Annotated in this window: 208 protein-coding genes, 2 tRNA genes and 2 pseudogenes (2 of these 212 cut by a window edge); 103 read left to right on the top strand and 109 right to left on the bottom strand. The window is 64.3% G+C overall.

The window, feature by feature from the left end:
• Together PTE31013_RS06365 and PTE31013_RS06370 are read left to right on the top strand one after the other, a co-directional pair.
• On the top strand, positions 1-904 hold the 3' portion of the coding sequence (locus PTE31013_RS06365; RefSeq protein WP_150611955.1) for a LysR family transcriptional regulator. The gene continues 8 nt to the left of window position 1, outside the view; only the last 904 of its 912 coding nucleotides appear in the window; the start codon falls outside the window, past its left edge; it ends in the stop codon at positions 902-904.
• A 144-nt stretch (positions 905-1048) separates the two neighbouring features.
• Positions 1049-2398, top strand: a complete 1350-nt coding sequence (locus PTE31013_RS06370; RefSeq protein ID WP_246173918.1) for a hemolysin family protein — start codon at positions 1049-1051, stop codon at positions 2396-2398.
• 63 nt (positions 2399-2461) lie between these two features.
• Here PTE31013_RS06370 and PTE31013_RS06375 read toward each other — a convergent pair whose 3' ends face one another.
• The 3 genes from PTE31013_RS06375 to PTE31013_RS06385 form a co-directional block, all read right to left on the bottom strand.
• Entirely contained in the window at positions 2462-3229 is a 768-nt protein-coding gene (locus PTE31013_RS06375; protein WP_150611956.1) for a flagellar brake protein, read from the bottom strand.
• Positions 3230-3496: 267 nt separating this feature from the next.
• The gene (locus PTE31013_RS06380) at positions 3497-4135 is read right to left on the bottom strand and encodes a LysE family translocator (protein WP_150611957.1); all 639 of its coding nucleotides are present in this window, start codon (positions 4133-4135) and stop codon (positions 3497-3499) included.
• A gap of 223 nt (positions 4136-4358) precedes the next feature.
• Positions 4359-4562, bottom strand: coding sequence for a cold-shock protein (locus PTE31013_RS06385; RefSeq protein WP_010805153.1), 204 nt, complete (start codon positions 4560-4562; stop codon positions 4359-4361).
• Positions 4563-5055: 493 nt separating this feature from the next.
• On the opposite strand from PTE31013_RS06385, the gene PTE31013_RS06390 reads away from it, so the two are divergent.
• The gene (locus PTE31013_RS06390) at positions 5056-5793 is read left to right on the top strand and encodes a peptidoglycan DD-metalloendopeptidase family protein (RefSeq protein ID WP_246173919.1); all 738 of its coding nucleotides are present in this window, start codon (positions 5056-5058) and stop codon (positions 5791-5793) included.
• A gap of 111 nt (positions 5794-5904) precedes the next feature.
• Here PTE31013_RS06390 and mdoH read toward each other — a convergent pair whose 3' ends face one another.
• From mdoH to PTE31013_RS06425, 7 genes are all read right to left on the bottom strand, one after another.
• Positions 5905-8301: a glucans biosynthesis glucosyltransferase MdoH gene (mdoH, locus tag PTE31013_RS06395; RefSeq protein WP_150612216.1), complete on the bottom strand. Its 2397-nt coding sequence runs from the start codon at positions 8299-8301 to the stop codon at positions 5905-5907.
• 260 nt (positions 8302-8561) lie between these two features.
• Positions 8562-10085 (bottom strand): glucan biosynthesis protein G, encoded by a 1524-nt coding sequence (locus PTE31013_RS06400; RefSeq protein WP_150611959.1) that lies wholly within the window; start codon positions 10083-10085, stop codon positions 8562-8564.
• A gap of 319 nt (positions 10086-10404) precedes the next feature.
• Positions 10405-11397, bottom strand: a complete 993-nt coding sequence (locus PTE31013_RS06405) for an alpha/beta hydrolase family protein (RefSeq protein WP_150611960.1) — start codon at positions 11395-11397, stop codon at positions 10405-10407.
• 246 nt (positions 11398-11643) lie between these two features.
• On the bottom strand, positions 11644-12918 hold the full coding sequence (locus PTE31013_RS06410) for an MFS transporter (RefSeq protein WP_150611961.1): 1275 nt from the start codon (positions 12916-12918) through the stop codon (positions 11644-11646).
• Positions 12915-14105, bottom strand: coding sequence for an amidohydrolase family protein (locus PTE31013_RS06415; RefSeq protein WP_150611962.1), 1191 nt, complete (start codon positions 14103-14105; stop codon positions 12915-12917). The genes PTE31013_RS06410 and PTE31013_RS06415 overlap by 4 nt, the downstream gene beginning before the upstream one ends.
• 19 nt (positions 14106-14124) lie before the next feature.
• Positions 14125-15600, bottom strand: coding sequence for a sodium:solute symporter family protein (locus tag PTE31013_RS06420; protein WP_150611963.1), 1476 nt, complete (start codon positions 15598-15600; stop codon positions 14125-14127).
• Entirely contained in the window at positions 15597-15833 is a 237-nt protein-coding gene (locus PTE31013_RS06425) for a DUF3311 domain-containing protein (protein WP_150611964.1), read from the bottom strand. Before PTE31013_RS06425 ends, PTE31013_RS06420 begins: the two co-directional genes overlap by 4 nt.
• A gap of 313 nt (positions 15834-16146) precedes the next feature.
• Between PTE31013_RS06425 and PTE31013_RS06430 the strand changes: the two genes are divergently transcribed.
• Together PTE31013_RS06430 and PTE31013_RS06435 are read left to right on the top strand one after the other, a co-directional pair.
• Positions 16147-16947, top strand: coding sequence for a GntR family transcriptional regulator (locus tag PTE31013_RS06430; protein ID WP_246173921.1), 801 nt, complete (start codon positions 16147-16149; stop codon positions 16945-16947).
• Positions 16948-17154: 207 nt separating this feature from the next.
• Entirely contained in the window at positions 17155-18456 is a 1302-nt protein-coding gene (locus PTE31013_RS06435; protein WP_150611965.1) for a UDP-N-acetylglucosamine 1-carboxyvinyltransferase, read from the top strand.
• Between the two features lie 240 nt (positions 18457-18696).
• On the opposite strand, the gene PTE31013_RS06440 is transcribed toward PTE31013_RS06435, so the two are convergent.
• The 3 genes from PTE31013_RS06440 to PTE31013_RS06450 form a co-directional block, all read right to left on the bottom strand.
• On the bottom strand, positions 18697-20040 hold the full coding sequence (locus tag PTE31013_RS06440; protein ID WP_150611966.1) for an MFS transporter: 1344 nt from the start codon (positions 20038-20040) through the stop codon (positions 18697-18699).
• A gap of 65 nt (positions 20041-20105) precedes the next feature.
• Positions 20106-20759: a DUF4286 family protein gene (locus tag PTE31013_RS06445; protein ID WP_150611967.1), complete on the bottom strand. Its 654-nt coding sequence runs from the start codon at positions 20757-20759 to the stop codon at positions 20106-20108.
• A 224-nt stretch (positions 20760-20983) separates the two neighbouring features.
• Positions 20984-21937, bottom strand: a complete 954-nt coding sequence (locus PTE31013_RS06450) for a LysR family transcriptional regulator (protein WP_150611968.1) — start codon at positions 21935-21937, stop codon at positions 20984-20986.
• A 304-nt stretch (positions 21938-22241) separates the two neighbouring features.
• Between PTE31013_RS06450 and PTE31013_RS06455 the strand changes: the two genes are divergently transcribed.
• The 4 genes from PTE31013_RS06455 to PTE31013_RS06470 all read left to right on the top strand — a co-directional run bounded on the left by PTE31013_RS06455 (position 22242) and on the right by PTE31013_RS06470 (position 25204).
• On the top strand, positions 22242-22454 hold the full coding sequence (locus PTE31013_RS06455; protein WP_150611969.1) for a hypothetical protein: 213 nt from the start codon (positions 22242-22244) through the stop codon (positions 22452-22454).
• Between the two features lie 63 nt (positions 22455-22517).
• A complete protein-coding gene (locus PTE31013_RS06460) occupies positions 22518-22865 on the top strand; it encodes a hypothetical protein (protein ID WP_150611970.1) in 348 nt (115 codons plus the stop codon).
• Between the two features lie 243 nt (positions 22866-23108).
• Positions 23109-24302, top strand: coding sequence for an O-antigen ligase family protein (locus tag PTE31013_RS06465; protein ID WP_174978446.1), 1194 nt, complete (start codon positions 23109-23111; stop codon positions 24300-24302).
• Positions 24303-24310: 8 nt separating this feature from the next.
• The gene (locus PTE31013_RS06470) at positions 24311-25204 is read left to right on the top strand and encodes a glycosyltransferase family 2 protein (RefSeq protein ID WP_150611972.1); all 894 of its coding nucleotides are present in this window, start codon (positions 24311-24313) and stop codon (positions 25202-25204) included.
• A gap of 100 nt (positions 25205-25304) precedes the next feature.
• Here PTE31013_RS06470 and PTE31013_RS24730 read toward each other — a convergent pair whose 3' ends face one another.
• Together PTE31013_RS24730 and PTE31013_RS06475 are read right to left on the bottom strand one after the other, a co-directional pair.
• Positions 25305-25475, bottom strand: a complete 171-nt coding sequence (locus PTE31013_RS24730; RefSeq protein WP_174978447.1) for a hypothetical protein — start codon at positions 25473-25475, stop codon at positions 25305-25307.
• A gap of 122 nt (positions 25476-25597) precedes the next feature.
• Entirely contained in the window at positions 25598-26650 is a 1053-nt protein-coding gene (locus PTE31013_RS06475) for a YeiH family protein (RefSeq protein WP_150611973.1), read from the bottom strand.
• A gap of 268 nt (positions 26651-26918) precedes the next feature.
• On the opposite strand from PTE31013_RS06475, the gene PTE31013_RS06480 reads away from it, so the two are divergent.
• A complete protein-coding gene (locus tag PTE31013_RS06480) occupies positions 26919-27581 on the top strand; it encodes a 2-hydroxychromene-2-carboxylate isomerase (RefSeq protein ID WP_150611974.1) in 663 nt (220 codons plus the stop codon).
• Between the two features lie 18 nt (positions 27582-27599).
• Here the strand turns inward: PTE31013_RS06480 and PTE31013_RS06485 are convergent, their stop codons facing one another.
• The 4 genes from PTE31013_RS06485 to yfiR form a co-directional block, all read right to left on the bottom strand.
• The gene (locus PTE31013_RS06485; protein WP_150611975.1) at positions 27600-28871 is read right to left on the bottom strand and encodes an SGNH/GDSL hydrolase family protein; all 1272 of its coding nucleotides are present in this window, start codon (positions 28869-28871) and stop codon (positions 27600-27602) included.
• Positions 28872-29062: 191 nt separating this feature from the next.
• Positions 29063-29533: an outer membrane lipoprotein YfiB gene (gene yfiB / locus PTE31013_RS06490; protein ID WP_150611976.1), complete on the bottom strand. Its 471-nt coding sequence runs from the start codon at positions 29531-29533 to the stop codon at positions 29063-29065.
• A gap of 175 nt (positions 29534-29708) precedes the next feature.
• A complete protein-coding gene (dgcN, locus tag PTE31013_RS06495) occupies positions 29709-31115 on the bottom strand; it encodes a diguanylate cyclase DgcN/YfiN (RefSeq protein ID WP_246173923.1) in 1407 nt (468 codons plus the stop codon).
• On the bottom strand, positions 31112-31666 hold the full coding sequence (gene yfiR, locus PTE31013_RS06500; RefSeq protein WP_150611977.1) for a regulatory sequestration protein YfiR: 555 nt from the start codon (positions 31664-31666) through the stop codon (positions 31112-31114). Before yfiR ends, dgcN begins: the two co-directional genes overlap by 4 nt.
• A 497-nt stretch (positions 31667-32163) precedes the next feature.
• On the opposite strand from yfiR, the gene PTE31013_RS06505 reads away from it, so the two are divergent.
• The 4 genes and pseudogenes from PTE31013_RS06505 to PTE31013_RS06520 form a co-directional block, all read left to right on the top strand.
• Positions 32164-33885: a putative bifunctional diguanylate cyclase/phosphodiesterase gene (locus PTE31013_RS06505; protein WP_150611978.1), complete on the top strand. Its 1722-nt coding sequence runs from the start codon at positions 32164-32166 to the stop codon at positions 33883-33885.
• 145 nt (positions 33886-34030) lie between these two features.
• Positions 34031-35137, top strand: coding sequence for an S-(hydroxymethyl)glutathione dehydrogenase/class III alcohol dehydrogenase (locus PTE31013_RS06510; protein ID WP_150611979.1), 1107 nt, complete (start codon positions 34031-34033; stop codon positions 35135-35137).
• Positions 35138-35215: 78 nt separating this feature from the next.
• On the top strand, positions 35216-35920 hold the full coding sequence (locus PTE31013_RS06515) for an SH3 domain-containing protein (protein ID WP_150611980.1): 705 nt from the start codon (positions 35216-35218) through the stop codon (positions 35918-35920).
• Positions 35921-36107: 187 nt separating this feature from the next.
• A pseudogene (locus PTE31013_RS06520) lies at positions 36108-36323 on the top strand (amino acid permease C-terminal domain-containing protein); the annotation flags it as partial.
• Positions 36324-36381: 58 nt separating this feature from the next.
• Here the strand turns inward: PTE31013_RS06520 and PTE31013_RS06525 are convergent.
• Complete coding sequence (locus PTE31013_RS06525; RefSeq protein ID WP_150611981.1) at positions 36382-36675, bottom strand: hypothetical protein; 294 nt, start codon at positions 36673-36675, stop codon at positions 36382-36384.
• A 262-nt stretch (positions 36676-36937) separates the two neighbouring features.
• Here PTE31013_RS06525 and kefF point away from each other — a divergent pair, with 262 nt between their 5' ends.
• Together kefF and kefC are read left to right on the top strand one after the other, a co-directional pair.
• A complete protein-coding gene (gene kefF / locus PTE31013_RS06530) occupies positions 36938-37678 on the top strand; it encodes a glutathione-regulated potassium-efflux system oxidoreductase KefF (RefSeq protein ID WP_246173924.1) in 741 nt (246 codons plus the stop codon).
• Positions 37678-39597 (top strand): glutathione-regulated potassium-efflux system protein KefC, encoded by a 1920-nt coding sequence (gene kefC / locus PTE31013_RS06535; protein WP_150611983.1) that lies wholly within the window; start codon positions 37678-37680, stop codon positions 39595-39597. Before kefF ends, kefC begins: the two co-directional genes overlap by 1 nt.
• Positions 39598-39618: 21 nt before the next feature.
• Here kefC and PTE31013_RS06540 read toward each other — a convergent pair whose 3' ends face one another.
• From PTE31013_RS06540 to PTE31013_RS06575, 8 genes are all read right to left on the bottom strand, one after another.
• Positions 39619-40044 (bottom strand): hypothetical protein, encoded by a 426-nt coding sequence (locus PTE31013_RS06540; protein WP_150611984.1) that lies wholly within the window; start codon positions 40042-40044, stop codon positions 39619-39621.
• A 298-nt stretch (positions 40045-40342) separates the two neighbouring features.
• Entirely contained in the window at positions 40343-40750 is a 408-nt protein-coding gene (locus tag PTE31013_RS06545; protein ID WP_150611985.1) for a DUF4148 domain-containing protein, read from the bottom strand.
• Positions 40751-41007: 257 nt separating this feature from the next.
• Complete coding sequence (locus tag PTE31013_RS06550; RefSeq protein WP_150611986.1) at positions 41008-41955, bottom strand: SRPBCC family protein; 948 nt, start codon at positions 41953-41955, stop codon at positions 41008-41010.
• Positions 41939-42295 (bottom strand): ArsR/SmtB family transcription factor, encoded by a 357-nt coding sequence (locus PTE31013_RS06555; RefSeq protein WP_150611987.1) that lies wholly within the window; start codon positions 42293-42295, stop codon positions 41939-41941. The genes PTE31013_RS06550 and PTE31013_RS06555 overlap by 17 nt, the downstream gene beginning before the upstream one ends.
• 54 nt (positions 42296-42349) lie before the next feature.
• Complete coding sequence (locus PTE31013_RS06560) at positions 42350-43264, bottom strand: bestrophin family protein (RefSeq protein WP_150611988.1); 915 nt, start codon at positions 43262-43264, stop codon at positions 42350-42352.
• A 229-nt stretch (positions 43265-43493) separates the two neighbouring features.
• Positions 43494-44423 carry a 3-hydroxyisobutyrate dehydrogenase gene (gene mmsB, locus PTE31013_RS06565; protein WP_150611989.1) on the bottom strand — a complete coding sequence of 310 codons (930 nt, stop codon included), beginning with the start codon at positions 44421-44423 and terminating at the stop codon, positions 43494-43496.
• 27 nt (positions 44424-44450) lie between these two features.
• Complete coding sequence (locus PTE31013_RS06570; RefSeq protein WP_150611990.1) at positions 44451-45950, bottom strand: CoA-acylating methylmalonate-semialdehyde dehydrogenase; 1500 nt, start codon at positions 45948-45950, stop codon at positions 44451-44453.
• A gap of 164 nt (positions 45951-46114) precedes the next feature.
• Positions 46115-47353, bottom strand: coding sequence for an ABC transporter substrate-binding protein (locus PTE31013_RS06575; protein WP_150611991.1), 1239 nt, complete (start codon positions 47351-47353; stop codon positions 46115-46117).
• Between the two features lie 141 nt (positions 47354-47494).
• On the opposite strand from PTE31013_RS06575, the gene PTE31013_RS06580 reads away from it, so the two are divergent.
• Positions 47495-48472 carry a LysR family transcriptional regulator gene (locus PTE31013_RS06580; RefSeq protein WP_150611992.1) on the top strand — a complete coding sequence of 326 codons (978 nt, stop codon included), beginning with the start codon at positions 47495-47497 and terminating at the stop codon, positions 48470-48472.
• Positions 48473-48478: 6 nt separating this feature from the next.
• Here PTE31013_RS06580 and PTE31013_RS06585 read toward each other — a convergent pair whose 3' ends face one another.
• Entirely contained in the window at positions 48479-49459 is a 981-nt protein-coding gene (locus tag PTE31013_RS06585) for a LysR family transcriptional regulator (RefSeq protein ID WP_150611993.1), read from the bottom strand.
• Positions 49460-49556: 97 nt separating this feature from the next.
• Between PTE31013_RS06585 and PTE31013_RS06590 the strand changes: the two genes are divergently transcribed.
• Positions 49557-50795, top strand: a complete 1239-nt coding sequence (locus PTE31013_RS06590) for an MFS transporter (protein ID WP_150611994.1) — start codon at positions 49557-49559, stop codon at positions 50793-50795.
• Positions 50796-50869: 74 nt separating this feature from the next.
• Here PTE31013_RS06590 and PTE31013_RS06595 read toward each other — a convergent pair whose 3' ends face one another.
• Together PTE31013_RS06595 and PTE31013_RS06600 are read right to left on the bottom strand one after the other, a co-directional pair.
• Positions 50870-51727, bottom strand: a complete 858-nt coding sequence (locus PTE31013_RS06595; RefSeq protein ID WP_150611995.1) for an arylamine N-acetyltransferase family protein — start codon at positions 51725-51727, stop codon at positions 50870-50872.
• Between the two features lie 145 nt (positions 51728-51872).
• Positions 51873-52766 (bottom strand): LysR family transcriptional regulator, encoded by an 894-nt coding sequence (locus PTE31013_RS06600; RefSeq protein WP_150611996.1) that lies wholly within the window; start codon positions 52764-52766, stop codon positions 51873-51875.
• Between the two features lie 106 nt (positions 52767-52872).
• Between PTE31013_RS06600 and PTE31013_RS06605 the strand changes: the two genes are divergently transcribed.
• The 3 genes from PTE31013_RS06605 (at position 52873) to PTE31013_RS06615 (ending at position 56242) form a co-directional block, all read left to right on the top strand.
• Positions 52873-53655, top strand: a complete 783-nt coding sequence (locus PTE31013_RS06605) for an NAD(P)H-dependent oxidoreductase (RefSeq protein ID WP_150611997.1) — start codon at positions 52873-52875, stop codon at positions 53653-53655.
• 187 nt (positions 53656-53842) lie between these two features.
• Complete coding sequence (locus PTE31013_RS06610) at positions 53843-54037, top strand: hypothetical protein (RefSeq protein ID WP_150587792.1); 195 nt, start codon at positions 53843-53845, stop codon at positions 54035-54037.
• A 288-nt stretch (positions 54038-54325) separates the two neighbouring features.
• Positions 54326-56242 carry an EAL domain-containing protein gene (locus PTE31013_RS06615; protein ID WP_150611998.1) on the top strand — a complete coding sequence of 639 codons (1917 nt, stop codon included), beginning with the start codon at positions 54326-54328 and terminating at the stop codon, positions 56240-56242.
• A 91-nt stretch (positions 56243-56333) separates the two neighbouring features.
• Here the strand turns inward: PTE31013_RS06615 and PTE31013_RS06620 are convergent, their stop codons facing one another.
• A complete protein-coding gene (locus PTE31013_RS06620) occupies positions 56334-57122 on the bottom strand; it encodes a deaminated glutathione amidase (RefSeq protein WP_150611999.1) in 789 nt (262 codons plus the stop codon).
• 353 nt (positions 57123-57475) lie between these two features.
• Between PTE31013_RS06620 and PTE31013_RS06625 the strand changes: the two genes are divergently transcribed.
• On the top strand, positions 57476-57790 hold the full coding sequence (locus tag PTE31013_RS06625) for a cytochrome b (protein WP_174978448.1): 315 nt from the start codon (positions 57476-57478) through the stop codon (positions 57788-57790).
• A 36-nt stretch (positions 57791-57826) separates the two neighbouring features.
• Complete coding sequence (locus tag PTE31013_RS06630; RefSeq protein WP_150612000.1) at positions 57827-58534, top strand: VIT1/CCC1 transporter family protein; 708 nt, start codon at positions 57827-57829, stop codon at positions 58532-58534.
• A gap of 228 nt (positions 58535-58762) precedes the next feature.
• Here PTE31013_RS06630 and PTE31013_RS06635 read toward each other — a convergent pair whose 3' ends face one another.
• On the bottom strand, positions 58763-59167 hold the full coding sequence (locus PTE31013_RS06635; RefSeq protein ID WP_150612001.1) for a hypothetical protein: 405 nt from the start codon (positions 59165-59167) through the stop codon (positions 58763-58765).
• A 68-nt stretch (positions 59168-59235) separates the two neighbouring features.
• On the opposite strand from PTE31013_RS06635, the gene PTE31013_RS06640 reads away from it, so the two are divergent.
• Positions 59236-59490: a helix-turn-helix domain-containing protein gene (locus PTE31013_RS06640; RefSeq protein WP_150612002.1), complete on the top strand. Its 255-nt coding sequence runs from the start codon at positions 59236-59238 to the stop codon at positions 59488-59490.
• Positions 59491-59575: 85 nt separating this feature from the next.
• On the opposite strand, the gene PTE31013_RS06645 is transcribed toward PTE31013_RS06640, so the two are convergent.
• Positions 59576-61036, bottom strand: coding sequence for a hypothetical protein (locus PTE31013_RS06645; RefSeq protein WP_150612003.1), 1461 nt, complete (start codon positions 61034-61036; stop codon positions 59576-59578).
• A 209-nt stretch (positions 61037-61245) separates the two neighbouring features.
• Here PTE31013_RS06645 and PTE31013_RS06650 point away from each other — a divergent pair.
• The 7 genes from PTE31013_RS06650 to trmB all read left to right on the top strand — a co-directional run bounded on the left by PTE31013_RS06650 (position 61246) and on the right by trmB (position 68718).
• Positions 61246-61319 (top strand) — tRNA-Gly (locus tag PTE31013_RS06650).
• A 187-nt stretch (positions 61320-61506) separates the two neighbouring features.
• The gene (locus tag PTE31013_RS06655) at positions 61507-62412 is read left to right on the top strand and encodes a glycoside hydrolase family 191 protein (protein ID WP_246173925.1); all 906 of its coding nucleotides are present in this window, start codon (positions 61507-61509) and stop codon (positions 62410-62412) included.
• A gap of 95 nt (positions 62413-62507) precedes the next feature.
• Positions 62508-63305 (top strand): DUF3348 domain-containing protein, encoded by a 798-nt coding sequence (locus PTE31013_RS06660; RefSeq protein WP_150612005.1) that lies wholly within the window; start codon positions 62508-62510, stop codon positions 63303-63305.
• Complete coding sequence (locus tag PTE31013_RS06665) at positions 63286-66126, top strand: DUF802 domain-containing protein (RefSeq protein ID WP_150612006.1); 2841 nt, start codon at positions 63286-63288, stop codon at positions 66124-66126. The genes PTE31013_RS06660 and PTE31013_RS06665 overlap by 20 nt, the downstream gene beginning before the upstream one ends.
• Positions 66123-66791: an OmpA family protein gene (locus PTE31013_RS06670; RefSeq protein WP_150612007.1), complete on the top strand. Its 669-nt coding sequence runs from the start codon at positions 66123-66125 to the stop codon at positions 66789-66791. The genes PTE31013_RS06665 and PTE31013_RS06670 overlap by 4 nt, the downstream gene beginning before the upstream one ends.
• A complete protein-coding gene (locus PTE31013_RS06675; RefSeq protein ID WP_150612008.1) occupies positions 66784-67638 on the top strand; it encodes a DUF2894 domain-containing protein in 855 nt (284 codons plus the stop codon). The genes PTE31013_RS06670 and PTE31013_RS06675 overlap by 8 nt, the downstream gene beginning before the upstream one ends.
• 282 nt (positions 67639-67920) lie before the next feature.
• The gene (trmB, locus tag PTE31013_RS06680) at positions 67921-68718 is read left to right on the top strand and encodes a tRNA (guanosine(46)-N7)-methyltransferase TrmB (RefSeq protein WP_246173926.1); all 798 of its coding nucleotides are present in this window, start codon (positions 67921-67923) and stop codon (positions 68716-68718) included.
• 83 nt (positions 68719-68801) lie between these two features.
• Here trmB and PTE31013_RS06685 read toward each other — a convergent pair whose 3' ends face one another.
• The 4 genes from PTE31013_RS06685 to PTE31013_RS06700 form a co-directional block, all read right to left on the bottom strand.
• Positions 68802-69644 carry an undecaprenyl-diphosphate phosphatase gene (locus PTE31013_RS06685; RefSeq protein WP_150612009.1) on the bottom strand — a complete coding sequence of 281 codons (843 nt, stop codon included), beginning with the start codon at positions 69642-69644 and terminating at the stop codon, positions 68802-68804.
• 87 nt (positions 69645-69731) lie between these two features.
• On the bottom strand, positions 69732-70385 hold the full coding sequence (locus PTE31013_RS06690) for a DUF1439 domain-containing protein (RefSeq protein WP_150612010.1): 654 nt from the start codon (positions 70383-70385) through the stop codon (positions 69732-69734).
• Positions 70386-70454: 69 nt separating this feature from the next.
• Complete coding sequence (locus PTE31013_RS06695) at positions 70455-70718, bottom strand: YkgJ family cysteine cluster protein (RefSeq protein ID WP_150612011.1); 264 nt, start codon at positions 70716-70718, stop codon at positions 70455-70457.
• Positions 70719-70723: 5 nt separating this feature from the next.
• Positions 70724-71506: an SDR family NAD(P)-dependent oxidoreductase gene (locus tag PTE31013_RS06700; protein ID WP_150612012.1), complete on the bottom strand. Its 783-nt coding sequence runs from the start codon at positions 71504-71506 to the stop codon at positions 70724-70726.
• Between the two features lie 98 nt (positions 71507-71604).
• Between PTE31013_RS06700 and PTE31013_RS06705 the strand changes: the two genes are divergently transcribed.
• The 3 genes from PTE31013_RS06705 to PTE31013_RS06715 all read left to right on the top strand — a co-directional run bounded on the left by PTE31013_RS06705 (position 71605) and on the right by PTE31013_RS06715 (position 73525).
• The gene (locus tag PTE31013_RS06705; RefSeq protein ID WP_150612013.1) at positions 71605-72312 is read left to right on the top strand and encodes a TetR/AcrR family transcriptional regulator; all 708 of its coding nucleotides are present in this window, start codon (positions 71605-71607) and stop codon (positions 72310-72312) included.
• Positions 72313-72499: 187 nt separating this feature from the next.
• On the top strand, positions 72500-73168 hold the full coding sequence (locus tag PTE31013_RS06710; protein WP_150612014.1) for a protein-L-isoaspartate O-methyltransferase family protein: 669 nt from the start codon (positions 72500-72502) through the stop codon (positions 73166-73168).
• Positions 73169-73201: 33 nt separating this feature from the next.
• Positions 73202-73525 carry a rhodanese-like domain-containing protein gene (locus PTE31013_RS06715; protein WP_150612015.1) on the top strand — a complete coding sequence of 108 codons (324 nt, stop codon included), beginning with the start codon at positions 73202-73204 and terminating at the stop codon, positions 73523-73525.
• Positions 73526-73711: 186 nt separating this feature from the next.
• Here the strand turns inward: PTE31013_RS06715 and waaA are convergent, their stop codons facing one another.
• The 4 genes from waaA to PTE31013_RS06735 all read right to left on the bottom strand — a co-directional run bounded on the left by waaA (position 73712) and on the right by PTE31013_RS06735 (position 78487).
• The gene (gene waaA / locus PTE31013_RS06720; RefSeq protein ID WP_174978477.1) at positions 73712-75019 is read right to left on the bottom strand and encodes a lipid IV(A) 3-deoxy-D-manno-octulosonic acid transferase; all 1308 of its coding nucleotides are present in this window, start codon (positions 75017-75019) and stop codon (positions 73712-73714) included.
• 3 nt (positions 75020-75022) lie between these two features.
• Positions 75023-75910 (bottom strand): Kdo hydroxylase KdoO, encoded by an 888-nt coding sequence (gene kdoO, locus PTE31013_RS06725; protein WP_150612219.1) that lies wholly within the window; start codon positions 75908-75910, stop codon positions 75023-75025.
• 5 nt (positions 75911-75915) lie between these two features.
• Positions 75916-76884 (bottom strand): lipopolysaccharide heptosyltransferase I, encoded by a 969-nt coding sequence (waaC, locus tag PTE31013_RS06730; RefSeq protein ID WP_246173990.1) that lies wholly within the window; start codon positions 76882-76884, stop codon positions 75916-75918.
• A 205-nt stretch (positions 76885-77089) separates the two neighbouring features.
• Positions 77090-78487 carry a phosphomannomutase/phosphoglucomutase gene (locus PTE31013_RS06735; protein ID WP_150612017.1) on the bottom strand — a complete coding sequence of 466 codons (1398 nt, stop codon included), beginning with the start codon at positions 78485-78487 and terminating at the stop codon, positions 77090-77092.
• Positions 78488-78844: 357 nt separating this feature from the next.
• On the opposite strand from PTE31013_RS06735, the gene PTE31013_RS06740 reads away from it, so the two are divergent.
• From PTE31013_RS06740 to PTE31013_RS06765, 6 genes are all read left to right on the top strand, one after another.
• The gene (locus tag PTE31013_RS06740) at positions 78845-80062 is read left to right on the top strand and encodes an oligosaccharide flippase family protein (protein ID WP_150612018.1); all 1218 of its coding nucleotides are present in this window, start codon (positions 78845-78847) and stop codon (positions 80060-80062) included.
• Positions 80063-80066: 4 nt separating this feature from the next.
• A complete protein-coding gene (locus tag PTE31013_RS06745) occupies positions 80067-81203 on the top strand; it encodes a glycosyltransferase (protein ID WP_174978449.1) in 1137 nt (378 codons plus the stop codon).
• Positions 81200-82330 carry a glycosyltransferase gene (locus tag PTE31013_RS06750; RefSeq protein ID WP_150612020.1) on the top strand — a complete coding sequence of 377 codons (1131 nt, stop codon included), beginning with the start codon at positions 81200-81202 and terminating at the stop codon, positions 82328-82330. Before PTE31013_RS06745 ends, PTE31013_RS06750 begins: the two co-directional genes overlap by 4 nt.
• 19 nt (positions 82331-82349) lie before the next feature.
• Positions 82350-83492: a glycosyltransferase family 4 protein gene (locus tag PTE31013_RS06755; RefSeq protein ID WP_150612021.1), complete on the top strand. Its 1143-nt coding sequence runs from the start codon at positions 82350-82352 to the stop codon at positions 83490-83492.
• A complete protein-coding gene (locus PTE31013_RS06760) occupies positions 83486-84577 on the top strand; it encodes an MraY family glycosyltransferase (protein ID WP_150612022.1) in 1092 nt (363 codons plus the stop codon). The genes PTE31013_RS06755 and PTE31013_RS06760 overlap by 7 nt, the downstream gene beginning before the upstream one ends.
• 102 nt (positions 84578-84679) lie before the next feature.
• The gene (locus PTE31013_RS06765; protein WP_150612023.1) at positions 84680-85759 is read left to right on the top strand and encodes a symmetrical bis(5'-nucleosyl)-tetraphosphatase; all 1080 of its coding nucleotides are present in this window, start codon (positions 84680-84682) and stop codon (positions 85757-85759) included.
• A gap of 127 nt (positions 85760-85886) precedes the next feature.
• Here PTE31013_RS06765 and PTE31013_RS06770 read toward each other — a convergent pair whose 3' ends face one another.
• The 7 genes and pseudogenes from PTE31013_RS06770 to PTE31013_RS06800 all read right to left on the bottom strand — a co-directional run bounded on the left by PTE31013_RS06770 (position 85887) and on the right by PTE31013_RS06800 (position 91945).
• Positions 85887-86717 (bottom strand): lysophospholipid acyltransferase family protein, encoded by an 831-nt coding sequence (locus PTE31013_RS06770; RefSeq protein ID WP_150612024.1) that lies wholly within the window; start codon positions 86715-86717, stop codon positions 85887-85889.
• Between the two features lie 12 nt (positions 86718-86729).
• A complete protein-coding gene (locus tag PTE31013_RS06775; protein WP_150612025.1) occupies positions 86730-87998 on the bottom strand; it encodes a dihydroorotase in 1269 nt (422 codons plus the stop codon).
• A gap of 7 nt (positions 87999-88005) precedes the next feature.
• Positions 88006-88959 (bottom strand): annotated as a pseudogene (locus PTE31013_RS06780) (aspartate carbamoyltransferase catalytic subunit); the annotation flags it as partial.
• Positions 88960-89057: 98 nt separating this feature from the next.
• Positions 89058-89486, bottom strand: a complete 429-nt coding sequence (gene ruvX / locus PTE31013_RS06785) for a Holliday junction resolvase RuvX (RefSeq protein ID WP_150612027.1) — start codon at positions 89484-89486, stop codon at positions 89058-89060.
• A complete protein-coding gene (locus PTE31013_RS06790) occupies positions 89483-90052 on the bottom strand; it encodes a YqgE/AlgH family protein (RefSeq protein WP_150612028.1) in 570 nt (189 codons plus the stop codon). The genes ruvX and PTE31013_RS06790 overlap by 4 nt, the downstream gene beginning before the upstream one ends.
• A gap of 144 nt (positions 90053-90196) precedes the next feature.
• Entirely contained in the window at positions 90197-91582 is a 1386-nt protein-coding gene (locus PTE31013_RS06795; RefSeq protein WP_150612029.1) for a hypothetical protein, read from the bottom strand.
• Positions 91583-91774: 192 nt separating this feature from the next.
• Complete coding sequence (locus PTE31013_RS06800) at positions 91775-91945, bottom strand: rubredoxin (RefSeq protein ID WP_150612030.1); 171 nt, start codon at positions 91943-91945, stop codon at positions 91775-91777.
• A 217-nt stretch (positions 91946-92162) separates the two neighbouring features.
• Here PTE31013_RS06800 and thiD point away from each other — a divergent pair, with 217 nt between their 5' ends.
• Positions 92163-93005: a bifunctional hydroxymethylpyrimidine kinase/phosphomethylpyrimidine kinase gene (gene thiD / locus PTE31013_RS06805; protein WP_150612031.1), complete on the top strand. Its 843-nt coding sequence runs from the start codon at positions 92163-92165 to the stop codon at positions 93003-93005.
• Positions 93006-93104: 99 nt separating this feature from the next.
• Here thiD and PTE31013_RS06810 read toward each other — a convergent pair whose 3' ends face one another.
• The 8 genes from PTE31013_RS06810 to recA form a co-directional block, all read right to left on the bottom strand.
• A complete protein-coding gene (locus PTE31013_RS06810) occupies positions 93105-94901 on the bottom strand; it encodes a PglL family O-oligosaccharyltransferase (RefSeq protein ID WP_150612032.1) in 1797 nt (598 codons plus the stop codon).
• Positions 94902-95174: 273 nt separating this feature from the next.
• Positions 95175-95699, bottom strand: a complete 525-nt coding sequence (locus PTE31013_RS06815; RefSeq protein ID WP_150612033.1) for a pilin — start codon at positions 95697-95699, stop codon at positions 95175-95177.
• Positions 95700-95928: 229 nt separating this feature from the next.
• Complete coding sequence (locus tag PTE31013_RS06820; RefSeq protein ID WP_150612034.1) at positions 95929-96657, bottom strand: TerC family protein; 729 nt, start codon at positions 96655-96657, stop codon at positions 95929-95931.
• A gap of 147 nt (positions 96658-96804) precedes the next feature.
• Positions 96805-97686: a succinate--CoA ligase subunit alpha gene (gene sucD / locus PTE31013_RS06825; protein ID WP_010804058.1), complete on the bottom strand. Its 882-nt coding sequence runs from the start codon at positions 97684-97686 to the stop codon at positions 96805-96807.
• Between the two features lie 84 nt (positions 97687-97770).
• Positions 97771-98937, bottom strand: a complete 1167-nt coding sequence (gene sucC / locus PTE31013_RS06830) for an ADP-forming succinate--CoA ligase subunit beta (protein WP_150612035.1) — start codon at positions 98935-98937, stop codon at positions 97771-97773.
• Positions 98934-99620 carry a DUF2889 domain-containing protein gene (locus PTE31013_RS06835; protein ID WP_150612036.1) on the bottom strand — a complete coding sequence of 229 codons (687 nt, stop codon included), beginning with the start codon at positions 99618-99620 and terminating at the stop codon, positions 98934-98936. The genes sucC and PTE31013_RS06835 overlap by 4 nt, the downstream gene beginning before the upstream one ends.
• 309 nt (positions 99621-99929) lie before the next feature.
• Entirely contained in the window at positions 99930-100469 is a 540-nt protein-coding gene (gene recX / locus PTE31013_RS06840; RefSeq protein ID WP_343039547.1) for a recombination regulator RecX, read from the bottom strand.
• Positions 100470-100575: 106 nt separating this feature from the next.
• Positions 100576-101637, bottom strand: coding sequence for a recombinase RecA (gene recA / locus PTE31013_RS06845; protein ID WP_150612038.1), 1062 nt, complete (start codon positions 101635-101637; stop codon positions 100576-100578).
• Between the two features lie 202 nt (positions 101638-101839).
• Between recA and PTE31013_RS06850 the strand changes: the two genes are divergently transcribed.
• The 4 genes from PTE31013_RS06850 (at position 101840) to PTE31013_RS06865 (ending at position 106328) form a co-directional block, all read left to right on the top strand.
• Entirely contained in the window at positions 101840-102529 is a 690-nt protein-coding gene (locus PTE31013_RS06850) for a response regulator transcription factor (RefSeq protein ID WP_017232933.1), read from the top strand.
• A 50-nt stretch (positions 102530-102579) separates the two neighbouring features.
• Complete coding sequence (locus PTE31013_RS06855; protein ID WP_150612039.1) at positions 102580-104241, top strand: sensor histidine kinase; 1662 nt, start codon at positions 102580-102582, stop codon at positions 104239-104241.
• Between the two features lie 171 nt (positions 104242-104412).
• On the top strand, positions 104413-106071 hold the full coding sequence (locus tag PTE31013_RS06860) for an MFS transporter (RefSeq protein ID WP_150612040.1): 1659 nt from the start codon (positions 104413-104415) through the stop codon (positions 106069-106071).
• A 180-nt stretch (positions 106072-106251) separates the two neighbouring features.
• A tRNA-Met gene (locus PTE31013_RS06865) sits at positions 106252-106328 on the top strand.
• A gap of 261 nt (positions 106329-106589) precedes the next feature.
• Here PTE31013_RS06865 and PTE31013_RS06870 read toward each other — a convergent pair.
• A complete protein-coding gene (locus tag PTE31013_RS06870) occupies positions 106590-107372 on the bottom strand; it encodes a TerC family protein (protein WP_150612041.1) in 783 nt (260 codons plus the stop codon).
• 185 nt (positions 107373-107557) lie between these two features.
• Here PTE31013_RS06870 and PTE31013_RS06875 point away from each other — a divergent pair, with 185 nt between their 5' ends.
• Positions 107558-108517 carry a LysR family transcriptional regulator gene (locus PTE31013_RS06875; RefSeq protein ID WP_150612042.1) on the top strand — a complete coding sequence of 320 codons (960 nt, stop codon included), beginning with the start codon at positions 107558-107560 and terminating at the stop codon, positions 108515-108517.
• The gene (locus PTE31013_RS06880) at positions 108504-109577 is read left to right on the top strand and encodes an AI-2E family transporter (RefSeq protein WP_150612043.1); all 1074 of its coding nucleotides are present in this window, start codon (positions 108504-108506) and stop codon (positions 109575-109577) included. Before PTE31013_RS06875 ends, PTE31013_RS06880 begins: the two co-directional genes overlap by 14 nt.
• Here the strand turns inward: PTE31013_RS06880 and PTE31013_RS06885 are convergent.
• Positions 109559-111160, bottom strand: a complete 1602-nt coding sequence (locus tag PTE31013_RS06885; RefSeq protein WP_174978450.1) for a tetratricopeptide repeat protein — start codon at positions 111158-111160, stop codon at positions 109559-109561. The genes PTE31013_RS06880 and PTE31013_RS06885 overlap by 19 nt on opposite strands.
• A gap of 503 nt (positions 111161-111663) precedes the next feature.
• Between PTE31013_RS06885 and PTE31013_RS06890 the strand changes: the two genes are divergently transcribed.
• On the top strand, positions 111664-113403 hold the full coding sequence (locus PTE31013_RS06890; protein WP_150612045.1) for an ABC transporter permease: 1740 nt from the start codon (positions 111664-111666) through the stop codon (positions 113401-113403).
• 10 nt (positions 113404-113413) lie between these two features.
• Entirely contained in the window at positions 113414-114730 is a 1317-nt protein-coding gene (locus PTE31013_RS06895) for an ABC transporter ATP-binding protein (RefSeq protein ID WP_150612046.1), read from the top strand.
• 72 nt (positions 114731-114802) lie between these two features.
• Here the strand turns inward: PTE31013_RS06895 and PTE31013_RS06900 are convergent, their stop codons facing one another.
• A complete protein-coding gene (locus PTE31013_RS06900) occupies positions 114803-115687 on the bottom strand; it encodes a hypothetical protein (protein ID WP_150612047.1) in 885 nt (294 codons plus the stop codon).
• 442 nt (positions 115688-116129) lie between these two features.
• Between PTE31013_RS06900 and PTE31013_RS24735 the strand changes: the two genes are divergently transcribed.
• Positions 116130-116273, top strand: a complete 144-nt coding sequence (locus PTE31013_RS24735; protein WP_174978451.1) for a hypothetical protein — start codon at positions 116130-116132, stop codon at positions 116271-116273.
• Between the two features lie 170 nt (positions 116274-116443).
• Here PTE31013_RS24735 and PTE31013_RS06905 read toward each other — a convergent pair whose 3' ends face one another.
• A complete protein-coding gene (locus PTE31013_RS06905) occupies positions 116444-117409 on the bottom strand; it encodes an NAD-dependent epimerase/dehydratase family protein (protein WP_150612048.1) in 966 nt (321 codons plus the stop codon).
• Positions 117410-117411: 2 nt separating this feature from the next.
• A complete protein-coding gene (gene kbl / locus PTE31013_RS06910) occupies positions 117412-118629 on the bottom strand; it encodes a glycine C-acetyltransferase (RefSeq protein WP_150612049.1) in 1218 nt (405 codons plus the stop codon).
• A gap of 209 nt (positions 118630-118838) precedes the next feature.
• Between kbl and PTE31013_RS06915 the strand changes: the two genes are divergently transcribed.
• The gene (locus tag PTE31013_RS06915; RefSeq protein WP_150612050.1) at positions 118839-119429 is read left to right on the top strand and encodes a helix-turn-helix domain-containing protein; all 591 of its coding nucleotides are present in this window, start codon (positions 118839-118841) and stop codon (positions 119427-119429) included.
• A 62-nt stretch (positions 119430-119491) separates the two neighbouring features.
• On the opposite strand, the gene PTE31013_RS06920 is transcribed toward PTE31013_RS06915, so the two are convergent.
• Positions 119492-120166: a TetR/AcrR family transcriptional regulator gene (locus PTE31013_RS06920; protein WP_174978478.1), complete on the bottom strand. Its 675-nt coding sequence runs from the start codon at positions 120164-120166 to the stop codon at positions 119492-119494.
• Positions 120167-120470: 304 nt separating this feature from the next.
• Between PTE31013_RS06920 and PTE31013_RS06925 the strand changes: the two genes are divergently transcribed.
• Complete coding sequence (locus PTE31013_RS06925) at positions 120471-121757, top strand: MFS transporter (protein ID WP_150612052.1); 1287 nt, start codon at positions 120471-120473, stop codon at positions 121755-121757.
• Between the two features lie 208 nt (positions 121758-121965).
• Positions 121966-123090 carry an alkene reductase gene (locus PTE31013_RS06930; protein WP_150612053.1) on the top strand — a complete coding sequence of 375 codons (1125 nt, stop codon included), beginning with the start codon at positions 121966-121968 and terminating at the stop codon, positions 123088-123090.
• Between the two features lie 31 nt (positions 123091-123121).
• On the opposite strand, the gene PTE31013_RS06935 is transcribed toward PTE31013_RS06930, so the two are convergent.
• The 5 genes from PTE31013_RS06935 to PTE31013_RS06955 all read right to left on the bottom strand — a co-directional run bounded on the left by PTE31013_RS06935 (position 123122) and on the right by PTE31013_RS06955 (position 128112).
• Positions 123122-124360, bottom strand: a complete 1239-nt coding sequence (locus tag PTE31013_RS06935) for a mechanosensitive ion channel family protein (protein WP_150612054.1) — start codon at positions 124358-124360, stop codon at positions 123122-123124.
• Between the two features lie 167 nt (positions 124361-124527).
• Entirely contained in the window at positions 124528-125727 is a 1200-nt protein-coding gene (locus PTE31013_RS06940) for an osmoprotectant ABC transporter ATP-binding protein OsmV (RefSeq protein WP_150612055.1), read from the bottom strand.
• Positions 125724-126371: an ABC transporter permease gene (locus tag PTE31013_RS06945; RefSeq protein ID WP_150612056.1), complete on the bottom strand. Its 648-nt coding sequence runs from the start codon at positions 126369-126371 to the stop codon at positions 125724-125726. Before PTE31013_RS06945 ends, PTE31013_RS06940 begins: the two co-directional genes overlap by 4 nt.
• Before the next feature lie 44 nt (positions 126372-126415).
• The gene (locus PTE31013_RS06950) at positions 126416-127357 is read right to left on the bottom strand and encodes a glycine betaine ABC transporter substrate-binding protein (protein ID WP_246173927.1); all 942 of its coding nucleotides are present in this window, start codon (positions 127355-127357) and stop codon (positions 126416-126418) included.
• A 20-nt stretch (positions 127358-127377) separates the two neighbouring features.
• Complete coding sequence (locus PTE31013_RS06955; protein ID WP_150612057.1) at positions 127378-128112, bottom strand: ABC transporter permease; 735 nt, start codon at positions 128110-128112, stop codon at positions 127378-127380.
• An 888-nt stretch (positions 128113-129000) separates the two neighbouring features.
• On the opposite strand from PTE31013_RS06955, the gene PTE31013_RS06960 reads away from it, so the two are divergent.
• Positions 129001-130368 (top strand): GGDEF domain-containing protein, encoded by a 1368-nt coding sequence (locus PTE31013_RS06960; protein ID WP_174978452.1) that lies wholly within the window; start codon positions 129001-129003, stop codon positions 130366-130368.
• A 21-nt stretch (positions 130369-130389) separates the two neighbouring features.
• Here PTE31013_RS06960 and PTE31013_RS06965 read toward each other — a convergent pair whose 3' ends face one another.
• The 4 genes from PTE31013_RS06965 to PTE31013_RS06980 are packed head-to-tail and all read right to left on the bottom strand — an operon-like array spanning position 130390 to position 135600.
• Complete coding sequence (locus tag PTE31013_RS06965) at positions 130390-130809, bottom strand: VOC family protein (protein ID WP_150612059.1); 420 nt, start codon at positions 130807-130809, stop codon at positions 130390-130392.
• A complete protein-coding gene (locus PTE31013_RS06970; protein ID WP_150612060.1) occupies positions 130809-132353 on the bottom strand; it encodes a SpoVR family protein in 1545 nt (514 codons plus the stop codon). The genes PTE31013_RS06965 and PTE31013_RS06970 overlap by 1 nt, the downstream gene beginning before the upstream one ends.
• A gap of 46 nt (positions 132354-132399) precedes the next feature.
• Entirely contained in the window at positions 132400-133662 is a 1263-nt protein-coding gene (locus PTE31013_RS06975) for a YeaH/YhbH family protein (RefSeq protein ID WP_150612061.1), read from the bottom strand.
• A gap of 15 nt (positions 133663-133677) precedes the next feature.
• Positions 133678-135600 (bottom strand): PrkA family serine protein kinase, encoded by a 1923-nt coding sequence (locus PTE31013_RS06980; RefSeq protein WP_150612062.1) that lies wholly within the window; start codon positions 135598-135600, stop codon positions 133678-133680.
• 1046 nt (positions 135601-136646) lie between these two features.
• Between PTE31013_RS06980 and PTE31013_RS25235 the strand changes: the two genes are divergently transcribed.
• From PTE31013_RS25235 to gloA, 16 genes are all read left to right on the top strand, one after another.
• Positions 136647-136769 carry a hypothetical protein gene (locus PTE31013_RS25235; RefSeq protein WP_281351795.1) on the top strand — a complete coding sequence of 41 codons (123 nt, stop codon included), beginning with the start codon at positions 136647-136649 and terminating at the stop codon, positions 136767-136769.
• Positions 136766-137584 (top strand): metal ABC transporter ATP-binding protein, encoded by an 819-nt coding sequence (locus tag PTE31013_RS06985; protein ID WP_174978453.1) that lies wholly within the window; start codon positions 136766-136768, stop codon positions 137582-137584. The genes PTE31013_RS25235 and PTE31013_RS06985 overlap by 4 nt, the downstream gene beginning before the upstream one ends.
• Positions 137581-138444 carry a metal ABC transporter permease gene (locus tag PTE31013_RS06990; RefSeq protein WP_217426218.1) on the top strand — a complete coding sequence of 288 codons (864 nt, stop codon included), beginning with the start codon at positions 137581-137583 and terminating at the stop codon, positions 138442-138444. The genes PTE31013_RS06985 and PTE31013_RS06990 overlap by 4 nt, the downstream gene beginning before the upstream one ends.
• 11 nt (positions 138445-138455) lie before the next feature.
• Positions 138456-139385, top strand: coding sequence for a metal ABC transporter solute-binding protein, Zn/Mn family (locus PTE31013_RS06995; protein WP_150612064.1), 930 nt, complete (start codon positions 138456-138458; stop codon positions 139383-139385).
• Between the two features lie 198 nt (positions 139386-139583).
• The gene (miaB, locus tag PTE31013_RS07000) at positions 139584-140927 is read left to right on the top strand and encodes a tRNA (N6-isopentenyl adenosine(37)-C2)-methylthiotransferase MiaB (RefSeq protein ID WP_150612065.1); all 1344 of its coding nucleotides are present in this window, start codon (positions 139584-139586) and stop codon (positions 140925-140927) included.
• A 123-nt stretch (positions 140928-141050) separates the two neighbouring features.
• Positions 141051-142109, top strand: coding sequence for a PhoH family protein (locus PTE31013_RS07005; protein ID WP_150612066.1), 1059 nt, complete (start codon positions 141051-141053; stop codon positions 142107-142109).
• Entirely contained in the window at positions 142106-142642 is a 537-nt protein-coding gene (gene ybeY, locus PTE31013_RS07010; RefSeq protein ID WP_150612067.1) for an rRNA maturation RNase YbeY, read from the top strand. The genes PTE31013_RS07005 and ybeY overlap by 4 nt, the downstream gene beginning before the upstream one ends.
• A gap of 11 nt (positions 142643-142653) precedes the next feature.
• Positions 142654-143340: a gamma-glutamylcyclotransferase gene (locus PTE31013_RS07015; RefSeq protein WP_150612068.1), complete on the top strand. Its 687-nt coding sequence runs from the start codon at positions 142654-142656 to the stop codon at positions 143338-143340.
• 152 nt (positions 143341-143492) lie between these two features.
• Entirely contained in the window at positions 143493-144368 is an 876-nt protein-coding gene (locus tag PTE31013_RS07020) for a CorC family transporter (RefSeq protein WP_150612069.1), read from the top strand.
• Between the two features lie 60 nt (positions 144369-144428).
• Positions 144429-145985, top strand: a complete 1557-nt coding sequence (gene lnt, locus PTE31013_RS07025; protein ID WP_246173928.1) for an apolipoprotein N-acyltransferase — start codon at positions 144429-144431, stop codon at positions 145983-145985.
• A 204-nt stretch (positions 145986-146189) separates the two neighbouring features.
• Complete coding sequence (glyQ, locus tag PTE31013_RS07030; RefSeq protein ID WP_150612071.1) at positions 146190-147128, top strand: glycine--tRNA ligase subunit alpha; 939 nt, start codon at positions 146190-146192, stop codon at positions 147126-147128.
• Positions 147125-149254, top strand: a complete 2130-nt coding sequence (glyS, locus tag PTE31013_RS07035) for a glycine--tRNA ligase subunit beta (RefSeq protein WP_150612072.1) — start codon at positions 147125-147127, stop codon at positions 149252-149254. Before glyQ ends, glyS begins: the two co-directional genes overlap by 4 nt.
• A 32-nt stretch (positions 149255-149286) precedes the next feature.
• Positions 149287-149880 (top strand): D-glycero-beta-D-manno-heptose 1,7-bisphosphate 7-phosphatase, encoded by a 594-nt coding sequence (gene gmhB, locus PTE31013_RS07040; RefSeq protein ID WP_150612073.1) that lies wholly within the window; start codon positions 149287-149289, stop codon positions 149878-149880.
• A 94-nt stretch (positions 149881-149974) separates the two neighbouring features.
• Positions 149975-150769 (top strand): lysophospholipid acyltransferase family protein, encoded by a 795-nt coding sequence (locus PTE31013_RS07045; RefSeq protein WP_150612074.1) that lies wholly within the window; start codon positions 149975-149977, stop codon positions 150767-150769.
• 43 nt (positions 150770-150812) lie between these two features.
• Entirely contained in the window at positions 150813-151733 is a 921-nt protein-coding gene (locus tag PTE31013_RS07050; protein ID WP_425495545.1) for a M48 family metallopeptidase, read from the top strand.
• Positions 151734-151844: 111 nt separating this feature from the next.
• Positions 151845-152246 carry a lactoylglutathione lyase gene (gene gloA / locus PTE31013_RS07055; RefSeq protein WP_150612075.1) on the top strand — a complete coding sequence of 134 codons (402 nt, stop codon included), beginning with the start codon at positions 151845-151847 and terminating at the stop codon, positions 152244-152246.
• 110 nt (positions 152247-152356) lie between these two features.
• On the opposite strand, the gene PTE31013_RS25050 is transcribed toward gloA, so the two are convergent.
• A complete protein-coding gene (locus PTE31013_RS25050; protein ID WP_150612076.1) occupies positions 152357-152791 on the bottom strand; it encodes a rubredoxin in 435 nt (144 codons plus the stop codon).
• Between the two features lie 240 nt (positions 152792-153031).
• On the opposite strand from PTE31013_RS25050, the gene PTE31013_RS07065 reads away from it, so the two are divergent.
• Positions 153032-153922, top strand: coding sequence for a DMT family transporter (locus PTE31013_RS07065; protein ID WP_150612077.1), 891 nt, complete (start codon positions 153032-153034; stop codon positions 153920-153922).
• On the opposite strand, the gene rsmA is transcribed toward PTE31013_RS07065, so the two are convergent.
• Genes rsmA through PTE31013_RS07085 form a run of 4 tightly spaced genes read right to left on the bottom strand, consistent with a single transcriptional unit; the run spans position 153897 to position 159591 of the window.
• Positions 153897-154730: a 16S rRNA (adenine(1518)-N(6)/adenine(1519)-N(6))-dimethyltransferase RsmA gene (gene rsmA / locus PTE31013_RS07070; protein ID WP_150612078.1), complete on the bottom strand. Its 834-nt coding sequence runs from the start codon at positions 154728-154730 to the stop codon at positions 153897-153899. The two genes, PTE31013_RS07065 and rsmA, sit on opposite strands and share 26 nt — an antisense overlap.
• A gap of 9 nt (positions 154731-154739) precedes the next feature.
• Entirely contained in the window at positions 154740-155819 is a 1080-nt protein-coding gene (gene pdxA, locus PTE31013_RS07075) for a 4-hydroxythreonine-4-phosphate dehydrogenase PdxA (protein ID WP_150612079.1), read from the bottom strand.
• Positions 155820-155870: 51 nt separating this feature from the next.
• Positions 155871-157238 carry a peptidylprolyl isomerase gene (locus PTE31013_RS07080; protein WP_150612080.1) on the bottom strand — a complete coding sequence of 456 codons (1368 nt, stop codon included), beginning with the start codon at positions 157236-157238 and terminating at the stop codon, positions 155871-155873.
• The gene (locus tag PTE31013_RS07085) at positions 157231-159591 is read right to left on the bottom strand and encodes an LPS-assembly protein LptD (RefSeq protein WP_174978454.1); all 2361 of its coding nucleotides are present in this window, start codon (positions 159589-159591) and stop codon (positions 157231-157233) included. Before PTE31013_RS07085 ends, PTE31013_RS07080 begins: the two co-directional genes overlap by 8 nt.
• 163 nt (positions 159592-159754) lie before the next feature.
• Between PTE31013_RS07085 and PTE31013_RS07090 the strand changes: the two genes are divergently transcribed.
• The 7 genes from PTE31013_RS07090 to purH all read left to right on the top strand — a co-directional run bounded on the left by PTE31013_RS07090 (position 159755) and on the right by purH (position 167362).
• The gene (locus tag PTE31013_RS07090; RefSeq protein ID WP_174978455.1) at positions 159755-160840 is read left to right on the top strand and encodes an aminoglycoside phosphotransferase family protein; all 1086 of its coding nucleotides are present in this window, start codon (positions 159755-159757) and stop codon (positions 160838-160840) included.
• 19 nt (positions 160841-160859) lie between these two features.
• Positions 160860-161600 (top strand): N-acetylmuramate alpha-1-phosphate uridylyltransferase MurU, encoded by a 741-nt coding sequence (gene murU, locus PTE31013_RS07095; RefSeq protein ID WP_150612225.1) that lies wholly within the window; start codon positions 160860-160862, stop codon positions 161598-161600.
• Between the two features lie 42 nt (positions 161601-161642).
• Positions 161643-162974, top strand: a complete 1332-nt coding sequence (locus PTE31013_RS07100; RefSeq protein ID WP_150612082.1) for an aminopeptidase P N-terminal domain-containing protein — start codon at positions 161643-161645, stop codon at positions 162972-162974.
• Positions 162974-164287, top strand: coding sequence for a UbiH/UbiF/VisC/COQ6 family ubiquinone biosynthesis hydroxylase (locus PTE31013_RS07105; RefSeq protein WP_150612083.1), 1314 nt, complete (start codon positions 162974-162976; stop codon positions 164285-164287). The genes PTE31013_RS07100 and PTE31013_RS07105 overlap by 1 nt, the downstream gene beginning before the upstream one ends.
• A gap of 108 nt (positions 164288-164395) precedes the next feature.
• Positions 164396-165424 carry a tRNA dihydrouridine synthase DusB gene (gene dusB, locus PTE31013_RS07110; RefSeq protein WP_174978456.1) on the top strand — a complete coding sequence of 343 codons (1029 nt, stop codon included), beginning with the start codon at positions 164396-164398 and terminating at the stop codon, positions 165422-165424.
• Positions 165421-165654, top strand: coding sequence for a Fis family transcriptional regulator (locus PTE31013_RS07115; protein WP_010803993.1), 234 nt, complete (start codon positions 165421-165423; stop codon positions 165652-165654). The genes dusB and PTE31013_RS07115 overlap by 4 nt, the downstream gene beginning before the upstream one ends.
• A gap of 142 nt (positions 165655-165796) precedes the next feature.
• Complete coding sequence (gene purH, locus PTE31013_RS07120; RefSeq protein ID WP_150612085.1) at positions 165797-167362, top strand: bifunctional phosphoribosylaminoimidazolecarboxamide formyltransferase/IMP cyclohydrolase; 1566 nt, start codon at positions 165797-165799, stop codon at positions 167360-167362.
• A 94-nt stretch (positions 167363-167456) separates the two neighbouring features.
• On the opposite strand, the gene PTE31013_RS07125 is transcribed toward purH, so the two are convergent.
• From PTE31013_RS07125 to PTE31013_RS07155, 7 genes are all read right to left on the bottom strand, one after another.
• The gene (locus PTE31013_RS07125; RefSeq protein ID WP_150612086.1) at positions 167457-168065 is read right to left on the bottom strand and encodes a HutD/Ves family protein; all 609 of its coding nucleotides are present in this window, start codon (positions 168063-168065) and stop codon (positions 167457-167459) included.
• 22 nt (positions 168066-168087) lie between these two features.
• Positions 168088-169356: a glutamate-5-semialdehyde dehydrogenase gene (locus PTE31013_RS07130; RefSeq protein WP_150612087.1), complete on the bottom strand. Its 1269-nt coding sequence runs from the start codon at positions 169354-169356 to the stop codon at positions 168088-168090.
• A 209-nt stretch (positions 169357-169565) separates the two neighbouring features.
• Entirely contained in the window at positions 169566-170645 is a 1080-nt protein-coding gene (gene holA, locus PTE31013_RS07135; RefSeq protein ID WP_150612088.1) for a DNA polymerase III subunit delta, read from the bottom strand.
• Positions 170646-170656: 11 nt separating this feature from the next.
• Positions 170657-171172: an LPS-assembly lipoprotein LptE gene (locus PTE31013_RS07140; protein WP_174978457.1), complete on the bottom strand. Its 516-nt coding sequence runs from the start codon at positions 171170-171172 to the stop codon at positions 170657-170659.
• 95 nt (positions 171173-171267) lie between these two features.
• Positions 171268-173862, bottom strand: a complete 2595-nt coding sequence (leuS, locus tag PTE31013_RS07145) for a leucine--tRNA ligase (RefSeq protein ID WP_150612090.1) — start codon at positions 173860-173862, stop codon at positions 171268-171270.
• A gap of 315 nt (positions 173863-174177) precedes the next feature.
• On the bottom strand, positions 174178-174975 hold the full coding sequence (gene dapB, locus PTE31013_RS07150; protein WP_150612226.1) for a 4-hydroxy-tetrahydrodipicolinate reductase: 798 nt from the start codon (positions 174973-174975) through the stop codon (positions 174178-174180).
• A 27-nt stretch (positions 174976-175002) separates the two neighbouring features.
• Positions 175003-175689 carry an outer membrane protein assembly factor BamE gene (locus tag PTE31013_RS07155; RefSeq protein ID WP_246173929.1) on the bottom strand — a complete coding sequence of 229 codons (687 nt, stop codon included), beginning with the start codon at positions 175687-175689 and terminating at the stop codon, positions 175003-175005.
• Between the two features lie 166 nt (positions 175690-175855).
• Between PTE31013_RS07155 and fur the strand changes: the two genes are divergently transcribed.
• Positions 175856-176287: a ferric iron uptake transcriptional regulator gene (gene fur, locus PTE31013_RS07160; protein ID WP_150587926.1), complete on the top strand. Its 432-nt coding sequence runs from the start codon at positions 175856-175858 to the stop codon at positions 176285-176287.
• Positions 176288-176586: 299 nt separating this feature from the next.
• Here fur and gap read toward each other — a convergent pair whose 3' ends face one another.
• Positions 176587-177597 carry a type I glyceraldehyde-3-phosphate dehydrogenase gene (gene gap / locus PTE31013_RS07165; protein ID WP_150612092.1) on the bottom strand — a complete coding sequence of 337 codons (1011 nt, stop codon included), beginning with the start codon at positions 177595-177597 and terminating at the stop codon, positions 176587-176589.
• Positions 177598-177625: 28 nt separating this feature from the next.
• Positions 177626-179638, bottom strand: coding sequence for a transketolase (tkt, locus tag PTE31013_RS07170; RefSeq protein WP_150612093.1), 2013 nt, complete (start codon positions 179636-179638; stop codon positions 177626-177628).
• A gap of 196 nt (positions 179639-179834) precedes the next feature.
• Between tkt and PTE31013_RS07175 the strand changes: the two genes are divergently transcribed.
• The 4 genes from PTE31013_RS07175 to PTE31013_RS07190 all read left to right on the top strand — a co-directional run bounded on the left by PTE31013_RS07175 (position 179835) and on the right by PTE31013_RS07190 (position 182824).
• The gene (locus PTE31013_RS07175) at positions 179835-180776 is read left to right on the top strand and encodes a spermine/spermidine synthase domain-containing protein (RefSeq protein ID WP_174978458.1); all 942 of its coding nucleotides are present in this window, start codon (positions 179835-179837) and stop codon (positions 180774-180776) included.
• 123 nt (positions 180777-180899) lie between these two features.
• Positions 180900-181322 (top strand): VOC family protein, encoded by a 423-nt coding sequence (locus tag PTE31013_RS07180; protein ID WP_150612095.1) that lies wholly within the window; start codon positions 180900-180902, stop codon positions 181320-181322.
• Positions 181323-181398: 76 nt separating this feature from the next.
• Entirely contained in the window at positions 181399-182136 is a 738-nt protein-coding gene (locus PTE31013_RS07185) for a 16S rRNA (uracil(1498)-N(3))-methyltransferase (RefSeq protein WP_150612096.1), read from the top strand.
• A gap of 49 nt (positions 182137-182185) precedes the next feature.
• Positions 182186-182824, top strand: a complete 639-nt coding sequence (locus PTE31013_RS07190; RefSeq protein ID WP_150612097.1) for a YidB family protein — start codon at positions 182186-182188, stop codon at positions 182822-182824.
• Positions 182825-183004: 180 nt separating this feature from the next.
• Here the strand turns inward: PTE31013_RS07190 and PTE31013_RS07195 are convergent, their stop codons facing one another.
• The 3 genes from PTE31013_RS07195 to PTE31013_RS07205 all read right to left on the bottom strand — a co-directional run bounded on the left by PTE31013_RS07195 (position 183005) and on the right by PTE31013_RS07205 (position 186554).
• A complete protein-coding gene (locus PTE31013_RS07195; protein WP_150612098.1) occupies positions 183005-183553 on the bottom strand; it encodes a barstar family protein in 549 nt (182 codons plus the stop codon).
• Positions 183554-183560: 7 nt separating this feature from the next.
• The gene (locus PTE31013_RS07200; RefSeq protein WP_150612099.1) at positions 183561-183956 is read right to left on the bottom strand and encodes a guanyl-specific ribonuclease; all 396 of its coding nucleotides are present in this window, start codon (positions 183954-183956) and stop codon (positions 183561-183563) included.
• A gap of 294 nt (positions 183957-184250) precedes the next feature.
• Positions 184251-186554 (bottom strand): NADP-dependent malic enzyme, encoded by a 2304-nt coding sequence (locus tag PTE31013_RS07205; protein ID WP_150612100.1) that lies wholly within the window; start codon positions 186552-186554, stop codon positions 184251-184253.
• Between the two features lie 431 nt (positions 186555-186985).
• Between PTE31013_RS07205 and thiL the strand changes: the two genes are divergently transcribed.
• From thiL to PTE31013_RS07220, 3 genes are read left to right on the top strand one after another with little or no spacing between them, the layout of a single operon-like run.
• Entirely contained in the window at positions 186986-187987 is a 1002-nt protein-coding gene (thiL, locus tag PTE31013_RS07210; protein ID WP_150612101.1) for a thiamine-phosphate kinase, read from the top strand.
• Positions 187984-188505 carry a phosphatidylglycerophosphatase A family protein gene (locus tag PTE31013_RS07215; protein ID WP_150612102.1) on the top strand — a complete coding sequence of 174 codons (522 nt, stop codon included), beginning with the start codon at positions 187984-187986 and terminating at the stop codon, positions 188503-188505. Before thiL ends, PTE31013_RS07215 begins: the two co-directional genes overlap by 4 nt.
• Positions 188506-188531: 26 nt before the next feature.
• Positions 188532-189035, top strand: a complete 504-nt coding sequence (locus PTE31013_RS07220; RefSeq protein WP_150612103.1) for a CinA family protein — start codon at positions 188532-188534, stop codon at positions 189033-189035.
• A gap of 75 nt (positions 189036-189110) precedes the next feature.
• On the opposite strand, the gene pyrF is transcribed toward PTE31013_RS07220, so the two are convergent.
• Positions 189111-189923: an orotidine-5'-phosphate decarboxylase gene (gene pyrF, locus PTE31013_RS07225; protein ID WP_150612104.1), complete on the bottom strand. Its 813-nt coding sequence runs from the start codon at positions 189921-189923 to the stop codon at positions 189111-189113.
• Between the two features lie 172 nt (positions 189924-190095).
• Positions 190096-191058, bottom strand: coding sequence for a magnesium/cobalt transporter CorA (gene corA / locus PTE31013_RS07230; protein ID WP_150612105.1), 963 nt, complete (start codon positions 191056-191058; stop codon positions 190096-190098).
• Positions 191059-191300: 242 nt separating this feature from the next.
• Here corA and PTE31013_RS07235 point away from each other — a divergent pair, with 242 nt between their 5' ends.
• On the top strand, positions 191301-192176 hold the full coding sequence (locus PTE31013_RS07235; RefSeq protein WP_150612106.1) for a mechanosensitive ion channel family protein: 876 nt from the start codon (positions 191301-191303) through the stop codon (positions 192174-192176).
• A 56-nt stretch (positions 192177-192232) separates the two neighbouring features.
• On the opposite strand, the gene mtgA is transcribed toward PTE31013_RS07235, so the two are convergent.
• From mtgA to mpl, 6 genes are all read right to left on the bottom strand, one after another.
• The gene (mtgA, locus tag PTE31013_RS07240) at positions 192233-192973 is read right to left on the bottom strand and encodes a monofunctional biosynthetic peptidoglycan transglycosylase (protein WP_150612107.1); all 741 of its coding nucleotides are present in this window, start codon (positions 192971-192973) and stop codon (positions 192233-192235) included.
• 8 nt (positions 192974-192981) lie between these two features.
• A complete protein-coding gene (aroE, locus tag PTE31013_RS07245) occupies positions 192982-193854 on the bottom strand; it encodes a shikimate dehydrogenase (protein WP_150612108.1) in 873 nt (290 codons plus the stop codon).
• A 201-nt stretch (positions 193855-194055) separates the two neighbouring features.
• The gene (locus PTE31013_RS07250; protein WP_246173930.1) at positions 194056-195015 is read right to left on the bottom strand and encodes an energy transducer TonB; all 960 of its coding nucleotides are present in this window, start codon (positions 195013-195015) and stop codon (positions 194056-194058) included.
• Positions 195009-197228: a ribonuclease catalytic domain-containing protein gene (locus tag PTE31013_RS07255; RefSeq protein ID WP_246173931.1), complete on the bottom strand. Its 2220-nt coding sequence runs from the start codon at positions 197226-197228 to the stop codon at positions 195009-195011. Before PTE31013_RS07255 ends, PTE31013_RS07250 begins: the two co-directional genes overlap by 7 nt.
• Before the next feature lie 77 nt (positions 197229-197305).
• Positions 197306-197917 carry a YqiA/YcfP family alpha/beta fold hydrolase gene (locus tag PTE31013_RS07260; protein ID WP_150612110.1) on the bottom strand — a complete coding sequence of 204 codons (612 nt, stop codon included), beginning with the start codon at positions 197915-197917 and terminating at the stop codon, positions 197306-197308.
• Positions 197918-197967: 50 nt separating this feature from the next.
• Positions 197968-199350 (bottom strand): UDP-N-acetylmuramate:L-alanyl-gamma-D-glutamyl-meso-diaminopimelate ligase, encoded by a 1383-nt coding sequence (mpl, locus tag PTE31013_RS07265; protein ID WP_150612111.1) that lies wholly within the window; start codon positions 199348-199350, stop codon positions 197968-197970.
• Between the two features lie 119 nt (positions 199351-199469).
• Between mpl and PTE31013_RS07270 the strand changes: the two genes are divergently transcribed.
• The 10 genes from PTE31013_RS07270 (at position 199470) to PTE31013_RS07315 (ending at position 207631) form a co-directional block, all read left to right on the top strand.
• The gene (locus PTE31013_RS07270; protein ID WP_150612228.1) at positions 199470-200126 is read left to right on the top strand and encodes a UDP-N-acetylmuramate--alanine ligase; all 657 of its coding nucleotides are present in this window, start codon (positions 199470-199472) and stop codon (positions 200124-200126) included.
• A 118-nt stretch (positions 200127-200244) separates the two neighbouring features.
• A complete protein-coding gene (locus PTE31013_RS07275) occupies positions 200245-200769 on the top strand; it encodes a TlpA family protein disulfide reductase (protein WP_150612112.1) in 525 nt (174 codons plus the stop codon).
• A gap of 141 nt (positions 200770-200910) precedes the next feature.
• A complete protein-coding gene (aroQ, locus tag PTE31013_RS07280) occupies positions 200911-201357 on the top strand; it encodes a type II 3-dehydroquinate dehydratase (RefSeq protein ID WP_150612113.1) in 447 nt (148 codons plus the stop codon).
• A gap of 73 nt (positions 201358-201430) precedes the next feature.
• Entirely contained in the window at positions 201431-201889 is a 459-nt protein-coding gene (accB, locus tag PTE31013_RS07285) for an acetyl-CoA carboxylase biotin carboxyl carrier protein (protein WP_150612114.1), read from the top strand.
• A 99-nt stretch (positions 201890-201988) separates the two neighbouring features.
• Complete coding sequence (accC, locus tag PTE31013_RS07290; RefSeq protein ID WP_150612115.1) at positions 201989-203350, top strand: acetyl-CoA carboxylase biotin carboxylase subunit; 1362 nt, start codon at positions 201989-201991, stop codon at positions 203348-203350.
• 47 nt (positions 203351-203397) lie between these two features.
• Positions 203398-204291, top strand: coding sequence for a 50S ribosomal protein L11 methyltransferase (gene prmA / locus PTE31013_RS07295; RefSeq protein ID WP_150612116.1), 894 nt, complete (start codon positions 203398-203400; stop codon positions 204289-204291).
• A 55-nt stretch (positions 204292-204346) separates the two neighbouring features.
• Complete coding sequence (locus tag PTE31013_RS07300) at positions 204347-205492, top strand: DUF3426 domain-containing protein (RefSeq protein ID WP_174978459.1); 1146 nt, start codon at positions 204347-204349, stop codon at positions 205490-205492.
• Positions 205493-205524: 32 nt separating this feature from the next.
• Positions 205525-206025: a thiol peroxidase gene (tpx, locus tag PTE31013_RS07305; protein ID WP_150612118.1), complete on the top strand. Its 501-nt coding sequence runs from the start codon at positions 205525-205527 to the stop codon at positions 206023-206025.
• Between the two features lie 171 nt (positions 206026-206196).
• Complete coding sequence (locus PTE31013_RS07310; protein ID WP_150612119.1) at positions 206197-207132, top strand: carbohydrate kinase family protein; 936 nt, start codon at positions 206197-206199, stop codon at positions 207130-207132.
• A 19-nt stretch (positions 207133-207151) separates the two neighbouring features.
• On the top strand, positions 207152-207631 hold the full coding sequence (locus PTE31013_RS07315; RefSeq protein WP_246173932.1) for an outer membrane lipoprotein: 480 nt from the start codon (positions 207152-207154) through the stop codon (positions 207629-207631).
• Positions 207632-207745: 114 nt separating this feature from the next.
• On the opposite strand, the gene PTE31013_RS07320 is transcribed toward PTE31013_RS07315, so the two are convergent.
• Together PTE31013_RS07320 and PTE31013_RS07325 are read right to left on the bottom strand one after the other, a co-directional pair.
• Positions 207746-208312 (bottom strand): histone H1-like DNA-binding protein, encoded by a 567-nt coding sequence (locus PTE31013_RS07320; protein WP_150612121.1) that lies wholly within the window; start codon positions 208310-208312, stop codon positions 207746-207748.
• A 706-nt stretch (positions 208313-209018) separates the two neighbouring features.
• Entirely contained in the window at positions 209019-210161 is a 1143-nt protein-coding gene (locus PTE31013_RS07325; RefSeq protein WP_150612122.1) for a ribonucleotide-diphosphate reductase subunit beta, read from the bottom strand.
• Positions 210162-210706: 545 nt separating this feature from the next.
• Between PTE31013_RS07325 and PTE31013_RS07330 the strand changes: the two genes are divergently transcribed.
• A complete protein-coding gene (locus PTE31013_RS07330) occupies positions 210707-211669 on the top strand; it encodes an aldose epimerase family protein (RefSeq protein WP_174978460.1) in 963 nt (320 codons plus the stop codon).
• Positions 211670-211777: 108 nt separating this feature from the next.
• On the opposite strand, the gene PTE31013_RS07335 is transcribed toward PTE31013_RS07330, so the two are convergent.
• The 5 genes from PTE31013_RS07335 to PTE31013_RS07355 all read right to left on the bottom strand — a co-directional run bounded on the left by PTE31013_RS07335 (position 211778) and on the right by PTE31013_RS07355 (position 218041).
• Positions 211778-214729, bottom strand: coding sequence for a ribonucleoside-diphosphate reductase subunit alpha (locus PTE31013_RS07335; protein WP_150612124.1), 2952 nt, complete (start codon positions 214727-214729; stop codon positions 211778-211780).
• 374 nt (positions 214730-215103) lie between these two features.
• On the bottom strand, positions 215104-215703 hold the full coding sequence (ampD, locus tag PTE31013_RS07340; RefSeq protein WP_150612125.1) for a 1,6-anhydro-N-acetylmuramyl-L-alanine amidase AmpD: 600 nt from the start codon (positions 215701-215703) through the stop codon (positions 215104-215106).
• Between the two features lie 478 nt (positions 215704-216181).
• On the bottom strand, positions 216182-216694 hold the full coding sequence (locus PTE31013_RS07345) for a DUF1269 domain-containing protein (RefSeq protein ID WP_150612229.1): 513 nt from the start codon (positions 216692-216694) through the stop codon (positions 216182-216184).
• A gap of 177 nt (positions 216695-216871) precedes the next feature.
• The gene (locus tag PTE31013_RS07350) at positions 216872-217150 is read right to left on the bottom strand and encodes a PP0621 family protein (RefSeq protein WP_150612126.1); all 279 of its coding nucleotides are present in this window, start codon (positions 217148-217150) and stop codon (positions 216872-216874) included.
• A gap of 6 nt (positions 217151-217156) precedes the next feature.
• A complete protein-coding gene (locus tag PTE31013_RS07355; protein ID WP_150612127.1) occupies positions 217157-218041 on the bottom strand; it encodes a cytochrome C assembly family protein in 885 nt (294 codons plus the stop codon).
• Positions 218042-218154: 113 nt separating this feature from the next.
• Between PTE31013_RS07355 and ffh the strand changes: the two genes are divergently transcribed.
• Together ffh and PTE31013_RS07365 are read left to right on the top strand one after the other, a co-directional pair.
• Positions 218155-219519, top strand: a complete 1365-nt coding sequence (ffh, locus tag PTE31013_RS07360; RefSeq protein ID WP_150612128.1) for a signal recognition particle protein — start codon at positions 218155-218157, stop codon at positions 219517-219519.
• A gap of 118 nt (positions 219520-219637) precedes the next feature.
• Positions 219638-220186 carry a hypoxanthine-guanine phosphoribosyltransferase gene (locus tag PTE31013_RS07365; RefSeq protein ID WP_150612129.1) on the top strand — a complete coding sequence of 183 codons (549 nt, stop codon included), beginning with the start codon at positions 219638-219640 and terminating at the stop codon, positions 220184-220186.
• Between the two features lie 118 nt (positions 220187-220304).
• Here PTE31013_RS07365 and PTE31013_RS07370 read toward each other — a convergent pair whose 3' ends face one another.
• Positions 220305-222044 carry a proline--tRNA ligase gene (locus tag PTE31013_RS07370; protein ID WP_150612130.1) on the bottom strand — a complete coding sequence of 580 codons (1740 nt, stop codon included), beginning with the start codon at positions 222042-222044 and terminating at the stop codon, positions 220305-220307.
• A 214-nt stretch (positions 222045-222258) separates the two neighbouring features.
• Here PTE31013_RS07370 and PTE31013_RS07380 point away from each other — a divergent pair, with 214 nt between their 5' ends.
• Together PTE31013_RS07380 and PTE31013_RS07385 are read left to right on the top strand one after the other, a co-directional pair.
• Positions 222259-222918 (top strand): RNA pyrophosphohydrolase, encoded by a 660-nt coding sequence (locus tag PTE31013_RS07380; protein ID WP_174978461.1) that lies wholly within the window; start codon positions 222259-222261, stop codon positions 222916-222918.
• Positions 222919-223068: 150 nt separating this feature from the next.
• Positions 223069-223647, top strand: a complete 579-nt coding sequence (locus tag PTE31013_RS07385) for a CNP1-like family protein (RefSeq protein ID WP_150612132.1) — start codon at positions 223069-223071, stop codon at positions 223645-223647.
• Positions 223648-223760: 113 nt separating this feature from the next.
• On the opposite strand, the gene proB is transcribed toward PTE31013_RS07385, so the two are convergent.
• From proB to rplU, 4 genes are all read right to left on the bottom strand, one after another.
• Complete coding sequence (gene proB / locus PTE31013_RS07390) at positions 223761-224894, bottom strand: glutamate 5-kinase (protein WP_150612133.1); 1134 nt, start codon at positions 224892-224894, stop codon at positions 223761-223763.
• Positions 224895-225008: 114 nt separating this feature from the next.
• Positions 225009-226139, bottom strand: a complete 1131-nt coding sequence (gene cgtA / locus PTE31013_RS07395; protein ID WP_150612134.1) for an Obg family GTPase CgtA — start codon at positions 226137-226139, stop codon at positions 225009-225011.
• A gap of 152 nt (positions 226140-226291) precedes the next feature.
• Entirely contained in the window at positions 226292-226552 is a 261-nt protein-coding gene (gene rpmA, locus PTE31013_RS07400) for a 50S ribosomal protein L27 (RefSeq protein WP_010803931.1), read from the bottom strand.
• Between the two features lie 28 nt (positions 226553-226580).
• Positions 226581-226892: a 50S ribosomal protein L21 gene (gene rplU / locus PTE31013_RS07405; protein ID WP_010803930.1), complete on the bottom strand. Its 312-nt coding sequence runs from the start codon at positions 226890-226892 to the stop codon at positions 226581-226583.
• 328 nt (positions 226893-227220) lie between these two features.
• On the opposite strand from rplU, the gene PTE31013_RS07410 reads away from it, so the two are divergent.
• A protein-coding gene (locus PTE31013_RS07410; protein ID WP_246174021.1) for a polyprenyl synthetase family protein crosses the window boundary here: on the top strand, positions 227221-227670 show its 5' end (the start). The gene runs 480 nt beyond the window's last position; the window shows 450 of its 930 coding nt (coding positions 1-450); it begins with the start codon at positions 227221-227223; the stop codon falls past the right edge of the window.

Below are 227670 nucleotides of genomic sequence, written 5' to 3' on the forward strand. Positions count from 1 at the left end.
ACTTCGCGAGATCGAAAGCTTCATCGCCGTGGTCGAGTCGGGTAGCTTCGTGAAGGCTGCCGCGACATTGGGCATCTCCAAGACCGCCATTTCGCGTTACGTTGCCGATCTCGAGGCGCGTCTGGGCACGCGCCTGCTCCAGCGCACCACGCGGCGCCTGTCGCTCACCGAGCCCGGCCAGCGGTACGTCGAACGATGCCGCCAGATCCTCACCGAACTCGACGAGGCCGATGCCATGGCAGGCGAGCAGGACGGACTGCCCGCCGGACCGCTGCGCATCAATGCCCCGCATACGTTCGGCGTGCTGCATCTCGCGCCACTCTGGCCTGCGTTTCTTGCCCGGCATCCGCAAGTCTCGCTCGATATCACGCTGAGCGATCGTCTCGTCGATATCGTCGACGAAGGCTACGATCTGGCCATCCGCATCACGCGCCTGCCCGATTCGTCGCTAGTGCATCGGCGGCTCGCGGGCACCCGGCTGCTGCTGTGCGCCTCGCCCGGCTACCTCGCGCTGCACGGCACGCCGCAGCACCCCAGCGAACTCGCCCATCACGAGACGGTTGGCTACAGCTATTTTTCGCACCGGCGCGAATGGCGCTTCGACGGTCCCGACGGCCCCGTTTCCGTGCGCACCCGCGCGCGGCTCATCGCCAATAACGGCGATACCTGTCTGGCCGCCGCCGTGGCTGGGTCGGGCATCATCCTGCAACCGGCATTTCTCGTCCAGGACGCCTTGCGCGACGGCCAGCTCGTCGAATTCCTGCCCGAGTACACGCAGGGGGAGATGGGCATCTATGTCGTCTATCCGACGCGCAAGTACCTGAGCGCCAAGGTTCGTGCCCTCATCGACTTTCTCGTCGATGCCTTCGCCATGCCCGGCTGGCGAGCCATCGACCGCCGCTGAGCGCAACGGACTTACCGGCATCCGCCGCGAAAGCCCTGCAAATCCCTGATAACTGACAGACAACACACCGGAACGTCTCCGTTAATTCTTGTCGCAGGCAAATGTCACTTATACTGGCGGGCCTGATGTCTCATTTCGCCTATTTTGGAAAACCTTTTACTGATCGTCGCCGCGATGCTGCTGGTGTTGCTCAACGGCTTCTTCGTGGCGGCGGAATTCGGCCTCGTCAAACTGCGCCAGACGCGCGTTCATATCATTGCCCGCCAACGCGGTTGGCGCGGCCGTATCCTGGCCAGGGTGCACGGCCAGCTCGATACCTACCTTTCGGCGTGTCAACTCGGCATCACGCTCGCCTCGCTCGGCCTGGGCTGGATCGGCGAGCCCGCGTTTGCGCGCATTCTCACGCCGCTGTTCGCCGCACTGGGCGTCAGTTCGGCAGAGCTGATCCACGCGCTCGCGTTCTTCATTGCGTTCTTCACGATTTCGTATCTGCACATCGTCGTGGGCGAACTCGCGCCGAAGTCGATGGCGCTGCGCATGCCGGAAGTCATCTCGGTCTGGACGGCAGCCCCGCTCTATGGCTTTTACTGGCTGATGTATCCGGCGATCTGGATCCTCAACCACAGCGCCAACCGCCTGCTGCGCTGGACCGGTCTCGATCCGTCGCACGGCACCGATGCGCATTACTCAGCCGATGAAATCAAGCTGATCATGCGCCGCGGGGCATCGAGCGAAAAACTGTCGCGCGACGACTGGAACGTCGTCGCCTATGCCATCGACTTCAGCGATCTGACCGTCTCCGATCTCATGCATCCGATGAGCGAAGTGGCCGCCTTCCGCCGCAATGTCACGTTCGCGCAGAACATGGATACCGCCTATCGTCATCGTTACAGCCGCTACCCGTTCTTCGACAACGACGGCGAAACCATACTCGGCGTAGTGCACCTGAAAGATTTGTTCCTCGCGGAGCACCATGGCCAGTCGATCGAGGATCTAGGCAGCATGGCGCGTCCGGTCGAACGCGTGAAGCCCGACATGCCGGCGCGCGAGCTGTTCCGTCGATTTCGACGCGGCGCTCCGCACTTTGCCGTGGTGGGATGGCCAGACCAGAAGCCCATCGGCTTCCTGACGCTCGACAACCTGCTCTCCGCGCTTGTCGGCAAAATCCGCGACGAATTCCGTCAGACGGAAGACGACTGGACCCGCATGGAAGACGGCACGCTCATCGGGCGCGGCAGCTTGCCGATCCTGACGCTGGAACGCTCGCTGGGCATCGAGATCCCGAGCGAGCATGCGGAATCGGTGGGCGGCCTGATCATGAACGCGCTGGGCTATCTGCCGCACGAGGGCCAGAAGGTCGACTTCGAAGGTTTCTCCGTCGTCGTCAAGAAGATGCAGGGACCGCGTATCGTGCTGGTGCGCATCTATCCCGACGGCGTGCACGTAGCGCGAGGCGAAGCATCCCATGTTGAGGCGCAGCCACGCGACGATTGATACGCGATGGATGCCCGCGGCGCCGCTTCCCGAAATAGGCTTGACGCATATCCCGCCGAACGCTTAGCCGCGAGCGAATGCCCTGCGATTGAGTTCGAGCTGCGTGATGAGTTTTTGCAGACGCGACTCAGCGGTACGCGAGAGGGCGATGAAGCGGCAGCCGATGTGATACTCGACGTCCTTCGCCAGCGGCACACTGCGAATGGCACAGACTTCGAGGTCCACCTGGACGGTGCCATAGTCGCGTAATTCAATCTCGACGTGCATGAGCATCGAGCCCTTCGGGATCTCGGCCGCCGCGTCGGCCTTCGTGCGCAAGCCGACGCCACCGAGCGACAGGTCGAAGACCGACAGGCGCATCGGCGTGTCGTCGGGGAATTTGATCGTGCACGGGTACGGATCGAGGATCGGCGTCTTCACGCGGAAGTAATCGCGGCGCTGCAAACGCACGAGCGTTTCCGGATACGGGGCATAGAATGCGGGGTACCCTTCGAACTCGCGCTCTTGCGCATCGCCGATGGGGAAATGCACCTGGATGCCTTCGGGCACGCCAACGAACAACGCACGCTTGCTGGCCAGCAGTGCCCGGTTCTCCGCCTCCACCCCGCCCCAGTCGAAATAGAAGCCGCGCGCTTGCGGTTCGACCTTGAGCAGGCGCGTGACGAGCTGACGCTGCCCATTGGCGAAGTAGACGGTCATGAAATCACCGCGGGTCGCCAGATGGCGCAACACACCACCAATCTCCAGAGGGTTAGTGATGCGATACGAGTCGTGCAATTGCGTTTCGTTGTCCGTGGGCGCCGGTGTCACCTGCGGTTCTGTCGTTTCCATACCTGATCTTCTAATTGTCCCCGTGACGACCGTGCCGGGCGGCGCAAGCCGTACGTATAGAGCCTTTGCAATATGTGACGTGTTGTGACGTCACAGCGCGAATGCGTGCCAGTCGGCGCTGACGCGCCGTCTCATGTATCTGGTCAAGAACGTTAACGGTCGCGCGCCGGAAATATTGAGGACTCCGGCACGCAAACCTGCGGCGACCCCTCTTGCGCGCCACACCCCGGACGCGCCTTCGGACCTTTGCCGCACCTCACGCCCGGATCAGCGATGCACGGCGGCCATCAACGCGCCGAAGCCCATGAACACGCCGCCGCTGATGCGGTTGAATGCCTTGAGCACACGCGCCTCGCGCAAATACGGTGCGATGCGCAGCCCGCCGGTGGCGTAGACCAGGTACCAGCTCACTTCGATCACGGCGAACGTGCCGAGCAGAATCGAGAACTGCGGCAGCTTGGCGGCCGTCGGATCGATGAACTGGGGCAGGAAGGCCGCGGCGAAGAGAATGGCTTTCGGATTGCTGGCCGCCACCAGGAAGCCCGATTTGAAGAGCTTGCCGAAGCTCGAATCGACCGCCACGGCCGGCCCGCCAAGCGGGGCCGCGGCGGCGTTCGTATTCACCGGGGAGCGCCAGCTCTTGTAGCCGAGATAGACGAGATACGCCGCACCGACGTAACGCAGCGTGTCGAACAGCATCGGCCACGCCCTGAGCACCGCGCCCAGTCCGGCCGCGGAAATCGACATCATGGCGATGAGTGCCGTCATGCAACCGGCCATCGTCCCGAGCGACGGGCGTAGCCCATGACGCGCGCCATGTGTCATGACGAGCAGCATGTTCGGTCCCGGCGTCGCCGAGACGAAAAAGACGGTGACGACGTAAAGCCACCACGTTTGCAGGCTCATGATTGCCTCAAGAAGGGACTCACGCAAGGGCTCACGCGAATTTGAACAGGCATTGTAGCGTCGAACCGTGGCAGTCGCATCGTCCGCGTGCACGTCTCATGCGAATCAAAAATGGAAGGCGAAAACAAATGGGCCCGATGACTTTCGTCATCGGGCCCATTGATCGCGGGACACCGCCTCGCACTATCGCTGGCGCGGCATCACGGCAATACGCTCAAGCCAATTAGATGGGCTTGATGTTCGCAGCTTGCTTGCCCTTCGGGCCAGTCTTGACTTCGAACGACACGCGTTGGTTTTCTTGCAGCGACTTGAAGCCGTCAACCTTCACTTCCGAGAAGTGAGCGAACAGGTCTTCACCGCCGGCGTCCGGGGTGATGAAGCCGAAGCCCTTTGCGTCGTTGAACCACTTAACAATACCGGTTTCCATGTTTTTTCCTAATAAAACAATAGCTTGGGGCCGGAATGACCCCGTGAGCGCTGACAATCAAGGGAAAATGAAGGACTAGAAACCAGCGAGAAGCAGGAAAACTACGTCTGACAACAACTTCGCGGCTTGACAATCTGCAGTTGGTTTTATACGTGTAGACACGTCGCTTGTCAACAGGGTAAGTACTGCAAATCGAGTAACAATTTCTCGCTGTGACACGGAATTTGGGCACGCTTCGGCTGTTCGCGCCGGGGTCGCTGCCCGTACAATGGGCGTTTTGTCCCGCCCCCGTGCCGTTGCCGCGCGTCCGGCTCGTGTTTTGTGCTGCCTAACGCGGATTTCGGGTGTTTTTCCCCTAGTCGACGCGCATTGTCCGGCGCATGCCCCTGCCGCCACGCCAGGCCACCGAGCGAGCGCCACTCACCCACACACCTGCCTACGGATGGAGCCTACTCGCCTCATGCGACCCTCGCCGTCGCCGTCTGACGTTCGTATGTCAAGCCAACCGGCTTGGCTCGCCCGCTGCCGCGCGCATGCACTCAGCCTGGCCGTTTGCCTGACGCTCGCCGCCTGCGCCGGGTCGCCGACCTATGGCCCGGTCCCCGCCGGGAGCTATCGCGTGCAGTCCGGCGACACGCTCTATGGCGTCGCCCGCGCCAACAACGCCAGTACCGCTGATCTGGTGCGCTGGAACAGCCTGACCGACCCCGACAAGATCGAAGTCGGCCAAGTGCTGCGCGTCGTGCCCCCCGCCGGCGCGTCAGGAGGCAGCGCCTCGTCTCGCGCCGCCAGACCCCAACCGCAAACCCGGCCCGCCCCAAAGGCCACGCCCGCACCGGCCGCACCGCGCACGGCAACCAACAGGATTCCGATGGTCTGGCCTGCCGACGGCCCGGTGCTGGCGAATTACAACGGCAGCAGCAACAAGGGCGTCGACATTGGCGGCAAGGCCGGTGACCCGATCTATGCGGCGGCCGCCGGCAAGGTGGTTTATGCCGGGAGCGGGTTACGTGGATACGGCAACCTGGTGATGGTGCAGCACGAAAACGGGTACCTCACCGCGTACGCGCACAACCGCGCGATTCTGGTCAAGGAAGGGGCATCGGTCGGCAAGGGCCAGAAAATTGCCGAGATGGGCGACACCGACTCCCATGGCACCGTCAAGCTGCACTTCGAGGTGCGTCAGAAGGGCACGCCGTTCAACCCGCGCGACTTCCTGCCGTCGCGTTGATCCGCTGATCCGGCCGGTCTCCCCTGGCAGGCGAACGCCGCGAATGTAAAAAAGGCAAGGCGCGATGCCCTGCCTTTTTATCGTTGTCGCCTGCGTCCCCCCGCCTATCGCTCAGGCCGACGCAAGAAAACCCTGCGACAGTCCGTTGGCGCGCGCGTCGCGCCAATCGCGATGCGCCCGCGGATCCGTCCACACCAGCAGATGGAGCGCAGCGAGCGCGCGCGGATCGTTGAGCAACTCCCACTTCTGCGTGTTCGTCAGCTTCGCCGGCCCCTTGAGCAGCGCGGTCTCGACTCGACCGGCACGCCGGGCGTCACGCTTCGCGTCGTCGAGGGTCGGCACCACGCTCGCGGCCACCAGGGCATTGGCCATCGGGTCGACCACGGCGTCGATGAAATCGACATACTTGCGCGACGCCTCGGTGTACTTCTCCGTCATGCGCAGTTCCTTGGGCGGCCATGACTCTTCCGGAATCAGGAACAGCCGTGCTCGCTTGAGTGTGCGCCCCAGCGACACCCGGCTGGAAAACACCGAGACGGGAATCGAGATCGCCATCGATCCGACGATGGGCATCAGCCACCAGATGAAGTCCGGATTGAGCCAGTAGACGACGCCCCCCCACCCCAGTCCGATCAACGTATGCAGGCCGTGGCGGCGAATCGCTTCGCCCCAGCGTGTCTCGGCGTCTTCGCGCGGCGGCGACTTCCATTGGATCGCGATACCGGTGAGCGCCGCCAGCACGAACTGCGTGTGGAACAGCATGCGCACTGGCGCGAGCACGGCCGAGAACACCAGTTCGATGAGCATGCTCACCGTCACCGCGAACGCGCCGCCGAAACGCTTCGCGCCCTTGGCCCAGATCAGCACCACGGCCAGGATCTTCGGCAGGAAGAGCAGCGTTGCCGTCGCCGAGAACAGGGCGAGCGCGCGCTCGGGATGCCACTCCGGCCACACCGGGAACAGTTGCCGGGGTGCCGTGAAATACTCGGGCACGACGAGCGTGTGCTTGGCGAGCAGGCAGGTCGAGAGAATCAGGAAGATGAACCACAGCGGCGCAGACACGTACGCCATCGCGCCCGTGACGAACACCGCACGGTGCACCGGATGCATGCCTTCGGCGAGGAACAGCCGAAAATTCATCAGGTTGCCCTGACACCAGCGACGATCGCGCTTGAGTTCGTCGAGCAGATTCGGCGGCATTTCCTCGTAGCTGCCGGGCAGGTCGTAGGCAATCCACACGCCCCAGCCGGCCCGCCGCATCAAGGCCGCCTCGACGAAGTCATGCGAGAGAATCGCGCCGGACATCGCGCCTTTGCCAGGCAGTGGCGCGAGCGCGCAATGCGCCATGAACGGCGCCATGCGAAGGATCGCGTTGTGGCCCCAGTAGTGCGATTCGCCCAACTGCCAATAGTGCAGGCCGGCCGTAAACAGCGGGCCATATACGCGACCGGCGAACTGCTGCAGGCGTGCATAAAACGTTTCGCGTCCAGCCGCGAGGGGCGCGGTCTGAATCAGACCGGCGCTCGGATGCGCTTCCATCATGCGCACCAGCTTCGTCAGGCATTCGCCGCTCATCACGCTGTCGGCGTCGAGCACGACCATGTAGCGATAGTCGCTGCCCCAGCGGCGGCAGAAGTCGTCGAGGTTGCCGCTCTTGCGCTTCACGCGACGCTGGCGGCGGCGATAGAAAATGCGGCCGAAGCCGTCGACCTCGCGGCACAGCGCCTGCCAAGCGTCGACTTCGGCCGTGCAGTGATCGGCCTCGTTCGAATCGGACAGGATGAAGAAATCGAAGCGCTCGAGCGAACCGGTCTTGGCGAGCGATTCGTAGGTCGCGCGCAACCCCGCGAATACGCGGCCGACGTCTTCGTTGCAGATCGGCATGACGAGGGCGGTGCGCGCATCGGGCGCGATCGGCGCATCCCCGGCGGCCATCTTCGAGATCATGTGGCGCTCGCCACCGAACAGCAGCACGAAGAAACCAAAGATCGCTGTCCAGAAGCCGGCCGAGACCCAGCCGAAGAGCAACACGAACAGCACCAGCACGGAGAATTCAAGCGGATCGGCCCCATGGTATGGCAACACCGATGCCATGAAATGGGTGGCCAGCGCCGTCTGCGCAATCATCAGCGTGAGCAGCATCCAGCGACGGCGCCGTCCCGCTTGCGACCATCGGCCCTTGGGATCGGGCGCGTCGCGCACGAGCGGATCGGGATCTTGGCGGCCGGTCAGTTTGCGCCACAGTCGCGCAAGCGGGTTGAGCGACCAGGCGCGCGGAATGAGCGACGTGCGGCGCACCGGCGGCGCGATGCGCAGCGTCTGTACGCCGCGCACGTCGCGCAATCCAGCGGCAGCGGCGAGCGAGCCACCGTCGCCGAGCGCGAGACGCACCGGTTGCGAGGCCAGCACTGCGTCGCTGCCGGATTCGATCTCCGCGATATCGTGTGCGTGCCACGTGGCGCTCGCCACGGCGGCAGGCGTGGCGGCGGTAGCTGCCGAGGCTGCCATGGCGACGGGTGCGTCGGTCTGCCTGGCGGCCGCATCGGGCACCGCGCTGGCGGCCTCCACCGTCGTCTCGCCCCCGCATGGCAACGCATCGCCCGCGCCGTTCACGGCGCGCGTGGCGAGCAGGCGCTGCAAGCGCGTGAGGACGTCAAGCGGATCGCCGCCGTCGCGTCTGGCCTGGGCCAGCAGGGCGCGGCGTTTCTCGGCAGGCAGTGGTAGCCGGTCGACATACAACGCGTCGACCGGAAGGTCGGAACGGTCGCTCATTCGGGGGGTAACAGGTAGCTCCACGTTTCGGATAGGGTGTTACTGCCGTTGCGCAGGTAAGCGCGCATTTCGACGGGTTTCTCGGCATCGAGGCGGCGCATGCGGAGCATGACGCGATAGCCGCCCGTGACGTCATTGCGTTGCGTCTGCACTTCAAGAATCTTGCCATTGCCGTCGATGGATACGTTCCCTTCGACCTTGGCATCTTCCGGCAGTTTCTTGAGCGCCGGGCCCTCGAAATCGAGGGCAAACAGCAGACTGTCGTCCGGTTTTCCCCGGTAGCCATGTCCACGCCGGCTTTGCGACACCCAGGCCATTGGCGGGCGCTTGTCATTCTCCTTCTGCCACGACAGCCGGTATTCGATCGAATACGGTTGCTTGAGCTTGGGCGGCGCATCGGGCACCCAGTAGGCCACGACATTATCGTTGGTCTCGTCGGGTGTCGGAATCTGCACCAGCTCCACGCGGCCCTGCCCCCATTTGCCCTTGGGCTCGACCCAGGCGCTCGGACGTGATTCGTAGCGATCGTCCAGATCCTGGTAGTCCCCGAAGTCGCGGTCGCGCTGCTGCAGACCGAATCCGGCCGGGTTCGACAAAGCGAAGGAAGAGACGAGCAGGCGCTTCGGATTGACCAGCGGACGCCAGATCCACTCGCCGGTGCCCGACTGGATCGACAAGCCATCCGAGTCATGCACTTCGGGGCGATAGTCGGGCACTGCCGCCGGCTGGTTCTCCCCGAAGAAGAACATGCTCGTGAGCGGCGCAATGCCCAGCTTCGTGACGTTCTCCCGCAGGAACAGTTCGGCCTTCACATCGACCGTCGTATCGGTCCCCGGACGCAGCGTGAAGCGATACGCCCCCGTCGCGCGCGGCGAATCGAGCAAGGCGTAGATCGTCAGTTCCTTGGCACCGGGCGCCGGGCGCTGGATCCAGAACTCGGTGAAGCGCGGAAACTCCTCGCCGGAATTGAGCGCCGTGTCCAGCGCCAGCCCGCGCGCGGACAGGCCGTACGTCTGGTTCTTGCCCAGCGCGCGGAAATAGCTCGCGCCGAGGAACACCATCACTTCGTCCTTGTATTTCGGGGTGTTTACGGGGAAGTGAATGCGAAAGCCCGCGAAGCCGAGGCCGCGCAACTGCTTCGGATCGACCTTCAGCGCGCCGAAATCGAACATGTCCGGGCTGTAGCGCAGTTCGTGCACGCTCCTGCCAACCAGCTCGTTGATCTTGACCGGACGATCGTAGTACGAGCCCTCATGAAAAAACATCAGCTCGAACGGCAGCTTCTGCGCACGCCACAGTGCCTTCTCAGGCTTGAAGCGGATATTGCGATAACGGTCGTAAGAGAGATTCTGCAACGCCTTGGGCAGATTCGGATCCTTCGGTTTGTACCGGTTGTTCGCGAGCGTGCGCGCCTGTTTGGCGACGTCGTCGAACGAGAACGCATGCGCGGCGCCGGAGATCAGGGCGCAAACACTGAGTACGCTGACGAGCGCCAGACGCAAGACACGGTGGGAAATCATGCGAGAAACGTGATTGGGCAGGAATTCCATCGGCAGTGGAGATAGCGTGTAACGCGCGTGCCGACCGTAGCCAGCGTGCGCTGAACGCGCAATTTTACCCGTTCATTTACCGATTGACTAAAGATGCATCGGCAAAACCTTCGACGCGGGCACTCGCATTATCTCAGTCGTCCGCCAGGCGTTTGTTTCAAGCGCTTCACAAATTTGTGACGATTTGTGACCGATGGTCAAAATGGAAAGGTTTCATGTCCTTTCGCGCCGATTTGGCAGCCGCCGCCCCCTCCCATCCTCTTTCGCATCGCGCCGGCCAGGTCTCGCGTTACTTCGCCTCGAACTTCACCCCGGTCGCCGGCGCAGGAACGGCGCACCGCTGCATGCGCAAGTTGTCGAGAAAACGCTGGATCAACGGCAGCACCTTGGCCTCGATGTCACCGTGCCCGTAGCCGAAACCGGCGAAATTGAAATGCGTGGCGCTATCGACCACGGCCAGCCAGTGACACCCGGCCGGAAGATCCACGTAGGGCTCGGTGCGTGTTTGCCATTTGCCATCCAGCGGCGCGTCGCGCGTACCGGTCACCAGTAACACGGGCTTGTGGATGGCATGCCACGCGCCCGCCGGAAAGATCGGACCGGGCCCTTGCGGGGAGAGCGCGATGTAGCCGTCGAAGCGGTCGTCGCTGTCGAGTCCGAGCTTGTTCTTCGCGCCCGCCTCGATCATCACGGTGGCCGCCCCCATGGAATGACCGGCAAAGACGGCGGGGCCGGACCGACATTGCATTCGCGCCCAATGCAACGCCGCCCCGGTATCTTTGAGACGATCGTCATACGCCTCCGGATCCGTAGTGAGCGCCAGCAAACCATCGCGCAATCCGCCGCTGCGCACGCGATCGCGCAAGGAGTCGTGCCCGCTTTCCTTGTGGGCCATGGTCACGGTCAGCCAGCCGTATTGCGAGAGCGCGCGCCCCAACCAGGAAAGCGCGTCGCGGTCGTCCCCCGCGCCCGGACTCAGCACCGCCACGCCGCGACAGGTCGATGGCGGCCGGAAGACATGCAGGTTGGCGTAAGCACCGTCGCTGCGCGGCACGCGCTGGTCGACGCCGGTGGGCGACAAGGGTTTCGGCGATGGCGGCGCATTCGGGGCGGGAACCGGCACCGGGACCGGCGCGGCATCGATGGCCGGACGACCCGGCAGGAGCGTGTCGGCAGCCACGGCAAGTGGGGGGAACGCAACGAACAACGACACGCCGACGCTGCAGGCACCGAGCGCGACGAGCATCGTCCCGAACGATCGACCCACGGCCCTGCGCGACATTCCGAGCATCCGTTCTCCCTTGGTATCCGGCGGTGCGCAGCCCCTCGGGCGAAGGCGGCCGAAGGGTCCGCCCCCCGGTCTCGCGCCGAAGTCCTGCTGCGACATCACACGACGAACCATCTTAGCGCGGAATGCGTATGGACTCCGCAGGAATTTTGCCTACGGGATACGTGTCTCGCGTGCGCAACGCGCACAGTGTGCCGCACGTACGTCAGGCACGCACTTCAAGCCCACTTCAAGCGCAAGTCAGGCGCGCTGTGGGCGGCCGCCGGGCGTGCCGCGCGACAAGCAAAGCGCCGACGCATAGCCGGCAGGATCGAAGCGCCAGGTCAGCGCGATCAATGCCACATTGAGCGCAATGAGTCCGATCCACGATGGCGTAAAACTGCCGGTGACGTCGAGCACCGCCCCGGCGGCAAACGGTGCCAGCGCCGCGATGCAGAAGCCTACGCCTTGCATGACCGCTGCCAGCGCCGCCGCATGACGCGGATGCGTATGGTGATCGAGCGCGAGCACGAGTCCAAGCGAGAAGGTGCCGCCCAGCCCGAAGCCAATGGCGCCGATCCACGCCCATGCGGCGGCACCGGGCGCGAGTGCCAGCCCGACGAGTCCGCCGAGTGTGGCCGCGAGCGCGAGCGTGAGCCAGCGACGGCGATCGACATGACGGCGCGCCAGCCAGGGCAGCGTCAGCGCGGCGACGACCTGACAGGCCGTCAGCGCGGCCAGCAGCGCACCGCTGCGCGTCGCACTCATGCCGTGCTGCTGATAGAACGGTGGCAGCCACGCGACCATCGTCGTATAGGTGCAGTTGATGAGACCGAAGTACACGGCAAGCGTCCAGGCGCGCCGCTTGCGCAGCAGGTCGCGCATCGACGGCACACCACCGGTCGCCGACGCGCCCCGATCGCTCGCCGCTTGGCCAGCCGCTCGCAAGTCCTCGGCCGTCGTCGCCGGCGAGGCCGCTGGCGCCACGGCAGTGCGACCCAGCGGTGCGCGCCACCACGCGAGCGCAGCCGCGCAGACGACCCCGAGCCACATTCCCAGCCCAACACGCCAGTCGCCCGCGTCGCGCGCCGCCCATGGGCTGATCGCGGCGCCAAGCCCGCCACCGCCCATGAGCGCCGCCGAGTACAAGCCCATCATCGCGGTCATGCGCGCAGCGCTATAGTTCGCCTTCACCACTCCCGGCAGCAGCGCCTGGATGATGGCGATGCCGACGCCCGACGCGAGCGCCGTGGCGATCATCGTCGCGGTATCGTCGGCCACGAAACGCACGCCGCAGGCAAGCGCGAGCACTGCCAGTCCGAGCAGCACGCCACGGCGCTCGCCGAAGCGGCGCGTCAGTCCGCTTGCGGCAAACGCGCCCGCGCCCATCGCGAGCACCGGCAGCGACGTGAGCAATGCCGCCACGGGATAGGTCATCCCCGTGGCAGTACGGATTTGCGGCAGCAGCGGGCTGATGGAGGTGAGCGTCGGCCGCAGCGTCAGTCCGACCGCGACGATGGCCAGCCAGAGTGTCATACCGCCACGCCTTCGCTCACCACGATGTTGCCGTTCGCCACCACCCAACGACGCGGCGCACGCGTGACGATGGCCTGTGCGGCATTCACGGCATCGACGAGCACCAAATCGGCGCGCGCCCCCGCCCGCAGGCCGTAGTCGTCGAATCCGCAGGCGCTCGCCCCCTGATAGGTGACGCAATCGAGTGCGATCTCCAGCGCGTCGTCACGACGCAGGTTGTAACGCAGCCCGATCATCATCGCGCGCTCGAGCATGTCGGGCGAGCCGTAGGGCGTCCACGTGTCGCGAATGCCGTCGTTGCCGCCGGCGAGCGTAACGCCGGCGCGGCGGCATGCCATGAGCGGCGGCACGGTGCGTGATGGCGGCGCGGTGGTGATCAGCGCGACACCGGCATCGGCCAGGCGCGCGAGCCACACCTCGGCGCGCGCGGCATCCAGTTCCCCCAGGCAAAACGCATGCGACACCACAACCTTGCCTTGCATGCCGAGCGCGGCGATACGCTCGAGCATCAGTTCGAGCGAGAACATCCCCATCTCGCCCGGCTCGTGCAGATGTATGTCGACGGGGCACCCATGCTTGTCGGCCAGGGCAAACATCGCGTCGAGCGATGCCTTCGGGTCGCGGTCGATGGCACACGGATCGAGCCAGCCAAGCACGTCCGCGCCGCGCGCGAGCGAGTCGTCGAGCAGGGCCACGGTGCCCGCGCGATCCAGTACGCCCGACTGCGGGAACGCGACGATCTGCATGTCGAGGGTGTCCGCCAGCGCCTCGCGCGTGGCAAGCACGCCCTCGAGATGGCGCAGGCCCGCGTCGGTATCGATGTCGACGTGGGTGCGCAGCCGCGTGGTGCCCGCCGCGAGGAATGCCCGACCGAGCGCAAGCGACGCAGCCGCCGCGTCATGCCCACTCCCGGCACGCCACTGGCGTTCGTTGTCGATGCGGTCGATGAGCTGCGAGCCGCACGCGTTGACGTACCAGGGCATGCCCCAGACGGTCTTGTCCAGATGCGTGTGCGACTCCACGAGACCGGGCAGCAGTATCGCGCCGCCAGCATCGATCTGGCGGACGCCGTTGCCCGGCCCGCCAGGCAGCGACGGCGCGAGTGCGACGATCCGTGCGTTCTCGACGCGCACGTCGACCGGCGAGCCATCGAGGCCGCGCGCGTTGCGAATCTCCAGTGTTGTCATGTCGTCCTCAACCTCCCTGTCAGGTGCCCTGCGGGACGCCGGCCGCCAGGTTGCGCGAGCGGGTGAGCCCGCTCACGACCACGAACGTCATCGCATTCACCGCGAGCGCCACCAGTCCCATGTTGATCGTTCCCACGGTATTCGGTGCGCCGGGCATCAACGTGTGCAGGTTGATGTCGAACCCGACCGCCGCCGCCAGCACGACCGCGCCGGCCCCGATTCCCGCGAAAGCGCCGTACTTGTTGCCGAACGGACGCGGCAGCAGGCTCGCCACGAACGACGGGAACAGTTGCGTGAGCAGGCTCGACGCGAACAGCGCCAGCGCCACGAATGTCGCACCGCCACGCAGGACGAAACCCACCGCCACCAGTCCGAAGATCGGCAGCACGCGCTTGGCGAGCTTGCCCACGAAGGCGTCGCTCGCGTGCGGCGCAAAACCGTCGCGGTAAATGTTCTTCGCGATCAGCGTCGACGCGTTGAGCAGGATCATCGAGCCCGGCACGAGCGCGGTCAACACCCCGACGCCGCCGATCACGCCCACGAACCACGGCGAGAACGTCTGCTTGACGATGCGCAGCAGTGCCAGATCCGAATCCGCGCCGGTAAGGCCCGGCACCTGCAGGATCGCCGCGAAGCCCACGAAGAACATGAACGCGATGACCATCTGGTACAGCGGCATCAGGATCGTGTTCTTGCGAACCGCGCTTTCGGTCTTGGCCGCGTACACCGAGGTGAACACATACGGATACAGGTAGTAGCCGAGCGACGTGAGCAGAATCGTGGAGTTGTACCAGGACAGGGTCAGGCCGCTCGTGGGCATCTGCAAGAAGCCCGGCCGGGCTACCTCGATGCGGTCGAACATCGCGCCGAAGCCGCCGAAGTAGTGCAGCGGCAGGTAGAGGCCGAGGAACACCGCGATCACGAGAATCAGGATGTCCTTGTAGATCGCAATGCTCGCGCAACCGTGAATGCCCGACACCGTGATGTAGGCCACCATCGCGATGGCGCTGCACCCGATCGCGACCACCGGCGGAATCGTGCCGTACGACGCCTCCGAGACGATGATGCCCAGACCGCGCAACTGGATGATGAGCAGTGCGCTCATGCCGAGCACGGCCACCAGCGAGACGATGACGCCCAGCGCCCGCGAGCGGTAGGCCGTCGCGAAGAAGTCGGAGAAGGACACACAGCCGTGTCGCGTCGCGTGACGCCATGCCGCCGGCAACATCCAGTAGCCGAGCAGATAGGCGAGCGCCCCGTAGGCGAGGATGTAAAAGGCGGGGGGCCCCTTGCTGTACGCCCATCCGCTTGCGCCAAGGAACGTAAACGTCGAGAAGGCTTCCCCCGCCATCAGCAGGAAGACGAGCAGCGTGCCGAAGCCGCGCCCGCCCACGGCCCACTGCTCCAGGCTCATGGTGCGGCCGCGCCGCGCGCGCAATCCGATGAAGAGCGCAAACGCGAGAAACGCCGCAATGATGGTCAGGGCGGCGTTCATGATGTCGCTCCGTCAGGGGCTTGCGGATCGTTCGCCGACACCTGCGCCGCCTGGCGCGAACCATCGAAGCGGAACATCACGACCATGACCGCCGACGTGAGCAGCAGCCAGACGATATTCCACGCCATCAGGAAGGGCAGGCCCGCCAGACGGGGACCCACGTGTTCAGCCAGCCAACCGCCGCTGTAAAAGGCCGCGATGGGAAGCGCGGCCAGGCAATGCACAGGTTTCATGTCGTCTCCAGACCCTGAGGGATACAAAGTTCGGCCGCTCGGCAGCACGAGCAGCCAACCCGATGGCTTGACCACTTCGGTCGTGTCCGGCCGCGTGACGCATCGCATCGATCCGCACATCATCAACCAATCACGAATAAATGGTTAACCATTTTTGTTGACCATTATCGGCAACGATGCGCCGAAACGCAAGGTTGCGGTGGCGGGAGCATCGAAACCGAGGGTTTTCCGGGAGGCAGCATCGGCAGGCGAAGGGGGCCGGGTACAATGCGCCCCACACCCACGCGAACCGCGTCATTCAAGGAGATGAGGCTTGAGCCGCACCGCAGCACCGGCGTCCCCGCGCGACGCGTCCCGCCCCGAGGCGTCCGCCGAGACCGCCCCGGATCTGCCGTCCGGCGGCGACGGCACGCCAGGCAGCGCAGGGCAGCAGATCGAGGCACGTGTCTACCAGGCCATTTCTCAGGCGCTGCTCTCGGGCAAGCTCCGGCCGGGCATGCCGCTGCGCGAGCGCAATCTGGCGCAGGCGCTCGATTGCACTCGCGGCGCGGTGCGCAAGGTGCTCGCCCGGCTCGGCTTCGAGGGCAAGCTGGTGCTCGAGCCCAACCGGGGCGCATTCGTCCCGCAACCGTCGCTTGACGACATCCGGCAGACCTACCGCGCACGCCGCGTGCTGGAAAGCGGCGTGATCGCCAGCGTTTGTGGGCAATTGAGTCCGTCGCAGCTTGAGACGCTCGACGCGCACGTCGCGCGGGAAGCCCGCTCGCATGCCGAGGGCACGCATGAGCGCTCGATTCGCCTGGCGGGCGAGTTCCATCTGACATTGATCGGCATGGCGCAGAGTGCCGAACTCGACACGTTCGCGCGCCAGCTCGTGGCCAAGACGGAGCTTTACAAGGCGCTGTACGATCCGGCGGAATTCATCCATTGCGCGCCGACGGAGCACGCCCTGCTCGTCGGCCAGTTGCGCGACGGCCAGACGCAGGCCGCGATTGCGCTGGCCACGGCGCATCTCGACGAACTCGAAGCGCGGGTGCTCACTCGCGCGGCCGCCGCCGAGACGCCCGACTTTCGCGCCATTTTTGCCGAAGCGTTCGCGGGCTCGGGGTCATAAGCGTCCCCCAGCCCTGCCACGGCGACGCACGCGACATGCCAAGCCGTCGCCCGTCAAGCGGCGCGGCAATCCCACCACGGGCATGCGGGTCGCGTGGCACACACCCCCGAATCGGAGGTATATTGCGCCTGTTTGCGACGGGTCTGCACCCGCCTGCCACTTTCGCCCCCGCCTGTCACACCCAAGCACGAAGCCCGAAGGAAGCCCATGTCCCATCTGGTAGTCCACGGCGGCCAACCGCTACGCGGCCGCATCACCCCTTCCGCCAACAAGAATGCCGTTCTCCCGGTGCTGTGCGCCACGCTGCTCACCGATCAGCCCGTGCGCCTCATCGGCGTGCCCGAGATCACCGACGTTCGCAAGATCCTCGACATCTTCCGTCAGCTCGGCAGCGACGTCAGCGTCGATTTCGACACCGGTACGCTCGACATCCACCATCGCGATACCCGCTTCGATCCGCGCACCGACCATCTGCCGGAAGAGATGCGCTCGTCGATCATGCTCGTGCCGCCGCTGCTCGCGCGTTTCGGCGTCGCCCGCATCGAAGACAACATCAAGGGCTGTACGCTAGGCGTGCGCGAGATCGATCCGCATATCGAAGTGCTGCGGCATTTCGGCGGACGTGTCGAGCGCACCGAGGGCTCGCTGCTCATCCACGCGGACGAGACACGACCGGCGATCCATCACTGGCTCGATTACGCGTCGGTGACCACCACGGAAAACTTCGTGCTGTGCGCGGCAACCGCCGGGGGCCGCTCGCAATTGAACAACGCGGCGTCCGAGCCGCACGTACAGGAGTTCTGCCGCTTCATGCAGATGCTGGGCGTGCCCATCGAGGGCGTCGGCACGTCGCAACTCGCGATCGAAGGTGTGGCGCGCTTCGGCGGCGGCGAATTCCGCTTTGCCGAAGACTTCCATGAAATCACCACGTTCCTGGCGCTCGGCGCCATCACGGGTGGCGAGATCACGGTCAAGAACACGGCGCCGGACCAGTTCCCGCTCATCGACCGCACCTTCGCGAAATTCGGGGTGAAGGTCGAGCACCGCGACGGCTGGTCGACGGCCACCGCGCAGGGCCAGCTCAAGGTACAAGCCCCGTTCACGCAGAACATCCTGACCAAAGTGGAAGCCGCGCCGTGGCCGTATTTCCCGGTCGACCTGCTGCCGATCTTCATCGCCCTGGGGGTGAAGGCCGAAGGCAGCGCCATGTTCTGGAACAAGGTCTATGACGGCGCGATGGGCTGGTCGACCGAACTGTCGAAGTTCGGCGCGCATGTGTTCCAGTCCGATCCGCACCGCCTGATCACGTTCGGCGGCGTGCCGCTCTCGCCGGCTGTCGTGGAGAGTCCGTACATCATCCGCGTGGCGATTGCGCTGCTGATGGTGGCGGCCAGCATCAACGGTCAATCGACAATCAAGAACGCCGATCCGATCCGTCGCGCGCATCCGCGCTTCGTCGAGAACCTGTGCTCGGTGGGCGCGAACGTCGTCTGGACAACGCAAGACTAAGCGCGCGCCTTCAGGCGCGGCGTGATCTGGCGATGGTGAAAGCATGGCGGCCATCATGCGTGATCGTCCCCTGCCCCTGCCCCTGCCCCTGCCGCCGCGCGCCACGGCCAGGTGCCTGCGGCGTCTACAACGGCCGGGACGACCGCCCGGACAACCGGTTGAACGAAAACGGCACGCCCGAGGGCGTGCCGTGGTGTTGCACCGGGATGCCGGCGCCTGAGCCCGTGAGCGGCTGGCGCCTTAGTCCTTGAGCGGCTGGTGCGCCGTCTCGCGTGCGGCGAGAAGCGCGATGGCCGTGACGACGAGTGCTGCCGTGACATACAGCGACACCGAGACTGTCGTGCCGAATTCCTTGTACAGCGTCACGATGATGAGCGGTGCGAAGCCGCCCCCGAGAATGCCCGCGAGCGTGTAGGCCAGCGACGAACCGGCGTAGCGCACCCGCGTCGGGAACTGCTCGGTGACGAATGCCGCCTGCGGCCCGTACATCATCGCGTGAATCACCAGCCCAATGACCACGGACAGCACGATCAGCGCCGGGTGAGACGTATCGAGCAGCACGAAGAAGCCATAGGCCCAGGCCACGGCGCACAGGACCCCGAAGCCGTACACCGGGCGGCGCCCGAGCTTATCGGACAGCGCGCCGAACAGCGGCACCGTCAGCGCGTTGAATGCCGTGCCCACCAGCACGGCCGTGAGCGCGAGCGGACGCGAGAGGTGCAGCGTGCCCGTCACATACGTCAGCGTGAAGACGACCATCAGTGCATAGAGCACGTCCGAGCCGATGCGCGAGCCGCCGGCCACCAGCAGGTTGCGCCAGTGCGAGCGGAACACGTCGGCAATCGGCATTTCCGCCTGGCGCGCCGAGTGCTGTATCGCTTCGAACATCGGCGTTTCCTCCACACCGCGACGCACCCACAGACCGAAGCCGACCAGCACGAGGCTCAGCAGGAAGGGCAGGCGCCAGCCCCACGCGAGGAAGTCATCGGGCGAAATCGACAGCGTGATGAGTGCGATGAGGCCGGTCGCGATCAGCGTGCCGAACGACGGGCCGACCTGCGTCCACGACGCATTCAGGCCGCGCTTGCGCTGATCGCCATGCTCGACCGACAGCAGCACCGCACCGGCCCATTCGCCGCCCAGCGCCACGCCTTGCACGAAGCGCAGGGCGACGAGCAGGACCGGGCTCCAGATACCGATCGACGCGTACGTCGGCAGCAAGCCCATCAGGCCGGTGGTCAGGCCCATCAGCACGAGCGTGAGCACCAGCACGGCGCGCCGACCGATCTTGTCGCCGAGGTTGCCGAACACGAAGCCGCCGAGCGGTCGCGAGACGTAGCCCACGGCATAGGTCGACAGCGCGAGAATGGTGCCGACCAGCGGATCGACCGACGGGAAGAACAGATGGTTGAACACCAGCGCCGCCAATGTGTTGTAGACGGTGAAGTCGTACCACTCGAGCGTGGTGCCCACCATGCTGGCGGTCGCGAGGCGGCCCTTGTTGGCGCGCTGATGATCGGTGGCGGCGACCGAAGGGGTGGCATCGGTTGGCCGAGCGTCGCGGGTATCGGAAAAAGTTGTCATCGAGGTCTCCAGGGGGTTCGCGATATCGGCCGGATGGCCGGATCCCGCGAGGGGATAGCGGGACATCAGTCGTCGTTGGCGCCGAGACGCCACAGCATGGCGAAGCGGGTGACGTCGCTGGCCGGCACCCCATAGGCGGCGGCCAGCGTTTGCGCGGCGACGTGCACGGCGTCCGGATCGGTGCCTTCGATCAGCACGACGGCATCGGCGGGCGGCAACGGCGCGTCCTTGGCAGTGAGTGAGACAGACAGCGTCGGTACGGTGACCTGGAGCGTCGCGCGCACGATGCCGTCGCCTTGGGCGAGTTCGGCGAGCTGCGCGCCGAGACGCCCATGTGCCTGGGCGACAATCGCCTCGCTCAACACGAACATGGCGAGCATGCCGCCCTGGCCTTCGCCTGCCTCGACGTCGAGCGTGCCGACACGGCGCTGCGTGCCCCGCATACGTGCGAAGTTGCGCAGCGACCATTCGGTCTGATGCTGGAAAGCCTGGGCGTAAGGCTCGCTGGTAAAGACGCTGGCGTCCTGCGTGCAGTAGAGCGCCAGGTAGGGACGCGCGCATGCGTGCAGGGCCTTGAAGCGACGGGCGAACGCGAAGCCCGGAATCGCCACACGTTCCTGCATGTGTTCGCGGTCGTACCAGCGGTTGAAGTCAGCGTCGAAGGCCGGATCGATATTCGTCCAGATACAGAGTTGGGCGCGCGGGGCGGTCACAGTCATGAGGCATTCCATCGGTTTCGACAATCGGGAGGCCGGCCAACCCGCCATGCGGCGCAGGTCGACCGTCCCGCTGAGTGTGCGAAATGAGGGAAAACGCGTCCAACAAGAAATCAAATTCGCCGCGACAGGAAATTCTTATGAGTTACGCCAAACGCTTGCCTCGCGGGGATTTCGCGGAAGTGGAAGGGGGCGGGGGCGCTGGATGAGGGTCGCGCGCCGATGGCTCAGGAATCGGCGGCGCCCCAGGCCGGGGCGGTCATGGCGGCAGCCGGCGGGATGGCGATGTCCGGCCCCATGTTCAAGGCGAATTCGCTGGCCGTGCGCTGCGCAAGACGCGCCACGTTTTCGGCAAGCATCGCGCCCGTGCGGAACGAGCCGACGAGCGGCAGATTGGGGAAATTGGCGTTCACGCGCAGCAGATGCAGGCTGTGCTCGCCCAGTTCGCGCTGAATAATGGCTGGCGGCAGCATCGCCACGCCGAAGCCGTCCGCGACCAGCCGGATGATGGCCGCGACCGACGTCATGCAATTCACGCGCACCGGCCGCTCCGCCGCGACCGAGAACATGCGCTCGAGCGTCTTGTGCGGGCCGGAGTTGCGCGAAAAGCTTACCAGCGGGTACGCCGCCAGATCGGCCACATCGAGCGTTTCGCCTTCCAGATTGAACTTGGGGCTCGCCACCCAGCGCATCGGAAATTCGGCCAGCGGCAAGTTCTCGATGCCGGCACCGTGCTGGACGTCGGTTTGCAGCACGAGGTCGAGCGTGCCCGCTTCGAGCTGCTTGCAGAGATTGATGGTCGTCTCGCTGGTGACTTCGATCTCGAGTTGCGGATATTCGCGGTGAATCCGCGCCGCCAGATCCGGAAACCAGCTGTGCACGATCGACTCGACCACACCGATCTTGAGCACGCCCGGCGGCATGTCCGGATCGGTCAGCTCGCGTTTCATCTCCTGCCCGAGCATGACGATGCGCTCCGCGTATGCCAGCGCCTTCTGCCCGGCCGCTGTGAGGGTGACCTCCCTGGCGCTGCGGTCGAACAGCCGTACCCCGAAGCTCTGCTCCAGCGACGCGATCCGGCTGGACACGCCCGCCTGCGTTGTGTGCAGACGTTCGGCCGTCAGACGGAAGTTGCGCAGCTTGGCAAGCCACACGAAGGTTTCGAGAAAGCGCAGGTTCATGCGGCGTGACGGGGGCAAAGACGGCGGTCAATGGGGCGGTGAGGCTGGCGTGTCCCCAATTCTAGCGGGAACAGAAAAGCAGCACCCGAGCGCGAAGTGCGCGCGGCAGCGCAGGCGGTGTCGTTACGGGCGCGTTCCCGTCATGTTTCGTTTCCGTAACGTTTTACGTCGTGTGCCGATGGCAAGCGCTGCCCACTCCTTTAAAAATCATGAACTTAATCATCTCAAGAGGATTGGCACGGGATTTGCTGTACTTCTCGCAACGGCCCGACGAGGCCGGAGGGCCGAATTTCTGGAGACTGTCATGGCAATCGCCCATTTCCACCGACCGCATCCGACCGTGGAACTCGCGCGCTGCGTGTTCCGGCAGCATTACATACGCATCATGCAGGCCGATCGGCCCGGCAATTATGCAGTGTTGGTCGATGTCTGGCCCATGGATGGCCGAACGTTCACCAGCATCGATCAGGCCAAGCACGCCGCCATGCTGTTCATCCGCGAGATGGAGAGCGACTGAGTCCACGCAAGCGATTCCGCGCCAGCGGCCCTTGGCGCGGCCAACGAGACGAGACCCTCATTCATGAAACATCACCCGACCCGCCACAGCGCCGCCGAGCGCCACGTCCTGTCCACTGTCCCGCGCTCGGTGGCCCGTCAGCCGGTCGTGCTGGATCCTGCCGGCGACCCGTATGCCCGTGTCGCGGTCGAGGCCTACGCCGAGGCCTGTGCCCATGAGCAACCGTGGCTGGCCGAGGCGCTGCAACGCCAATATCAGTTGGGCGGCGGCACCCCGTCGAGCGCCGCCGCGCTCTGGCGCGCGTTTCACGAGGCGCAGCGGTTGGCCCGCGAAGGGCAATCGTACGACGAAGCCGCCTGGACTCACGTGGCGCTGCATCTGTGCGGCGTGCTGGGGGCGATGAATTTGTAGTCCTCGGGTCAAGCGCGGCGCGCCCCCCGATTTCACGCGGGGGATGCAAAACCCGACTGTAGGGGACTGTTTCTGGCATACTTCTCGCTAAATTTCTAGCGGACCCGCCCTCAGTACCCCATGCCCCTCACTTCGACGTTGCCGTCCAGCATTCGACGGCGAGCGGTTACATCGATTCTAGGTGCATTGCTTCTTCTCTTTCCCGCTGCGACGCTAGTCGTACCTCGCGGGGGAAACGTCGTGATGTTCCTTCTGCTCGCGTGCAGTCTTTACGTGCTCGTCGCCGACGCGAAAATGCCATCGCCCACGCGATCGGCGACGGTCATGCCGCGTCACGCCATGACTGCCCTCAACATTGCGCTATGCCTGCCGTTTGCTGCGGTCATACTGAGCGAGCTGATCCACGGGCATGTCGCTGGCAACACGCTGGACTCGCCGTCCCGCTTCCTGATTGCGATCGTCGTCATGTTCGCGTTGCGGCGCGTCAGTGAGAACCTGCCGGCCTGGGTGTCGTTCGGTCTGCCCCTGGGAGCGTTTGCGGCCGCCGTCATGGCGTCCTATTCGGTCATCGAACTGACGGCTCGCGCAGAAAGCACCTTCCTGAACCCGATCCATTTCGGCGATATTGCCCTGCTGCTGGGCGTGTTGTCGGCACTCTCGATCAACTGGCTCAAGCGAGACTGTGTGTCGGGTGTCATCGTCAAACTGGCAGGCTCCCTGGCGGGTGGTTACGCGTCGTGGGCCAGTCTGTCGCGGGGTGGCTGGATTGCACTGCCGGTGATGGTTGTACTATGCGTCTGGATCGGCGGCAAGGCATTGAATAGACGTGCACGCTGGGCGGCCATCATTGTGCTGTGCGCGGCCATCGTGTTGCCCGTCAGCCTCTCGCAAACCGTTCGCACGCGCATGTTCACCGATATTTCTCTCGATTTGTCGAACATGGCGAAGGGGCAACCCGATTCATCAGTAGGCGTTCGGCTGGAGCTATACAAGGCTGCCCTTATCCTCATCGGTCAAAACCCCGTCGCAGGATTGGGGGCACACGGCTTCCACAATGCGATGGCGCCAATGGCAGAAAAAGGCGTCATCACGCCAACCGCTGCTGACCTGGGACGTGGCGAAGTCCACAATCAGATCCTGTCCTATACCGCCGACTACGGCATCGGTGGGTTTATCGCCATGCTTGCCGTGTATTTTGTGCCGGCCTGGTTTTTTATCTTGTGCATCCGTCGCGGGGACAAGCGAGCCCGCCGCACCGGCCTGCTCGGCCTGCTCACCGCGGTGGCGTTCTTCACGTTCGGACTGACCGTGGAGACATTCAATCTCAAGGTCACTACCGCGTTTTATGCGACGATGTTGGCGGTATTCGCCGCAATTGCATGCCCCGCGAAATCGGAAAGCGTCGACACCAAGACCGGCACAATCGAGCGAAATTAACCGCCCCCATGCTAAGCATCCTGATCCCCACCTGGAACAACCTGCCGTTTCTCAAGCTGTGCATCGATAGCGTTCGCCGTCATTCCGGCGAGGCGCACGAGATCCTCGTTCACGTCAACGACGGGAGCGATGGCACGCTGGCATGGGTTCGGGAACAGGGGCTGCGTCACACGCACAGCGTCGGCAACGTCGGGGTCTGCCTGGCGCTGAATCAGCTCGCGCCACTGGCATCGCACGACTCGTTGCTCTTCCTGAACGACGACATGTTCGTCACCCCCGGCTGGGACACCGCGCTCATCGACGCCGCACGTGCCCTCGACACGCCGATCTATTACCTCTCGTCGGTGATGATCGAACCGAACGCCGGGGTCAGCAAGCAGGTCGTATCGCAGGATTTCGGCACGGCCCCCGAGACGTTTGACGAAACCGCCCTGCTCGCCTTCGCCACCTCGCTGAACCGCAGCGACGTGAACGGCGTGCCAACGCAGCCCACGCTGGTGAGCCGCAGCCTGTGGCATCTGGTGGGCGGCTACAGCATCGAATTCGGGCCGGGCATGAGCAGCGACGACGACTTCCTGATGAAGTTGTGGCTCGTCGGCTGCCGCACCTTCCGCATCGTGGGCAAGAGCGTGGTCTATCACTTCGGCTGCCGCTCGACAGGCCGTGTGGTGAAGAATCGCGGCAGTCGCGAGTTTCTGATGAAGTGGGGCATGACCCAGGCCGAGTTCAAGCGCGACTATCTCGATCTGGCCGGTACGCCGGCGGGTGCCACGCTCCCCAACGTCCCCCGCCCAAGTGGCAAGAGCCGCATCAAGCGCGCGTTGCATGGCAGCAAGCCCTATCCGCTGGAAGATCTCGAACGCTGGGACGCCAATGTCCCGCAGCATCTGAAGCTCGACTGAGCCGCCGGCCGACGTGCCACCCTCGGCTGACGCGCGTCAGCCGCAGTGCTTGAATCCCGCTCGACTGCGTAGAAATGCCGGATGTCCGGCCATCAGCGCATCAGTGCCGCGGGTGACGAATCCTCGCCCACGCGTGCTCGACACGCTGCACCGCGCGATGATCGGGGTGGCGCGTCCACCAAAGCCCCAGCTCCCACACCATCCCGGCCAGCAGCAGGATCACGGCCAGTGCGCCGATCGTGTACCACATCTCACCGAACGAAGTTGTCATGACGGCCTCCCGAAAGGCATCACGGACGACACGCAGCCGTCCGTGATTGCATTCTAGGCGACGAAACCCGGCTTGCCCGCCGGATCGGCCCTACCCGGGCACGACGTCGACCGCCCGGCGCGTCAGAGCTGGCCCATCGCCAGTTGCACCGCGAGGCTGCTCACCGACACGGCAGCCCACACGCCGAGCCCCAGGAGGATGGGACGCACGCCGGTCGATGCCATGCGGCGCAGATTCGACGACAGGCCGATGGCCGTGAGGGCGACGATGATAAGGAACTCGGCCGCGTCGTGAATCCAGGGTTGCAGCTCGGCCGGCACGAACCCTGCCGTGCGCGCCCCCGAGGCGACCAGGAAGCCGAGGATGAACCACGGAAAGATACGCGCGAGGCTGAAGTTACCGGCCCCGGCACGCTTGGCGCGGTACGCGACGATCGCAGCCAGCGTCAGGCAGATCGGGATGATGAGCGTGGCACGCGTCAGCTTGACGATGGTCGCGTAATCGCCCGCGGCCTTGCTGTAGCTGTAGCCGGCCGCCACCACCGACGACGTATCGTTGATCGCCGTGCCCGCCCACATGCCAAACCCCAGATCTGACAGATGCAGCAGGTGGCCGAGCATCGGGAACAGCACCACGGCCGCGATATTGAACAGGAAGATGGTCGAGATCGCGAATGCCGTTTCGTGGTCGTCCGGCTTGACGATGGGCGTCACGGCCGCAATCGCCGAGCCGCCACAGATCGCCGTGCCGATACCGATGAGCAGCTTGAGCTTGCCGCCGACACCCAGCGCACGGCCCAGCCCCCACGCCGACAGACCCGCAGCGGTGATCGTCACCGCCGTGACGGCCAGGGACTCCAGCCCCGTATGCGCCACTTGCGACAAGCTCAGGCCGAAGCCGAGGGCGATGATCGACCACTGGAGCACATACTTCGAAGCGAACCGGATGCCCGCTTCATAACGCGCACCGGGCGCAAACACATTGCGAACGATGATGCCGAGCAGAATGCCGAACACCGGACCGCCGACCAGCGGCATCTGACGCCCAAGCAACAGGGCGACAAAAGCGATCACGGTCGAGAGAACCAGACCGGCCCACGGATTCTGCCGATCAGGCACCAGCACGTTCGGACGGCGGGCCGTAGGGGGGTGAGTCGTATCCGTTTTCGTTGTCATCACAGCCACTCCTTTGGAATGACTACAAGTCTACGAATGGCGATTTAATAATAAAAATCGTTATATCAAATAAGAATCATCAAAAAATACGATATTTATTTGCGGCGCGCGTCACACCCTGAATCGATCGCCGCTTTCGGTTAGCTTTCGCTCCACTTCCGGCCCATCTGCGGATGATCGGCCGCGCAAACGCTGGCCCTGGACCGCTACACTCTCCGAAACCGTCGAGAAGCGTTGATCACCCCCCTCACCCCGGAGACCGTGCCTCATGTCGCAAACTGCCGACACCCCCGCCCGCCGTGCCCAGTGGTACTTCGATTTCGCCTCCCCTTTCTCGTATCTGCAATTCGAGCGGTTCGACACGCTGCCGCGCGCGCTCGACATCGACCTCAAGCCGGTCGTGCTGGGCGCAATCCTCGCGCATCTGCAAACGCAGGGGCCGGCGGAGACACCGCACAAGCGCCTCTTCACGTATCGCATGGCGCAGTTCCGCGCCGAGCAGGACGGCATCCCCTACCGCATGCCGCCCGTGCATCCGTTTCATCCGATCCGTGTGCTGCGCCTGGCCATAGCGCTCGGAGCGACCCATGACGTCGTACGCACGATTTACCGCTTCATCTGGGCGGAAGGGCGCGACGTGACCGACGCGCAAGGCTGGCAGGATCTGAGCGAGCGGCTCGGGTTGCGCGCCGACGAGGCCGTTGCCCGCGCGGAAGCCCCGGCGGTCAAGGCCGCCTTGCGCGAGAACACCGAAGCGGCGATTGCCGCCGGGGTGTTCGGCGTGCCGACCTTCGCGTTCGACGGGACGCTTTACTGGGGCGACGACGCCACAGCGCTGTTCCGCCACTGCCTCGCCCATCCGGAATGGCTGCACTCACCCGACGTCGAGCGTTTGCAGCAGATCACCGTCGGCGTACGGCGCGAGCATTGAACACGCCGTGGCTTGCAACTACTTCGCCGCCCCAAGCAACAAAGACAGCGGCACCGCATCGGCCATGGCGGCGTAGCCGGCATCGCTGGGATGTGTGCCGTCGCCGCTATCGAGACGCGGCAACATGCGCGTCGGCTGGGTCGGATCGCGCAGCGAGACATCGAAATCGATGACGCCGTCGAACGCGCCGCTCGTTCGCACCCAATGGTTGACGGCCTCGCGCACCGCCTCGCGCTCGGGCGGCAGTTTGCCCGGCGGGATGGTCGTGCCGAGAATGCGGACGTGACGCGAGCGCGCCGCGGCGATCAGCGACTGATACCCCGCGATCATCTCGGGCGCGGTCACGATCGCATGCGGCACATCACAGTCGAGTCCGGCATGGGGCGGCACGTAACCGAAATTGATGTCGTTGATGCCGATTTGCACGATGACCGTGCGCACGCCCGGCTGTTCCAGCGCGTCGCGCCGGAAACGGGCGACGAGCCGTTCGCCGTAGCAGGCCGAATCGTGCAGCAGACGATTGCCGCTGATGCCGAGATTGAGCACCGCAATATCGGATCGCCCGGCATTCTCGAGCCGCCGAGCCAAGGCATCCGGCCAGCGCCGGTTGGCATTCAACGTGCTGTGCATACCGTCGGTGATCGAGTCGCCGATGGCGACGATCGCTTGTGCAGGCCGCTCCGGCACCACACTGACGCCAGCCAGCCATAACGTGTTTGTAAAGCGCGTGCGATACGCCGACGCCTGCGCGACATCGACAAAATCGCCGGCACCACTCAGAAACGCCGTCTCCTGCGCAATCTTGTGCCACGTCGTCGGGGGCCTGGCTTCGCGCGTGAACAGGCTGACGGCCAGCGGCGTCCCCGCGCGAACCGCCAGCGGCAACGGATCGCTCTCGAGCACGGCACCCGGCGCAATCCGCGCCATCGTCTGACCACCAAACGTCATCGCGCGCAGGCTGGCCGCATCGACGGCCGCGCCACGTAGCACCACGGCGAGGCTCGCCCGCTCGATTACCAGCGGTCCCGTCCCGTAAGCGTTGGAGAAGCGCACGCGGACTTCGTTACCGGAGAGTGTCGGATAGATAATCTGACGCACGGTGCGCCCGCCCACGGCCGGCGCCCGGTTGAACGACGGCGCTGCCGGGTGTTGCGCCACCGCTTGCGGTGCCGTCGCCCACGCGCCGACGCGTGCGTTCTGCGCGAAGGCCGTCGCCGCCGCGCCCGTCGCCAAGACGGCGAGCAGCGCACGGATCACGGCAACAAGTCGCACACGGGGTATTCGGGGCATACCGTCGGCAGAGGAAGACCGGGGAATCAGAAACGTCGGGAGCATCGGGACGGCGTGGGCAATTCAGCCGGAATCGTCCGGCGGCAGCCGCCATTGTGCCTGATTGTGACCATCGGCAAAGGTCGACGTGACAGCCGGGGGTGCTGCGGCAGCCCCCCCGTTTGGCCGAACGAAACGCAATGTGCCGTCGCTCAGCGCGTCGAAATCACGATGGCAACGCGCCGGTTCTGGGCCCGGCCGGTCGCCGTGCTGTTATCGGCAACGGGATTGCGCTTGCCCGCGCCGATCGTCTGGATGTCCGCGCGCGGCATGCCCGCTTCGGCCAGCACGTCGGCCACCGCCTCGGCGCGGCGAGCCGATAGCTGCTCGTTGTAAGTATCGCTGCCCACCGAATCCGTATAACCGTAGACGCTCGCGCTGTTCAAGCCGACCTTCACGAGCGTGTGTCCGATGCGCGCCACCGTCTGCCGCGCCGCATCGTGTATCACGAATTCGTCGCTATCGAACAGCACCTTGTCGGACATGCCGAACTCCCAGCCGTCGTCGGTTTGCTTAAAGCCCTCCGATTTCAACGCCACGATCTGCTCGGCCGTCAGGCCGTGCACCGGTGTGGTCTGACAGCCTGCCAGTGCGGCCAATCCCAGCAGACAGACCAGCGCCATCAGCCGGCGAGCCAACGCCTTCCATCGAGCAAGGGCATGCGCGGCGCGAGCGCCCTGAGCTGCACGTACGCGGTGCGGAAGGTAAGAATGCAAGTCGTGTGTGTCAACATCGAAGTCCAAAGCAGATCCCCATGGCGTGTGTTATCCGGTGGTCAATTATGGCGAAGGCGGCGCGTCAGCTTGAGCGTCGCGCAGCGGCGGCGCCCGTCGGGATGTCCGCCACATGCCAGGTGCCGACGCCAGCCCGCTTCGCCTGATACATGGCCGCGTCCGCCGTGCGCAGCAGCGCGACGGCGTCCGCGGCGTGAATCGGGTACAGCGCCACACCGATACTCATCGATGTGACGATTTCAGCGCCATCCGGCAAGGCAATCGGCTTCTCCATCGCCGCGAGCAGGGTCTGCGCAAGTCGCACGGCGTTCGACGTTTGTCGCACGCCCACCAGCATGACGGCGAACTCGTCGCCGCCCAGGCGCGCCACCAGATCCCCCTCGCGCAACGGCTGGCGCAGACGCTCGGCAATGCTCACGAGCACGGCATCGCCCGCGCCATGCCCCAGGTGGTCGTTGATTTCCTTGAAGCGGTCGCTATCGAGATAGAGCAGCGCGACGTGCGTCCCCATCTCACGCGCGTCGGCAAGTGCCTTCGCAAGGCGCGATTCGAAGTACGCCCGGTTCGGCAGCCCCGTCAGCCGATCGTGATTGGCCTGATGCGCGAGCGTGGCATTCTGCGCGCGAAGATGGTTCTGCCATCCCTCGAACTCATCGAGCAGCGCGTTGAAGTCGTCGCCAAGTTCCTTCAACTCGGCCAGCGGCGTCGCCGCGACACGCTGATGGAAGGCGCGCTCGCGGCGCACCGCATGGGCGACCTCCGCCAGCGCCCGCAGCGGTTTGACGATATCGTGATGCATGCGCTTGGCGAGCACGTTCGCCACGGCGAACGTCACCAGCAGGCAGGCAAGTACGCCGCCGACCCCGGTCAGCAGGAACAGGAAGAATTGATGCCCCTGACCCTGCACTTCAATACTGCCGACGAGCCTTCCGTCATGCCGAATCGGCAGCGTCACGGGTCCGGGTAGCGCGAAGCTCGCGACAGCACGTTCGACCTGCGTCAGGGCGCCGCCGTCGGGACGACGCCAGAGCGCAAACTGCGCACCGCCCGCATCCAGGACGCGCACCTGAGCGAGGTCCTCGTCGCTTGCGATGAGCGCAATCGCCTCCTGCGCCGCCACGCGGTCGCCAAACACAACGGCCGCTTCGGTCGTGTAGGCGAGCGAGCGTCCGATGAGCAGTAGATTGTTCTCCGCATACACGCGCAAGGCGATCCACGCCACCAGCGACAGCGAGACGGCTGCGAGCACGACGGCGGAGACGGCCAGACGCAGGTGGGTACGGCGCAACACCCGCTGCAGCGACGGCCGGCGATGGCGCACGGCGGCGGACGCCGCGAGGTGAGGCGATGCCAGCGGCGGCTCACGTTCGCTTTCGGCCGATGCATCGGCCAAACCGTCCACGGGCAACAGGCCGGTGACAGACGAGGCACCGGGACGCATAGGGGGGGATGGCGGGCGTTGAGTCGTCATGGTGTCCCCGGCTTTCGCGCCAGCCTCAGCACGTTCGGGTGGACACGGACACCGCTGCGCGCAACGGTGTCGAGGTTGATGTCGAACGTCACGCGCTCCTGATCGACGTTCAGGCAGAACATGATCCCTAGCGTGCACGAGTCGCTGCGTTCGCTGAGCGTCAAGACCGGGTGACCGGCAAGGTTCGCGAGCAGTTGCCGGCGTTCGGTATCGCTCACGGCGCCGAGATACACCGCGTCGCATAGCGAACCAATGGCAGGCTCCGTCGCCGGGACACGGTTGGCCTCGACCGGCACGCCAATGCTGGGCAACGGTCCGGAGAGCAAATCACGCGCATAGTCGGCATTGCCGACCACGCACAGCCTCACTTTGGCGGGCGCAGCCGGCCAGCGGGTGAAGCTGATGATGCCGAGCACCACCTGTCGCACATTGGCGTCGCGCGCGTTGGGCGTCGCGCCGGCCTCCGGCGTCTGCGCGAGCGCGGTGCCGAACGTGGCCCCACACACGAGCCACACGAGGCACGCCAGGGGCGCACGCAGACCATGAGGCATCCGACGTTTTCGCCAGAGGCCTCGGGCCATGCCGCTCGTCGCTGTCAAGACACTATGCAACGCTGTCTTCCTTTTGCCGAAATGTCGGGGGCTGCGGGCACGTCACGCCATGTTTGACCGGCGTTCCACGAAGCCCGCTTGAATCACGCCGCATCATACCTAATGGATCGGTGTCAGGCCATACACCCGCGCAGGCGATCCCTGCCGCGACGGGCCCCTCACCGTCCCTTTCCGTCGCGGATCATCGCGCGCTTTCGGCGCACCGCACGCCCATAGCATGCACGCACGCGCGCGTTTTCGGAACCCCTCCGCCACCCCGCATTTTCCCTTGCCCGCGCGGGCTTTCCTCATGGCAGAATGTTACGCACAACCATTTGAAAATCAAAAGAAATTTGGCGATCCGATCCCTCGATTTTCGAGAGAAAATCGCGACGCCAGGGAGGTGTTGCATGACGTTCCGGAATTCTGGCCCGGCCGGCTTTCGAGAGGCCCCGGGCATGAACGATCCCGTGCCTCGTCGAGTATCCGACGGACAAGCCGAGTTGAGCCGTGCTGCGCTCGACAGCGCGCCCTATGCCATGTTTGTTTGCACGGACGACGGCATGCTCGAGCGAATGAACGGCGCGTTCACGCGCCTGACGGGCTATCAGCCGGACGACCTATTGGGCCAGCGCAGCTTCCTGTCGTTGCTCGATCCATCGGAGCTGACACGTCGGCGGCTGCCCGCGCTGGCCAGTCTGTCGGCTACCGAAACAGTCCCGTACGACGACGAGTGGCATCTGCTCTCGCGCGTACGCAGTTGGCTGCCTGTGCGCCTGGCGCTCTCCTGCGTCGAACATGCGCCCGGTGAACGCCGCTGGGTGGGCATCGTGCTCGACCTCTCGCAACAGGTACAGGTGGCGTCCCGGCTCTGGTATGTCACGCACCACGACCCGGTCACCCGTCTGCCCAACCAGACCCTGCTTGCCGAACGGCTCGAACTGGCGATCCATCGTTGCGCGCGTCAGCGGGTGGGACTGACGGTTTTGCTGATCGAACTCGATCATGTGCGCCAACTGCGCAGCACTTTCGGCCCGTCGACCGCGGAACTGGCGTTGCGCATCGCCGCCGAACGCCTGCGCGAAGCCAGCGGCCCCGAAGACGCGCTGGCTTGCCTCGGCGGCAGCCGGTTCGTCATCGTGACCAACGAGACGGGCGACGGCGCGCGCCTGCTCGCCGCCCGGATTCAGGCTCGGCTCGCCCAATGGGCCGACGTCGACCAGAACGCCGTCGCGCTCGACGCAAGCGTTGGCGCGGTCAGCTACCCCGAACACGGCAGCACGCCCGAGACGCTGTTGCGCCGCGCCCACGTCGCGCTCGGCATTGCCAGTGCCGCCGGTGGCGGCCTGCGCGTGTTCAGCAGCGAGATGGACGCGCAGGCGCAGCGGCGCAACGAACTCGAAAGTCTGCTGCACATCGCGGTGAGCGAGCCCACGCACGCGCAACTGCATCTCGTGTACCAGCCCCAGGTCAGCCTGTCGGACGGCGAGATTCGCAACGCAGAGACGCTCCTGCGCTGGCGTCATCCGACGCTGGGCACCGTCAGTCCGGCGGAATTCATCCCGATCGCGGAAACCTCGGGGCTGATCCTGCCGCTGGGCGAATGGGTGATGCAGACGGCCTGCCGCGAAGCCAGCCGTCTGCTGCGGCGATGCGGCCACCTGCCGCGCATCTCCGTGAACGTCTCGGCGCAGCAGTTTGCGCGCCAGGACGTTGCGGGCATGGTCGAGCGCGCCCTGAACGCGCACGCGCTGGAACCTCACCACCTGGAGATCGAGATCACGGAAACCGTGCTGCTCGGCGACTCGCGCGCCGCGATCGGCTGCCTGCGCTCGCTGCACGACATGGGCGTGGAGATCGCCGTCGACGACTTCGGCACGGGGTATGCCAGCCTCGCCTACCTGACCCGCTTCCCGGTCAATCGCCTCAAGATCGACCAGACCTTCGTGCGTGACATGCTCACGCATGCCCCCAGCCATGCCATCGTGAACGCAGTCGTCGCAATGGCCCACTCGCTCGGCCTGCGGGTGACGGCGGAGGGCGTGGAGACCCAGGCACAGGCCCAGCGGCTCACCGAGCTGGGGTGCGACGAAGCGCAGGGATTCTGGTTTGCACGGCCTGTCGACGTGCGCGGTCTCTATCACATCGTGGCGCCGCTGGGCAGCGGTGCCCGACGCTGACGCTCGCCACCCGGGCGCGATTGTTGCCCCCAGCCCCGCTTTTTCCGCCGACATGGCGTGTCAAGACTCGCACGCGTCTTGAGAACGCGGTAAGGTACGTCGCGAAGGGACTCCCCCGAACGACGTCGCAACGAGGAATATCGCCATGAAAACCAAAGCCGCCATTGCCTGGGAAGCCGGCAAACCCCTGACCATCGAGGAAGTCGATCTGGAAGGGCCGCGCGCCGGCGAGGTGTTGATCGAGATCAAGGCCACCGGCATCTGCCATACGGACTACTACACACTCTCCGGCGCCGATCCGGAAGGCATCTTCCCCGCCATCCTCGGCCATGAGGGCGCGGGGGTGGTCGTCGACGTTGGCCCGGGCGTCACCACCCTGAAGAAAGACGATCACGTCATTCCCCTGTACACGCCCGAATGCCGCCAGTGCAAGTTCTGCCTGTCGCGCAAGACCAACCTGTGCCAGGCGATCCGCAGCACGCAAGGCCGCGGCCTGATGCCGGACGCCACGTCGCGCTTCTCGCTCGACGGCAAGCCCATCTTCCATTACATGGGCACGTCCACGTTCTCGAACTACATCGTCGTGCCGGAAATCGCGGTCGCGAAGGTGCGCTCCGACGCGCCGTTCGACAAGATCTGCTACATCGGTTGCGGCGTGACGACCGGCGTGGGCGCCGTGGTCTATTCGGCAAAGGTCGAAGCGGGCGCGAACGTCGTGGTGTTCGGCCTCGGCGGCATCGGCCTGAACGTGATCCAGGGTGCGAAGATGGTCGGCGCCGACAAGATCATCGGTGTCGACATCAACCCGGGGCGCGTGGAACTCGCCAGGAAGTTCGGCATGACGCACTTCATCAATCCGAAGGAAGTCGAGGACGTCGTCGACACCATCGTGCAACTGACCGACGGCGGGGCCGATTACTCGTTCGAGTGCATCGGCAACGTGACGACCATGCGCCAGGCGCTCGAATGCTGCCACAAGGGCTGGGGCCAGTCCTTCATCATCGGCGTGGCCGCGGCGGGTCAGGAGATCAGCACGCGTCCGTTCCAGTTGGTGACGGGCCGCGAGTGGAAAGGGTCGGCGTTTGGCGGGGCGCGCGGTCGCACCGACGTGCCGAAGATCGTCGACTGGTACATGGAGGGTAAGATCAATATCGACGACCTGATCACGCACACGCTGCGTCTCGACCAGATCAACGAAGGGTTCGATCTGATGAAGCGCGGCGAGTCGATCCGCTCGGTCGTGCTGTACTGATCGACGCGTTTCGAAGGCGCCGTCCCGCCCACGCGCCAGGGGTGCCGGACACACCGCCGTCACGACAAGGAGACGGACATGAAGACATGGACTTTATCGCTCGTGCTTGCGGGCGCCACGATGCTGGCCGCGCTGCCGGAGACGGCGTCGGCACAGTCTGGGCAAGCGGTGATCAACGCGCCGGCCAACGTCCGGGCGGGTCCGGCAATCGACTACCCGGTCGTCGCCCAGGCGGGGCCGGGCATGCCGGTGACCGTCTATGGCTGCCTGTCCGACTATTCGTGGTGTGACATCGGCCTGCCCGGCGCGCGCGGCTGGATTTATGCGGCGTTGCTCAGCTACCCGTATCAGGGGAATCCGGTTCCGGTGCTCAACTACGGCCCGATGATCGGGCTGCCCATCGTGACGTTCTCCATTGGCGCGTATTGGGGTAGCTATTACCGTGGTCGCCCGTGGTATCACGATCAGCGCTACTGGAATCGCCCGCCGCCCAGGCCGCGCCCGCCGGGGTACTACTCGCCGGGCATGGGACCTCGCCCGCCCGGGGGGCACTATCCCGGACCGAGCCCGCGTCCGCCAGGACACAGCGCAGGCCCTGGCCCGCGCCCCCCCGGACACGGGGCAGGACCCGGGCCGCGTCCCCACGGCCAGGGGGCGAGCCCTGGTCCGCGACCGCCCGGCGGCGGTGGGAGGCCCGGTGCGCGTCAGCCCGGCGGCGGTGGGCATGGCGGAGGACATGGCGGACGCCCACCTGGCGGTGGCCCCGGCGGGCCAAACCACTGATGCGGCGGGCCGCATGCATCGCTCGTTCGCAACGTCGCGGCCCCGCATCCCATGTCTCCGTCGATGTGCCCCCAAATTCAGCAATCACTGCACGCACCACACGGCAGTCCGGCAGGATCCTCCGTAAGTCTCGATCGTGTTCGTCCCGCCCCGGTGCGCGCAGCGCGCGCCGTGGTTGCCTATCGTCATGCCGCATCCGGCACGCGCCACCCGCGTACCCGGTGCACCGGTCGTACCGCTCATCTCCGCCGGTCTGTGCCTGTTCCTGATGGCCCACCTCCAAGCGACCACGTGGATCGCCTTCGTGGTGTGGCTCGTCATCGGCCTGGGCATCTACTTCCTGTATGCGCGTCGCAACGCGTTGCTTCACACGCCGAGCGACGCTCGGCCGGCGCCACGGTAAATCGCGTCACCGGCTGCCCCGCCTCGCGCCCCGGCGCGAGCGCGTGGACGTGCCGGGTTCAGCCGAGATTGCGATTGAGCCATACCGCACCATAGCCAAGCGCGAACATCGTGAGCAGCAGTGGCACCGAGATGCGCAGCACCTGAATGACCAGTGGACGCGGCGGCAGATCCTCCTCCTCCGGCATACGCGCTGCCTCGCGCAACGCGCCGGTGCACAGCGCCGCCGCGGCAACGCTCACGACGATCCAGAAGGTCTGGTTGTACATCAGCGCAACGAGCAAAAGCGCGAGCGCGACGTTGCGGCCGTGATAGATCAGATTGACAGTGGTACGAAAGGATTGCGGCGACATGTCGTTGTTGCGCAAGCGTGTGCACGGATGACGCACTGGCGCGAAGGTGATTAGGGTTCGTCCGTCGACGTGCGACACGCCGGCCGGCCTGCCACGCGCCACGACAACTACGCTGAGCTTATCCAGTCTTAACGGCTTTCGCTATCGCAGTCTTTAGCATGGCGTGGCGACCGCGCGCGACGCCCGGCAATATCGGGCGCGATGCCGAAAGGAATGCCCGACGTGATCTCAGGCGCCACACGAATGCGGTATGCTCCCCCGCATGACCGCCCCCCCGCCTTCCCGTCTTCCAAACGCCGTCCCGGACACCGCTGCCGCTTCCGGCCACGATGCACCGACGCGAGCCATCTATGTCATCGTGGCGCACCCGCGCTGGCGCGACTCGCGCGTCAATCGCCGTCTGTTCGACGCCGCGCGCGGCATTGAGGGGGTCGACGTCAACGACCTGTACTCGGCGTATCCCGACTTCAGCATCGACGTCGCCGCCGAACAACGGCGCGTGGCGCGCGCCGACCTGATCGTACTGGTCCATCCGATCTACTGGTACAGCATGCCGCCGTTGCAGAAGCTCTGGCTCGATGAAGTCCTGTCGTGGGGCTGGGCGTATGGCCACGACGGCCATGCGCTCGCGAACAAGGACCTCTGGCTCGTGGCGAGCACCGGCGGGCCACAGGCGAGCTATCGCCCCGAGGGGTATAACCAGCACGCGTTCTCGGCGTTCCTGCCCGCCTATGAGCAGATGGCGCGCCTGTGCAACATGCGCTTCCTGCCGCCGCACGTGTTCCATGGCGCGCGGCGCAGCGACGACGCTGCCCTCGACGCCCACGTGAGCGCGTTCGCCGGCAAGCTGGTCACCTACCCGCAATGGCCTGAGCTGATTTCCATGCCGTGCGCGTCCGAGTGCCAGGACATTCCCGTCATGGATCGTCCGCGTTGCGCGACCGGCGTCGCCGACGGGGCCGACGACGGCACCGCGAACGCAAGCACCGGGAGGGCCGCCTGATGGAACATGTGCCGGCCTGGTTGCTTGCCAGCCTGATCTACCTGGCTGCGGCGGTGATTGTCGTGCCGCTGTCGCGTGCGTTGGGACTCGGCGCGATCATCGGCTATCTCGCCGCCGGGATCGCGATCGGTCCCTGGGGACTCGGCCTTGTCGCGCGCGTGGAAGACGTGCTGCACTTCGCCGAGTTCGGCGTGGTGCTGATGCTGTTCCTCGTCGGCCTCGAACTGGAACCGCGACGCTTGTGGAATCTGCGACGACCGATCTTCGGGTGGGGATCGGCGCAGGTCGTCGGCTGCGCGGTGCTGCTCTTCGCGGCGGGCGTGGCGCTGGGTGCATCGTGGCGCGTCGCCCTGGTTGCCGCCCTCGGCCTGGCGCTCTCGTCGACGGCGATCGCGTTGCAGGTGATGGCCGAGCGCAATCTGCTCGGCACCCCGAGCGGTCAGGCCGGCTTCTCGATCCTGCTGTTCCAGGACGTTGCCGCGATCCCGATCCTTGCGCTGCTGCCCTTGCTGGCCAATTCGTTCGACAGTCACGTGATGACAGGAACCGCACGCGCGCTCGAAGCCTTGAAGATCGTGGGCGTGATTGCGGCGATCATCCTTGGTGGGCGGCTGGCGTTGCGCCCGCTGTTGCGCTGGATCGCCAACAGCCGCACGCCGGAGATTTTCACGGCGGCATCGCTGTTGCTCGTCGTCGCCATCGCGGCGCTGATGCAATGGGTCGGCCTGTCGATGGCACTCGGTGCGTTCCTCGCCGGCGTGCTGCTCGCCGAGAGCGAGTATCGGCGGGAGCTGGAAACCGACATCGAACCGTTCAAGGGGCTGCTGCTCGGGCTGTTCTTCATGGCGGTCGGCATGAGCATCGACTTCGGCGTGCTGCTCGCACAACCGCTGCGCATGATCGCGGTCGTCGTCGGCTTCATGGCACTCAAGGGACTGGCCATCTACGGGGTGTCGAGGTGGATGCAACTGCCCTACCAGGAGCGGCCGATCTTCACGCTGCTGCTTGCGCAGGGCGGCGAATTCGCCTTCGTGGTGTTCCAGTCGGCGGGACCACAAGTGCTGCCACCGGCGGTGTCGTCGTTCCTGATCGGCGCCGTCGCGCTTTCAATGCTGGTCTCGCCGCTGCTGCTCGTGGTCATCGATAAATGGGTGCTGCCGCGCTATCGCGTGACGGGGTCGCCGCGCATGGCAGAGATCGCCGAGCCGCAGTCGGCCAGCGTCGTGATCTGCGGCTTCGGACGCTACGGGCAAATCGTTGGCCGCACACTGGTGCCGCAGGGGGTTTCGGTGACTGTGCTCGATCACGATCCCGACACCATCGAGAGCCTGCGCCAATTCGGATTTCGGGTGTTCTACGGCGACGCCACGCGGCTCGATCTGCTGCGCACCGCAGGTGTGGCGCATGCGCGCGCGGTGGTCGTCGCCGTGGACGACGTCGATCAGTCGCTGGCGATCGTCGACCTGTTGCGCGAACACTTTCCCGACGTTCCTATCGTGGCGCGGGCACGCAACGTCGGCCATCTGTTCCAGCTTCGCGATCGCGGCGTCAAACACATCGAGCGGGAAGTCTTCGAGTCGTCATTGCGCAGTGCGCGCTCAGTGCTTGAAACACTGGGCTGGCCAGCGTCCGAAGCGCGAGAGGCAACCATGGCGTTCCAGCGCGCGAATCAGCAACTGACCGACGAGATGTACCCGGCCTATCGGGATCGCAACAAGATGATCGCCACCGCAAAGGAAGGCCGCCGGCAATTCGAGGAGCAGATGGCCCGCGAGCGCGAGCAACGTCATGCGCAGAGACAGGTCACGTTCGGCTGGGATGGCGAGCACACGCCGGACCTGACACCTTCGCCAGCCGGCGCCGACGCGGCGGCTTCACAAACCCCCGATAAACGCGCGGCCGGCGACAGCCACACGTGAGCGGTGAGCGGTAAGGGGTGTTCAGTCGAACGGCTTGAAGTGACCGTCGGCGGGCGGGCGGGCATCGGCTTGCAGGCGCGCTTCGGCGTCGCTGCCCGCGAGCCCGCGATAGTACAGATGCACGGCAATGGCCGCCGAGTAACGGCGAATTTCCATAAGCGTGAGATGCGCATGCTCTGCCGACGTGAACATCAGATACGGGGAAGCTTCCTCGATGAGTCCTGCGACCTGATGCAGGCCGTGGCGGTGTAGGACTTCCGTGAGTTCGTCACGGCTGCGATGCGTGGTCGCATCGGTGGCCGGATATACCATGCGCAGCAGTACGAGCGGATGTTCGGCGCAGGCAAGCGACAGCGCCTGAACGACGGCGTGACTGTCGAGCGCCGTCGCCACGGTCTCACCTTCGGGACGATGCTGCGGGAAGAGTTGCTCAAGGGTCAACGTCATAACGAGTCCAGTTCAAGGAAGCTGCAAAACGGCCACAGCGAGCTCCATAGTCTATGTGACCCTCGTGTGAGCGATCAACGGTTTTGCGCGCCCCCGCGCGTTGCACGCGCCGCAACAATTACCAAATATTTCATTGCGCCCCGCGACGCCTCGCCATGTCAGGCGCCACGATGCCCCGATATGACGCGGTGCTTCATGGAGGTCGGCGCGTTGGTGCTGGCAACGACGAAAAAAAACCGTCCCGCGTTTGTCACGCGGGACGGTTTTTTGTGACGCTGCGGCAACCGCGAGCGAACGATTAGCTGCCTTGGCTAACGCTCAGCTCACCGGCGTCGCGGGCGCGTGCCAGTTCCTGCTTCACGTCGGCACGCGATGCGCTCGGGCCTTGCGAGGCGATGATCGGGTAGTCAACGTCATTTTGCGGCACGAGGCCTTGCGCGCGTGCCTGCGCCAGGTCGGCCTTCACGTCGGCGCGGCTCTTGGTCGAAACCGAAGCGACATAGACCGGATAGTCGGCGTCACCGTGCGGGATCAACCCTTGCGCGCGGGCTTGTGCCAGATCGGTCAACACGGCGGCACGCGTAAGCGGCTGACCCTGCGAGGCGATCTCGGGATAATTGTTGCCGTTCTCGGCAGCGTTGCTGGCAACACCACCGAGCGAAGCCACGGCGGCGATAAGGGCGATTGCGATGTTCTTGCGGTTCATTTTCCTAACTCCTGTCTAGTTGCGACGACTTTGTTTTGAATTGCGCCGTCGATGGAAGGAAGTCTAGAACTCGCCGCCGAGATGAAAAACGCGATATTTGTCGAGGAACTATTGTGGCTTTCGATGAGAATTGACGCACCATAGCGGTGCAAGCACCTCGAGAATGCGCCGCGACAGGCCCCCATGAAGCGCCGCTGTCCCCCAGAAAACGAGGCACAGCGGCGTTGCGGGAGGCGGGGAAACGTCCGTACGGGCAATCAATCGACGAGCGAGGCCCCCAGGGCATCGAGCAGTAACTGAGTGCCACGTTCGCGCGAGCCCGCGTCGTCGTAGCCGTCCAGGAAAGCGCCCTGCTCGGTCATGACGAGGTGCGTGCCGCCATCGCTCGCACGAAGGTCGATCGTCGCGAGCGACACGGAAATCTTGCGCGTATCCAGGTGCATCTCGTAGGCATAGACAAGTCGTGTGTCGGGCACGACATCGAAGTACAGGGCGTCGAACGTCGACACCATGCCGCTCGTCCAGCGCCCTTTCGCAACCTCGCGGCCGCCAGGGCGCACATCCATCGACCGCTCGAGCAACGTCAGGCCATCGCTTCTGGCGAACCAGCGGTCCTTGGCATCACGCTCGGTCAGCGCCCGGAACACGCGTGCAGGCGAAGCGGCGTACTGACGCTCGAGGCGAAAGGTCGCGTGCACGACGCTGCGCTGTGTTGGCGCCTGCGCCTCGCGCATGACTTCTCGGCCCAGCTTGTCAAGTGTCTGCGCCCAGCCCTCGCCAGCCCCGGCGGGCATCCAGGCGAACGCGGGATCGTGAACGGTGTAGCGTTGCTCGACATCCAACCGCGTGCCTTGCGCCACCTCGGTAAATTCGGCCGTCGTGAGCGCCCCGAACAGCGCCTGCCCCTTGGCATCGGTCACTTCCATGTCGATCACGAGCCGTGCCGGGGCATCGACCTCGACGAAACGCCCGCGAATCCAATGCGATTCCCCTTCGGGCGATTGCATGTGCAGCGCGAAAGCGCCGCCTACGCGGGCATCGACCTGCGCTTCGGGCACCGAGTAGCCGGTCGGGCAAAACCAACGCTTCACGGCGTCGGTGCGGGTCCAGGCGAGAAATACGGTTTCGCGGGTGGCCGCGTAGGTCCGGCCAACGCTCAACGGGCGCGGCTGCGCCGCGGGTGCTGCTTCACTGACTGTCCTCATGAAGTCCTCCTTCGGGCGGCAGGCTGGCCAGATACTCGCCCAAACGGTCGAGATGACCCTCCCACTCGTCACGGCGCTGGTGAATCCATCGCTCGGCAAGGCTCAGCGCCTTGGGTTCGATCCGGCACGTTCGCACGCGTCCGGCCTTTTCCGTTCGCACCAGCCCCGCACTCTCGAGCACGGCCAGGTGCTGCATGACCGCCTGCAACGACATCGCCAGCGGCTGCGCGAGCGCACTCACCGACGCGGGTCCCTGCGCCAGCCGCGCAAGCATCGCGCGGCGTGACGCGTCGGCCAGCGCCTGAAAGGTCAGATCGAGGGCGATGTCATGGTCAAGCATGTGCTTGAGTATAGATGCTCACAACAGTAAAGCAAGAACTTTAGTGTTGAATCGTCAGGTGATGATGTGATGCGCGTTGCGCGGGCGCAGGCGCGCCGTGTGCTGGCGATGGAGGATTTCCCGCAACGATTGCTCGATGGTCTCGGACATGGCGTTGAGCGCGAGGTCGTTCGGCTCCATCCCGAACGGCTCTTCGATTTCGGCGCTGACGGCTTCGAGCGCGAAGAACGTGTACGAGAGGAAAGCCACGACGACCGGCGTCATCGGACCAATCGAATCAACCAGGCCGAATGGCAACAGCAGCGCGTAAAGATACGTCACGCGGTGCAGGATCACGCCGTAGGTGAACGGGATCGGCGTGGTGGCAATCCGCTCGCAGCCGCCGATGGCTTCACCAAGTCGATCCAGGTGCATCTCCATGACCTGCGCGAGCGGGGCTTCGATCTGCCCGCGCGCGCGGCGTTCGCGCAGCCATTCGCCCGCCATGAGCAGGATCGCGATCGGCTTGAACTGCTTGCGCGCAAGGCACGCCACCTCCGCCTTGTCGAGCAGCCGTTCGAAGTCGGCTTGCGGGTCGGTGCCGCGCAACTGATGGCGCATGCCATGTACGAAGGCGATGAGATAGGCAACGAAGCGGGGTGACTCCGAGGTATCGGACACGAGCGTCATCGACTGGCGCGCCAGCGCACGCGTCTCATTGAGCACGCTGCCCCAGAGCACCCGGGCTTCCCAGTAACGGGCGTAGCTCGTGGTGTTGCGAAAGCCGAGGAAAATCGCGAGCGTGATACCGATCAGGGAGAACGGCACGAACGTGAGCGGAATCTTCCATTCGAAGACGCGCCCGTGGGCTAACGTGACGGCTATCGAGATGATCGTGGTGAAAATGAGCTGCGGGGCAATCTTGGGAACGATCGAGCCGCGCACGACGAAAAGCATGCGCAGCCAGTTCAGATTGGGTCGGACGATCATGGGGAGCAAGGGCGCTGGCGAGCGCGGAAAGACTGGCCGTGGGGGATGCCGTTGCGCCGGGATGATACGCCGATATCGGCCGGTTTGAAATGGCCGGCAGCGACGCAAACGTTGCGCCCCGCCGCCGGTACGCCCCCGTCATCATTGCGTCGTCACGGCAGCGCAACCCCACAAAACGCCCGTCAGCCGCGAAGCCGACGGGCGTCTCGATGGCCATGCCCGACAACAATCACTTCACGGCCAATGCCTGCGCGAGCGTGACCGGGTCCTGGAAAATACTCGAGAAGTCGAGCGCGCCATGACCGTTGGCACGGTGGACTTCGAAAATGCGCCGGGCGAGGTCGCCGAGCGGGGTCGCCACGTCGCTGGCGGCCGCCGCCCCGTGAGCGAGGCGCAAGTCCTTCGCCATCAGATCGGTCGCAAAACCACCGGTGTACCCGCGCGACGACGCCGCATTCTCCATCACGCCCGGACACGGGTTGTAGACCTCCAGCGTCCAGTTGCGCCCGGAGCTTTGCTGCATGACCGCCGAGAGCACCTTCGGATCGAGCCCGTTGGCGATCCCGAGACGCAACGCCTCGCTCGTGCCGGCCATCAGAATGCCGAGCAGCATGTTGTTGCACAGCTTGAGCGTCTGCCCCGCGCCAAGCGACCCACCGTGATGAATCGCCCGTCCCATGTTGCCGAGCAGCGGCCGCATGCGCTCGACGAGCGCCGCATCGCCGCCCACCATGAACGTCAGCGTGCCCGCCGCGGCGCCCGCCGTGCCACCCGAGACGGGCGCGTCGAGCAACGCCGTGCCCGGGCGCGCGAGCGTCGCCAGCCGGCGCGGAATTTCCGGCGGTACCGTGCTGCTGTCGATCAGCACGGCGTCCGGCGCGGCATGTGCGAGCACACCGTCCGGACCGTCATACGCCGCGAGCACATGCTCGCCGGCCGGCAGCATCGTGATGACCACCTGCGCGTCGCGTACGGCGTCGGCAATCGACGTCGCCACCGTGCCGCCCTGTGCCGCCAGTCGCGTGAGCGCCGCCTCGGACAAATCGAAGCCACGCACCGCGTGCCCGGCCTTCACCAGATTCGCCGCCATCGGCCCGCCCATGTTGCCGAGCCCGATGAACGCGACGCGCCAAGCCGTTTGTTGGGTTTCCATCGCCATGGTCTATCTCCGATAAAGGCGTGCGCGTTACTTCAGTGTGATCGTCGTGTTCACGCCCGCCGGGCCCGTGCCGCGTGCCTGCCAGCGTGCGGTCACGGTCTTGGTCTGCGTCCAGAACAGAATCGCCTGCTTGCCGTTCGGCCCCAGATCGCCGAGCTTCGAAGCGCGCGAACCGGTGAAGCTGAACCAGGCGACCGGCACCGGAATCGGCAGGTTGATCCCGACCTGCCCGACGTCGATCTCGTTCTGGAACTGACGTGCCGCGCCGCCATCCTGCGTGAACAGCGCAACGCCATTGCCGTTCGGGTTGGCGTTGACGAACGCAATCGCTTCATCGAGCGTATCGACGCCCGTCATGCAGAGCACCGGTCCGAAAATCTCCTCGCGATAGATCGACATCCCGGCCGTCACGCCATCGAAAATCGTCGGTCCGACGAAGTTGCCTTCGGGCGCCGCCTTGACAACGTGAGCGCGACCGTCGAGCAGCAGTTTCGCGCCCTCTTCCACACCCGCGCCGATAAGCCGCTCGACGCGCGCAAGCGCCTGCTTCGACACCACGGGGCCGAGATCCGCCGTGCGGTCCGTGCCAGGACCCACCTTGAGCGCTTGGGCGCGCGCCACCAGCTCGGGCACCCATTCGCGCGCTTCGCCCACGAGCACCGCCACGGACGTCGCCATGCAACGCTGCCCCGCCGCGCCAAACGCCGCGCCCAGCAGATGGTTGATGGCCTGCTCGCGATCCGCATCCGGCAGGATCACGCAGTGGTTCTTCGCGCCCATCATCGCCTGGCACCGTTTGCCTGCCTCCGAGGCGCGACGATAGATGTGCGTGCCGACATGCGTCGAGCCGATGAATGACACGGCCTTGATATCCGGGTGATCGCAGATGGCGTTGGCGATGTCCGGTCCGCCATGCACGACATTGAGCACGCCCGGCGGCACACCGGCTTCCAGCGCGAGTTCGGCCAGGCGCAGCGACGCGCTCGGATCCTGCTCCGACGGCTTGAGCACGAACGTGTTGCCGGCGGCCACCGCCAACGGGAACATGAAGCACGGCAGCATGACCGGGAAGTTGAATGCGGTGATCCCCGCGCACACGCCCAGCGGCTCGATCAATGTGTAGACATCGACACCCCCCGCGGCGTTCTGCGCGTACTCGCCCAACTGGAGCGAGGCAATCGAGCACGCATGTTCGACGACCTCGAGGCCGCGTCCGACTTCGCCTTCGGCGTCAGGCAGCGTCTTGCCGTGCTCGCGCGTAATCAGTTCGGCCAATTCGCCGGCATGCTCGCGCAGCAGATGCTGGAAGCGCAGCATCACGCGCATGCGGTTGGCTTGCGACGTATTGCGCCAGCCCTTGTAGGCCGCCTTGGCCGACGCCACGGCGGTATCCAGTTCCTCCGTCGTGGCAAACGGCACGCGCGCGACGACTTCCTGCGTGGCCGGGTTCACGACGTCGCGCCACTGCGAGGACTTCGACTCGACACGCTTGCCGTCGATAAGCAGCGGAATGGTGGGTAGGGACATGACACGTTCTCCTGATCGATACGAATGCGAGGATTCGGGGCTAGAGGACTAAGGAAAGTTGGAAAACTTCTGCGTTCGGCGCAGGGCAAACTGCGGCGGGTGAGCACGCAGCGCCGCCGACAATTACAAGATAGGCAATCGACACGAGATGTGCGCCGCGCCGCTCACTTCGCCGCCGTGCTCGTCTTCACGAGCGAGCAGGTCGACTTCGACAACGGCTGGAAGGCTTCCGTGGCGGGTACGGTCGCGACGCGGGTGTAGTAGTCCCATCGGCCTTTCGACTCGGCGGGCGACTTCACGCGGAACAGGTACATGTCGTGGATCACGCGCCCGTCCGGACGAATCGAGGCGTTGTGCATGATCGGATCGCGAATCGGCATTTCCCGCATCTTTTGCGCGACCACCTTGGCGTCCACGCTCTGGGACGCCGCCACCGCACGCAGGTAATGCAGCACGCTCGAATACACGCCCGCCTGCACCATCGTCGGCTTCAGATCCTTGTACTTCTTCTGGAAACGGGCTGACCAGGCGCGCGAGGCGTCGTCGAAGTCCCAGTAGAAGCCATCGGTAAACAACAGGCCCTGCGCCGTGTTCAGGCCCAGCGAGTGAACGTCCGACAGGAAGATCAGCAGCGCCGCCAGCTTCTGCCCGCGTTGCACGATGCCGAATTCGCGCGCCTGCTTGAGCGCGTTGACGGTGTCCTGCCCGCCGTTGGCGAGCGCCACGACCTGCGCCTTGGAGCTTTGCGCCTGCAACAGGAACGACGCGTAGTCGGACGCATTGAGCGGATGCCGCGACTGCCCCGCGACCGTGCCGCCGAGCGACTTCACGATATCGGCGGCGTCCTTCTCCAGGGAATGTCCAAAGGCATAATCGACGGTGATGAAGTACCACGATTTACCGCCGTCACCGACGACGGCGCGGGCAGTCGCCGCCGACTGCGAATAGGTGTCGAACATCCAGTGAAAGCCCGTGGGCGAACAATCTTCGTTCGTCAGGCGCGTGGTCGCCGGCCCCGAGAACAATGTCACGCGCTGCTTGTCCATCGCGATCTTCTGCACCGCCAGGGCGGCCGCCGAGTTCGTCAGATCGGCAATCGCATCGACATTGTCGCGATCAAACCATTCCCGGGCCTTGTTGGCGGCGACGTCGGCCTTGTTCTGGTTGTCCGCCGAGACCAGTGCGATCTTCATGCCCTTGCACTCGGCCGCGAGGCAATCGTCGATGGCCATTTGCGCGGCTACGACCGAGCCTGCGCCGCCCATCGCCGAATACGGCCCCGACATGTCGGTGAGCACGCCCACCTTCACCGGACGATCCGGCAACTGCGCCATGCCGGCCATCGACACCACTCCCAAACCCACGCCGAATCCCAGCGCGAGCAGCCACGGCTTGATCTTCATCGCTTTGTCTCCTTCAGGTCGTTTATGCATTCGTCGTCGCCGTCTATGCGCAGCGCTCATGAATTGTATTTGTGCGAATTTGCTTTACAAAGCGAAAATCTGCATCTACTTTGTGCATAAATACACATAGGAGACCGGGTGATGGTTCGCACCGCCGCAGCACGACCGTCGGGCATCGCAGGCGCTTCGGCGACGGAGCCGCGTCCCGACTGGGACGACCTTCGCTACTTCCTGGAGGTCGCGCGCACGCAGCGCGTAAGTGCGGCGGCGCTGCGCCTGGGGGTCGACCACACGACGGTCTCTCGACGGGTGCGCGCGCTGGAGCAGTCACTGGCCACGTTGTTGTTCGACAAATCGCGCAATGCAGGCTTTGCGCTGACGCCCGAGGGGCAGCAACTCCTCGTGTACGCGGAGCAAATGGAGACCACGTTGCAATCGGCGTGCGAGCAAGTGGCGGGGCTCGGGCAAACGCTCTCTGGCCACGTTCGCATCGGCTCGACGGAAGCGTTCGGCACGTATTTCGTCACCCCCGTCCTCTCACGCTTTCAGCGCGAATACCCCGCCATCGATTTCGACGTGCTGCCGGTGCCACGCTTCGTGAGCCTGTCGAAACGCGAGGCCGATCTGGCGATCACCATCGAACGCCCCCAGCGCGGACCATACGTGTGCAGCAAGCTGTGCGACTACCGCCTCCAGTTGTATGCGACGCCCGGCTATCTCATGCAATACGGCGATGTCACGACGTTCGCGGATCTGGCCGGACGCCGATTCATCAGCTATGTCGCCGAACTCTCGTTCAGCAACGAGTTGCGTTATCTGGAGGACATCGTGCCCGGAGGCAAGGTCGTGTTGCGCAGCACGAGCGTCATCGCGCAATACCAGGCGGCCTTGCAGGGCGAAGCGCTGGCGATCCTGCCATGCTTCATGGCCGCGCAGGATGCCCGACTGGTGCCGCTGCTCGTGGACGACGTGGTCGTCACGCGCAGCTTCTGGATTTACTGCCACGAGGAATTGCGCACGCTCAAGCGCATTACCGTGCTGTGGGACTATCTGCGCGACGCTGCCCAGCGTAACGACGCCCTGCTGCAGGGCAAATCCGGGCAACTGCGGCTGGTCTGATCGCCATCAGCGAATCTTGCGTTGTTCGGCGTCGATCACGACAGGAATGGCCGCGCGCATCGCTTCGATGAAGCGGCGCAGACGCGCCGGATAGTACTTCGCATACGGATAGATGAGGTACATCGGCAAGGCCGTCGAGCGCCAGGACGGCACAAGCTGGATCAGACGCCCTTGCGCCACGTCCTCGGCAATCAGCCATGCCGAACAGACACTCACGCCGAGCCCGCGAATTGCGGCGCTGCGCAATGCATAGAGATTATCGGTACTCATGCGCGGCTCGAATGCGACACTGGCCGTTTCGTGCGTTTGCTCGTGCGTCAGGGTGATGTCGTTGCGATAGAACGTGGTGAGCGAGAGCCAGGGCCACGACACGAGGTCCGAAGGATGCGAGGGCAGCGGTCGGCCGCGCAGCAGTTCGGGCGACGCCACGACGATGCGCGGCACGTCGGTCAACGAGATCGCCACGTTCGACGGATCACGCAGCTCGCCCACATGGATCGCGCAGTCGATCCCTTCGGCAATGAAATCGGGCTCGCGGTCCTGCAGGAACCAGTGCACCCTCATCCCCGCATAGCGTTCGAGAAAGTCCGCCAGCGCGCCGATCATCATTTCCTGCCCAAACGCGTGGGGCACGAGCACCCGCAAGGTGCCCTGCGGGTCGTCACCGCCGCCGCGCAGATCCGCCTCGAACGCCTCCCAGCTCGTGACCAGTTCTTTCGCCCGCGCAAAGCAACGCTCGCCGTCTTCAGTGAGCTTCATGCGATGCGTCGAGCGTTGCAGCAACCGCAGCCCCAGCGAACGCTCGAGCATCTGCAAACGCCGGCTGACGGTCGGCTGCGTGGTACCGAGCAACGCCGCGGCGGCCGACAGACTGCCGGCCTCGACGATGCGCACGAACGTCTGCATCAGCTCGACGCGGTCGGCGCCAGCGCCCCGAGCAGCGGGCGCATCGGTGGGCAAGAGAGGGGGAGAAAAGGGCTCTGTCATACGCAACACGTATAAAGGTTGTACGGATTATAGGTCTACCGTCGCACCGCACCAAGCGAGACACTACAGTCCATCACGTTCCCTGGAGCCACACCTCATGAGTTCCGCTCAGCTTTCCAACGCGGCCAACGCGAGTCAAGCGGCCACCCGGCCACTGCCCGAGTTGTCCGCCCGTCTCATTTTGCTGCTGGCCACGGGCACTGGCCTGACGGTCGCGTCGCTGTACTACGCCCAGCCGATGCTGGGCATCATGACCGACGACATCCATGCGGCCAACACGACCGTCGGCTGGGTGCCGACGCTCACCCAGCTCGGCTACGCGCTGGGCATTCTGCTGCTGGTGCCGCTCGGCGACATCATCGACCGTCGTCGCATCGTGCTCGTCAAGGGCGCGATTCTCTCGCTTGCGCTGCTGCTGGCCGCGGTCGCGCCCGGCATCGGCACGCTGCTCGCCGCGAGTCTGGCGATCGGCCTGAGCGCGACGATGGCACAGGACATCGTGCCCGCCGCGGCGACGCTCGCCCCCGAGTCGATTCGCGGCCGGGTGGTCGGCACGGTGATGACGGGGTTGCTGCTGGGCATTCTGCTGTCGCGGGTGGTGTCGGGTGTTGTCGCACAGACCTTCGGCTGGCGCGCGATGTATGTCGTCGCGGCGATTAGCGTGGCAGGGTTCGGCGTGGTGGCCTGGCGCGGCCTGCCGTCGTTCCATCCGACGACGCAGATGACCTATCGCCAGTTGATCGGTTCGGTGGTCAGCCTGTGGCGTCGTCATGCGGCGCTGCGCCGCGCGGCATTGGCGCAGGGCTTGCTTTCGGTCGGCTTCAGCGCCTTCTGGTCGACGCTCGCGGTGATGCTTCATCAAGCGCCGTTCCATCTGGGCGCGGCGGCGGCGGGAGCGTTCGGCCTGGCCGGCGCGGCCGGCGCGCTCGGCGCCCCGCTGGCCGGTCGCATCGCGGATCGCAAGGGACCGCAGATCGTCACCCGTCTCGGTGCCGGCCTGGCGGCCGTGTCCTTCGCCGCGATGCTGCTCGCACCGATGCTCGGCGCCCATGCCCAACTGTGGCTGATCGGTCTGGCCGCGATTGGCTTCGACCTCGGCGTGCAGGTGGCGCTGGTCTCGCATCAAACCATCGTGTACGGCATCGAGCCCGCCGCCCGCAGCCGTCTGAACGCGGTGCTTTTCGTCGGCGTGTTCATCGGCATGTCGATCGGCGCGGCACTCGGCGCGCAAGCGCTGGCGCACTGGGGCTGGACGGGCGTCGCGTCGCTCGCCACGCTGGCCGCCCTCGGCGCACTTGCGGTGCGGGTCTGGCCCGGCACGACCTCGGCCCATTGACGCCTAGCCTGCGCCCAATGACAAAGGCCGCTTCCCTGGGGAGGCGGCCTTGTCTTTTAAGGCACCGGCAACGCTCAGCCGGTCGCCTTTGCGGCACACGCGCGCACACGGTCGTACAAGGCGTCGGTATCGATGCCCTGAAGCGTCAGGCCGAAGCGCTCGTGCAGGACCTGCGCGAGTTGCGCCGCCGACACGATGTTGGTTTCCGCCACGACCTCGCCTTGCGCCGAGCGCTCCGTCAGGGTCGTGTTGAGCAGCGCGATGCGCCCTTGCGGTAGCACACGGCAGACGATGAGCTGATGTCGGAAGATCGAATCGGGCGCGCTCGACGTGTACCAATTGCCCAGCTTGTAGTCGATCCACTCGACGGGTTTCGGCGTAAAGCGATAGACCGGCAGCCACTTTTCGGCGGAGCGCACGCTCAGGCGGTACTCGCTTGGCAGCGCGTCGTCGTCCGTGCGAATGGTCGCCAGTTGGAACGTCTCCAGCAAGGTCGATTGCGGTTGCGCCGAATGCAGACGCAGCGGCGCGGTGAGCGTGACCGAGCCGAAACCCACGTCGGCCAGCCAGGCCTCGCCGTCGAGGTCGACGCGCAGCAACATGTGCGTGAGCGGCGCTTCCGCGTCGAACGAGCGCCCCCATGCGACGCGACCGATCAACGGTGTGACGGCGAATCCGAGATGCGTGAGCGCGCTGGCGAACAGCGCGTTCTGCTCGAAGCAGTAGCCGCCGCGTCCGCCGTCGAGCAGCTTGGCCACGACTGACGGCAGATCGACGTCGACCGGCTGACCACGAATCGGATCGAGATTTTCGAACGGGATGGCCAGCGGATGCAGCGAATGCACGGCGCGCAGGACGTCGAGCGTCGCTTCACGCGGGCCGGTGTAACCGATGCGCTGGAAATAGCGCTCCGGATCGAAGGGATGAGACATGCCTGACTTCCTCTTGAGGGACGCGGACAGACGCAGAGCCCATACGTTAGCGCATCCGCCGCGTCTTTGGGCGATCCCGTCAAGACAACGAGGCACGCAGGCGGCCGAGCGCCGCATGCGCATGCGCATTCGCCCGCGCCGAGCGTTACGCGACGCTCGCGATGCAATCCCGCAGCCACTGATGCGACGGATCACGATGCACGCGCTCGTGCCAGTACATCGAGATCTCGAAACCCGGGAGGTCGACCGGCGGCGTCGTCACCTGTAACGCCGGATCGTCGCGCACGAGCCGCTCTGGGGCCATCGCCACCAGATCCGTGCTGGCGAGCGCGGATCGCAAAAAGAGAAAGTGCGGCACGGACAGCGCGACGCGACGCGCCACCCCAAGCTTCGCGAGCCCATCGTCAGTGCTCGCATGAAACCCGCCGCCGTCCTGCGAAACCATGGCGTGCTCCAGGTCGCAGAACTGCTTGAGGGTAGGTCGTCGCTTGAGCTTCGGATGCCCGCGACGTCCCACCAGGACGTAGCGCTCCGTGAACAGCGCCTTGCGACGCAATCCCTGCGGCGCGCCGTCCGTCGTGTGAAAGGCGATATCGACAATGCCCTGCTCCGTCTGCCGGGCGATGCGCGACGGAGACAGATCGAACACGGCGAGGCGCGTGTGGGGCGCCTCCGCTCTCAGGCGATGCAGCAGCGGAAGCACGAGAGTCGACTCCGTGTAATCGGTGGCGGCAATGCGCCAGGTCAATTCGGCCTTGGCCGGATCGAATGGCGCGGCGGGCGAGACGGCGCGCGACAGCGATTCGAGCGCGTCACGCAACGGCCCACGTAGTGCCTCGGCCCGTGTGGTCGGGCGCATGCCGCGCGGCCCGGGCAGCAGCAGCGGATCACCGAGCAAGTCGCGCAACTTCGCCAGATGCACACTGACCGCCGGCTGCGACATGTACAACCGCTCGGCGGCACGCGTCACGTTCTGCTCGGCAAGCAGGACATCGAGCGTGACCAGAAGATTCAGATCGATACGGCGCAAATTATTCATCGTTATACCTGGCATATCAGGAATTCATTTCCAATATACCCGCCGTGCGCCTAACCTGCATTCATCCCCTGGAACGAATGTGCCCAATGGCAACGGAGTTTGAAAAATGAATGTGTTGATCGTTTATGCCCACCCGCAACCGCGCTCGCTCAATGGCGCGTTACGTGACTTTGCGGTACAGCGACTGGAAGCGGCGGGGCACCACGTGCAGGTCTCGGATCTGTACGCAATGCAATGGAAGAGCACCATCGATAAAGCCGACGCACCAGCACGCAATGCGAGCGAGCCGTTTCATGCGTCGCTCGACTCGAAGCAGGCATTCGTGAGCGGCACGCAGAGCCCCGACATCGCACGCGAGCAAGAGAAGCTGCGCTGGGCGGACACCGTGATCCTGCAATTCCCGCTGTGGTGGTTCTCGATGCCTGCCATCATGAAAGGATGGTTTGATCGCGTGTATGCCTACGGCTTCGCCTATGGCGTTGGCGAGCACTCTGACACGCATTGGGGTGACCGCTATGGCGAAGGGGCGATGGCAGGCAAGCGCGCGATGCTTGTCGTGACGACGGGGGGCTGGGACGCGCATTACAGCGCTCGCGGCATCAACGGTCCCATCGACGACGTCTTGTTCCCGATCCAGCATGGCATGTTGTTCTACCCCGGTTTCGACGTGCTGCCGCCTTACGTCGCCTACCGTACGGGCCGCGTCGACGGCGCGCGCTTTGCACAGATCCAGCGCGAGTTGGGGGCGCGTCTCGACACGCTGGCCACGACGGCTCCGATTCCCTATCGTCGGCAGAATCATGGCGCGTACGATATTCCGGCGCTCACGCTCAAGGATGACGTCGCCGCCGGACAGGTCGGCTTTGCCGCGCATATCGATATTGCCTGACATGGTTCGCCGCCGGATGCCTCAGGCAGCAGGCGTCCGGCGGTACAAAGCATTGCACTATGCGCGGAACACGCGTATAAGTGACACATCGACCTTCACGTCTGACGCCTGTCGCAACCGCGTCATTCTTGAAATCTGCGTCGGCCTACACAGGCTCGCAGTTATTTCGTCAATGTCAGGAGCAAGAATGCTCACCCTGTCGAAGCAGGCCATCCTGGCTGCCATTTATCGCGTCATCCGCAATGACGACGACCTTCCTTCTGATGCCATCATTAACGCGCTGCTCGCGCGTGAACTGGTGTGCCGAGTTGGGGAGCGTCTGGAATTGACGCCATACGGCAGATCGTACTGCCGGTCCGCCTACGTCCCTGCCTGGTGCTGACCGAACCTCGGCCGCGCCACGCCTGGTAATCGTATTCGGACGTCAGGACTTGCCGCGTGCCGGCGTAGTTTCCCCTATTGCCATCGGCCCGTCGTGCCCGATGCGCTTCCTCCCCGCCTAGCCAGTCACCATCGGACAGTTGCCGACGATCCCCTTTGGGATCGGCAGGTGAAACTACGGTAGCATCGCGACCGTCCGTACAGTATCCTCGACGCTGAACGAGACCCGCAGATTTCCAACTGTCGGTCGCTAATCCCCCCAAGGCAAACCACAGATCCGCCGACGTTCATGACCACGCAAGACGACGAGATGCATTCTTCCGGTGTTTCAGCGAACGTCGAAAAGTTCTGGCATCCGTTTCCGGAGCCAGTTGCCGTGAGCAAGGGGCGAGAGATCTACGGCTTGGCCGGGACGCCACAACTCGTCGCACTGTGCTCGGCGATGCATCGCCACGCCACGGATATCGTCAGCCAGTTCTACCATGGGCTCGCCGACTTGCCCGCGTCGAAATGCATCCTGGATCGACTCACTGACACTGAAATCAGGTACGTCAAGTCGCGACAGGCACGGCGACTGCGCGCCATGACGGCGCCTGCACTGACGGCTGCGGATCATCGCTTGCAGGCCATCAGAACCGGTCGCACGCATGCCATTGTCGGGCTTAACTGGGAGGATCTCGTTCGCGCCCGAGGCGTCCTTGGCGAAGCCATCTTCACGCACATCGACACGGCGGAGCACGGCGAGGCGCTCTGCCTGCTGAGCCGACGCATGAACCAGGACATGGCGTGGCAGGCGGAGGCCTATCAGCGCCTGCAGATCTCGCGTCACGAGGCATTGCAACGCATCACGCTGCTGGCATGGAAAACGGAAAGCTATACCGACCTGATCAGTCAGGTGGTCCAGATCCTTGGGGCGCATGACGAGATTGCAGGCTGCGCGGTGGGCCGGCCGGATCGTCAGGGCGTGTTTCGCTTCGAACTGGCGGCCGGCACCACGATCGAGCACTATCTCGCCGGCATCGAAAAAACAGCCCCCATCACGGTGGGCAATTCGTCCGGCAGTCAGGGTCCCACAGGACGCGCCTGGCGAAGCGGCCAAGTAGCGCGCTCGCTCAATATTGCGAACGATCCGAAGATGGTGCCTTGGCGGGCCGCCGCCTTGCCGGCCGGTTTTCATTCTTGCATTGCGATTCCGCTGCGCCAGCCAGGTGAACCCACGGCAGCCATTCTGAATCTGTACTGTCCCATGCCTGGGGCACTGACGGGGGCCGATCAGGTCGCCTTCGTGTCGCTGTTGCAAACGATCCTGGGCTTCGCGATCGCCGGCACCGAGCGCCTCGCCGGAAATACCCGCGCCGTCCCTTACACCGTTCGACAGCGTTGGTCCGCGCTTCTCCGGTCCGACGCGTTGACAATGCACTATCAACCCCTGCTGGATCTCAAAACGGGACAAGTGACCAAGGTCGAGGCGCTGGCCCGGCTGCGGGATGGGGATCGCCTCCTGACACCCGGCGAGTTTTTCCCCGCCTTGTCCTCCGAGGATTTCCTGACGCTATACAAGCGCGGGCTTGAGCAAGCCCTGTCGCAGAGCCATCTCTGGCTGAAGGCGGGGTTCCCCGTGAACGTCTCCGTCAACCTGCCGTCGAGTGCCCTCGGCGACATCCGTTATTTCAAGGTGACGGAGCGGGCGCTGAGAACAAGTGGTGCCGCGCCGAACCAACTGACGCTGGAAGTGCTGGAGACCGATGCCTTTCCGCTCGGCGTGGACGTGCCGCAGGAACTCGCGAAATTCAAGGCCCTGGGCATCCAGTTGGCCGAGGATGATCTCGGTTCGGGATACAGCACGCTGACGCGTCTTCGCGAAGTGCCGTTCGACCTGGTCAAGATCGACCGGAATATCGTGAGCGCCGTCGACCAGGATCCTGCGGACACCCTGCGCTTCACCTATCAGTTGATCCAGTTGGGACATTCGTTGAACAAGGCCGTCGTCGTGGAAGGCATCGAAGATGAGGGAATGCTTGAGGCGGTCGTGATTCTCGGTGCCGATATCGTCCAGGGGTATGCGATTGCACACCCGATGCCGGCGGAGCAGTTGACTGAATGGATGGCGTGCCCACCGAGCGTGCCCGATGTCCACGCACCGTCTACCGCGTTGGGGACATTGGCGGCACAGTTGCTGGCCGAAGCCCGCAAGCGTTTGATGTAACGGCGGCGGCGCCCGAGGTGCCGCACATCGCCACCATGCTTGCCCGGCAGGTCCGCCGTCGATGCCGCGCTCGGCACCGGCGCGAAACGCCCTAGAGTTGCGGCGCCGCGAAACGGCGGTTCTCGTTGCAAGGCAATACGCGACGCGCTTCGGCGATGCGGGCCGGATCGAGGTCGGCGAGCAGGAATGCCGGGGCTTCCCCAGCGCGAGCGACAATCACGCCCAGCGGGTCAACCACCAGGCTTGCGCCGATATTGCGGGGGCCGCATTCGCCCGACGCCACCAGGTAGCACGTGTTCTCCAGCGCACGCGCGGTGCACAGGGTTTCCCAATGCGCCTCCTTGAGTGGCCCCCTCACCCACGCCGCCGGCAACACCAGCACGTCGGCGCCGTCGAGCGTGAGGCGGCGGGCCAGCTCGGGAAAGCGCACGTCATAGCAGGTCATCAGGCCGACCTTGAGTCCGCAGACGTCGACCAGCGGCGGCACCTCGTTGCCCGGGACCACGTTCGTCGACTCCTTCACCGAGAACGCATCGTAGAGGTGGATCTTCTTGTACTCGGCGATGATGTCACCGTCGCGCAGTGCGATCAGGACGTTCCACACCTTGCCGTCGGCGGTCGCGGGCACGTGCACCGTCATCATCGTCGTCAGGTTGTTGCCTCGGCTCGCTTCGCGCAAGGTCGTCACGAACTCGCCGTCCAAGGGTTGCGCGGCACGGCGCACCAGGTCGGGATCGGCGATGTCGCGCGCCAGCACGCCCTCGGGAAGTACGAGCAGGTCTGCGCCGGCGGCGCGGGCCTTCTCCATCAATTTCAGGCAGGTCTGCGCGTTGGCAGCCGCGTCCGCGGCAACGGCAAATTGTCCAATGGCTGCTTTCATGACTTTCTCTCTCAAAACGGATGCGACTCAGGCTCGGGCAGGCGGATGGGACGCTTCAGCGACGCCGCTGTGGCCGATCAATTTCCGGTCGGGCGACGCGCGCAACGACTGTCCCGGCGAAACGTGTTCCGCGAGCGCGGCGCGTTTGAAATCCTGAACATCAATACCGGGCACGTACCGCAACGTTGTTGAAGTATGCCAGTTTGGCAGTTCGGCAGTTTGCACGCCCGTCGTCGAACGGGCACTCGGTCGGTATCGGCTTTGGCAGGCCGGACGGTGCTACTGAAGGCAGGGACATTACCCCTGCGCCGTTGGCCTGCATTGGCTAACGGCGATTCTCGTCGTCATTGTCCATGCGGAGCTGGCAGGCCAAGCTTGCTGACGCCATGCACTATGCGATATACGTCCTCATGTTGGCCATGCCGGTGCTCCGGTGGCTGACCTTGAGCGCAGTGGGCAAGCCGATCGTTCTTATTGGACTGCTCATCCCCTCGCTGACCAGTGCCGATGTGTCGCTTTCTCGCCCGATCAAGGACGATCATGAGGCACGGGTAACACCCGACTATGTTCTGATCGGGCTGCACGGGGTAGTGGCGCTGCTTCACCATTGCGTCATGCACGACAACACACTGGTTCGCATGCTGATCGGGGCGTCGCACCGGAACTGATTGCCCAGAGCTGCCTCACATGGATCGAGATCTTAAATGACAAAGTTTCTTCATCGCGCCCATCCTGAAAGCCACCGCACCGAACATATTGGCTGGCTGCGCGCCGCCGTCCTCGGGGCCAATGACGGCATCATTTCCACGGCCAGTCTGGTTGCAGGTGTTGCCGCGGCCCATGCAAGCCACGCCAGCATCATGACCACGGCCGTGGCGGGATTGGTGGCAGGCGCCATGTCCATGGCTGCCGGCGAGTTCGTATCGGTCTATTCACAGGCCGACACAGAAAAGGCGGATTTGACGCGGGAGCTCGAAGAACTGAGGCACAGCCCTGAGGCAGAGCATCGGGAACTGACGGCCATCTACGTGCGCCGTGGCCTGGATCACCAGCTCGCAGATCAAGTTGCCGCGCAGTTGATGGCGCACGATGCGCTGGGCGCGCATGCGCGCGACGAACTGGGCATCTCGGAAACGTTGAGCGCACGCCCGCTGCAAGCGGCAATGGCGTCCGCTGGGAGCTTCGCCGTGGGCGCGGCCATGCCGCTCGCTGTGGTTCTGCTGGCACCGGAGCAGAGCCTGCTCTATTGGATCGTGGCGACGGCGATTGTCTTCCTGGCCCTGCTCGGCGCTGCCGCTGCCGCCGTTGGCGGAACCCCTCTCTTCAAAAGTGCCCTGCGCGTGGCTTTCTGGGGCACCTTTGCCATGGCGGTGACAGCGGGCGTGGGGGCCGTGTTCGGCACCACGGTTTGATGTCAGAGCAGCGGTGATCGAGAACTTGTGGCCGGTGTATCCGCGCGACTTGTCGTGTGGATACATTTCCTATCTTGTCCTGAAGATATCTCGCAAAACCGTGGACGAATCCGTTGACGCGCGCGCCGACTTTCCTATGGAGGACGCGATGGACGGAAAAATCCAATTCTCGCCGCTACGGTTTTTCGGGGGGAGGTCACTCGCAGGATCGCCCGGAGAAGATTACCTTCATATCGAGTACTTCTGCATAAGGGTAGTGAGTTGCTCGGAGAGGTAGGGCCAGCTATAGCCTCCCCCCTCGTCCCATGACTTGGAGCCAGTCATCAGGCCTTTATCAAGCAACAGGTCCCTCACTTCATCGTGCGGGTAGAGATACCAAGCCCGCTTGTTGCAGAACGAAATGTAGATATCCTTGCCGCTGTACTTTTTGTCGATGGTGAGCCTGCCCTTGAGTTGCACCTTCATGAAAGTGCTGCCGTCAATGTGGCAGGCGATGAAGTCAGCGCCTTGCCAATCGTCGCTCAAGCGCAGGCAGTTAAAGCCATAATCGGCAAGGCGCGCCGCTACCTTTTGGAAATTGTAGTTTTCCTTCTGGCGGGAGTTGAGTTGCTCGTAGTTGATTTCTTGAAACATAGGATCCCCGTTGCGACGATTCCATTCAAAGATGGCAGTACGATCGACCACCACGGGGATCGCAGCTCATGAACCTCTTTCCTCATCATCAACGCCAGCTCGCCGTCCTCGGCGAAATCCTCGCCAGCATTCGACAAGTCAAGCATCCCCACTACGCAACGCGCATCTCGCGTCTCGCGTCTCGCGTCAACAGACCTGAATCGTTCGTCATTGCCTACGAATCCGGCAAGTACCATCTCGACGCTCCCGAACTCTTTGATAGTGCGGACGCTCTTGGGATCGATGTAGTCGAACTGATCGACCTGTACCAACGGAGGATTTGACCTCTGTCCACACGATCGCCACATCTGACGTGAGTGGTTTCAAGCCTATTGGATATCACCGAGGACACGTGCAATATGAAACAGGTCAGTCAGCAAGCGAGTTCCCCGCGACTCCCGGGAATAGATCACCAGATTGCGAATTTCCGGTGCTCAACACTTGGTCATAGATGACCTCAGGTTGAACGCGGAAACGCAGTCCGTCGGCGAGACGCCCCAAGGCCGGGAGGCCAACGATCCCCAAACCAAACCTCGCGGCCTCCTCGATGAATGGCGCGATTTCCGCGTCGCCATGTTTTGTGACAAGAATGCCGGCGACCTGCAAATGTCCTAGTCGTTGTGCCGCGAAACGCTCCTTGATACGCAGCACTCGCTGCTGCAGTTTCGAAAGCTTCTCAGATGCGTTGGTAACTGCTGCTGCACACTCGATCACTGCAATTCTCCGCGATGGCGTCTCGCAGTAGATATCCGGGGCTTCTTGCAAGTGTGATACGTCCCCTAGATACATACAGTCAAATCCGATTTCTTCCAACACAAGGGTAAGAACCCGTTCGAAGGGGTGCCCCTTGCAGTCGAGGGAAAGGAGCTCTTCCCGCAATTTGGTTAGATCCTTATCGAATTGCTCGAGAAAAGCGGCACGTTGTCTCGGCAAATGATCCGGATCTCCTACCCACCAGCGCGAAATGTGATGGCCTGCATAACTCAAAAAAACCTGACATACGGGCGCGTCGCCTATGTCTTGCTCCACACGTGCTGCTATTAGCCCACCATCCTGAACTGCCCACTTAAGTGATGCTCCACATATCGACAAACGCGTCGCCTTGTTTGTTTCCGACGTGACTTTCACCCCGATTCTCAGGAGAGATGGATCAATGCGCCGGCTCCCGACTATCTTGGCCGACAGCGTGCACTGACTAATCGTCGAATCGGCCAAGATAGTCTCCGCTGGCTTTTCGAGCAGAATTTCGATAGCGGTATCAGTCCTCTGTAGAAGCCCCGACGGAAGCAGATGCTCGCCCAACAGGTCTGCCAGACCGTCGTATGGCTTGTCGAGGCATCGGAGTCGGTGCGCGAGATCGACAAGCATCCGCCCATCAATATTTGGAGACTGCCCTCCAGACAAGATCAGTGTTGGCGACCGCACCGGACCAGGTTGAACTTGAGGGTGATTGTCTGCGAAGAACGTCGCATTCAGCGATTGCCTAGCAACTCTCGGTAGCCCATATACGTGCCCACCGATTTCAAGCTGTCCGGAGCGAACTATTCGGTTCAAATCGAATTGTTCTTTGGAGAGATCAATCGACTCTCGCCCAACCGTTATTCCATCAACGGATACGACTGACGTCTCAAGCAAACTTAGCCGCATTTCTGCATAGACGTACCGAACCGCCGCCCAGTGAAGCCATTTGGCCCCATCGATTTCAACTGCCAAGTAGGAAATGACTACATGCTGCGCTGCAATCGCCCAATGCTCGGCTACAGCCTGAAATCGATCGATTTCCGACTGAGCATGATTGGAAATTGGGAATGAAATGTCACTATCCGGCATTGGTCAATGGGCCTTTATAGTCAGGTCACTCGATAATACGCTCGGCGCTTCCCGCTGCACCATGCAGGAACACCCACTTGGTGCTCTCCCAACCACCAGCACACGTAGCGACGCCAGCAATCCGATCCGACGTGGATACACTTTTCACCCCACCTACCAGATCTCACGATTGCCAAACGCCGCAAACCCCGCGTACAATCTGGGGCTGCGCGGGCGTCGTATAATGGTAATACCCTAGCTTCCCAAGCTAGAGCCGTGGGTTCGATTCCCATCGCCCGCTCCACAGCATGCTTCAGCAGCGCTCGCAGCACCCATCGATCAGCCGTCTTACAGACGGCTTTTTTGCGTTCATCGCCTCCATGACAACTCACGCCCGGCAGGTTGGTCTACACGGATTCCGCCAGCGAGCGCGAGCCGCGATGTCATCGCTGCGCAGCGTTCTGTGTACCCTCCTCGCGGTGGCGACTCCATTGGCGTCCGCACAACCCCCTGTACCGCCCGCCGCCGCCGTCACCATACCGGCCGGACGCAATATCGGTATCGGCGCTCCGTGGGTCAGCTACTACGGCAACGTCGGCCGCCTCGACCTCGCACGCATGGCGAACACCTTCCGGCTCATCGACATCGACGCCGATCCCGATCAAGGGAACGTCACGCCCGCTCAAATCGCCACGCTCAAAGCCGGAGGCAAGAACCGCGTCGTCAGCTATCTCAATCTCGGCGCCTGTGAGCGCTTTCGTTCGTATTGGCAACACGCCCCCGCCGGCTTCCTCTCCTGCGGCAGCAATCACCGCGCTCATCTGGGCCGCTATGACGGCTACCACGATGAAACCTGGATGAACCCGGCCGACCCGGCGTACCGCAAGCTCATCGTGAGGTACGTCGCACCGCGATTGATTGCGCAGGGCGTCGACGGCTTCTACCTCGATAATCTCGAACTGATCGAGCATGGCGTGCGTACCCGCAACGGCCCCTGCGACGCCGCTTGCCAGCAAGGCGCGCTCGATCTCGTGCGCGAACTGCGCGACGCTTTCCCCGACAAGATCCTCATCATGCAGAACGCCACCAGCCCGGCAACGCGCCTCGGCATCACCGGTGGTGTGGCCTTCGCGTCGCTGCTCGACGGCATTGCACACGAGGAGGTCTACGCGCCAGTGCATGACGCCGATGTCGAGCGCGAATTGCTGAAGTGGTCTCGACTGCCCGCCGGCACGTCAGGACGCAAGCTCTGGATCGGCACGCTCGACTATGTCGGCAGGTGCGGCAACGCACGTCAGGCCAGAAGTGTCTTCGCCCGTAGCCGGGCGCACGGTTTCAGCCCGTCCGTGAGCGACGCCAGCGCAGGCCAGAACGTGGTGTGTTACTGGGGCTTCTGAGCCGATCGGCGGGCGATCCGTGGGCGTAGGGCAGGCAAATGGGCAGGCGAACGGCCCGCGCAGTGTAAACTGCTGGGTTTTCGACCCCCTGTGAAATGGTGCAAGTGCCCCGGCGTCCCGTTATCAGCGCCCCGACACTCATACGCTCGCTGGCCCGTCTGAGCACGTTCGCCCCGCCTGAGGCCGCGCCGTCGCTCTCGGACCGCATGAGTCAGTGGCTGGGCTGGACCGACGCCATCGCCCTGTCGTCGGCCCTCAAATCCGCCCCGCCGGCCGCAACGCCCGGCGCGCGCGCGGCTGCGCACGATCCGGCCAGCGAACTGGCACGCGTGCGCGCCGACCTCGCCGCCGCCATCGCTCGTGATTGTGGCCTCGCCGCCGCACCCGGCGGGCAGATCCGCGCCCTGAGCGCCGCCGAACGTCAACGGGCAGCGTCCTTCGCGGAGTTTCCCGCCTATCGCCAACGCTACGCGACGTCGCAGCAGACGATGGATACGGCGATCAGCGCCCTGCGCACCCGCCTGCGCGCACAGTTGGCGCTGCACGCGCCGCACGCCGCCCGGCTCGCCAGCGTCGATGCCGTCATGGAACGCGTGATGGCCGCGCGTGAGCGCACACTTCTCGCCAGCGTGCCGAATCTGCTCGAAGGGCACTTCGTGCGCCTGCGCGATACGGAACAAGCCGCGATCGCCGCCCCGCGCGTGCCCGGCACACCGCCGCTCGCGCCCGCCGGCACGTGGCTCGACACCTTTCACCGGGACATGCAGAGCCTCCTGCTCGCGGAACTGGATATACGCCTGGAACCGATCGAAGGGCTGATCGCCGCCCTCGCCTCGGCACCTCCCGGCGAAAACGTTAGTGAACCCGGACAACATGACCCGTTACCTCGTTGATCTCGTTGCCTTTGTCGCAGGGCTGGCCGTCGTCGGCTGGATCGCCATCGGCTATGCCGGCACCAACCCGCTCGCGCTGGCCGTCGCCCTGCTCATCGCCGCCGTCTATCTCTTCGGCGCCCTCGAACTCAAACGCTTTCATCAAGCGACGAACGCCCTCGCCAACGCCGTCTCCCGCCTGAATTCGACCCCCGCATCGCTGCCCGCGTGGCTCGACACGCTCCCGGCCAGCCTGCGCACCGCCGTGCGTCTGCGCGTCGAAGGCGAACGCGTCGGCCTGCCCGGCCCCGCCCTAACGCCCTACCTCGTCGGCTTGCTCGTGTTGCTCGGCATGCTCGGCACCTTCCTCGGCATGGCCGCCACGTTGCGCGGCACCGGGCTCGCGCTCGAAGGCGCCACCGATCTCGAGGCCATCCGCGCCTCGCTCGCGTCGCCCGTCAGAGGTCTCGGCTTTGCTTTCGGCACATCGGTCGCCGGGGTCGCCACGTCGGCCATGCTCGGCCTGCTCGCCGCGCTCGCGCGCAAACAACGCGCCCAGGTCGTGCAATCGCTCGACGCGCGCATCGTCACGACGCTGCGCAGCTTCTCGCAGCAGCATCAGCGCGAAACCACGCTGCAGTTGCTTCAGCAGCAAGCGACGGTCATGCCCGCCCTCGTCGATCGTCTGCAGGACATGATGGTCGCCATGGAACGCCAGAGCCAGTCCCTCGGCGAGCGGCTCGTCGCCCATCAGGACGCCCTGCACACCAAGACCGACGCCTCGTATGCGCAACTCACCGGTGCCATGCAGCAGTACCTGAAGGACAGCGTGGCGACGACCGCCAGCGCCGCCGGTGCCGCCATCCGTCCCGAGGTCGAGGCGACGATGGCCAGCCTCGCGCGTGAGTCGGCGTCGTGGCATCAGACGGTCGCCACCGCGATGCAGGATCGAATGGACGGCCTGTCGGATCGCTTCGAGGCGACGACCGCGCGCGTGGCTAACGTCTGGACGGAATCGCTCGACGCGCAATTACGCACCAACGCATCGCTCGCCACCGATCTGCGCGCGGCACTAGGCGAATTCACGCAAACATTCGAGGCCCGCTCGTCCCGACTGGTCGACGACGTCGCCGCTCGGCTCGAAACCGTGACCGGCCAGGTCAGCGCCGCGCACGCCGGTGTCGCGCAAACGTGGGAAACGTCGCTCGCCGCGCAGCAGCATACCCATGATGTCCTCGCCAAGGACCTCGGCGCCACGCTTGCGCAATTCGCCCAGACCTTCGAGGCACGCTCGACCGACCTGCTCGCCAACGTCGCCTCGCGTCTCGACACTGCGACCGGCAGCATCGCCACGGCGCAAACGACCGTCGCCCAGGCATGGGAGCAGGCCCTGGCCCAACAGCAGCGCTCTCACAACGCCCTCACGCAAGACCTCGGCGCCGCGCTGGAACGCTTCGCCCAGACGTTTGAGACGCGTTCCACCGCGCTGCTCGGCGACGTGGCGGACAAGCTCGACGCCGCCGGCAACCGTGTCAGCGGTGCGCACGAGCGCGTCGCGCAGGCGTGGGATCAATCGATCGCGTTGCAACAGCAGGCCAACGCCGCCCTGAACACCGAACTCGGCGCCGCGCTCACCCGCTTCACCGAGACCTTCGAGCAACGCTCGGCACATCTGATCGACAGCGTCAGCCTGCGCACGGAAGGCGCGATGCACAGCGTGTCGGAGACGGCCAGCGTCGTGTCGAGCGAGTGGAAGCAGGCGCTCACCGCGCAGCAGTCCGCCAACGACGCGCTCGCGCGCGATCTGGCAAGCGCGCTTGCCCGCTTCGCGGACACCTTCGAGAACCGCGCTTCGCAATTGCTGCAAAGCGTTTCGGCGCAGATGGACTCGACGTCGACCAACGTGGCGCAAACGTGGCGCGACGCCATCGCGGAACACGCACGAACGAGCGAGCGGCTGGCCGATGGCAATCAGCAACTCGTGGCCGCGACGACCAGCGTCTTTACGGACCACAGCGCGTCGCTGCTCCAAGCGCTTCAAGCGGCCAACGCGGCCCATCACGACGCCGCGTCCGAGCGCGAAACGCAACGTCTGTCCGCATGGACGCAAACGCTCGAAGACACGCTCGCCACGCTGCGCTCGGAATGGCAACAGGTCGGCGCACACAGCACCCAACAGCATCAGACGATCTGCGACACACTCGCCCGCACCGCGCTGGAGATGTCCGAACAGACGCGCGCCCACGCCAGCGACACGCTCGCCGAAATTTCACGCCTGGTACAGACCGCGTCCGAGGCGCCGAAGGCCGCTGCCGAGATCATCGGCGAGCTGCGCCAGAAGCTCTCCGAGAGCATGGTGCGCGACAACGCCATGCTGGAAGAACGCTCGCGTCTGCTCGACACGCTGGGCACGCTGCTCGACACCGTCAAGCACGCCGGCAACGAGCAACGTGCCGCCGTCGACGAACTGGTGACGACGTCCGCGCAACTGCTCGAACGCGCGGGCGCGCATCTGGGCGACGCGATCGCCGCGCAAACGGAGAAGCTCACCGCCGCGTCGGCGCAGGTCACGGGCAGCGCGGTGGAAATCGCGAGCCTGGGCGACGCCTTCGGGGCCGCCGTGCAAGCGTTCGGCGAATCCAACACGCAACTGCTCGACCATCTGCAACGCATCGAAGCCGCGCTCGACAAGTCGATGGCGCGCAGCGACGAACAACTTGGCTACTACGTCGCGCAGGCACGCGAGGTCGTGGAGCTGAGCGTGATGTCGCAGAAGCAGATCCTCGAGAACCTCCAGGACCTGGCACAGACGCGCTCACAACCGGGTAACGCGGCAGCATGAGAGACGATTTCGACGCGGACGTCGGGGACAACGGCGAGGTCGGTGCCGCAGCGCCGACATGGGCCGTCTTCGGCGACCTGATGTCGGTGATGCTCGGCGCCTTCGTGCTCATCATGCTCGGTGTGATCGGCGTGCAGATCGAACTGTCCGCCAAGCTCGATCGCGAGGTGAAGGAACGCCGAGCCGAAACGCAACGCCGCGAAACCCTCGAGAAGGCGCTGGCCGGACCGCTCGCGGGCGGACGCGTCACACTCGTGAATGGTCGCATCGGCATCAGCGGCAATGTGCTCTTTGCACTGAATTCGGACCAGTTGCAGCCACAGGGACGCGAGGTGCTGCGCAGCCTGGCCACGCCGCTGGCCGCCTATTTGCGGGCGAGCGACGAGATTCTCATGGTCAGCGGCTTCACCGACGATCAGCAGGTGCGCGAGACAAACCGGCGATTCGCCGATAACTGGGAGTTGTCGGCCCAGCGCGCGCTCACCGTCACCCGTGAATTGATTGCCGCTGGCGTGCCGCCGTCATCGATCTTCTCGGCCGCGTTTGGATCGGAACAGCCCGTTACGGCGAACAGTGACGAAGCCGGTCGCGCGAAGAACCGCCGCGTGGAAATCGCACCGATGCCACGCAGCAGTGCCAGCAACGCGGGTAAGCCCCATGCGTGACGCGATGCGCGCCAAGGCCGCCGCCGCAGAGACGCGCGATGCCTCGGACACGTTGTCCGAGCAACTCGCCGCATGGCGAGCGCAAGGTGCCGACAAACGCGACCCTGCACGCTTTCATCACATCGAAGCGCTGGCGCTGCGCAGCCGTGCGTTTCGCGGCGATGTGCGACGCGTGCTCGACGAACGCCTTGCGGCACTCGTCGACGCGTTTGCGCAGTCGCTTGCCACGGCCAGCGAGACACCCGCCACATCGACCGCTGCATCCACCGATCGTGCAGACCCGACGACACACCGTATCGCATCGCCACTTGCGGCATTGACGGCAAGCATTGCGCTACGCGTTGGCGCCAATGAACGGCCCGCACCGCCAACGGCGTCTCGCCCTGCCAACGCCGCAACGCCGCCGGGCCAGGCGCGGCTCGCCAGCGCCAGCCCCACCGATGCCGGTCCGCCGGTCAGCGGGGCTGCGACAGCGGCGAAACGCCCCGTCGCGCCGCCCGCACCTGCGTCGGTGCCCCTCACGCCGACGGTGATCGCCACCGACGACGCCTTCGAAGACCTCGACGTCCTCGAGTACTTCCGCGAGACGTGGTCGAAGCTGAGCACCGACGGCAATCTGCGCCAGTCGCTCGCCCAGGTGCCAGAGAACGCTGGCCCGCTCAATTCCAGCCATCTGGTGCACCGCGCGCTCTCGCTCATGCACGACATCTCGCCGGACTATCTGCGACACTTCCTGCGCCACGCAGACGCCCTCTCGTGGCTGGAAGACATGGAGACCACCGGCGCGCTTGGCAACAAGCCGGCCGCTCGCGTCGCCACCAAACCGGCGCGCTCGAAGACGCGCTGACGTCGATCCCGCCCAAGTCCGCGGCGGACGCCGTCGCGGCAAGGGCCTTCCGGCGCGCTTGGCGCCGGCGGTCATGCGGGTCGCTGGCCCGGGCCTGCGCGGGGCGTCAACTTGCCAGCCGAGGGCGTTCCGGGGGATAATCGAGCCCGTTCCCGACGCCAAGGCGCGGGAAAAACTTTCGAAAAATCATCGTGTTGGGTGCCAACTCAGGCCGCAATGCCGGATGTGCCGCCCGCCGCAGCATTCCTCGACAAGCCGTCGCCCAGACGGCTTTTTGTTTCCATGACGAACCACGGACACCCACCGGCTGACGACGTGCAACCGGTCCACGACGACGCCGACTTGGGCGCGCCGCAATCCAACGCCACGGGCGACGACGACACACACGTCGGCCCGGACGACGTGGCGCACCCGCGCCGCATTCGCAGTTTCGTGCGTCGCGCCGGCCGCAGCTCGGAAGCGCAGAAGCGCGCGTTCGATGTGCTCGGCCCGCAATTCGTGCTGCCGTATGCCCCCGAAACGCTCGACTGGCCCGCCGCCTTCGCGCGCGCGGACGCGCCGCGCATTCTCGAAATCGGCTTCGGCATGGGCGACGGCACCGCGCACATCGCGCAAGTGCGCCCGGCGGACGATTTCCTCGGCGTCGAAGTGCACGAGCCGGGCGTAGGCGCCCTGCTCAAGCGCATCGGCGAGACGCCGCTGTCGAATGTGCGCATCATTCAGCACGATGCCGTGGAAGTCGTCGAGCACATGCTGCCGGCAGGCTCGCTCGACGGCGTGCATGTCTTCTTCCCCGACCCGTGGCACAAGAAGCGCCATCACAAGCGCCGCTTGCTGCAACCGCCGTTCGTGGCATTGCTCGCCTCGCGTCTGAAGCCGGGCGGTTATCTGCATTGCGCGACAGACTGGCAGGAATATGCCGAGCAGATGCTCGAAGTGCTAGGTGGTGAACCCACGTTGGAAAACACGGCTACCGATTACGCGCCGCGTCCGGACTATCGCCCGGTGACGAAGTTCGAGAATCGTGGCCTGCGCCTCGGTCACGGCGTGTGGGATCTCGTGTTCCGCAAGCGCACCTGAGATATCTCGCCGGGATTGCAAAATGGAAGGGGCACCTCGCGGTGCCCCAGTTTCGTTCTGCTTCGGGTGTCGCGTGCGCCGACTCAGTCGGCCCAGACGACCAGCCCGCTGTAGCCGGTGACCAGCACCACCAGCCCGAACACAATGCGATACCACGCGAACGCCGTGAAGTCATGCGACGCGATGTAGCGCAGCAGCCAGCGCACACAAATGAAGGCGCTGATGAACGCGGCAATGAAGCCGACACCGAACAGGCTGAAGTCGTCGACCGACAGCGTCGAGCGCGCCTTGTAGAGTTCGTAGACGGTCGCCCCGAACAGGATGGGGATCGCGAGGAAGAACGAGAACTCGGTCGCCACCTTGCGCTCCAGCCCGAACATCATGCCGCCGATGATCGTCGCCCCCGAGCGCGACGTGCCCGGTACGAGGGCAAAACACTGCGCCAGACCGACTTTCAGGGCGTCGGCGACTGAGAGGTCGTCCATCGAATTCACGCGCGGCCGCTTGCCCGCATCGGTGTTGCGACGGTTGTGCCGCTCGACCAGCAGGATGATCACGCCGCCGACGATGAATGCCGTGGCCACCACAATCGGATTGAACAACGCCGCCTTGATGTGTTTGCCGAGCCACAGGCCGAGCACGATAGCGGGCAGGCAAGCCACGATCACATTCACCGTAAAGCGACGCGCCCTGGCATCGCTGCCGAGGCCCGCCACGACCTGAGCAATCTTCTCGCGATACTCCCAGCACACCGCAAGAATGGCGCCGAACTGAATCACGATCTCGAAGACCTTGCCCTTGTCGTCGTTGAAGTCGAGCAGGCTGCCCGCCAGAATCAGGTGACCGGTCGATGAGATCGGCAGGAATTCGGTCAGCCCTTCGACCACACCGAGAATGACGGCTTTGAATGCCAGCAACCAGTCCATGCAATGAGTTCCTGAGAAGTCGTGAATAGCGAACAGGGGGAATACGGAACGCGACAGCGATGGGGCAGCCCGCGTCGGGTGAGCGCGTCAGCGTGACTCGAGTTTGACAGTCACGCTGTGCGAGCGCACGGTGATCGCGCCCGGCTGGCGCGTCAAACCGCCAACGGTCAACTGCTCGGGCTTGAACGTATAGAGCGGCGCGTCCTGCAGCAACTGCATCGCGATCAATGCCCCGGCCGCGTTCAGTTGACGCGACCAGCGCTCGGGCAATCCGTCGATCGTGAACGTCTCCACCTCCGGATCGCGCAGCACGACCGACATCGTCGCCGGGTCGTAAGCGAGCGCACTGTCGATGGCGAGCATGCCAGAGAGCGGCGCGCCACCGAACGGATGCGTCACCGTGGCGTCGACCGACACCGCCAGGCGATTGCGCTCCGGCAGCAGGGTCAAGCGCGGATGCGAAAGGTTGACGTCAAGCACCGCCAGCACGCGGCGGTCGAACGGAAACTTGCGTTCGAGCGCACGTTGCAACTGACTCTCGGAGAAGGTGTAGTCGTTGCCGAATGGCAACCCCGCACAAGCGGCAAGCCCGGCGGCAAGCGCCGTCGCGCCGGCCAGCGCCAGCCAACGGCGGCGCGTGAGGCCATACGGGCGTCGACACGGCAGGCGCGAGGTGTCCTGCGGCGCAAGCCCGTCGCACTGCTGACGAATTCGCTGATCTGGATGAAGACTACCCGGCATGACAAATTCCGCGACTGGGCGCCCAGCGCCCCAACACGCGCGACTATAGCATCCGCGTGCGGCGCCCTGCTACGCGGTCACAGGGGCGGTCATCACTTCGAGTCGGGTCAACCAGGCGATGGCCTGCGCGCGATCGTTCGCGCACATCTCGGCCGAGGGCTGCAACGATCCGCAGACCGCCGGACGCGACGGGCTACCGAAGATCCGGCAACGGTCCTCGTCATCCAGCTGCACACAGCGGGTGTTCGCAGGCTTGCCGTTCGGCATGCCGGGAATGGGCGTCGAGATGGACGGCGCGATGCAGCATGCCGCGCAGCGGGGACGACACTGCATGACGCTCACCACGGCAAATGCCCGGTGCCGTCGAAAAATCCCCCGGTCACCAATCCGCGCTCGCCGAGTGCCAGCATGAGCACATTGCGCGCACCGTCAGCCACGCCCTGCCGCGCGCGCTTGCCGTTCGCATCGACCGTCAGGTCGGCAGGTGCGCCCGGATCGACCGAGTTCACCGTGATCGACGTCTCACGCAACGTTTGCGCGAGCTGCACCGTCAGCATGTTCAAGGCGGCCTTCGACGCGTTGAACCCGATCTGCCGGAACGCCGCATGCTCCCACGCCGGATCGTTGTTGCGCGCCAGCGAGCCCAGGCCGCTCGACACGTTCACGATATGCGCGCCCGTCGAGCGCGCGAGCCACGGCAGCATCGCTTGTGTCACGCGCAAGGTGCCGAAGAAGTTGGTCGCGAACACCCGCTCGACGGCCTCGATGGACGCCTTCTCAGGCGCATCGTCACGCGGATCGCTCACCCCCGCGTTGTTCACCAGCACGTCGAGCCGACCGTAGTAGCGGCCAATCCGATAGGCCGCCGCGTGCAACGTCTCGGGCCGCAGCAGGTCGATCACCAGCGTCTCCGCCTGAAATCCGGCCTCGCGCAACGGCTCGACCACCACGTCCCCTTTAGCCGGCTCGCGTGCGCCCACCAACACCGTCATGCCTGCCTCGGCAAGCCCGCGCGCGACTTCCTGCCCTATGCCTCGGGTCGCGCCTGTCACCAGCGCCACACGTCCCAGATGGCGTTCGGCATCCGCGCGCACCGTATTCTCGATGGCGTCCCGTTTCATCACTGCTCCCGTCGATTGACCTGTTGTGCTGCGCCCCACCGCGCGCAAATTTGTTAGCATGGAGTTTATGAAGAATCCTTCAGATTTTCTATTCGCATATGAAACCGGCCAGCCAAGCCCCCGGAACGCCCCGTAAGACGCCGCAGCAGGCGCGTTCGCGCGTCACCATCGACGCGATTTTCGAAGCGGCGCTTCAGGTTTTGCTGCTCGACGGCGGGCGTCAACTGACCACGACGCGCGTGGCCGAACGAGCGGGCGTGTCGGTCGGCACCTTGTATCAGTACTTCCAGAACAAGCAGGTGCTGCTCTACGCGGTGCTCGGGCGGCACATCGACCGGATCGTCGAGACGGTGGAGGCGACCTGCCTGGCCTCGCACGCCCAGCCGCTCGAAACGATGGCGCAGACGCTCGCCAAGGCCTACGTCGGCGCGAAGATGACGGACATCGAAGAAGCCCAGGCACTGTATCGTCTCTCGGAAGATCTCGACGGGCGCGAGGTGTTCGCCGGCGCGTCCACACGCATGCATACGGCAGTCGTCGCCATGCTGAAAACGGCGCAAAATGCGCATTTCGACGATCCCGAGACGGTCGCGTTCGTGTTCCTGAACTCGATGACCGGCCCCATCAAGGCGATTCTGGAGAATCGCGCGCCCGCCGGCACCTGCTACACGACGCTCGCCAGCCAGATCGCTGATCAGATGGCGACGATGTGCGGCGCGTATCTGCATCGCGTGGCCAGAACGGCCGACGCCGACCGCGCGCAGGAATCGCAGGCAGCGCAGGGGACGCCGAAAGTCGCCGCATAGCGGCTGCATCGCCAGTATCTCGGCGCTTGCACAGCGGCACCGTCTGGCGGCTTTCCGACGATGTCCAGGCCGCTTCGCAAGCCGTCGTTGCGTCGCTGCTGCGGCAAAAGTTCACGCATCATCATGACTGTCGCCCGGAACTGGTAAAATGCCGGGTTGTGTTTGCCTACTACCCACGGTAATCGAAATGAATTACGAACAGGCCCGCTTTAACATGATCGAGCAGCAGATCCGTCCTTGGGATGTGCTCGACCAAGAAGTGCTCAATCTGCTCAAGCTCGTCAAGCGCGAGGAATTCGTGCCGACGGCCCAGCGCGCACTCGCGTTCACCGACGTCGAGCTGCCGCTCCCGGGCGCCGCAATCGCCGACAAGAGCCAGCACATGATGTTTCCGCGCGTGGAAGCCCGCATCCTGCAGGCCCTCGCACCGAAGAAGCATGAGAACGTGCTCGAAATCGGCACGGGGTCGGGCTACATGGCCGCGCTGCTTGCCTACAATGCGCACCACGTCACGAGCATCGAGTTCGACGCCAACCTCGCCCAGGCCGCCCAGCAGACGCTGCGCGCCAACGGCGTGACCAACGTGGAAGTCGTCAACGCCGACGGCGCACAAGGCTGGAGCGCCGCCGCGCCCTACGACGCGATCGCCATCTCGGGCGGCCTGGTCGAACTGCCGCAAGCGTTCCTCGACCAACTCAAGGTCGGCGGCCGTCTGGCAGCATTCATCGGGGGCAGCCCGGTCATGGAAGCCGTGCTCATCACGCGCGTGTCCGAGACCGAGTACCGCCGCGAGAACCTGTTCGAGACGCAAGTGGCCTACCTGGTCGCGACGCAGCCGTCGCGCTTCAAGTTCTGAGCCCCGGTCGCTCCCAAACGACACACGAACATCATGCAAAACATCACACCGGCGCAATTGGCCCAGTGGCTCGCGGACGGGGACCGCAGCCAACCCACGCTCCTCGACGTGCGTGAGGATTGGGAAGTGCAGACCTGCCGCATTGCCCAGAGCCAGAACGTCCCGCTCGGCGACGTGCCCGCCCGTCTGACGGAACTCGACGCCGAAGTGCCGATCGTGTGCATCTGCCATCACGGCATGCGCAGTGCACGCGCCGCGATGTTCCTGGAACAACAGGGCTTTACCCAACTGTTCAATCTGGACGGCGGGATCGACGCCTGGGCTCGCCAGGTCGACCCGTCAATGCCGACCTACTGAGCCACGGCCGCACGCCCGCCGCAAGTCACCGCGCACGGGGGTAACGCTGATGAGGCGCGTGACGCGCCAGCACAGCGCATGCGCATAAAAAATGCCTCGCATGGCCCATTCGGCATGCGAGGCATTTTGCGTTTCGACGCGCGGCGCTGGGTTCAGATGTCGTCGTTGCGGCGTCGGTCCGGCAAGTCAGTCCTGCGCGGCAACGACGCCCCCGTCGAGCCAACGGCCCAGCGCGGTGACGGTACGCGCGGTCGCGCCCTGATGCTGTCTCGCGAACAGCAGGGCGGCCGTGCGCATGGCGAGCCGCCGGTCGTCGTCGAGCAGCAGCTCGGCCAACGCCGTGGCAAGTCCGCCCGCATCGCTCACCCGCCGCGCGGCGCCCGCAGTCAGGGCGTTTTCACTGGCCTGCGTGAAGTTGAACATGTGCGGGCCGAAGACGACAGGCGTGCCCGCCGCACAGGCTTCGATCAGGTTCTGCCCGCCCAGCGGCAGCAGGCTGCCGCCAATGAACGCGACATCCACCGCGGCGAAATACGCCGCCATCTCGCCCATCGAATCGCCAAGGACAACCTCGACGTCCGCGGGTAGCGGCGTGTCGTCGTCAGGCCATGCGCTGCGACGAACGTAGCGAATCCGCACCTTGTCGAGCATCTCGGCCACTTCGTCGAAACGCTGGGGGTGACGCGGCACCAGCACCAGCAACGAGCGCCGCCCCACATCCGAGGATGCCGCCAACATGGCGCGTGCGTGGAGCACCAGCGACTCCTCGCCGTCGCGCGTACTCGCGGCGAGCCACACCTTGCGCTCACCGAAACGCTCACGCCAACGGGCCCCCAGCGCGAGCTGCGCGGGCGGTGGCGTCATGTCGAACTTGAGGTTGCCCATCACGTCGACGTCGTTCGCGCCCAGCATGCGCAGACGCTCGGCGTCGGCATCACTCTGCGCAAAGACGCGGCTGAACCCGCCAAAGACAGGCTTGGCCGCATCGCCGAAGCGGGCGGCCCGCCGGAACGACCGCGCCGACATGCGCGCATTCGTCAGCACCAGCGGCACACCGCGCTCACGGCACGTGAAAATCAGATTCGGCCAGACTTCGGTCTCCATCACCACGCCGACGCTCGGTCGCCATTGCTTGAGAAAGCGTCGGATCGGCCCGACCATGTCGTACGGCAGATAGCAACGCAGCACGCGGTCGCCGAACAGGCTCTCGCCCGTCGCGCGCCCGGTGGGGGTCATATGCGTGAGCAAGATGCCATGCGACGGATAACGCTCAAGCAACGCGTCGATGAGCGGCTGCGCGGCACGTGTCTCCCCGACGGAGACGGCGTGCACCCAGATCAACGGACGACCGGTGTGGGGCGGCGATTCGTAAAAGCCGAAACGTTCGCCGATGTGGCGGCGATAGCCGGGCTCGAACCGGCCGCGCCACCAAAGGCGCACCACGGCCAGCGGCGCGACGATCCACCAGAGCGCGCGATAGAGGAGACGCAGCAACATTCAGATGAGCGCGCGATGCGTGAGACGTTGCAAGACCGCCAGCGGCGAGCACTCGGGGTGCACCATCGCTTCGGCGGGGAGGAAGAAGGTCTGCTCCATCATGAACTGGCCCGACATCACGGCGTGCGACGTCTGATCCGAGAAGCAGATCCACACGCAGCCTGGCGGGAACGGCATGGTCTGCTGGTCGGCAGCGCGCTGGTAGTCCATGTCGGCCTTCATGCCGTCGTGCAGATGCAGCATGATGTGGTCATATCCGCTGCGCACACGCTTGGTGATGCCCACGGCGTTCTGCAGCCACGCCGACCCCGGCCACTGGGTGGGCACTTTCGGCAGAAAGCGTTTGGCGACGGTTTCGAACGGCTCGCCCACGCGCCAGACGCGCGGCTGGCCCGCCGGGTTGACGTTGGTGAACACGCGCAGGATGCGCTCGCCGTAGTTCGGGCGCGACGGAAAGGCATCGACGTGCAGCCGGCTGTCGTCCTTGCGCCACGAGGTCTGGCGCGTTTCGACCCGATGCAGACGCAGGCTCGTGGGTGCCGCGCGCAATTTGCCGCGATACTCGGGCATCAGGCCGTCGATCAGGCTGCACGCCTGCGTGTAGTAACGCTTGACCAGCGCATGGACGGCGCGCTGCGTGCTGTCGTCGGCGGATACGCCGACCAGCACGTCGGTCCTGGGATCGAGGCTGATGTTCTTGCGCTTCGGGTCGGCAATCGCCGGATCGAGCAGGCGCTGCTGCGCGGCATCGATCGCGAAGGCCAGATGCGGGAAATACAGCACCTTGCCCGCCTCGACATCGGCCACCAGCGTCTCGCGCGGCACCGACAATTGTCCCCCCTGCCAGTCGCCGGATTCCACGGTGACGATCTGGCCGCTTTCGTTCATTTGGCTCATGCGCTTCGGTCCTCCCGGGGCGCGGCGGCGCCGCTCGGCGCGGGCAGCAGCGACGGTGCGAGCTGGTGCACGGCATCGCGGACTTGCGCCAGCGTTGGCTGATGTGCGGCGTCGCCAAGATTAACGATGCGCGGCGACCAGAATCCGCCGGTGCGCCACGCGGTGCTGAAATTGTATAACTCGATGGTGGGGCGGTTCAGCGCTGCGGCAATATGCACCAGGCCGGTGTCCACGCCCACGGTGATCGCCCCGCGATCGATGAGGCCGACGACCTGCGACAGATTCATCTTCGGGGGCACCCAGGCGTCGTCACCCAACGCGATGGCCAGTCGCAGCGACACCTCACGTTCGGCCGCGCTGCCCCACGGCAACACGATCCGCAACCCTTGCGACGCCAGATCGCGGCCCAGCGCAATCCAGTTGTCTTCCGGCCAGGTCTTGTCGTCTCGCGACGTGGCGTGCACGAACACCGCGTACGGCAGGTTCGGACACTGGCTGTGATCCGCGCGCTCGGTGGCAATGCCGAAATCGACGTCGCCCGGCACCTCGAAGCCCATCGCTTCGGCCACCAGCAGCCGCGAGCGCGTGACCACATGCGTATGCGGCTCGATGCGCACGGTATGCCGGTAAAGATAGCGCACCGGCCACTCATAGCTGGCCCCCTCGGTCCGGTTGCCCAACCCCCACACGGCGCCGCGCGCCGTCCGCGCGATCCAGCCGGTCTTGATCAGACCCTGCGTATCGATCACGTAGTCGTAAGGGGTTTCGCGCAAGGCGCGGCGGAATGCGCCGATTTCCTGCCAGGTGCGTGCCGCGAACGGGTGCTTGCGCCAGCGGCGCAGCGCGAAGGGAATGACCCGGCGCACCCCGCGCACGAGTTTGACGAGGTCGACGAAGCCCTCTTCCACTACCCAGTCGATCTGGGCGTCGGGCGTATGGCGCAGGATGTCCTGCACCACGGGCATGTTATGGACGACGTCGCCGAGCGACGAGACTTTGACGATCAGAACCTGCAACCGCACGCCCCGGCGGTTCGGCCGGGCCTCGTGAGCAAAACCGCGATTTTACCCCGACCCGGCCCACCGAACAGCGTTGATTGCGCTGTTCTCGCAGCGGTCCCCTTACGTCGTCCCGCGCCGGAGGTCCGGCGCCGGGTGCCCTGGCATCGCCTCAGAACGGCAGCTTGGCGTCGGGCTTCACGGTCAGGATCGCGCGGCGGAAGTCGTCTTGAATGCGCGCAATCGCCGCATCGCTGTCGGCCTCGAAGCGCAGCACGACGACCGGCGTGGTGTTCGACGAACGCGCCAGACCGAAGCCATCCGCATATTCGACACGCACGCCGTCGATCTTGACGATGTCCCGCGCCCCATCGAACCTGGCGGTCTCGCGCAGCTTGTCGATCAACGCGAAGTTCTCGCCTTCGGCCAACGGGATTTGCAACTCGGGCGTCGAGATCGAGTTGGGCAGCGCATTGAGCACCGCGCTCGGATCGGTCGTCTTCGACAGGATTTCGAGCAGACGCGCCCCCGTATAAAGGCCGTCGTCGAAACCGTACCAGCGGTCCTTGAAGAACACGTGGCCGCTCATCTCGCCCGCGAGCGGTGCGCCCGTTTCCTTGAGCTTGGCCTTGACCAGCGAGTGCCCGGTCTTCCACATCAGCGGCTCGCCGCCGTGCTTTTGCACCCAATCCGCGAGGTTGCGCGTGCACTTCACGTCGTAGATGATCTTCTCGCCCGGATGACGGCTCAGCACCTCGGCGGCGAAGAGCATCAGTTGGCGATCCGGGTAGATGATCTGACCGTCCTTCGTGACCACCCCGAGACGGTCGCCGTCACCGTCGAACGCCAGCCCGATTTCGGCATCGGTGGTTTGCAGCGTCCGGATCAGATCCTGGAGATTCTCCGGATGTGCGGGATCGGGGTGATGGTTCGGGAAGGTGCCGTCCACCTCGCAGAACAGCTCGATGACATCGCAGCCGAGCATCTGGAACAGCGCCGGGGCATAAGCGCCCGCCACACCGTTGCCGCAGTCCACCGCGATCTTCATCGGACGCGCCAGATGTACGTCACCCGCGATGCGCGCGCGGTACGACTCGCCGATCTCGTCGGCCGTGTACGTGCCCCGCCCCGTTTCGAAGTCCTGCTGTTCGATCAGCGTCGCCAGGCCCTGGATCGCGTCGCCGAAGATCGCCCGGCCGCGCAGCACCATCTTGAAACCGTTGTAGTCGGGCGGATTGTGGCTGCCCGTGACCATGATGCCGGAGTCGACGATCCGGCCATGCAGCGTGACATTCGTCGCGAAATACACCATCGGCGTGACAACGACACCGATATCGACGACATCGACCCCCGCGGCGCGCAGGCCGTCGGAGAGCGCACCGACCAGTTCGGGGCCGGACAGGCGGCCGTCGCGGCCGACGACGACGGCGTTGCCGCCTTCGCGACGCACCGCCGTGCCGAACGCGCGTCCGATCAGGTGCGCGACGTTGGCATCCAGGGTCTTGCCGACGATGCCGCGAATGTCATAGGCCTTGAAAATCGCAGGCGAAACTTGCGTGGTTTGCGTCATGGAAATAGATCTCTCGAAAACGAGGGAGGAAGACGTCATCCGACGCGAGGGGCCGGGCGTATGGCCTGAGCGAACCCCATGCGTACCGGAAGTGGCAAGGTGCGACGGCCGGGAAGCCAACGCCGACCGCACAGCAAACGTGAAATCCCGGCAGGAAGCGCGGCCGGGATCGGCTGCATTACGCTAAAATTATACGGGACTTCGCCGCACTGCGACATTTCCCCAACCCCTTGTCATTGATCGCCGACCCTCCGTGGCCGCGCATCATGACCCGTGCGTGACGTCCCCCAGCACCGGCCTCTTGAGGCCGGTTTTGCTTATCTTGACTTGAGAACGAGTGAGCCGCGCGAGCGCCACATGCCCTATCGGACCATCATTCGCAACATCCTCTGGATGCTGACCGAGCGCGGCGCGCAGATCGTCGGGGGCATCGCCGTCTCCGGTCTTCTGGCACGCAGTCTCGGCGCCGCGCAGTTCGGCTTGTTTCAATACGCGCAATCGCTCGTGTTCCTCGCCGCGTCCCTCACGCTGCTGTGCGGCAGCGAGGTCGTGGTGCCGCGTCTGGTCGGCAAGACCGAGGCGGAGCAACGCACGGTCATCGCGCATGCGTTCGTGCTGCGCCTGGCCGCGGCGGCCGTCGCCTATACCGTGCTGGCCATCTACGTCATTGGGTTTGCCGAGTCCGAACTGGTTGCCGTCGCGCTCTGGCTCGGCGTGGCGCTCTGGTTCCGCGAGCCCGCAGGCATCGTCATCGCATGGTTGCAGGCGCGCACGTTCAACCGCCCAAGCGTCGCGGCCAATCTCTGCGGCCTGGGGGTCAAACTCGCGCTCGTGGCCCTCCTGTTCGTGACGCATGCGGGCGTTGCCGCGTTCGCGCTGGTCTATGCCGTCGAGGCCATCGTGGCCGCCGCGCTGCTCGTTCGCTATTACCTGAAGCATTCGCCCAAGACGCCGGTGATCTGGCGCCGCTCACTCCTGCTCGAACTGCTCTCGAGCGGCATGACGTTCTGGGGTGGCCTGATGCTCATGATCCTGTTCAAGCGCATCGACCAGCTCGTGCTCAAGCCGCTCATTCCGCTGGCTGAACTGGGCGCGTATGCCGCCGCCATGCAGATCACGGAGAACTTCGTGCTCGTCGCGCCGATCATCGCGAATTCGCTGGCGCCGCAACTGATCTTCCAGACGTTCGACAATGCCACCGCGAGGCGCAATACCGTGCGCGCCGTGTGGTTGATGGTCGCCGCAGGCGCCAGCCTGGCGATTCCGATCGCGCTGCTGGCCCCCTGGATCGTGCACCTGATCTATGGTGCGGGCTTCGCGGCGTCGGCGCAGATTCTGCGCATCTCGGCGCTTATGGGGATTCTCGTATTCGCCGATGCCGCCCTGAACCTCACGCTGATTCGTCGCGGCGCCGGACGCTGGGTCATCGCGAAGTGGCTGTGTGCGGCCGTGGTGGCCTTCGCGGTGGTACGCGGCCTCGCACCGCATCTCGGCGCGCTCGCCGGGGCGCTCGGCTACGGCGCGGGGTATGCGGCCGCGCTGGTGCTCGGCGTCTGGTTGCTTCGACGGGACTGATGCGATGACACTGACTCATTCCCCGAACGGCGACGCCGCCCGCACCGTTTGCCTGTTCACGGGCACGCTTGCCGCCTTCGCCGGGGCCGAACGCGCGGCGGCCACGCTGGCGAATGCGCTCGCGGCGCGCGGTCATCGCGTGCACGTGCTGTCGTTGTGGGGCCACACGCCCGTCTTCCCCATGGCGCCCGGTGTCACGCATCACGCGATGTTCGCCGAGCGCGTGGCGTTCAAGCATCACTACGTTTCCATCGTTCGGCAGGTGCGTCGCTATGTGCGCGAGCACGCCATCGATGTGATGATCGACGTCGACCCGATGCTCGCGCTCTACACCGTGCCTGCCACGCTCGGCCTGTCGCTACGGCGCATCGCCTGGGAGCACAGCACCTACGCGAGCGACCTCGGCCGACGCGCGCGCCGATGGGCACGTGCGCTTGCGGCACGTCGCTACGATGCCGTCGTCGTGCTCACCGACGCCGACCGCGACGCATGGCGAACGCATCACCCTCACGCCCGTGCGCAATTCGTCACGCTGCCCAATCCACTGGGTCTCCCGATCCCTGACGCGCCTCCCGAGCCCGACAGCGAAGGCGGCATCCTCGCCGTCGGGCGCCTGATCCCGGAAAAAGGCTTCGACCGCCTGATCGACGCCTGGGCGCGTATCGCCCGCGACGCGCCGGGCTGGCAGGTGCGTATCGTGGGCGATGGCCCGTTGCGAGACGCGCTGCTCGCGCAAGCCCGCCATGCCGGGGTTGCGCGCACCGTGCAGGTATTACCCGCCGTGGCCGATATCGCGCAGCACTATGCGTGGGCGGCGATCTACTGCCTGCCGTCGCGACGTGAAAGCTTCGGACTCGTGTTGCTCGAAGCGAAGGCGTACGCGGTGCCCATCGTGGCCTACGCTGCCGACGCCGGACCCCGTGCGCTATTGCATGACGAGGTCGACAGCCTGGTCGTCGACGACGGCGATCTCGACGGGTTGGCTGGCGCGCTGCGCCGGTTGATCGGCGATGCCTCGCTGCGCCGCAGACTTGGCCTGGCGGGCTACGCCCATGCGATGGACTTCGGGGCCGATGCCATCGCGGCGCGTTGGGAAGCGCTGTGGGCCGGGAGCGCGCCAACATCAGGGAGCACGCGATGAAGATCGCCCTGTTCGTCACCGGTCTGCAATTGGGCGGTGCGGAGACGCAGGTGGCCGATCTCGCCCGCGGTTTCCTCGCGCGCGGCCATGACGTTGCGCTCATCTCGCTCACGGGCACCTGTGCCATCGCCTTGCCGGCTTCACCGCGGCTCACGCTTGTCGAGCTGAAAGCGAGCAAGACACCGTGGTCGCTCGCGTGTGCGTTGGGGCGGCTCGTCGCGCACCTGCGCGCGTGGCAGCCGGAGGTCCTGCACGCCCACATGGTTCACGCCAATCTGCTCGCGCGCGTGGCGCGGTGGTTTGTGCCGGTGCCGGTGCTGGTGACCAGCGCGCACAGCCGTAATGAAGGGGGGCGTCTGCGAATGCTGGCGTATCGGCTGACGGATCGCTGGACGGACTTGACGACGAACGTCAGCGACGACGCCGTCGCCGCCTTCGTCGCGCAACGCGCCGCGCCGGCAGGACGCATCATACGCATGCCCAACGGTATCGACACGGATCGATACCGTCCGGATGCGCATGTCCGTTTGCAGTGGCGTGCAGCCATTGACGCGTTGCCGTCGGCGACGACACCCATCGTCTTCGCGGCGGGCCGGATGGTCGAAGCGAAGCGCTATCCGATGCTGATCGATGCGTTCTCGCACGTGCGCCTTGCAGTGCCCGAAGCGCGCCTGTTTATCGCCGGAGACGGGCCGTTGCGAGCCATGGTACAGGCGCTCGTGGAGGCGCGCGGACTGACCCATGCCATCACGCTGCTCGGGCGTCGCGACGATATCGCGCAATGGATGTGTACGGCGGACGTCTATGCGATGTCGTCCGCCTGGGAAGGGTTGCCGCTAGTGATCGGCGAGGCAATGGCCAGCGGCTTGCCCGTGGTGTCGACCGACTGCGGGGGCGTACGCGAACTGCTCGGCACCACCTCGGGCAACACGCTGGTGCCAACAGGCGACGCCCAGGCGCTCGGCAACGCCCTGATTCGCCACCTGCGCGCCGACGCGAGCGCGCGCCACGCGACCGGCGTGGCCAATCGCGAGCGCATTCTCGCCCATTACTCCCTCGATGCGGTCGTGACGCGCTGGATTGAGGTCTATGCCCGTCTGCGCGAAACGCGACGCAACGGCTCATGATTACGCCACGACATTGTCAATGACACCCCCTGTCCTGCTCTGCTCCAACACCTTCTGGTCGATCTACAACTTCCGGCGTGGCCCCATTGCCGCCCTGCTGGCGGCCGGTCATCCGGTGCACGTGGCCGCGCCCGACGATGCCTTCGCCACACGGCTCGCTGAAATGGGCTGTGTCGTCCATCGCATTCCGATGGCCGCCAAAGGACAAAATCCGCTTCAGGATCTCGGGCTGATGTGGCGGCTCTATCGTCTTTACCGGCAAATCCGCCCGGCGGTGATCTTCCATTACACGATCAAACCGAACATTTACGGATCGATCGCCGCACACCTTGCCCGCATTCCGTCGGTATCGATAACCACGGGGCTCGGATACGTCTTCATTCGCGAATCGCTGACCACCCGGCTGGCGCGACAACTCTACCGTGTCGCGTTTCGCCATACGCTCGAGAATTGGTTTCTCAACGCCGAAGACCACCGCGCGTTTGTCGAAGGCGGACTTGTCGCCATCGGCAAGACCCGGTTGCTGCCGGGAGAAGGTGTCGACCTCGCGCACTTCGCCAGGGCGCCGTGGCCGGCATCGAACTCGACCGCCGACGCCGCCCCCACACCGATGCGCTTTCTTCTCATCGCTCGTCTACTGCGCGACAAGGGCGTGCTGGAGTACGTCGAGGCCGCGCGTGCCCTTCGTAGCGAGATGCCGCATGTGACTTTTCAGATGCTCGGTGCAACCGACGTCGAGAACCCCACGGCCGTCACGCGCAGCGAAGTCGACGCGTGGCAGCGCGAAGGCATCGTCGACTATCTCGGCACCACCGACGACGTCCGGCCGAGCATTGCGAATGCGCATTGCGTGGTATTGCCGTCGTATCGGGAGGGCCTCTCGCGCACGTTGCTCGAAGCCAGCGCGATGGGCCGCCCGCTCATCGCGAGCGACGTGCCGGGTTGCCGGGACGTGATCGACGACGGCGTGACGGGTCGACTCGTGCGCGCACGCGACGCCGTTGCGCTGACCGCTGGCATGCGGGACATGGCTCGAATGCCGGCGAGCCAGCTCGTCCGAATGGGCGATGCCGGCCGTGCTAAAGTAGCGCGCGAATTCGACGAGAATGTCGTCATTGCAGAGTATTTTCGGATTCTCGGATCCCTCCCCGCATCATGCTGAGTCTTGCTATCGCCCTGGTCGTGTCGTTCGTCGCGACGCTCTTGATCGTTCGCTATGCGCACGTTCATGCCCGCTTTTCCGGCGATAGCGATGTCGCCGGGGTGCAGAAGTTTCACGTCCGTCCAGTGCCGCGCATTGGCGGTGTCGGCATCCTGGCCGGCCTGATCGTGGCCGCCACGGCGCTCGGCTTCTCGTATCCTGCCGTCTCGCGCGACATTCTCTTGCTCGTCGCCTGCGGCCTGCCAGCGTTCCTGTCCGGCTTCATCGAAGACCTGACCAAGAAGGTGACCCCGACCGCGCGCCTCATTTGCACGATGTTCGCGGCACTGCTGGCGTGGCTGCTGCTCGACATCCATATCACACGCATCGACGTCGGCGTGGCCGACCGCGCGCTGATGCTTGCCGTCGTGTCGGTGCCGCTCACCGTGCTCTGCGTGGCCGGAATGGCCAATGCCGTCAACATCATCGACGGATTCAACGGGCTCGCGGCGATGGTCGCCATGATCATGTTCGCCTCGCTCGGGTACGTCGGGTTCCAGGTGCAAGACCCTGTTGTGCTCACCACCTCGATGATCATGGTAGGGGCGATCCTCGGGTTCTTCATCTTCAACTTTCCCGGCGGACTGATCTTCCTCGGCGATGGCGGTGCCTATTTCCTCGGCTTCATGCTGGCTGAAATCGCCGTGTTGCTGGTCATGCGCAATCCGCAGGTGTCGCCCTGGTATCCGGCGCTGATGGTGATTTACCCGGCCTTCGAGGTCTGCTTCTCGATCTATCGCAAGCGCTTCGTGCGCGGCATCTCACCCGGCATCCCCGATGGCGTGCACCTGCACATGCTCGTCTACAAACGGCTGATGCGGTGGGCCGCCGGCGCCCGCACGGCAAGCACGCTGACGCAACGCAACTCCTTGACGTCACCGTACCTGTGGCTGCTATGCTTGCTGGCGGTGATCCCGGCGACGGTGTTCTGGCGGCACAGCCTGGTGCTCGCACTGTGCTGCGTCGCCTTCATGGTGACGTATGTCTGGCTGTATCTGCGCATCGTTCGCTTCAAGGCACCCCGCTGGCTGATCTTCAAGAAATGAACGCCCCCAGGAATGACGCATCGCAGGTGCGCAGCCATATCGCACGCCCCGCACGCCCCCTCCCTGATCGGGACAACAAGACGAGACAGCGCCTCCTACGCAATGCGTGACATCTATGCCATCGGCGACCTGCAAGGTTGCCAGACATCGTTTGAACAACTGCTCGCGCGCCTGCCCCAGGACGCGGATCTCTGGTTGGCGGGCGATCTCGTCAATCGCGGCCCCCGCTCGCTCGATACGTTGCGTCAGGTCATCGCGCTGGGAGATCGCGTCACGACCGTGCTCGGCAATCACGACCTTCATCTGCTGGCCGTGGCCGCCGGTGTGCGCCAGGCCCACGGCAGCGACACGCTCGACGATATTCTCAACGCGCCCGACCGTGATGCGCTCATCGACTGGGTTCGCCATCTCCCGCTCGCGCACTTCGCGCAGGGCCATCTGATGGTGCATGCCGGCGTGCTGCCCCAATGGGACGCCGCGCAGGTCGTCACGCTCGCTCGCGACGTGGAGCAGCAACTGCGTGGCCCGGCGTGGAAGACGTTCCTCTCGCGGATGTTCGGCAATCAGCCCGATCGATGGCAAGACAATCTGAGCGACGAAGATCGCCAGCGTCTCACGATCAACGCCCTCACGCGCATGCGCTTCTGCACGGCGGACGGGCGCATCGACTTCAAGATCAAGGAAGGCGCCGACGCCGCCACGGGCGCGTTGAAGCCCTGGTTCGACATACCCGGGCGTCGCACGGCCGACGTCACGGTGGCGTTTGGTCACTGGTCCGCGCTCGGGCTGGTCATGCGCGACAATCTGCTCGCACTCGATACGGGCTGTGTCTGGGGCGGGCAATTGACGGCGGTGAAGCTCGCCAGCTCGCCTGCCGCACGCGAGTTGATCCAGGTCGACTGCCCGCGAATTCACGATCCGTTAGCCTTCGCAGACGACAAGACGCGCAACAAGGTCAAGAAAGCCGATCAGGCCGATGACGCGCCCAAGGCCGCGAAAGCGGCGAAATCCGAGAAGGCGGAGAAGGCGGAGAAGGATGGTAAAGCCCGTAACGCCGTCGCAGGCAAGCTCGGAAAGATCAGAAAGATCGGAAAGGCTGAGAAAACCGAGAAATCAGCAAAAGCGGACAAAGTCGACAAGCGCGAGCGCGCAGAGAAAGGGGCGAAGCGCAAAGGCAATTGATCGCGTGCGGGCGTCGTCCCGCGGCCCGTCTCGTGACCTATACGTCGCCTAAGCCATCGTCCCAGCCAACGCAACCAACGAAAACGGCGCCCCGCAAGCGCCGTTTTTTGTGCCGTCGCACCGCACGTCAGACCTGAACGGCCCGCACCGTATCGCCGTCTTCGTCGCCCACGACCGAGTCGCGCGAACCGACCGAGCCGCTTTGCGGCAGCATCGCCTCGGGCAGAAACCCTTGCAGCGCTTCGCCCACGGCCTTCTGCGCGCCAAGCGCGAACTCGCGACGGTGCTGGCCGTCCTGCGGATGCTGAGGTTCGCCCACCGACAGCCGCACCGTCATGGGCGGCGCGCGCAGAATCATGTCGATGGACTCGATCAGACTCGTCTCGCCGATATATGCCGGCGCCATCGTATGGCGTCCGCTCTCGGCATCGGCATAAAACAGGCACAACGGCTGAACGGGCCTGGCCGTGGCCACCGGGGCCTGCAACAGATTGGCGTGGAAGGGCAACAAGCTCCGACCGTCCGTGGTCGTGCCTTCGGGGAAGACGGTGATGATGTCACCGTCGCGCAGACAATCGGACAAGTAGTGCATGATGCGACGCGCATCGGCACGGCGTTCACGTTGCAGAAAAATGGTGCGCGTCTGCACGCTCAGCCAGCCGACCAATGGCCAATGGCGGATCTCCGCCTTGGCGACAAACCGCACCGGTTGCCAGGCATTGATGGCGAAGATGTCGATCCACGACACGTGATTGCACAGCAGCATCACACCACTGTCGGGCAACGGCGAGCGCTGCTCCACTTCGAGTTGCATGCCGCAAAGCTTCAACAGCTTTTGCGACCAAGCGCGAATGCGCCGATGCTTCGCGGCTTCCGACAGAAACGGGAAAAACAGCAGCGCAGTCAGCAGACCGCGCGTGAGGTGCAAGCCGAGACGAATTTTTTTGATTAGCAACACGACAATCGCATCCTAGACGACGAGGGTGTCGTGCGCCACGTGGCCACCCACCAGCGTGAGCCGTACACGCCCCGGCAATTCGTATCCCAGAAACGGGGTGTTATGGCCGGCACTGCGCAAATGCTGCGCGTCCACGGCCCAGTGCGCCGACGGCGCAACCACGCAAACATCGGCCGGTTGTCCGGGCGCAAGCCGGCCGGCCCCCGGGGCCGCTGTCGCCAGTCGCTGCCCCGGCCCGTGCGTCACACGCGCCAGTGCATCGACCAACGGCACGCGCGACTCGTTGGCCCACTTCAGCACCAGCGACAGCAGTAACTCCACCCCGCTCGCCCCCGGCTCGGCTTCGGCAAACGGGACGAGGCGTGCGTCGGCCGCCAGCGGCGTATGGTCCGAGCAGATCGCGTCGACCGTGCCGTCGCGTGCGGCGTCGCGGATCGCCTCGCGGTCGCGTTGCGCTCGCAGCGGCGGGTCGAGCCGATACTGGGCATCGAAATAGCCGATGTCCATATCGCTCAAGTGAAGATGGTGTGCCGCAACGTCACATGTCACAGGCAACCCTTCGGCCTTGGCCGCACGCACAAGCGCCAGTCCCGCGGCTGACGACAAGCGGCACAAATGCACGCGCGTGCCCGTCACGCGCACGAGTTCGAGAATGGTCTGCAGCGCGATGGTCTCGGCCGCCACCGGAATGCCCGCGAGTCCGAGGCGCGAAGCGACGGCACCGCTGGCCGCCACGCCACCGGACGCCAGTGCAGCGTCCTGCGCGCGCAACCAGACGGCAAGCCCAAACGTGCCCGCGTATTGCAACGCGCGCAACAGCGTACGGTTATCCGCCATCGACGCATTGGCCTGCGACAGTCCAATGCAGCCCGCCTGGGTCAACTGCGCCATTTCCGTGAGGTCACGGCCCGCGAGTCCGACCGTCAAGGCACCCAGCGGATGGATCTGCGCATGGTGCGTGGCGCGCGCGCGCAATTGCAGCATCTCGACGAGATCCGGCTCGTCGAGCACCGGGTCGGTATCGGGCGGACAAACGACGCGCGTGACCCCGCCAGCCAGCGCCGCCGCCGCTTCGCTCGCGGCTGTCATGCGTCGCGCCGCCAGATCGACAAGCCCGGGCATGACCGTCAGGCCCGTCACGTCGACGGTACGATCCGCGGTGAAATCGGCTGGCGGCGTGCCCAGCCCGGCGATGACGCCCGCTGCGATGAAGACGTCCTGGACGCCGTCGGTGCGGGTCGCGGGATCGATGACGCGGCCGCCCTTCAGATGCAATTTCATGGCGCCCTCATCCGTGGGTTGCGGCGACGATACTCATCGCCGCCATGCGCACGGCAATGCCGAACGACACTTGTTCGAGAATGACCGACTGCGGACCATCCGCGACCGCCGAATCGATCTCCACGCCCCGGTTCATCGGTCCAGGATGCATCACGATGGCATCGGGTCTGGCCAGGGCGAGACGCGCCGGCGTCAATCCGTAATACTTGAAATACTCCCCTGCCGACGGCAGCAACGCGCCGCTCATCCGTTCGTTTTGCAGACGCAGCATGATGATGACGTCGACATCGCGCAGCCCTTCGTCCATGTCGTGGAATACGCGTACGCCCAGTTGCTCGAGCCCCGCGGGCAGCAGCGTGCGCGGACCGATGGCGCGCACTTCCGGCACGCCCAGTGTGGTCAGCGCGTGAATGTCGGAGCGCGCCACGCGCGAATGCAGAATGTCACCAACGATGGCGACGGTCAGATTCTGAAATTCGCCCTTGTGATGGCGGATCGTGTACATATCAAGCAAGCCCTGCGTCGGGTGCGCGTGACGCCCGTCGCCCGCGTTGATGACATGCACGTGCGGCGCGCAATGCTCTGCAATCAGGTAAGGCGCGCCCGATTGGGCGTGACGCACGACGAACAGATCCGCATGCATGGCCGACAGGTTGCCGATGGTGTCGAGCAGCGTTTCGCCCTTGCTCGTCGACGACGCATTGATATTCAGATTCAGCACATCGGCGGACAAACGCGCGGCGGCGATCTCGAACGTCGTGCGCGTACGCGTCGAATTCTCGAAGAACAGATTGAAGACCGACTTGCCACGCAACAACGGCACCTTCTTGACGTCGGCATCGTTCACGCTGACGAACTGCTTGGCAGTGTCGAGAATGTGCGTCAACACGGCGCGCGGCAGCCCTTCCACCGTCAACAAATGCTTCAGTTCGCCGTTGCGGTTGAGCTGCGGGTGGCCACGCCGACCGAGGATTCCGTTAGCCATGCAGGGGCTCCGCAGCGAGAGGGCATGACACGGCGTCGCGCTGGCGACGCTCAGGCGTGACGCCGGTCGGGATATCAGGCAGGAACATGCTCGTCGAAGTACTGCTGAAGGATGATGCGAGCGGCCTCGGCGTCGAGCGATGTCTTTTGCGAGACCTTGACCCCCGCTTCAGCCAGCGCTGCCGCGGCAGCGACGGACGAATAGCGCTCGTCGACCCATACGACCGGCACGTTGAATCGTCCGTTGAGTTGGTTGCCGAAGCGCTTGGCTTGCTGGGTCATCTCGTGCGGCGTACCGTCCGGATGACACGGCAGCCCGACGACGATGCGTTCAGGTTGCCATTCGGCAATGAGCTTGCCGGTCTCGGCGAACCGGACTTCACGATTGAGATTGGCCACGACGGTCAGGGCGCTGGCCTCGCGCAACACCAGATTGCCGATCGCGACTCCGATTCGGCGCTCGCCGTAATCGAAGGCGAGGACCGTGGCACTGCCTGCCGTCATGCGTGACCCGCGTCGGCGGACAGCATCGACGACGTGACGCCCAGCAACGCCAGCGCAGCGTCGAAGCGATCGGCCGGCGGCACATCGAACACGATGCCCGGGTCGGCCGCCACCGTCAGCCACCCGTTGCGACCTATTTCGTCTTCCAGTTGTCCGGCGCCCCAGCCCGAATGCCCAAGCGTGAGCAGGAACCGCTGCGGCCCTTGACCATTGGCAACGGCTTCCAGCACGTCCTTCGAGGTCGTCATCTCGAGACCGCCCGGCACCGACAGCGAGGAGCTATAGGGCGTGCCGGTCGGCTCATGCAACACGAAACCACGTTCGGTTTGCACCGGCCCGCCGAAGAACACCGGCTGATGCGCGAGAGGATCGATTTCCAGCTTGAGATCCAGCCGCTCGAACAGCGACTGCAGATCGATATCGGTCGGACGATTGATGACCAGCCCGATCGCCCCTTTTTCGCTGTGCTCGCACAGGTATACGACAGCGCCGGAAAACGTCGGGTCGGCCATGCCGGGCATGGCGATGAGGAACTGATTCGTGAGATTGATACGGTCGTTCGGCATAGGGCCAAAGTTTATCGGAAGCTGTTTGACGGTCTGCCGCCCGGATGTCGCGTTCCGCAGCGGGTGCGACGGGCCGGCAGACGAACTTTTTCCGCATCGTGATACGGCCATCGGCTGCCAATGGCAGCCTTTGCGCCGACTTTATCACGGAACGTCGCGCCCGGTGACGAGCCGCTGTCCGAATACGCTGGCGTCCAGCGCACGCTCGCGCCACATCGCCATTTCCGCGATCAGGTCGGGACGCGACTCCGGATACGTATCGGCGGCGAACTGATGCAGCATGCCGCGCAACGCCTTGACCGTCATCGCCAGCGCCGCCGGGCCGCCCGGCGCCGCAGGCGGCGAGACCGCGAGCCGCTCGCCGGTGGCAGCCACCGCCGCCGCGAGCCGCGCGACCGGCGCCAGCCCAATGCCCGCCGAGTATTCCGCCACCTTCGCGGCGACCGCCGGATCGTTCAAATTGGGCAGCGCGTCGTCCGCCAGGCTCAGAAACGTCTGGCAGACGTCCTGGCGCACCGCCAGTGGCCCAATGCGCAGCCAGTCGCGCGAACTGTTCCCCGCGCCCTGCTTCTGTGCGACCTGCGCGGCATCGACCAGCGGTTCGGGCAGGTGGCCGGGATGACGCAGCACGCCAAAGTCGGTCAACAGCGTGCCCAGCCACCGATCCGGGGCTTGTGAATGCCAGGTGGCAAGCGCTTCGAGCAGGTCGCGGCCGGGGACCGCCTCGCTGGCGCCCTTCGCGCCGGCACTCGCCACCGCTGAGGGGGCAGCCGCGGATGCCGCCCCGGCGTCCGGTACATCACGACGCGTCAGTTGTTTGCGCAATGCCATGTTCATCCGCCCGATCTGGCGCTTGTCGGCCAGACTGAGCGGCGTGCGGGCAAACCGCAGCCATGCGGCGGCCAGACGCCAGTAATCGAGCGGTGCCGTCGCGCCCGCGCGGTGGAGATCGGCGGCCAGATCGGCCAGTTGACCCAGCGCCGCCGTGGTATCGGTCGCCTGCGCATCGGGACGCAGCAGGCGCAACAGCACGCGCTCGACGTCCGCGCGCAATGGGGCGGTACCGGCCGGCAGGCCGTCCAGGCGCGGTTGTGCGACCGCCCACCCTGCCATACGAAGCTCGCCCGGCGACGGTGCGCCGGCCCAGTTCTCGGAAACAGCGTGAGCATCGGCCGTTGCCGGGACTGACGCCAGTGGGATTCCCACCGACCAGACATCGCGCTCGAACCGGCGCAGGGCATTACGCAGGGCGTCCTGACCGCCCGACTCACCATAGGCCGCCTCGGCGATCGCCTGCACGAGGCGCTCGCCATGCAACGCCCAATCGGCGTGGCCGCTCGACTGGAGCAGGCGGTTGGCCCGCCGCAGCGGCCCAAGCGACGCTGCCGGGCCGTTCGACCACGCGTCGGAGGCTTCGGTCAGCGCGTCTGCCACCTCGGGCAAACGCCACAAGGGCGTGTCGCGCGTCTCGCGCGGGGACGTTCCGGGGGTGTTGATGGTGGTGTCGGAAGGCGTTTGCGGCGTCACCATAGGCCATCTCCTGGCCATGCGGCCGGTCGTCGTGAATTCGGGCGGGAAGTCCGCTGCGTCACCGTCCCGGCCGATGGCCGGGCAGATCGTCGAGCACCACACCGTGCAGACGGCGTCGCGCTGATCGGATATCTCCGAGAACGCGGCAAACGCGCGAGGATCCCGGGGAACAGGCGGCTGGGCCGCCCTTCCTCAGATCTGCACCATCTCGAAGTCTTCCTTGCGGGCGCCGCACTCCGGGCAGGTCCAGTTGATGGGCACGTCTTCCCAGCGTGTGCCTGGCGCAATTCCCTCATCGGGCACCCCTGCCTCTTCGTCGTAAATCCAACCGCAAATGAGGCACATCCAGCTCTTGTATTCCATGCTTTCTTCAGCGACGAGCGTTCCGTTACAATGGCTTTGTCAACCGCTTCGGGCCCCGCCGACAGAGATGTCGTACGGTGTAGTGGGAACCTGCCGGTGCATTCGTTGTCCGGCGGGCGCTGCCCACGGCGCTTTTCAGCGCTCCGAAACGGGCATTTAAGGCGTGATGGTACCAACGAACCCAAGGCGTGACCAGATCGCCGTCTATCCTGCCTCCATGCACACTGAATCCCCTCCCATTCTCCTGAGCTTCGGACTCTCCGACCCCACTTCGGCCACCGGTGTCCAGGCTGACCTGCTTACCTTCGCCAGCATGGGGGGCTACGGCGTGTCGGTGCTCACCGGTTACTCCGCCCAAGACTCGCGCACCTGCAATGACGTACAGCCGGTCGACCCGGACTGGGTCGTCGACCAGGCCCGCATGCTGCTCGAAGACATGCCCGTCGCCGCCTTCAAGGTCGGCAGCGCCGTCAACGCCGAGAACGTCGCCGCCATTGCCGAGATCGTCGCCGATTACGACGAGACGCCTCTCGTGGTGGCGCCCGACTTCGGCTTGGCCGGCGAGCACCTGCTCTCGGCCGACGAGTTGCGAGAGGCCACGGCCGGCCTGCTCGTGCCGCAGGCCAGCGTGCTCGTCGTGAGCCCGGCCAATGCGATTGCGCTGGCACAGACCGTCACGGAGAACGAGAACCTTTCGCTCGACGAAGCGGTTGCCATCCTGTTGGAGAATGGCTGTGAATTCATTCTGGTGAGTGACAACAACGGGCCGCAATTCACACACACGCTCTACACCGACGGCGGCGTCGTGCGCGAGGACGCCTGGGACAGGCCCGCCCACAACGTGGCTGGCGCCATCGACACGTTGGCGGCCGCCGTCACCGCGATGCTCGCCAACGGTCTCGCCGTGCCCGAAGCCGTCAGCGAAGCGCAGGAGTATCTGCAACAGGTGCTGGAGAACGCGTTCCGCCCGGGCATGGGACGCCATTTCCCCGACCGCTTCTTCTGGGCGCGCAGCGAAGAGGCCGATCAGGAAGAGGAAGGCGACGCCCCCAAAGCTTGAGCGTAGGTTTTGGCTGCCCCCAAAGCACAACGCCCGCGTATCTCGCGGGCGTTGGTATTCATGATCGAGGCGGGTACGTCGGCGGTGTCCCCACCGGGCTTACGCCAGTGACGGCGACGTCCCTGGCGGCGCCGCGCTCGCGACGTCGTCCGCCTCGCCCTTCGGGCGCCCCCACGTCTCGATGACCCGCGTGACGAACGGCTTCAGCGCGTCACCCTGCTCGCGCAGCATCCGGACAAGCGCGGCGTACTGTCCTTCGAAAATCGCCGAGTTGTAGTACTTCAGGCGTCGAATGTCCTCGAGTGCTTCGTCGTCGCGCCCCGCGAGGGCCAACAGCACGATGTAACGCTTGATCATCGTCGGCCCGGCACCCAGCGCCAGCGCTTCGCGATGCGCCGCCAGTTTCTCGTCGAGCTGATCCCGATTCAGGAACAACGCCCCCGTGACCGCGTAGTCGCCATACGGCGTGAAGAAGAGCGCCGGATCCCTGCGATACGTCTCGATCTTGCCGGCGCGATAAGCCACTTCGACGCGCTGATAATCGTGATAGAGCCAGGGAATCGCCACGCACGCAAACAGCAAGATCACACCGTTGATGGCACCGGCAGCCGTGGGCGACACGCTATCGATCGCCTTCGTCTCGCAAAAGCCGAGCAGAAACAGCGCAGGCAGCAGAAAGAACGCATAGTGCTGCGGATACTCCAGCATGGCGTGCACCGCAAGCATGCCGAGCAGCACGAAGGCGAGCGCGACCGGGGCCGTCTTGATGCCGCGCACCGCACGGGCGAACCAGAACGCCAGCGGCAACAGGACCGCCAACGCACCGACAATGCCGGTCTTCGCGAGCAGATCGAGCAGCACGTTATGGGCGTTGTCCGCCATTTCAACGGGGCCAAGCTTGTCGACCAAGGCAAACTGCGCATCGATGTAGTTCGACCATCCCGCACCGAACCACCAGTGCTCGCGGAAGATCGCCAGACCGTACTCCCACAGGTTCAGGCGTCCCGTGACCTGGCCGGCCTGCTGCATTCTGGCCACGGCGCTCCCGTCAAGCGCCAACCCCCACCTGACATTCGCCCAGTTGACGAACATCGTCGCCAGGGCGAGCAGGGGAAGCATTGCGACCGGCACGAACCAGCGTGTCGACCGGCGCATGTTGCGCCCCGTCTCGGCGCGCGCCATCCACACGAGCCACACCCCGAACGCCGACAGCAGCGCCAGTTGCAGCCACGGCGTGCGCGAGCCAGTCAGACAGATACCGATATCGAACGCCGCGCACACCACAAACCAGAGCCAGGCGGGCAGCTTGCGCTGATACCAGAGATAGAACGCGCCCGCGCTGGCGAGCGACAAATACGTTGCCAGGTGATTCGGCTGATACATGTTGCCGAACAGGCGCCGCGCGACCGTCACCGAGTACTTGGCCACCAGCCAAGGCACGTCGGCTTCCAGATGAAACGCTTGCATGACCTGCGCGCCCACGGCGTACAGCCCCCCCAGGGTGAGGGCCACGGCACTCCATCGCATGAGCACGTCGCGCCATCCGAGTTGTGCCAGCCAGAACCCTGAATTCACGGCCACGATCATCGCCACGCCATAGAGCAGCGCGGTCATCATCAGTTGCGGCAGCTCGGTCGGCACGGTGGCACGCTGCACAAGAATGACCGCGACAAACGCGAGCGGCATCCATGTGACGCGAGGCATACGAAGCGCGCGCGCATCGCGCTGCCACACGGCGATCATCGAGAGCACACCCAGCAACGCGAACAGCGAAAACGTCAGCGCTTCCGCATAAAAGGTGGAAATCGGATATGTGTGCTTGACGAGGTTATAGGGCCAGGCCCAGATCAAGCCCATCGTGAGCCCGATCATCGAGAGAAGCAGAGGAGGAAACAAGATCGCCGCCGTGCAATGCACCCGTTGGAAGATGCGCAAGCATAACGAAAAATGGCTGCCCCGGGGGCAGCCATTTCACACCCGACGCGCGTGGCTACGCCGTCGATAATTCCGCCGCCTCGGAAGGCCACGCTGGAGGTCGCGCCACCGTTAGGCGGCCGTTAGGTCAACGTTACGTCGACGTAGTGCCGACGTAGCGCCGACGTAACGCCGACGTAACGCCGACCTCGCGTCGATGCAGCTCGACGCGACTCCGCCATCCGAACGGCGACCTCAGCCCGCCTTACCGGTGACCGCTGCCGCACGGCACTCCGGCGGTGCCAGCTTGCCCGGCAACGTCGCGCCGTTCGGCGCCCCTTCGCGGCCCTGGGCGTAACACGTCCACACGATCTGGCCTGCCGGGGCCTTGCCGACCGTCAGCGCCTTCTGCGCGCCGTCGGCAGCGGTGCTCGTCGGCACCAGCACCAGCGCACCGTCGCCCGCACGTTGCGTATAAGCGACCGTCACGTTGCCGGTCACGGCATCGATAGTTACTGCATTCACGTTGTCGGTCGCGCTCGGCGCCTGCCAGCCGCTGTTGAACGGCGCGCCGTGCATGGCGTTCTCGCTCACGAGTGCCTTGGCCGACGCCCCAGCCCCCAGCCCCTCGACAACACGTGCACGCACCAGGTAATTCTGCAAATACGGAACCCCAGCCATGACCAGCACACCGATGATCGCCAACACGATCATCAACTCGATCAGGGTGAAACCCCGGGACTTGGCAATACCGGAGGTCCGGTGGCCGAAACGACGCATTGTGTAACTCCCTGCAAAAGCAATGAAAACAAAAGGGACATCGGGGGGAAGTGGGCGGAGTATGCCATACCCCCTTCGGCCAGCGCCCTGCCACAGATCAAAATCGGGCGGGGCCGTACGGGTGAGGAGAATCGTCCTAGTCAAAGGCGGGACGATTCGTCCGATCGGAAGCGAGGCTACCGGAACATCCACCGCGGACCGACGACATCGGCCCCGACAATGGACTCAATCATTTCGAAGAGGTTGCACGCATTTGACGTGCTTCACTACGACGCTTGAGCACCAGGCCCACCACCACGACCAGCAGCATGCCGATCGCCGCCGCCACGTAATGCGTATAGTCGGCCGCAGCGCCCGGCAGATGCAGCCGGTCGCCAAGGCCAGGATCCGACGCGATCAGTCCTCCCGCAATCCAGCCGAGCAACGCCGCCCCGGCCATCACGATGAACGGGAATCGGTCCAGCGCCTTGAGCACCAGTTGCGAGCCCCAGACGATCAGCGGAATGCTAACAAGCAGACCGAAGATGACGAGCGGTAGCTGATGGTGATCGGCCGCCCCTTCCGCCGCGCCGGCAATGGCGATGACGTTGTCGATGCTCATCACCAGGTCGGCGATGACGATGGTCTTGACCGCGGCCCAGAGCTTGTCCGCCGGTTGCACGCTGTCGTGGGCGTCATGGTCGGGCACCAGCAGCTTGATCCCGATCCAGATCAGCAGCACCCCGCCCACCGCCTTGAGATACGGCACCGCGAGCAGCGTCACGGCGAACGCGATCAGGATCACGCGCAGCACGATGGCGCCGATCGTGCCCCAGACGACACCCTGCAAACGTTGCTTGGCCGGCAAATTGCGGCAGGCGAGCGCAATCACCACAGCATTGTCGCCACCCAGCAGGATGTCGATCATGATGATCTGCAGGACCGCAGCCCAGTTCAGCTCGGCAAAAAACGCAAGCATGGCGGGAATATCCTCAGGAACGAATGAATCGAATGACTTGGGAAATGCAACAGCAAAAAAGGGAGCCCGATATTCCGGGCTCCCTTTTTCCTGACCGATTGCACCGCCGCTGGTTCCAGCGGCGGAGATGCGGTCATCCCGCGCGAATTACAGCGCAGCCTTGAGCAGACGGCCCATTTCCGACGGATTACGGGTCACCTTGATACCGCAGGCGTCCATGATCTCCAGCTTGGCTTCGGCGGTATCGGCACCGCCCGAGATCAGCGCACCGGCGTGGCCCATGCGCTTGCCCGGGGGCGCAGTCACGCCCGCGATGAAGCCGACGACCGGCTTCTTCATGTTGCCCTTGATCCACTCGGCGGCCGTCGCTTCGTCCGGACCACCGATTTCACCGATCATGATCACGGCGTCCGTATCCGGATCGTCGTTGAACATCTGCATGACGTCGATGTGCTTCAGACCGTTGATCGGGTCGCCACCGATACCGACGGCGGTCGACTGGCCCAGGCCCAGCGCGGTCAGTTGACCGACGGCTTCGTACGTCAGGGTACCCGAGCGCGACACCACGCCGATGCGACCCTTCTTGTGGATGTGACCCGGCATGATGCCGATCTTCAGTTCGTCCGGCGTGATCACGCCCGGGCAGTTCGGGCCGAGCAGCAAGGTCTTGCGACCTTCGCGACGCATACGGTCCTTCACTTCGATCATGTCACGAACGGGAATACCTTCCGTGATGCAGATCGCCAGGTCCAGGTCGGCTTCGACAGCTTCCCAGATGGCGGCGGCAGCGCCTGCGGGCGGCACGTAGATCACCGACACGGTCGCGCCGGTCTGCGCCTTCGCGTCCTTGACCGAACCGAAAATGGGAATGCCCTCGAAGTCTTCGCCAGCCTTCTTCGGGTTCACGCCAGCGACGAACGCGTTCTTGCCGTTCGCGTATTCACGGCACATGCGGGTATGGAACTGGCCGGTCTTGCCAGTGATACCTTGGGTGATGACCTTTGTATCTTTGTTGATCAGAATCGACATTGCTTGATTTCCTTCATCCGGTTGCCGGGCAGCGTTCGCCTCCCCCTTGGGGGCCACGCGCCGCTGCGGCTTCGACTGTTCTGGTTACTTGCCTGCGGCAGCCGCGACAACCTTCTGGGCAGCTTCTTCCATGCTGTCCGCAGAGATGATCGGCAGGCCCGATTCGGCGAGCATCTTCTTGCCCAGGTCCTCGTTCGTGCCCTTCATGCGCACGACCAGCGGCACCTTCAGCGAGACGGCCTTCGAGGCTGCGATCACGCCTTCGGCGATCACATCGCAACGCATGATGCCGCCGAAGATGTTGACCAGAATGGCGGTCAGGTTCGGGTTCTTCAGCATGATCTTGAACGCTTCGGTGACCTTCTCGGTCGTGGCGCCACCGCCCACGTCCAGGAAGTTCGCCGGCTCGCCGCCGAACAGCTTGATGGTGTCCATCGTGGCCATGGCCAGGCCGGCACCGTTCACCAGGCAGCCGATGTTGCCGTCGAGCGAGATATAGGCCAGATCGAACTTCGAGGCTTCGACTTCTGCCGGATCTTCTTCGTCCAGATCGCGGTAAGCGACAATTTCCGGGTGACGGAACAGGGCGTTCGAATCGAAGTTGAACTTGGCGTCGAGCGCGGTGACCGTGCCGTTGCTGCTCACGTTCAGCGGGTTGATTTCGGCCAGCGACGCATCGGTTTCCCAGAAGGCCTTGTACAGACCTTGCAGGATCGTGCGGGCTTGGGCGATCGAAGCGTCGGGAACACCGATCTTCTTGGCCAAGTCGTCGGCTTGCGCGTCGGTCAGACCGGTGGACGGCTCAACGATAACCTTGTGGATCAGTTCCGGGTGCTTTTCGGCGACTTCTTCGATGTCCATGCCGCCTTCGCTCGAACCCATCAGCACGATCTTCTGCGAGATGCGGTCGACCACGAGGCTGACGTACAGTTCGTTCTTGATGTCGGCGCCTTCTTCGATCAGCAGGCGATTGACCTTTTGACCTTCCGGACCCGTCTGGTGCGTGACCAGTTGCATGCCGAGGATCTGGCTGGCGTATTCGCGCACTTGCTCGATCGACTTGGCAACCTTCACGCCGCCGCCCTTACCGCGACCACCTGCGTGGATCTGGGCCTTGACCACCCAAACCGGACCGCCGAGTTCCTCGGCTGCCTTCACGGCCTCGTCCACGGAAAACGCCGGAATGCCGCGGGGCACCGCGACTCCGAATTTCCGGAGGATTTCCTTGCCTTGATACTCATGAATCTTCATGCGTGATTCCCTTCTTGCTGAGTTGGAAGTTTGGGTTCGAGCTGGCGAGTCGAGTCACCATCGCGCACCGCTTCTGTCGTGGCGGGCGTCGTGGGCTCGTTCGCTCGATCGTTTGCGCGGCCGTTGAACCAGCGCGGGTAAAACCGGCGCACCGCCTCGCCATCAAACCGCAGGGCGTGACAATGTCCGAGTTGGAAAGGCGGCGCCGAAGCATCGGCCTCATTGGCGGCCTTGAGCGCCGTGTCGGGAGTGTGGATCACCTCGCCGGCGAAGGCCTGAATCGCTGCCGTGGGCAGGACACTGCAAAGCTCGGTCAGATGCGTACAACCCGCTGCGCCGCCGAGGCGCTCGCGCACCGCATGGCGGAAGCCGCGTCGCAGGTTAAGTCCGATCAATTGACGATAGTCTGGGCCGATCTGATCACAAATACCCGGATAGGGCACCCAGTCGGAGACGGCCTCGGCGTCATGCACCTCGAACTTTTCGTCGATCGTCAGGCGCAGCCATAGCGCATGAATCGGCGTGCCCTCCTTGCGAAGTCCCGTTGCCAATGCAAAATCCCGATCCTTGTGATCGGTTAGACAAGCTTCGATGTCCCATAGGCCATCGTCGCGCGAAAACGCTTCAACAGCGATCGCACGGCGGTGACGCAGGGTACGAGAGACAGGCTCAGAGAGCGGCATGCGAGAGTGTGCAATGCATGAACGCGGAAAGATCTGAATTCTAGCATAGGCGGCGAGGGGGTCTGCCGCAGCGCAACAGACGCCCACCGCATAAGGTCGAATAACCCGACCCGTCGGTCGGTTTATTGAAATTCAGAGAGCGATGGACGTATGGTGCAGCGCCGTATCGCGATAACTGTGGCATGACGCGTCACGCGAGTTGCCTCGTCATGTCACACCAGCATTCATGCGGGTTGCGAGTCCATGGTCGCCGCCGGCACTTCCCCGATGAATGGCGCGACATCCATCAGGAAAGTGATGAAAAACGCGTCAAAAGTCATCCAGGTATTCATCGGTACCCCGCACGATTTTGCTGATAACGGTACGCGAGAAACCGCGCGAGGCAAGAAATCGCATCTGCTTGGCACGCGCCTCGGGCGTCGTGGCAACTTCGCCGAACTTCTTCTGCCATACGGCACGGGCACGGGCGAGTTCCGTTTCGCGCAGTTGTGTCGCGAGCGCCGTCACGGTGTCGGCATCGACCTGATGCTGCTTGAGTTCGTTGACGATGCGCGTCGTCCCCATGCGTGAGGCACGCCGATGCACGATGCTTTGCGCAAACCGTTCGTTGGACAGCCAACGCTCCTGCTCAAGACTGTCGAGCACGCGATCGAGCGCCTCGGGATCGTCGGCGTCGGCAAAGGGTACCAGTTTGCGACGAAGTTCGGTCCGGCTGTATTCGCGACGCGCAAGATAAGACAGCGCGCGCGCCTTCAGGCTCAGCACGGGTTTGCGCGACGGCTTGGCCGCAACGGCCTCGTCGCCCGGCGGAGGCAGCGGCGCGTTCGAATCTCGGGGAGGACGGCGCATGATCATGACGTCATCGTGGTGCTCTCAAAGCGGGGGCCGGAAAACAAAAACGGCAACGCGGCGCCGACAGGCGTCGCGTTGCCGCTCCGGGACAGGTGGAAGGCCCTTAGACCTCGTCTGCTTCGACTTCGCCGGTCTCGTTGATGGCCGTGACGCCGAGCGATGCGCGCACCTTGTTCTCGATCTCGTGGGCGATATCCGGATTTTCGCGCAGGAACTCACGCGCGTTGTCCTTGCCTTGACCGATCTTCTCGCCGTTGTAGCTGTACCAGGCGCCGGCCTTCTCGACGATCTTCGCGTTCACGCCCAGATCGATGATTTCGCCTTCGCGCGAGATCCCCTGACCGTAAAGGATGTCGAAAATCGCTTCGCGGAACGGCGGCGACACCTTGTTCTTGACGACCTTGACGCGGGTCTCGTTGCCGACAACCTCGTCACCCTTCTTGATCGAACCGATTCGGCGAATGTCCAGGCGCACCGACGAATAGAACTTCAGCGCGTTACCCCCCGTCGTCGTTTCCGGGTTGCCGAACATCACGCCGATCTTCATCCGGATCTGGTTGATGAAGATCACCGTGCAGTTCGTGCGCTTGATCGTGCCGGTCAGCTTACGCAGGGCCTGGGACATCAGGCGCGCCTGCAGCCCCGGCAGCGAGTCGCCCATTTCCCCTTCGATTTCGGCCTTCGGCACGAGCGCCGCCACCGAGTCGATAACGATGAGGTCGATCGACCCCGAGCGCACCAGCGCGTCGGCGATTTCCAGCGCCTGTTCGCCCGTGTCCGGCTGCGAAATCAGCAGCTCCGGCACCGAAACGCCCAGTTTGTTGGCGTACCCGACATCGAGGGCGTGCTCGGCATCGATAAACGCGCAGGTGCCACCGACCTTCTGCATTTCCGCCACGACTTGCAGCGTAAGCGTGGTCTTGCCCGATGATTCCGGGCCGTAGATTTCAATGACACGGCCGCGCGGCAGGCCACCCACGCCAAGCGCGATGTCCAGGCCCAGCGAGCCGGTCGAGACGACCTGGATGTCTGCTTCGACCTCGCTGTCGCCCAGACGCATGATCGAGCCCTTGCCGAATTGCTTCTCGATCTGCGCGAGGGCGGCGGCCAGCGCCTTGCCTTTCTCGGCCGACAGATTGGCAGACCCTTTCTTGCTTTCTTCCATGAATCGTCCTTTGATATGATGAGCGAGACGGCTCGAGTGAGGCGTGAATGCTGGTACTGTATAAAAAACCAGTGCTCTTTGCAAGTGCCTGTTGTCCGAAAGCGCCGAAACGACAAAAAAAGCCGCGAATCACGCGCCGCAACATCACAGGAGACACACCGCAGCCGTCAGGCGACGGTGCCTCAACAAGCCTATCACGCCCATGCGAATTCTCATCGCAGAGGATGACAGCATTCTGGCCGACGCCCTGACCCGCTCGCTGCGCCAGGGGGGCTACGCCGTCGATCACGTCAAGACAGGACTCGAAGCCGATTCCGCGCTCTGCGCCCAGACGTTCGACCTGCTGATTCTCGACCTCGGTCTGCCCCGCCTGCCCGGTCACGAAGTCCTGCGCCGGTTGCGCGCGCGCAATTCCCATCTGCCCGTGCTGATCCTGACCGCCTCCGATAGCGTCGACGCCCGCGTCAAGGGGCTCGATCTCGGCGCCGACGACTATATGGCCAAGCCTTTCGCACTGGCCGAACTCGAAGCGCGCGTGCGGGCGTTGACCCGGCGCGGCGCGGGCGGCGGCTCGACGGTCATCCGTCACGGCCCGCTCAGCTTTGACCAGGTCGGGCGCACCGCCTATATCAATGAGCAGATGCTCGACCTGTCCGCCCGTGAGCTCGAATTGCTCGAAGTCCTGCTGCTGCGCACGGGCCGGCTTGTCTCCAAGGAGCAACTCGTCGACCACCTGTGCGGCTGGGGCGAAGAGGTCAGCAACAACGCCATCGAGGTGTACATGCACCGGCTGCGCAAGAAAATCGAGCCGAGCGGTGTACGCATCGCCACGATCCGCGGGTTGGGGTATTGTCTGGAGAAGCCGGCCGCCGCGCCTGCCAATGCGGCATAGTCTGCCGAGCACGGCCCCGGCCGTCCCAGCCTCTTTAGCCTTCCCGCCCGATGCGTCTGAGCTTTCGCCACCATCATCGCGCCACGCCAGCGGACTCGGACGCGTCGTCGGGCTCGTCCTCGTCGCCCGAGGGTCCGTCCTCACGACGCGACACCGTTTTGCCCTCCCACACCGACGATCCGCTTGACCGGTTCGATCGCTTCGATCGGTTCGACCCTTACGCCGATCCCTTCGTACGCCCCGGTTTCGGCGCGCCGCTCGAGCACGAGGCCGAACCGCCGCCGCGCTCGCTCTTCGGCGAAATCCTCGACTGGATGCTCGCGCCGCTGCTGCTGCTCTGGCCGATGAGCATTGCCGTGACATATCTTGTCGCGAAATCGATCGCCAACGGCCCGTTCGACCGGGCGCTCGAGACCAACACTTACGTCCTTGCCCAGCAAGTCCATTCGGATCGCGGCCAGGTCACACTCACGCTGCCCATGCCCGCGCGTGATCTGCTGCACGCCGACGCCACCGACAACGTCTACTTCCAGGTACTCGGGGCGAAGGGCGAGCTGGTCGGCGGCACAGCCGACTTGCCGCTGCCGCACGAAGACGATCGTCCGCCACCAGGCGTTGTCCAGTTTCGCGACGAGACCGTGGGCGGCAACGACATCCGCGTCGCGTTTACCTACGTGGACTTGCCGCACATGACGCCCGCCGGCAGCATGGCACTCGTGCAGGTCGCCGAGACGCTCGACAAACGTAGCCAACTGGCGAACGAAATCATCAAGGGCGTGATTCTGCCGCAGTTCGTGATCCTGCCGCTGGCCATCGTGCTCGTGTGGTTCGGCCTGTCGCGCGGCCTTGCGCCGCTGCATGCGTTGCAGGAACACATCCGCGCCCGGCGTCCCGACGATCTGTCGCCGCTGGAAGCGCGTCAGGCCCCGCCGGAGATTGCGCCGCTCGTGGGTTCGCTGAACGATCTGCTGGGCCGACTGGAGCAGAACATGAAGCTTCAGCAGCGATTCATTGCCGACGCCGCCCATCAACTCAAGACGCCGCTCGCGGGGCTGCGCATGCAGGCCGAACTCGCCTTGCGCCAGACGTCGCCAGACGAATTACGCCGCTCGCTGTCGCAGATCGCCGTGAGTTCCGAGCAGGCGGCGCGTCTCGTCAACCAGTTGCTGGCGTTGGCCCGTGCGGAGAACAGCGCGAACGACGCGGGCGCCTTCACACCGGTCAATCTCAGCGTGCTTGCCCGTAGCGCCATGCAGGACTGGTTCCAGGCCGCGTTCGCCAAGCGGATCGACCTCGGTTTCGAGGAGCCGCCGTTTCCAGTGTATCTGTCGGGGCAGCCGGTGATGCTTCGCGAGTTGCTCAACAATCTGATCGATAACGCGATCCGTTATACGCCAGCGGGCGGCAAGGTGACGGTGCGTTTGCGACATGAGGCGTCCGATGGCTTCATTCATCTGGAAGTCGAAGATACGGGACAGGGCATTCCGGCATCGGAGCGCCCTCGGGTGTTCGAGCGCTTTTATCGCATTCTCGGCAGCGACAGCGACGGCAGTGGCCTTGGCCTGGCCATCGTGCGCGAGATCGTGCAGATCCATCGCGGCGATGTAAGCGTGCTCGACCATGTCGACGCGCAGCACCCCGAAGCAACGGGCACCCTCATTCGTGTCACGTTCCCCCTCGCCGACGCGCCTATCGAAAACCCGCATGCGTGACGAAATCACGCGAAATACGTTCAATTCCAGGCCAAAGTCGAGGGTAAATCCCTAGCAGCGTAAGCTACCAGTCAGTTTGGCGTCAGACGTCGGTAAGGTTGTCCTCCAATAATCAGTTGCAGCGGCCCGGGCAAGACCCAGGGGCGTGCTTACATTACAGGAGACAACCGCATGGCTACTACAACGACAGCCACCTCCCATGCGCCGATGACCGCCGAAGAAAGGAAGGTCATCTTCGCGTCGTCGCTGGGCACGGTGTTCGAGTGGTACGACTTCTACCTGGCCGGGTCGTTGGCCGTTTTCATCAGCCGGCAATTCTTCTCGGGCATCAACCCGACGGCGGCTTTCATCTTCACGTTGCTGTCGTTCGCGGCGGGTTTCGCGGTGCGTCCGTTCGGCGCCATCGTGTTCGGCCGCATCGGCGACCTGGTCGGTCGCAAGTACACGTTCCTGGTGACCATTACGCTGATGGGTCTGTCGACGCTGGTTGTCGGTCTGCTGCCGGGCTACGCGTCGTGGGGGATCGCCGCGCCGGTGATCTTCATCGCCATGCGTTTGCTGCAGGGCCTGGCCCTCGGCGGGGAATACGGCGGTGCCGCCACGTACGTTGCCGAACACGCACCGCATGGCCGTCGCGGCTTCTACACGTCGTGGATTCAGACGACCGCCACGCTGGGTCTTTTCCTCTCGCTGCTGGTGATTCTCGGCACCCGCACGCTGATCGGTGAAGAGGCGTTTGCCAATTGGGGCTGGCGCGTGCCGTTCGTACTGTCGCTCGTGCTGCTGCTGGTTTCACTGTGGATCCGCATGCAACTGAGCGAGTCGCCGGCATTCCAGCGCATGAAGGCCGAAGGCAAGGCATCGAAGGCGCCGCTCAAGGAGTCGTTCGGTGAGTGGAAGAACCTGAAGATCGTGATCGTGGCGCTTGTCGGCCTGACGGCCGGTCAGGCGGTTGTGTGGTATACGGGCCAGTTCTATGCCCTGTTCTTCATGACGCAAGTGCTGAAGGTCGACGGCAATACCGCGAACATCATGATCGCGCTGGCCCTGCTCATTGGTAGCCCGTTCTTCGTGTTCTTCGGCGCGCTGTCGGACAAGATCGGGCGCAAGCCGATCATCATGGGGGGTTGCCTGATCGCGGCGCTGCTGTACTTCCCGATCTTCAAGGCACTCACGCACTATGCCAACCCGGCCCTGGAAGCGGCAACGGCTCGCTCGCCGATCACGGTGATCGCCGATCCGAACGAGTGCTCGTTCCAGTTCAACCCGGTGGGCACGTCGAAGTTCACGAGTTCGTGCGACATCGCCAAGAGCTATCTGTCTCGCGCCGGCCTGAACTATCAGAACGAAACTGCGCCGGCGGGCACGATGACCACGGTGAAGATCGGCGACAAGGTGATTCCGTCGGTCGACGGCAAGGCGGCCGATGCGAAGGACAAGACTGCGGCATTCGCGGCCGACATGTCCGCCACGCTCAAGGCCGACGGCTATCCACCGAAGGCTGATCCGGCGCAGATGAACAAGCCGATGGTCGTGGTGTTGCTCACGATTCTGGTGATCTTCGTAACGATGGTGTACGGGCCGATTGCGGCGATGCTGGTGGAAATGTTCCCGACGCGCATTCGCTACACATCGATGTCGCTGCCGTATCACATCGGTAACGGCTGGTTCGGGGGCTTCCTGCCGGCCACGGCGTTCGCGATCGTGGCCGCTAAGGGCGACATCTACTCCGGCCTGTGGTACCCGATCGTCATCGCCCTCCTGACGTTTGTCATCGGTATGCTGTTCATCAAGGAAACCAAGGACGTCGACATCTACGCCAACGACTGATGGGGTGACCTGCCGGACAGGTTGAATGGAAACGACAACGCCGGGGCCTTCGGGTCCCGGCGTTGTCGTTTCTGGAACCCGGCCGGCGAGGTTGGACGAGCGACAGCGGCATCTTTTTTGCGATACCCCGCAAAAACATATTGACAGCCCTAGGGGGCCTACCTATAATCTTTCTTCTACGGCGAATTAGCTCAGTTGGTTAGAGCGACGGAATCATAATCCGCAGGTCCGGGGTTCGAGTCCCTGATTCGCCACCAAATTTAAAGCGGCTCCCAGCGATGGGAGCCGTTTTTTTTGGGGGCCTACAAGACCCCCTGCCGACGTTTGGCACCCCAAGCCAAACGTCCCTCACCCGGCCTGTATCAGTCAAAGTCGAACATCTCGAACAGCGACTTCTTCCTGCGTGGACAGTCGTACTGGCGACTTCGATCATCGTCTGCATGGGAGTCGTCGCGATGTCCATGGTCGCGCCGATTCTCATCGGCACCGCCGCTCCCATCCAATGACTCCCGGGCCGCTCAGTGCAACACGCGCGCCTGCTCCGCCTTGCGGCGGGTCTTGGCGCGACGCGTCAGCATGTTCAGCCCCTCGACGAACGCCGAGAATGCCATCGCCGCGTAGATGTAACCCTTTGGCACATGGGACCCGAAGCCTTCCGCAATCAGCGTCATACCGATCACGAGCAGGAACCCCAGCGCCAGCATCACCACCGTCGGGTTCGCCGCGATGAACCGCGAGAGCGGCCCCGCCATGAACAACATCGCCGTCACGGCCGCGATCACCGCAACAAACATGATCGGGATGTGCTCCGTCATACCCACCGCCGTCACAATGCTGTCAATCGAGAACACCAGGTCCAGCACCAGAATCTGCATTACGGCGGCACGCACCGTGATCGTCGCCATCGTGCCGGCGGCCGACGCGTCGTCTCCATGCGCCGACACATCGTCCGTTGCCGACGCCACATGGTGATGCATCTCCTTCGTCGCCTTCCACACCAGGAACAGACCACCCGCGACCAGGATCAAGTCGCGCCACGAGAATCCGTGCCCGAACATCGTGAAGAGCGGCATCGTCAGCTTGGCAATCCACGCCACCGTCCCAAGCAACCCCAGACGCATGATCAACGCCAGCCCGATCCCCATGCGCTGCGCTCTCGCCCGCATCGCCAGCGGCAGTTTGTTCGTCAGGATGGAAATGAAGATCAGGTTGTCGATGCCAAGCACGACTTCCATGACCACCAACGTGACAAGCGCCGCCCACACCGCCGGGTCGGTCGCCAAAGCAAGTAGATAGTCCATATGTGCGCCAGAGTTTCTGTTGGGTTATCGGAGTGTCCACCGCCCGTCGGCCGCAGTCATCTCCCTTCGTTATCCCGCACACAACGCGAGGTGCAGGCTCAGGACAGCATCATCCTCGAACTCGAGCTTCGTAAAAACCAGCTATATACTTCACAATAGTTCGGTTTTTCCGAAGTCCAATCAACATGTTGAACTACCGTCATCTTTACTATTTTTGGGTTGTCGTCAAGGAGGGAGGCTTTGCCCGCGCCGCGGAACGGCTCGACATGGCCGTGCAGACGATCAGCGCCCAGGTGCGCGAGCTGGAGAAGTCACTGGGCCACCAGTTGCTCAAGCCCGCCGGACGCGGCGTCACGATGACAGACCCAGGGCAGGCCGCCTTCCGGCGCGCCGAGGAGATCTTTCGCCTCGGCCAGTCGATTCCCGACGAAGTCCGCGAGGCCGCCAGCGGTCGTGTTGCAAGACTCGCCATCGGGCTGGCCGACGGCATCTCCAAACTGGCCGCGCATGCGATTCTCGCGCCAGTGCTCGATACGCCCTCGCTGCGGCTCGTCTGTCATGAAGGAGAACACGAGCAGTTGCTCGCCGAACTCGCATTGCACAAGCTCGACCTCGTACTGGCAAGCCAGCCCGCCCCCTATAACCCGACGCTGCGACTGTCGAGCGAACGTCTGGTCGCATCGCCGGTCGACTGGTACGGCCCCGCGTCGCTCGTACGCCAGCTCTCGAGAGGCGCGTTTCCTCGGTGTCTTGCCGACGTGCCCGTCCTGCTGCCGACCGGCCATTCGGCGCTACGCGCCCGGCTCGATCAATGGTTCGAGGCACAGGGCATTCGCCCGAACATCATTGGCGAATTCGAAGACAGCGCGCTCATGGCCGTCTTTGCCACGCGCGGCATGGGGGTCTTCCCGCTAAGCGAAGCCGGCGCGGGCGACGTCTCGCTGCTGCGTGGCCTGCGCTGGCTCGGCCGCCCGGCCGATGTCGTCGAGGACATCCACGCCATTCGCTCACGCCGCGGCGAAGGTCATCCGCTCGTGACGCGAATCATCCGCGACATCAGCCCGACGGCCGGTTCTGCTATAAGAACGACTGGCGAGCCCGCCGTGCCGCCATCATCTGCGAGGAAACCTCATGTCGAGTCATAGCGACCAGCGCAAGTTCTTCCACCTCATGCTGTTCGTCGTGACGATCGTGTTCGGGTGGATTCTGTTTCCGCTGTTCGGCGCCGTCTTCTGGGGAGCGATTCTTGCCGTGCTGTTCCAGCCAGTACAGCGCCGCATCCTCGCCCGCCTGCGCGGTCGGCCGAATCTGGCCGCCCTCACCACACTTGCGCTGATCCTGCTCATCGTGATCCTGCCGCTCACGCTCGTCGTGGGCATGCTGACGCAAGAAATCAGCACGGCGCTCGTTCGCTTCCGCACCGATTTGCCGCAACTCACCGTCGCCTTCCAACAGTTGCTCGACCGACTGCCCGCCAGCGTGCATCGGGTAATGGACCTCGCTGGCGTACAGGACGTCAACGCCATCCAGCAAAAGCTTGGCGACGGCGCGGCGCAGATCGGCCGCCTCGTCGCGGTCTACCTGGTGAGCATCGGCCAGAATACGGCGCAACTGCTGGTGAGTTTCGGCGTGATGCTCTACCTGCTGTTCTTTCTGCTGCGCGACGGCACCGTACTCGCCGGGACGGTGCGGCGCGCCCTTCCGCTCGATGAGCGCCACAAAACCCAGCTGATTCGGCAGTTCACCACGGTCGTGCGCGCCACGGTCAAGGGCAACATCGCCGTTGCCGTGGTGCAGGGCATGCTCGGGGGCTTTATCTTCGCCGTGCTCGGCATCCAGGGCTATGTGCTCGCCGCCGTGGTGATGGCGTTCCTGTCGCTGCTGCCCGCCGTGGGCGCGGCCGTCGTGTGGGTGCCCGTGGGGATCTGGTTGTTCCTCTCCGGAGAGATCTGGAAGGGCGTGGTGCTGTTTGCGTTCTGCGGCACGATCGTGAGCCTGGTCGACAACGTATTGCGTCCGATTCTCGTGGGCAAGGACACGAAGCTGCCCGACTGGGTCGTGCTGATCGCCACCCTCGGCGGGATGTCGCTGTTTGGCCTGACAGGCTTCGTGATCGGCCCGCTCATCGCCGCCCTGTTCATTTCGAGCTGGAACATCTACACACGCCTGCGCCACGAGGACAGCGATCAGGCCGACGCGGGGTAAGCGCGGTGGGCATCCGTCAGCGCTTCCGCCCGCGCCCCCCGCACCAGGGTGGCGAGATCGGCCCCGACCTGCGTCATCACTCCGTCCCAGTCATCGCGTTGCGACTGGCGGTGTAGCGTGAGCGACGGATACCAGTCGCTGTCCCGGCGCGACATCTGCCAGCGCCAGTCCGGCGTGAAGCCGACGAGTCCCCAGACAGGTTTGCCCAGCGCCCCGGCCAAGTGCAGCGCCGCCGTGTCCACGGCAATCACGAGATCCATCTGCGCCATGACGGCCGCCGTCTCGGCAAAATCGCTGAGCTTCGCCCCGATGTCATGCACATTGGCATACCGGGCCAACTCGGCTCGCTCGTCGTCTGTCGCGTCGACCTGCAACGAGTAGAAATGCGCGTCGGCACCGAAGACCGGCGCCCAATGCGAAAGCCCCACGTCGCGATGCGCGGGAAACGGTCCCGTGCGCCACACAAAGCCCACCCGCGTCGCGCCTTCCGGCTTCTTGCCGAGCATCGAGCGCCAGATCATCTCGCGTCCCGCGCTCGACCGCAGGTACGGCAACGGGGGCGCGACATCGCCCCCCACTTTCAATAGATGCGGCAGGCTGAGCAGCGGCAATTGCCAGTCGAACGACGGCACCGGCATGTGCTCGCCAAGCACCGTCACCCTGCGCGCGAAGCCGCCCAGCAGCGTCACGAGCGGCGCCTGCACCGACAGCACCACGTGAGCCCCCATTGCAACCAGACGCGGCACGAACCGCACGAACTGCAACGTGTTGCCGAAGCCTGGTTCGCTGTGGACGAACACCGTCGTGCCCGCGAGCGGCGCGCGCCCGTCCCAGAGCCGATCGCTGAAGCGCCGCTGCTGGCCGCCGTCCTGCCAGCGCCACTCGTAGTCATGCCAGCCGTGCTCGAAGTCGCCCAGCAGCAAATTCGTCTGCGCCCGGTTGGTGCGCGCCCCGGCATGCTCCGGTGCGAACTTCACGGCCTCGCGCAGGCATTGCAGTGCCTCGGCGAACGCGTGCCGCTCACGCAGCGCCACGCCAAGGTTCACCAGTGGATCGGGCTGCTGCGGGGCGATGGCGTTGGCCAGCCGGTAAGCGTCGATCTCTTCGTCGTAGCGACCCAGCGCACCGAGCGCGCGGCCGCGGTTGAAATGCGCCTGCCACAGCGCCGGGGCCTTGGCGGACGTGCGCTCGAACCAGACGAGCGCACGCGCGTTGTCGCCCGCCCGCGCCCAGGTCAGGCCAATGGTGTGCATCGTGCCGATCACGTCCGGCGACTGCTGTACCGTGGCCTCGAACAGCGCCTCGGCACGCATCTGGCGCCCAGCCTGGAGACTGGCCATCGCGGCGTCGAAGCTTGCCTGCGCGCCGGGCAGCGGGACGAGTGCGATCAGGCGATCGAAGGCATCGGCGGCCGACTCGAAGGCGCTCGTGCGCAGCGAGACGTAAGCGAGTCCCTCGAGGGCGGGCAGAAATTCGGGGGAGTGTTTCAGTACTTGGCGTAACTCGGCGATCGCCTCGTCGAGCCGGCCGGCGGCACTCAGTTGTCGTGCACGCTCGCAACGCGCGTCTAATGGCGTCGTCATGCGGCGCATCCTTGCTTGTCTTGGAATGAGAGGGAGACGGGCCGGCAAGCCACACGACAACCGGGGCGCATTGCGCCACCGGCCACTGGCGCCGTGGCCCGATCGAGCGGTGCACACTACACGACCGCACGGCGCGAAGCAAGCCGCGGAGCTTGGTCCGCGCCACGCTCATAAAGTTCACCTCTTTCCGGCCTCATTCAACCTCATTTTCCTGCGCACGCCACCGGGGCATCCCATTCGGACGCCGCGCCCCATCGGTGCGGACGCCCCGCGCGCTCGGGTATCACCTATTGAAACCTCGATCTCCCGCAGTGCAACATAAAAACCACAATCCCCCTTGGAAGATCCGGTTTGCCAGCCCGTGACACGGGCTTTAACATCTTTTTACGGGGCAATCTGGTAGCATCCGCTGCCGTCCCTGCGCGCACGCGGCGTCACTGCCGCGCCGCATGCCGACACCGAATCCTGTTATCTGTCCGACTCCTCATCCTCACGAGGTCTTGATGACGCGCGTAGCCCGTCCGTTCATCCCCGCCACTGCGCGACGCCTGCTGCCCAACCGCTGGGACTTCATTGCCTTCCCGCTCATCATCGGTTTCCTGATGGTCAGCTCGTCGGGCATTCGCCAGACCTGGGCCCCGCTGGCCAACCTGCAGACCGAGGTCATCTCGCTCGATCCGGCCAACCTGCCCGAGTACGCATTGCGCACCACGCTGCGCATGCTCGCGGCAATGGTCGCGTCGCTCGTCTTCACGCTCGTCTATGGGACGCTCGCTGCCAAGAGCCGCCGGGCCGAAAAGCTGCTGGTGCCGATGCTCGACATCCTCCAGTCGATACCGGTGCTCGGCTACATCTCGTTTACCGTCACGTTCTTCCTCGCCTTGTTCCCGGGACGCGTGCTCGGCGCCGAATGCGCCGCCATCTTCGCGATTTTCACGAGCCAGGCGTGGAACATGACGTTCTCGTTCTACCAGTCGATGCGCACCCAGCCGCGCGACTTGTCGGAAGTGGCCGTGAATCTGCGCCTCTCGCCGTGGCAGCGATTCTGGAAACTCGACGTGCCCTACTCGATGCCGGGCCTCATCTGGAACATGATGATGAGCATGTCGGGCGGCTGGTTCTTCGTGGTAGCGTCAGAAGCGATCACGGTCGGCGACAAGACTGTCACGCTGCCCGGCATCGGCGCGTATCTCGCCACGGCCATCGTCCAGCGCGATCTGCATGCCGTGGGTTGGGTGATTCTGACGATGGTCGTCGTCATTGTCATCTACGACCAGTTCCTGTTCCGGCCGATGGTCGCGTGGTCCGACAAATTCCGCCTGGAAGACACGGTCTCGCAGTCCGCCCCCGAGTCGTGGGTGCTCAACGTCATTCAGCGCACCCGGGCGATTCAGTTCCTCCTCCGCCCGTTCGGCAAGCTGCTGCGTACGCTCGCGCGCATGCGCATGCCGCTCTCGCTGCCGGCCGCCATCCATTCCGAATCGAAAACCCCGCTCTCGCGGGTGATTGACTGGATGTGGGCCGCGCTGCTGGTGGTGATGGGTGTGAGCGCCGCCTGGAAGATCTGTACCTTCGTGCTGACCGAAGTCGGGGCGTCCGAAGTGCTGCGGGTGCTCGGCCTGGGCCTGATCACGTTGGTTCGCGTGGTGGTGCTCATTGCCATTGCGTCGGTGATATGGGTGCCGCTGGGTGTGCTGATCGGCTTGCGGCCGAAGCTTGCCGAGCGCATTCAGCCGATTGCCCAGTTCCTCGCCGCGTTCCCGGCCAACCTGCTGTTCCCGATCTTCGTGGTGGCCATCGTCCATTTCCACGCCAATCCGGATATCTGGCTCTCGCCGCTGATCGTCCTGGGCACGCAGTGGTACATCCTGTTCAACGTCATCGCCGGTGCGACGACGTTTCCCAACGACTTCAAGGAAGCCGCCACCAACTTCCGCATTCGCGGCTGGCAGTGGTGGCGCCAGATCATGCTGCCGGGCATCTTCCCCTATTACGTGACGGGCGCGATCACCGCGTCGGGCGGCGCGTGGAATGCGTCCATCGTCTCGGAATACGTGCAGTGGGGCGACGACAAGCTTGCCGCGCACGGGTTGGGCGCCTACATCGCCCAGATGACCGAGGCAGGAGACTATCCACGCATTTTGCTGGGCATCGCCGTGATGGCGCTGTTCGTCGTATTGTTCAACCGCTTGCTGTGGCGTCCGATGTACGCCATCGCCGAAAACAAGCTTCGCCTGAATTGAAGGGACCGTGATGCCGAACGATACCCAAACGATTGTCGGAAATGAGATCTTCTCGCTCGCCAACGTCAGCCGCGGCTTCCGCAAGGGCGGCGACGAGCGCCAGGTGCTCGACGGCGTGAATCTGCAACTGCACGAAGGCGAAATCGTCGGCCTGCTCGGGCGCTCAGGCTCGGGCAAGTCGACGCTGCTGCGCATCATCGCCGGCCTGATCCAGCCGAGCGGAGGCGACATCCGCTATCTCGGGCAACCGCTCGAAGGGCCGCCCGAAGGGGTGGCGATGGTGTTCCAGACCTTCGCGCTGTTTCCGTGGCTAACCGTGCTGCAGAACGTGGAAGCCGGGCTGGAAGCGCTCGGCGTCGAGCCGAAGGAGCGTCGCCGCCGTGCCCTCGCCGCCATCGACCTGATCGGGCTGGACGGCTTCGAGAACGCCTATCCGCGCGAGCTCTCGGGCGGCATGCGTCAGCGGGTGGGCTTTGCCCGTGCGCTTGTGGTCAATCCCACCCTGCTGCTCATGGACGAGCCGTTCTCCGCGCTCGACGTCCTCACGGCGGAAACACTGCGTACCGACCTGCTCGATCTATGGAGCCAGCGGCAGTTGCCGATCAAGTCGATCCTGATCGTCACGCACAACATTGAAGAAGCCGTGTTCATGTGCGACCGGATTCTGGTGCTGTCGTCGAATCCCGGGCGCGTGGTCGCCGAGATCAAGGTGCCGTTCCCGCATCGACGCAACCGTCTCGATCCGGCCTTCCGCAAGATGGTCGACGACATCTATGCGCTGATGACGTCGCGTCGCAATGCACACACTACGCAGAAGATGGCGCTGGAGCTGTCGAGCCCGCTGCACGAGGTGTCGACCAACCTGATGGCCGGTCTGCTCGAAGCACTGGCTGGCCCGCCCTACAATGGCCGCGCCGACTTGCCGGAAATCGCACAGACGCTGCTGCTCGAGGTCGACGACCTCTTCCCGGTGGCCGAAATCCTCGACCAGTTGGGCTTCGCGGAACTCAAGGAAGGCGACATTCTGCTGACCCTCGCCGGCAAGCGTTTCGTGGACGTGAGCACGCAAGAGCGCAAGGTGCTGTTCGCCGAACATCTGCTGCGTCACGTGCCGCTCGCGGCGAAGATCCGCGCCGTGCTGCAAGAACGTCGCGGACAACGGGCGCCGCGCGTACGTTTCGAGCAGGAGCTGGAAGATTCGATGTCGGACGATCTCGCGCAGGAAACGCTCGACACCGCCATCAACTGGGGACGTTATGCCGAGATCTTCTCGTACAACGACCACACGGAGACGTTCAGTCTCGAAGACGTGGAAGGCGCGACCTGATCGCCATCCGGCGAGGTCCAGCCGGGAATCCAACGCCGCGCGACTCACTTGAGCGCGCGGCGTTGTCGTTTGTCAGAAAGCGTAGCCCGCGCCGATCATCCAGGTCTGGTTGATCGTCTTCGAATCGGGTTCGTAGGCGTTAACGCCCGGCGAGATCTGCGTGACGCTCGAGCGCCCGTACTGGAAGCGAGACCACTCGTAGCTCGCATTCACGTGGAAGTTGCGCGCGATGGCGTAGTCGAGCCCGAAGCCTGCCACCACGACCGGCTTGTTGCCAAGGCTGAACGTGTTCTGCGAGCCCGCCAGCGTCATCGAGGCACCGACCATCGCCCCCGCGCGGACATCCGCGGTCGCCACGAGTTTCGGTGTGACTTCAAGCTGCCCCATCAGACCGCCACCGATCACGTGGTGGCGATAGCGCTCGTAGAAGCCGTTCGGTTCGCGACTACTGTCGCGAATCCAGTCCCGGTAGCTGTAGCTCAGATACGGGATCACCTGCGCAAACCGGGTGCCAAGTTGGAACGGGATCGCCTTACCGGCCTTGAGCGTGACGTCCGTCGCGGTCGAACGCGTGGTCATCTCGTAATTCGGCTGGACGACGCGGCCCGTCAGGTCTTGCAGATAGCCGCCATAGTCGACGTTGCCATGCGACACGCGTACCGAACCGCCGAAATACAGGTTCGACACGCCGAACAACTGCCGCTGGGTCGATGCCCCCAGCGCGAACGCGGCGGTCGTCCCCCGTTCGGAATCGCTCTTGCCGGGCCCGATGTTCTCCCAGTAATGCAACTGCTGGGCGCCGGCGTCGATCCAGATCTGATTGTTGGCGCGCAGCATGGCTTCCTGCGCATGGACGTTGGCCGCGCACATACCCGCGGCAACGAAGACGAACGCGGCGCGCTTGATAGCGGTTCCGCGGTAGCGGCAAGCGATAGTGCGGCGGGTGCTAGGCGTCATGGCACGTCCCTCCCAGGCGTGATCTCTAAGACGACTCGGCGATGGTCATCGGCGTGACCACCGTTTTCACGCATTGTTTCAGCGCGCGACGCGGCGCGCAAGCACGGAAATGTGGATTCTGCATATGCTTCGCACATCGAGATTCACGTCCTACAAGATATCGAGGTGGGAAACGTCGGCCGGAGGGCCGTGACGATTGGCGGATGCGAAAACGACGCGGGCATTGCCTACGAAAAAACCGTCATCGCTGCGGGAAATGCCACGATGCGACCGTGTCAAAAAGGCCACACGTATTGGTATAGATACTGATTCGCAGTCGTTTTTTCACGGTCGCATAATCGTTGGAGAACCTGCGCGTCATGCACCGGGGGGCGCATCGACGTGATGTCATGCAGGTTCTTTCCGCGGCGAAGACCGTGCATCAGACCCGAGAAGACGCAATATGAGCTACTACCATTCGAAAGACGAAGGCCGTGGGCGGGCCCTCAGCTTTACCCCGGCCTATCGCTGGCGCCGACGCGCCGTTGCGGTAACCTGTGCGGTCGTTGCCGCACTGGCTTACTACGCGGTGCATCATCCGAAGTAAGGTTCTCGGCAATCCCTGCGCGCCATGCAACAAGGCGCGTACGACTCGATATCGCACGCGCCTCGCTCGACCTGTCTTGATTTTCCCGCCAGCCGACTGGCGCGTCACCAGTCCGCCCTCTCGCCTTTCGGCACCCTCATCGCCCCGTCACTGCCCCGTCACGTTTCCCATCAAGCGGCGTGTCCCAAGACCGGCGCATGCCAGTCGAGCGGCACGTTGGCAAGCATGTCGTCGACCATCGCCTCCAGACCGAACGCCGGCTGCCAGGCCCAATCGTAGCGGGCATGGGTATCGTCAAGCGTATGCGGCCACGTTTCGGCGATCGCCTGGCGGAAGTCCGGCGCGTACGTCACGGTGAAGCCCGGCACGCGGCGCGCAATCGCCGCCGCCAGCGTGGCCGGGTCGAAGCTCACCCCGGCCACGTTATACGACGAGCGCACGCGCAGGCGCGAGGCGTCTGCATTCATCAGTTCCAGCGTAGCGCGTACCGCATCGGGCATGTGGATCATCGGCAATGTCGCGTCTTCCTTCAGGAAGCACGTGTATGTCTCGCCGCGCCGCGCCGCCTGGAATATCTCGATGGCGTAATCGGTCGTGCCGCCGCCCGGGGGCGTCTTGTAGCTGATGACGCCGGGATAGCGCAGGCTGCGCACGTCCACGCCGAACTTCGTGAAGTAGTACTCGCACAGTCGCTCGCCTGCCTGCTTGCTGATGCCATACATCGTGGTCGGATCCATGATGGCGAGCTGCGGCGTTTCGACGGCCGGCGTATGCGGACCGAACGCGGCAATCGACGACGGCCAGAACACCCGCAGCCCCTGGCGTTCGCGCGCCAGTTCGAGCACGTTGAGCAGGCCGTTCATGTTGAGCGTCCAGGCCTGGAGCGGTCGCGTCTCGCCCGTCGCCGAGAGCAGCGCCGCCAGATGGAAAATCTGGGTGATGCCGAAGCGCTCGACCAAGGCGGCCAGTCGGGCGGCATCGAGTACGTCGAGCGTCTCGTAATGCACGGCGTGGCGCGACGGCCCCGGTGCGATATCCGTAGCGATGACATTCTCGTTGCCGTACTGCACAGCCAGGGCGTCGACGAGTTCGCTGCCGATCTGCCCGTTGGCGCCAATGATGAGGATGCGTTCCATAGTCAACCTTGCTTGAGGATGCCGAGTTCGTTGCCGGCCTGGGCGAATGCCGCCAGCGCACGCGTCAGGTGATCGCGCGTGTGCGCCGCCGAGAGTTGCACGCGCACTCGCGCCTGCCCCTGCGGCACCACCGGGTAGAAAAAGCCGGTGGCGATCACGCCCAGCTCATAGAGGCGCTGCGCGAAACGCTGCGCGAGCATGGCATCGAAGAGCATGACGGGCACGATCGGGTGCGTGCCCGGCTTGATCGTGAAGCCCAGCGCCGCCACTTCCCGACGGAAGAACGCGGTGTTCTCATGCAATTGCTCGCGTCGCGCCGACGAATGTTCGAGTTCGTCGAACACGGCGAGGGACGTGCCGACGATGGCCGGCGCCAGGCTGTTCGAAAACAGGTACGGGCGCGAGCGCTGGCGCAGCGTCTCGATCACCTCGCGGCGCCCCGCCGTGAAGCCACCCATCGCGCCGCCGAGCGCCTTGCCCAGCGTGCCGGTGATGATGTCGATCTTGCCGAGCACACCGTGATGCTCATGCGTGCCGCGCCCCGTCGGCCCCATGAAGCCGGTCGCATGGCACTCGTCGATCATGATGAGCGCGCCGTATTGCTCGGCCAGCGCCACGATGCGGTCGAGCTGGGCAATCGTGCCGTCCATCGAAAATACGCCGTCGGTGACGATGATGCGATGCCGCGCCCCCGCCGCCGCCTGCAACTGGCGCTCGAGGTCTTCCATGTCGTTGTGCGCATAGCGCAGACGTTGCGCCTTGCAAAGACGCACGCCATCGATGATCGAGGCGTGGTTGAGAGCGTCGGAGATGATGGCGTCCTGCTCGTCGAACAGCGGTTCGAAGACGCCGCCATTCGCGTCGAACGCGGCGGCGTACAGGATGGCGTCTTCCGTGCCAAGGTACGCGGCGATACGGGCTTCAAGCGCCTTGTGCGGACCTTGCGTGCCGCAGATGAAGCGCACCGACGACAAGCCGAAGCCGAAGTCTTCCAGCGCTTGCTGCGCCGCCTTGACGAGCGTTTCGCTGCCCGAGAGCCCCAGGTAGTTGTTGGCGCACAGGTTGATACGCGTCTGACCGTCGTCACACATGACCTCCGGCCCCTGCCGCGACATGAGCACGCGCTCCTGCTTGAAGAGGCCCTGGCTGCGCGTGTCATCGAGTCGTTCGGTCAGTTGGCGGTAGAAGCCCTCGCGGGCCTCCGGGGTATGTGCGGTCATCGTGCGCCTCTCCTCTGGGCAGCCGGTGGCGCCGTTGTACGGCGTCACCGGGGAAATCTGGCGGCATCGGTGGATGCCGACCGGAGCGAAAGCCGGGCAGGCATCGAGCGCTCGCTCTGCTACCATGCAGCCATTCACCTTATCGAAAACTATACCTTATATTGAACTAATTTCAATATATTGGAAAATTCTAATATCGCGGAACACATATGGCAAGAACTCCCGCAGTCTCTGCGGCCTCACCGATCGCCCCGCCGCCGGTCGGCGACATGATTCAGCAACTGCGCAAGGAGCGCGGCATGACGCTGGAGACGCTCTCGCGCGCGTCCGGCGTCTCCAAGTCGATGCTCTCGCAGATCGAGCGCGACAAGGCCAATCCGACCATTGCCGTGGCGTGGCGGCTGGCCAATGCGTTGGGGGTGCGCCTCGACCAGCTACTGGGCGCCCCTGCGGGCGACCCCGAACCGGTACGGGTGATCGGCAAGCATGAAATCCCGACACTGGCCGGTGCGGAGCACGCGTATCAGTTGAAGATCCTTGGGCCGATGGAACTGGCGGGCAAATACGAGTGGTATGAATTGACGTTGCAACCCGGCGCCGCACTCGTCTCCGAGCCGCACGATCCGGGCACGCGCGAACACTTCACGGTGTTAGACGGCCAGGTCGACGTCGAAGTCGAACACTTTGCGCGACGCGCCAAGCCGGGCGAGACCGCGCGCTACCCGGCCGACCGTGCTCACGCGATCCGCAATGTCGGCAAGTCCGTTGCGCGCGGCCTGCTCGTGGTGATCCACGGATAGACGACGGTCTCACGTGCAAAACGGCGCATGTGGGGCAAACCGCGGCAGTGGCTCGAACGCGTTCAGGTAACCGCCAGCGCGCCCGCCATCCCGGCGTCGATGATCTGACGCGCCACCGTCGGCAAAATGCGCAACGGCGGCGATCCGGCTCCGAAAGTCTGGCTGGCCGCGTAGCCCCCTTCAAGAATCAGCGATAGCGCGTCGACCAAGGGCGCGGGTTCGCGCAACCCGGCAGCCGTGGCGAGTGCCGTGAAACGCCGTACCACTTCCGCCTTGTAATGGATCACCGATATGCGCGCGGGATGCGCCGGATCGGGGAATTCGGCCGCCACGTTCACGAACGGGCACCCGCGATAGCCCGGTCGACTCGCCCGCTCGGAGAGGTCCACGAAGATTTGCAGCATTTGCGCGCGTGGCTCACCAGGCCGCTTCGCAATGCTCTCGTCGATGCGCGCCAGACTCGCCGTCTGCATGTGGTCGAGATACGCCAGGATCAGCTCATCCTTCGACGCAAACTGACGATAGAGACACATCTTGCTGACACCGGCGCGTTTGACAACGGCGTCCACGCCCACGGCGCGCACCCCTTCGGTATGGAAGAGCTCCACGGCCGCATTGAGCAGATACTGCTGCGCGACGGACGCTGGCGTCACGTGCCGCTCGGTCTTGCCCGCGCCGGACGCCGCTCGCCGACGGCGCGCGGGGGCACGAGCCACGTCACGCTCGGCGCCCTTCATGCCCTTCACGGCAGCGACCGTCCCTTCCCCCGCTTTCGCCGGGTCCGGCTTGTCCGACACCTCGGACATGGCAGGCGTTGTCGATTTGGCCATGATGTGGCGCTCCCCCAAAGCGGTGACTCGCGACATCCGGGACGCGCCCGCATGTCGCAAACGAATACTTGACATGTTACCGAGCGGTTCATAACATTGCAACCTGATGTTACCGATCTGTCACAATTTCACGATACAGCAAGGACAGCACGGTTTCCGCAAACGTTCCCGGGTCGGCAGACGAGACCGATCCCCCGCAAGGATTTCCGCCATGAAGGCAGCCATCGCAAGGCGCATCAACGGTCATTTCCACTACGGCTGGATCGTGGTCGGTGTGATTTTCCTGGTCCTGCTCGCCTCGGCGGGCATTCGCGCGACGCCCAGCGTGATGATGGTGCCGCTCGAACACGACTTCGGCTGGAGCCGCGCCACGATCTCACTGGCCATTTCGGTGAACCTCGCGCTGTACGGCCTCACCGGCCCGTTCGCGGCTGCCGCGATGCAGCGCTTCGGCATCCGCCCGACGGTCATGGTGGCATTGGTGCTGCTCGCTTCGGGCACGGCGCTTTCGTCGCTGATGACCGCTCCCTGGCAGATGGTGCTGATCTGGGGGGTAATGGTCGGCGGCGGCACGGGCGTGGCGGCCATCACCCTGGCCGCTACCGTGGCGAACCGCTGGTTCCACTCGCATCGCGGACTGGCAATGGGCATCCTGACGGCCAGTTCGGCCACGGGTCAGATGGTCTTCCTGCCGATGATGGCCGCGATCATCGAGCGTCACGGCTGGCGACCGGTGGTACTGATCGTGGGAATCGTCGCTGCGGTGGTGCTGCCGCTCGTGGCACTCCTCGTGCCGGAGCGCCCGGGCTCGGTCGGTCTGCGTCCCGTCGGGGCGCCAGAAGATGCGCCGGATATCCCCCTCGCGCAAGGCAATCCCCTGACCCACGCGTTGTCGGTACTGCGCATGGCAGCTGGCAAGCGCGACTTCTGGCTGTTGTTCTTCAGTTTCTTCATCTGCGGCGCGAGCACCAACGGCTACATCGGCACGCACTTCATCGCCATGTGCAGCGATTACGGTCTCTCCGAAGTCAAGGGAGCGGGCATTCTCGCGGCGATGGGTCTGCTTGATCTCGTGGGCACCACCCTCTCGGGCTGGCTCTCGGATCGCTACAACAGCCGCGTGCTGCTGTTCTGGTATTACGGATTGCGCGGCCTGTCGCTGATGTACCTGCCGTACGCGTTCGGCTTTGACTTCTTCGGCCTGCCACTGTTTGCGCTGTTCTACGGCCTGGACTGGATCGCGACCGTGCCACCCACCGTGCGCCTGACGACCGATGTATTCGGCAAGACGATGGCCCCGATCGTGTTCGGCTGGATCGTCGCGGGGCACCAGCTCGGTGCGGCGACCGCTGCCCTGGTCGCCGGCTCGCTGCGTGCCACGCTCGGCAACTACACGATGGCGTCGATGCTCTCGGGCGGCGTGTGCATCATCGGCGCGTTCATGGTGCTGCGCATTGCCAGGCGCGCACCGCATCAGCCCGTTCCGGCCAGCGCGTAATGCCGTCATCGGCTCGCCGTGACGCTTCGCAGTGGCGCAGGCAACGCCACGCGTTATCAGGCGCCCCCGAGCGCCGCCCTGCGTCAGGGCGAGCTATCACGTCGACAGGCATTGCCATGGGTGACACCGGCAAGACCGCTGGAATTGCCGTAACCTGTGCAGGTTTTGTGCAAGACAGCATCCCCCCATTTTCACAGGACCCTCAGCAATGACGGACTCGCAACACACCCAACTCACCGCGCTCGACACGGATCTCTTCTCGCCGTACCGACTCGGCCCGCTCGAACTTCGCAACCGCATCGTAATGGCGCCGCTCACGCGCAGCCGCGCCGGTGCCGGCGACGTGCCGGGCCCCATGAACGCCGAGTACTATGTGCAACGCGCTTCGGCCGGCCTCATCATCAGCGAAGCGACCAACATCTCGCAGCAAGGCAAGGGTTACGCCTTTACGCCGGGCATCTACACCGAAGCGCAGATCGCTGGCTGGAAAGGCGTCACGGACGCCCTCCACGCCAAGGGCGGCAAGATCTTCTGCCAGCTCTGGCACGTTGGCCGCATTTCGCACACGTCGCTGCAACCGGACGGTGCGCTGCCGGTCGCGCCATCGGCGATTCAACCGGCGGGCAAGGCCTTTACTGAACATGGCTTCGAGCCGCACCCGACGCCGCGCGCGCTGGAGACCTCCGAGATTCCGGGCATCATCGAACAGTATCGTCATGCCGCCGAGTGCGCGAAGCGTGCCGGTTTCGACGGCGTGGAAATCCATGCGGCGAACGGCTATCTGCTCGATCAGTTCATGCGCGACAAGACGAACCATCGCACCGATCAGTACGGTGGCAGTATCGAGAATCGCGTGCGTCTGACGCTGGAAGTCACGCAGGCCGTCGTCGATGTGTGGGGCGCCGATCGCGTCGGCATTCGCCTCTCGCCGATCAGCCCGGCGAACGATTGCGGCGACAGCCATCCGGAGCCCGTGTTCACGTACGCCGTCGAACAGCTCAACCGTTTCGGCCTCGTCTACCTGCATGTCGTCGAGGGCGCGACGGGCGGCCCGCGTGAAGTCGAGAACGGCTTCGACCTGCAGACGCTTCGTCGGCGTTTCAACGGCGCGTTCATGGCCAACAACGGTTACGACCTCGCGCTGGCGATTCAGGCACGCAAGGAAAACCGGGCGGACCTGATTGCGTTCGGCAAGCCGTTCATCGCCAACCCGGATCTGGTGGAACGCCTCCAGCGCGGCGGCCCGTTCAATGAACTGGATCGCGCCACGCTTTACGGCGGCGACGCGCGCGGCTATCTCGACTATCCAGCGCTTGACGAATCGGCAGTCTGACGCGCCCACACACCATCGCGTCACCGGGCGGTTACGCCGCCCGCTGCCCCTGCCAGCGCACGAGATCGGCACCCGCCGGATTCTGGTACATGCGCAACCCGAACTCCGGCAGGATGGCGAGCAGATGATCGAAGACATCGCCCTGCACGCGTTCGTATTCGGCCCACACTGTCGTGTTGGTGAAGCAATACAGCTCGACCGGGATGCCCGTGGCCGACGGCTCGAGCGAGCGCACCATGCAGGTCATGCCCTCGTGAATGTTCGGATGCGCCTTCAGGTACGCCAGCGCATACGCGCGAAAGGTGCCGATGTTCGTCAGGCGCCGCGTGTTGGCCGGCACACCCGCCGCAATACCCAGCGCCGCATTCGCATCTGCCAGCGAACGTTGCTTATCCTTCAAATACGACCCGAGCAGATGCAGCTTCGACAGGCGCGCCACCTCCGCCTCGTCGAGGAAGCCGACGCTGCCCGCATCGACGCTCAGCGTGCGCTTGATGCGACGCCCGCCCGACTGCTGCATGCCGCGCCAGTTGCGGAAACTCTCGGCAATCAGCCGCCAGGTCGGGATGGTGGTGATCGTCTTGTCCCAGTTCTGCACCTTCACGGTGTGCAGGGCGATGTCGACCACGTCGCCATCGGCGCCCACCTGCGGCATCTCGATCCAGTCGCCCACGCGCAGCATGTCGTTCGACGTGAGCTGAACGCTGGCGACGAACGACATGATCGTGTCCTTGAACACCAACAACAGCACCGCCGACATCGCCCCCAGGCCGGAGAGCAGGAGCCACGGCGAGCGGTCGATGATCGTCGCCACGATGGCGATCGCCGCGACGACGTACAGCGCGATCTTGCCTAACTGCACGTACCCCTTGATCGAGCGCGTGCGTGCATGTTCGGAGAGTGCGTAGACGGTTTGCGCGGCATCGAGAATGCCGGCGATGGCCAGCGTGGCGTAGAGCAGCGTCATCGCGAGTGCGACGTTGCCGACGATCATGAGGGCTTTCGGCGGCAAATCCGGTACCCACGCGATGCCGAACTGAATCACGAGATACGGCAAGATGCGCGCCACGCGATGAAAGACGCGATGCGCGAGCAACGCGTCGTCCCATCGATTCGCCGTGCGCTGCACGACGATGCGCACCACGCGAACGATCAGGTACTGCGCCACCGCCTGCGCCAGCAGCGCCACCGCGAGCAGTATCGCCAACGCCCCGGCCAGCCGCGCCCACGGTGCGTTATCGAGCCACGCCATCATTGCTTCCCACGTCATCCTGAAACTCCTTGCCTGCTGCTTATGCCAACGGCCCCCGCCGGGCAGGGGAATACAAAAAATGACGGCCAGACACCGGGCCGTCATTCGTTGACTTGCCGGACGAGCATCAGTGACGTCCGCCCGTCGACGACGGCGCAAGCCATCGTCTTGAATCGAGCGTCGGTTTACGCCGTCGCACCGAACGGAACGCTTGCGATCACATGCGGCGCACCCGGCGGCTGCGGCACCGTGATCGTCCCGCCACCATTGCCGCGCGACTTCCCTGAGCTCAGATAGTCCGCGATGGAATCCTGCGTGACTTCGCCGAGATACTGGTTGTCGTCGCCGAGCACCGGCAGCGATGCCAGGTTGTGTTCATACATGCGCGAGAGCAGCACCCGCAGGTTGTCGTCCGCGACGGCCGACGCCTTGAATTCGCGCACCCGCTCGCCGCAAGCCCCCTGCGCTTGACGCGTATCCCGACGCGCAATGTAACCCAGCGCGCGCGCGTTCTCGTCGACGACGACCAACGAGCGCGTATCGAGTTCATCCATCATGCCGTAGGCCTCGGCCAGCGTCGTCTGCGGCTTGACGGTCGGCTGCGGCGTGGCCGCGTCCTCTGCGCGCACCAGCAACAGGCGCTTCAAGATTCGGTCATGTCCCACGAAGCTCGCCACGAACTCGTCGACCGGACGCGCCAGCAGCGCATCGGGTTGCGCGCACTGCACGAGACGCCCCTGGCGGAAGATCGCGATGCGGTCGGCCAGCTTGATCGCCTCGTCGATATCGTGGCTGACCATGATGACGGTCTTGCCCAGTTGACGTTGCATCTGCAGGAACTCGTTCTGGATCGACTCGCGGTTGATCGGATCCACCGCACCGAACGGTTCGTCCATCAGCAGCACGGGCGGATCGGCCGCCAGCGCGCGGATCACGCCGATACGCTGCTGCTGCCCCCCGGACAGCTCGCGCGGGTAACGCGACAGGTAGCGCTTCGGATCGAGCGCCACCATCGCCATCAACTCGGTCGCGCGAGCACGACAACGCGCCTTGTCCCAGCCGAGCAGACGCGGCACGACGGTAATGTTCTCCTCGATGGTCATGTTGGGGAACAGGCCGATCTGCTGGATCACGTAGCCGATGTGACGGCGGAGTTCGATTTCGTTGATGTTGCCCGTGTCTTCGCCGTTGAGCAGAATGCGCCCGGACGTCGGCTTGATGAGCCGGTTGATCATCTTGAGCGTGGTCGTCTTGCCGCACCCCGACGGGCCGAGGAAGACGCAGATTTCGCCCGGCGGCACCTCGAGGCTGACCGAATTCACGGCGGTGACGGGCGTGCCGTCCTTCTGGACGAAGCTTTTGGTGAGATTGTCGAGTGTAATCATACGGTTCGGATTCCTTTGGGTGTCAGCACGCGCTGCAGGCGGTGCAACAGGGTGTCGGCGACGATGGCGAGCAGACTCACCATGACCGCACCCGCGACAAGCTGCCGGGTGTCGCTCTGGCTGATCCCCTGGGTGATCAACACCCCGAGACCGCCGGCCCCGACGATGGCGCCAATGGCCATCACGCCGATATTCATGACGACGGCCGTGCGCACGCCGCCCAGCACCACCGGCACGGCCAGCGGCAATTCGACCAGGCGCAGGCGCTGCCAGAACGTCATGCCGATGCCGATCCCCGCTTCGCGAATGCTTGGGTCGATCTGGCGCAAGGCGAGGCTCGTATTGCGCATGATCGGCAGCAGCGAATACAGGAACACGGCAGCCACCGCCGGTGCCGGTCCGATCCCCATGCCATAAACCGACAGGGCCGGGATCATGAGGCCGAACAGCGCAATCGACGGAATGGTCAGCACGACGGTGGCCAGGCCGAGCACCGCGCCCGACAGCCAGCGAAAGCGCGTGACCAGCACGCCCATGGGCACGCCAACCACAATGGCAGCCCCTACCGAGGCGGCGACCAGCCACGCATGCTGTCCGGTCAGGATCAGGATGCGGTGCCAGTTATGCGTTAAAAAATCAATCATGGGACTCCTCAGTCACTATCAGACGCAACGACGGGCGAGGGCCGTCATTGCACGAGCCCTTCCTGCTTGAGGAAGTCACTCGCCACGCGCGCCACCGCGCGATGGTCGATATCGACCTTCGCATTCATGTCGCTCATGTTTTCGTTGTTGATTTTCGCGGACAGCGCGTTGAGTTCGTCGGCGAGCTTGGGATGGGCGTCGAGCACGGCCTGACGCACTACGGGCGTGGCCGCGTAGGCCGGGAAGAAGCCCTTGTCGTCGGCAAGCACCTTCAGATCGAACCCTTTGTTGCGGCCATCGCTCGTGTAGACGAGACCCGCGTCGATCTGTGCGTTCTTGAGTGCCGTATAAACGAGACCCGGGTCCATCTGCTTGATGTTGCGTCGCGCGAGATGGAAGTCGTAGAGTTGCTCCATCGGACCAAGACCATCCGCGCGGCCGACGAACTCCATGTCGAAGGCGAACTGCATCTTCGGATTCGCCCGGAATCTGTCCACAAGCTGCGAGACCGTCTCGATCCCCGCTTCTCTCGCAATATTGCCCGGCACGGCAAACGCATACGTGTTGTTGAGCGCCGACGGATTGAGCCAGACCAGACCGATCTTGCCGTCGAGTTCCTTCACGCGCTCATACGTTTGCTGCGGATCCAGCTTCTCGGTGACCTTGTTGTAGACAATGAGCGACGTGCCGGTGTATTCCCAGACGATGTCGAGCTGGTTGCTCTCCATGCCCTGGCGCATGACCACGCTCCCCAGGCCGTTCTTGAGCTCGACGTCGTACCCTTTGCTGCGCAGGTACTGCGTGGTCATTTCCGAGAGAATCAACTGCTCAGTGAAGTTCTTGCCGCCGACGGTCAACGTTTCGGCATGGGCGGTGGCGCTCATGGCACCTGCGGCGATCACGCCGAGCGCCAGACAGGCCGCGCCGAGACGCCGAATCCAGCGCGGCGTCATGCCGGCGAGCGAACGAGAGATTGAAACTTGCATAACGATGGGTCTCCTTTGTCTTAGCGCGCGGGCGCGCCGTGACGTGCGAACCAGAGCCCGCTGCCGAATGCGACGATGCCGTCGAGCACCAGTGCGAGCAATGCGGTACCGCCCGCACCGAGCAGCAGCTTCGTCGGGTCGTTCAGATAGATGCCAGGGAAGATCAGTTGTCCGAGACTGTCAGCGCCGATCAGGAACGCAAGCGGCGCGGTGCCGACGTTGATCGCGAGCGCGGTACGAATGCCGCCGACGATGACCGGCATCGCATTGGGCAGATCGACACGGAACAGGACTTGTGCGGGCGTCATGCCCATGCCGCGCGCCGATTCCCGCAACGCCGGCGGCACCTGCCGCAGGCCTTCGTAAGCATTACGCACGATGGGCAGCAGCGACGCGAGCCATAGCGCCAGAATGGCGGGGCGGTCGCCGATACCCAGCACGGCCATCGATAACGCCAGCACGGCGAGCGACGGCAGCGTGTTGCCAATATTGAAGATTTGCACGGCGCGCTCGGCGTGCCTCTCGAACTTTGGCCGTGAGATCAGCATGCCGGCGGGTACGCCGACCACGATCGCCATCGCCATCGAGATCGCCACGAGCTTGAGGTGCTGCTGCGTGTAATAGACCAGGTCGCCCCGGTATTTGACGAGCGCATCGACGCCCAGCCAATACAGCAGACCGGAGACTGCGGCGGCAACGCCGAGCAGTCCAAAGCCTGCCAAATAGAAAATGCGGTACTGCTTCGCCACGTTCATGCTCCCTTTTGAATGGGTTGGCAGCGCTGGCGCGAGGCAATAGCAATCGCCCCGCGTGACAACGCGGTCAAACAAGCATGACAACTGTTAGCTGCCTTGCGAATTGTGAAGTGTCCGCTCCGAAGGTCTGTGGAAGACGACGGTGACGAACCAGGCGTCGCGAAATGCGACTGAGAGACAAGCTTTCGACGCCATGAGCGCCTGGGCCTCTCGGTGCACGCTTATTGAAAGCGCGCGAATGTTCTACTGCACGAACTCATTGAGTGGTGGGACGGGACATCGGCGCAATGAGGAACACCGACAACCCTTTTGCATCTGTTGCTATGGACCAATCGCGGCGATCGGCTTTTTTTATTCTAGTACAGATAGTGCGTCGCTGCCAAGCCGCAGTCCGCCTTAAGGGACAAATCCCGCGCATTCTGGGGCGCTATTCGCTCGCATCAAGCCGCATCAATCGGATTCCAAATCAATTGCACGCACGGCAATGTGCCGTCGTCATTGGCGCCGCTGGAAACCTCGAACACGCGTCCCGAAATTCGCCAATTCACAGTTCCGCAGAGCGGATCGATGTGCCGCGTTGACGTTTCCCGCGGCAACGACCGCACGGGTTTGCGCGCCTGAAAACGGTGCACAAGCGACCGGAAATCCGGGCCTCCGTGGGGGGGCGAACGGGAATGCGACGCCCGCCATCCGAAACGGATGCCAACGCGAAGAAACTCGTGTATTCTCCGAGCTTTATCTTAGTTTTCAACTATTTAGCGGAAAATCGGGGAAACGGAACGGCGACGCAAGGCGACGACCTTGCGGCCAGTTTCGGGCGCGATGGTTGAACGGCAAAAAGGGCGATCGTGCGCAAGGCACGAGGTCGTTGATTGGCGAATAACAACTATGAAAAGTACCATCAGCCGTACCGAACAAGGCAATCGTGTGGCCGCGACCGTCATCCTGGTTGCGTGCGCTGCGCTCACTCTCGCCGGATTTCTCGCGCGCGCCATTCAAGGCAACGTCAATCCGTTACTGACGTTCTTCCTCGTTTCGGCCGGCGGCATTCTCAACCTGTCGACGGCGTGTCTGCTGGGCGTGCAATACCTCTACAACGGCAAACGATACTTCGCGCAATTTGGATGTGCGTTTCTGCTGCGCGGTCTCTTCATGTTCACCGAAGGCGTATTGCTTGCGAATCAACTTGCCGGCATTGCCACGCATGTCACGCGCGCCCCCTTCTGGCTTTGGCTGATGGCTGAAGCGAGTTTTGCTGCTTACGTCATGCTGAGCGTGCGTAGTTATTCACGCACGCGCAACGATCCGCACATCCGTCCCGGCTACAAGGAAGCAGCGCGCTACGGCGCGACCGTGCTAGTCATCTGGGCGACGACGTCGCTGGCGCTGGTCGGCACCGGTCGCACGCTCGTGACGCCGCCACTGCCCGGCGGTGTCGGTGTCGAGACGCTCGCACTCTACGCGCTTTTCGTCGCTTACGTCGCGCTGTGGTGGCGTGTCGCGGCGGTCACGCGCTTATCCCACAAGCTATTCCTGCTCGTGTGGGTCGTGGTCACCATCTCGCTATGCCAGTTACTGCTGTCGCTGACGGCGCCCAACGACGCCTCATACCAATGGTATGCCGCACGCCTTCTCGCACTGGCATCGCCCGGCGTCGCGACGCTCGCCCTTGTCTGGGAAATCACGCGCCAGTACCAGTCGCTCGCGCTCACGAACACCGACCTGGTCGAGAAGGTGTTCATCGATCCGCTGACGCACATCTACAATCGCCGCTACTTCGACAATCGCATCCGCCTCGTTGCTGACCGGGTTCAGCAACGCGCGGTACCGCTGTCCGTGCTGCTGATCGACATCGACTTTTTCAAGCAGGTCAACGACCGCTACGGTCATCCGTTTGGCGACGTCGTCTTGCAACGCATCGCCAACACGATCCAGCACTGCATTCGCCTGCCGGCCGATTTCGCGGTGCGATTGGGCGGCGAGGAATTTGCTGTGGTGCTACCGGAAATCGATCAACACGCCGCGCTGCGCGTGGCCGATCGCATTCGCGAATCGGTCAAGCGCGCGAGCACCGATCTACTCCCCGCGAAGGCGCGCGAGAAAGGCGAGGCCATCACGATCAGCGTGGGCATTGCCACGTGGGAACCGGGGAAGCCGCTCGTCATCAACGCAATGCTCGAGCGCGCCGATAAGGCGCTCTATCAGGCCAAGCACAAGGGACGCGATCAAAGCGTGCTGGGACAGTTGGCGGCCTGATGCCAGATGCCCACACCGCGCTCAGCGACGAGGGCGGTGTGGCGGCCCCTTGAGTTCGACGGTATTGCCGTCGGGATCGTCGAGATAGCACGACGGCCCTTCGCCGTGCGCGCCGTAGCGCAACACAACGTCACCCAGCGTCACCCCGTGCGAGGCCAACCCCTGGCGGATGGCCACGTCGTCGAACGGCTCCACGCGCAGACAGAAGTGATCGAGATTGCGCCCCTCCGGGCCGGGCGCAACGCCGCCTCGGCGGCCGATTTCGCCGGCCACATCGACCAGGTCGATCAACGCGTCGCCCGCGCGCAGTTGCACGAGGCCAATGTCGGCCTGCACCTTTTCCAGCGTGCAGCCCAGGACATCGATATAGAAATGCCGGAGTCGCTCGACGTCGCTGGTGCGAAGCACCACGTGATCGAGCGCAACGAACGGAATCTTCATCAGGCACTCAACGCATAGCGTCGCCGCTTCTCGACCTTGGTCTCGTGCGTCATCTCTTTGCGGCCGTCCTCGAACACGGTCTCGAGCCGCACCGTGAAGCCCCACAGGCGGGCCACGTGCTTGAGCACTTCCTCAAAGCTGTCATCGAGCGGCTTGCGGTCGCTTTGCACGTGGCGCAGCGTGAGCGAGCGATCGCCGTGCAGATCAACGTGCGCCACCTGGATGTTTGGCTCCAACTGGCTGAGGTTGTATTGCTGCGCAAGCATCTCGCGTATTTCGCGATAGCCGGAGTCGTTGTGAATGGCCATCACGCGCAGGCGGCTGTCGCGGTCGTCGTCGAGCACGGAGAACAGCTTCAGGTCGCGAATGACCTTGGGCGACAGGAATTGCTGGATGAAGCTCTCGTCCTTGAAGTTGCGCATGGCGAAGTCGAGCGTCGTCAACCAGTCGGTGCCGGCGATGTCGGGCGCCCATTGGCGATCCTCGTCGGTCGGCGCTTCGCACATGCGGCGGAGGTCCTGGAACATCGCAAAGCCCAGCGCATACGGATTCAGACCGCTGTAGTATGGGCTGTCGAACGACGGCTGGTACACCACGTTCGTATGCGCATGCAGGAACTCCATCATGAATGCGTCGTTGACGAGCTTCTCCTGGTAGAGCTGCTGCAGAATCGTGTAGTGCCAGAACGTTGCCCAGCCTTCGTTCATCACCTTCGTCTGACGCTGCGGATAGAAGTACTGGGCGAGCTTGCGCACGATGCGCACGATCTCGCGCTGCCACGGGGCGAGCTTGGGGGCGTTCTTCTCGAAGAAGTACAGCAGGTTCTCCTGCGGCTCGCTCGGAAACGGTGCCTCTTCAGACTCGCCGGGGTCGAGCCCGTCGTCCTCCTCGTCATCGTGCAAGGGATGATGCGGCAACGTACGCCACAGATCGTTGATCTGCAATTGCAAATAGTTCTCGCGCTCCTTCTGGCGTGCCTGCTCCTGCGCGAGCGACAAGCGCTTGGGCCGCTTGTAGCGGTCGACGCCGTAATTCATGAGCGCATGGCAAGAGTCGAGCAGCAACTCGACCGACTGTTCGCCATAACGCTGCTCGCACTCGGTGATGTAGTTGCGCGCGAACAGCAGGTAGTCGACGATGGCGTCGGCGCTGGTCCAGGTGCGGAACAGGTAATTGCCCTTGAAGAACGAGTTATGACCGTAGCTGGCGTGCGCGATGGTCAGCGCCTGCATCGTCATGCTGTTCTCCTCCATCAGATACGCGATGCAGGGGTTCGAATTGATGACGATCTCATACGCCAGCCCCATTTGCCCGCGCTTGTAGCCGCGCTCGGACGACAGGAAGTGCTTGCCATACGACCAGTGGTGATAGCCGATGGGCAGCCCCACGGTCGCGTAGGCGTCGAGCATCTGCTCGGCCGTGATGATCTCGATCTGGTTGGGATACGTGTCGAGCCTGAAGTTCGCCGCGATGCGCGCGATCTCATGCTCGTAGCGTTGAATCAGCTCGAACGTCCATTCCGATCCGGTGGATATATACGCCATGATGCGTCCTCGTTGCCCTCGTTGGGGTATCGACGCGGGACCGTTTTCAGGCCGCCTTCTTCTTGAACAGGTCGTGCAGCACCGGATAGATCTCGGCCGCCTCCATGATGCGCTGCATCGCGAAATTCGGGTACTGCTGCTTGACGGACAAGTATTCGTTCCACAGATTCTGCGGCTCGGCGCTGGCCACCTCCACGTACGCGAAATACTGCACGGCAGGCATGATCGACTGCATCAGGATGTCGCGGCAAATGGGCGAATCACCGTCCCAGTTATCGCCGTCGGAGACTTGCGCGCCGTAGATATTCCAGTCGCTCGGCGAGTAGCGATCCGCGATGATTTCCGTCATCAGCTTGAGCGCGCTCGAGACGACCGTCCCCCCCGATTCACGCGCATAGAAGAAATCGTCTTCGTTGACTTCCTTCGCCGTCGTGTGGTGCCGGATGAGCACGAGATCGATGCGCTCGTAGTTATGCCGCAGGAACAGGTAGAGCAGCATGAAGAAGCGCTTGGCCAGCTCCTTGCGGCTCTGATCCATCGAGCCGGAGACGTCCATCAGGCAGAACATGACGGCCTGCGCCTGCGGACGCGGCTGCATGATCCGGTTCGAGTAGCGCAGGTCGAGCTTCTCGATGTAGGGAATCGCCTCGACGCGCGTGCGCAGATGCGTGATCTCGTGCGCCAGCGCCAGCGCGCGTGGCGAGGTTTCGCCCTCGCGCGCGACGAGATCCGCATACTCGGCCTCCAGCTCGCGCAACTGCTTGCGATATGGCGCCGTGAGAGCGATGCGTCGCCCCAGCGAGCTGCGCATCGTGCGAATGACATTGAGGTTCGACGGCGTGCCGTCGACGGAATAGCCCGCACGAACCTTGCGGAACTCAGGAATCTGCGCGAGCCGTCGTTTGGCGAGGTCCGGCAGGGCCATGTCCTCGAAGAAGAATTTCAGGAACTCCTCGCGCGAGAGGTTGAAGACGAAATCGTCCTCCCCCTCTCCCGAATCGCTGGCGCGACTGCCGCCGCCCCCTGCGCCCGATGGCGGACGCTCGAAGTTGTCGCCCACCACGAACTCGCGATTGCCGGGATGCACCATCTCCCGCCGCCCGCCGGGTCCGTGGTGAAACAACGGCTCCGAAATGTCCTTGACCGGAATCGAGATCTGTCCGCTGCCATCGATATCGGTAATCTTGCGACCCGCCACCGCCTTCGCCACCGCGCGCCGAATCTGGTCGCGATAACGCTTGATGAAGCGCTGCTGGTTGATGGCGCTCTTGTTCTTGCCGTTTTGCCGTCTGTCGATGATTGCTGACATAGTGGCCCCGATTGGTTACGAGGATTTGCGCACACGCAGATACCATTCCACGAGCAAGCGAACCTGCTTCGGGGTATAGCCTTTTTCCACCATGCGGTTGACGAAGTTGGCGTGCTTTTCCTGATCCTCCTTGGACGACTTCGCGTTGAACGAGATCACCGGCAGCAAGTCCTCGGTCGTCGAGAACATGCGCTTCTCGATAACGGCACGCAGCTTCTCGTAACTCGTCCAGAGCGGATTCTTGCCCGCGTTGTTGGCGCGCGCGCGCAGGACGAAGTTGACGATCTCGTTACGGAAGTCCTTCGGATTGGTGATCCCGGCCGGCTTCTCGACCTTCTCCAGTTCGTCGTTGAGCGCCGTGCGATCGAGGATCTCGCCGGTGTTCGGATCGCGATACTCCTGATCCTGAATCCAGAGATCCGCAAAATTCACATAGCGATCGAAAATGTTCTGGCCGTACTCGGAATACGACTCGAGGTACGCGGTCTGGATCTCCTTGCCGATGAATTCCACGAACGGCGCCGTCAGATACTCCTTGATGTAGGCGAGGTAGCGCTTTTCGACTTCTCCCGGATACTGCTCGCGCTCGATTTGCTGTTCGAGCACATACAGCATGTGCACCGGGTTGGCTGCGACTTCCGTGTTGTCGAAGTTGAAGACCTTGGAGAGCACCTTGAAGGCGAAGCGCGTGGACATGCCCGTCATCCCCTCGTCCACACCCGCATAGTCGCGATACTCCTGGTACGACTTGGCCTTCGGGTCGATATCCTTCAGGTTCTCGCCGTCATAGACACGAACCTTGGAGAAGATGTTGGAGTTCTCGGGCTCTTTCAGACGCGTGAGCACAGCGAACTGGGCGAGCATCTTGAGGACATTCGGCGCGCGCGGCGCGTTGGCGAGCGAGCTGTTCTTCACGAGCTTCTCGTAGATCTTCACCTCGTCGGTCACGCGCAGGCAGTACGGCACCTTCACGATGTAGATCCGGTCGAGGAAAGCCTCATTGTTGCGGTTGCTCTTGAAGCTTTGCCATTCGGCCTCATTCGAGTGCGCCAGGACGATACCGTCGAACGGAATCGCACCGAACCCTTCCGTGCCCTTGTAGTTGCCCTCCTGCGTGGCGGTCAACAGCGGGTGAAGCACCTTGATCGGCGCCTTGAACATTTCCACGAACTCGAGCAGCCCCCGGTTGGCCAGGCACAAGCCGCCCGAATACGAGTAGGCGTCCGGGTCGTCCTGCGGATATTCCTCAAGCTTGCGGATATCGACCTTGCCGACCAGCGACGAGATGTCCTGGTTGTTCTCATCGCCCGGCTCAGTCTTGGCAATGGCGATCTGTTGCAGCACCGAAGGCAGCACCTTGATCACACGGAACTTGGTGATATCGCCGTTGAACTCGTTCAGGCGCTTGGCGGCCCACGGCGACGGAATCGTATTGAGATACCGTACCGGGATGCCGAAGTCCTCTTCCAGAATCTTGCCGTCTTCCTCGGGCGAGAACAGGCCCAGGGGAGACTCGTGCACCGGCGATCCCTTCAGGCAATAGATGGGCACATCTTCCATCAGCGCCTTGAGCTTCTCGGCCAGCGACGACTTGCCGCCGCCCGGGGGACCCAGCAGGTACAGGATCTGTTTGCGCTCTTCGAGCCCCTGCGCAGCGTGCTTGAAGAACGACACGATCTGCTCGATCGTGTCTTCCATGCCGTAGAAGTCACGGAAGGCAGGGTAGATCTTGATGATCTTGTTCGAGAACAAGCGTGAGAGTCGCGGGTCGTGATGCGTGTCGATGAGCTCCGGCTCACCGATGGCACGCAGCATCCGCTCGGCAGCCGATGCGTAGGCCGTCGCGTCCTTCTTACAGATTTCCAGGTATTCCTGGATGCTGTATTCCTCTTCCTTGCGTGCTTCGAAACGCGTCGTGTAGTGGCTGAAAATATCCATATGCCTCACCCCCGCTTCATCGAAAAACATCGCGACGCGATGTCCGCTCTGTTGCCTAAGACCTGGATGACCGCGCAAAGGTTTCGACCTGACTCACCGCATGCCGGAGCGACTGTCGCGCAACCTTTCGCACGGTCCCCTCCCTCACATGAACGACTCAAAACAGGTTTAGGTTGACTTTAAACTTGTCACCGGAAATTGCAACCTTTACCTCATGATATGCACAAAACAAAAAACCGTCGCTAGATATTTTCCGCAGCGCTAAGCATCCTCTATCCGCCATATTCTACGAGGGTTTGCGCGTGCTCTACGCATTGCGCACGTCAGCCGAACCGCGTCACAGATCGAGCGATTTTTCGGCACATTCCCCACGCAATGCGCACTCGGGTTTGTCTGCATTCCACAGCACATGAAACCCTCGACACTTATTAAGGAATGCTATCTATCAAATAGCGTTTTCGAGCGACGTTCGGCGCACCGTGCGCAGTGATTTGCGGAAAAAAAGTGGGTGGCCCGACGACGTCGACGAACGCGAAGACGTGGGCGCGTGATGGGGTGCTTTCCTGTCGAGACGCCGCGGCTGCGCGACGTCGCGAAGGCCGTGCGATCGTCATGCCCTGAGGCAGGGCGTCGCAAGCGGAAAGTCGACGACGGCCGGATGTCTGAACGGGCGAACCTCCTCGGCGATCTCGGCATGTCCGTAGCGCCTGCTCCATGCCCCGCCGGAGGGTTTCCGCCAGGGCCGCCCGCGCCACAACATGCCATCGTCTCATCAATGCCTTGCAAATTGCCGATCCCTGGAATGAAGCGAACAGCGTGCCAGTCGATCGCGCTTGAACTCATGTTACGCCGGTTCACCAGAATCTGCTGCGCGGATATGTAACGTGACGTGTCCCATGGCGCCACGCGCCATTCATGTCGCCGAGCCTCGGCGCCACGAATCATTTCATGCAATAATGCAACCTTGTTGCATTTATTACACAGTTGCAAACCGTGCCCAAGCACCGCCTTTCCGCCCCACCGCTGATTCCGTCCATGCTTCGTCCATGATCCGCTTTTCCGTTTGGCTCTACCGTCTGGCTGGCTGGGAACGCACGGCATTCATGTTGCTCGTGCTCCTGCCGCTTTGGGGGCTCGTCTACTGGGCACTGCAGGGGGTCGCGTCGTGATCGGCTGTCGTGATCTCTCGGTTCACTTTGGACCGAACGTTGCGCTCGATCGCGTCAGCGCGACGTTTGCGCCCGGCGTGCTCTCGGCGGTCGTCGGCCCCAACGGCGGCGGCAAGACAACGCTGCTGCGCGCGCTCGCGGGCCTGCAGAAGGCATCGACGGGCACGATTGTCTGCGACGGCGCGGTCGCCTATCTGTCGCAGCGGCCCGAGACCGATCACCGCTTCCCCATGTGTGTCGAGGAGTACGTGCTGACCGGCACATGGCGACGCACGGGCGACGCACGCCGCCTCGGGCGCGATGAGTTCGACCGCGCTCACGACGCGCTTGCGCGCGCCGGTCTGGCTGACAAGCGCACGCATGCGCTGGAGGCGTTGTCCGGAGGACAATGGCAGCGCGCCCGCTTCGCGCGACTGATCGTGGAAGACGCCCCAATTGTTTTGCTGGATGAACCACTCACCGGCATCGACGTCCCCTCGGCGGAACTCTTGCTCGCCTTGCTGGATCAATGGCGCAACGAGGGGCGTACCGTGGTGACGGTGCTCCATGATCTTCCGCTCGTGCGCGAGCGCTTCGCGCACGTCGCCGTGATGGCCGGCCGGCTGGTGTCCGAGGGTACCCCGGCCGCGTGCCTGCACAGCGGGCTGCCGTCCGTCGACGCCACCGGAGGCGGCCAGCATGCTGGCCTGTCCGGTGCTGGCGGCTACACTGCCCGTGTCGCCGGCACCGCCCCGACGGCCTATGCCCTGCCGCCCCAAGGTGACGCGCGGCGCCCGTCAGGCGCGATCACGCCGAAGCAGCGAGGCCCTCGGTGAGCGCGCTATTGGATCTAGTCGTCGGCCCGTTCTCGGAATTCGACTTCATGCGCCACGCGCTGGTCGGCAGCCTCGCGCTGTCGATCGGCTGCACGCCGGTGGGGGTTTTCCTGCTGCTGCGGCGCATGAGCCTGATGGGCGATTCGCTCTCGCATGCGGTATTGCCGGGCGCCGCCATCGGCTACCTGATCGGCGGCCTGTCGCTACCCTGGATGGCGGGGGGCGGGATGGTGGCCGGCTTGCTCGTGGCCCTGCTCGCCGGACTGTCGAGCCGCCGCACGCGGCTTGACGAGGGGGCATCGTTCGCCGGCTTCTATTTACTGGCGTTGGCTGGCGGCGTGGTGATCGTCTCGAAATGGGGCAACAGCGTCGACCTGATGCACCTGCTGTTCGGCTCGGTGCTTGCGGTGGACGATCCGGCACTGATCCTCGTGGCCTCGATCGCGACCGTGACGCTCCTATGGTTCGGATGGCATTATCGCGGTCTCGTGCTCGACAGCGCCGATCCGGCGTTCCTCGGACACGGACAGGGCAAGAGCGTCATGCGCTATCACCTGGGCTTTACCGTGCTCACGGTGATGAACCTCGTCGCGGGGTTTCAGGCGATGGGCACGCTCATGGCCGTGGGACTGATGATGCTGCCGGCGGCCACCGCCCGACTCGTTGCCCGCACGCTGCCGGGCATGCTGCTCGTGGCCTGGCTGGTCGCGAGCGCGTCGAGCGTGATCGGCTTGCTGCTTTCGTATTACCTGGCCTGCCCTTCGGGACCGGCCATCATTTTGACGGCAGGCATCGCCTACCTGGGCGCACTGCTTGCCACGCCGGGCCACGCCAACGCGGCCAAGGCCCCGGCGCTTTGAGAGAGGAAAACATGTTCGGATTGGGTCAATCGGCTGGCAAATCGTGGTTTGGCGCAGCGCGCTTCGCCACACTGCTCGCCCTGGCGCTGGCGTTCGCCAGCCCGGCACGCGCACAGGACACACACCTGCCCGTTGCCGCAAGCTTCAGCATCCTGTCCGACATCGTCAAGGCCGTTGGCGGCGACCGGGTCGACGTGACGACGCTCGTCGGCCCCGACCAGGACACGCATGTCTACGAACCCACTCCGGCGGATGTCGCCAAGATTTCGGGAACCAAGCTCTTCTTCGTCAATGGCCTGGGTTTCGAGGGCTGGATGCCTCGCCTGATGAAGGCGAGCCACTATCCCGGCAAGCTCGTTACCGTCACCAAGGGCCTCAAGGCGCGCACGATGGTCGACGAGGGAAGGACGGTGCCCGACCCGCACATGTTCCAGGATCCCGAGCGTGTCAAAACGATGGTCGATAACATCGCCGCCGCCCTGTCGCAAGCCGACCCGGCCGGCAGCACCTATTACACGGAACGCGCCAGGAACTACCGCGGCGCACTCGACGACCTGATCACCTGGGCCAACAAACAGTTTGCCCCGATTCCGCCCGCCCGCCGCGTCGTCCTCACGTCGCACGACGCCTTCGGCTATCTCGGCCAGCGCTTCGGCGTCAGGTTCCTGGCCCCGGAAGGGGTGTCGACCGAAAGCGAAGCCAGCGCCCGGGACGTGGCGAACCTGATTCGCGTGATCCGCCGTACCGGCATCAAGGCGGTCTTCATGGAAAACATTTCCAATCCGCGCCTGATCCAGCGCATCGCCCACGATGCCAAGGTGACGGTCGACGGCAAGCTGTATTCCGACGCCCTTTCGCAGAATCCGGAAGCCACGACCTACCTTCAGTTGTTCCAGCACAACGTGCGCGCCATCGCGGCCGCGATGAAGGACAACCGCTAGTCGCCCACCGCCCTGCCCGCCACGGTGCACGCGTCATACGCGCTATAATGCGTGCACCACACACCGGCCCCGCTACGGAGGTCCGGACAGGCCGGCCACGCCGGCTTTTGCGTTTGGGCTGCCGCTTTTCCCAACGAATATTACCCAACCATCATTACGGACGCCCCCAGGTCAACCACTGCGAACGGCGCACACTCAATGGCAAAGAAGATTTACATCAAGACGTTCGGCTGTCAGATGAACGAGTATGACTCCGACAAGATGGCGGACGTGCTCGGCGCCGCCGAAGGTCTCGAAAAGACAGACTCCCCCGAAGACGCCGACGTCATCCTGTTCAACACCTGCTCCGTGCGCGAAAAGGCCCAGGAGAAAGTGTTCTCGGATCTGGGCCGCATGCGCGCGCTCAAGGAAATCAAGCCGGATCTGGTCATCGGTGTTGGCGGCTGCGTCGCCAGCCAGGAAGGCGCCGCCATCGTGCAGCGCGCGCCCTATGTGGACGTGGTGTTCGGCCCGCAAACCCTGCACCGCCTGCCGCAGATGCTGGAAGCGCGCCGCGCCACCGGGCGCTCGCAGGTCGACATCTCGTTCCCGGAGATCGAAAAGTTCGATCACCTCCCGCCGGCCAAGGTCGAGGGCGCGACCGCGTTCGTCTCGATCATGGAAGGCTGCTCGAAATACTGCAGCTACTGCGTGGTGCCCTACACGCGCGGTGACGAGGTGTCACGCCCGTTCGAAGACGTGCTCACCGAGATTGCCGGCCTGGCCGAACAAGGCGTGCGTGAAATCACGCTGCTGGGGCAGAACGTCAACGCCTATCGCGGATTGATGACCGACGGTGAAATCGCCGACTTCGCGCTGCTCATCGAATACGTGGCCGAAGTGCCGGGCATCGAGCGCATCCGCTACACGACCAGCCACCCGAAGGAATTCACGCAACGCCTGATCGACACCTACGCCAAGGTGCCCAAGCTCGTGAGCCATCTGCACCTGCCCGTGCAGCATGGCGCCGACCGGGTGCTCTCGGCGATGAAGCGCGGTTATACCGTGCTGGAATACAAATCGATCATCCGTCGCCTGCGCCAGGTGCGCCCGGACATGTCGATGTCGTCTGACTTCATCGTCGGCTTCCCCGGCGAGACGGACGAGGATTTCGACAAGCTCATGGCGATGATTCACGAGATCGGTTACGACACGAGCTTCTCGTTCATCTACAGCCCGCGCCCGGGCACCCCGGCCGCCAACCTGCCGGACGATACGCCGCGCGAGGTCAAGCTGCGCCGCCTGCAACACTTGCAGGCCGTGATCGAGGAAAACGCCGCGCGCATCAGCCAGGGCATGGTCGGCTCGCGTCAGCGCATTCTCGTCGAAGGCGTGTCGCGCAAGGACCCCAACGAACTGCAGGGCCGCACGGAGAACAACCGCGTGGTGAATTTCCCGGCGACCGAAGCGCAGCGCGCCCGCCTGATCGGCCAGATGACCGACGTCGTGATCACGCTCGCCTACCCGCACTCGCTGCGTGGCGAACTCATCACCACGCATTGACCAAAATTTGCGAATATGAACGGATCCGGCAGATTCGGGCGTGCGTATCAGCGATATCGCATGCCCGAACCTGCCCCCGGCGACTCCATCGAACGATCTGAACAGGCACCCGACCGGATCATCTTGAAAGCACCCGTCCAAGAATTCACCGCCCCGCGCGACGACAATCGTCGTCTGGCCAACCTCTGCGGCCCGCTCGACGAGAACCTGCGTCAGATCGAACAGGCGCTCGATGTCTCCATTTCCCGCCGCGGCCATCGCTTCGCCGTTCGCGGCAAAAGCGCCGCGATCGCCACGCAGGCCATCGAGAGCTTCTACAACCGCGCCACCGAGCCGCTGTCCGTCGACGATATCCAGTTGGGGCTCGTGGAGTCGCGCCAGGGCCTCGTGCCGAGCGTGCGCCATGGCGACGACAACCCGTTTGCCGCCGGTGAGACGGAAGACGGCTCGCCCGTGCTGCACACCCGTCGCAGCGACCTGCACGGCCGCACACCCGCGCAGCGCGACTATCTCAAGCAGATCCTCTCGCACGACGTGACGTTCGGCATCGGCCCGGCCGGCACCGGCAAGACCTATCTGGCCGTGGCCTGCGCCGTCGACGCGCTCGAGCGCGACGCCGTCAAGCGCATCGTGCTCACGCGTCCGGCCGTGGAAGCGGGCGAGCGCCTGGGCTTTCTGCCCGGCGACCTGGCGCAAAAGGTGGACCCGTACCTGCGCCCGCTCTACGATGCGCTCTACGACCTGCTCGGCTTCGACAAGACGCAGAAGTACTTCGAGAAGCAGATGATCGAGATCGCGCCGCTTGCCTACATGCGCGGACGCACGCTCAACCACGCGTTCATCATTCTGGACGAGGCGCAGAACACCACGCCCGAGCAGATGAAGATGTTCCTCACGCGCATCGGATTCGGCAGCAAGGCGGTCGTGACCGGCGACACCACGCAGGTCGACCTGCCACGCGGCCAGAAGAGCGGACTGATGGAAGCGCAGGTGATCCTGAAGAACGTTCGCGGCATTGCCGTGACGCGCTTCACCAGTGTGGACGTGGTGCGTCACCCGCTGGTCGCCCGTATCGTCGATGCCTACGACGCGCACGCGCAGCTCGCCGAAGCCGGCCTCGACGTGCCGGTGTCGTCCGAACGCGCCCCCCGCACCGCCCGCGCGTCGCGAGGCAAGGCATGAGCGAACGGGCGCCGCGTTCGCCGCGTCATGCGCTCACGCTGACGCAACAGTTCGTGGCCGGTCCGGCGTTCGCCGCGCACAAGGTATGGCTCCCGCGCACCGCGGTGCGCCGCTGGGTGCAGGCCGCGCTGCTCGCCGACGCCGAACTGACCTTGCGCTTCGTCGACGCCGAGGAAGGACAGGCGCTGAACCGTGGCTATCGCGGCAAAGACTACGCGACCAACGTGCTCACGTTCGCCTATGCGCAAGACGAAAGCGATCCGGTGACGGGCGACATCGTGTTGTGCTGCCCGGTGGTCGAGCGCGAGGCAAACGAACAGGGCATTACGCTCGAAGCGCATTACGCCCACCTGATCGTGCACGGCGTGCTTCACGCACAAGGCTACGACCACGAAGCGGACGACGAGGCGCACGAGATGGAAGCCCTCGAAACGGAGATTCTCGCCGGGCTCGGCTATGCCGATCCTTATGCGGCCGAAAAATCCCCGAAGTCCCCGAAGTCACGCACACCGGCCAACCGTCACCGCGCCTGAACCGATATCGCATGGACCGCATCCCCGATCGCCCGACTGCCCCCGAGACGTCGCCGTCCAGTGTGTCGAGCGGCCCCGGGTGCGACCAGTACCCGCCGGACCTTGGCGACGCCCGTCATCTGAGCCGGGAAGAACTTGTCGGCTCGCTCGACACCGCGCTCGCCCACTGGGACGGTCGCGAGGATCTGTGGATCTTCGCATACGGCTCACTCATCTGGAACCCTGGCCTGCCCGTCGAGGAAAGCCTGCACGCCCGTGTTTTCGGCTATCACCGGGGGCTCTATCTGTGGTCGCGCGTCAATCGCGGCACCCCCGAGCAACCGGGACTCGTGCTGGCCCTCGACCGTGGCGGCTCGTGTGCAGGCGTGGCGCTACGGCTCTCGGCGGCCAGGGCGCGCGCCGAACTCGAAACGCTCTGGTATCGCGAGATGGCGATGGGTTCGTATCGTCCGGCATGGCTCAACTGTTCGCTCGCCGACGGCCGCGCCGCGCCCGCGCTCGCATTTGTCATGCGACGCGACGTGAAGAGCTACGCCGGCCGCCTGCCCGACGACATCATCCGCAAGGTCTTCGATCAGGCACAGGGACGCTACGGCACGACACACGATTACGTCGCCCGCACTGTCAAGGCGCTGCGCGACGCCGGCATGCCCGACCCCGCGCTGGAAGCCGTGTTGCACCGCTGCGGTGCGCGCTGAAGCGAACGGCTTGCCCTGAAATCCGCGGCGTTGCCCGAGCGCGAACCCGACACCGCGAAACGCTGCGGGGCTGACGCAGAGATGCCGTACATCTGGTGTATCCTTGAGCTTCCTGTAACAGCTCGGCGTCCGCCCACCTTGGACGCGCCGTCATGAACGACCCTTATCCCAGTCGACCCGGTCGAAAAAACACCGATAAACCCCGCTCGCTGCTCGAACGCCTCACCGATCTGATTTCCCCGGAGCCGGAGTCGCGTGCCGAGCTGCTCGAAGTTCTGCAAGACGCCCACGCCCGCAACCTGATGGACGCCGATTCGCTGGCGATGATCGAGGGCGTATTCCAGGTGGCCGACCTGTGCGCCCGCGACATCATGGTGCCGCGGGCGCAAATGGACGCCATCAATATCGAACAGACGCCCGACGAGTTCGTCCCCTTCGTGCTGGAACAGGCGCACTCGCGCTATCCGGTATACGAAGGCAATCGCGACAACATCATCGGCATCCTGCTCGCGAAGGATCTGCTGCGTTACTACGCCAATCACGATTTCGACGTGCGCGACATGCTGCGCCCGGCGGTGTTCATCCCCGAGTCGAAACGTCTGAACGTGCTGCTGCACGACTTCCGCGTCAATCGCAATCACATTGCCATTGTCGTGGACGAATACGGCGGCGTGGCCGGCCTCATCACCATTGAAGACGTGCTCGAACAGATCGTCGGCGACATCGAGGACGAGTACGACTTCGACGAGGAAGAAGACAACATCATTGCCGCGCCCGACGGCACTTACCGCATTCGTGCCCTCACCGAGATCGAGCAGTTCAACGAGGCGTTCGGCACGCAGTTCGTTGATGCCGAGAACGACACGATCGGCGGTATGATCACGCACCAGTTCGGGCGCGTGCCACGTCGCGGTGAACGCATGCGTATCGGCAATCTCGTGTTCGAAGTGCTGCGCGCCGACGGTCGTCAGGTTCACATGCTGTTGCTACGGCGCGTGGAGCCGGCGGGCGCCGATGCGTCCGCGTAACGTCGCGACCGGCGTTTCGATTTGCGCCCCGATCAACGTCTTCATCGACCCATGCAGGAAATGACACTCCACGCGCCCGAGCGGCGCTCGTGGCCCGCCTGGCGCGCCCGTGCGCTCGCCGGTCTGGCCGGTATCGCCCAGACCTTGGCGTTCGCGCCGCGCGACGTCTGGTGGCTGCAGCTGATCGCGATGGCGGGCCTGTTCGCGCTCGTCGAGCGTAGCGCATCGCGGCGCGATGCCGTCTGGCTCGGCGGCAGTTTCGGCGTTGCCTCGTTTGCGTCCGGCATCTGGTGGCTCTACATCAGCATGCACACCTACGGCGGCATGCCCGGCGTCATGGCCGGTGCTGCAGTCGCGCTGTTCTCGATCTATCTCGCGATCTACCCTGCACTGGCGACCTTCGTCACGCGCGGGGTCTCGGCCGGTGGCCCATGGCGCGCCCTCGCGTTCGCGGGCGCCTGGACGCTCGCGGAATGGCTGCGCGGCACGGTCTTCACCGGCTTCCCGTGGCTGTCGCCCGGCTATGCCCACGTCGATGGCCCGCTGGCCGGCTTTGCGCCGCTCGTCGGGGTCTATGGCATTGGCGGACTCGCCGCGCTTGCGGCAGCCTGGCTCGCCCGCGCGGTGCTTCCCGCCGTCGGCACGATGCGAGCCGCCGGCCCGGCGTCGCGGCTGGCCGCGGTCGCCGGCGTGCTGGTACTGCTCGGCGCGGGTGCAGGGCTCGCGCGGCACGCGTGGACCACGCCGTCGGGCAAGCCGCTGACCGTGCGGCTGCTGCAAGGCAACATCGCGCAGGACATGAAATTCGAGCGCGCCGGAATCGATCACGCGATGGACCTGTATCGCGACATGATCGTGGCCGCGCCGGCCGACCTCATCATCACGCCGGAGACGGCCTTCCCCGTGCTGCTGCAAGGCATTCCGCCCGACGTGGCCGGCCCGATCCGCGAATTTGCCGATCGCACCGGCTCGCACGTGGTGCTTGGGGCCGTGGGTGCGACCCTCACCGATCACGGTCCCACGGATCTGACCAACAGCCTGTTTGGCGTCACGCCGCGCGACGCGACGCTGCACCGCTACGACAAGCATCATCTCGTGCCATTCGGCGAGTTCGTCCCGTGGGGCTTTCGCTGGTTCGTCGACATGATGCACATCCCGCTGGGCGACTTCCTTCGTGGCACCGCCACGCCAGGCGGCTTCGCCGTCGGCGACCAGCGCGTGGCCCTCGACATCTGCTACGAAGACCTGTTCGGCGAGGAAATTGCCCAGACGTTGCGTAGCATGCCCGTCCCCGCGACGGTGCTCGCCAACGCGACCAACCTTGCGTGGTTCGGCGACACCATCGCGCTCGACCAGCATCTGCAGATCGCGCGCATGCGCTCGCTGGAGACGGGACGTCCGATGTTGCGGGCGACGAACACCGGCACGACCGCGATCATCGATGCGCACGGCCGCGTGCAGGGCCGTCTGCCGACGATGACCACGGGCACGCTCACTGGCAGCGTGCAGCCGTACCGCGGCCTCACGCCGTACGTTCGCTTCGGCAATCTTCCCGCGCTTGGGCTTGCCCTCGTCGCCCTGGGCCTCGGACTCGCGATGACTCGCCGGGCGCGCTGAGTCGCGCCGGACTCGCGCCAATGCCGTCGAAATGCCGCTGGGGGACGTGAAAATCCCGCTGTCGCGCTGTCCGAAGGGCATCGGCGCCCCATTCGGATCGAATTCCCGCTAAAATTCAACGTTTTAGTCTTTCGGCCGCGCTCGCGGCCGGGCCGGAAGACTGCGCAAAATCCGCATTTTCCTGTTCGTCCGCGCGAATTCATCATGCTTACCTTTCAACAAGTCATCCTGACGTTGCAGGATTACTGGGACAAGCAAGGCTGTGCGTTGCTCCAGCCTTACGACATGGAGGTCGGCGCCGGTACCTCGCACACGGCCACGTTCCTGCGCGCGATCGGCCCGGAGCCGTGGCGCGCTGCCTATGTTCAGCCGTCGCGCCGTCCCAAGGATGGCCGTTACGGTGAGAATCCGAACCGCATGCAGCACTACTACCAGTACCAGGTGGTGCTCAAGCCTGCGCCGGAGAACATTCTCGACCTGTACCTGGGTTCGCTGCGCGCGCTCGGGCTCGATCTGACCGAGAACGACGTGCGCTTCGTGGAAGACGACTGGGAGAACCCCACGCTCGGCGCCTGGGGCCTGGGCTGGGAAGTGTGGCTCAACGGCATGGAAGTGACCCAGTTCACCTATTTCCAGCAGGTCGGCGGGCTGGACTGCAAGCCGGTGCTGGGCGAGATCACGTATGGGATCGAGCGCCTGGCCATGTATCTGCAACAGGTCGAGAACGTCTACGATCTCGTGTGGACCGAATGGGAAGAGCAGACCACGGACGGCCCGGTCACGCGTCGCCTGACCTACGGCGACGTGTTCCATCAGAACGAGGTCGAGCAGTCGACGTACAACTTCGAGCACTCGAATCAGCCGATGCTGTTCGGCTTCTTCGACAACTACGAGAGCGAAGCCAAGCGCCTCATCGAAGCCGAACTCGCGCTGCCCGCCTACGAGATGATTCTCAAGGCCGCCCACACGTTCAACCTGCTCGACGCGCGCGGCGCCATCTCGGTGACAGAACGTGCGGCGTACATCGGCCGCATCCGGGCGCTGTCGCGCCTGATCGCACAGGCCTACTACGCTTCGCGCGAAAAGCTCGGTTTTCCGATGCTGCACGCCCCCGCCGCCAAAACCCAAACGCAAGCCGCATGATGAGCACCGCACAACGCACCCTGCTGGTCGAACTGCTGACCGAAGAACTGCCGCCGAAGGCGCTGGCGCGTCTGGGCGACGCGTTCGCCGACGGCATTGCCAATGGCCTGCGCACGCGTGGCCTGACCACGGACGCGAGCGTCGTCACGCCGTACGCCACGCCGCGCCGCCTGGCCGTCACGATCTCCAACGCGCTCGAACGCGCCCCGGACGCGACCATCCGCGCCAAGGTGCTGCCGGTCTCCGTCGGCCTCGACGCCAACGGCAACCCCACGCCGCCGCTGGCGAAGAAGCTCGCCGCCATGGGCTTCGCCGACTTGCCGGTCGCCAGCCTGGAGCGGGCGATGGACGGCAAGGCCGAGGCCTTCTTCCATACCTACACGGCGGCGGGCGCCCAACTGGCTGACGCGCTGCAAGCGGCGCTCGACGAGACGCTCGGCAAGCTGCCGATCCCGAAGGTCATGAGTTACCAGCGCCCAGACGGCGAGACGGTGCAATTCGTGCGCCCGGTGCACGGGCTGGTCGCGCTGCACGGCGACACCGTCGTGCCCGCCACGGCCATCGGCCTTGCCTCCGGCAACAAGACGCTGGGGCATCGATTCCTGTCCTCGGGCGAAGTCGTCGTCGCCCATGCCGACGCCTACGCCTCGACCCTCGCGTCCGAAGGCAAAGTGCTCGCCAGCTTCGCGGATCGCCGCGACGCCATTCGCACGCAACTGTTCGACGCGGCCGGCAGCGATCACGTGATCATGCCCGACGCACTGCTCGACGAAGTGACCGCCCTCGTCGAATGGCCCGCGATTTACGCCTGCCACTTTGAGGAAGTCTTCCTCTCGGTGCCGCAGGAATGTCTGATTCTCACGATGCAGACGAACCAGAAGTACTTCGCGCTCACCGACAAGCCGCTTGCCGAGGGTGGCCGCCTGACGAACCGCTTCCTGATCGTCTCCAACATTGCGACCGACACGCCCGAGCAAATCGTCACGGGTAACGAGCGCGTGGTGCGCCCGCGTCTGGCCGATGCGAAGTTCTTCTTCGAGCAGGACAAGAAAAGGCCGCTCGCGGACCGAGTGCCGCAGCTCGCGAACGTCGTCTATCACAACAAGCTGGGCTCGCAGCTCGAGCGCACGCAGCGTCTGGTGCGACTGGCCGGCGCCATTGCACGGATGCTCGGCGGCGCGGATCAGAACGCGGTGGCGCTGGCCGAACGCGGCGCCCTGCTGGCCAAGGCCGACCTGCTGACCGATATGGTCGGCGAGTTCCCTGAGCTGCAAGGCACGATGGGCACGTATTACGCGCGTCACGACGGTGAAGCCGACGACGTCGCGCGCGCCTGTTCGGAGCATTATCAGCCGCGCTTTGCAGGCGACGCCCTGCCCGCGAGCGACACCGGCATTGTCGTGGCACTGGCGGACAAGCTCGAGACGCTCGTTGGCATCTGGGGGATCGGATTGCAACCGACCGGGGAGAAAGACCCATTCGCGCTGCGCCGCCATGCGCTGGGCATCGTGCGCATGCTCGTCGAGCGGCGTCTGCCGGTCATGTTGTCGGACCTGCTGAACGTGACCTACCAGCAATTCACGTCGGGTGTCGCCGGCGACGCTTACCTGAGTGACGTCTACCAGTTCGTGCTCGATCGCCTGCGCGGCTATCTGCGTGAGCGTGGCTACGCCGCCAACGAAATCGAGGCCGTGCTGGTGTCCCCGTCGATTTATCTGGATCTGAGCGATCTGATCGAGCGCCTGGAGGCCGTACGTGCATTCTCGGCACTGCCGCAAGCCGAAGCGCTTGCCGCCGCGAACAAGCGCATCGGCAATATCCTGAAGAAGACGGCAGCGCCGCCCGAAGGCGTTATCGCAGCGTCGCTGCTGATCGAGCCGGCCGAGAAAGCGCTTGCCGCCGCACTCGACAAGGTCACCCCGGTGGTGGAGGCGAAGTTCCGGGCGCACGAGTATGCGCAGGCGCTGTCAGCGCTGGCCGAACTGCGCGACGCGGTCGACGCCTTCTTCAATGACGTGATGGTGATGGCCGATGACGAGGCACTGCGCAACAATCGCCTCGCCCTGCTCAGCCATTTGCATCTGAAGATGAACCTCGTGGCCGATCTCTCGAAGCTCGCCGCTTAAGTTCGGCCCAATGTCCCGGAAGCCCGTTCATCATGGATTCGCGTAAAGATCGCACCCCCGGCCCCGCCGCCCGCAAGCTCGTGATTCTCGATCGAGACGGCGTCATCAACGCCGACTCGGATCAGTTCATCAAGTCGACGGATGAGTGGGTGCCGCTACCCGGCAGTCTGGAAGCCATCGGCCGTCTGAACCAGGCCAGCTACCGGGTCGTCGTGGCGACGAACCAGTCGGGCGTGGGGCGCGGGTTGTTCGACATGGCGACACTCGGCGCCATGCACACGAAAATGTCGAAGCTGGCCGTCGCCGCCGGCGGCCGCATCGACGCGGTGTTCTTCTGCCCGCATACTGCCGCGGACGCCTGCGATTGCCGCAAGCCGAAGCCGGGTCTGTTCCAGGAAATCGCGCGCCGCTATGAAATCGACCTGACCGGCGTGCCGGCCGTAGGCGACTCGCTGCGCGATTTGCAGGCGGCGGCAGCGGTGGGCGCACGGCCGCACCTGGTATTGACCGGCAAGGGCAAGAAAACGCTCGCTGCGGGCAATCTGCCCGAAGGCACACGTGTGCATGACAGCCTGCAGGCGTTCGTGAACGACCTGCTCGCCGAAGCCGGCGCCAAGAGCGTGTGAGTGGTGCGGCGCTCGCCCGTCACATGACCCAGCAGGATGCGCATCAGCGCGCGTAGGACAATCGCTCCGGCACCTTACTTCAGGCCAAGACCCGATGCTGCAATTTCGTTCGATTCTCTTTTTCATCTTCCTGATCGTCTGGACGATTCCCTACGCGATCGCCTGCATCGTCTCGTTCCCGTTCCTCTCGCGCGTGCGCCGTTACTGGCTTGCGGCCGGCTGGTGCAAGGTAGTCATCTGGGTTGGCGACAAGCTGTGTGGCATGCGCTACCGGGTCATCGGCTGGGAGAATCTGCCGGATACGCCCGCGATCCTGCTGTCGAAGCACCAATCGGCCTGGGAGACGGTCGCGCTGCCTGCGCTCATGCCGCGCCCACTGTGTTTCGTGTTCAAGCGCGAACTGCTCTATGTGCCATTCTTCGGCTGGGCGCTGGGCCTGCTCAGCATGATCCACATCAATCGCAGCAAGGGCACCGACGCGTTTCAGTCGGTCGTTGCGCAGGGGCGCGAGCGTCTGGCCGAGGGGTCGTGGATCATCATGTTCCCGGAAGGCACGCGCACGAAAACCGGCTCTCGCAACCGGTACAAATCGGGCGGCGCCCGCCTCGCAGCGACGACCGGTGCCCCGGTCGTGCCGATCGCGCACAATGCCGGGCGCGTCTGGCCGCGCAACTCGTTTTTGAAATACCCCGGGGAAGTGGTCGTATCGATCGGACCCGTCATCCAGACGGCGGGGCGCACGGCCGAGGCCGTCAACGCCGATGTGGCCGAATGGATCGAACGCGAGATGGTGCGCATCGATCCGGGTGCCTATCAGGCAAAACCAGTGAAGACTGCGCCAGAGTCGTCCGGCGCGTCGGACAAACCCGACACCACGCCACGGACCTGACGCCCCCTCCCGAGACCGTCTCATGTCGAAAGTCCAACCCGCTATGCGCGACACCCGCTCCCGGCATGAGACCCCCGTTCCCCAGATGGAACTCGATCTGTTCGGCAACCCCGGGGCCGAAGCGAACGGCGTGGCCACCGACGTGCCCGGCCCATCGGCGGCATTGAGCCCGTCGGCCATCGAAACGAGCCCGCTTCACGGGCTCGCGTCAGGGGGCCCGGCGCCGCGCCGCCTGCCCGGCAACGGCGAACGCGTCATCGTGCTCGACGGTCATGCCATCTACTATCGATTCAAACGCTCATCACGGCGCACCATCGGCTTCATGATCGACGAGTCGGGACTGGCCGTCACCGCCCCGCGCTGGGTCACGCTGGCGGACGTCGAAGCGGCCGTTGTCGAGAAAAAGCGCTGGATCTTCAACAAGATCGCCGAATTTCGCGACCGCGCCGCACGTCGCGTGATTCCGCGTGTGATCTGGGCCGACGCCGCCACGCTGCCGTACCTTGGTCACACGCTGACCATCCGGCTCGGCGCAAGCGCCCGTACTGCGCAATACGATATCCATACGCATACGCTGTGGCTCGATTTGCCGCCGCAAGCCGCACCGGAGCAGATGCGCGACCGTGTGCAAGGCTGGCTGCAGCAAGAAGCCCGCAAACTCTTCACGACGCGGCTGGAAGTCTACGGCGAGCGCCTCGGCGTGCGCCACTCGGCGCTGGGGCTGTCGTCGGCCACGACGCGCTGGGGCAGTTGCAGCGCCGACGGACGCATTCGCTTGAACTGGCGGCTGATCCACTTCCCCCTGGGCGTGATCGATTACGTGGTCGCGCACGAACTCGCGCATTTGAAGGAAATGAACCACGGGCCTCGTTTCTGGCAAGCCGTGGCGTCGATCTTCCCGGAATTCGAGGCGGCGCGCGACACCCTCAAGTCGCATGCGCCTGAGTGGCTACCGGAATTCTGATCGAACGGTCGCCCCCAAGCGCGAGAATCATTCAACGCCGCATGAATGCGGCTCAGTTTCATGAGCGCGGGTACAATCGAGACCTCGTTGTCCCCATCGGTTAAAAACACCATGCGAATGCTCCATACCATGCTGCGCGTCGGCGACCTTCAGCGCTCGATCGATTTCTACACGCGCGTGCTCGGCATGCAACTGCTGCGCCAGAGCGAGAACCCCGAGTACAAGTACACGCTGGCATTTGTCGGCTACGGCGCCGAGTCGGAGAACACCGTGCTTGAGCTGACCTACAACTGGGGCGTGGAAAATTACGAGATCGGCACCGCATTCGGCCATCTGGCGGTCGAAGTCGATGATGCCTACGCTGCCTGCGACACGATCCGTGCGGCCGGCGGCAAGGTTAGCCGCGAAGCCGGTCCCGTCAAGGGCGGTACGACGGTCATTGCGTTCGTCGAAGATCCAGACGGCTACAAGATCGAATTGATCCAGAAGCGCTCGACCCAGGGCGTCTTGTAACGCCTGCCAGGCTGCGCGTCATGCCGAGACGGCCACCCATTTGCGGCGGCCGTTTCCCCTATACCATGCAGCGTCGGGCCGGGGGCCTCCGTACAGTCCTGTGCGACGCTTCAGAACGCCACCATCGCAAAGTCCTCCTTGCCCACGTCACACAGCGGGCAACGCCAGTCTTCCGGCACGTCTTCCCAGCGGGTTCCGGGCGCGATGCCGTCGTCCGGGCAGCCGAGCGCTTCGTCGTAAATCCAGCCACAGATCACGCAGACCCATTGGCGGTAGGCTTGCGTGCCACCGGACAAGACAGGCGTCACGCCGTCGTTTCGCGTCAATTCGGTCTTCCGCGTCGCCCCCGGATCGGGCAGCGTGAACACGAGCGGCAATTCGGTGCCCGAGGCATCGTGTCCCGGTCGGCTTAGATACGATTGCAGCGCGGCGAGCAGTGCCTGCGCCTCGTCGCGCGTGATATCGATCCAATACGGATCGCCTGCCCCGTCGTTGAGACGTGACGGGGAGAACTGGAGCTCGACGGCTGAGCCTTTCTTGTACATGCGCAAGGGTGCAAAAATTGACGGGGGGATGGGCACGATGGCCCGCGCGGAGCATTGTATCGGTTCGGCGAAATGCAATAAACCGGCGAATCCGGGAGACATTGTGTCGCGAAACGAAACAATGCTCCCCGAAATTACCCATGCCGCCTGCACCAGAATGATGTCCGAGCGACCGGGATCGGAGACAATGAGCGACACAACGCATCGTACTCACGATGCATCGCCATCCGAACCAACTTCATGAAATCCACACCGCGTCCGATCGATGCCGCCGCGCTTGCCATCATGTTTGGCCTGTGTGCGGTATGGGGCGGCCAGCAGGTCGCCGTCAAACTGGCGGTCCCCGTCGTGCCCCCCGTGCTGCAGGCCGGCTTGCGCTCCCTGATCGCGACCGTGCTGGTCGGCGGCTGGATGCTGTGGCGCCGTCAGAAGCTCATCACCGGTGACGGCACTTTGCCGGCAGGCCTCCTCGCGGGCTTGCTCTTTTCGCTGGAATTCCTCTGCATCTTCGTTGGCCTGACGCACACGACCGCCTCGCGCATGGCCGTCTTCCTGTATTCGGCCCCCTGCTTTACCGCCATCGGCCTGCACTGGACGGTGCCGAGCGAACGGTTGCGTCCGATGCAATGGCTCGGCATGGCCGTTGCCTTCTGCGGCATCGTCGTGGCGTTCTCCGACGGCAGCGGCTCGGACCTCGCGACAACATGGCCGGGTGACCTGCTCGGCATCCTCGCCGGCGTGTTCTGGGGAACGACGACGGTGATCGTTCGGGCGTCGCGCCTGGCAAGCGCCGCGCCATCGAAGACGCTGCTCTACCAACTCGCCGTCTCGGCTGTGTTGCTGTGCACACTGGCCCTGGGCACTGGGAACGTGCACGTCGGCCCGATGACCGCCACGACATGGGTGAGCCTCGCCTATCAGTCCATCGGCGTCGCGTTTGCGAGCTATCTGATCTGGTTCGGGATGTTGACGCGCTACAGCGCCGCCCGCCTTGCGTCATTCTCGTTCCTGAGCCCGCTCTTCGGTGTGACGTTCGGCGTGCTGGTGCTCGGCGAATCGGTCGGCTGGCGCTTTGCCGGCGCAGTCGTGCTCGTGTTCGCCGGGATCAGCCTGGTGAACCGGCGCCACTGATCGCGCGCGCGAGCGTCACGTATTCGTCGACCGGAACGTCCTCGGCGCGACGGGTGAGATCGAATCCGAGCGCGTCGAAATCGACACGGTCGCGGTAACTGTGCAGCGTGTTGCGCAGCATCTTGCGGCGCTGCGAGAACGCCTGTGCCACCACGGCTCCGAACACATCCAGATCGACCTGCGGCAGGTCCGCCACGGCACGCGGAATCATCCGCACCACGGCCGAATCGACCTTGGGTGGCGGATTGAACGCCTGCGGCGGCACGTCGAGCACCTTGTCCATCCAGTAGCGATACTGGAGCATGACCGAGAGTCGGCTGTAGTTGCTCGATCCCGCGGGCGCGACCATACGTTCGACCACTTCGTCCTGCAGCATGAAGTGCTGGTCGCGCACGAGCGTCGCGTAACGCATCAGATGAAACAGCAACGGGCTGGAGATGTTGTACGGCAGATTGCCGACGATGCGCAGCGGGGCTTCGTCACGCCGATCCTCCGGCACGAGCGACCCGAAGTCGAAGTCCAGCGCATCGCCCGCGTGCACGCTCACGCGCTCGCCGAACTTGCGTGTGAGGCGCGCGACCAGGTCACGGTCGAGTTCGACCACGTGCAGATGGGCCAGCCACTCGGTGAGCGGCGTCGTCAGCGCGCCCAACCCTGGCCCAATCTCGACCATCAGATCGTCGGTGCGCGGCGAGATCGCACCCACGATCGCATCGATCACGCCCATGTCGACGAGAAAATTCTGACCAAAACGTTTGCGCGCCACGTGGCCCTGTTGGACGCCCGTGCGCTTCGATGCGCTACTCATGTGAATTCCTTATGAACGCGGTTTTGCGGCGTGCGAATCGCCGCTCGCGCCTGCGGTCAATGATGCGTGTGTCGCGGCGTTGGCCGCCATGGTGGCTGCCGTACGCAAGGCTTCAAGCAGGCTGCCGCTCTCGGCTTGCCCGGTGCCCGCGAGGTCGAGTGCCGTGCCGTGATCGACCGAGGTGCGGATGATCGGCAGGCCAAGCGTGATGTTGACGCCCGCGCCGAAGCTCGCGTACTTGAGCACTGGCAGTCCCTGGTCGTGGTACATCGCGAGGACCGCATCGGCCCCTTCGAGATGGCGCGGCTGGAACAGCGTATCGGCAGGATACGGGCCGCGGGCGTCGATGCCGGCGGCGCGCGCGTCGTCGAGCGCCGGCGTAATGACGTCGATTTCCTCGCGACCGAGGTAGCCCGACTCTCCTGCATGCGGGTTGAGCCCGGTCACGAGAATGCGCGGACGCGTCACGCCGAAGTGACGCATCAGATCGTGGTTGAGGATGACGAGCGTTTGCAGCAGATCGTCGCGACGAATCGCACCAGGGACTTGCGCGAGCGGCAGATGCGTCGTCGCCAGCGCCACGCGCAGTCCGCCGCCGGCCAGCATCATCACGACGCGTGGCGTGCCGGTGCGCTCGGCAAGATATTCAGTGTGACCGGTGAAGGCCACGCCGCAGTCGTTGATCGTGCTCTTTTGCAGCGGCGCCGTGACGACGGCGTCATAGGTGCCGGCCAACGCGCCATCAATGGCGTCGTCGAGCAGAGCCAATACGTACCGGCCGTTGGCCGCGTCGAGATGGCCCGGCTGCGACGTGACGGCCAGCGGATGGTGCACGACACGTACGCGGGCGCCGTCGAGCAATGACTGCCAGGCATCGCCCAGCCCCACGGCCTGCGCGCGCGCCGCGAGCAGCGAGGCATCGCCGAGCACGGCGAACCGGCAATGGGCAAGGAGGGCGTCGAGGCGGACGTCGGTGTCACCTGCCGACGGGGACAGGCACTTCACGAGTGCCTGCACCGTCAACTCCGGCCCGACGCCCGCCGGCTCACCCGTGGTGATGGCAAGGACGAAGGACCGGTCGGAAGTCATGCGTGAGAAGAGAAAGAGGACGGAGGGGGTGCGAACTGTCTCACGCCGCGCTTATTGCTGCGCGTTGTTGAGACGATAGTCGACATAAGCGCTGTCGCGCAGTTGCTGCAACCAGTCGCGGTACTGCTGCTCGGCCTTGCGCCCCCGCAGTTCCTGCATCGCGACGTTGCGCTCCTGATCGCCGGAGACCTGCGACTCGCGATGACCCAGCACCTGAATCAAGTGGTAGCCATATTCCGAGCGCACCGGGTCGCTGATCTGGCCGTCCTTGAGTTCGGACATGGCACGCTCGAATGCCGGCACCGTCTCGCCCGGCGAGATCCAGCCGAGATCTCCGCCCTGCGATGCCGAGCCGTCCGCCGAGAACTGTCGCGCGAAGTCGGCGAAATCGCCCTTGCCCGCTTCGATCTGCGCCTTGATATCGAGCAGCTTCTGACGTGCCTGCGCTTCCGACACGCCATCGCCCACCCGGATCAGGATGTGCCGCGCGTGGATCTGCGGCACGGTCATGCCCTGATCGCCCCCTTGCTTGCGGGTCTCGACGAGCTTGACGACGTGGAAACCGTTGTTGCTGCGAAGCACCTGCGGCACCACCGTCCCCGGCTGCAGCTTCTGAACCTGCGTGAGGTACAGATCGGGAATACGTTCGGGAATGCGAAAGCCCATGTCGCCACCGTTGGCGGCGTCGGAAGCGTCCGAATACTGCTTCGCAAGTGCAGCGAAGTCTCCTCCCGCTTTCGCCTTGTCCAGCGCTTCGCCGGCCTTCTTCTGCGCCGCGCTCACCTGGTCGGCCGTGGCGCCTTCGGGCAGCTTCACGAGGATTTCGCTCAGGCGGTATTCCGTCTCCGACGGCGCCGCCGTGGCACCGCGCTGTGCGGCGAGGAAGGTGTTGATCTCCGAATCGCTGACCTGCACGTGGCTGTCGACTTCACGATCGCGCAGGCGCGCCATCAGGATCTGTTCGCGCACTTCCTTGCGGAACGCGTCCCAGGGCACACCGGCCTGCGACAGACGCGCCTTGTACTGATCGATGCTCAGGTGATTGTCGGCGGCAATGCGTTGCAGGGCCTGCTCGACGTCGGCGTCCTTCACGATGATGCCGTCTTCCTTCGCCCGCTGGAGCTGCACCTGCGTGACGATCATTTGCTCGAGCACCTGACGCTGCAGCATATCGGCGTCCGGAATCGGGCGCTTGGCGAGCGTGAGCTGGTGCTTGGCCTCCTCAATACGCGTGTCGAGCTCTTTGCGCGTAATGACGCTTTCGTTGACCACAGCCACGATGGAATCGACCGCGCGTGCGGACGAGGCGGGCGTACCCGCGACACGACTGCCGACCGGCGCCGGCTGGGCCACCGCCACCCCGGCGGCGAGACACAGGCTCGCCAGCAGCGAGGCACGCTTCACAAACATGTCATTCATAGTTGCTGAATCGAGAAGGAATCTGGTTCGTCGGCGGCGCCTGATAACCCGGCACCCCAACCTTGAAGGCTTCCGTGGCGCTGTTGCCGGATTTTGTCAAGCCTTTTAGCTCCAACTGCGCGAAGATGCGCGAAGTTGTCGTGGTGGCATTGGTCGCGTAGCGCTGGAGCCCCACCCGGAACGCCCAGCAGTCGGCATCATACTCGAAACCCGCCAGGGCATCGATGACGGTCTTGTCGGTGATACTGTAGTTCACGCGCCCCACCACCCCCAGCCGCGGTGTGATCGGCCACTGGCCGGAAAGTTCGACCTGGTTGATCGGCGTGACGGTCAATGCGGTTTGTCCCACGACCGCCGTCGAGTTTCGCAGGTAGCGGTAATACACGTTGAATACCCGCCGCTCGCCCGGGCGCCAGGTCACACCGACATCCGACCGGTTGAACTGTGACGTGCTCGGGCTGTACTGCACGGCGGAGCTGAACGTGACGTTTCGGTAAAGCAGCGCCGATCCGCCGACCAGGAAGTCGGAGACCCCGGCGTCTTCGGCTGTGCCGCCCGGCATCGTCACGAGCGACCGGGTGAAGTTGTAACGCTGCGCGTACCAGACGCGGCCGCGCTCAATACCCGACTCCGCGTCGATCAGGCGCGAGGTCAGTGCCGCCGTCACGCGATTGGCGTCCTGAATCCGGTCGACACCGATAAACGAGTTCTCGCTGAAAATTTCCGCCAGGTTGAAGTCGGATGTCGCGCTGTCGAAAATCGGAATGGAACTCTGGTTTCGATAAGGCGTGTAAACGTAGAACAGGCGCGGCTCCAGCGTCTGGCGCATCGCCGAGCCGAAGAGGTTCAGCGGGCGCTCGAACGTCAGCCCGGTATCGAGGCTGACCGTTGGCACCGTACGCGTGATCGACGAATGCATCGTCGAGCCGTTCGGATAATCGATGTTGTACGACGCCGCGTTGAAGATGACCTTCGGCACGACAAAGTAGCCCGGCGTCAGGATCGGGTAACTCAACGTAGGCTGGGCGTAGATACGCTCGCCGTTCGGTTGCCCCGTTGACGACGCAATCTGGAACCGGTTGTACCGGATCGGCATCGTGAAATCGAAACCGTGGAAGTCCAGCTTGTTATACGTTGCCGACAGTTCCGGCACCGATTCATACTGCGGCGCGCTTGGCGCGAGTGTCTGATACTTCAGCACTCGAGCCAGGAACGACCAATTGCCGTACCCCCACGTCAACCCGGCTTCTCGGTTATACACGCGCTGCACGCCGGTCTGGAAATTGGTACCGGTACCGAAATCGTCCGGATACGTGTCGTCCGAGACTTTCGAGAAGTTGACGTAGCCATTCACGCCATAGCCGAGCGACTGGCTATGCTGCCATGTGAATGTGTAACGGGCATCCCCCGTAATCCGGTCCTTCGGCAAGTATTCGAGGTGGAACAACCCAGCGTAGGTCGGCTCCAGGTAGCGGAAGTCGCCAACGAGCATCGTACCGCGCTTGGTCATGAAGCGAGGTGTGATCGTCAGGTCACGATTCGGCGCAATGTTGAAGTAATACGGCGTCGCCAGCTCGAAGCCCGTACGGCTCGACTGCGTGAAGGTCGGTGCCAGGAAACCCGAGCGGCGCTCGTTCGATGTCGGGAACGACAGGTACGGGCTGGCGAGAATCGGCACACCCTGGAAGAACAGGATGCCGTTGTACGCCGTGCCTTCCTGCTGCGCCTGATCGAAATCGAACTCGGACGCCTTGATGTACCAGGCCGGCGTCTTGCCGTCGTCCGTACACGCGCAGGCGGAGTAGGTGCCGCGCTGCAGCGTCACGACGTTGCTCGCCTCGACATCCGCACGCTCCGACTTCCCGCCTCCGCCCGTCACGAGCCGGTAGGTCGGCGTGAGCATATAGCCGTCGCCCGCACCGGTGTACATATGCGCCTCTGGGCCGAGGAACAGGTTGCCCCCCTGCGACAGACGGGCATTGCCACGCGCCACAACTTCGTCCGAGTCCTGATCGTACGTCAGGCGATCGCCCTTCACGAACGAGCGGTACTTGCGCGCCTCGGCGTCGCCATCGACCGTCGCGTCCACGTTGGTCCGCCCGGTGAGGTGCATGCCGCGCACGTACATCGGCACGTCCTCACCGGCACCCAACGGGTTGTCGACGAGCGCCGGCACCGTGCGCAACACCAGGCCGTCGCTTTTGGCAATATCGGGAGGGGGGGCTTCCTGTGCACCGGCGAGCGAACACCACACTCCGGGCAAGGAGAGCAGCAGTGCCAGCGGCTTGCGCCGCGCGCGCATCAGGCGCCGCAGCGAAGAAACAGCATTCGTATTGACTTGTTTATCCGGCATGTACGCAAACAGCGTGACAATCGAGGCGCCGCTTGCAGGCAGCCAATCCCGCGTGTCTGCACGGCATTGCCGGGACATTCGGGACGGTCGATCGAGGTCGAGAAACAGGGCGTCTGGAAAACATGATCGAGTATTATATGGCAAGACGTTTACGACCCCCATCATGACCTCACACCCCACCGCCCCCGCGAGTGTTTCCAACACTTCCCACTCGCTCTCCAACGCCACCGATTCTCGCCTGCAAGCCCTCGGCCAGTGGCTCGCCGGCATCGCCGAACCGTTCGCGCTGGACATGGCGCAATGGGCGCCGGCCTCCGCCGACGCCAGCTTCCGGCGCTACTTCCGCATCGGCAGCCACCATCCTGCGCATCCGAGCCTGATCGTGATGGACGCGCCGCCGCCGCAGGAGGATTGCCGCCCGTTCGTGCACGTTGCCCAATTGCTTGATGAAGCGGGACTGCAGGCGCCGAAGGTACTTGCCGAAGATCTCGCGCAGGGCTTCCTGCTGCTCACGGACCTCGGGCGCGAGACGTATCTCGACGTCATCAACGAGGACAACGCCCGCCCGCTCATGCGCGCAGCGCTCGATGCCCTGATCGTCTGGCAGACGCACTCTCGTCCGAACGTGCTGCCCGCCTACGACACGGCGCTGCTCCAGCGCGAACTCGATCTGTTCCCGGACTGGTACGTCGGCAAACATCTGAAGGTGACGCTCGACGCAGACCAACGGGCGACGCTCGACCGGATCAATCAGTTGCTCATCGACAACGCGCTCGCGCAACCCAAGGTGTTCGTGCACCGCGATTACATGCCGCGCAACCTGATGCCCGGCCTGCCGGGCACCGAGGGCCCGGGCATTCTCGACTTCCAGGACGCCGTCTATGGGCCGCTCACGTATGACGTGGTCTCGCTGATGCGCGACGCCTTTCTCAGTTGGGACGAAGAACGCCAGCTCGACTGGCTGGCGTATTACTGGGAACGTGCCCGCAAGGCCGGCCTGCCGGTCGACGCCGACTTCGGCGAGTTCTACCGTCAGGCGGAATGGATGGGGCTGCAACGTCACCTGAAGGTGCTCGGCATTTTCGCGCGTATCAACTATCGGGACGGCAAGCCGCGCTATCTGGCCGACACGCCGCGCTTCCTCGGCTATGCGCGCAAGGTCGCCGACCGCTATACGCCGCTCCGCCCGCTCGCCCGGTTGCTCGACGCACTGACCGGCGAGCAGACGGATGTCGGCTACACGTTCTGAGGCACGCCGCATGAGCGCGATGAAGGCGATGATCTTCGCCGCCGGCCGCGGCGAGCGCATGCGCCCGCTCACTGACGCCACCCCCAAACCGCTGCTCGGTGTCGGCGGCAAGCCGATCATCGTCTGGCAGATCGAGGCGCTGGCGCGCGCGGGGTTCACGGACATCGTCATCAATCACGCCTGGCTGGGCGAGCAGATCGAAGCCACGCTGGGCGACGGCAGCGCATTCGGCGTGCGGCTCGCCTACTCGGCCGAGGGCGAAGCCCTCGAGACGGCGGGCGGGATCGCCCACGCGCGTCCGTTGCTCGAGGGCGCTGGCGAGGTCTTCCTGGCAATCGCGGGCGATATCTTCACGTCGTTCGACTATGCGGCGTTGCGCCCTCACGCCGCACGCATGGCCGCGCAGCCTGCGCCCGGCATGCATCTGGTGATGGTGCCGAACCCACCATTTCATCTGGAAGGCGACTTTGCGCTCGACCCTGCGGGCCGACTGCATCTCCCCGAGGCCGCCCCGCCAACTGCCCACGCGCTCACGTTCGGCAGCATCGCGCTTTACGACCTTCGACTCTTCGCCGACATCGCGTCGGGCACACGCATGGCGCTCACGCCGCTGTACCAGCGCGCGATTGCCGCCGGGCGGGTGAGCGGCGAGCGCTTCGATGGCGTGTGGGAAAACGTTGGCACGCCAGCACAACTGGCCGCCCTGAACGCTGACGTGCAAGCACGGCGCGACCTCGCGCCCGGCGGTAGAATCGCCTGACGACGTTTGAATCCGACCGAACCGACCGAAATGGAGCCCTCGATGACTGATTCCCCGTACCGTGCCCGCCGTGAGCGCGTCATCGAACAGATGCGCAAGGCGGGGGGCGGTGTCGCCATCCTGCCGACGGCGCCGGAAGTGGCGCGCAACCGCGACAGCGACTACCCCTATCGTCACGACAGCTATTTTTACTACCTGTCCGGCTTCACGGAGCCCGATGCGGTCGTGCTGCTCGACAGCCGCACGGGCCACTCGATCCTGTTCTGCCGCGCGAAGAACGAAGAGCGCGAGATCTGGGACGGCTATCGCTACGGCCCCGAAGCCGCGCGCGAGACCTTCGGCTTCGATGCCGCCTACCCGATCGACGAGATCGAGACGCATGTGCCGCAACTGCTGGCCGACGCCCCGGCACTGTTCTACGCGCTCGGGACCTCGGCACAGCAGGATCGCCAGGTACGTCACTGGCTGGGCGCAGTCCGTGCGCAAGGCCGCACGGGCGTGTCGGCGCCGTCTGTCGCACGCGATATCCGCACGATACTCGACGAGATGCGTCTGATCAAAGACCCCGTCGAACTCGACATCATGGCGCGGGCTGGCAAGATTTCGGCCGACGCCCATGTGCGTGCGATGAAGGCGTCGCGCCCGGGGCTGCGGGAATATCACCTCGAAGCCGAACTGCTGTACGAATTCCGCCGCAACGGTTCGCAATTCCCCGCTTACGGTTCCATTGTTGCCACCGGCGCCAACGCCACGGTGCTGCACTATCGCGCGGGCGACGCCAAGCTGCGCGACGGCGACTTGTGCCTGATCGATGCCGCGTGCGAACTCGATGGCTACGCGTCGGACATTACCCGCACGTTCCCGGTCAACGGGAAGTTCACCGCCGCACAGCGTGAGCTGTACGACATCGTGCTTGCCTCGCAGCAGGCCGCCATCGACGCGACGCGCGCGGGCGTGCGCTTCGACGCCCCCCATGACGCTGCCGTGCGCGTGCTTGCCCAAGGCATGCTCGACACGGGCCTGCTCAAGCGCGATGCGGTGGGCAGCCTCGACGATGTGATCGCCAACAAGTCATTCAGCCGCTTCTACATGCACCGCACGGGGCACTGGATCGGCATGGACGTCCACGATTGCGGGGAGTACCGCGAGGACAGTCCGAACGGCGAACGTCCGTGGCGCACGCTGGCCGCGAACATGGTGATGACGGTCGAGCCCGGCATTTATGTGCGGCCCGCGCCGGACATCGACGAGCGTTACTGGAACATCGGCATTCGCATCGAGGACGATGCGGTCGTGAGCGCGGATGGCTGCACGCTGCTCACTCGCGACGTGCCGGTCGATGCCGACGAGATCGAAGCGCTGATGCGTGGCTGATGACTGACACCCAGGCTTCCCCTTCCGCCATGCCGGCAGCGCACACGGCGAATGACGATCGCGCGCGCCGTTTCGACGTGGCCATCGTCGGCGCCGGCCCGGTCGGCACGGCGCTCGCGCTTCTGCTCGCACAGCGCGCGCCGCAGTTACGGATCGCGCTGGTGGACGCGCGCGGCGCGCAGGCGGGCTATGACGACCCGCGCACGCTGGCGCTCTCGCATGGCAGCCGTGAGATCCTCGCGCGCGCTGGCGCCTGGCCGCACAGTGGCGCGGGGCTCGCCAGCACGCCAATTCAGCATATTCACGTATCGCAGGCGCGGCGCTTCGGCAGCACGGAAATCGATTATCTCGATCACGGCGTACCGGCGCTGGGTTACGTGGTGCGATACGGTGCCTTGATGCGCGCACTGGACGCCGCCATGTCGCGCGTCCCCACCCGCGTCGAGCACGCGCCATCGACGTCCTCATCGTCGGATCGGCCGGACGGGCAGCGTGCTCCGTATCGAGCGGGAGTGCATCACTTCCGCCCCTATCGCGCCATCGCCCTGCACCAGGACGCACACGAGGTCACGATCACCCTTGGCACGTCCGTCGACGATCACGCGCAAACGCTGCATGCCTCGCTTGCCGTGAACGCGGAAGGCGGCCTGTTCGAGCGTCAGACGGCCCGTCCTCACGCGCGCGACTACGGCCAGACCGCGCTCGTCGGATTCGTCACCTGCGAGCGGCCGCGCATCGGCTGGGCATGGGAGCGCTTCACGCCGGACGGCCCGCTGGCGTTGCTGCCGCAGGAAAACGGCTACGCGTTGGTGTGGTGCTGCTCGCACGCCGAGGCCAAGCGTCGTCGCGAGCTGGGCGATGCGTCGTTCCTGAGCGAGTTGCACGCGGCGTTTGGCGACCGCATGGGCCGATTCACGTCGATTGTCGGCCGCGCGGGCTTCCCGCTGGGCCTCAACGCCCTCGGCCGGGTCGTCGACGGCCGGATTGCCGCCATCGGCAACGCCGCGCAAACGCTCCACCCGGTCGCGGGACAAGGCCTGAACCTCGGCCTGCGCGACGCCTTCGACCTGGCCGACGCACTCGTTCGCGACACCCGCGGCGTGCCGGGCCCCGCAGCCCTCACCGCCTTCGCCCACCGGCGCCGCGCCGACCGTGGCCTCACGATCCGCATCACCGACCTGCTGCCACGCGTCTTCGGTATCGACGCCGCCCCAGTCGCCCTGCTGCGCAGCGCGGCCCTCGCCGGCCTCGACCTCGTCCCGCCGCTCAAGACCGCCTTCGCCCGCCAGATGATGTTCGGCCAGCGCGGCTGAGCGTCTGGCTTCCCCCGTAGGACGGCCGAACCGCTTGCCCATTTTTTAGGCGACGGAAATGGGTTTTCGCAGTAAAATACCAACTTTTTCCCGCCTTTTCCCTTCATCGTGCATATCGGCCCCCACGAACTCCGCAATAACCTGTTCGTCGCCCCCATGGCGGGCGTGACGGATCGGCCGTTCCGCCAGTTGTGCAAGCGACTCGGTGCGGGCTATGCCGTCTCGGAGATGGTGGCGTCGAACGCCCAGCTCTGGAAGAGCGAGAAGACGATGCGCCGCGCCAATCACGCGGGCGAAGTCGCGCCGATCTCCGTGCAGATCGCCGGCGCCGACCCGGCCATGATGGCCGAGGCCGCCCGTTACAACGTGGAACGCGGCGCGCAGATCATCGACATCAACATGGGCTGCCCGGCCAAGAAGGTCTGCAACGTCGCCGCCGGTTCGGCCCTGCTGCAAAACGAACCGCTCGTCGCCCGAATCGTGTCCGCTGTCGTCGGCGCCGTGGGCGATGTGGTGCCGGTCACGCTGAAAATTCGCACAGGGTGGGATCGTGAACACAAGAACGCCCTGACGGTCGCCCGTATCGCCGAGGACTGCGGCATCAGCATGCTCACCGTGCACGGCCGCACGCGCGCCGACCTCTATCACGGCGACGCGGAATACGAGACCATCGCCGCCGTGAAGGCTGCGGCCCGCATTCCGGTCGTCGCCAACGGCGACATCGACTCGGCGCAAAAGGCCAGGCATGTGCTGGAAGTCACGGGGGCCGACGCCATCATGATCGGCCGCGCGGCCCAGGGGCGTCCGTGGCTGTTCCGTGACATCGAGCTGTTTCTCACGACGGGCGAGATCGCCTTGCCGCCGCGCGTCGACGAGATCCAGCAAATCATGAACGAACATCTCGAGGATCATTACGAGTTTTACGGGGAATACACGGGTGTGCGGACCGCGCGCAAACATATCGCGTGGTATTCGCGTGGCCTGCCGGGGGCAGCCACGTTCCGCCAACGGATGAATACGCTCGACACCACGCAGGAACAGTTGGCTGCAGTCAATGAGTTTTTCGAACAGCAGAAGGCGCACTCGGACCGTCTCTGCTATGAACAAGAATCGCCGAGGGAGCTATTAGCCGCATGAGCAAAACAAACATAGAACAATGCGTGCGCGACAGTCTGGATTCGTATTTCCGCGATCTGGATGGCGCACGGCCACACGATGTCTACGATATGGTCGTCTCTGTCGTCGAGAAGCCGCTGCTCGAGTTCGTGCTCGGCAAGGCCGACGGCAACCAGTCGCTCGCTGCTGAATACCTGGGGATCAACCGCAACACGCTGCGCAAGAAGTTGCAGCAACACGGCCTGCTCTAGCCGTTGTGCGAGCACGGGAGGGCGTCGAGACCGACGTGCCGCCCGTCGGCCCCATCGCGGGGTGCGCCTGACGCGATGACTCGCATGGCGCCCGCCCCATTCGCCCAACTCGTCCGTTTTTGCCGCTTCACTACTGTCCGTCATGATTAAGCAAGCTCTCATTTCCGTCTCCGACAAGACCGGCATCGTCGACTTCGCCAAGTCGCTCGCTGCGCAGGGCGTGTCGATCCTCTCCACTGGCGGCACCGCCAAGTTGCTGGCTGACGCCGGCCTGCAGGTGACCGAAGTGGCCGACTACACCGGCTTCCCGGAAATGCTCGACGGGCGCGTGAAGACGCTGCATCCGAAGGTTCACGGCGGCATTCTGGCCCGTCGCGATCTGCCCGAGCACATGGCCGCGCTCGCGAAGCACGACATTCCGACGATCGACCTGCTCGTGGTGAATCTGTATCCGTTCGTGCAGACCATTGCGCGCGACGACTGCTCGCTCGAAGACGCCATCGAGAACATCGACATCGGCGGCCCGACGATGCTGCGCTCGGCCGCGAAGAACCATCGCGACGTCACCGTGATCGTCGATCCGGCCGACTATGCCGTGGTGCTCGATGAAATGAAGGCGAACGACAACACGGTCGGCTACGCCACGAACTTCCGCCTGGCCACGAAGGTGTTCGCCCATACGGCCCAGTATGACGGCGCGATCACGAACTACCTCACGAGCCTTGGCGAGTCGCTGCGTCACACCGAGCGCTCCGCCTATCCGGCGACGCTGAACCTCGCGTACACGAAGGTGCAGGACATGCGCTACGGCGAGAATCCGCATCAGAGCGCCGCGTTCTACCGCGACATCGTCACGCCGGAAGGCTCGCTGGCAAACTATCGCCAGCTCCAGGGCAAGGAACTGTCGTACAACAACATTGCCGACGCCGATGCCGCCTGGGAATGTGTGAAGACGTTCGACGCGCCGGCCTGCGTCATCATCAAGCACGCAAATCCGTGCGGCGTGGCCGTGGCCGCCTCGCCGGCCGAAGCCTATGCGAAGGCATTCCAGACCGACCCGACGTCAGCCTTCGGCGGCATCATCGCGTTCAACCGCGAAGTCGACGAAGCCGCCGCGCAAGCGGTTGCCAAGCAGTTCGTGGAAGTGTTGCTCGCGCCATCGTTTACCGAAGCCGCCAAGCAAGTGTTCGCGGCCAAGCAGAACGTGCGTGTGCTCGAAGTGCCGCTTGGCAACGGCGTGAACCGGTACGATTTCAAGCGCGTGGGCGGTGGCCTGCTTGTGCAGTCACCGGATGCGAAGAACGTTGCGCCGCATGAACTGCGCGTGGTGACGAAGCGTCATCCGACGCCGAAGGAAATGGAAGACCTGCTCTTCGCCTGGCGCGTGGCCAAATACGTCAAGTCGAACGCCATCGTGTTCTGCGCCGGCGGCATGACGCTGGGCGTGGGCGCCGGTCAGATGAGCCGTGTCGACTCGGCACGTATCGCCAGCATCAAGGCCCAGAACGCCGGCCTGTCGTTGAGCGGCTCCGCCGTGGCTTCGGATGCCTTCTTCCCGTTCCGTGACGGCCTCGACGTGGTGGTCGACGCGGGCGCGACTTGCGTGATTCACCCGGGCGGCTCGATGCGTGACGACGAAGTCATCGCCGCGGCCGACGAGCGCAACGTCGCCATGCTGATGACGGGCACGCGTCACTTCCGTCACTAAGCCTTCGCCACGATGGCCCTCGCCGGGTCATCGACGGGCGATACGAAAGGACACCCAGGAGACTCTTGGGTGTCTTTTTTTTGCCAGCGGGGGTTCAACGTCGAGAGAGCGTCGTCAGGAAGATATGCGTGGGACTCGCGTCGGCCCGCAGTTCACAGGCATCACCACCGCCGACGCGAAGCGCATGTCCTTCAGGAAGGCTCATGGCCTGGCCGTCCGTGAAGTTCACCCGCACTTGCCCTTGCGCACAGTAAAGGAAGGCGACGGCGTCGGCATCCGTTGGCAGCGCCCACGTCACGGCGTCTCCGTCGAGTCGATGCTGTGCCAGTGTGTGCTGCCATGCGGTACGGCGTGTCATGACATTGAAGTCGTCGATGGGCACACCGACCGTCTCCAGCGCCGGGGTGCTGGTCACGGCCAACTCGCCGCCGAAGCGGTATGGTGGCGTGCGCGTCGAGAGCGTCACGTCCGGGCAGTCTTCGACATGGAGCGTGAGCGTGCCGCCCCGCACGATGGCCAGCGAGCGATCGATGCCCGGGAATAGAGAGAACGGCCCTGGGCTCGCGACCGTAGCCGTGCTGATGCGCCAATCGAAGCCGTCCTCACCGGGGCGTCGCGCCACCGCCAACTCGGTCGTCACGCCCAGGCCGTTCTTCCATGGCATCTTCTGAAAATCGGCCGGGCCGAGCACTTGCAGTTTCATACGACGTCTCTGACGCACTGACTCACTTGCGGACTTCGCCGTGTCCGAACACGACGTACTTCAGACTCGTCAGGCCTTCGAGGCCCACCGGACCGCGGGCGTGCAGCTTGTCGTTCGAGATGCCGATCTCGGCGCCCAGGCCGAACTCGAAGCCGTCGGCGAAACGCGTGCTCGCGTTGATCATCACGCTGGCAGAATCGACTTCGCGCAGGAACTGCATCGCGGCGGTGTAATCCTCGGTCACGATGGCATCGGTGTGATGCGAGCCGTAACGATTGATGTGCGCGATGGCCGGCGCCAGGCCGTCGACAATCTTGATCGCCAGCACCGGCGCCAGATATTCCGTCGACCAGTCTTCCTCGGTTGCTGCCACCACACCTGCCACGCCGGCTTCGTCGAGCGCCGCCCGCGTTCGATCGCAACCGCGCAACTCGACCTGCTTGCCCTGGAACATGCCGGCAATGGCGGGCAATTGGCCGATGGCCTGTTGGTCGACGAGCAGCGTTTCCATCGTGTTGCAGGTACCGTAGCGGTGGGTCTTGGCGTTCTCGCAGATCGCCAGCGCCTTCGCCGGATCGGCGCGGCCGTCGACGTAGACGTGACAGATGCCGTCGAGGTGCTTGATCATCGGCACACGTGCGTCCTGCATCAGGCGCGCGATCAGGCGCTTGCCGCCGCGTGGCACGATCACGTCGACGTAGTCGGTCATCGTGATCAGTTCGCCGACTGCCGCGCGATCGGGCGTGCTGACGACCTGCACGGCGTCGCCGGGCAACCCGCTCGCTGCAAGCGCCTGCGCGATCAGAGCCGCCAATGCCGTATTGCTCTCGATGGCTTCGGAGCCACCGCGCAGAATGGTGGCATTGCCCGACTTCAGGCAAAGCGCGGCCGCGTCGATGGTCACATTGGGACGCGATTCGTAAATGATGCCGATCACCCCCAGCGGCACGCGCATCTGACCGACCTGAATACCGCTCGGCTGCACGCGTACGTTGCCGATCTCGCCGATGGGGTCCGACAGGCCCGCGATCTGGCGCAGACCTTCGATCATCGTGCGCAGCGCCTTGTCAGACAACGTGAGACGGTCGATGAACGCCGCGTCCTGACCGTTGGCGCGAGCCCGCTCGAGATCGCGGCGGTTCACTTCCTGCAACGTCGCGCCATCACGCTCGATGGCATCGGCAATCGCAAGCAGCGCGCGATTCTTGGCAGCGGTGTCGGCGCGCGCCATGGCGCGCGATGCCTCACGGGCACGCTGACCCAACGATTGCATGTAGGCTTTGATATCCATATCATCTGTTTCGCAGTTCTCCTGGCGACGCAGTCGCCAGGGCATTCAGTTGACTTTCGATGCAGGCAGCGCTCGCGAGAGACGGACGGCACCGCACGACATGTCACCGGTCATGCGCCAGATTGTCCGTCAATTGCGGAGACCTTGCTGGCACGGCTCCCGTTTCCCGAGAGGCAGAATTCGGTGTTTGGCAGGGTGTTGGGCGCGGTCTACGCGGGCACCCGACGGGGGGCACGAGCGGAGCGCGCCATCGGCGGTCGCTCGCCGGCGAGCAGCAGGCCGAGCTGCAGCATGCCATCCCACGGATCACCCGGCAGACCGTCGGCCCGCAGCCCCTTGACCTGCCGGTCCAGACGCGCGGCCAATTGCAAGGCCTGCGCAAGCTTGGCGGGTGTCACGCGATTGGCCGCCTGCTCCATCAGACGCTCGCGCGGCCCCCAGACCCGATACTCGCGCAACAACATCGCGAGCGGCTTGCCGGACGCCATCCCGCGCGTGATCTTGGCGAGCGTGCGCACTTCTTCGGTCAACGCCCACAGGACGAGCGGTGCGGCTTCACCCTCGCCGCGCAGGCCGTCGAGCATGCGCACCAGCCGGGCAACGTCGCCCGCCAACACGGCTTCGCTGAGTTTGAACACGTCGTAACGCGCCACATTCATCACGGCATCCTGCACCTGCTCGAACGCGAGTGCGCCCGACGGATACAGCAGGCCCAGCTTCTGGATTTCCTGATGCGCCGCGAGCAGGTTGCCCTCGACACGATCCGCAATGAATTGCAGCACGCGTCGTCCAGGCTCACCGGCGTCGACACGCTGTCCCTGTGCAGCGAGACGCTGTGCAATCCAGTCCGGCAGACGGCCCCGGTCGACCGGGTCGATCTTGATCGTCACGCCCTCGCGATCGAGCGCTGTGAACCAATCGGATTTGGTTGCCGTCGCGTCGAGCCGGGGGAGCGTGACGATGGTCAGGACGTCGCTGTTCGCGGCACCGGCGTGCGCCTTGAGCGCCGCGCCGCCGTCCTTGCCGGGTTTTCCGCCAGGAATGCGCAACTCGATGAGTTTGCGGTCGCCGAACAGCGACATGGACTGGCCCGCGTTGGCGAGCGCCCCCCAGTCGAAGCTGCGCTCGACGCTGAGCACGTCGCGCTCGGTGAAACCGCCCGCACGCGCCGCCGCGCGCACGCGATCCACCGTCTCCTGCACGAGCAGGCTCTCGTCGCCGTATATCGTATAGATCGGCGAGAGGGTCTTGGCGAGATGCGCGTCGAGCGCGTCGGGACGCAATTGCATGGGGACAGGCGTTACTCTTCCGGCTTCTTCGTCGGCAGGGACTTTACCGCTTCCATGCGGCGAACGATCTGGTCGACGGCATCTTTCTGCATATCGCGGTTGAGCAGTGTGGCTTCCGCGTCACGCGCCGTCGTCTCGCTGTCGCTGTAGGGCAGATTGCGCGTCAAGCGAATCGTGCTCAACGGGATGATCGGCGAGCCATCGGGTGTCACGAGCTGGAATGTGAACGAGCTACGCAGTTCGTATTCGCGCGCTTGGCCGTTGGCATCGAGACTGACGGCCGTGCGCGACGACGAGGTGTTCACGATTTCCAAGCGAGCATCGGCATCCTTGGGCTCGGTCACCACGACCGTGTCCTTGCTGCCGTACCGAATGTAGCGCGAGATATCGGTCGCCATCTGGCCACCGCCCGAAATGTACAGACGGTGGAACGCATACTCGCTCGCACCGCGCAGTTGGAAGCCGCACGCCGACAGCACCAACGCGCAACCCAGCACGGCGAGACCGCCGAAGATCCTGCGCGTCATACCGACGCCTCGTTGCCCGAATGTCATTTGCACGTGATGTGCCCTCTTCTCACCAAACACCATCAATTCATCGGCCTGCGGCCGTCGCTGCCGCCTCAGACCACTACGTTCACGAGACGGCCCGGCACGACGATGACCTTCTTCACCGGCTTTCCTTCGCCGAACTTGGCGGTCATTTCGTGCGCCAGCGCCGCTTGTTCGATGACCTCACGCGAGGCGTCCTTCGCCACGCGCACGGCGCCACGCACCTTGCCCGCCACTTGCAGCACGAGTTCGATCTCGTCCTGCACCAGCGCGACGTCATCAACTTCCGGCCACGACGCATCGAGCAGATCGCCCTGTTGCGCCGCGTAGCCCAACTCGACCCACAGGCCGTGCGTGACGTGCGGCACCACCGGGTAGAGCACGCGCAGCAGAATACCGTAGCACTCGCGCACCGCACCGGCGCCCGCCGCGCCCTTGTCACTCTCGATGGCGTTGAGCATCTTCATCGCCGCGGACACGACCGTGTTGTACTGCACACGCTGATAGTCGTAGTTGGCCTGCTTGAGCACGCCATGAATCTCGAGGCGCAGCGCCTTTGCCGCCGGGTTCGCCGTATCGATGGCGGCGTCTGCCTGACGCAGCAGTGCGGCCTGCGACTGGCCGAAGCCCCACAGACGACGCAAGAAGCGGCTCGCGCCTTCTACGCCGGCCCCCGACCATTCGAGCTGCTGCTCGGGCGGTGCCGCGAACATCACGAACAGACGCGCCGTATCGGCACCGTACTGATCGATCAACGACTGCGGATCCACGCCATTGTTCTTCGACTTCGACATCTTCTCGATGCCGCCGAGCGTCACGTCGGCACCGTCAGCCTTCGACGTCGCACTGACCGGGCGGCCCTTGTCATCGAACTGGACTTGCACGTCGAGCGGGTTGAACCACGTCTTCTTGCCCGAGGCGTCTTCGCGATAGAACGTCTCGTTGAGCACCATGCCCTGCGTGAGCAGGTTCTGCGCCGGCTCCTTGAAGCTCACCAGGCCCAGATCACGCATGACCTTGGTCCAGAAACGCGAGTACAGCAAGTGCAGGATCGCGTGCTCGATGCCGCCGATGTACTGGTCCATCGGCATCCAGTAGTCGGTGCGCGCGTCGACCATGGTGTCGGCGTCCGGGCAGGCATAGCGCGAGAAATACCACGACGAGTCCACGAACGTGTCCATCGTGTCGGTCTCGCGGCGCGCCGGCTTGCCGCACTTCGGGCAATCGCATTTGAGGAACGCTTCCGACTTGGCCAGCGGGTTGCCGGTGCCGTCCGGCACGAGGTCTTCGGGCAACACGACCGGCAGGTCCTTCTCGGGGACCGGCACCGCGCCGCACGAGGCGCAGTGAATGATCGGGATCGGCGTGCCCCAGTAGCGCTGGCGCGAAATTCCCCAATCGCGCAGACGGAACGTGACCTGCTTGTCACCCGCGCCCTGCGCCTTGAGATCGGCGGCGATGGCATCGATGGCAGCGGCGAAGCCCAGGCCGTCATACTTGCCGCTGTTGACCAGCGTGCCACCGTCCTTGTCGCCGTACCAGGCCTGCCAGGCCTGCGTCGAATACGTTTCGCCCGCCACCGCGACGACCTGCTTGATCGGCAGGTCATACTTGCGGGCGAACGCGAAGTCGCGCTCGTCGTGCGCCGGCACGCCCATCACGGCACCTTCACCGTATCCCATCAGCACGTAGTTGCCGATCCACACCTCGACCTTGTCGCCGGTCAGCGGATGCGTGACGAAAAAGCCCGTCGGCATGCCCTTCTTTTCCATCGTGGCGATGTCGGCCTCGGCCACACCACCCTGCTTGCATTCCGCGATGAACGCCTGCAGGTCGGGACGCCCGGCAGCCAGACGCGTCGCGAGCGGATGCTCGGCAGCGATCGCGCAGAAGGTCACGCCCATGATCGTGTCGGCACGCGTAGTGAACACGCGCAGCAGCTTGCGCTCGCCGTCCAGTTCGTACGGGAAGCCGAAGTTCACACCGAAGCTCTTGCCGATCCAGTTCTGCTGCATCACCTTCACGCGCTCGGGCCAGCCGAGGTCGTCCAGGTCGCCGAGCAGTTCGTCGGCATATTCGGTGATGCGCATGTAATACATCGGGATTTCGCGCTTCTCGACGAGCGCGCCCGAACGCCAGCCTCGACCGTCGATCACTTGCTCGTTCGCGAGCACGGTCTGATCGATCGGGTCCCAGTTCACGGTGCCGGTCTTCAGGTAGACGACGCCCCTCTCGAGCATCTTCAGGAACAGCCACTGGTTCCAGCGGTAATACTCCGGCTTGCAAGTGGCGACTTCGCGCGACCAATCGATCGCCAGGCCCATCGCCTGCATCTGCTTCTTCATGTACGCGATGTTGTCGTACGTCCACTTGGCCGGCGGCACGCCATTGGCCATGGCCGCATTTTCAGCCGGCATGCCGAAGGCATCCCAGCCCATCGGCATGAGCACGTTGTACCCGCGCATGCGCATCTGACGGTACATCACGTCGTTGATGGTGTAGTTGCGCACGTGGCCCATATGCAGCTTGCCCGACGGATACGGCAGCATCGAGACGCAATAGAATTTCTGTTTGTCCGCGCGCTCGGTGGTCTTGTAGGCATCGATCGCCTGCCAGTGAGACTGGGCGGAGGCTTCGACGTCGGCGGGAACGTATTTTTCTTGCATGATGGGTCGGCGGATAGGATTCGGCTCGGCTTCGGCCCCGCCGGTGCGCGGCAGAAGGCGCGCAGCACGCAAGCGTTTTGGGGCAGATCCGGGGAAAACGATGATTATAACGCCGCCGGCAGCGGATTCGGCGCGAAGGCGGCAAGCGGATGCGGCGGTGAGGCCGCCTTGGCGCGGATGCCGGCCGATGTGTCATGCCATCCGCGGTGGCGTGCGCCTGTGGGCGCGGCGTCCGGTGCCGGTTGACGCATCGTGGGCCGCGTCATGCAACGCCACAATGCACGCGCGGCAACCGGCACGCAGGCGAACGCTGAATCAGCGCAGGCCCAATACGTCCTGCATGTCGAACAGGCCAGTCTTGTGTTGCGCGAGGAAACGGGCAGCACGCAGCGAGCCTTGCGCATACGACAAGCGGCTCGACGACTTGTGCGTGATCTCGATGCGCTCGCCGATGCCGGCAAACAACACCGTGTGATCGCCGACGATATCGCCGCCGCGCACGGTCGCAAAACCGATGGTCGACGGATCGCGCTCGCCGGTCACGCCCTCGCGGCCGTAGATGGCGCATTCCTTCAGATCGCGGCCCAACGCCTCGGCCACGACCTCGCCCATGCGCAGTGCCGTACCCGACGGCGCATCGACCTTGTGGCGGTGGTGCGCCTCGATGATCTCGATATCGTAGCCCGTGTTCAGAATCTTCGCGGCGACTTCGAGCAGCTTGAACGTGGCATTCACGCCAACGCTCATGTTCGGCGCAAATACCACGGCCACGTGCTCGGCCCCCGCCGCCAGACGCGCCTTGTCGGCGTCGGAGAAGCCGGTCGTGCCGACGATCATCTTCACACCATGCCTTTCGGCGGCGGCCAGATGCGCCAGCGTGCCTTCCGGACGCGTAAAGTCGATCAGATATTGCGCGTTGGCGAGCGCCTCATCCAGATCTGCGGTGATCTTGACGCCCGTCTCGCGCCCCAGGAAGGCGCCGGCGTCGTGGCCCAGTGCCGCGCTGTCCGCGCGGTCTAGGGCACCGACCAGTTCGGCGTCGTCGGCCGCCAGCACGGTTTCAATCAGCATCCGCCCCATACGGCCGGAGGCGCCAGCAATCGCAATCTTCATCATGGAATTCTTGACCCTTCAGACAGCTTACTTGGGCATCGAGAACAGGCTACCGCCGGAAGTCACGCGCGGCGACGGGACAAGGCCCGTCCCCGTGGCCGCCGTCGTGCCGCCCGATGCGCCATCGCCAGTGGCGGGCTGCGCGCTGGACGCGGCGGTGGACTCGGAAGCGGCATTCGTTGCCGTCGCGGCGCTCGACACGGTGGCGCCGTCGGACGCGGCCGGCGTTGCGGTCGGTACGGCGGTCTCGGCCGCGGCAGCGCTCGCCGTCGACGGGGCCGGGGCGTCGGTCTTCACGGACTTGCCTTTCTGACCGTCGATTTCCTGCACCAACTGGTATTCGGTCGGCAGATTTTCGCCGCCTTCCCAGCGCGCCAGCGTGTCGCCGTCGAAATACACCTTCAGGTGGCGCTCTTGCACCACCGACGCGTTGCCGCGCTTGAAGTAGAAGACGTAGTCCCAACGATTCGCGTGGAAGATGTCCTCGAGCAGCGGCGTGCCGAGCAGTTGACGGACCTGATCGCGCGTCATGCCAGCCTTGAGCTGATCATAGGCTTCTTTCGAAACGAAGTTGCCTTGAACGATGTTGATTCGATACGGCGTGACCACGCCGATCACTTTGTCGGTCACGCTGTCATACGTCGAGCAACCGGCCAGGGCCAGGAATGCCGCCGCAGCGCAGACGGAGAGCGGAAGGGAGAGATAACGACGCAAATCTGACTCGCTTTCAAAAAAATCGAACTTGACTCCGGCACGCCGGGCGCACCGCCACATCGCCCCCGTTGACGGCACAAACCGTCCCGATTGCCCCGGTTTGCGCCCGGGCAAGGCAAAAAGGCATTATTATTGGGGCTGTATTGTACTCTAGGGACGTAGAGCGATGCCGAATCCCGCCGATCTGAAAAATATCGGACTGAAAGCCACGCTTCCGCGCCTCAAAATTCTGGAAATTTTTCAGAACAGCGAGGTGCGCCACTTAACCGCTGAAGACGTCTATCGTCACCTGCTCAACGAGAATCTCGATATCGGCCTGGCTACGGTGTACCGTGTCCTGACCCAATTCGAACAAGCTGGCCTATTGTCGCGCAGCAACTTTGAATCCGGCAAGGCCGTTTTCGAACTCAATGAAGGCCATCATCACGATCACCTCGTGTGCCTCGACTGCGGGCGTGTCGAAGAGTTCTTCGATGCCGAGATCGAACGCCGTCAGAAACTGATCGCCAAGGAACGTGGCTTCGCGCTCCAGGAGCACTCGCTCGCGATGTACGGGAGCTGCACAAAAGACCCGTGCCCGCATCGCCAAAAGAATTGAAATTTGTTCTGGCAGAATGTCTTCCGATGAAGACATTCTGGGATTCCGCCCAAGCCCCTGCCCCCGATGTATTGCGTGCTAATACGCATCGTGGGCGAGCACTCCCGTGAACGGCGGAAAGACGCAGCAATCGAAGCCAGCAGCGTACCAAGCGTATTGCGTCGATGGGAATGAGACATACAACGCGAATTGACGACCGCTGTTGCATCAGTCCCCCGACGTCCAGCACAAGGTCCGCACCAAAGAAAAAGCCGCTGTCGCGAGACAGCGGCTTTTTCTACAACCGGCGTCGAACGCGATTACTTCGCCGACATCAGGGCAACGGTCGTGTCGAGCATGCGGTTCGAGAAGCCCCACTCGTTGTCATACCACGAGCCGACCTTCACCAGACGGCCCGACACCTTGGTCAGCGTGCCGTCGAAGTTCGACGAGGCCGGGTTGTGGTTGAAGTCGACCGACACCAGCGGTGCCGTGTTGTACGTCGCGATGGCCTTGAGCGAGCCCTCGGCCGCTTCCTTCAGAATCGCGTTGACTTCGTCCACCGTCGTGTCGCGCTTGGCAACGAACGACAGGTCGACGATCGACACGTTGATCGTCGGGACGCGAATGGCATAACCGTCGAGCTTGCCATTGAGTTCCGGCAGCACCAGACCGACAGCCGACGCCGCACCGGTCTTGGTCGGGATCATGCTCATCGTGGCCGAGCGCGCACGACGCAGGTCTTCGTGATAGACGTCGGTCAACACCTGGTCATTGGTATAGGCGTGCACCGTGGTCATCAGGCCCGTTTCCAGACCGATCTTCTCGTGCAGCGGCTTGACCAGCGGGGCCAGGCAGTTCGTGGTGCACGATGCGTTCGAGATGACCGTGTCGGTCGCCTTGAGCACGCCGTCATTCACGCCGAACACGATGGTGGCGTCCACATCCTTGCCGCCCGGGGCCGAGATGATGACCTTCTTCGCGCCGCCCTTCAGGTGGGCACTGGCCTTTTCCTTCGTGGTGAAGAAGCCCGTGCACTCGAGCACGACGTCCACGCCCAGCTCGCCCCACGGCAGTTCGGCCGGGTTACGGTTGGCCAGCACGCGAATCTTGTCGCCGTTGACGATCATGAAATCGCCATCCACCGACACCGTGCCCGGGAACTTGCCGTGCGCCGTGTCGTACTGCGTCAGGTGAGCGTTCGTTTGTGCATTACCGAGATCGTTGATGGCGACGATTTCGATATCGTGCTTCTTGCCACCTTCGTAGTGGGCACGCAGCACGTTGCGGCCGATACGGCCGTAGCCGTTGATAGCGACGCGAATGGTCATGGGGGTTTCTCCGTAAGGTCTAACGAAATCAGCCAAGCACGGACTTGACCGTCGCGACCACATGGTCGACGGTGAAGCCGAAGTGTTTGAACAGCACGCCGGCCGGGGCCGACTCGCCGAAAGTGTCGATGCCGACCACGCCGCCTTCCAGGCCGACGTACTTGTGCCAATACGCCGTCACGCCGGCTTCGATCGCCACACGCGATACGCCGCGCGGCAGCACGCGCTCGCGATACGCTTTGTCCTGACGGTCGAACACGTTGGCCGACGGCATCGAAACGACGCGCGCCGCAATGCCCTCGGCTGCCAACGCGTCGGCGCCCTTGAGGGCCAACTCGATTTCCGAACCCGTCGCAATCAGCACGATCTGCGGATTCGCCACATCACGCAGCACATAGCCACCCCGACGGATATCGGCGATCTGCGCATCGTCACGCGAGACGAACGGCAGGTTCTGACGGCTGAGCACCAGGCTCGACGGGCCATCGTGACGCTCGACGGCTGCCACCCACGCGACCGCCGTCTCCGTCGTATCGCACGGACGCCACACGTCCATCTGCGGGATCAGGCGCAGGCTCGAGACATGCTCGATGGACTGGTGCGTCGGACCGTCTTCGCCCAGACCGATCGAATCGTGCGTAAACACGAAGATCGAACGCAGCTTCATCAGCGCCGCCATGCGCAGCGCGTTGCGGCTGTAGTCCGAGAACGTCAGGAACGTGCCGCCGAACGGGATGTAGCCGCCGTGCAGCGCCATGCCGTTGATGATGGCGCTCATGCCGAACTCGCGCACGCCGTAGTTGATGTGATTGCCGAACTGCACGCCCTCTGCGTTGGCGCGCACGGCCTTGCTGGCCTTCCAGTTCGTCAGGTTCGAGCCGGTCAGGTCAGCCGATCCGCCCAGGAACTCGGGCAGCACGGCGGCCAGACCTTCGATCGCAAGCTGCGACGCCTTGCGCGTGGCGACCGTTTCGCCCTTCTCGTTGGTCTTGGCGATGAACGCGGCGGCAGCCGACTTGAAGTCGCCCGGCAGCTCACCCTTCATGCGACGCGCAAACTCGGCGGCCTCTGCCGGGAACTGGCTGCGGTAGGCGGCAAAGCGCTCGTTCCACGCGGCTTCGGCGCGCTGGCCAGCGGCCTTGGCGTCCCATGCGGCGTAGACGTCGGCCGGCACCTCGAACGGCGGCAGGTGCCAACCAAGCGCAGCGCGCGTGGCGGCGATTTCATCGGCGCCCAGCGGCGCGCCGTGCACATCGTGACCGCCTTGCTTGTTCGGCGCGCCCTTGCCGATCAACGTCTTGCAGCAGATCAGCGTCGGACGATCCGAGGTCTTGGCCTGGGCGATGGCGGCGTCGATGGCGTCGACATCATGGCCGTCAATGGCACGAATCACGTTCCAGCCATACGCTTCGAAGCGTTTCGGCGTGTCGTCGGCGAACCAGTATTCGACGTCACCGTCGATCGAGATGCCGTTGTCGTCGTATAGCGCGATGAGTTTGTTCAGACGCAGCGTTCCCGCGAGCGAGCAGGCTTCGTGCGAGATGCCTTCCATCAGGCAGCCGTCGCCGAGAAACGCGTACGTGTAGTGGTCGACGATGTCGTTGCCCGGGCGGTTGAATTCCTTGGCGAGCAGTGCCTCGGCCAGCGCGAAGCCGACGGCGTTGGTGATGCCCTGGCCCAGCGGGCCCGTGGTTGTCTCGATGCCCGGCGTGACACCCACTTCCGGGTGGCCCGGCGTCTTGCTGTGCAGTTGACGGAAATGCTTCAGCTCGTCGATCGGCAGGTCATAGCCTGTCAGATGCAGCAGCGAATAGATGAGCATCGAGCCGTGGCCATTCGACAGCACGAAGCGATCGCGATCGAACCAGTGCGGGTTGACGGGGTTGTGCTTGAGATGACGGCCCCACAGGGCGACCGCGATATCGGCCATGCCCATCGGCGCGCCAGGGTGACCGGAGTTGGCCTGTTGGACCGCGTCCATCGAGAGGACGCGAATGGCAGAGGCCATCAGCGCAGCCGTAGCAGAAGAGGAGTTCGTCATGGTGACCAGCCGGAAGAGCGGGCATGCCCCGTTGTCGCGAGCTGCCTCGAAATTCAAATGCGGGAGAAAGTCCGAGATTTTACCAGATACGGCCATTGCCCGGGTCGTTCGCCGCGAACTTCCCCAATCGACGGAAACGTGGAATCATGCCAAGAAGTGGCGCGATCACCACGAATTGAATGAAGTTACCGTGCCAATGCCCGCCAAACGTGACATCACCGAAGACCGATCTCGCCCGGTACCGCGTCCTTGCACGGCGCCGCTCGGGCGATGGGCGGCGTATACGTTCACCGCCCATGCCGTGTTTGCCACGACGTCGGCCCATCAGCACATCGAGGTCGTGGACTTGCCGGCATTCGGGGCGCTCGGCCGAGCGTACCGGCTCGATGGCCGGTTCATGGCCTCGCTCGCCGACGCGCATATCTGCCACGAATGCATGGTGCATCCGCTACTGCTCGCGCATGGCAACGCCCGCCGAGTGCTGGTGCTTGGCGGGGGCGATGGCGGCTCGGCATACGAAGCCTTGCGCCATGCTAGCGTGCGCGAGGTCGTCGTCGCCGAACTCGATGCCCAGGTGCCTGCAACAATCCTCCAGTACATGCCGGCGTTGGCGGGCGGCGCGTTCGACGATCCGCGCACCACGCTTGTCATCGGCGACGCCCGGGATTTCGTCGACGCCGCACTCGCTCGCGGAGAATCGTTCGACGCCGTGATTTTCGACCTGACGGATGCCGACGGCGAAGCGGCTACGCTGCACGACGCCCCCTTCTTCGCCAAAGTCCGCGCATTACTCGGCCCCCGCGGCGGTCTTGCCCTGCAACTCGGGGCGCCATGGTTCGAAGCCGATCAAGTCGGACGCCTGCTCCGCAGCCTGCGCACGGTATTCAGATTCGTCCAGCCGATGACCGCGTATGTGCCGCTGTACGGCACGCTGTGGGCGCTGGCATTCGCCAGTGATTCGCTCGACGTGCGCGGCAACGACGTGAGCGCCGCGACGCATGCATTGTCATCGCGATACCCCCTTCGCCACTATTCGCCAGCCCGGCACGCGATGCTGTTCGACATCCCGCCGGAACTGAGCGCCGTGCTCGGCGATCAGCAGAAACCGGGCGACAATGAGGGAACGCGCGGCAAGTGAATCGAGCCCGCGTTCCTTGTATATTGAAGACTTATCGCAACCGTCAGCGGCCGCCCGATCGTGCAGTTGTGCGTTGAAACGTGCATGTGTCACCCCTGGCCGACGCCCTACCGGAGCACTGTCATGCCCGATCCTCGCCCCGCCCATGTGCCTTGGCTCACCCCTTATCTGACCGTTCGCGACGCCAAGGCGGCGGCGACGTTCTATGCGCAGGCGTTTGGCTTCATGGTGCATGACATGGTGAACGACGACGGCATCGTCATGCATGTCGAAATGTTCTATCAAGGACAGTTGATCGTGATGTTCGCTCCCGAAGGGGCGTTCGCCAGCACGGCACGTACGCCGCGCACCTCGGGCGTGGAAGCGCCGCAAAGCTTCTATGTCTACACGGAAGACGTCGACGCGCTGTATGCGCAGGCGATCGCCGCCGGGGCCAAGGCGCTGACACCGCCAAGCGACCAGTTCTGGGGGGATCGCTTTTGCCAACTGGAAGACCCGGACGGCTATCGCTGGGGCTTCGCACGTCCCGTCGCTCCGCGAGGCTGAGCCCGCCCCCTCAGGCGTTGGGGTATGCTTCTGTCCCCGGCGCCACGCCCGACAGCCTCCTTCCTCTTCCGTCCGTATGCCTCGCTTTTTTATCGATGTGCCACTGCACGCTGGCGCACTGCTGGATCTCCCCGAGACCGTAGTTCGTCACGCTCAGGTATTGCGCCTGAAGACGGGCGACGCGCTCACGTTTTTCGACGGCACCGGCGGCCAGTATCCGGCCGTGCTCACGACGCTGGAAAAGCGCCACGCCACGGCGCAGCTCGGCGACCGGGAGCCACGCGAGGTGGAGACGCCGTATCGCATCACCCTGGCGCAAGGCATCGCCGGCGGCGACAAGATGGACTGGCTGATTGAAAAGGCTATCGAACTGGGCGTGACGGAGATTCAGCCGCTGATCACCGAGCGCTCGGTGATCCGACTCGACGGTGAACGTGCAGCGAAGCGCGTCGCGCATTGGCAGGCGCTCGCGCAGGCTGCCTGCGAGCAATGCGGACGAAATCGCGTGCCGCGCATCCTGCCGATTCGCCCGATCGTCGCGTGGCTGCGCGAGCAGAGCGCGGTGACAGACGATGGATGGCGTGTGCTATTGTCACCTAGAGCGGACAGCGGCTTCGACGCGCTACCGCTGAACGCCCCGTCTCAGCCGGGCGTTTTGCTTTTCGGTCCGGAGGGTGGACTGGCACCGCACGAAGAAGCCCTCGCGCGGGAGACGGGTTTTACGGCAATTCGGCTGGGCGAACGCATCCTCCGAACTGAAACGGCGGGTATCGCGGTACTCGCGGCGTTGGCTGCGCGCTGGGGTGGTTGGTAAGCCTCGACGCTTCGAAAATTGGCCTCACTAGCCTAAAGGAGTCATCCACATGGGTATCCTCGATTCCATTCTCGGCGGCATATCCGGCAATCCGGCCGGTGACGGTAGCGGCGGCAATACCAAGATGTTGCTGATGATGGGCTTACTGGCGATGATCGCCAGTCGCTCCGGCAACGCACAGGGCCAGGGCGCCCCAGGCGGCGACGTGCTTGGCTCGCTGGGTGGCGCACTCGGCGGAATGCTGGGCGGTGGCGCGGCGGCGGGCAGCGGTGCCGGCGGTCTTGGCGGTCTGCTGGGGGGACTGCTGGGTGGAGGGCAGGCGCCGCAGCAAGCTGACGCGGGCACGCCCGCGGCCTCGCCTGGCGACTTGGTCGGTGCGCTTGGTGGACTGGGCGGACTGGCGCAGGTGCTGGAAAACGGCGGCCTGGGCGACGCCATGCGTTCGTGGGTCGGCACCGGAAGCAATCAGCCGGTGTCAGCCGATCAGGTGACGCAGGCGCTTGGCCCCGGAGGACATCTGCAGCAATTGGCCAATTCGGCGGGCGTGAGCCAGGATGAGGCAGCGCAACAACTGTCGTCGCTGCTGCCGGACGTGGTCAACCATCTCACGCCTGCCGGCGACCTGCCGCAAGGCCATCTCGACCTGGCGAGTCTCGCCCAGCAATTCCTCGGCGGTCGAACCAGTTGAGGGCCGTTCGCCGGCGCATTCATCGGGGAATCCGACAGTCTCCGTATGGAAATGTAAAAAGGTCCGCACTGCGGACCTTTTTCATCGGGGACGACGTCATGCTGGCATGGGTCGGAGCAACGTCAGCGCTGTCAGACGACACTTCCGGGGTCGCTCACTGCCGATCGAAGCCGCACGCGGTCAGGCAAACGAGTAGAAGACGCGGAAAGTGATACGGCGCTCCGCCCAGAACTCCGCGGCATCGCGGAATACGTCGAGCAGGGTTTCACGACCATCCTTGTCGAACTTCGTCACCACCGGCAATCCCTCCAGCACGACAACGAAACCGGGTTGCGGGCCGGCGTGATGCACCAGATCGGTCAAGCAATCATGCAAGGCGTCGTAATTCTTCCCGAAATGCTTGGGAAACAGGAATGACGTGGCGATCGTCTCCAGCACCTCGGCCTTGCTCTGCGCCTGCGAACAATTGGCATAAAGGAAGTGCTGCCCGAGTCGTTCGGCCTCCGCGGCCAATTCCGGCACGCGGAATGCGCGGATCGACTGCACGATATTCGGCCTGACGGTCTTGAAAAGACTCATATCTCCCTCTTCCGATAAGGTATGGCGGCGGCCGCCCCGCGCGACAGCATGCAGGCCCAGCACCTGCTTGAACAAGTTGCCCTCGCCCGCACCGAATGGATCTGCCATACGATCTTTCCCGCGTTCCTGTGCGAAAACCGGCTCACTCATACTGCTGTCATTCCCTTATTCGTCTAAAGCTGTTGTAGTGATCTTGGGTGTAATAACAAGGATCGACCGTCCGCTGATCACCGCCACAGATAATGCGCCTGGCACCCCGATTGCGGGCACCAGGCGTCGGCACCGTGTATTCATGGTAATAGCCTCGCCACATTTTGGGCAGACGCTTTTCGTAATTCCCGAACACGACGCCATCCTTGGCGTAGGGGAACGGCCCGCCCTGGGCAATCAACGTCAGCGTGCGCTGCGCTTCGCGAGGCAACGCGGCAACGACCACCGTTACCGTGGAATCCGTGACGGATGGCGCGGTGTCGCGCGCCACGGCATTGGACCACAGAAACACACTGCCAGCCGCCGTCAGCGCCACGATGCTCCGGTGAAGCCAACGTGCCATGGTCATAGCTCGCCTGTCGCCCGACGCCGTATTGCGCCGCGGGCTTGTTCTGGTGGTTGAAGCCGTAAGGTTATCGCTATTGGTCCCGAGAATCAATGTCGGCTTACATTTTGCAACGAAACAAGTCGGCAAATTCTTGAAAATAAAAGGTTTTTTCGATAGTGAGCGCACACATTGACGCGTGTGACGAGCAGAATGCACCGCCGGAATCGCAAATCGCCGCCCCGAAAGGGTGCGGCGATTTGTCGTTAACGTGTGGCAAACGGAGGCGAACCGCCGCGCGTTCGCGAGAGATCAGCGCGCCGGTTGTTGCGCTGCCGCATCGGCCACCACCAGCGCGACCATATTAATGATGCGCCGCACCGTGGCCGATTCGGTCAGGATATGGACCGGCTTCGCAGCCCCCAGCAGGATCGGCCCGATCGCCACGTTATTGCCCGCCGCCGTCTTGAGCAGGTTGTAGGCGATGTTCGCGGCATCAATATTCGGCATGACGAGCAGGTTCGCCGCGCCGGTGAGCGTCGATTCCGGCATGATGCGCGCGCGCAGTTCAGGATCGAGTGCGCAATCGCCGTGCATTTCGCCATCGACCTCCAGATCGGGCGCACGTTCTTGCAGGATCGCCAACGTTTCGCGCATTTTGCGCGCACAGGCGGCATCGCTCGTGCCGAAGTTCGAGTGCGACAGCAAAGCCACTTTCGGCTGGATGCCGAAGCGGCGAATCTCATCGGCCGCCATTCGCGTGATTTCGGCCAGTTCCTCGGCGCTCGGATCTTGATTGATGTGTGTATCGACCAGGAAAATCTGCCGATTCGGCAAGATCAGCGCATTCATCGCCGCATAGACGTGCCCGCCCGCACGCTTGCCAATCACGCGATCAATGAAGTGCAGGTGGCGACCCGGGGTCGACACCGTGCCGCAGATCATGCCGTCGGCTTCGCCCTTGCGGACCAACATGGCGGCAATCAGGGTCGTGCGCCGGCGCATCTCGACACGCGCGTACGACGCCGTGACACCCTTGCGGTTGGTCAACTGGTGATACGTTTCCCAGTAATCGCGATAGCGCTCATCGTGCTCCGGGTTGACGACCGTGAAGTCGACGCCCGGCGTCAGGCGAAGGCCATATTGCTCAATGCGGTGTTCGATCACGGCGGGGCGCCCGACCAGGATCGGCGTGGCGACACGTTCGTCCACGAGCACCTGCACGGCACGCAGCACGCGCTCCTCTTCGCCCTCGGCGAACGCGATGCGCTTCCGGTTGGCCGACACGCTGCGCGCCACCGAGAACAGCGGCTTCATCAGGCTACCGCTGTGGTACACGAACTGCTGGAGCGACTGCGCGTAGGCATCCACATCCGCGAGCGGACGGGTGGCGACACCGGCGGCCATCGCCGCTTCGGCCACGGCAGTGGCGACCTTCACCAGCAGACGCGGATCGAACGGCTTTGGAATCAGGTAGTCGGGGCCGAACGACAGGTTCTTGATCCCGTAGGCGGACGCCACGATATCGCTCTGCTCCTGACGCGCCAATTCCGCCAGCGCATTCACCGCGGCGATTTCCATCGAGCGCGTGATCGTCGTGGCACCGACATCGATGGCACCACGGAAGATGAACGGGAAGCAAAGGACGTTGTTGACCTGATTCGGGTAGTCGGTGCGGCCCGTTGCCATCACGCAATCCGGACGCACTTCCTTTGCGAGTTCGGGCGTGATTTCCGGATTCGGGTTGGCCAGCGCGAAGATCAGGGGGTTGTCGGCCATCGTCTTGACCATTTCCGGCTTCAGCACGCCTGCTGCCGACAGCCCGAGAAACACGTCGGCGCCGCCGATTACCTCGGCCAGCCCGCGCGCGTCGGTCTTCTGCGAGAAACGGATCTTCTCCGGGTCCATCAGTTCGGTGCGGCCCTCGTACACCACCCCCGCCAGGTCCGTCACCCAGATGTTCTCGATGGATAGCCCCATGTCGACGAGCAGGTCCAGGCATGCGAGTGCGGCAGCGCCTGCCCCGGACGTCACCACCTTCACGGACTTCAGGTCCTTGCCGACGACCTTCAGGCCGTTGATCAGCGCTGCGGCAACCACGATGGCCGTGCCGTGCTGATCGTCATGGAAGACCGGAATCTTCATGCGTTCGCGCAACTTGCGCTCCACGATGAAGCACTCGGGCGCCTTGATGTCTTCGAGGTTGATGGCACCGAAGGTCGGTTCGAGCGCCGCGATGATGTCGACGAGCTTTTCGGGGTCTTTCTCGGCGATTTCGATATCGAAGACGTCGATATTGGCGAATTTCTTGAACAGCACGCCCTTGCCTTCCATCACCGGCTTCGATGCCAGCGGGCCGATATCGCCCAGACCGAGCACGGCTGTGCCGTTCGTGATCACGCCAACCAGATTGCCACGCGCCGTGTAGCGCGACGCATTGAGCGGGTCGACGACAATCTCCTCACACGCGGCCGCAACGCCCGGCGAATATGCCAGTGCCAGATCGCGCTGGTTGAGCAACTGCTTGGTCGGCGCGATGGCAATTTTGCCGGGGGTGGGGAATTCGTGATACTCGAGCGCAGCTTCGCGCAGTTTCGGATCGATCGGCGTGGGCATGAGGGAAGGCTCTTGGCGAACAGGATGGGGTCAGACTTTCAGGGCAAATTGTAGCCCCATTTATTCACGCCATTGATGCATAAGGCGGATAGGGGCGACATCTGTGCGGTACGGCTTCCTCGCCGATAGTGGCCAAAAATCCGGGGAAGTTCAACGCTGCGTTGCACCATCGCCCGCGTTTTCGGACCGTGGATGTCCTTTAGCCAAGGAGCGATCCGAGACGGGCATGAGAATCCGACCGAATTCGGGGCATCTCCACGTTGTCTGCTTGGGAAAGCCGGGGCCGCCTCTTAGAATAGGGGCTTGCCTGTGCATCACCGCAGCCCTTTGTTCATTGCCCACCGCCTAATGTCACTTGACGTCGCGCGTTGCACCGCAGTAGTCCCGCAACGCGATGCGCCCGACCAAGGCCGGCAACCGCACCGTTGCTCATGACCCCGACATCCTCTTCGACATCGCCGCTGTCCGAGTTCGCGCTGATCGACCGCTTCTTCGCCCACGCGACGCGCGAGGGCGAGCACGTGACGCTCGGCATCGGCGACGACTGCGCCCTGCTGCGCCCCCCCGCCGGTGAGCAGCTCGCAATCTCGACCGACATGCTTGTGGAGGGTCGCCACTTCTTTGCCGACGTCGATCCGCGTGCACTCGGTCACAAAACGCTCGCCGTCAATCTGTCGGATCTCGCGGCCATGGGCGCGCGGCCGCTGGGATTCACACTGGCGATCGCCTTGCCCGACAGTCAGCCGGCCTGGCTCTCGCCCTTCGCCGAGGGCCTCGCGGCACTGGCCGACCGCTACGCGTGCCCGCTGGTCGGCGGGGACACCACGCGCGGGCCGCGCAACCTCTGCGTGACCATCTTCGGCAGCGTGCCCGGCGCCCAGGCCTTGCGCCGCGATGCCGCACAACCTGGCGATGACATCTGGGTCTCCGGCACCCTCGGCGATGCCCGGCTGGCGCTCGGCGCGATACGTGGTGAATGGACATTGTCGGACGGCGATCTCGCGCTCGCGCGCCGCGCCCTGGACTGGCCCGAGCCGCAGGTGACGCTCGGACTGGCGCTGCGTGGCGTGGCTCGCGCCGCCCTCGACGTCTCGGATGGGTTGCTGGGCGACCTCGGCCATATCCTGGAACGCTCGAGCATGAGCGCGCGGGTGAACGTCGACGACGTGCCGCGCTCCGCCTTGCTGGCCGCACAAACGCCCGCGATTCAACGAATGTGCGCGCTGGCGGGTGGAGACGACTATCAACTGTGCTTCTGCGCCGGCAGCGCGCAACGGCCGCGAATCGAGGCGATCGGCAACGAACTCGGCATACGCGTCACGCGTATCGGTACAATAGCGCTTCCCGACGCGCGCCGCACACGGTTACACCTCCATGACAAGACCGGCGCGTCCGTCGCTGCCGACTTCAAAAGTTTCGACCATTTCCAATGAGCACTGATCACACGGCCGCCGTCAACTCGGGCAGCGGCCCGCGCCGGCCGAACTCGCGTTTCCTGCTGTCGCACCCCGCCCACCTGCTTTCGCTCGGCTTCGGCACGGGCCTGTCGGCGTTCGCGCCGGGCACGGTGGGCACGCTTTTCGGCTGGGCGTCGTACCTGGTGCTCAATCTGTACCTAACGGTCACCGGCTGGGGCGTGTTGATCGCGGCGTCCATCATTGGCGGCATCTGGATCTGCGCCTATACGGCGCGCAAGCTTGGCACGCCGGATCCGAGCCCCGTCGTCTGGGACGAGATCGTCGCATTCTGGATCGTGCTGCTGCTCATTACCCCGGCGAGTTTCGTCGGCCAACTGGTGGCATTCGTGCTGTTCCGCTTCTTCGATGCCGTCAAGCCGCCGCCGATCCGTTATTTCGACCGCACGGTCAAGGGTGGCCTCGGCATCATGCTGGACGATCTGGTCGCCGCCTTTTGCACGTTGCTCGTGATTGCGCTCTGGCGCTCGATCTGATAACGACTTATTGAAGGCATCGTCCCGTGGTCTCCGAACAAAATTTGCTGGCCCAACTGTCGGTCAAAGTCGGCAATCGTCTGCGTGACGGACGGTTGATGCTGACGACCGCCGAGTCGTGCACCGGTGGTCTTGTCGCAGCGGCGATCACCGACATCTCCGGCAGCAGCCAATGGTTCGAGCGCGGTTTTGTGACTTACTCGAATCAAGCCAAGTCCGAGATGATCGGCGTTCCGCCCGACCTGATCGACAAGCACGGCGCCGTGAGCGAACCCGTGGCTCGCGCCATGGCCGAGGGTGCACTGCTGAACAGTCGTGCGCAGATCTCGCTGTCGATCACCGGCGTGGCGGGCCCCGGCGGGGGTACGCCGGAGAAGCCGGTGGGCATGGTGTGCTTCGCGTGGAGCAACCGCGTCACGACCCTCGTCGAGACGAAGCGCTTCAAGGGGGACCGCACGCAGGTGCGCAGTCAGGCCGCGCAATACGCGTTGCGCGGCGTCATCGATTTCCTCGACAAGGCCGAGGCGTAAGCATCACCGGCGACGACCGGCGGCCACCTGCGTGGCGTCGCATGACGACGATCCGCGCATCGGCACGCGGGCCGTTCAGCGATAGGCGTTGATGCTGTCGCGTGTATTCTGCGCAGCGGTTGCCGCCGCCGCCGCGAAGTGCTCGTCGCGACCCGCGTAGATAATGGCACGCGACGAGTTGATCATCATGCCCGTGCCGTTCGCGGTGCGACCCGCCTTGACCGTCGCTTCGACGTCGCCGCCCTGGGCGCCCACGCCAGGAATCAGCAGCGGCATGTCGCCAACAATGCTGCGCACGGCGGCGATCTCTGCCGGGAACGTCGCGCCGACCACCAGGCCGATCTGACCACTCGTATTCCACCGCCCCGCGGCCAGACGCGCCACCGTCTGATACAGCGGCTTGCCATCGACATCGAGGAATTGCAGATCGCTGCCGCCCGGGTTCGATGTACGGCACAGCACGATGACGCCCTTGTCGGCGTGCGCCAGATACGGCTCCAGTGAATCGAAGCCCATATACGGATTCACGGTCACGGCGTCGGCGCGATAGCGCTCGAACGCTTCGCGCGCATACTGCTCGGCAGTGCTGCCAATGTCGCCACGCTTGGCGTCCAGAATCACCGGCAGGCCCGGATGATCGGCGTGGATGTGCGCGATCAGCCGCTCGAGCTGATCCTCGGCGCGATGCGCGGCGAAGTAGGCGATTTGCGGCTTGAATGCACACGCGTAGGACGCGGTAGCATCCACGATCTGGCGGCAGAATTCGAAAATCGCGTCCGGCTGCGCTTTCAGATGCGCAGGGATGCGCGACGGCTCGGGATCCAGGCCCACGCACAGCAGAGAATGGTTGCGCGTCCAGGCAGCGTTGAGTACTTCGGTGAATGTCATGACGGAGTTCCGGCGGGGTTCCGGCGGCGATATTCCGACGGAGGGTGATTCGACGCTGATTCCTTCCAGCAAGGCCGCCATTTTACCTGCTCTGCGCCCTCATCTCCGGCGCGCGCCGATCGCGGCCGTCACGCCGCCGCCGCGCATCGCCATCACGCGCGGTACCCGACACTCAATCGAGCCAGCCGCGATGGCGGAAATACAGGAACGGCGCAATCGCCGAAAGCACCATCAGGCCGATGGCGAACGGATAACCCACATCCCAACGCAGCTCCGGCATCATCTGGAAGTTCATGCCGTAGATACTGGCGATCAGCGTCGGCGGAAGAAACGCAACCGCCGCCACCGAAAAGATCTTGATGATCTTGTTCTGATTGATGTTGATGAAGCCGATCGTCGCGTCCATCAGGAAGTTGATCTTGTCGAACAGATACGCCGTATGGTTGTCGAGCGATTCGATATCACGCAGGATCTGCTTGCCCTCCTGGTACTGCTCGTCCTGGAGCATCCGGGCCCGCATGAGAAATGAAACCGCTCGGCGCGTATCCATCACATTGCGACGAATGCGGCCGTTCAAATCTTCCTCGGCGGCAATGCTTTCGAGCGCCTTGGCGGCGTCTGCATCGGTGAGATTCTTGCCAAGCACTCGCTTGCTCACCGCTTCGAGCGCGGCGTACACCCCTTCGAGCGAATCGGCCGAGTATTCGGCGTCGGTGGAGTAGAGATCGAGCAGCACATCCATCGCATCGCGGACCGACCCGGGACGAATGCGCGCGCGCATGCGCACCAGCCGGAACACCGGAAGGTCTTCGTCGTGGATGGAGATCAACAAGTCCTTGAGCACCACGAACGCGACCGGCACGTTGCGCGATTGCTCTTCATCGTCGAGCAGGAAATCGGTGCGGATGTGCAGCACGCCACCATCGTCTTCGTAATAGCGGGCCGACGCCTCGATGTCGGTCACTTCGTCGCGTGACGGCAGCTTGACGTGGTAGGCCTCCTCGACCCAGCGACGCTCCGCTTCCGATTCGCTGTGCAAATCGACCCAGACCGGCGAGACGCTGGCCAGGTCGCTGGGGTGGTCACACGTCACCTGTTGCAGGCGGCCTTGATGGACGACGAAGGCATTGATCAAACGAGGGTCTCCCTGCTAAGCGGCGACGTCAAGTGTAGCAGCCGCGGGGCCGACACGTCACGGGCAATGGATGGCGTGCCGTGTCATCCGACGGCGGAATCGCGCGTAAGACGCGTCCTGGCATCGACGCGTCTCGATCCTCCGATCGCGGGCGACGGCAAGCCGACCGAACCAATCCGCACACTTCGCGTCAATCTTGTTATCGGCGCTCTCAAGCGCCCGCCGACACGGAGATTCGCCAAATGACTGAGGTCACTCCCCCGCTCGCGTCCTTCGACGCCGTGATGGGCTATCTTGCGTCCAATGCCGTTCGCTACGGTCTGTCTTTCGTGCAAGCAGTGTTGATTTTGCTGATCGGCTTCTGGGTCGCAAAGCGCTTGGCGCGCTTTGTGCGTAAAGCGTTAGGCCGTTCGCCGCACTTCGACGCAACGCTCAAACCGCTTATCGAGTCGGTCGTGCTGTGGTCAGTGCGCATCATCACGCTCGTCGCGGTGCTGGCGCAGTTTGGTGTGCAGACGGCCAGCATCATCGCGGTGCTGGGTGCGGCAGGCCTGGCCATCGGCCTGGCCCTGCAGGGGACGTTGCAGAACATCGCGGCGGGCACGATGCTGCTGGTGCTGCGACCGTTCCGTAACGGCGACTACATCACGGCCGGTGCGTCGGTGGCCGGCACGGTCGACGAGATCGGCCTGTTCACCACCACCCTCACGAATGCCGATGGTATCTATGTCTGCGTGCCGAACAACCAGATCTGGGGCCAGCCGATCACGAACTTCAGCCGCAACGCCACGCGTCGGATGGAGGTCACCGTGGGCATCGCGCTCGACGACGATCTGGACGCCGCCATCACCGCGCTGCGCACCCACGTGGCAGACGATGTGCGAGTGCTCGACAAACCGGTACCGGAAGTCATGGTCAAACAGGTCAGCGACAGCGCCGTGATCGTGAACGTGCGGGTGTGGTCGCTGCTGGGCAACTACTGGAGCCTCTACTGGGATCTCCAGCGCAACGTCAAGGAAACGGTCGAGGCCGTGGGTTGCTCGCTCCCGTTCCCGACGCGCACCGTCATGCATGTGCCCGCACAGCCGATGCCGGACGCGGCCCCCTCACGACATTAGGCCGACCCAGGCCCGCCCTTTGCCGCCCACGCGGGCATCGGTGCGAGGCCAAGCGGTTACTGCGGCAACTCCGCAGCCCCCATGCGACGCACGATCACGCCGGCGCGTTGTGCGAGATAGGGCGAATTGCGATGGGTATCGAAGTAGCGCGGACGCGGCAGCATCACCGCCAGCCGCGCCGCCTGCCACGCGGAGAGCTTCGAGGCCGGAATGCCGTAGTAGTGACGTGCGGCGGCCTCGGCGCCGAACACGCCTTCGCCCCATTCCACCGAGTTGAGATAGATCTCGAAAATCCGCTGCTTGTTCATCCAGAATTCGAGCATCCACGTGATGCTCAGTTCTTCGGCCTTGCGCAAGTAGCTTCTCTCGCTCGACAGGAAAAGATTCTTCGCCAGTTGCTGCGAGAGGGTCGAGCCGCCCGCGACGATTCGCCCCTTCTTCTGATTCTTCTCCCACGCACCAAGCATCGCATCGATCTCGAAACCATCGTGATTGACGAAGTTCGCGTCCTCGCTCGCGATGATCGCGCGTTTCAGATTCCGCGAAATCTGATCGTACGGCACCCATTCGTGCTTGAGCGTCGCCTTCGGATCGGTCTCGCGCAGCCGCGCCTTGGCCGCGCGCATGAACGCCGTCGACGAAGGATCGAAGCGCACCCACCAGCCAATCTGCAGGAAGTAATAGCACTGTGTGGCCAACACGCCCGCAAACAGCAGCGTGACGACGTAGGCCGTCCACTGCCAGGGTCCCCAGCGGCGATGACGGGTCGTGCGCGAGGGGCGTCGCCGCGCAGCCATGGGAAAAATCAGGCTTTCGCGGTGAGCCGGGCGCGCAGGGCCGCGCGCACGACACCGGTCGACGGCCGCACGCCGCGCCACACCGCGAAGGCTTCGGCCGCCTGCTCGACGAGCATGCCGAGACCGTCCGCTGCGCGCGCGGCACCGGCTGCCAATGCGTGCGTCATGAACACCGTCGGCTGCGCGCCGTACATCATGTCGTAGGCAAGCGATCCGGCCGCATAGACACCTGCGGGCAGCGGCGGCACGTCGCCCTGAAGGCTGCCCGCCGTGGCGTTGATGATCACATCGAATGCCGCGGGCACCGCGTCCCAGCCACCACCGGCAAGCGCGACGCCATGATGCTCGGCCGCCTGTGCGAACCGCACGACGAGTTCGTCGGCACGCGCTGCCGTGCGATTGGCGACAAACAGCGCCGCCGGCCCCGCCTCGATCAGCGGCAGCATCGCGCCACGCGACGCACCGCCTGCGCCGAGCAGCAACACGCGGCGGCCTTTGAGCGGCACGCCAAGCGGTCCCTCGATGTCGCGCACCAGTCCCACCCCATCGGTGTTGTCGCCCGTGATGCCCCGCGCGTCGAACACCAGCGTATTCACGGCGCCCGCCGCCTGCGCACGTTCGGTAAGATGATCGGCCAGCGCGTGGGCCTCGAGCTTGAACGGCACGGTGACGTTGGCCCCCCGGGCGCCGCTCTCGATAAAGGCGCGCACGGTATCGGCGAACGCATCGAGGGGCGCGAGCAGGCGCTCATAAGTGAGATGTTGGCCGGTTTCGCGCGCGAATTCGGCATGAATGAACGGCGACTGGCTGTGTTCGACGGGATGGCCGATCACGGCGTAGCGATCAGCCTGCAGTTCCCCGGGTGGCGTTTGGTGTGTCATCGTTGTCAAAGACGCGGCGCCTGGCTTTCGCACAGGCGCCACAATTACGTGCATCAAATTCGGTGCCTGGTCAGAACGCCAGGGGCATCGATCACGGCAAGACCCACATCACGACGTCGCTGAACCACGCGCATTGCATCGCATGGTACACGCAGCGGCGCCATGCCCCGAGGCGTTGCCGGCAATGCGCACCGCGATGTCCTACTGCGCCGTGGCGCCCGACGGTGCCGCGAGCGTCTCGGCCTGCACGCCCTGACGCGAGAAAGTCATGCGCGTCACGATTTCAAGAATGTCGTAACGCTGTTTCATCTCGGCGGAAAAGTCGCCAAACGGCGCGCTCGCCTGCACAATCGCCACCGCGCGGCGGTCCAGATCGCGATTGCCGGAGCTTCGCGTGACTTCCACGCCCGCGACGTTCCAACCGTCCTTGTGATAGCCGAGCCCCCCCCGCTGATTGACGTTGAGCGTGACGATCAGCTCGCCATAAAGTCGCTCGCCGCCGATCTGGGGAAAGTGTTCCGTGCCGTAGCGTTCGACGCGATGGCGCAGCGTGTCGAAATACCGTGCGTACGCGACTTCACGTGTGTTGGCCGTGACCTGCCCCCGTTTTGGACGCGTCTGATAGGCGCGCAACTGCTTGTCGATTTCCGCTTGCAGGCGGGCGATTTTCTGGTCGACGTTCTGGTCGTCGAGTCCCTGCCCGCGTTGCGGTGCGTCGGTGCGATGGCGCTGCGACGCCGGCGTGGCCGCATACTGGCCGCGCAATTGTGTCAGTAGCTTCTCCTGCATCGCCTCCAGTTCGCTCACGTTGCGCTGGATCTGCGCGACGGGCGCACCGTCGCGATCGAGCGCGCGTGACGGCAACGGCGACGTCGCGCGCTCGCCGTCATGCTCGCCGCCACCCACCAGGTTCGCCTGCGCGAGCGCCGTGGCCTTCTGCGGCGCGTTGGCCGACTTGGCATTGACGAGCACGACGTCCAGCGGCGTGTCCGCACTGTGCAGCCGGAAACTGTCGGGCGCGACGAAATGCACCGCCAGCGCAAGCAGATGGACCACCGCGGAAAACGCCAGGCCCGTGGTCAGCGGATGCTCGCGCATGAGCGACCACCCGCGGCGACGCGCCGCGCGCAGGTTGCCGGAAGCGAGAGCCGGTTTCAGCACGCCGAACCGGAAAACGCGTCGCGCCCCCCTGCCGCCATCGGTGCAGCAGCAAGCGGCAAGGTGCCGGAGGCGGTCTCGACGGTTTGCGAAGCGGTCTCGGTGACGTCGGGCAAGGTCGATACGGCATCGTCATCGCCTTGGGTTTCGTCGCTGTCGTCGCCTGGATTGCCTTCGGTCCCGTCCGCACCCTCGGCATCGTCGGCGCCACCCTCGCCATCCGAACGATCGGCCCCACCGGCACTGTCTGCCCCGTCGCTGCCTTCGCCACCGTCACCTGCGCCGCCCGCCCCTTCGTCATCGTCGTCGCCGAGCACGGTCTGGCTGGCGCCGAGCACCTGCGCGACACGCACCGAAATGCTGAGCGTCACGACGTCGAGCGACAGCACGTCAAGCATGATCTGCGTACCGCGTGCGTGCGGGCCGAGCCCCAGGACGATCAGCGTCAGCGGAATATCGTTCAGGCGCACGGTGTCGCCCTTGAGGACGCTCGCCTGCACCTGCGACTTGTTCTCCTGGATCAACCAGCGCAGGCACCAGTAGCGCTCCATCCGGCTCTGATGCTCGGCGTAGGCCGCGTAGGCGGCCTCGAAGCTCGACACGGTCGCATACAGATCGGCATCCTTCGGCTTGAAGGGCGCCGCCAGCTTGGCCGTCACGCCGTGACGCACGCATGCGATCAACTGCCACTGGTTCACCAGATCGACGTAGCGACGCAGCGGCGAGGTGCTCCACGCGTACTGCTCGACACCCAGGCCTTCGTGCGGTGCCGGCGACGTCTGCATGCGCGTGCGGTTCACGCCGTAGGCGCGCTGCGCACGGTAGATGCCGGGCACGCCGCATTCGGCCAGCAAGCGGCCCCAGCGGCTATTCGCGAGAATCGCCATCTCGGCGACGATCAGGTCCAGCGGTGCGCCGCGCATGCGCTGCTTGATCGTGACCTGCTCGCCTTCGACGTAGAAATTGAAGTCGGTCTTGTTCTGTACTTCCGGACGCAGACCGTAGCCCACACGCGCGGCCTGGCGCTTGTCGTAGAGCGACTGCGCGAATGGCCACAGCAGCCGCAGTTCTTCCTTGTGCGGATAATCGCCGCTGCCGTCGGCCAGCGTCTCGGCCGTGATGATCGCGTCGAGTTCGTTGTGGCGCAGGTTCGCCGAGATCGGCACCCGCTCCGCGTGCGTTTCCGTCGCGACGATCTCGTAGGTGTCGGCCTTCACGACGACATACAGCGACAGCGCCGGACGCGCGCCCCCTTCCGCGAGCGTGTAGGCCTCGACCACGGCATCGGGCAGCATCGTGATCTTCTCGCCCGGCGCATAGACCGTCGACAAGCGCACGCGCGCGATCTCGTCGATGGCGTCGCCGCGCGTAATGCCGAGCGCCGGCGCCGCAATGTGGATGCCCACGCGCAGCAGCCCGTCGGGCAGCACCTGCACCGAGAGGGCGTCGTCGATCTCGGTCGTCGTCGAATCGTCGATGGAGAACGCCTGTACGTCGGCCAGCGGCAAGTCGTCGCCGGGCAACGGCGTCGGCCCGAGTTCGGGGAAGCCGGTGCCGCGCGGGAAGTGTTCGTAGAGGAACGCCGCCTCGTGATAGGCGCGCGGCGATGAAATGCCGCCGCAGGCGAGCATCACCTCGGCGTGCGTCTTGCCGAGCGCACTGGCGGCGGCGTCGAGCGCTTTCCACTCGATGGCGTTCTTGTCGGGGCGGAACAGCAGCAGCAGCGCCTTGCCCTTGAGCGCGTCGGGCAGCGTGCCGGCGATCAGTTGATCGGCGTAACCGGCCTGCAATTCCGCCTGCTGCTGCTTGCGGGCGAGCCCGGCGAGCGCGGCCTGCAGTTGCTCCTGCGGCGCGCGTTGATACTGCCCGCGCCCCTTGCGGCGGAAGTACACCGGCGAGGCCTGCAGGGCCAGCGCCAGTCCGGCCTGTTGCGCCATGCTCGCGCTTTCGCCGAAGTACTCGGCGGCGAGCGCCGGGAACGCAAACTCCTCGGCCGGCGCGCATTCCCACAGGAAACTCATATCGATGTCCTGCGCCGCGGCCTGCGCCTGCGTGATCAGATCGGCGGGCGACGGCGACTCGAACCGCAGCAGCACGTCGCGCCCCTTGATCTTGATACGACGTCCACCGGGCAGCTCCACCTGATACGACTCACCTTGCTGCGACAACACCGTGCCAGCCTTGAAGCCGCCGGATTCCTCAAAAAAAATGTTCATGAAACAGCCATCGATCGCAATAGGCGACATTGTAGCCCGCCAACGTGCGGCGGTTTAGGGCGAAACGGGCAAACGCGTTATTCGCCCGCGAACGGGCCGGCGGCACCCGGCGAAGGAAGGACATCGATGCCGGCAAAGCGCAGCACGTCGTCCATATAGTTGGCGAAATCGGAAATACCGTGGTCGCTGCCGTCGATCAGGGTGAGCTTCGCCCCCGGAAACTTTGCCACCATGTCCCGGTAGTCGAGCGTCCGGTCGCCCGTCGCGGCCACGAGGTAGTAGCGCTCGGGACGCGTGATCTGCGCCACGTCGATCATGCGCAGCTCATCCAGGTGTCGAGGCTCGACGACAATGGTGCCGCCCCCATGCCACATCGGCTGCTCGCCCAGCCATTTGCCCAGATCGTCGTACGGGCGCGTTGCCGGGTTGAGCAACACCGCGCGGCAGCCGAGCTTCTCGGCCAGATAGGTGGCGTAGTAGCCGCCCAGCGAGCTGCCCACGATGGTCAACTCGTCGGCCTTCACGCCGGTCAGCAGACGCTGCGCGTCGACCACCGCGGCCAGCGGCGACGGCGGCAACTGCGGGCAAGCCCACTCGCGCCCCAGTCCAAGCCGATGCATGCGGGCGGCCATCAATTGCGCCTTGAAGGAACGCGGCGACGAACGGAAGCCGTGCAAATAGAGAATCATGGGAGCTCCCGATAAAAGCGGGTCAGTACACAGACGCCGTGGCGCGCCAGTCAGGCGCGCGCCGCCAGCGCATCGAGCAATTTCTGGTGGATACCCCCAAAGCCGCCGTTGCTCATCACCACGATCTGGTCGCCCGGCCGCGCCGCCGCGCTCACCGCGCGCACCAGCCCATCGATGTCGCTGAACGCCTGCGCACGGGCGCCGAGCGGCGCGAGTGCCTCGGTCAGATTCCAGCCGAGGGCGTCCTTTCCGGACGGCGCACCATAGCCGAAGACCAGATCGGCATCGGCCAGGCTGGCCGGCAGTTGCGCCTTCATCACGCCGAGCTTCATCGTGTTCGAGCGCGGCTCCAGCACCGCCAGAATGCGGGCACTGCCGGCGCGGCGACGCAATCCGGCCAGCGTCGTCTGAATGGCGGTCGGATGGTGAGCAAAATCGTCGTACACGGTGACACCCGCCGCTTCGCCGCGCACCTCCATCCGACGCTTCACGTTCTGGAACCGGCCCAGCGACGCCGCGCCCTGCTCCGGCGGCACGCCTACGTGCCGTGCGGCAGCCACCGCCGCCAGCGCGTTCATCCGGTTGTGCTCGCCCTGCAGCGACCACTTCACTTCCCCGGCAGCCGTCGCTCCATGATGGACCCAGAAGGCTTCCTGCCCCGGCGCGAGCGCGTCGTTGGCCTGGGCGACATGCCAGCCGTCGGCCACGCCGAAGCGCTCCACCTCGCTCCAGCAGCCACGGGCCAGTACACGTTCGAGCGCGGCCTCGCGACCGTTGACGATCAGACGGCCCTGACCCGGCACGGTGCGCACGAGATGATGGAATTGCGTCTCGATCGCTATCAGATCGGGGAAAATGTCGGCATGATCGAACTCGAGATTGTTCAGGATAGCCGTGCGCGGATGGTAATGAACGAACTTGGAGCGCTTGTCGAAGAACGCCGTATCGTATTCGTCGGCCTCGATCACGAAGAAATCGCTGTCGGTCAGTCGCGCCGAGATGCCGAAGTTCATCGGCACGCCGCCGACGAGAAAGCCCGGGTGGTAGCCCGCGTCTTCGAGAATCCAGGCGAGCATCGACGTCGTCGTCGTCTTCCCGTGCGTCCCCGCCACGGCCAGCACCCACTTCTTCGACAGCACATGCTCACCCAGCCATTGCGGTCCCGATGTGTACGGCAGATTCCGGTTGAGGATCTCTTCCATCAGCGGATTGCCGCGCGACACCACGTTACCGATGACGAACAGGTCCGGCTTGAGCGCAACCTGTTCGGCGTCGAACCCTTCGATCAGCCGAATGCCCTGCGCCTCGAGCTGGGTGCTCATCGGCGGATACACGTTGGCATCGCAACCGGTCACGGTGTGTCCAGCCTGACGTGCGAGCACCGCGAGACCGCCCATGAACGTGCCGCAGATGCCAAGAATATGAATATGCATGGATGGGAAGCGAGGTGAGGACGGGCCGAGCCCGTGCGAAAAATGGGAAGGCCGAACAGCCAGGATCACCATTGTACCTGCGGCGTGAAGCGCAATGCCTTTCGGGTATCATCGTGCGCATGACACGTAGATCCTGGACCGACGCCCAACGCCTGCGCGAGGAAATCGCCCTGGTGGCCGCCCGCCTCATCGCCGAGGAGGGCGCCGACTACGCGAGCGCGAAGCGCAAGGCGGCGAAACAGGTGACCGGCGAGGCACGGATTGCCGGCGAATTGTTGCCAGATAACGATCAAATCGAAGCAGAAGTTCGCGAGTACGTCCAAACGTTCCTTTCGGAAACGCAGCCGGCCGAGCTGTCGCATCTGCGTCAGGTCGCGCTGACGGTCATGACATCGCTGGCGCGCTACCGGCCCTACATCACGGGCGCCGTCTATAACGGGACGGCAACGTCGCTATCCGACATTTATTTGCAGGCATTTTGCGACAACCCGAAAGAAGTCGCCATCGACCTGCTCAACCGGGGCATCGATTACGAGGTCTCGGAAAGTCGCCATTTCAATGGTCGGGGCATGGTCGAGACGCTGAGTTTCTTGTGGCGCGAACGGGGCCAGCGCGGCGAACCGGCCGGTGTGCACCTGGCGCTGTATTCCCTTGACGACATGCGCGGCGCGCTCAAGGCCACTGACGGAAATGGCCGCCCGGTGCGCGCCGACGCTGTCGGTCTGCGCGCGCTGATCGTCGGCGCCGAGGCCACGGCGCAAGCCACCAGCCACTGATCGAGGTTCGGAGGGCCGTGATATTGGCATCAAATCGCGCCCTTATCCCCTTTTATTCTCCGCTATTGACGTCCATTTTTCGTCTATTGTCTATTCCGGCATTTCTTTCCCACCCATCATGGCAAAACGCATTGTTATTCTGCTGATTCTGGCGCTCGCGGGACTGGCGGCCGGCTTCTGGTTCGGCCAACGGAACCCGCGAACGGCCAATGTGCCGGACGCCGCCGTCGCCCAACTGCTCGCCACGCAGCTTCCGGACCTGAGCGGTCGCGAGCAGGCCATCTCGCAATGGCGCGGCAAAACGCTGGTCGTCAACTTCTGGGCGCCATGGTGCGGCCCCTGCGTCGAAGAAATGCCCGATCTCCAGGCCCTTTCCACCGAATTCCGGGGAAAAAACGTTCAATTCGTGGGAATCGGCATTGATACCGCGCAGAACATGATCGCGTTCAAGCAAAAGGTGAAGGTCGATTACCCGTTGCTCGTGGCAGGCTACGCGGGCACGGACCTGGCTCGCGCGCTGGGCAACAAGGCCGGCGCCCTGCCATTTACCGTCGTGGTCGACCCGCAAGGCCGCCTGCACTACGAAAAGCTCGGCCGCATTACGTCGGACGAGGTGCGCTCGGCGCTCAAACCGCTCCTCTGAGACGACACAGGGCCGTCGGGCCGCCAAGGAGCGCGGGAAGTCCCGCCGGACGTGAGTGACGGGGCTTCATTTTCACCCTACTGGACAAAATCCTCCAACTGGCGTTTAATTGCGCCCAATTTCGGGAAATTTGATTCGCCAATGCCTCACCGCATTCTCGTGCTCCACGGTCCTAATCTCAACCTGCTCGGTACTCGCGAGCCGGCGGTGTACGGTCGCACGACGCTGGCCGACATCGACGCAGCCCTCGAGGCGCAGGCCAAGGCGGCGGGTGCCGAGGTGGTGACGTTCCAGAGCAATCACGAAGGCGCACTGGTTGACCGGATTCAGGCGGCACGCGACGCGTCGATCGACTTCATCGTCATCAACCCCGCGGCCTACACACATACCAGCGTGGCGATGCGCGACGCGCTGGCCGGCGTGGGCATTCCGTTCGTCGAGGTCCATCTCTCGAACGTCCATGCGCGTGAGGCCTTCCGGCATCACTCGTACTTTTCCGATATTGCGCAAGGTGTGATCTGCGGCCTGGGCTGGCGCGGCTACACCTTCGCACTCGAATTTGCCCTGCGGCGACTCGCCGGCGGGTAGCCTTCTCATCCCCTATTTCCCCTCGCGGTGGGTCACCTCCCCCGCGTCGATACCGAATTAAGGAGCTTCCTTCATGGATTTGCGCAAACTCAAGACGTTGATCGACCTCGTGGCCGAATCGGGTATTTCCGAACTCGAAGTCACGGAAGGCGAAGGCAAGGTCCGCATTGTCAAGGCGCCGCCCCAGGTGATTGCTGCCCCGATGCAGATGGCCATGCCGGCCGCCTACCCGCAGGTCGCCGCGCCAGCGCCTGCGGCGGCGGCCGCACCGGCACCGGCAGCCCCGGTTCTGCCGCAAGGTCATATCGTGACGTCGCCGATGGTCGGTACGTTCTACCGCGCCCCGTCGCCGGGTGCCGATCCGTTTGCGCAAGTCGGTGACTCGGTCAAGGAAGGTCAGACGCTGTGCATCATCGAAGCGATGAAGCTGCTCAACGAGATCGAATCGGACAAGGCCGGCGTGATCAAGGAAATCCTCGTCGAGAACGGTCAGGCCGTGGAATACGGTCAACCGCTGTTCGTGATCGGCTAATGCCGGTTGTCGGACGCCTCGCCCGCGCGGCGGAATACCGCCCGTCGGCACACGGCGTCCGGCCCCGCTCCTCTCCCCTTACGGGCAGGACTGCACATAATGTTTGAAAAAATCCTCATCGCCAACCGCGGCGAAATCGCTCTGCGCATCCAGCGCGCGTGCCGCGAGATGGGCATCAAGACCGTAGTCGTCTATTCCGAAGCCGACAAGGAAGCGAAGTACGTCAAGCTCGCCGACGAAGCCGTCTGTATCGGTCCGGCGCCCTCGCCGCTAAGCTACCTGAACATGCCGGCGCTCATCAGCGCGGCGGAAGTCACCGACGCCCAGGCCATCCACCCGGGTTACGGCTTCCTCTCCGAGAACGCCGACTTCGCCGAGCGCGTCGAGCAATCGGGCTTCACGTTCATTGGCCCGCGCCCCGACACCATTCGCCTGATGGGCGACAAGGTCTCGGCCAAGCAGACGATGATCAAGACCGGCGTGCCGTGCGTGCCGGGCTCGGAAGGCGCGTTGCCCGACGATCCCAAGGAAATCGTGCGTGTCGCACGCCAGGTCGGCTATCCGGTGATCATCAAGGCCGCCGGCGGCGGCGGCGGTCGCGGCATGCGCGTAGTGCACACGGAAGCGGCGCTCGTGAACGCGGTCAACATGACCCGTGAAGAAGCCGGCCGCGCCTTCGGCAACCCGGAAGTCTATATGGAGAAGTTCCTCGAGAACCCGCGCCATATCGAAATCCAGATCCTCGCCGACAAGCACAAGAACGCCGTCTGGCTGGGCGAGCGCGACTGCTCGATGCAGCGCCGCCACCAGAAAGTGATCGAAGAGGCAACCGCACCGCTGATTCCGCGCCGCTTGATCGAGCGCATCGGCGATCGCTGCGCCGACGCCTGCAAGAAGATGGGCTACGTCGGTGCCGGCACGTTCGAATTCCTGTTCGAGAACGGTGAGTTCTACTTCATCGAAATGAACACACGCGTGCAGGTCGAGCATCCGGTCACGGAAATGATCACCGGTGTCGATATCGTGCAGGAACAGATCCGCATCGCGGCCGGCGAAAAGCTTACCTTCCGCCAGCGCGACATCCAGTTCCAGGGTCACGCGATCGAGTGCCGCATCAACGCCGAAGATCCGTTCAAGTTCACGCCGTCGCCGGGTCGCATTACCGCATGGCACATGCCCGGGGGTCCCGGCATTCGCGTCGACTCGCACGCCTACAACGGGTACTTCGTGCCGCCGAACTACGATTCGATGATCGGCAAGCTGATCGCCTACGGGGCAACGCGCGAGCAGGCCATCCGCCGCATGCGTGTCGCGCTGTCGGAAATCGTGATCGAAGGTATCCAGACGAACATTCCGCTGCATCGGGAACTGATGCTCGACGCCAAGTTTGTCGAAGGCGGCACGAGCATCCATTATCTGGAAAACAAGCTGGCGCAGAAGTCTGCCGTGGGCAGCAATTAAGCGCCAGCCCGCCGTTACGTTAGTTACTCAGTAGGGAATCACTCGCCATGTATCGCGAACTCGTCGTAGAAGTTGCCCGCGCCCAAGCCGAGGCCCTGTCAGACGTCCTGCTCGACCTGGGCGTGCTGTCGGTCTCCGTGGAAGACGCGGACGCCGACACGCCCGACGAGCAACCGATGTTCGGCGAACCGGGCCTGACCCCGCCGGACACCGCGTGGCAACACTCGCGCGTGGTCGCGCTGGTGGGGGAAGACCAGGACGCCGCCGTGCTGCTCGCGGCGGCCATCAACGAACTGGGGCTCACCGAGTCGCCCGCATTCACACTGCGTGACGTGGAGGAGCAGGACTGGGTGCGCCTGACGCAATCGCAGTTCGAACCGATGCAGATCGGCCAGCGTATCTGGGTCGTGCCGTCGTGGCACGACGCCCCGGACACCGACGCCCTGATCCTCGAACTCGATCCGGGCCTCGCGTTCGGGACCGGTAGCCACCCGACGACGCGGCTGTGCATGGAATGGCTCGAACAGCACGTTCAGCCGGGCCAGTCATTGCTCGACTACGGCTGCGGCTCGGGCATTCTGGCCATTCTGGCGCGCAAGTGCGGCGCCGATCCGGTGATCGGTATCGATATCGATCCGCAGGCCGTCGAGTCTGCCCGCTATAACAGCGAGCGCAATCAGGCGACGGTCGAATACGGGCTGCCTGCCGACCTGCGCGACGGTCAATTCAATATCGTGGTGGCCAACATCCTGTCGAATCCGCTCAAACTGCTCGCATCGATGCTGACCTCGCGCGTGGCGCCGGGTGGACGGCTCGCTCTGTCCGGCGTGCTGGAGCGGCAGGCGGACGAGGTGATCGCCGCCTACGCGCCCTATATGAAGATGTCGGTCTGGCGTGCTCACGATGGCTGGGTCTGCCTGCACGGGCAGGCCGCCAGCTAAGTCGCACACGACGCGCCGAGTCTCCGGGTCCTCGTCCTCGACCTCTCCGACGCCCATGACCCACCCCTCGAGCGTCCTCGCTACCCGCTGCCCTCACTGCCATACCGTCTTTCGCGTCGTGGCGGATCAACTCAAGCTGCGCGACGGCCTTGTGCGCTGCGGCACCTGCCGCGAGGTGTTCGACGGACAGGCCTACCTGTGCGAGCCGCCCGGCGAAGCCCGCGAGAGCGAAACCGCGTCCACCGATGCGATGCTCACGCCGCACGCCGATGCCGAAGCCAGCGCCGATGTGCGCGCCGACATCACCGACACGCTCGACACCCCCACTACCGTTGACAGCGTCGGCACGTCCGATAGGACGCCGGCATGGCCAGCATCGCCCACGCGCCAGGAGACGCCTGCGGGCGCCACACTGGCGTCGGCCCGCGAACCCGCTGCGCAGGCCGAGCGAGCGCCGGTCCCCGAGATGCTTACGCCCACCGCGATCGCTGCGCTGCTGGGCACGCCCGACGAAAGCCGCGCACAGATGCGACACGGCCCGGGTCGCTATATGGACGACGACGACGCCACAGCGCTCACGGCACCCACCGCGTCAATGGCGTCGTCCGCGTCGGCGATGGCAGCCGATTCGCCCACGTCGGCCCGTCTCGCCGGACAACCACCGCGCCCCGGCGCCGGTCGCGTGATCTGGCGCGTGCTGATCACGCTGGCCATCGCCGCCCTGCTCGCACAATGGGCGTGGATCGAGCGTGCCGGCCTCGTCGATCGCGCGCCGGCATTGCGCAGCGTGTTCGCGGTGATCGGGCGCTCGATGCGCGTGACGATTGCGCCGCCGCGTCAGCCGGACAAGGTCCAGATCTCGAGCGTGACGCTGATCACTGACGCCCCGGGCGCGACCGATGCGGCAACCGGAACACCGGCGAGTGATGCCGCGCCCGGCGATGCCGTGCCGATGACGCTCACCGTATTCATCCGCAACCAGGCCGACTACGCGGTGGCCTGGCCATCGCTCGAACTCACGTTGTCGGACATCGACGGCAAGCCGGTCGTGCGACGCGTCTTTTCGGCAAGCGATTACGTTGCCGATGCCACGCAGCGCGCAGCGGGCCTGGCGCCACACAATGAACGTACGATTCGGTTACGATTGACGGCGCAGGCAGCGCTAGCCAGTAACTACCGGGTGCTCGCGTTCTATCCGTGATAGCGCTGTTGCACTCAACCTAGGAGATATTGATGTCCCAAGTCACCCTCGGGGGCAACCCCATCGAAGTCGACGGCCAGTTCCCGCAGAAGGGGCAGACCGCACCGGCCTTCTCGCTGGTCAATGCCAAGTTGCAGGATGTCTCGCTCGGCGACTTCGCGGGCAAGCGCAAGGTGCTCAACATCGTGCCGAGCCTCGACACGCCGACCTGCGCCACGTCGACCCGCAAGTTCAACGAAGCCGCAGGCAAGCTCGACAACACGGTCGTGATCGTGATCTCCGCTGACCTGCCTTTCGCGATGAGCCGTTTCTGTGCCACCGAAGGCCTGAACAACGTCGTCACGCTCTCGACCATGCGTGGCCGCGAGTTCCTCAAGAACTACGGCGTGGCGATCACCACCGGTCCGCTCGCCGGTGTATCGGCTCGTGCCGTCGTCGTGCTCGACGCCGATGACCACGTCGTCCACGCCGAACTCGTGCCTGAGATCAAGAACGAGCCGAACTACGACGCCGCACTCGCCGCGTTGTCGTAAGCCATTGGGCATCGCCTGTCGCCATCAATCCGGTGTGCGGCAGGATCGTAGCGCCCGCGCCGGTGCAGCAAATGCACCGGCCAGCATTTTCAGCATGACCCGGCAGCGTGACTGGCCAACCGTCTGCCCTCCCTGATTGGCCCCCGCTTACCTATCGCAAGGACATCCCCCGTGACTACCGTGATCTGCGGCTCGCTCGCCTACGACAACATCATGACGTTCGAAGGCCGCTTCGGCGAGCACATCCTGCCCGATCAGGTACACATCCTGAACGTCAGCTTCCTCGTGCCGACGATGCGCCGCAACTTCGGCGGCTGTGCCGGCAACATCGGCTACAGCCTGCATCTGCTGGGCGGTGCACCGGTGGTCATGGCCACCGTCGGCGAAGATGGCGCGCCCTACGTCGAGCGCTTCCAGTCGCTCGGCATGACGACGGAATTCGTTCGCATGGTCGCGGACAGCATGACGGCCAACGCGATGATCACCACCGATCTGGACAACAACCAGATCACCGCCTTCCACCCGGGTGCGATGATGTACTCGGCGCGCAACCGCGTGGCCGATGTCAGCGGCGCAACACTCGGCATCGTCGCGCCGGACGCCCCCGACGCCATGCTCACGCACGCCGAAGGCTTCGCCGCCGCCGGCGTGCCGTTCGTGTTCGATCCGGGTCAGGGCCTGCCGCTGCTCTCGCCTGAGACGCTGCGTCGCATGGTGGAACTCGCAACGTACCTGGCGGTCAACGACTACGAAGCCAAGCTCCTCTGCACGAAGACCGGCTGGTCGACGGACGACCTCCAGTCACGTGTCGAGGCACTTGTCGTCACGCGCGGAGAGCACGGGGCCCTGATCTTCGCCGGCGGCAAGCAGCATGACATTCCTGCCGTGACGGCCAAACGCATCGTCGACCCCACCGGGTGCGGCGACGCCTTCCGTGGCGGGTTGCTGTACGGTATCGAAAAGGGCCTCGACTGGCCGACCACCGGCCGCCTGGCCAGCCTGATGGGTTCGCTCAAGATTGCCGAGCAGGGCCCGCAGACTTTCGCGCCGACGCGCGCCGAGATCGACGCGCACTTTGAAGCCGCGTTTGGCTACCGCTTCGCATGACTCGATGAAAGGCATAACAATGGCACGACTGACCACACCGCTCCTCCTTCTCACCGCCGCAGCCTCGCTCTCGCTGTCCGCCTGCACGGCGTTCGGCCCGAGCAATTCCGCGAGCGTCTACAGCAGCCGCCAGGCGCAGCGCGAGCAAGTCGTGCGCATGGGGACGGTCGAATCGGTGCGCCCGGTCACGATCGATAGCAGCAATGGCGATCCGGGGATTCTCGGCGTGGTGGGCGGTGGCGCGCTGGGCGCCGTCGGAGGCAGCGCCATTGGTGGCGGTCGCGGGTCGATTGCGACGGGCATCATCGGCGGTCTGTTGGGTGCCGTTGCTGGCCAGGCCGTCGAGAACCGCATGAGCAAGAAGGCGGGCCTGGAGATCACGGTGCGACTCGACAACGGCGAGTTGCGCGCGATCACGCAGGATGCCGACGAGGCATTCCAGCCGGGGCAGCGCGTGCGCCTGCTCTCGAGCGGCGGCGTCACGCGTGTGACGCACTGAGCCCGCATGAAAAAACCCGCTGCGACGATGACTCATCACAGCGGGTTTCGGATCGAGTAGGCCTACTCGATCAAAAGGCACTGACGTGCCCTGGTTCCTGCTTCGGCAATCGAATTACGGACGGCTGCCGGTCGGGAACGGCCATGCCGCTGCCGGGTTCAGCGCCGTCTTCGGTGCCGCTGCCGGTGCTGCTGCCGGAGCAGCGGCAGGCTTGGCGGCAACCTTCTTGGCAGCCGGCTTCTTCGCCGCCGCCGCAGGCTTCTTGGCCGCCGGCTTCTTCGCAGCGACCTTCTTCACTGCGGCCTTCTTCGCTGCCGGCTTCTTCGCGGCAACCTTCTTCACCGCTGCCTTCTTGGCGACCGGCTTCTTGGCAGCGACCTTCTTCACCGCTGCCTTCTTGGCGACCGGCTTCTTGGCGGCAACCTTCTTCACCGCTGCCTTCTTGGCGACCGGCTTCTTGGCGGCAACCTTCTTCACTGCGACCTTCTTGGCTGCCGGCTTCTTGGCGGCGACCTTCTTCGCTGCCGGCTTCTTCGCAGCCACAGCCTTCTTCGCTACCGGCTTCTTGGCAGCCACAGCCTTCTTCGCTACCGGCTTCTTGGCGGCGGCAGCCTTCTTCGCTACCGGCTTCTTGGCAACAGCCTTCTTGGCTGCGGGTTTTTTCTTAGCAGTAGTAGCCATCACTTTGCTCCTTAACGTGAGAGATCACTCAAACAAAACCACCTGAGAAGGAAACCCGACCACCGTGCGGCGAACCGCCGGCGAGCGGGCTATTCATCGGCGTACGCATCGGACTTCGACGGCTTACGCTAATGAATTCGGCGCTGCGCACGTGACGCTGACCGTAAGTGGTCACGCGCGCAAAAAAATTGCCGGCGACATTGCCGCCAGCAATTCGATTGTCTTGAGAAGGGGGATTCGCCAGATTCTTCGGGGGGTAGCTTGCCTGTCCCGTCATCGGGAGGGAGGAGATTGCGATAGCGGATAAGCGATACTGCTTGCTATGCACCAAGGTTTTTACGCTCCGTAACTACCAGCTCTCTGTCGCGGGAGGAAAGCGATGTGCTTTCGTGTGTTCATCGAGACTGCAATTTATTTGAGCGAATCATAATTCTTTTGTGATGCGATGTTAATACTTTGCGCATAAAAAATCGCACAACGTTCGCAACGAAGAAGTCAATCTGTTGTATTTGATGCACATGGCATTCGCATATCGAGGCACGCGAAGCGAGCGTGACGACGTGCGAGTGAGGATGATGTGCGTGACCTGCGCCTTCTCTTTTGCTTCTCTTGCTGGCGCTCACACGTGCCACGCACGCTCACATCATCCTCTCGAAACCCGCATGGATACTGGCTTTGCAGCCAGCATCAAAATTTCACTTCGTGCTTAGTCCCAGCTCAGCGCGCCACCGGTCTGGTACTCGATCACTCGCGTCTCGAAGAAGTTGCGCTCCTTCTTCAGATCGATCATCTCGCTCATCCACGGGAACGGATTCTCTTCGTTCGGATAGAGCGCCTCGAGACCAATTTGGGAACAGCGACGGTTCGCGATGAAGCGCAGATAGCTCTTGAACATGCCCGCGTTCAGACCCAGCACGCCGCGCGGCATCGTGTCTTCAGCGTAGCGATACTCCAGCTCGACCGCCTTCTTGAACAGCTCGCGAATCTCTTCACGGAACTCCGGCGTCCACAGGTTCGGGTTTTCCAGCTTCACCTGGTTGATCAGGTCGATGCCGAAGTTGCAGTGCATCGACTCGTCGCGCAGGATGTACTGATATTGCTCTGCAGCACCGGTCATCTTGTTCTGCCGACCCAGCGCGAGGATCTGCGTGAAGCCAACGTAGAAGAACAACCCTTCCATGATGCAAGCGAACACGATGAGCGAGCGCAGCAGCTTCTGATCGGCTTCCTGCGTGCCGGTCTGGAACGACGGATCCGCCACCACTTCGATGAACGGGAGCAGGAATTCGTCCTTGTCGCGAATCGACGGCACTTCGTGATACGCGTTGAAGATCTCGCCTTCGTCCAGCCCAAGGCTCTCGACGATGTACTGATAGGCGTGCGTATGGATCGCCTCTTCGAAGGCCTGGCGCAGCAGGAACTGGCGGCACTCCGGTGCGGTGATGTGGCGATAGGTGCCCAGCACGATGTTGTTCGCCGCGAGCGAGTCGGCCGTCACGAAAAAGCCGAGATTGCGCTTGATGATGCGGCGCTCGTCTTCGGTCAGGCCGTTCGGATCTTTCCACAGGGCGATGTCGCGCGACATGTTGATTTCCTGCGGCATCCAGTGATTCGCGCAACCGGCCAGATACTTCTCCCAGGCCCACTTGTACTTGAAGGGCACCAGTTGGTTCACATCCGTCGTGCCGTTGATCACGCGCTTGTCGGAGGCGCTCACGCGACGCGTCGATTGCGAGGCGATCACGCTCGGGGTTTCCCCTTGCGCGGCAATCAGGTTCGACGCCGCGGCCGGGGCAGCGGTGGGGGCAGCCGATTTGGCCGTGGTGGTGTCTTCTTCCCAGTTCAGCATAGGGTCTCAGTCCGTTCAGGTTGATGCGATGCACGCACGCGCGCACATCGCCGAAGTGACAGATCAGCCGCTCGCGAGCGAAGGCTGACAAAAAATTTGCGATCCGGCGACCGGCAAGCGATCACCGGAAGCGCGAAGTCCACCGGGAGCATTGCCGTATTTCGGGGGTGATGCAGAGGCGCAATGGCGCAGTTTTGAACAACAACGCCGACGCGAGAGCCGCAACAACATCATGACCTCCCGACGTCGAATTGAACGTCTCCAATTTAGCACAATTACGTCACTCGTTCCAGCACATGACACTAGATCTAGTGTCGCAGTGCACGATAACCACTATACCTAGTGTTTACCGGCATTCCCGGGTGCCAGACGGCCCGCCTTGCGGGACCGGCATCTTGCCATGAAACGGCACCGTACGACAGCGATGATGGTGCGTCCACGGGTGGCGCGGCGTCACATTGGCGTATCCTGTCGCGACGGCGGACCGGAACGATAGATTTCGGCGTGCGCCACCTCAAAAGACGTCGATGAAGGAGATACCGACGATGACATTCGCAGGCGCCGACGACACACAGGCGACAGCAGGCTCGCCTGGCCCGACACCACGCACCCTCACCCCCGGCAAGCCGATCCGCCTGTCGGCGGGCTCGCTCGTGGCCGAGGTTCAATCGAGCTGCGGCGGACGGCTCTCACGACTCGCTCACCGCGACGCGCGCGGCGATGTCTTCGACTACCTCGTCCCGCTCGGCAGCGATCCGTTCGCGTCGGACGAGTGGCCGAAGGCCGGGGCCTTTCCGATGCTGCCGTATACCAATATGTTGCGCGACGACACGCTGCACTGGCGGGACCGCACGATCATCGTTCGCGAGACACCGGCAGCATCGAGTTCTCTGCATGGCTGGGGGCTGCGTCGCGTGTGGGACGTCGTCGACGAAAGCCCGCACTGCTGCGTGCTGCAACTGGACAGTCCCGCACAACCCGAATGGCCCTGGCACTATCAGGCGTACCTCTCGGTCACGCTCGACGAGCAGGGCGTCGACATGCAACTGTCGATCACCAACCTCTCGACGCCGGACATGCCTGCCGGACTCGGCCTGCATCCTTACTTCCACTGGCCTGCCGGCGCGCGGCTGACGTTCGCGTCGGGAGCGATCTGGCGTTCGCCTTCCGAGGATAGTCGTTGGCCGAGTGAGCAACGCGTACCGGTCGCCGAGATCGAAGTGGTGTCTGTCGGCGGCGGACTCGATACCGAAGGGCGTTCCACCTGGTTCGCCGAAGTGCCGGTCGAGTCGGAGCGATTCGACGCACGCATCGACTACGCCGGAGGACTGCACTCGGCCACGGTACGCAGCAGCGACGCCACCTGGCTCGTGATCCACTCCCCTGCCGGGCGTCCCTACCTCTGCCTGGAACCGTCGACGCATCGGGTCGGCGAGTTCGACGACGATCACGCCGTAGTGTCGCACGGACAAACGCTCGAACTGTCGATGCGCATCGATCTGACCTGAGCGCTCGGCGGCGGCAACGTCGGCCGTCATCTCGACGCCAGAAACGCTTGGGGCCAGTGCCAAGGTGCAAACCTCGGGACTGGCCCCAATCTCATCGCAAGCTTTGGCTTACTGGCAAGCTTCGCACTCTTCGAAGCCCGGGTCACCCGGTCGCATCGTGCACACCGCGCCTTCGGCTTCCGGCATCGGCTGCGCCAGCGGCGAGGACGGTTCCGCCGAGAAGCCACCCGACATACCACCGGAACTCGGCACCGCATTCAATGCCCCGTGGCTCACGGTCGACTTCTCGACGTGCGTCGCGGCCATCGTACGCAGGTAGTACGTGGTCTTCAGGCCACGCGTCCATGCCAGCTTGTACGTCTCGTCGAGCTTCTTGCCCGAAGCGCCCGCCATGTAGATGTTGAGCGACTGCGCCTGATCGATCCACTTCTGACGGCGCGACGCCGCCTCGACCAGCCACTTCGGCTCGACTTCGAACGCCGTGGCATAGATCTCGCGCAGGTCGGCCGGCACGCGATCGATGCGGGCGAGCGAGCCATCGAAGTACTTCAGGTCGGCGACCATCACTTCGTCCCACAGGCCTCGCGCCTTCAGGTCACGCACCAGATACTCGTTGACCACCGTGAATTCGCCCGAGAGGTTCGACTTCACGTACAGGTTCTGGAACGTCGGCTCGATACAGGCCGAGACGCCAATGATGTTCGAGATCGTGGCGGTCGGGGCGATGGCCACGCAGTTCGAGTTGCGCATGCCGTACGAAGCGATGTGCTTGCGCAGGCTGTCCCAGTCGAGCGTTGCCGACATGTCGACATCGATGTAGCCGCCACGTTCTTCGGCCAGCAGCTTGAGGGAGTCTTGCGGCAGGATGCCGCGATCCCACAGCGAGCCCTTGTACGAGGAATACTGACCGCGTTCCTTGGCCAGCTCGGTCGACGCCCAGTAGGCGTAGTAGCACACGGCCTCCATCGAACGGTCGGCAAACTCGACGGCGGCGTTCGAGGCATAGGGCGTGCGCAGCAGGTGCAGGCAATCCTGGAAGCCCATGATGCCCATGCCCACCGGACGGTGATGCAGGTTCGAATTGCGCGCCTTCGCCACCGCGTAGTAGTTGATGTCGATGACGTTGTCGAGCATGCGCATCGCCACGCGGACGGTGCGCTGCAACTTGTCGTGATCGAGTTCGTAACCGTCCGCGGTCTGCTTCAGGTGCGCCACGAGGTTCACCGAGCCCAGGTTGCACACAGCGATTTCAGTCTCGCTCGTGTTGAGCGTGATCTCGGTGCACAGGTTCGACGAATGCACCACGCCCACGTGCTGCTGCGGCGAGCGGATGTTGCACGGATCCTTGAACGTGATCCACGGATGGCCGGTTTCGAACAGCATGCCCAGCATCTTGCGCCAGAGTGCCTGCGCCGGAACCTTCTTGAACAGCTTGATCTCGCCGCGGGCGGCCTTGTCTTCGTAGGCGGTGTATACCTGTTCGAAAGCCTTGCCGTACTTGTCGTGCAGGTCCGGGCAGGTCGACGGCGAGAACAGCGTCCAGTCGGCGCCTTCCATCACACGCTTCATGAACAGGTCGGGAATCCAGTTCGCCGTGTTCATGTCGTGCGTGCGGCGACGGTCGTCGCCCGTGTTCTTGCGCAGCTCGAGGAATTCTTCGATATCCAGGTGCCACGTTTCCAGGTAGGCGCACACGGCGCCCTTGCGCTTGCCGCCCTGGTTCACGGCCACGGCCGTGTCGTTGACCACCTTCAGGAACGGCACCACGCCCTGGCTCTTGCCGTTCGTGCCCTTGATGTGCGAGCCGAGTGCGCGAACCTGCGTCCAGTCGTTGCCCAGACCGCCGGCGAACTTCGAGAGCAGTGCATTTTCCTTGAGCGCTTCGTAAATGCCTTCCAGGTCGTCCGAGACCGTCGTCAGGTAGCACGACGAGAGCTGCGAGCGACGCGTGCCCGAGTTGAACAGCGTCGGCGTCGAACTCATGAAGTCGAAGCTCGACAAAATCTGATAGAACTCGATCGCGCGCGCTTCGCGCTCGACTTCATTCAGTGCCAGCCCCATCGCCACACGCATGTAGAACGCCTGCGGCATTTCGATGCGGTGACTGTCGATATGCAGGAAATAGCGGTCATACAGCGTCTGCAGACCCAGATAGTTGAATTGCAGATCGCGCGAGGCGTCGAGCGCAGCACTCAGCTTGGCCAGGTCGAACGAGAGCAGTTGCTCGTCGAGCAGTTCGGCATCGACACCCTGCTTGATGAAGCGCGGGAAGTACTCGATATAGCGCGCGGCCATTTCGCCCTGCGGCACTTCTTCGCCGAGGATCTCGCGGCGGATCGTGTGCATCAGGATACGCGCCGTGACCTGGCTGTACGCCGGTTCCTTCTCGATCAGCGTACGCGAGGCGAGGATCGCCGAGTCGTAGACCTGCGACAGCGGCACGCCGTCGTACAGGTTCTTGAGGGTCTCGGTCAGGATCGGCTCGGCGTCGACTTCGTCGCCCAGGTTTTCACAGGCGGCCTGCACGACGCCGCGCAACACCGACATATCGAGCTCACGCACCACGCCGTCGTCGGTGACACGCAGCACCGAGGCGTCGGGCGTGGCCGTCTCTTGCGCGGTCTCGACCGCGTGCGCGCGCTCTTGTGCACGCTTTTCGCGATACAGCACATAGGCGCGAGCCACGTTGTGCTCGCCTTCGCGCATCAGCGCGAGTTCGACCTGATCCTGGATGTCTTCAATGTGGAACGTGCCGCCGTTCGGACGGCTGCGCATCAGGGCGCGCACGACGTTCTCGGTGAGCTGTTCCACAAGCTCGCGTACGCGGGCCGACGCCGCGCCCTGTCCGCCGTTCACGGCAAGGAACGCCTTGGTCACGGCGATCGCGATCTTCGACGGCTCGAAACCCACCACCGCGCCGTTGCGTCGAATCACTTTGAAGTCGGCGTTGGTCGCCGGCTCGAAGGCGCCCGTCGTCTGGGGCGCCGACGCACCCGCACCACTGCCAGCGGTCGCGGCAGGCGTCGGGGTCGGGCGGGTGAGGTTTTCGTTAGTCTGCATGTAAAAACTCCCGTTCCAATGAGATGGTGCTGTTAGCGCGTTCTTACCAGGGTTACGGCCGGCAAAAATGCGCCCTGGGGCGCCGATGGAGCGAAGTGCTGGACACCGCACGACCGACGGACGGCCAAGGGTTCAGGTGTCCGCTGCACGGCTTTGCTGCAGTGCCGCCCCGCAAATACGCCGCAGGAAAAGCACGGTATTGATGGCGATTGCATTCTGTGCCGAACTCAACATCAACCACTAGATGTAGTGGTCGGCACTGGAATTGACACTAAGTATAGTGGAGATGACGCACTCCGCAAACCCAAAAATTTCTCTCGCCCGGAAGGCCCGTGGCATCGTCGTGTCAAGCAAAACCTGCCCCCGGATGGGGATTATTCGGCCGGCTGAAATGGCAGCGCCTCCGGGTTGAGCGCTGCCATCCGGCGCAATCGCTGCCACTCGAAGTACGGTCCCGGGTCCGTCTTCCGACCCGGGGCAATATCGGCATGTCCGGCCACGGTTTGAATCGGATAATGCTCACGCAACGCGCGCGTGAGCGCTGCCAGCGTGACGTACTGCGCTGCCGTAAACGGCACGTCGTCGGTACCCTCCAACTCCACGCCGATCGAAAAATCGTTGCAGCGCGTTCGCCCTTCGAACGACGACGCCCCGGCATGCCAGGCACGCGCGTCGCACGACACGAACTGCTGCAACGCACCATCGCGCCGCACCAGAAAGTGCGACGAGACCTGCACACCGCGGATCTCATCGAAGAACGGATGCGCGTCGTGGTCGAGCCGGTTCTGGAAGAACGCGGCGATCTCGTCGCCACCGAATTGACCGGGCGGCAACGAAATATTGTGCACGACGAGCAGGTCGGTCGGCATGCCCTCTGGACGCCGGTCGAAGTTGGGCGACGGCAACCGCTCGGCTTCGCGTATCCAGCCATCGGCGTCGAGCGTGAGCACCAGGCCGGGGTCCGGCGCGTTCATGCGTCACCTCGGCGCAGCAAGGCACGCGTCGTGACGCGGCCGCACGACCGGGGCGCAAGGCGAGGGTGCGCGGATGACTGGAGCATGACGGGCACAGCGGACTCCCGTAGAGCGAGGGGCGCCATTGTAGCCCACTTGGCGCAACACCGTCGGCGGCATGTCCGGCGTGGGCAACGGGTGAACCCGCCACGCGTGGCCGGTAGCGCGCCAACCGTTGTCATCCCGTCAAGGGCGTCCAGGGAGTCAAGGGAACCGCCCAAAGAAGAAGCCTCCCGCCTTACCCGGCCGAGAGGCTTCTGTGGGCGTGACCACGCCCGGGGATGATGTCGCTCTCGTGCCGTACGGCACGTGCACCATCCCGCGCCGCTCACAGGTGCGGCGCTCCTGGCCGTCGCCGGCCGGTGAAACGCATTGCCTTCGCCAACCCTGTCATCGCTTTCGATACAGTGCCCTCGCTTAACGCCATGATCGCCATCGATCAAGGAAAGGCTGGAATGGCGGACTCCACCCCTTCCATGTGCGCTTCGGGGTGATGGGCCTTCAGCATCTCGCGAATCTCATCGACGCGACCGTCACGCACATCCACCATCAGCAGAATCATGCCGCGCTCAAGCGGCTCGCGAAACGCCTTGAGTCGCGAGTTCGGCACCGACACGCCGATCATGCTCGACACCCAGGCGCCAAAGAGCGCACCGAGCGGTGCCGTCACAATCATCAATTCCCACTGGGGCCGCGCGCCCACGATGGGGAAAAACGCGGCGACTGCACCGACTGCCAGACCACAGAACCCGCCGATCACGAGCCCGGCTTCGGCGCCGTGCACGATATCGGAACTCTGTAGCAGGTTAGCCTCGTGCAGTCCCTCCAGTTCCATTTCGTCACGTGCCATAAAGTGGATGTGACGCTCCTCGACCCGGGAGAGCAATAAATCGCTCATCGTGCGCTGGGCACTCGCCAGATCGGGAAGAAGAAAATACATCCGTCTGCGCATTAGCATGTTGCGCCCTCCTGTCGTCATGCCCCTCGATGATTATTCTGTTTGTGAGCGGGGCCGGTTACTGTGTTTTAGTGCATGCGGCAGGCATGCGCAAGCCGGCACGTGCAGGTGCCGTGATGGGAACCACGGGAGAATGTCGCATCGCTGCGCGGCGGGGCCGCCCAGCGGGACTCAGGCGCGTCGTTCGCGCGCCAGGTAGGCGTCGCGGTGTTCACCGCTGCAAAAGTGCCTGCCGCCCGCGCCGGCGATGGCCTCGCTCTCGGGAAGATAGGTATCGCACTCGCTGCACCGCACCATGCGCTCGGCCGGCGGCAGCGCCTGACGCGCCGTCGTGCGCGCGTCGTTCGCGCCCGGGGGCCGCATGCGCTCGCTATTGCGCTTGCGCTCGTTGCTTCGCATCCACCATGTGCCAACGATCAGCAGCACCAGTAACAACAGGATATTGCGCATCGCGCTTCAAGTCTCCGTCATGCGATGCAGCACCACCTCAAGCACGAAGCGAGAACCGACATACGCCAACAACAGCGCCACGAACGACGCCAGAACCCAACGTAGCGCGATCTTGCCGCGCCACCCATAGAAGTGCCGGCCCAGCAGCACCGCGCCGAACATCAGCCACGACACCACCGCGAACACGGTCTTGTGATCGATGCGCACCGCACGCCCGAACAGCGCCTCGGAGAACATCACGCCGGAGATCAACGTCAGGGTCAGCAGCACGAACCCTGCGCCGATCAACCGGAACAACAGCTTTTCCATCGTGAGCAACGGCGGCAACGTCTCAAGCCAGTGCGAGAGCCAACCGGCCGCGTCGCCGCGGCGCGACGGATGCAGTTGCCGCTCGGCGTACAGCATCAACAGCGCGTGCAGCGCAGCCAACGCGAACAGCCCATAGGCCATGTTGGCGATGATGAAGTGCGCCTTGAAAATCGGCTCCGCCGCATAACCCAGGATGCGCACATCCGGAAAAATCATCGGCAGCACGCAGGCAACGGCGGCCACAGGGGTCACCATCAACCGCAGGCTGTCGAGCGGAAAGAAGAAACTCTCGATCCAGTAGATCCCGACCGAGAGCCACAGCATGGCCGAGAGCATGTACGCGAAACCGAAATGCATACTGTCGGCGCGGAAGATCGTTTGATGCAGCAACGCCCCGTGCAACGCGAGCGTGACGAACAGCGAAAGCTGCATCGGCCAGCGCGATGGCTTACCCGCGACCGGCACAGGTGCGACCTGCCCGCCCGCCAGTGCGAGCGCAGCGTTGCGTCGGTACCCTTGCCACGAACAAACCGCCAATCCGGCGTAGAGGATGGCGGTCAGCGCATACAGTAAAATAGTCATGTTTGAAGTTTACACCAGCCCATGACGGGCGCGCTGCCGTGCTCGCCCGGCGTCCCTCCGGGGCCGAACGGCGGGGCGAACGGGGCCGCTGCAGGTCTTACAGGATACGTTTCATGCTCGACAATCTCACTACGCGCCTAGCCAAGGTCGTCAAGACGCTGCGCGGCGAAGCCCGCCTGACCGAGGCCAACACGCAGGAAATGCTGCGTGAAGTCCGTCTCGCCCTGCTCGAGGCCGACGTCGCCCTGCCCGTGGTGCGCGATTTCGTCGCCAAGGTCAGGGAGAAGGCGCTCGGCGAGGAAGTCATTTCCAGCCTCTCGCCGGGCCAGGCGCTCGTCGGCGTGGTGCAGCGCGAGCTGACCGCGCTCATGGGCGGCGATTACGAAGGCCGCGCCGCCGAACTCAATCTCGCGACCACCCCGCCCGCCATCATCCTGATGGCCGGTCTGCAAGGTGCCGGCAAGACGACCACCGTCGGCAAGCTCGCCAGGCTGCTGCGCGGCCAGAAGAAGAAAGTCCTCACGGTCTCCACCGACGTCTATCGCCCGGCCGCCATCGCCCAATTGGAGACGGTGACGAAGCAGGTCGATGCCGACTTCTTCCCGTCGCAGCCCGATCAGAAACCGGTGGACATTGCCCGCGCGGCTGTCGACTGGGCCCGACGCCATCACCATGACGTGCTGCTCGTCGACACGGCCGGCCGGCTCGGCATCGACGAAGCGATGATGCAGGAAATCAGCGCCCTGCACGCCGAGCTGAAACCGATCGAAACGCTGTTCGTCGTCGACGCCATGCTGGGTCAGGACGCCGTCAACACCGCGCGTGCCTTCAACGACGCGCTGCCGCTCACCGGCGTGGTGCTCACCAAGCTCGACGGCGACTCGCGCGGCGGTGCGGCGCTGTCGGTGCGCCACATCACCGGCAAGCCGATCAAGTTCGTCGGTGTGGGCGAAAAGCTCGACGGCCTCGAAGTCTTCTACCCGGATCGCATGGCGAACCGGATTCTCGGCATGGGCGACATTCTCGCGCTCGTCGAGGAAGCGCAACGTGGCGTCGACGTGCAAGCCGCGCAAAAGCTCGCCGAGAAGGTCAAGAAAGGCGGCGACTTCGACCTGAACGACTTCAAGGCCCAGATCGGCCAGATGAAGAACATGGGCGGCCTGTCGTCGCTCATGGACAAGCTACCCGCGCAATTCCAGGCGGCCGCCAGCCAGACCAATATGGATCAGGCCGAGAAGCAGGTGCGTCGCATGGAGGGCATCATCAACGCGATGACGCCTTCCGAGCGCGCCAAGCCGGAACTGATCAAGGCGAGCCGCAAGCGCCGTATCGCCGCCGGTGCGGGCGTTCAAGTGCAGGAAGTCAATCGCATGCTCAATCAGTACGACCAGATGCGCACCATGATGAAGAAACTCAAAGGCGGCGGCATGATGAAGATGATGCGCAGCATGAAAGGCATGATGCCCGGTATGCGCTGACCGGGGCTTATTCGGTTGCCTGCCGTAACGCCGGCGGGCATTCCGTATATACTCCGGGCCGCACGTAGCGCGCACGTAGCGACATCTCCCCGCAACACGTTCCACAGGGTCGCCCCATATGAACCGCGAAGAAGCCCTCGAAGTTTTCCGCAATTCCGAAGAGATCGTCTCGGCCGACGACGTGAACCGCTCCATCGACACGATGGCCAAGGCCATCAAGGACGCCGTTGGCGACGCATTCCCGATGGTGCTCTCGGTCATGGGCGGTGCGGCCGTCTTCACCGGCATGCTGCTGCCGCGCCTGGACTTCCCGCTGGAGTTCGACTACATCCACCTCTCGCGCTACAACAACACCACGACGGGTGGGGCGATGCAATGGCGCGTGGCGCCGCGCGACTCGGTGCGCGATCGGGTGGTACTCGTGCTCGACGACATCCTCGACGAAGGCGCCACCATGGCGGCAATTCGCGACCGGATCCTGGAGATGGGCGCCTCGAAGTTCTACAGCGCCGTGCTGTGCGAGAAGATCCTGACGAAGGAAAAGCCGTCGCATCCGGATTTCTGCGGCTTCACGGTGCCGGACCGCTATGTCTTCGGTTGCGGCATGGACGCCAAGGGTTACTGGCGCAACCTGCCGACGATCCGCGCGTTGACCACGCCGCGCTGAGCGCCGCCGCGGGACGACGTCCCGTTCGCATCGTGACGACAAAGGGGCCTGCGAGGCCCCTTTTTCATGACTGGCACGCCAGCGAGCATGCGCCCACCGGCGTGCCACGTAGTCGCGATCAGACCGTCTTGGCGGCCCGCACCTTGCTGATGACGATGTCCGCCACGGCGGCAACGTCGAGCAACTGCGCTTGCGCTTCGCGCCGGCCCTGGTACTCGAGCTTGCCTTCCTTCAGGCCCCGGTCGCCGATCACCACACGATGCGGCACGCCGATCAGTTCCCAGTCGGCGAACATCACGCCGGGACGCTCGCCACGATCGTCGAGAATCACGTCGATGCCGGCGCCCAGCAGGTCGTCGTAGAGCTTATCGGCCGCCGCGCGCACGGCATCGCTGCGCTCGTAGCCCATCGGGCACAACACCACTTCGAACGGGGCCATCGATTCCGGCCAGATGATCCCGCGATCATCGAAGTTCTGTTCGATGGCGGCACCGAGAATACGCGTGATGCCGATGCCGTAGCAGCCCATCTCCATCGGCGCCGGCTTGCCGGTTTCGTCAAGGAAGGTGGCGCCCATGGCGTCCGAATACTTGGTGCCCAACTGGAACACGTGGCCCACTTCGATGCCACGGCACAGCGCAATCTCGCCCTTGCCGTCCGGCGAGACGTCGCCCGGCACGATGTTGCGCAGATCGGCCACGACTTCCGGCTCAGGCAGATCGCGCCCCCAGTTCACCCCGGTGATGTGGAAATCGACCTCGTTCGCGCCAACCACGAAATCGCTCATTTTGGCGACCGAGCGATCGACCACGAGCTTCACCGGCTTCTTCGTGCCGATCGGGCCCAGATAACCCGGCGGCGTGCCGAACGTATCGACGATCTCGGCTTCGCTGGCAAAACGCAGGCCGGACAGCCCCGGCACCTTGCTCGCCTTGATCTCGTTCAGGTCGTGATCGCCGCGCAGCAGGAGCAGCCAGACGGTCGTGCCGGAAGCTTCGCTGTCGGTGGCGAGCACGATCGACTTGACCGTGCGCGAGAGCGGGATCGAGAGCAGTTCCGCGACGGCTTCGCACTTGGCCTTACCCGGCGTGGCCGTCTTGGTCATGGCCTCGGCAGGCGCCGCGCGTTCGCCCTGGGGAGCGAGTGCCTCGGCCATTTCCACGTTGGCCGCATAGTCGGACGTCGGGCAATAGGCGATGGCGTCCTCGCCAGTGTCGGCAATCACGTGGAACTCGTGCGAGCCGGAGCCGCCGATGGAACCATTGTCGGCCACCACGGCGCGGAATTCGAGGCCCAGACGCGTGAAGATGCGCACGTAGGCGTCGAACATCTTCTGGTAGGACACGGCCATGCCGGCACGGTCCTTATCGAAGGAGTAGGCGTCCTTCATGATGAATTCCCGCCCGCGCATTACGCCGAAACGCGGACGAATCTCGTCGCGGAACTTGGTCTGCACCTGGTAGAAGTTCACCGGCAGTTGGCGGTAGCTCTTGATTTCGCGCCGGGCGATGTCCGTCACCACTTCCTCGTGGGTCGGTCCGACGACGAATTCGCGCGCGTTGCGATCCTTCAGGCGCAGCAGCTCGGGACCGTACTGCTCCCAGCGCCCCGATTCCTGCCACAGTTCGGCCGGCTGGACCGCCGGCATGAGCAGCTCGAGCGCACCGGCGCGGTTCATTTCTTCACGGACAACGGCTTCGACCTTGCGGATCGAGCGCAGGCCGATGGGCAGGTAATCGTAGATACCACCGGCCACGCGGCGAATCATGCCGGCGCGCATCATCAGCTTGTGGCTGACGATTTCGGCGTCGGCGGGGGCTTCCTTGAGCGTGCCGATGAAAAAGCGAGAGGCTTTCATGCAAATTTCCGGGAAAAATGAGGGTCAACGGCGCGGACGGCGGCTCGGTCTGTTGCCGGGAGCGAGGCCGGGGCATGCCCGAACTTCGTCGCCGCCCCCTGAGACACCCGCCGGCCGTACACGCCGCCCCGGTCACCCGAGCCGCCGCCGGCCGCCGCGCCGGTGATTATCTGTTTATAATCGAAGCAATTTTAAAGGATTCAAGGGTGGTTGTATGCTTGACCGTGAAGGCTTTCGCCCGAACGTCGGCATCATCCTCTTAAACGCACGCAATGAAGTGTTCTGGGGCAAGCGGCTGGGCGAGCACTCCTGGCAGTTCCCGCAAGGCGGCATCAAGTACGGCGAAACGCCCGAACAGGCCATGTTCCGAGAATTGCACGAGGAAACCGGGCTAAAGCCAGAACACGTCAAAATCATCGGTCGCACGCGCGACTGGCTGCGTTATGAGGTGCCGGACAAATTCATCAAGCGCGAAGTGCGCGGACATTACCGGGGCCAGAAGCAAATCTGGTTCCTGCTGCGCATGGTCGGCCGCGACTGCGATATCTGCCTGCGCGCCACCGAGCATCCGGAGTTCGATGCCTGGCGCTGGAACGAGTACTGGGTGCCGCTGGATGCCGTGATCGAATTCAAGCGCGACGTGTACCAGCTCGCGCTGAATGAACTCTCGCGCTACCTGCGACGCTCGGCCGCGCGGACTCAGCAGGATCGGCGACGGTTTCCGCGCGCCGGGGCCCGGGTCGGGGAATTGCCGCCGGGCGCGACCCGTGCGCATGACGACACCTGCGGCAGTGACGACGGTAGCGGCGGGGCCGGCGACACGAGTGAACTGGCAGGCGCCACCGGTGTCGGCACACCGCCCCGGGAGCACTGAACCGGGCCGCCGTCGGCCTGTCCTACTATGCGATCATCGGCCGCGGGCGACATGCCCGCGTCCCCCTTTTGACCTGGCATCCCCCAGGATGCCGCGCGGATCGTCCGTTATCGTTCGTCCGCCGTCCAACCGACATCTCGATCCCACGCCATGCGCCTTTCCTTCGTTCGCCGCGCCCCGCGCCTGACTGCCCTCGCCCCGCTGGCCGCGCTGGCGCTGATAACCGCTTGCAGCGGCACGATGAAGCCCACTCAGGACTTCGACGAATACGTCGCCCAGCAGGAAGCCGCCAAGGGCAAGTGGAAGGAAGCCGAATTCACCTTGCCGGCGACGGCCCCGCAAGACGCCGATCTGGTGAGCTTTCCCACCCTGCCGAACGCCACGCTCGACTACGCGATCGACACAAAGTCGGTGCAGGTGACCAAGGACGGCGTGGTTCGCTACATCGCGGTGATCCGGAGCAAGCAAGGGGCGCGCAACGTTTCGTTCGAGGGCATCCATTGCTCGTCGTTCGAGTCGCGCCTGTACGCGACGGGCCGCCCGGATGGCACATGGGTTGCCGCGCGCAACAGCGAATGGCGTCCGATCCGCCCGTACGGGTCGACGGCCTATCAGGGCATCCTGTTCCGCGACTACCTCTGTCGCGACAAGTCACCGCTCGGTGACGCCCGGGAAATTGTGCAGAACCTGCGCTTCCCGACGTTCGATCAGAACCAGAACTATCGGTGAGCCGCGATGGACGGTCGATTTCCCTTGACCGCCCTCATGCAAAAAACGCCGGTCACGCATAGCGTGCCGGCGTTCTGACTGGCTGACGCGAGCTCATCGCCCCGCCCTGCGCCTCAGCGCAAGATCAGGTTATCGCGATGGATCAGCTCAGGCTCGTTCGCAAAGCCCAGCACCTGCTCGATGTCGCTGCTCGGGCGACGCCGAATCAGGCGCGCCTCCGAGGCACTGTAGTTCGACAGCCCCCGTGCGACTTCGTGACCGCCCTCGTCCACGCAGGCGATCACCTCGCCTCGCGCAAACGTGCCCTCGACATCGATCACGCCGATCGGTAGCAGGCTCTTGCCCTCCTGCTTCAGCTTCCTGCACGCGCCCGCGTCGATCACCACGCGACCGCGCACCTGCAAATGATCCGCCATCCATTGCTTGCGGGCAGTCAGCACCGCCGTGCGCGCGACCAATTGTGTGCCGATGGCCTCGCCGTTCGCCAGACGCACGAGCACGTCGCCTTCGCGCCCCGAAGCGATCACCGTATGCGCGCCACTCGTCGCTGCACGCTTTGCCGCCAGGATCTTGGTCAGCATGCCGCCGCGGCCGATATTGGTGCCCGCGCCCCCGGCCATCGCTTCCAGGCGCTCGTCGCCCGCATCGGCCTCGTGCACGAACTCGGCCTCGGGGTTCTTGCGCGGATCGGCCGTATACAGACCCGATTGATCGGTCAGGATGACCAGCGCGTCGCCGTCGATCAGATTCGTCACGAGCGCGCCCAGCGTGTCGTTGTCGCCGAACTTGATTTCGTCGGTCACGACCGTGTCGTTCTCGTTGATGATCGGCACCACGCCAAGGCGCAACAACGTCAGCAAGGTAGTCCGCGCGTTCAGATAGCGTTCGCGGTCGGCCAGGTCGGCGTGCGTGAGCAGAATCTGTGCGGTGCGCACGCCATGCTCGGCGAAACGGGTCTCATAGACCTGTGCGAGGCCCATCTGGCCCACGGCCGCCGCAGCCTGCAGTTCGTCGATGGCCGTCGGACGGCGAGCCCAGCCCAGGCGCTGCATCCCCTCGGCAATGGCCCCCGAGCTGACAAGCACCACCTGCTTTGGCGGACGACCCTCGCCACCATGCCGCAGCGCGGCGATTTGTTGCGCCCAGCGCGCAATGGCGACATCGTCCAGCCCACGACCATCGTTGGTCACGAGACTGGATCCCACTTTCACCACGAGCCGCTTGGCATCGGCGATGACCGAACGCATGGAACTGGATTCTCCTGCGATTGTATTGGGAAGACGGGCCGCTGCCGCAGCCGGATCGCTGGCGTCGGTGCGATGACGGGCCGCGCCATCGCCAGCGTTCGAGTGAGGTGGAGTTTACGCCTTTGGCGTGTCGTCCGGGGGCGTTTGCGGCGCGGCATCAGCCACCGGGGCGGCACTGCCTTCGCGAAAACGCGGGTCCTGCGCGGCATCTTCCATGGCCTCTTCGACGGCCCCCCGCTGTTGATACAGATACTCTTGCACGGCCAGGCAAAGCTTCTCGCAGCCTTCCCCGGTCAGGGCGGAAATCTCGAAGGTCGGACCTTCCCACGCGAAGCGCTTCAGGAAGTCGCCAACGCGCTCGGCACGCTCCGCTTCCGGCACCATGTCGACCTTGTTGAGCACCAGCCAGCGCGGCTTCTCGAACAGTTGTTCGTCGTACTTCTGGAGTTCGAGGACGATGGCCTTGGCCTCCGCCACGGGATCGACACCATCATCAAACGGGGCGATGTCGACGATGTGAAGCAACAGGCCGGTGCGCTGCAAGTGACGCAGGAACTGGTGACCGAGGCCGGCGCCTTCGGCCGCGCCTTCGATCAGGCCGGGAATGTCCGCGATCACGAAGCTCTTGCCTGGCGCGGTGCGCACGACACCCAGATTCGGGTGCAGCGTCGTGAACGGATAATCGGCGATCTTCGGGCGCGCATTCGACACCGACGCGATGAACGTCGACTTGCCCGCATTGGGCATGCCGAGCAGACCAACGTCTGCGAGCACCTTCAGCTCGAGCTGGAGCATACGGCGCTCGCCCGGCTTGCCGTCCGTCTTCTGGCGGGGCGCGCGGTTCGTGCTCGACTTGAAATGCAGGTTGCCCAGACCGCCCGCACCGCCTTGCGCCAGCACGACTTCCTGACCGTGTTCGGTCAGGTCGGCGATGGTCTCGCCGGTGTCCATGTCACTGATGATGGTGCCGACCGGCATGCGCAGGTAGACGTCCTCGCCGCCCTTGCCGTAGCAATCAGCGCCTCGGCCGGATTCCCCGTGCTTCGCGAGGTGCTTCCTCGCGTAACGGTAATCGATCAGGGTGTTGATGTTGCGATCCGCCACGGCAAACACGCTGCCGCCGCGACCGCCGTCGCCGCCGTCGGGTCCGCCGAACGGCACGAATTTCTCGCGGCGCATCGATGCCGAGCCGTTGCCGCCGTTCCCGGCGATCACCTCGATGCGCGCTGCGTCAATGAATTTCATGAAGGTCCGTTCCGCTCAATCGACCGTCCGCAGACGATCCTAACTCTGTGTATTGGCCCGCCCGACGCGCCGACTGCTCGCTGCACACCGGTGGGAAAAAACAAAAAAGGCTCCGCATGGGAGCGGAGCCTTTTGGTGGCAAAAGGCTTGACTTACGCTGCCGGCACCACGCTGACCACTTGCTTCTTCGCTGCGCCCTTGACGGCGAATTGCACGTGACCATCGGCCAGTGCAAACAGCGTGTGGTCCTTACCAATACCGACGTTTTCGCCGGCATGCATACGCGTACCCCGTTGGCGAACGATGATACCGCCAGCCAGGATTGCCTGACCGCCGTACACCTTCACGCCAAGGCGCTTCGACTCGGAATCGCGGCCGTTACGGGACGATCCGCCTGCTTTTTTGTGTGCCATGACTTAACTCCTTACCTAGCTCGATCGATTAGCCGTTGATGCTGTCGATACGCAGCTCGGTGTAGTTTTGGCGATGGCCTTGACGCTTTTGGTAGTGCTTGCGACGGCGCATCTTGAAAATCTTCACCTTGGGGTGACGACCTTGGGCGATAACGGTAGCCTTGACGGAAGCCCCACTGACCAACGGCGCACCGAACTTAATCGATTCGCCCTCGCCAACGGCGAGAACCTGGTCGATGGTGATTTCAGCGCCAATGTCAGCCGGTATCTGTTCTACTTTGAGTTTTTCGCCAGCCGCAACCTTATATTGCTTGCCGCCGGTTTTTATGACCGCGTACATTGTTGAACCTCACTCATAAACAAGAGAATTTTCCGTGCAGGCCGAGGGTCCCGAAAGGACTCGACTTACCAGCCCATCGCACCGCCGCAGACCGTCATACCGAGGTATTTTCGGACTTGACGCAACGAATGCGCGCACGAAAACGGGGGATTATACAGACTTTCTCCTTTTGCGTCAAAGACTTCCATGAAACCTGCCAATCCGCCGGGCTGGTCCCCGAAAGTCACCGCGTCCACTATATAATTTGGGGCGAAATTTTCCTCACCCGAGCCTTGTCTTGACTGCTTCGACTTCTCCCCAGAACGTACTGGCTGCCATCGCCGACGACATGCGTGCCGTCGACCAGCTTATCCGCCACCGGCTGGCCTCCGAGGTGGTCCTGATCAATCAGATCTCGGAGTACATCATCAATTCGGGCGGCAAACGCCTGCGCCCGGCGTTGCTGCTGCTCGTGTCAGGTGCGCTCGGCGTGACTTCACCGCATCGCTTCGAGCTGGCGGCGGTCATCGAATTCATCCATACGTCGACGCTGCTGCACGACGACGTCGTCGACGAATCCGACCTGCGCCGCGGCAAGCAAACGGCGAACGCGCTGTTCGGCAACGCGGCATCGGTACTGGTGGGCGACTTCCTGTATTCGCGGTCGTTCGAAATGATGGTGAGCGTGGACAACATGCGCGTGATGCAGATTCTGGCGCGTGCAACCAACGTGATTGCCGAAGGCGAAGTGCTGCAGTTGCTGAACATGCATGACCCGGACGTCGACGAAGCCCGCTAT

This window comes from Pandoraea terrigena (genome assembly GCF_902459705.1).
Lineage (GTDB): Bacteria > Pseudomonadota > Gammaproteobacteria > Burkholderiales > Burkholderiaceae > Pandoraea > Pandoraea terrigena.

Excerpts from the sequence above, each read along its gene's own strand:
- PTE31013_RS06375 (WP_150611956.1), bottom strand. The coding sequence starts at position 3,229 with ATGGAAACGACAGAACCGCAGGTGACACCGGCGCCCACGGACAACGAA.
- PTE31013_RS06380 (WP_150611957.1), bottom strand. The coding sequence starts at position 4,135 with ATGAGCCTGCAAACGTGGTGGCTTTACGTCGTCACCGTCTTTTTCGTC.
- PTE31013_RS06385 (WP_010805153.1), bottom strand. The coding sequence starts at position 4,562 with ATGGAAACCGGTATTGTTAAGTGGTTCAACGACGCAAAGGGCTTCGGC.
- PTE31013_RS06390 (WP_246173919.1), top strand. The coding sequence starts at position 5,056 with ATGTCAAGCCAACCGGCTTGGCTCGCCCGCTGCCGCGCGCATGCACTC.
- mdoH (WP_150612216.1), bottom strand. The coding sequence starts at position 8,301 with ATGGCAGCCTCGGCAGCTACCGCCGCCACGCCTGCCGCCGTGGCGAGC.
- PTE31013_RS06400 (WP_150611959.1), bottom strand. The coding sequence starts at position 10,085 with ATGATTTCCCACCGTGTCTTGCGTCTGGCGCTCGTCAGCGTACTCAGT.
- PTE31013_RS06405 (WP_150611960.1), bottom strand. The coding sequence starts at position 11,397 with ATGTCGCGCAGGGCCGTGGGTCGATCGTTCGGGACGATGCTCGTCGCG.
- PTE31013_RS06410 (WP_150611961.1), bottom strand. The coding sequence starts at position 12,918 with ATGACACTCTGGCTGGCCATCGTCGCGGTCGGACTGACGCTGCGGCCG.
- PTE31013_RS06415 (WP_150611962.1), bottom strand. The coding sequence starts at position 14,105 with ATGACAACACTGGAGATTCGCAACGCGCGCGGCCTCGATGGCTCGCCG.
- PTE31013_RS06420 (WP_150611963.1), bottom strand. The coding sequence starts at position 15,600 with ATGAACGCCGCCCTGACCATCATTGCGGCGTTTCTCGCGTTTGCGCTC.
- PTE31013_RS06425 (WP_150611964.1), bottom strand. The coding sequence starts at position 15,833 with ATGAAACCTGTGCATTGCCTGGCCGCGCTTCCCATCGCGGCCTTTTAC.
- PTE31013_RS06435 (WP_150611965.1), top strand. The coding sequence starts at position 17,155 with ATGTCCCATCTGGTAGTCCACGGCGGCCAACCGCTACGCGGCCGCATC.
- PTE31013_RS06440 (WP_150611966.1), bottom strand. The coding sequence starts at position 20,040 with ATGACAACTTTTTCCGATACCCGCGACGCTCGGCCAACCGATGCCACC.
- PTE31013_RS06445 (WP_150611967.1), bottom strand. The coding sequence starts at position 20,759 with ATGACTGTGACCGCCCCGCGCGCCCAACTCTGTATCTGGACGAATATC.
- PTE31013_RS06450 (WP_150611968.1), bottom strand. The coding sequence starts at position 21,937 with ATGAACCTGCGCTTTCTCGAAACCTTCGTGTGGCTTGCCAAGCTGCGC.
- PTE31013_RS06455 (WP_150611969.1), top strand. The coding sequence starts at position 22,242 with ATGGCAATCGCCCATTTCCACCGACCGCATCCGACCGTGGAACTCGCG.
- PTE31013_RS06460 (WP_150611970.1), top strand. The coding sequence starts at position 22,518 with ATGAAACATCACCCGACCCGCCACAGCGCCGCCGAGCGCCACGTCCTG.
- PTE31013_RS06465 (WP_174978446.1), top strand. The coding sequence starts at position 23,109 with ATGTTCCTTCTGCTCGCGTGCAGTCTTTACGTGCTCGTCGCCGACGCG.
- PTE31013_RS06470 (WP_150611972.1), top strand. The coding sequence starts at position 24,311 with ATGCTAAGCATCCTGATCCCCACCTGGAACAACCTGCCGTTTCTCAAG.
- PTE31013_RS24730 (WP_174978447.1), bottom strand. The coding sequence starts at position 25,475 with ATGACAACTTCGTTCGGTGAGATGTGGTACACGATCGGCGCACTGGCC.
- PTE31013_RS06475 (WP_150611973.1), bottom strand. The coding sequence starts at position 26,650 with ATGACAACGAAAACGGATACGACTCACCCCCCTACGGCCCGCCGTCCG.
- PTE31013_RS06480 (WP_150611974.1), top strand. The coding sequence starts at position 26,919 with ATGTCGCAAACTGCCGACACCCCCGCCCGCCGTGCCCAGTGGTACTTC.
- PTE31013_RS06485 (WP_150611975.1), bottom strand. The coding sequence starts at position 28,871 with ATGCCCCGAATACCCCGTGTGCGACTTGTTGCCGTGATCCGTGCGCTG.
- yfiB (WP_150611976.1), bottom strand. The coding sequence starts at position 29,533 with ATGGCGCTGGTCTGTCTGCTGGGATTGGCCGCACTGGCAGGCTGTCAG.
- dgcN (WP_246173923.1), bottom strand. The coding sequence starts at position 31,115 with ATGACGACTCAACGCCCGCCATCCCCCCCTATGCGTCCCGGTGCCTCG.
- yfiR (WP_150611977.1), bottom strand. The coding sequence starts at position 31,666 with ATGCCTCATGGTCTGCGTGCGCCCCTGGCGTGCCTCGTGTGGCTCGTG.
- PTE31013_RS06505 (WP_150611978.1), top strand. The coding sequence starts at position 32,164 with ATGAACGATCCCGTGCCTCGTCGAGTATCCGACGGACAAGCCGAGTTG.
- PTE31013_RS06510 (WP_150611979.1), top strand. The coding sequence starts at position 34,031 with ATGAAAACCAAAGCCGCCATTGCCTGGGAAGCCGGCAAACCCCTGACC.
- PTE31013_RS06515 (WP_150611980.1), top strand. The coding sequence starts at position 35,216 with ATGAAGACATGGACTTTATCGCTCGTGCTTGCGGGCGCCACGATGCTG.
- PTE31013_RS06525 (WP_150611981.1), bottom strand. The coding sequence starts at position 36,675 with ATGTCGCCGCAATCCTTTCGTACCACTGTCAATCTGATCTATCACGGC.
- kefF (WP_246173924.1), top strand. The coding sequence starts at position 36,938 with ATGACCGCCCCCCCGCCTTCCCGTCTTCCAAACGCCGTCCCGGACACC.
- kefC (WP_150611983.1), top strand. The coding sequence starts at position 37,678 with ATGGAACATGTGCCGGCCTGGTTGCTTGCCAGCCTGATCTACCTGGCT.
- PTE31013_RS06540 (WP_150611984.1), bottom strand. The coding sequence starts at position 40,044 with ATGACGTTGACCCTTGAGCAACTCTTCCCGCAGCATCGTCCCGAAGGT.
- PTE31013_RS06545 (WP_150611985.1), bottom strand. The coding sequence starts at position 40,750 with ATGAACCGCAAGAACATCGCAATCGCCCTTATCGCCGCCGTGGCTTCG.
- PTE31013_RS06550 (WP_150611986.1), bottom strand. The coding sequence starts at position 41,955 with ATGAGGACAGTCAGTGAAGCAGCACCCGCGGCGCAGCCGCGCCCGTTG.
- PTE31013_RS06555 (WP_150611987.1), bottom strand. The coding sequence starts at position 42,295 with ATGCTTGACCATGACATCGCCCTCGATCTGACCTTTCAGGCGCTGGCC.
- PTE31013_RS06560 (WP_150611988.1), bottom strand. The coding sequence starts at position 43,264 with ATGATCGTCCGACCCAATCTGAACTGGCTGCGCATGCTTTTCGTCGTG.
- mmsB (WP_150611989.1), bottom strand. The coding sequence starts at position 44,423 with ATGGCGATGGAAACCCAACAAACGGCTTGGCGCGTCGCGTTCATCGGG.
- PTE31013_RS06570 (WP_150611990.1), bottom strand. The coding sequence starts at position 45,950 with ATGTCCCTACCCACCATTCCGCTGCTTATCGACGGCAAGCGTGTCGAG.
- PTE31013_RS06575 (WP_150611991.1), bottom strand. The coding sequence starts at position 47,353 with ATGAAGATCAAGCCGTGGCTGCTCGCGCTGGGATTCGGCGTGGGTTTG.
- PTE31013_RS06580 (WP_150611992.1), top strand. The coding sequence starts at position 47,495 with ATGGTTCGCACCGCCGCAGCACGACCGTCGGGCATCGCAGGCGCTTCG.
- PTE31013_RS06585 (WP_150611993.1), bottom strand. The coding sequence starts at position 49,459 with ATGACAGAGCCCTTTTCTCCCCCTCTCTTGCCCACCGATGCGCCCGCT.
- PTE31013_RS06590 (WP_150611994.1), top strand. The coding sequence starts at position 49,557 with ATGAGTTCCGCTCAGCTTTCCAACGCGGCCAACGCGAGTCAAGCGGCC.
- PTE31013_RS06595 (WP_150611995.1), bottom strand. The coding sequence starts at position 51,727 with ATGTCTCATCCCTTCGATCCGGAGCGCTATTTCCAGCGCATCGGTTAC.
- PTE31013_RS06600 (WP_150611996.1), bottom strand. The coding sequence starts at position 52,766 with ATGAATAATTTGCGCCGTATCGATCTGAATCTTCTGGTCACGCTCGAT.
- PTE31013_RS06605 (WP_150611997.1), top strand. The coding sequence starts at position 52,873 with ATGAATGTGTTGATCGTTTATGCCCACCCGCAACCGCGCTCGCTCAAT.
- PTE31013_RS06610 (WP_150587792.1), top strand. The coding sequence starts at position 53,843 with ATGCTCACCCTGTCGAAGCAGGCCATCCTGGCTGCCATTTATCGCGTC.
- PTE31013_RS06615 (WP_150611998.1), top strand. The coding sequence starts at position 54,326 with ATGACCACGCAAGACGACGAGATGCATTCTTCCGGTGTTTCAGCGAAC.
- PTE31013_RS06620 (WP_150611999.1), bottom strand. The coding sequence starts at position 57,122 with ATGAAAGCAGCCATTGGACAATTTGCCGTTGCCGCGGACGCGGCTGCC.
- PTE31013_RS06625 (WP_174978448.1), top strand. The coding sequence starts at position 57,476 with ATGCGGAGCTGGCAGGCCAAGCTTGCTGACGCCATGCACTATGCGATA.
- PTE31013_RS06630 (WP_150612000.1), top strand. The coding sequence starts at position 57,827 with ATGACAAAGTTTCTTCATCGCGCCCATCCTGAAAGCCACCGCACCGAA.
- PTE31013_RS06635 (WP_150612001.1), bottom strand. The coding sequence starts at position 59,167 with ATGTTTCAAGAAATCAACTACGAGCAACTCAACTCCCGCCAGAAGGAA.
- PTE31013_RS06640 (WP_150612002.1), top strand. The coding sequence starts at position 59,236 with ATGAACCTCTTTCCTCATCATCAACGCCAGCTCGCCGTCCTCGGCGAA.
- PTE31013_RS06645 (WP_150612003.1), bottom strand. The coding sequence starts at position 61,036 with ATGCCGGATAGTGACATTTCATTCCCAATTTCCAATCATGCTCAGTCG.
- PTE31013_RS06660 (WP_150612005.1), top strand. The coding sequence starts at position 62,508 with ATGGTGCAAGTGCCCCGGCGTCCCGTTATCAGCGCCCCGACACTCATA.
- PTE31013_RS06665 (WP_150612006.1), top strand. The coding sequence starts at position 63,286 with ATGACCCGTTACCTCGTTGATCTCGTTGCCTTTGTCGCAGGGCTGGCC.
- PTE31013_RS06670 (WP_150612007.1), top strand. The coding sequence starts at position 66,123 with ATGAGAGACGATTTCGACGCGGACGTCGGGGACAACGGCGAGGTCGGT.
- PTE31013_RS06675 (WP_150612008.1), top strand. The coding sequence starts at position 66,784 with ATGCGTGACGCGATGCGCGCCAAGGCCGCCGCCGCAGAGACGCGCGAT.
- trmB (WP_246173926.1), top strand. The coding sequence starts at position 67,921 with ATGACGAACCACGGACACCCACCGGCTGACGACGTGCAACCGGTCCAC.
- PTE31013_RS06685 (WP_150612009.1), bottom strand. The coding sequence starts at position 69,644 with ATGGACTGGTTGCTGGCATTCAAAGCCGTCATTCTCGGTGTGGTCGAA.
- PTE31013_RS06690 (WP_150612010.1), bottom strand. The coding sequence starts at position 70,385 with ATGCCGGGTAGTCTTCATCCAGATCAGCGAATTCGTCAGCAGTGCGAC.
- PTE31013_RS06695 (WP_150612011.1), bottom strand. The coding sequence starts at position 70,718 with ATGCAGTGTCGTCCCCGCTGCGCGGCATGCTGCATCGCGCCGTCCATC.
- PTE31013_RS06700 (WP_150612012.1), bottom strand. The coding sequence starts at position 71,506 with ATGAAACGGGACGCCATCGAGAATACGGTGCGCGCGGATGCCGAACGC.
- PTE31013_RS06705 (WP_150612013.1), top strand. The coding sequence starts at position 71,605 with ATGAAACCGGCCAGCCAAGCCCCCGGAACGCCCCGTAAGACGCCGCAG.
- PTE31013_RS06710 (WP_150612014.1), top strand. The coding sequence starts at position 72,500 with ATGAATTACGAACAGGCCCGCTTTAACATGATCGAGCAGCAGATCCGT.
- PTE31013_RS06715 (WP_150612015.1), top strand. The coding sequence starts at position 73,202 with ATGCAAAACATCACACCGGCGCAATTGGCCCAGTGGCTCGCGGACGGG.
- kdoO (WP_150612219.1), bottom strand. The coding sequence starts at position 75,910 with ATGAACGAAAGCGGCCAGATCGTCACCGTGGAATCCGGCGACTGGCAG.
- waaC (WP_246173990.1), bottom strand. The coding sequence starts at position 76,884 with ATGCCCGTGGTGCAGGACATCCTGCGCCATACGCCCGACGCCCAGATC.
- PTE31013_RS06735 (WP_150612017.1), bottom strand. The coding sequence starts at position 78,487 with ATGACGCAAACCACGCAAGTTTCGCCTGCGATTTTCAAGGCCTATGAC.
- PTE31013_RS06740 (WP_150612018.1), top strand. The coding sequence starts at position 78,845 with ATGCCCTATCGGACCATCATTCGCAACATCCTCTGGATGCTGACCGAG.
- PTE31013_RS06745 (WP_174978449.1), top strand. The coding sequence starts at position 80,067 with ATGACACTGACTCATTCCCCGAACGGCGACGCCGCCCGCACCGTTTGC.
- PTE31013_RS06750 (WP_150612020.1), top strand. The coding sequence starts at position 81,200 with ATGAAGATCGCCCTGTTCGTCACCGGTCTGCAATTGGGCGGTGCGGAG.
- PTE31013_RS06755 (WP_150612021.1), top strand. The coding sequence starts at position 82,350 with ATGACACCCCCTGTCCTGCTCTGCTCCAACACCTTCTGGTCGATCTAC.
- PTE31013_RS06760 (WP_150612022.1), top strand. The coding sequence starts at position 83,486 with ATGCTGAGTCTTGCTATCGCCCTGGTCGTGTCGTTCGTCGCGACGCTC.
- PTE31013_RS06765 (WP_150612023.1), top strand. The coding sequence starts at position 84,680 with ATGCGTGACATCTATGCCATCGGCGACCTGCAAGGTTGCCAGACATCG.
- PTE31013_RS06775 (WP_150612025.1), bottom strand. The coding sequence starts at position 87,998 with ATGAAATTGCATCTGAAGGGCGGCCGCGTCATCGATCCCGCGACCCGC.
- ruvX (WP_150612027.1), bottom strand. The coding sequence starts at position 89,486 with ATGACGGCAGGCAGTGCCACGGTCCTCGCCTTCGATTACGGCGAGCGC.
- PTE31013_RS06790 (WP_150612028.1), bottom strand. The coding sequence starts at position 90,052 with ATGCCGAACGACCGTATCAATCTCACGAATCAGTTCCTCATCGCCATG.
- PTE31013_RS06795 (WP_150612029.1), bottom strand. The coding sequence starts at position 91,582 with ATGGTGACGCCGCAAACGCCTTCCGACACCACCATCAACACCCCCGGA.
- PTE31013_RS06800 (WP_150612030.1), bottom strand. The coding sequence starts at position 91,945 with ATGGAATACAAGAGCTGGATGTGCCTCATTTGCGGTTGGATTTACGAC.
- thiD (WP_150612031.1), top strand. The coding sequence starts at position 92,163 with ATGCACACTGAATCCCCTCCCATTCTCCTGAGCTTCGGACTCTCCGAC.
- PTE31013_RS06815 (WP_150612033.1), bottom strand. The coding sequence starts at position 95,699 with ATGCGTCGTTTCGGCCACCGGACCTCCGGTATTGCCAAGTCCCGGGGT.
- PTE31013_RS06820 (WP_150612034.1), bottom strand. The coding sequence starts at position 96,657 with ATGCTTGCGTTTTTTGCCGAGCTGAACTGGGCTGCGGTCCTGCAGATC.
- sucD (WP_010804058.1), bottom strand. The coding sequence starts at position 97,686 with ATGTCGATTCTGATCAACAAAGATACAAAGGTCATCACCCAAGGTATC.
- sucC (WP_150612035.1), bottom strand. The coding sequence starts at position 98,937 with ATGAAGATTCATGAGTATCAAGGCAAGGAAATCCTCCGGAAATTCGGA.
- PTE31013_RS06835 (WP_150612036.1), bottom strand. The coding sequence starts at position 99,620 with ATGCCGCTCTCTGAGCCTGTCTCTCGTACCCTGCGTCACCGCCGTGCG.
- recX (WP_343039547.1), bottom strand. The coding sequence starts at position 100,469 with ATGCGCCGTCCTCCCCGAGATTCGAACGCGCCGCTGCCTCCGCCGGGC.
- recA (WP_150612038.1), bottom strand. The coding sequence starts at position 101,637 with ATGGAAGAAAGCAAGAAAGGGTCTGCCAATCTGTCGGCCGAGAAAGGC.
- PTE31013_RS06850 (WP_017232933.1), top strand. The coding sequence starts at position 101,840 with ATGCGAATTCTCATCGCAGAGGATGACAGCATTCTGGCCGACGCCCTG.
- PTE31013_RS06855 (WP_150612039.1), top strand. The coding sequence starts at position 102,580 with ATGCGTCTGAGCTTTCGCCACCATCATCGCGCCACGCCAGCGGACTCG.
- PTE31013_RS06860 (WP_150612040.1), top strand. The coding sequence starts at position 104,413 with ATGGCTACTACAACGACAGCCACCTCCCATGCGCCGATGACCGCCGAA.
- PTE31013_RS06870 (WP_150612041.1), bottom strand. The coding sequence starts at position 107,372 with ATGGACTATCTACTTGCTTTGGCGACCGACCCGGCGGTGTGGGCGGCG.
- PTE31013_RS06875 (WP_150612042.1), top strand. The coding sequence starts at position 107,558 with ATGTTGAACTACCGTCATCTTTACTATTTTTGGGTTGTCGTCAAGGAG.
- PTE31013_RS06880 (WP_150612043.1), top strand. The coding sequence starts at position 108,504 with ATGTCGAGTCATAGCGACCAGCGCAAGTTCTTCCACCTCATGCTGTTC.
- PTE31013_RS06885 (WP_174978450.1), bottom strand. The coding sequence starts at position 111,160 with ATGACGACGCCATTAGACGCGCGTTGCGAGCGTGCACGACAACTGAGT.
- PTE31013_RS06890 (WP_150612045.1), top strand. The coding sequence starts at position 111,664 with ATGACGCGCGTAGCCCGTCCGTTCATCCCCGCCACTGCGCGACGCCTG.
- PTE31013_RS06895 (WP_150612046.1), top strand. The coding sequence starts at position 113,414 with ATGCCGAACGATACCCAAACGATTGTCGGAAATGAGATCTTCTCGCTC.
- PTE31013_RS06900 (WP_150612047.1), bottom strand. The coding sequence starts at position 115,687 with ATGACGCCTAGCACCCGCCGCACTATCGCTTGCCGCTACCGCGGAACC.
- PTE31013_RS24735 (WP_174978451.1), top strand. The coding sequence starts at position 116,130 with ATGAGCTACTACCATTCGAAAGACGAAGGCCGTGGGCGGGCCCTCAGC.
- PTE31013_RS06905 (WP_150612048.1), bottom strand. The coding sequence starts at position 117,409 with ATGGAACGCATCCTCATCATTGGCGCCAACGGGCAGATCGGCAGCGAA.
- kbl (WP_150612049.1), bottom strand. The coding sequence starts at position 118,629 with ATGACCGCACATACCCCGGAGGCCCGCGAGGGCTTCTACCGCCAACTG.
- PTE31013_RS06915 (WP_150612050.1), top strand. The coding sequence starts at position 118,839 with ATGGCAAGAACTCCCGCAGTCTCTGCGGCCTCACCGATCGCCCCGCCG.
- PTE31013_RS06920 (WP_174978478.1), bottom strand. The coding sequence starts at position 120,166 with ATGAAGGGCGCCGAGCGTGACGTGGCTCGTGCCCCCGCGCGCCGTCGG.
- PTE31013_RS06925 (WP_150612052.1), top strand. The coding sequence starts at position 120,471 with ATGAAGGCAGCCATCGCAAGGCGCATCAACGGTCATTTCCACTACGGC.
- PTE31013_RS06930 (WP_150612053.1), top strand. The coding sequence starts at position 121,966 with ATGACGGACTCGCAACACACCCAACTCACCGCGCTCGACACGGATCTC.
- PTE31013_RS06935 (WP_150612054.1), bottom strand. The coding sequence starts at position 124,360 with ATGACGTGGGAAGCAATGATGGCGTGGCTCGATAACGCACCGTGGGCG.
- PTE31013_RS06940 (WP_150612055.1), bottom strand. The coding sequence starts at position 125,727 with ATGATTACACTCGACAATCTCACCAAAAGCTTCGTCCAGAAGGACGGC.
- PTE31013_RS06945 (WP_150612056.1), bottom strand. The coding sequence starts at position 126,371 with ATGATTGATTTTTTAACGCATAACTGGCACCGCATCCTGATCCTGACC.
- PTE31013_RS06950 (WP_246173927.1), bottom strand. The coding sequence starts at position 127,357 with ATGCAAGTTTCAATCTCTCGTTCGCTCGCCGGCATGACGCCGCGCTGG.
- PTE31013_RS06955 (WP_150612057.1), bottom strand. The coding sequence starts at position 128,112 with ATGAACGTGGCGAAGCAGTACCGCATTTTCTATTTGGCAGGCTTTGGA.
- PTE31013_RS06960 (WP_174978452.1), top strand. The coding sequence starts at position 129,001 with ATGAAAAGTACCATCAGCCGTACCGAACAAGGCAATCGTGTGGCCGCG.
- PTE31013_RS06965 (WP_150612059.1), bottom strand. The coding sequence starts at position 130,809 with ATGAAGATTCCGTTCGTTGCGCTCGATCACGTGGTGCTTCGCACCAGC.
- PTE31013_RS06970 (WP_150612060.1), bottom strand. The coding sequence starts at position 132,353 with ATGGCGTATATATCCACCGGATCGGAATGGACGTTCGAGCTGATTCAA.
- PTE31013_RS06975 (WP_150612061.1), bottom strand. The coding sequence starts at position 133,662 with ATGTCAGCAATCATCGACAGACGGCAAAACGGCAAGAACAAGAGCGCC.
- PTE31013_RS06980 (WP_150612062.1), bottom strand. The coding sequence starts at position 135,600 with ATGGATATTTTCAGCCACTACACGACGCGTTTCGAAGCACGCAAGGAA.
- PTE31013_RS25235 (WP_281351795.1), top strand. The coding sequence starts at position 136,647 with ATGATCCGCTTTTCCGTTTGGCTCTACCGTCTGGCTGGCTGGGAACGC.
- PTE31013_RS06995 (WP_150612064.1), top strand. The coding sequence starts at position 138,456 with ATGTTCGGATTGGGTCAATCGGCTGGCAAATCGTGGTTTGGCGCAGCG.
- miaB (WP_150612065.1), top strand. The coding sequence starts at position 139,584 with ATGGCAAAGAAGATTTACATCAAGACGTTCGGCTGTCAGATGAACGAG.
- ybeY (WP_150612067.1), top strand. The coding sequence starts at position 142,106 with ATGAGCGAACGGGCGCCGCGTTCGCCGCGTCATGCGCTCACGCTGACG.
- PTE31013_RS07015 (WP_150612068.1), top strand. The coding sequence starts at position 142,654 with ATGGACCGCATCCCCGATCGCCCGACTGCCCCCGAGACGTCGCCGTCC.
- PTE31013_RS07020 (WP_150612069.1), top strand. The coding sequence starts at position 143,493 with ATGAACGACCCTTATCCCAGTCGACCCGGTCGAAAAAACACCGATAAA.
- lnt (WP_246173928.1), top strand. The coding sequence starts at position 144,429 with ATGACACTCCACGCGCCCGAGCGGCGCTCGTGGCCCGCCTGGCGCGCC.
- glyQ (WP_150612071.1), top strand. The coding sequence starts at position 146,190 with ATGCTTACCTTTCAACAAGTCATCCTGACGTTGCAGGATTACTGGGAC.
- glyS (WP_150612072.1), top strand. The coding sequence starts at position 147,125 with ATGATGAGCACCGCACAACGCACCCTGCTGGTCGAACTGCTGACCGAA.
- gmhB (WP_150612073.1), top strand. The coding sequence starts at position 149,287 with ATGGATTCGCGTAAAGATCGCACCCCCGGCCCCGCCGCCCGCAAGCTC.
- PTE31013_RS07045 (WP_150612074.1), top strand. The coding sequence starts at position 149,975 with ATGCTGCAATTTCGTTCGATTCTCTTTTTCATCTTCCTGATCGTCTGG.
- PTE31013_RS07050 (WP_425495545.1), top strand. The coding sequence starts at position 150,813 with ATGCGCGACACCCGCTCCCGGCATGAGACCCCCGTTCCCCAGATGGAA.
- gloA (WP_150612075.1), top strand. The coding sequence starts at position 151,845 with ATGCGAATGCTCCATACCATGCTGCGCGTCGGCGACCTTCAGCGCTCG.
- PTE31013_RS25050 (WP_150612076.1), bottom strand. The coding sequence starts at position 152,791 with ATGTACAAGAAAGGCTCAGCCGTCGAGCTCCAGTTCTCCCCGTCACGT.
- PTE31013_RS07065 (WP_150612077.1), top strand. The coding sequence starts at position 153,032 with ATGAAATCCACACCGCGTCCGATCGATGCCGCCGCGCTTGCCATCATG.
- rsmA (WP_150612078.1), bottom strand. The coding sequence starts at position 154,730 with ATGAGTAGCGCATCGAAGCGCACGGGCGTCCAACAGGGCCACGTGGCG.
- pdxA (WP_150612079.1), bottom strand. The coding sequence starts at position 155,819 with ATGACTTCCGACCGGTCCTTCGTCCTTGCCATCACCACGGGTGAGCCG.
- PTE31013_RS07080 (WP_150612080.1), bottom strand. The coding sequence starts at position 157,238 with ATGAATGACATGTTTGTGAAGCGTGCCTCGCTGCTGGCGAGCCTGTGT.
- PTE31013_RS07085 (WP_174978454.1), bottom strand. The coding sequence starts at position 159,591 with ATGCCGGATAAACAAGTCAATACGAATGCTGTTTCTTCGCTGCGGCGC.
- PTE31013_RS07090 (WP_174978455.1), top strand. The coding sequence starts at position 159,755 with ATGACCTCACACCCCACCGCCCCCGCGAGTGTTTCCAACACTTCCCAC.
- murU (WP_150612225.1), top strand. The coding sequence starts at position 160,860 with ATGAAGGCGATGATCTTCGCCGCCGGCCGCGGCGAGCGCATGCGCCCG.
- PTE31013_RS07100 (WP_150612082.1), top strand. The coding sequence starts at position 161,643 with ATGACTGATTCCCCGTACCGTGCCCGCCGTGAGCGCGTCATCGAACAG.
- PTE31013_RS07105 (WP_150612083.1), top strand. The coding sequence starts at position 162,974 with ATGACTGACACCCAGGCTTCCCCTTCCGCCATGCCGGCAGCGCACACG.
- PTE31013_RS07115 (WP_010803993.1), top strand. The coding sequence starts at position 165,421 with ATGAGCAAAACAAACATAGAACAATGCGTGCGCGACAGTCTGGATTCG.
- purH (WP_150612085.1), top strand. The coding sequence starts at position 165,797 with ATGATTAAGCAAGCTCTCATTTCCGTCTCCGACAAGACCGGCATCGTC.
- PTE31013_RS07125 (WP_150612086.1), bottom strand. The coding sequence starts at position 168,065 with ATGAAACTGCAAGTGCTCGGCCCGGCCGATTTTCAGAAGATGCCATGG.
- PTE31013_RS07130 (WP_150612087.1), bottom strand. The coding sequence starts at position 169,356 with ATGGATATCAAAGCCTACATGCAATCGTTGGGTCAGCGTGCCCGTGAG.
- holA (WP_150612088.1), bottom strand. The coding sequence starts at position 170,645 with ATGCAATTGCGTCCCGACGCGCTCGACGCGCATCTCGCCAAGACCCTC.
- PTE31013_RS07140 (WP_174978457.1), bottom strand. The coding sequence starts at position 171,172 with ATGACGCGCAGGATCTTCGGCGGTCTCGCCGTGCTGGGTTGCGCGTTG.
- leuS (WP_150612090.1), bottom strand. The coding sequence starts at position 173,862 with ATGCAAGAAAAATACGTTCCCGCCGACGTCGAAGCCTCCGCCCAGTCT.
- dapB (WP_150612226.1), bottom strand. The coding sequence starts at position 174,975 with ATGAAGATTGCGATTGCTGGCGCCTCCGGCCGTATGGGGCGGATGCTG.
- fur (WP_150587926.1), top strand. The coding sequence starts at position 175,856 with ATGCCGAATCCCGCCGATCTGAAAAATATCGGACTGAAAGCCACGCTT.
- gap (WP_150612092.1), bottom strand. The coding sequence starts at position 177,597 with ATGACCATTCGCGTCGCTATCAACGGCTACGGCCGTATCGGCCGCAAC.
- tkt (WP_150612093.1), bottom strand. The coding sequence starts at position 179,638 with ATGACGAACTCCTCTTCTGCTACGGCTGCGCTGATGGCCTCTGCCATT.
- PTE31013_RS07175 (WP_174978458.1), top strand. The coding sequence starts at position 179,835 with ATGCCCGCCAAACGTGACATCACCGAAGACCGATCTCGCCCGGTACCG.
- PTE31013_RS07180 (WP_150612095.1), top strand. The coding sequence starts at position 180,900 with ATGCCCGATCCTCGCCCCGCCCATGTGCCTTGGCTCACCCCTTATCTG.
- PTE31013_RS07185 (WP_150612096.1), top strand. The coding sequence starts at position 181,399 with ATGCCTCGCTTTTTTATCGATGTGCCACTGCACGCTGGCGCACTGCTG.
- PTE31013_RS07190 (WP_150612097.1), top strand. The coding sequence starts at position 182,186 with ATGGGTATCCTCGATTCCATTCTCGGCGGCATATCCGGCAATCCGGCC.
- PTE31013_RS07195 (WP_150612098.1), bottom strand. The coding sequence starts at position 183,553 with ATGAGTGAGCCGGTTTTCGCACAGGAACGCGGGAAAGATCGTATGGCA.
- PTE31013_RS07200 (WP_150612099.1), bottom strand. The coding sequence starts at position 183,956 with ATGGCACGTTGGCTTCACCGGAGCATCGTGGCGCTGACGGCGGCTGGC.
- PTE31013_RS07205 (WP_150612100.1), bottom strand. The coding sequence starts at position 186,554 with ATGCCCACGCCGATCGATCCGAAACTGCGCGAAGCTGCGCTCGAGTAT.
- thiL (WP_150612101.1), top strand. The coding sequence starts at position 186,986 with ATGACCCCGACATCCTCTTCGACATCGCCGCTGTCCGAGTTCGCGCTG.
- PTE31013_RS07215 (WP_150612102.1), top strand. The coding sequence starts at position 187,984 with ATGAGCACTGATCACACGGCCGCCGTCAACTCGGGCAGCGGCCCGCGC.
- pyrF (WP_150612104.1), bottom strand. The coding sequence starts at position 189,923 with ATGACATTCACCGAAGTACTCAACGCTGCCTGGACGCGCAACCATTCT.
- PTE31013_RS07235 (WP_150612106.1), top strand. The coding sequence starts at position 191,301 with ATGACTGAGGTCACTCCCCCGCTCGCGTCCTTCGACGCCGTGATGGGC.
- mtgA (WP_150612107.1), bottom strand. The coding sequence starts at position 192,973 with ATGGCTGCGCGGCGACGCCCCTCGCGCACGACCCGTCATCGCCGCTGG.
- aroE (WP_150612108.1), bottom strand. The coding sequence starts at position 193,854 with ATGACACACCAAACGCCACCCGGGGAACTGCAGGCTGATCGCTACGCC.
- PTE31013_RS07255 (WP_246173931.1), bottom strand. The coding sequence starts at position 197,228 with ATGAACATTTTTTTTGAGGAATCCGGCGGCTTCAAGGCTGGCACGGTG.
- PTE31013_RS07260 (WP_150612110.1), bottom strand. The coding sequence starts at position 197,917 with ATGATTCTCTATTTGCACGGCTTCCGTTCGTCGCCGCGTTCCTTCAAG.
- mpl (WP_150612111.1), bottom strand. The coding sequence starts at position 199,350 with ATGCATATTCATATTCTTGGCATCTGCGGCACGTTCATGGGCGGTCTC.
- PTE31013_RS07270 (WP_150612228.1), top strand. The coding sequence starts at position 199,470 with ATGACACGTAGATCCTGGACCGACGCCCAACGCCTGCGCGAGGAAATC.
- PTE31013_RS07275 (WP_150612112.1), top strand. The coding sequence starts at position 200,245 with ATGGCAAAACGCATTGTTATTCTGCTGATTCTGGCGCTCGCGGGACTG.
- aroQ (WP_150612113.1), top strand. The coding sequence starts at position 200,911 with ATGCCTCACCGCATTCTCGTGCTCCACGGTCCTAATCTCAACCTGCTC.
- accB (WP_150612114.1), top strand. The coding sequence starts at position 201,431 with ATGGATTTGCGCAAACTCAAGACGTTGATCGACCTCGTGGCCGAATCG.
- accC (WP_150612115.1), top strand. The coding sequence starts at position 201,989 with ATGTTTGAAAAAATCCTCATCGCCAACCGCGGCGAAATCGCTCTGCGC.
- prmA (WP_150612116.1), top strand. The coding sequence starts at position 203,398 with ATGTATCGCGAACTCGTCGTAGAAGTTGCCCGCGCCCAAGCCGAGGCC.
- PTE31013_RS07300 (WP_174978459.1), top strand. The coding sequence starts at position 204,347 with ATGACCCACCCCTCGAGCGTCCTCGCTACCCGCTGCCCTCACTGCCAT.
- tpx (WP_150612118.1), top strand. The coding sequence starts at position 205,525 with ATGTCCCAAGTCACCCTCGGGGGCAACCCCATCGAAGTCGACGGCCAG.
- PTE31013_RS07315 (WP_246173932.1), top strand. The coding sequence starts at position 207,152 with ATGGCACGACTGACCACACCGCTCCTCCTTCTCACCGCCGCAGCCTCG.
- PTE31013_RS07320 (WP_150612121.1), bottom strand. The coding sequence starts at position 208,312 with ATGGCTACTACTGCTAAGAAAAAACCCGCAGCCAAGAAGGCTGTTGCC.
- PTE31013_RS07325 (WP_150612122.1), bottom strand. The coding sequence starts at position 210,161 with ATGCTGAACTGGGAAGAAGACACCACCACGGCCAAATCGGCTGCCCCC.
- PTE31013_RS07330 (WP_174978460.1), top strand. The coding sequence starts at position 210,707 with ATGACATTCGCAGGCGCCGACGACACACAGGCGACAGCAGGCTCGCCT.
- PTE31013_RS07335 (WP_150612124.1), bottom strand. The coding sequence starts at position 214,729 with ATGCAGACTAACGAAAACCTCACCCGCCCGACCCCGACGCCTGCCGCG.
- ampD (WP_150612125.1), bottom strand. The coding sequence starts at position 215,703 with ATGAACGCGCCGGACCCCGGCCTGGTGCTCACGCTCGACGCCGATGGC.
- PTE31013_RS07345 (WP_150612229.1), bottom strand. The coding sequence starts at position 216,694 with ATGCGCAGACGGATGTATTTTCTTCTTCCCGATCTGGCGAGTGCCCAG.
- PTE31013_RS07350 (WP_150612126.1), bottom strand. The coding sequence starts at position 217,150 with ATGCGCAATATCCTGTTGTTACTGGTGCTGCTGATCGTTGGCACATGG.
- PTE31013_RS07355 (WP_150612127.1), bottom strand. The coding sequence starts at position 218,041 with ATGACTATTTTACTGTATGCGCTGACCGCCATCCTCTACGCCGGATTG.
- ffh (WP_150612128.1), top strand. The coding sequence starts at position 218,155 with ATGCTCGACAATCTCACTACGCGCCTAGCCAAGGTCGTCAAGACGCTG.
- PTE31013_RS07365 (WP_150612129.1), top strand. The coding sequence starts at position 219,638 with ATGAACCGCGAAGAAGCCCTCGAAGTTTTCCGCAATTCCGAAGAGATC.
- PTE31013_RS07370 (WP_150612130.1), bottom strand. The coding sequence starts at position 222,044 with ATGAAAGCCTCTCGCTTTTTCATCGGCACGCTCAAGGAAGCCCCCGCC.
- PTE31013_RS07380 (WP_174978461.1), top strand. The coding sequence starts at position 222,259 with ATGCTTGACCGTGAAGGCTTTCGCCCGAACGTCGGCATCATCCTCTTA.
- PTE31013_RS07385 (WP_150612132.1), top strand. The coding sequence starts at position 223,069 with ATGCGCCTTTCCTTCGTTCGCCGCGCCCCGCGCCTGACTGCCCTCGCC.
- proB (WP_150612133.1), bottom strand. The coding sequence starts at position 224,894 with ATGCGTTCGGTCATCGCCGATGCCAAGCGGCTCGTGGTGAAAGTGGGA.
- cgtA (WP_150612134.1), bottom strand. The coding sequence starts at position 226,139 with ATGAAATTCATTGACGCAGCGCGCATCGAGGTGATCGCCGGGAACGGC.
- rpmA (WP_010803931.1), bottom strand. The coding sequence starts at position 226,552 with ATGGCACACAAAAAAGCAGGCGGATCGTCCCGTAACGGCCGCGATTCC.
- rplU (WP_010803930.1), bottom strand. The coding sequence starts at position 226,892 with ATGTACGCGGTCATAAAAACCGGCGGCAAGCAATATAAGGTTGCGGCT.